174 protein-coding genes are annotated in these 230,686 nt (G+C 40.2%); 41 read left to right on the forward strand and 133 right to left on the reverse strand.

The features are described from left to right. Positions 1 to 589 precede the first annotated feature (589 nt). From AC6CH7_RS12790 to AC6CH7_RS12810, 5 genes are all read left to right on the forward strand, one after another. Positions 590 to 901: a type II toxin-antitoxin system HigB family toxin gene (locus AC6CH7_RS12790; protein WP_498263100.1), complete on the forward strand. Its 312-nt coding sequence runs from the start codon at positions 590 to 592 to the stop codon at positions 899 to 901. Then, positions 885 to 1,244 (forward strand): helix-turn-helix domain-containing protein, encoded by a 360-nt coding sequence (locus AC6CH7_RS12795; protein WP_498263101.1) that lies wholly within the window; start codon positions 885 to 887, stop codon positions 1,242 to 1,244. The genes AC6CH7_RS12790 and AC6CH7_RS12795 overlap by 17 nt, the downstream gene beginning before the upstream one ends. 584 nt (positions 1,245 to 1,828) lie before the next feature. Further along, the gene (locus tag AC6CH7_RS12800; protein ID WP_337714991.1) at positions 1,829 to 2,068 is read left to right on the forward strand and encodes a hypothetical protein; all 240 of its coding nucleotides are present in this window, start codon (positions 1,829 to 1,831) and stop codon (positions 2,066 to 2,068) included. 3 nt (positions 2,069 to 2,071) lie between these two features. Continuing rightward, positions 2,072 to 2,302, forward strand: coding sequence for a hypothetical protein (locus tag AC6CH7_RS12805; protein WP_498263102.1), 231 nt, complete (start codon positions 2,072 to 2,074; stop codon positions 2,300 to 2,302). A 204-nt stretch (positions 2,303 to 2,506) separates the two neighbouring features. Further along, complete coding sequence (locus tag AC6CH7_RS12810; RefSeq protein WP_498263103.1) at positions 2,507 to 2,776, forward strand: hypothetical protein; 270 nt, start codon at positions 2,507 to 2,509, stop codon at positions 2,774 to 2,776. 334 nt (positions 2,777 to 3,110) lie between these two features. Here the strand turns inward: AC6CH7_RS12810 and AC6CH7_RS12815 are convergent, their stop codons facing one another. From AC6CH7_RS12815 to AC6CH7_RS12865, 11 genes are all read right to left on the reverse strand, one after another. Continuing rightward, the gene (locus AC6CH7_RS12815; RefSeq protein WP_498263104.1) at positions 3,111 to 3,848 is read right to left on the reverse strand and encodes a LytR/AlgR family response regulator transcription factor; all 738 of its coding nucleotides are present in this window, start codon (positions 3,846 to 3,848) and stop codon (positions 3,111 to 3,113) included. Beyond that, on the reverse strand, positions 3,845 to 4,915 hold the full coding sequence (locus tag AC6CH7_RS12820; protein ID WP_498263105.1) for a sensor histidine kinase: 1,071 nt from the start codon (positions 4,913 to 4,915) through the stop codon (positions 3,845 to 3,847). Before AC6CH7_RS12820 ends, AC6CH7_RS12815 begins: the two co-directional genes overlap by 4 nt. 37 nt (positions 4,916 to 4,952) lie before the next feature. Continuing rightward, positions 4,953 to 5,360 (reverse strand): hypothetical protein, encoded by a 408-nt coding sequence (locus tag AC6CH7_RS12825; RefSeq protein WP_498263106.1) that lies wholly within the window; start codon positions 5,358 to 5,360, stop codon positions 4,953 to 4,955. 381 nt (positions 5,361 to 5,741) lie between these two features. Further along, positions 5,742 to 7,544 (reverse strand): amidohydrolase, encoded by a 1,803-nt coding sequence (locus AC6CH7_RS12830; RefSeq protein ID WP_498263107.1) that lies wholly within the window; start codon positions 7,542 to 7,544, stop codon positions 5,742 to 5,744. A 212-nt stretch (positions 7,545 to 7,756) separates the two neighbouring features. Continuing rightward, complete coding sequence (locus AC6CH7_RS12835; protein WP_498263108.1) at positions 7,757 to 8,611, reverse strand: alpha/beta fold hydrolase; 855 nt, start codon at positions 8,609 to 8,611, stop codon at positions 7,757 to 7,759. 43 nt (positions 8,612 to 8,654) lie between these two features. Further along, positions 8,655 to 10,259, reverse strand: coding sequence for a Na+/H+ antiporter (locus tag AC6CH7_RS12840; protein WP_498263109.1), 1,605 nt, complete (start codon positions 10,257 to 10,259; stop codon positions 8,655 to 8,657). A 37-nt stretch (positions 10,260 to 10,296) separates the two neighbouring features. Then, on the reverse strand, positions 10,297 to 11,664 hold the full coding sequence (locus AC6CH7_RS12845; RefSeq protein WP_498263110.1) for an alginate export family protein: 1,368 nt from the start codon (positions 11,662 to 11,664) through the stop codon (positions 10,297 to 10,299). A gap of 28 nt (positions 11,665 to 11,692) precedes the next feature. Then, positions 11,693 to 12,136 (reverse strand): OsmC family protein, encoded by a 444-nt coding sequence (locus AC6CH7_RS12850; protein ID WP_498263111.1) that lies wholly within the window; start codon positions 12,134 to 12,136, stop codon positions 11,693 to 11,695. After that, complete coding sequence (locus tag AC6CH7_RS12855) at positions 12,133 to 12,435, reverse strand: GNAT family N-acetyltransferase (protein WP_498263112.1); 303 nt, start codon at positions 12,433 to 12,435, stop codon at positions 12,133 to 12,135. The genes AC6CH7_RS12850 and AC6CH7_RS12855 overlap by 4 nt, the downstream gene beginning before the upstream one ends. A 16-nt stretch (positions 12,436 to 12,451) precedes the next feature. Continuing rightward, positions 12,452 to 12,715: a (4Fe-4S)-binding protein gene (locus AC6CH7_RS12860; RefSeq protein WP_498263113.1), complete on the reverse strand. Its 264-nt coding sequence runs from the start codon at positions 12,713 to 12,715 to the stop codon at positions 12,452 to 12,454. A gap of 367 nt (positions 12,716 to 13,082) precedes the next feature. After that, positions 13,083 to 13,667 carry a Crp/Fnr family transcriptional regulator gene (locus AC6CH7_RS12865; protein ID WP_498263114.1) on the reverse strand — a complete coding sequence of 195 codons (585 nt, stop codon included), beginning with the start codon at positions 13,665 to 13,667 and terminating at the stop codon, positions 13,083 to 13,085. Between the two features lie 398 nt (positions 13,668 to 14,065). Here AC6CH7_RS12865 and AC6CH7_RS12870 point away from each other — a divergent pair, with 398 nt between their 5' ends. The 5 genes from AC6CH7_RS12870 (at position 14,066) to AC6CH7_RS12890 (ending at position 19,057) form a co-directional block, all read left to right on the forward strand. Next, on the forward strand, positions 14,066 to 14,650 hold the full coding sequence (locus AC6CH7_RS12870) for an NADPH-dependent F420 reductase (protein WP_498263115.1): 585 nt from the start codon (positions 14,066 to 14,068) through the stop codon (positions 14,648 to 14,650). A 235-nt stretch (positions 14,651 to 14,885) separates the two neighbouring features. Continuing rightward, entirely contained in the window at positions 14,886 to 15,944 is a 1,059-nt protein-coding gene (locus AC6CH7_RS12875) for an LLM class flavin-dependent oxidoreductase (protein ID WP_498263116.1), read from the forward strand. Positions 15,945 to 15,966: 22 nt separating this feature from the next. Then, a complete protein-coding gene (locus tag AC6CH7_RS12880; RefSeq protein ID WP_498263117.1) occupies positions 15,967 to 16,851 on the forward strand; it encodes a pirin family protein in 885 nt (294 codons plus the stop codon). Positions 16,852 to 16,927: 76 nt separating this feature from the next. Further along, on the forward strand, positions 16,928 to 17,881 hold the full coding sequence (locus tag AC6CH7_RS12885) for a hypothetical protein (protein ID WP_498263118.1): 954 nt from the start codon (positions 16,928 to 16,930) through the stop codon (positions 17,879 to 17,881). 213 nt (positions 17,882 to 18,094) lie between these two features. Then, the gene (locus AC6CH7_RS12890; protein ID WP_498263119.1) at positions 18,095 to 19,057 is read left to right on the forward strand and encodes a zinc-dependent alcohol dehydrogenase family protein; all 963 of its coding nucleotides are present in this window, start codon (positions 18,095 to 18,097) and stop codon (positions 19,055 to 19,057) included. A 269-nt stretch (positions 19,058 to 19,326) separates the two neighbouring features. On the opposite strand, the gene AC6CH7_RS12895 is transcribed toward AC6CH7_RS12890, so the two are convergent. Together AC6CH7_RS12895 and AC6CH7_RS12900 are read right to left on the reverse strand one after the other, a co-directional pair. Next, positions 19,327 to 20,244: an SDR family oxidoreductase gene (locus AC6CH7_RS12895; protein WP_498263120.1), complete on the reverse strand. Its 918-nt coding sequence runs from the start codon at positions 20,242 to 20,244 to the stop codon at positions 19,327 to 19,329. A 23-nt stretch (positions 20,245 to 20,267) separates the two neighbouring features. Then, positions 20,268 to 20,837, reverse strand: coding sequence for a Crp/Fnr family transcriptional regulator (locus AC6CH7_RS12900; RefSeq protein WP_498263121.1), 570 nt, complete (start codon positions 20,835 to 20,837; stop codon positions 20,268 to 20,270). A 100-nt stretch (positions 20,838 to 20,937) separates the two neighbouring features. Here AC6CH7_RS12900 and AC6CH7_RS12905 point away from each other — a divergent pair, with 100 nt between their 5' ends. Continuing rightward, positions 20,938 to 21,282 carry a winged helix-turn-helix transcriptional regulator gene (locus AC6CH7_RS12905; RefSeq protein WP_498263442.1) on the forward strand — a complete coding sequence of 115 codons (345 nt, stop codon included), beginning with the start codon at positions 20,938 to 20,940 and terminating at the stop codon, positions 21,280 to 21,282. Positions 21,283 to 21,416: 134 nt separating this feature from the next. On the opposite strand, the gene AC6CH7_RS12910 is transcribed toward AC6CH7_RS12905, so the two are convergent. The 5 genes from AC6CH7_RS12910 to AC6CH7_RS12930 all read right to left on the reverse strand — a co-directional run bounded on the left by AC6CH7_RS12910 (position 21,417) and on the right by AC6CH7_RS12930 (position 27,691). Beyond that, a complete protein-coding gene (locus AC6CH7_RS12910; RefSeq protein ID WP_498263122.1) occupies positions 21,417 to 22,577 on the reverse strand; it encodes an FAD-dependent oxidoreductase in 1,161 nt (386 codons plus the stop codon). Positions 22,578 to 22,607: 30 nt separating this feature from the next. Then, a complete protein-coding gene (locus AC6CH7_RS12915) occupies positions 22,608 to 23,384 on the reverse strand; it encodes a DUF6597 domain-containing transcriptional factor (RefSeq protein ID WP_498263123.1) in 777 nt (258 codons plus the stop codon). Positions 23,385 to 23,730: 346 nt separating this feature from the next. Beyond that, a complete protein-coding gene (locus tag AC6CH7_RS12920; protein ID WP_498263124.1) occupies positions 23,731 to 24,861 on the reverse strand; it encodes an epoxide hydrolase family protein in 1,131 nt (376 codons plus the stop codon). A 431-nt stretch (positions 24,862 to 25,292) separates the two neighbouring features. Further along, complete coding sequence (locus tag AC6CH7_RS12925; protein ID WP_498263125.1) at positions 25,293 to 26,252, reverse strand: LB_356 family protein; 960 nt, start codon at positions 26,250 to 26,252, stop codon at positions 25,293 to 25,295. Positions 26,253 to 26,254: 2 nt separating this feature from the next. Next, complete coding sequence (locus AC6CH7_RS12930; RefSeq protein WP_498263126.1) at positions 26,255 to 27,691, reverse strand: MBOAT family O-acyltransferase; 1,437 nt, start codon at positions 27,689 to 27,691, stop codon at positions 26,255 to 26,257. A 324-nt stretch (positions 27,692 to 28,015) separates the two neighbouring features. On the opposite strand from AC6CH7_RS12930, the gene AC6CH7_RS12935 reads away from it, so the two are divergent. Next, positions 28,016 to 28,804: a tyrosine-type recombinase/integrase gene (locus tag AC6CH7_RS12935; RefSeq protein WP_498263127.1), complete on the forward strand. Its 789-nt coding sequence runs from the start codon at positions 28,016 to 28,018 to the stop codon at positions 28,802 to 28,804. On the opposite strand, the gene AC6CH7_RS12940 is transcribed toward AC6CH7_RS12935, so the two are convergent. Next, positions 28,791 to 29,324 carry a DUF2911 domain-containing protein gene (locus AC6CH7_RS12940; RefSeq protein ID WP_498263128.1) on the reverse strand — a complete coding sequence of 178 codons (534 nt, stop codon included), beginning with the start codon at positions 29,322 to 29,324 and terminating at the stop codon, positions 28,791 to 28,793. The two genes, AC6CH7_RS12935 and AC6CH7_RS12940, sit on opposite strands and share 14 nt — an antisense overlap. 750 nt (positions 29,325 to 30,074) lie before the next feature. Here AC6CH7_RS12940 and AC6CH7_RS12945 point away from each other — a divergent pair. From AC6CH7_RS12945 to AC6CH7_RS12955, 3 genes are read left to right on the forward strand one after another with little or no spacing between them, the layout of a single operon-like run. Next, a complete protein-coding gene (locus AC6CH7_RS12945) occupies positions 30,075 to 30,857 on the forward strand; it encodes a (2Fe-2S)-binding protein (RefSeq protein WP_498263129.1) in 783 nt (260 codons plus the stop codon). A gap of 17 nt (positions 30,858 to 30,874) precedes the next feature. After that, positions 30,875 to 31,876 carry an FAD binding domain-containing protein gene (locus AC6CH7_RS12950; protein WP_498263130.1) on the forward strand — a complete coding sequence of 334 codons (1,002 nt, stop codon included), beginning with the start codon at positions 30,875 to 30,877 and terminating at the stop codon, positions 31,874 to 31,876. Positions 31,877 to 31,893: 17 nt separating this feature from the next. After that, entirely contained in the window at positions 31,894 to 34,014 is a 2,121-nt protein-coding gene (locus AC6CH7_RS12955; RefSeq protein WP_498263131.1) for a xanthine dehydrogenase family protein molybdopterin-binding subunit, read from the forward strand. A gap of 320 nt (positions 34,015 to 34,334) precedes the next feature. On the opposite strand, the gene AC6CH7_RS12960 is transcribed toward AC6CH7_RS12955, so the two are convergent. After that, entirely contained in the window at positions 34,335 to 35,036 is a 702-nt protein-coding gene (locus AC6CH7_RS12960) for a hypothetical protein (protein ID WP_498263132.1), read from the reverse strand. Between the two features lie 319 nt (positions 35,037 to 35,355). On the opposite strand from AC6CH7_RS12960, the gene AC6CH7_RS12965 reads away from it, so the two are divergent. After that, a complete protein-coding gene (locus tag AC6CH7_RS12965) occupies positions 35,356 to 36,549 on the forward strand; it encodes a 3-keto-alpha-glucoside-1,2-lyase-like domain-containing protein (RefSeq protein WP_498263133.1) in 1,194 nt (397 codons plus the stop codon). Between the two features lie 239 nt (positions 36,550 to 36,788). Here the strand turns inward: AC6CH7_RS12965 and AC6CH7_RS12970 are convergent, their stop codons facing one another. Next, positions 36,789 to 37,658, reverse strand: a complete 870-nt coding sequence (locus AC6CH7_RS12970; RefSeq protein WP_498263134.1) for an NmrA family NAD(P)-binding protein — start codon at positions 37,656 to 37,658, stop codon at positions 36,789 to 36,791. Between the two features lie 334 nt (positions 37,659 to 37,992). Beyond that, positions 37,993 to 38,427 carry a winged helix-turn-helix transcriptional regulator gene (locus AC6CH7_RS12975; RefSeq protein ID WP_498263135.1) on the reverse strand — a complete coding sequence of 145 codons (435 nt, stop codon included), beginning with the start codon at positions 38,425 to 38,427 and terminating at the stop codon, positions 37,993 to 37,995. Positions 38,428 to 38,978: 551 nt separating this feature from the next. On the opposite strand from AC6CH7_RS12975, the gene AC6CH7_RS12980 reads away from it, so the two are divergent. The 3 genes from AC6CH7_RS12980 to AC6CH7_RS12990 all read left to right on the forward strand — a co-directional run bounded on the left by AC6CH7_RS12980 (position 38,979) and on the right by AC6CH7_RS12990 (position 40,332). Further along, complete coding sequence (locus tag AC6CH7_RS12980) at positions 38,979 to 39,299, forward strand: ArsR/SmtB family transcription factor (RefSeq protein ID WP_498263136.1); 321 nt, start codon at positions 38,979 to 38,981, stop codon at positions 39,297 to 39,299. After that, the gene (locus tag AC6CH7_RS12985) at positions 39,296 to 39,796 is read left to right on the forward strand and encodes an SRPBCC family protein (protein WP_498263137.1); all 501 of its coding nucleotides are present in this window, start codon (positions 39,296 to 39,298) and stop codon (positions 39,794 to 39,796) included. Before AC6CH7_RS12980 ends, AC6CH7_RS12985 begins: the two co-directional genes overlap by 4 nt. A gap of 80 nt (positions 39,797 to 39,876) precedes the next feature. Then, positions 39,877 to 40,332, forward strand: coding sequence for a VOC family protein (locus AC6CH7_RS12990; protein WP_498263138.1), 456 nt, complete (start codon positions 39,877 to 39,879; stop codon positions 40,330 to 40,332). A 222-nt stretch (positions 40,333 to 40,554) separates the two neighbouring features. Here AC6CH7_RS12990 and AC6CH7_RS12995 read toward each other — a convergent pair whose 3' ends face one another. Then, positions 40,555 to 41,157: an FMN-dependent NADH-azoreductase gene (locus AC6CH7_RS12995; RefSeq protein WP_498263139.1), complete on the reverse strand. Its 603-nt coding sequence runs from the start codon at positions 41,155 to 41,157 to the stop codon at positions 40,555 to 40,557. Positions 41,158 to 41,265: 108 nt separating this feature from the next. On the opposite strand from AC6CH7_RS12995, the gene AC6CH7_RS13000 reads away from it, so the two are divergent. Beyond that, the gene (locus AC6CH7_RS13000) at positions 41,266 to 41,643 is read left to right on the forward strand and encodes a winged helix-turn-helix transcriptional regulator (protein WP_498263140.1); all 378 of its coding nucleotides are present in this window, start codon (positions 41,266 to 41,268) and stop codon (positions 41,641 to 41,643) included. 130 nt (positions 41,644 to 41,773) lie between these two features. Here AC6CH7_RS13000 and AC6CH7_RS13005 read toward each other — a convergent pair whose 3' ends face one another. The 7 genes from AC6CH7_RS13005 to AC6CH7_RS13035 form a co-directional block, all read right to left on the reverse strand. After that, entirely contained in the window at positions 41,774 to 42,301 is a 528-nt protein-coding gene (locus AC6CH7_RS13005; RefSeq protein ID WP_498263141.1) for a hypothetical protein, read from the reverse strand. Between the two features lie 151 nt (positions 42,302 to 42,452). After that, positions 42,453 to 43,214: a leucine-rich repeat domain-containing protein gene (locus AC6CH7_RS13010; RefSeq protein WP_498263142.1), complete on the reverse strand. Its 762-nt coding sequence runs from the start codon at positions 43,212 to 43,214 to the stop codon at positions 42,453 to 42,455. A gap of 16 nt (positions 43,215 to 43,230) precedes the next feature. Next, positions 43,231 to 43,836, reverse strand: coding sequence for a hypothetical protein (locus tag AC6CH7_RS13015; protein WP_498263143.1), 606 nt, complete (start codon positions 43,834 to 43,836; stop codon positions 43,231 to 43,233). Positions 43,837 to 43,982: 146 nt separating this feature from the next. Beyond that, entirely contained in the window at positions 43,983 to 44,549 is a 567-nt protein-coding gene (locus AC6CH7_RS13020; protein WP_498263144.1) for a DUF6620 family protein, read from the reverse strand. Between the two features lie 19 nt (positions 44,550 to 44,568). Next, positions 44,569 to 45,294 carry a hypothetical protein gene (locus tag AC6CH7_RS13025; RefSeq protein ID WP_498263145.1) on the reverse strand — a complete coding sequence of 242 codons (726 nt, stop codon included), beginning with the start codon at positions 45,292 to 45,294 and terminating at the stop codon, positions 44,569 to 44,571. Positions 45,295 to 45,305: 11 nt separating this feature from the next. Beyond that, positions 45,306 to 45,554, reverse strand: coding sequence for a hypothetical protein (locus AC6CH7_RS13030; RefSeq protein WP_498263146.1), 249 nt, complete (start codon positions 45,552 to 45,554; stop codon positions 45,306 to 45,308). A gap of 2 nt (positions 45,555 to 45,556) precedes the next feature. Then, the gene (locus AC6CH7_RS13035) at positions 45,557 to 46,486 is read right to left on the reverse strand and encodes an SPFH domain-containing protein (protein WP_498263147.1); all 930 of its coding nucleotides are present in this window, start codon (positions 46,484 to 46,486) and stop codon (positions 45,557 to 45,559) included. Between the two features lie 380 nt (positions 46,487 to 46,866). Between AC6CH7_RS13035 and AC6CH7_RS13040 the strand changes: the two genes are divergently transcribed. Beyond that, complete coding sequence (locus tag AC6CH7_RS13040; RefSeq protein WP_498263148.1) at positions 46,867 to 48,864, forward strand: DUF1963 domain-containing protein; 1,998 nt, start codon at positions 46,867 to 46,869, stop codon at positions 48,862 to 48,864. A gap of 43 nt (positions 48,865 to 48,907) precedes the next feature. On the opposite strand, the gene AC6CH7_RS13045 is transcribed toward AC6CH7_RS13040, so the two are convergent. The 25 genes from AC6CH7_RS13045 to AC6CH7_RS13165 all read right to left on the reverse strand — a co-directional run bounded on the left by AC6CH7_RS13045 (position 48,908) and on the right by AC6CH7_RS13165 (position 90,211). Next, positions 48,908 to 49,441, reverse strand: coding sequence for a hypothetical protein (locus tag AC6CH7_RS13045; protein WP_498263149.1), 534 nt, complete (start codon positions 49,439 to 49,441; stop codon positions 48,908 to 48,910). Positions 49,442 to 49,462: 21 nt separating this feature from the next. Beyond that, positions 49,463 to 50,296, reverse strand: a complete 834-nt coding sequence (locus tag AC6CH7_RS13050; RefSeq protein WP_498263150.1) for an alpha/beta hydrolase — start codon at positions 50,294 to 50,296, stop codon at positions 49,463 to 49,465. A gap of 151 nt (positions 50,297 to 50,447) precedes the next feature. Continuing rightward, the gene (locus AC6CH7_RS13055) at positions 50,448 to 51,359 is read right to left on the reverse strand and encodes a helix-turn-helix transcriptional regulator (protein WP_498263151.1); all 912 of its coding nucleotides are present in this window, start codon (positions 51,357 to 51,359) and stop codon (positions 50,448 to 50,450) included. A gap of 386 nt (positions 51,360 to 51,745) precedes the next feature. Continuing rightward, complete coding sequence (locus AC6CH7_RS13060; RefSeq protein ID WP_498263152.1) at positions 51,746 to 54,037, reverse strand: molybdopterin cofactor-binding domain-containing protein; 2,292 nt, start codon at positions 54,035 to 54,037, stop codon at positions 51,746 to 51,748. 33 nt (positions 54,038 to 54,070) lie between these two features. Beyond that, positions 54,071 to 54,538 (reverse strand): (2Fe-2S)-binding protein, encoded by a 468-nt coding sequence (locus AC6CH7_RS13065; protein WP_498263153.1) that lies wholly within the window; start codon positions 54,536 to 54,538, stop codon positions 54,071 to 54,073. A 123-nt stretch (positions 54,539 to 54,661) separates the two neighbouring features. Continuing rightward, positions 54,662 to 56,836, reverse strand: coding sequence for an alpha-L-rhamnosidase-related protein (locus AC6CH7_RS13070; protein WP_498263154.1), 2,175 nt, complete (start codon positions 56,834 to 56,836; stop codon positions 54,662 to 54,664). A gap of 13 nt (positions 56,837 to 56,849) precedes the next feature. After that, a complete protein-coding gene (locus AC6CH7_RS13075) occupies positions 56,850 to 58,439 on the reverse strand; it encodes a sodium:solute symporter family transporter (protein ID WP_498263155.1) in 1,590 nt (529 codons plus the stop codon). Between the two features lie 23 nt (positions 58,440 to 58,462). After that, a complete protein-coding gene (locus AC6CH7_RS13080; RefSeq protein WP_498263156.1) occupies positions 58,463 to 59,548 on the reverse strand; it encodes a Gfo/Idh/MocA family protein in 1,086 nt (361 codons plus the stop codon). A gap of 8 nt (positions 59,549 to 59,556) precedes the next feature. Next, entirely contained in the window at positions 59,557 to 62,109 is a 2,553-nt protein-coding gene (locus AC6CH7_RS13085) for an L-rhamnose mutarotase (protein WP_498263157.1), read from the reverse strand. Beyond that, on the reverse strand, positions 62,106 to 63,017 hold the full coding sequence (locus tag AC6CH7_RS13090) for a sugar phosphate isomerase/epimerase family protein (protein ID WP_498263158.1): 912 nt from the start codon (positions 63,015 to 63,017) through the stop codon (positions 62,106 to 62,108). The genes AC6CH7_RS13085 and AC6CH7_RS13090 overlap by 4 nt, the downstream gene beginning before the upstream one ends. Further along, a complete protein-coding gene (locus AC6CH7_RS13095; RefSeq protein WP_498263159.1) occupies positions 63,014 to 64,417 on the reverse strand; it encodes an alpha/beta hydrolase family protein in 1,404 nt (467 codons plus the stop codon). Before AC6CH7_RS13095 ends, AC6CH7_RS13090 begins: the two co-directional genes overlap by 4 nt. 4 nt (positions 64,418 to 64,421) lie before the next feature. Continuing rightward, positions 64,422 to 65,555 (reverse strand): sialidase family protein, encoded by a 1,134-nt coding sequence (locus tag AC6CH7_RS13100; RefSeq protein WP_498263160.1) that lies wholly within the window; start codon positions 65,553 to 65,555, stop codon positions 64,422 to 64,424. Positions 65,556 to 65,580: 25 nt separating this feature from the next. Next, positions 65,581 to 66,255, reverse strand: coding sequence for a DUF3826 domain-containing protein (locus AC6CH7_RS13105; protein ID WP_498263161.1), 675 nt, complete (start codon positions 66,253 to 66,255; stop codon positions 65,581 to 65,583). Positions 66,256 to 66,266: 11 nt separating this feature from the next. Continuing rightward, positions 66,267 to 69,014: an alpha-L-rhamnosidase gene (locus AC6CH7_RS13110; protein WP_498263162.1), complete on the reverse strand. Its 2,748-nt coding sequence runs from the start codon at positions 69,012 to 69,014 to the stop codon at positions 66,267 to 66,269. A gap of 34 nt (positions 69,015 to 69,048) precedes the next feature. After that, a complete protein-coding gene (locus AC6CH7_RS13115) occupies positions 69,049 to 71,811 on the reverse strand; it encodes a glycoside hydrolase family 2 TIM barrel-domain containing protein (RefSeq protein ID WP_498263163.1) in 2,763 nt (920 codons plus the stop codon). Between the two features lie 14 nt (positions 71,812 to 71,825). Then, positions 71,826 to 73,265 carry a sialate O-acetylesterase gene (locus AC6CH7_RS13120; protein WP_498263164.1) on the reverse strand — a complete coding sequence of 480 codons (1,440 nt, stop codon included), beginning with the start codon at positions 73,263 to 73,265 and terminating at the stop codon, positions 71,826 to 71,828. A gap of 10 nt (positions 73,266 to 73,275) precedes the next feature. Continuing rightward, positions 73,276 to 75,120 carry an exo-alpha-sialidase gene (locus AC6CH7_RS13125; RefSeq protein WP_498263165.1) on the reverse strand — a complete coding sequence of 615 codons (1,845 nt, stop codon included), beginning with the start codon at positions 75,118 to 75,120 and terminating at the stop codon, positions 73,276 to 73,278. Next, positions 75,117 to 76,037 carry a glycoside hydrolase family 43 protein gene (locus AC6CH7_RS13130; RefSeq protein ID WP_498263166.1) on the reverse strand — a complete coding sequence of 307 codons (921 nt, stop codon included), beginning with the start codon at positions 76,035 to 76,037 and terminating at the stop codon, positions 75,117 to 75,119. The genes AC6CH7_RS13125 and AC6CH7_RS13130 overlap by 4 nt, the downstream gene beginning before the upstream one ends. Continuing rightward, on the reverse strand, positions 76,037 to 77,455 hold the full coding sequence (locus AC6CH7_RS13135; protein ID WP_498263167.1) for a glycoside hydrolase family 140 protein: 1,419 nt from the start codon (positions 77,453 to 77,455) through the stop codon (positions 76,037 to 76,039). Before AC6CH7_RS13135 ends, AC6CH7_RS13130 begins: the two co-directional genes overlap by 1 nt. A 10-nt stretch (positions 77,456 to 77,465) precedes the next feature. Further along, positions 77,466 to 80,624 carry a DUF6298 domain-containing protein gene (locus AC6CH7_RS13140; protein WP_498263168.1) on the reverse strand — a complete coding sequence of 1,053 codons (3,159 nt, stop codon included), beginning with the start codon at positions 80,622 to 80,624 and terminating at the stop codon, positions 77,466 to 77,468. Positions 80,625 to 80,662: 38 nt separating this feature from the next. After that, positions 80,663 to 82,309, reverse strand: a complete 1,647-nt coding sequence (locus AC6CH7_RS13145; protein ID WP_498263169.1) for a polysaccharide lyase — start codon at positions 82,307 to 82,309, stop codon at positions 80,663 to 80,665. A 4-nt stretch (positions 82,310 to 82,313) separates the two neighbouring features. Continuing rightward, positions 82,314 to 83,969 (reverse strand): pectate lyase family protein, encoded by a 1,656-nt coding sequence (locus AC6CH7_RS13150; RefSeq protein ID WP_498263170.1) that lies wholly within the window; start codon positions 83,967 to 83,969, stop codon positions 82,314 to 82,316. Positions 83,970 to 84,468: 499 nt separating this feature from the next. Further along, positions 84,469 to 86,289, reverse strand: coding sequence for a RagB/SusD family nutrient uptake outer membrane protein (locus AC6CH7_RS13155; protein WP_498263171.1), 1,821 nt, complete (start codon positions 86,287 to 86,289; stop codon positions 84,469 to 84,471). Positions 86,290 to 86,301: 12 nt separating this feature from the next. Continuing rightward, complete coding sequence (locus tag AC6CH7_RS13160) at positions 86,302 to 89,505, reverse strand: SusC/RagA family TonB-linked outer membrane protein (RefSeq protein ID WP_498263172.1); 3,204 nt, start codon at positions 89,503 to 89,505, stop codon at positions 86,302 to 86,304. A gap of 31 nt (positions 89,506 to 89,536) precedes the next feature. Beyond that, positions 89,537 to 90,211: a DUF3826 domain-containing protein gene (locus AC6CH7_RS13165; protein ID WP_498263173.1), complete on the reverse strand. Its 675-nt coding sequence runs from the start codon at positions 90,209 to 90,211 to the stop codon at positions 89,537 to 89,539. Positions 90,212 to 90,832: 621 nt separating this feature from the next. On the opposite strand from AC6CH7_RS13165, the gene AC6CH7_RS13170 reads away from it, so the two are divergent. Further along, positions 90,833 to 91,705, forward strand: a complete 873-nt coding sequence (locus AC6CH7_RS13170; protein WP_498263174.1) for an AraC family transcriptional regulator — start codon at positions 90,833 to 90,835, stop codon at positions 91,703 to 91,705. On the opposite strand, the gene AC6CH7_RS13175 is transcribed toward AC6CH7_RS13170, so the two are convergent. The 21 genes from AC6CH7_RS13175 to AC6CH7_RS13275 form a co-directional block, all read right to left on the reverse strand. Next, positions 91,706 to 92,641 (reverse strand): dihydrodipicolinate synthase family protein, encoded by a 936-nt coding sequence (locus AC6CH7_RS13175; protein ID WP_498263175.1) that lies wholly within the window; start codon positions 92,639 to 92,641, stop codon positions 91,706 to 91,708. A 64-nt stretch (positions 92,642 to 92,705) separates the two neighbouring features. Further along, a complete protein-coding gene (locus AC6CH7_RS13180) occupies positions 92,706 to 94,274 on the reverse strand; it encodes a sodium:solute symporter family protein (protein WP_498263176.1) in 1,569 nt (522 codons plus the stop codon). Between the two features lie 138 nt (positions 94,275 to 94,412). After that, on the reverse strand, positions 94,413 to 97,238 hold the full coding sequence (locus tag AC6CH7_RS13185) for a glycoside hydrolase family 95 protein (protein ID WP_498263177.1): 2,826 nt from the start codon (positions 97,236 to 97,238) through the stop codon (positions 94,413 to 94,415). A 17-nt stretch (positions 97,239 to 97,255) separates the two neighbouring features. Then, positions 97,256 to 98,854 carry a glycoside hydrolase family 28 protein gene (locus AC6CH7_RS13190; protein ID WP_498263178.1) on the reverse strand — a complete coding sequence of 533 codons (1,599 nt, stop codon included), beginning with the start codon at positions 98,852 to 98,854 and terminating at the stop codon, positions 97,256 to 97,258. A gap of 21 nt (positions 98,855 to 98,875) precedes the next feature. Beyond that, positions 98,876 to 100,423 (reverse strand): MGH1-like glycoside hydrolase domain-containing protein, encoded by a 1,548-nt coding sequence (locus AC6CH7_RS13195; protein WP_498263179.1) that lies wholly within the window; start codon positions 100,421 to 100,423, stop codon positions 98,876 to 98,878. Then, positions 100,423 to 103,167: an alpha-d-galacturonidase gene (locus AC6CH7_RS13200; RefSeq protein WP_498263180.1), complete on the reverse strand. Its 2,745-nt coding sequence runs from the start codon at positions 103,165 to 103,167 to the stop codon at positions 100,423 to 100,425. Before AC6CH7_RS13200 ends, AC6CH7_RS13195 begins: the two co-directional genes overlap by 1 nt. Positions 103,168 to 103,349: 182 nt before the next feature. Continuing rightward, positions 103,350 to 105,269, reverse strand: a complete 1,920-nt coding sequence (locus AC6CH7_RS13205; protein ID WP_498263181.1) for a glycoside hydrolase family 88/105 protein — start codon at positions 105,267 to 105,269, stop codon at positions 103,350 to 103,352. A 100-nt stretch (positions 105,270 to 105,369) separates the two neighbouring features. Beyond that, the gene (locus AC6CH7_RS13210) at positions 105,370 to 107,673 is read right to left on the reverse strand and encodes a DUF5703 domain-containing protein (protein ID WP_498263182.1); all 2,304 of its coding nucleotides are present in this window, start codon (positions 107,671 to 107,673) and stop codon (positions 105,370 to 105,372) included. A 9-nt stretch (positions 107,674 to 107,682) separates the two neighbouring features. After that, complete coding sequence (locus tag AC6CH7_RS13215) at positions 107,683 to 109,134, reverse strand: sialate O-acetylesterase (protein WP_498263183.1); 1,452 nt, start codon at positions 109,132 to 109,134, stop codon at positions 107,683 to 107,685. 35 nt (positions 109,135 to 109,169) lie between these two features. Beyond that, a complete protein-coding gene (locus AC6CH7_RS13220; protein WP_498263184.1) occupies positions 109,170 to 111,206 on the reverse strand; it encodes an aceric acid hydrolase in 2,037 nt (678 codons plus the stop codon). A 29-nt stretch (positions 111,207 to 111,235) separates the two neighbouring features. After that, entirely contained in the window at positions 111,236 to 114,649 is a 3,414-nt protein-coding gene (locus AC6CH7_RS13225) for a glycosyl hydrolase (RefSeq protein ID WP_498263185.1), read from the reverse strand. A gap of 26 nt (positions 114,650 to 114,675) precedes the next feature. After that, positions 114,676 to 115,992, reverse strand: coding sequence for an L-fucose:H+ symporter permease (gene fucP, locus AC6CH7_RS13230; protein WP_498263186.1), 1,317 nt, complete (start codon positions 115,990 to 115,992; stop codon positions 114,676 to 114,678). A 52-nt stretch (positions 115,993 to 116,044) separates the two neighbouring features. Further along, entirely contained in the window at positions 116,045 to 116,485 is a 441-nt protein-coding gene (locus tag AC6CH7_RS13235) for a MaoC/PaaZ C-terminal domain-containing protein (protein ID WP_498263187.1), read from the reverse strand. Positions 116,486 to 116,491: 6 nt separating this feature from the next. Beyond that, complete coding sequence (locus AC6CH7_RS13240; RefSeq protein ID WP_498263188.1) at positions 116,492 to 117,586, reverse strand: Gfo/Idh/MocA family protein; 1,095 nt, start codon at positions 117,584 to 117,586, stop codon at positions 116,492 to 116,494. Between the two features lie 5 nt (positions 117,587 to 117,591). Continuing rightward, the gene (locus tag AC6CH7_RS13245) at positions 117,592 to 118,827 is read right to left on the reverse strand and encodes an extracellular solute-binding protein (protein ID WP_498263189.1); all 1,236 of its coding nucleotides are present in this window, start codon (positions 118,825 to 118,827) and stop codon (positions 117,592 to 117,594) included. After that, the gene (locus tag AC6CH7_RS13250; RefSeq protein WP_498263190.1) at positions 118,820 to 119,983 is read right to left on the reverse strand and encodes a CaiB/BaiF CoA transferase family protein; all 1,164 of its coding nucleotides are present in this window, start codon (positions 119,981 to 119,983) and stop codon (positions 118,820 to 118,822) included. The genes AC6CH7_RS13245 and AC6CH7_RS13250 overlap by 8 nt, the downstream gene beginning before the upstream one ends. Positions 119,984 to 119,986: 3 nt before the next feature. Continuing rightward, complete coding sequence (locus AC6CH7_RS13255; protein ID WP_498263191.1) at positions 119,987 to 121,138, reverse strand: CaiB/BaiF CoA transferase family protein; 1,152 nt, start codon at positions 121,136 to 121,138, stop codon at positions 119,987 to 119,989. After that, complete coding sequence (locus AC6CH7_RS13260) at positions 121,135 to 122,295, reverse strand: ABC transporter substrate-binding protein (RefSeq protein WP_498263192.1); 1,161 nt, start codon at positions 122,293 to 122,295, stop codon at positions 121,135 to 121,137. The genes AC6CH7_RS13255 and AC6CH7_RS13260 overlap by 4 nt, the downstream gene beginning before the upstream one ends. 10 nt (positions 122,296 to 122,305) lie before the next feature. Continuing rightward, complete coding sequence (gene galB, locus AC6CH7_RS13265) at positions 122,306 to 124,726, reverse strand: beta-galactosidase GalB (protein WP_498263193.1); 2,421 nt, start codon at positions 124,724 to 124,726, stop codon at positions 122,306 to 122,308. Positions 124,727 to 124,741: 15 nt separating this feature from the next. After that, on the reverse strand, positions 124,742 to 125,860 hold the full coding sequence (locus AC6CH7_RS13270) for a glycoside hydrolase family protein (RefSeq protein ID WP_498263194.1): 1,119 nt from the start codon (positions 125,858 to 125,860) through the stop codon (positions 124,742 to 124,744). A 5-nt stretch (positions 125,861 to 125,865) separates the two neighbouring features. Further along, entirely contained in the window at positions 125,866 to 128,634 is a 2,769-nt protein-coding gene (locus tag AC6CH7_RS13275) for a family 78 glycoside hydrolase catalytic domain (RefSeq protein WP_498263195.1), read from the reverse strand. 215 nt (positions 128,635 to 128,849) lie between these two features. Between AC6CH7_RS13275 and AC6CH7_RS13280 the strand changes: the two genes are divergently transcribed. Next, positions 128,850 to 129,629: an IclR family transcriptional regulator gene (locus AC6CH7_RS13280; protein ID WP_498263196.1), complete on the forward strand. Its 780-nt coding sequence runs from the start codon at positions 128,850 to 128,852 to the stop codon at positions 129,627 to 129,629. A 105-nt stretch (positions 129,630 to 129,734) separates the two neighbouring features. Here AC6CH7_RS13280 and AC6CH7_RS13285 read toward each other — a convergent pair whose 3' ends face one another. From AC6CH7_RS13285 to AC6CH7_RS13300, 4 genes are all read right to left on the reverse strand, one after another. After that, positions 129,735 to 130,004: a hypothetical protein gene (locus tag AC6CH7_RS13285; RefSeq protein WP_498263197.1), complete on the reverse strand. Its 270-nt coding sequence runs from the start codon at positions 130,002 to 130,004 to the stop codon at positions 129,735 to 129,737. An 11-nt stretch (positions 130,005 to 130,015) separates the two neighbouring features. Continuing rightward, entirely contained in the window at positions 130,016 to 130,306 is a 291-nt protein-coding gene (locus AC6CH7_RS13290; RefSeq protein ID WP_498263198.1) for a DUF1360 domain-containing protein, read from the reverse strand. Between the two features lie 12 nt (positions 130,307 to 130,318). Continuing rightward, positions 130,319 to 132,634: a hypothetical protein gene (locus AC6CH7_RS13295; protein WP_498263199.1), complete on the reverse strand. Its 2,316-nt coding sequence runs from the start codon at positions 132,632 to 132,634 to the stop codon at positions 130,319 to 130,321. A gap of 130 nt (positions 132,635 to 132,764) precedes the next feature. Continuing rightward, positions 132,765 to 133,898 carry a hypothetical protein gene (locus AC6CH7_RS13300; protein WP_498263200.1) on the reverse strand — a complete coding sequence of 378 codons (1,134 nt, stop codon included), beginning with the start codon at positions 133,896 to 133,898 and terminating at the stop codon, positions 132,765 to 132,767. Positions 133,899 to 134,163: 265 nt separating this feature from the next. Between AC6CH7_RS13300 and AC6CH7_RS13305 the strand changes: the two genes are divergently transcribed. The 3 genes from AC6CH7_RS13305 to AC6CH7_RS13315 all read left to right on the forward strand — a co-directional run bounded on the left by AC6CH7_RS13305 (position 134,164) and on the right by AC6CH7_RS13315 (position 136,749). Then, complete coding sequence (locus AC6CH7_RS13305; RefSeq protein ID WP_498263201.1) at positions 134,164 to 134,637, forward strand: hypothetical protein; 474 nt, start codon at positions 134,164 to 134,166, stop codon at positions 134,635 to 134,637. 657 nt (positions 134,638 to 135,294) lie between these two features. After that, positions 135,295 to 136,092: a sensor histidine kinase gene (locus AC6CH7_RS13310; protein ID WP_498263202.1), complete on the forward strand. Its 798-nt coding sequence runs from the start codon at positions 135,295 to 135,297 to the stop codon at positions 136,090 to 136,092. A gap of 3 nt (positions 136,093 to 136,095) precedes the next feature. Continuing rightward, the gene (locus tag AC6CH7_RS13315; RefSeq protein ID WP_498263203.1) at positions 136,096 to 136,749 is read left to right on the forward strand and encodes a response regulator transcription factor; all 654 of its coding nucleotides are present in this window, start codon (positions 136,096 to 136,098) and stop codon (positions 136,747 to 136,749) included. A 21-nt stretch (positions 136,750 to 136,770) separates the two neighbouring features. Here AC6CH7_RS13315 and AC6CH7_RS13320 read toward each other — a convergent pair whose 3' ends face one another. Then, positions 136,771 to 139,155: a tetratricopeptide repeat protein gene (locus AC6CH7_RS13320; protein WP_498263204.1), complete on the reverse strand. Its 2,385-nt coding sequence runs from the start codon at positions 139,153 to 139,155 to the stop codon at positions 136,771 to 136,773. A gap of 98 nt (positions 139,156 to 139,253) precedes the next feature. Continuing rightward, positions 139,254 to 140,150 carry a cyclase family protein gene (locus AC6CH7_RS13325; protein WP_498263205.1) on the reverse strand — a complete coding sequence of 299 codons (897 nt, stop codon included), beginning with the start codon at positions 140,148 to 140,150 and terminating at the stop codon, positions 139,254 to 139,256. 174 nt (positions 140,151 to 140,324) lie between these two features. Here AC6CH7_RS13325 and AC6CH7_RS13330 point away from each other — a divergent pair, with 174 nt between their 5' ends. Next, positions 140,325 to 141,326 carry a pentapeptide repeat-containing protein gene (locus AC6CH7_RS13330; RefSeq protein WP_498263206.1) on the forward strand — a complete coding sequence of 334 codons (1,002 nt, stop codon included), beginning with the start codon at positions 140,325 to 140,327 and terminating at the stop codon, positions 141,324 to 141,326. 96 nt (positions 141,327 to 141,422) lie between these two features. Next, entirely contained in the window at positions 141,423 to 142,205 is a 783-nt protein-coding gene (gene xth / locus AC6CH7_RS13335) for an exodeoxyribonuclease III (protein ID WP_498263207.1), read from the forward strand. Here the strand turns inward: xth and AC6CH7_RS13340 are convergent. Genes AC6CH7_RS13340 through AC6CH7_RS13355 form a run of 4 tightly spaced genes read right to left on the reverse strand, consistent with a single transcriptional unit; the run spans position 142,198 to position 151,313 of the window. Further along, positions 142,198 to 143,631 (reverse strand): arabinose isomerase, encoded by a 1,434-nt coding sequence (locus AC6CH7_RS13340; RefSeq protein WP_498263208.1) that lies wholly within the window; start codon positions 143,629 to 143,631, stop codon positions 142,198 to 142,200. The genes xth and AC6CH7_RS13340 overlap by 8 nt on opposite strands. A 9-nt stretch (positions 143,632 to 143,640) precedes the next feature. Then, the gene (locus tag AC6CH7_RS13345) at positions 143,641 to 146,640 is read right to left on the reverse strand and encodes a glycosyl hydrolase (RefSeq protein WP_498263209.1); all 3,000 of its coding nucleotides are present in this window, start codon (positions 146,638 to 146,640) and stop codon (positions 143,641 to 143,643) included. Between the two features lie 56 nt (positions 146,641 to 146,696). Further along, positions 146,697 to 148,205, reverse strand: coding sequence for a RagB/SusD family nutrient uptake outer membrane protein (locus tag AC6CH7_RS13350; protein ID WP_498263210.1), 1,509 nt, complete (start codon positions 148,203 to 148,205; stop codon positions 146,697 to 146,699). Positions 148,206 to 148,220: 15 nt separating this feature from the next. Then, positions 148,221 to 151,313, reverse strand: coding sequence for a SusC/RagA family TonB-linked outer membrane protein (locus AC6CH7_RS13355; protein ID WP_498263211.1), 3,093 nt, complete (start codon positions 151,311 to 151,313; stop codon positions 148,221 to 148,223). Between the two features lie 215 nt (positions 151,314 to 151,528). On the opposite strand from AC6CH7_RS13355, the gene AC6CH7_RS13360 reads away from it, so the two are divergent. After that, positions 151,529 to 152,422, forward strand: coding sequence for an AraC family transcriptional regulator (locus AC6CH7_RS13360; protein ID WP_498263212.1), 894 nt, complete (start codon positions 151,529 to 151,531; stop codon positions 152,420 to 152,422). A gap of 10 nt (positions 152,423 to 152,432) precedes the next feature. On the opposite strand, the gene AC6CH7_RS13365 is transcribed toward AC6CH7_RS13360, so the two are convergent. After that, positions 152,433 to 153,317 (reverse strand): NAD(P)H-binding protein, encoded by an 885-nt coding sequence (locus tag AC6CH7_RS13365; RefSeq protein ID WP_498263213.1) that lies wholly within the window; start codon positions 153,315 to 153,317, stop codon positions 152,433 to 152,435. Between the two features lie 78 nt (positions 153,318 to 153,395). Between AC6CH7_RS13365 and AC6CH7_RS13370 the strand changes: the two genes are divergently transcribed. Then, on the forward strand, positions 153,396 to 153,752 hold the full coding sequence (locus tag AC6CH7_RS13370; protein ID WP_498263214.1) for a winged helix-turn-helix transcriptional regulator: 357 nt from the start codon (positions 153,396 to 153,398) through the stop codon (positions 153,750 to 153,752). Here AC6CH7_RS13370 and AC6CH7_RS13375 read toward each other — a convergent pair. The 4 genes from AC6CH7_RS13375 to AC6CH7_RS13390 all read right to left on the reverse strand — a co-directional run bounded on the left by AC6CH7_RS13375 (position 153,665) and on the right by AC6CH7_RS13390 (position 158,615). Continuing rightward, positions 153,665 to 154,462, reverse strand: a complete 798-nt coding sequence (locus AC6CH7_RS13375) for a 3-keto-disaccharide hydrolase (protein ID WP_498263215.1) — start codon at positions 154,460 to 154,462, stop codon at positions 153,665 to 153,667. The two genes, AC6CH7_RS13370 and AC6CH7_RS13375, sit on opposite strands and share 88 nt — an antisense overlap. 10 nt (positions 154,463 to 154,472) lie before the next feature. Continuing rightward, complete coding sequence (locus AC6CH7_RS13380) at positions 154,473 to 157,148, reverse strand: c-type cytochrome (RefSeq protein ID WP_498263216.1); 2,676 nt, start codon at positions 157,146 to 157,148, stop codon at positions 154,473 to 154,475. Between the two features lie 110 nt (positions 157,149 to 157,258). Then, positions 157,259 to 158,098 carry a redoxin domain-containing protein gene (locus AC6CH7_RS13385; protein ID WP_498263217.1) on the reverse strand — a complete coding sequence of 280 codons (840 nt, stop codon included), beginning with the start codon at positions 158,096 to 158,098 and terminating at the stop codon, positions 157,259 to 157,261. 34 nt (positions 158,099 to 158,132) lie between these two features. Further along, the gene (locus AC6CH7_RS13390) at positions 158,133 to 158,615 is read right to left on the reverse strand and encodes a hypothetical protein (protein WP_498263218.1); all 483 of its coding nucleotides are present in this window, start codon (positions 158,613 to 158,615) and stop codon (positions 158,133 to 158,135) included. Positions 158,616 to 158,836: 221 nt separating this feature from the next. Between AC6CH7_RS13390 and AC6CH7_RS13395 the strand changes: the two genes are divergently transcribed. Next, positions 158,837 to 159,715, forward strand: a complete 879-nt coding sequence (locus AC6CH7_RS13395; protein WP_498263219.1) for an AraC family transcriptional regulator — start codon at positions 158,837 to 158,839, stop codon at positions 159,713 to 159,715. 12 nt (positions 159,716 to 159,727) lie between these two features. Here the strand turns inward: AC6CH7_RS13395 and AC6CH7_RS13400 are convergent, their stop codons facing one another. From AC6CH7_RS13400 to AC6CH7_RS13430, 7 genes are all read right to left on the reverse strand, one after another. Next, positions 159,728 to 160,537: a sugar phosphate isomerase/epimerase family protein gene (locus AC6CH7_RS13400; protein WP_498263220.1), complete on the reverse strand. Its 810-nt coding sequence runs from the start codon at positions 160,535 to 160,537 to the stop codon at positions 159,728 to 159,730. Positions 160,538 to 160,551: 14 nt separating this feature from the next. Beyond that, positions 160,552 to 163,017 (reverse strand): alpha-L-rhamnosidase C-terminal domain-containing protein, encoded by a 2,466-nt coding sequence (locus tag AC6CH7_RS13405; RefSeq protein ID WP_498263221.1) that lies wholly within the window; start codon positions 163,015 to 163,017, stop codon positions 160,552 to 160,554. A gap of 119 nt (positions 163,018 to 163,136) precedes the next feature. Further along, positions 163,137 to 163,955 (reverse strand): methionine ABC transporter substrate-binding lipoprotein MetQ, encoded by an 819-nt coding sequence (gene metQ / locus AC6CH7_RS13410; RefSeq protein WP_498263222.1) that lies wholly within the window; start codon positions 163,953 to 163,955, stop codon positions 163,137 to 163,139. 16 nt (positions 163,956 to 163,971) lie between these two features. Continuing rightward, positions 163,972 to 164,616 (reverse strand): methionine ABC transporter permease MetI, encoded by a 645-nt coding sequence (locus AC6CH7_RS13415; RefSeq protein WP_498263223.1) that lies wholly within the window; start codon positions 164,614 to 164,616, stop codon positions 163,972 to 163,974. 4 nt (positions 164,617 to 164,620) lie between these two features. Beyond that, positions 164,621 to 165,652 (reverse strand): methionine ABC transporter ATP-binding protein MetN, encoded by a 1,032-nt coding sequence (gene metN, locus AC6CH7_RS13420; RefSeq protein WP_498263224.1) that lies wholly within the window; start codon positions 165,650 to 165,652, stop codon positions 164,621 to 164,623. A 118-nt stretch (positions 165,653 to 165,770) separates the two neighbouring features. Beyond that, positions 165,771 to 166,682 carry an NAD(P)/FAD-dependent oxidoreductase gene (locus AC6CH7_RS13425; RefSeq protein ID WP_498263225.1) on the reverse strand — a complete coding sequence of 304 codons (912 nt, stop codon included), beginning with the start codon at positions 166,680 to 166,682 and terminating at the stop codon, positions 165,771 to 165,773. Between the two features lie 124 nt (positions 166,683 to 166,806). Continuing rightward, positions 166,807 to 167,826 carry a lipid A deacylase gene (locus tag AC6CH7_RS13430; protein WP_498263226.1) on the reverse strand — a complete coding sequence of 340 codons (1,020 nt, stop codon included), beginning with the start codon at positions 167,824 to 167,826 and terminating at the stop codon, positions 166,807 to 166,809. 156 nt (positions 167,827 to 167,982) lie between these two features. On the opposite strand from AC6CH7_RS13430, the gene AC6CH7_RS13435 reads away from it, so the two are divergent. Then, positions 167,983 to 168,894, forward strand: coding sequence for an SAM hydrolase/SAM-dependent halogenase family protein (locus AC6CH7_RS13435; protein WP_498263227.1), 912 nt, complete (start codon positions 167,983 to 167,985; stop codon positions 168,892 to 168,894). Here the strand turns inward: AC6CH7_RS13435 and AC6CH7_RS13440 are convergent. The 3 genes from AC6CH7_RS13440 to AC6CH7_RS13450 are packed head-to-tail and all read right to left on the reverse strand — an operon-like array spanning position 168,883 to position 171,001. Beyond that, entirely contained in the window at positions 168,883 to 170,169 is a 1,287-nt protein-coding gene (locus AC6CH7_RS13440; protein WP_498263228.1) for an MFS transporter, read from the reverse strand. The genes AC6CH7_RS13435 and AC6CH7_RS13440 overlap by 12 nt on opposite strands. 10 nt (positions 170,170 to 170,179) lie before the next feature. Continuing rightward, positions 170,180 to 170,404, reverse strand: coding sequence for a hypothetical protein (locus AC6CH7_RS13445; protein ID WP_498263229.1), 225 nt, complete (start codon positions 170,402 to 170,404; stop codon positions 170,180 to 170,182). Positions 170,405 to 170,410: 6 nt separating this feature from the next. Further along, complete coding sequence (locus tag AC6CH7_RS13450; RefSeq protein WP_498263230.1) at positions 170,411 to 171,001, reverse strand: TetR/AcrR family transcriptional regulator; 591 nt, start codon at positions 170,999 to 171,001, stop codon at positions 170,411 to 170,413. 275 nt (positions 171,002 to 171,276) lie between these two features. Here AC6CH7_RS13450 and AC6CH7_RS13455 point away from each other — a divergent pair, with 275 nt between their 5' ends. Beyond that, positions 171,277 to 171,405 (forward strand): hypothetical protein, encoded by a 129-nt coding sequence (locus AC6CH7_RS13455; RefSeq protein WP_498263231.1) that lies wholly within the window; start codon positions 171,277 to 171,279, stop codon positions 171,403 to 171,405. Then, the gene (locus AC6CH7_RS13460; RefSeq protein WP_498263232.1) at positions 171,371 to 172,108 is read left to right on the forward strand and encodes a DUF4142 domain-containing protein; all 738 of its coding nucleotides are present in this window, start codon (positions 171,371 to 171,373) and stop codon (positions 172,106 to 172,108) included. Before AC6CH7_RS13455 ends, AC6CH7_RS13460 begins: the two co-directional genes overlap by 35 nt. Positions 172,109 to 172,129: 21 nt before the next feature. Here AC6CH7_RS13460 and AC6CH7_RS13465 read toward each other — a convergent pair whose 3' ends face one another. From AC6CH7_RS13465 to AC6CH7_RS13500, 8 genes are all read right to left on the reverse strand, one after another. Continuing rightward, positions 172,130 to 172,549, reverse strand: coding sequence for a c-type cytochrome (locus tag AC6CH7_RS13465; protein WP_498263233.1), 420 nt, complete (start codon positions 172,547 to 172,549; stop codon positions 172,130 to 172,132). A 32-nt stretch (positions 172,550 to 172,581) separates the two neighbouring features. Further along, positions 172,582 to 173,877, reverse strand: coding sequence for a PQQ-dependent sugar dehydrogenase (locus AC6CH7_RS13470; RefSeq protein ID WP_498263234.1), 1,296 nt, complete (start codon positions 173,875 to 173,877; stop codon positions 172,582 to 172,584). 69 nt (positions 173,878 to 173,946) lie between these two features. Beyond that, positions 173,947 to 175,092, reverse strand: a complete 1,146-nt coding sequence (locus AC6CH7_RS13475; protein ID WP_498263235.1) for a glycoside hydrolase family 88/105 protein — start codon at positions 175,090 to 175,092, stop codon at positions 173,947 to 173,949. Between the two features lie 10 nt (positions 175,093 to 175,102). Beyond that, positions 175,103 to 176,677, reverse strand: coding sequence for a glycoside hydrolase family 28 protein (locus AC6CH7_RS13480; RefSeq protein WP_498263236.1), 1,575 nt, complete (start codon positions 176,675 to 176,677; stop codon positions 175,103 to 175,105). Beyond that, entirely contained in the window at positions 176,677 to 178,377 is a 1,701-nt protein-coding gene (locus AC6CH7_RS13485) for a RagB/SusD family nutrient uptake outer membrane protein (protein ID WP_498263237.1), read from the reverse strand. Before AC6CH7_RS13485 ends, AC6CH7_RS13480 begins: the two co-directional genes overlap by 1 nt. A gap of 24 nt (positions 178,378 to 178,401) precedes the next feature. Next, entirely contained in the window at positions 178,402 to 181,512 is a 3,111-nt protein-coding gene (locus tag AC6CH7_RS13490) for a SusC/RagA family TonB-linked outer membrane protein (RefSeq protein WP_498263238.1), read from the reverse strand. A gap of 121 nt (positions 181,513 to 181,633) precedes the next feature. Then, a complete protein-coding gene (locus tag AC6CH7_RS13495) occupies positions 181,634 to 183,799 on the reverse strand; it encodes an alpha-galactosidase (protein WP_498263239.1) in 2,166 nt (721 codons plus the stop codon). Between the two features lie 20 nt (positions 183,800 to 183,819). Next, positions 183,820 to 185,880: a glucosidase family protein gene (locus tag AC6CH7_RS13500; RefSeq protein ID WP_498263240.1), complete on the reverse strand. Its 2,061-nt coding sequence runs from the start codon at positions 185,878 to 185,880 to the stop codon at positions 183,820 to 183,822. A 168-nt stretch (positions 185,881 to 186,048) separates the two neighbouring features. Here AC6CH7_RS13500 and AC6CH7_RS13505 point away from each other — a divergent pair, with 168 nt between their 5' ends. Together AC6CH7_RS13505 and AC6CH7_RS13510 are read left to right on the forward strand one after the other, a co-directional pair. Beyond that, complete coding sequence (locus AC6CH7_RS13505) at positions 186,049 to 187,422, forward strand: flavin monoamine oxidase family protein (protein WP_498263241.1); 1,374 nt, start codon at positions 186,049 to 186,051, stop codon at positions 187,420 to 187,422. Positions 187,423 to 187,443: 21 nt separating this feature from the next. Further along, positions 187,444 to 188,241, forward strand: coding sequence for a DUF4350 domain-containing protein (locus AC6CH7_RS13510; protein WP_498263242.1), 798 nt, complete (start codon positions 187,444 to 187,446; stop codon positions 188,239 to 188,241). Here the strand turns inward: AC6CH7_RS13510 and AC6CH7_RS13515 are convergent. From AC6CH7_RS13515 to AC6CH7_RS13530, 4 genes are read right to left on the reverse strand one after another with little or no spacing between them, the layout of a single operon-like run. Further along, positions 188,216 to 190,372 (reverse strand): chitobiase/beta-hexosaminidase C-terminal domain-containing protein, encoded by a 2,157-nt coding sequence (locus tag AC6CH7_RS13515; protein WP_498263243.1) that lies wholly within the window; start codon positions 190,370 to 190,372, stop codon positions 188,216 to 188,218. The genes AC6CH7_RS13510 and AC6CH7_RS13515 overlap by 26 nt on opposite strands. A gap of 5 nt (positions 190,373 to 190,377) precedes the next feature. Next, entirely contained in the window at positions 190,378 to 191,403 is a 1,026-nt protein-coding gene (locus AC6CH7_RS13520; protein WP_498263244.1) for an NHL repeat-containing protein, read from the reverse strand. 10 nt (positions 191,404 to 191,413) lie between these two features. Continuing rightward, the gene (locus AC6CH7_RS13525) at positions 191,414 to 192,865 is read right to left on the reverse strand and encodes a DUF1501 domain-containing protein (RefSeq protein ID WP_498263245.1); all 1,452 of its coding nucleotides are present in this window, start codon (positions 192,863 to 192,865) and stop codon (positions 191,414 to 191,416) included. Between the two features lie 3 nt (positions 192,866 to 192,868). Beyond that, positions 192,869 to 195,190: a PSD1 and planctomycete cytochrome C domain-containing protein gene (locus AC6CH7_RS13530; protein WP_498263246.1), complete on the reverse strand. Its 2,322-nt coding sequence runs from the start codon at positions 195,188 to 195,190 to the stop codon at positions 192,869 to 192,871. Between the two features lie 167 nt (positions 195,191 to 195,357). On the opposite strand from AC6CH7_RS13530, the gene AC6CH7_RS13535 reads away from it, so the two are divergent. Next, positions 195,358 to 195,666, forward strand: a complete 309-nt coding sequence (locus AC6CH7_RS13535; RefSeq protein ID WP_498263247.1) for a GNAT family N-acetyltransferase — start codon at positions 195,358 to 195,360, stop codon at positions 195,664 to 195,666. A gap of 9 nt (positions 195,667 to 195,675) precedes the next feature. On the opposite strand, the gene AC6CH7_RS13540 is transcribed toward AC6CH7_RS13535, so the two are convergent. From AC6CH7_RS13540 to AC6CH7_RS13580, 9 genes are all read right to left on the reverse strand, one after another. Continuing rightward, positions 195,676 to 197,961: a glycosyl hydrolase family 95 catalytic domain-containing protein gene (locus AC6CH7_RS13540; protein ID WP_498263248.1), complete on the reverse strand. Its 2,286-nt coding sequence runs from the start codon at positions 197,959 to 197,961 to the stop codon at positions 195,676 to 195,678. A gap of 34 nt (positions 197,962 to 197,995) precedes the next feature. Beyond that, positions 197,996 to 198,181 (reverse strand): hypothetical protein, encoded by a 186-nt coding sequence (locus AC6CH7_RS13545; RefSeq protein ID WP_498263249.1) that lies wholly within the window; start codon positions 198,179 to 198,181, stop codon positions 197,996 to 197,998. A 78-nt stretch (positions 198,182 to 198,259) separates the two neighbouring features. Next, positions 198,260 to 198,664 (reverse strand): hypothetical protein, encoded by a 405-nt coding sequence (locus AC6CH7_RS13550; RefSeq protein ID WP_498263250.1) that lies wholly within the window; start codon positions 198,662 to 198,664, stop codon positions 198,260 to 198,262. A gap of 22 nt (positions 198,665 to 198,686) precedes the next feature. Then, entirely contained in the window at positions 198,687 to 198,914 is a 228-nt protein-coding gene (locus AC6CH7_RS13555; RefSeq protein ID WP_048904626.1) for a hypothetical protein, read from the reverse strand. A 143-nt stretch (positions 198,915 to 199,057) separates the two neighbouring features. Beyond that, a complete protein-coding gene (locus AC6CH7_RS13560) occupies positions 199,058 to 201,256 on the reverse strand; it encodes an alpha-galactosidase (RefSeq protein ID WP_498263251.1) in 2,199 nt (732 codons plus the stop codon). A gap of 1 nt (position 201,257) precedes the next feature. Further along, on the reverse strand, positions 201,258 to 203,093 hold the full coding sequence (locus AC6CH7_RS13565) for a beta-N-acetylhexosaminidase (protein WP_498263252.1): 1,836 nt from the start codon (positions 203,091 to 203,093) through the stop codon (positions 201,258 to 201,260). 122 nt (positions 203,094 to 203,215) lie between these two features. After that, positions 203,216 to 205,621, reverse strand: coding sequence for a TonB-dependent receptor (locus tag AC6CH7_RS13570; RefSeq protein WP_498263253.1), 2,406 nt, complete (start codon positions 205,619 to 205,621; stop codon positions 203,216 to 203,218). A gap of 78 nt (positions 205,622 to 205,699) precedes the next feature. Beyond that, positions 205,700 to 206,302: a sterol desaturase family protein gene (locus AC6CH7_RS13575; protein WP_498263254.1), complete on the reverse strand. Its 603-nt coding sequence runs from the start codon at positions 206,300 to 206,302 to the stop codon at positions 205,700 to 205,702. Positions 206,303 to 206,404: 102 nt separating this feature from the next. Beyond that, positions 206,405 to 208,939, reverse strand: coding sequence for a BamA/TamA family outer membrane protein (locus tag AC6CH7_RS13580; RefSeq protein WP_498263255.1), 2,535 nt, complete (start codon positions 208,937 to 208,939; stop codon positions 206,405 to 206,407). A gap of 124 nt (positions 208,940 to 209,063) precedes the next feature. Here AC6CH7_RS13580 and AC6CH7_RS13585 point away from each other — a divergent pair, with 124 nt between their 5' ends. Genes AC6CH7_RS13585 through AC6CH7_RS13600 form a run of 4 tightly spaced genes read left to right on the forward strand, consistent with a single transcriptional unit; the run spans position 209,064 to position 211,674 of the window. Continuing rightward, complete coding sequence (locus AC6CH7_RS13585; protein ID WP_498263256.1) at positions 209,064 to 209,999, forward strand: ring-cleaving dioxygenase; 936 nt, start codon at positions 209,064 to 209,066, stop codon at positions 209,997 to 209,999. Between the two features lies 1 nt (position 210,000). Next, positions 210,001 to 210,630: an alpha/beta hydrolase gene (locus AC6CH7_RS13590; RefSeq protein WP_498263257.1), complete on the forward strand. Its 630-nt coding sequence runs from the start codon at positions 210,001 to 210,003 to the stop codon at positions 210,628 to 210,630. Between the two features lie 25 nt (positions 210,631 to 210,655). Further along, positions 210,656 to 211,372, forward strand: a complete 717-nt coding sequence (locus tag AC6CH7_RS13595; RefSeq protein WP_498263258.1) for a pirin family protein — start codon at positions 210,656 to 210,658, stop codon at positions 211,370 to 211,372. A gap of 2 nt (positions 211,373 to 211,374) precedes the next feature. Further along, positions 211,375 to 211,674 carry a response regulator gene (locus tag AC6CH7_RS13600; protein ID WP_498263259.1) on the forward strand — a complete coding sequence of 100 codons (300 nt, stop codon included), beginning with the start codon at positions 211,375 to 211,377 and terminating at the stop codon, positions 211,672 to 211,674. A gap of 39 nt (positions 211,675 to 211,713) precedes the next feature. Here AC6CH7_RS13600 and AC6CH7_RS13605 read toward each other — a convergent pair whose 3' ends face one another. The 11 genes from AC6CH7_RS13605 to AC6CH7_RS13655 all read right to left on the reverse strand — a co-directional run bounded on the left by AC6CH7_RS13605 (position 211,714) and on the right by AC6CH7_RS13655 (position 230,497). Then, positions 211,714 to 212,808 carry a DUF5013 domain-containing protein gene (locus AC6CH7_RS13605; protein WP_498263260.1) on the reverse strand — a complete coding sequence of 365 codons (1,095 nt, stop codon included), beginning with the start codon at positions 212,806 to 212,808 and terminating at the stop codon, positions 211,714 to 211,716. Between the two features lie 98 nt (positions 212,809 to 212,906). Further along, a complete protein-coding gene (locus AC6CH7_RS13610; RefSeq protein ID WP_498263261.1) occupies positions 212,907 to 214,358 on the reverse strand; it encodes a hypothetical protein in 1,452 nt (483 codons plus the stop codon). 72 nt (positions 214,359 to 214,430) lie between these two features. After that, positions 214,431 to 216,248: a DUF4983 domain-containing protein gene (locus AC6CH7_RS13615; protein WP_498263262.1), complete on the reverse strand. Its 1,818-nt coding sequence runs from the start codon at positions 216,246 to 216,248 to the stop codon at positions 214,431 to 214,433. A gap of 54 nt (positions 216,249 to 216,302) precedes the next feature. Continuing rightward, on the reverse strand, positions 216,303 to 217,910 hold the full coding sequence (locus tag AC6CH7_RS13620; RefSeq protein ID WP_498263263.1) for a DUF5008 domain-containing protein: 1,608 nt from the start codon (positions 217,908 to 217,910) through the stop codon (positions 216,303 to 216,305). Between the two features lie 51 nt (positions 217,911 to 217,961). Continuing rightward, positions 217,962 to 218,738: a fasciclin domain-containing protein gene (locus tag AC6CH7_RS13625; RefSeq protein ID WP_498263264.1), complete on the reverse strand. Its 777-nt coding sequence runs from the start codon at positions 218,736 to 218,738 to the stop codon at positions 217,962 to 217,964. Between the two features lie 21 nt (positions 218,739 to 218,759). Then, positions 218,760 to 220,379, reverse strand: coding sequence for a RagB/SusD family nutrient uptake outer membrane protein (locus tag AC6CH7_RS13630; protein WP_498263265.1), 1,620 nt, complete (start codon positions 220,377 to 220,379; stop codon positions 218,760 to 218,762). 24 nt (positions 220,380 to 220,403) lie between these two features. Next, a complete protein-coding gene (locus AC6CH7_RS13635; protein ID WP_498263266.1) occupies positions 220,404 to 223,622 on the reverse strand; it encodes a SusC/RagA family TonB-linked outer membrane protein in 3,219 nt (1,072 codons plus the stop codon). A 26-nt stretch (positions 223,623 to 223,648) separates the two neighbouring features. Beyond that, entirely contained in the window at positions 223,649 to 224,752 is a 1,104-nt protein-coding gene (locus AC6CH7_RS13640) for a DUF5007 domain-containing protein (protein WP_498263267.1), read from the reverse strand. A gap of 31 nt (positions 224,753 to 224,783) precedes the next feature. Beyond that, complete coding sequence (locus tag AC6CH7_RS13645; RefSeq protein WP_498263268.1) at positions 224,784 to 225,989, reverse strand: hypothetical protein; 1,206 nt, start codon at positions 225,987 to 225,989, stop codon at positions 224,784 to 224,786. 16 nt (positions 225,990 to 226,005) lie between these two features. Further along, a complete protein-coding gene (locus AC6CH7_RS13650) occupies positions 226,006 to 227,547 on the reverse strand; it encodes a RagB/SusD family nutrient uptake outer membrane protein (protein ID WP_498263269.1) in 1,542 nt (513 codons plus the stop codon). A gap of 52 nt (positions 227,548 to 227,599) precedes the next feature. After that, a complete protein-coding gene (locus AC6CH7_RS13655) occupies positions 227,600 to 230,497 on the reverse strand; it encodes a SusC/RagA family TonB-linked outer membrane protein (RefSeq protein ID WP_498263270.1) in 2,898 nt (965 codons plus the stop codon). Between the last annotated feature and the right edge of the window lie 189 nt (positions 230,498 to 230,686).

The following is a 230,686-nucleotide window of genomic DNA, read 5'->3' on the forward strand; positions in this document are numbered from 1 at the left end:
ATGAGTGATTCGGTGAGTCGCCAATCGCAAACCTCTTCGACACCATATTAAAGCGAGATTTTAACCCGGGGTACAATTCCCCCACTCTCCGCTTAAGGAAATAATCAAATTTGGTTATTTCCTTTTTTTATGGGATTAAAGTGCTGATTTACAAAAAAATACTTCTATAATTAAACAACAAAAGGGGTGTTCGAGATTTTTGCAAATATTTTTAGCGATGAATCTTTCGGATAAATAAGACTTTCTAAATCCATATGTACCCAGATGTTAGTGTTCGAATGATGTCTTTGGTTCCAATTTCGAGCAATCATCATCAGCCGTGATATCACTATACGTCTTTGCAATAAGGTAAAGAAAATCCAATATTACTTCGGCTTTTCCTCATTAACGTGAATACCATTACGTCTTAAGATTTTGACAGCTTGTTTCACTGAAACCTTTTTAGTGGAAAAGCTTTTTGAATATTTATAAAATAACTGGTGCATATTTGAATTAATTATTTCAAAATAACTGTTTGAGTCGGCTTTTTGTGTCTAAAATTTTACTTTTTACGTTACCAATTTGGTAACAATATCGTATCTTTGTAAAGATGCGGGTGATAGCAATAAAAACATTAAAGGAGTACATTACCGACTTTCATCAAGCAGAACAGGCTTTGCTGAGCTGGCATGAAGAAGCGGCAACTGCCTTGTCGAATAATCCAAATGAATTAAAAGCCCAATATAGAAATGCTTCTATACTAAATGAAAAGAGAGTTGTATTTAATATTCATGGCAATAGTTATCGCCTAATTGTAGATATTGAATATCGTTTAAAAATTGTTTTTGTTGTTTGGTTCGGAACGCATAAGCAATATGATAAGATAAATGCTAAAACAATAAGTTATGTTAAAACCAATTAAAACAGAAAATGAGTACAATGATGCATTGGCACGTGTCTATGAACTGATGCAAGCTGATATTGTAGAAGGTTCTGCAACCTCTGATGAACTTGAAATCCTGAGCATATTGGTGAAGGAATATGAGCTGATCCATTATCCTGTTGCCTATCCTAACCCATTGGAGGCCATAAAATTCCGTGTAGAACAAATGAATTTATCGGAGAATGAGTTGAGCAATATCTTAGGAAACCGTTCGAGAAAATCTGAAATTTTATCAGGAAAAAGAAAGTTAAGCTTGTCGATGATTCGTAAACTAACTGAAATACTGAATATTCCTGCAGAGGTTCTGATTCAGGCATATTAATGATTATCTCTTTTTTCATTCCCTAAAATTTCTCTTATAACAGCTAAAATTCCTTCCAAGTGTTCTAATAAACTCCCACTCTCCCAGCCAAAAAGGTGTCAAAACCAGCAAAAAGCCTGCAAATCGTATGATTATCAGGCTTTTTTCTTTTTAGGACATACCAAAACATGCATCAATTCTCAACTTAAAGATAAAGTTTTGCCCCTGAAAAGCCAGGTTCAAAAAAACATTGCCATCCTATCCAGGACGGCAATGCAAAAAAATCAGCTGTAAATAGCTCAGGACACCCCCTGTTTAATGAAGATATGAGTACAAAAGAACCGATGTAGATCAAGTAATCAACAGCAAATATCCAAACAGAAGACCTCGCAAACAAGAGATGATCCGCATTCAGTAATTAAACCTATTTGATGCCATCATTTCAGATTTTTATTAGGTGAGAACAAAAGCAACAGAGAATTACTAAACAATATTCTGCAAATATTTTCGTAATTTTTATGCAGGCGTGTGCACTTTGCAAAATAATGCGTACTATTTTGCAAATCCGTATCTTTACATCATCAAGTAACAGCTACATTATTCAAATGAAAAAAACACCTACTGTTGAGCGCCTTTTAAAAAACATGGGCAACATGCATGAACTTGGACGTCAGCGCGCCTTCGAATTGGGAAATCCCTTTTACGCTCAATTTGAAGAATATGGCAAATATTGGTGTAAAGAGCTTCCAACAGGTGAAAAATACCTGGTAGAGATCGAAATCATAAGCGATGCTAATGGCATACCTAAAGAGATCAAGGATACGGTTATTAAAAAGCTAAATTAAAGTATGCCAGAACTTATCTTTATCACAGGCTGCAATGCTGCAGGCAAATCTACTTTTATCCGAACAAGATTGAACGAACTGGAGGGGTTCGAATTTCTGATGACTGATGTTTACAAAAGCCGGACTAAAGAACTTGCCTTAAAAGCCATAGCCGATAGAAAAGACATCGTTTTTACCTCCATTCCAGTGGGGCGAGAAACATGCCTTTTTTACCCCAACCTGTATTGGAGATAAACCATCCTTGTTTTTATCATAAATAAACAGGCCAGTTTTACCGTAACTTCCTGAGCATCTTGCTCGAATCTTCGATAAATAAACCACTAGCTTTCCTTTGATAGCCTGTTAGTAGGCAAGACAGTTAAAATACTGTAATGAACCCTTTACAAAATAGTCCTACTCATTTGGGTATATTTAGCCTATACACAAATAAAACTTCTTATGAAAATTACATTAGACATCAAATCCACGATCTTTGGATTTATGGCCGCAGGGCTAGTCCTTATCGCGCTCAGCTTTAAAAATGGACAAAACGATCATCCAGGAAAATACCGTACTACAATGGGGGAAAAAGGCATAGTCATATTAGACACCGAAACAGGCGCCTATATTACCGCTCCTGAAATCCATAATTTCGGTAAAGTACAATGGATCAAAGGTGATTTCAATACCACCTACCAAACAGGAAAAGACAACAAAAAAGTAAATTAAAAGTAGCTGAGATGCTCAAAGGCTCTATAGCTAACCTTTGAGCATCTCAGCTACTTTCCCTCTCGTCCATTCTTATTATCTTCAATTCGCTCCTTATTCTTGTAAATTTCCCTGATTATTCTGAAAAGTTCCTGTAGATGTTGCAGTGGGTAATCCGATTCTCCGCATGAAGGGACTCCTTCAAAAACACGAGAGGGTTGCTCCAAAAAGAGCAGCCATTCTTCTTTGATTATCAGTGACTTACGGATATACTCAGAATTGACCGAGGGTGTTCTAAAACTACCTTCTCTATAAGTAAGTTGTTATTGTTAAGCAACAAATTGGGCCTTACCTGTTAATTGACCGTGCTATCCGGTGGCACGGATAGCATTTTACTATTGATAAATTCGAAGAAGTCTTTACGGTAAGCTTCACCAATGGCGATCGGTTGCTCTTCATTAAGGATCCTGACCATATTTCCCTCTACCGCGGTGAGATGGCTAAGCGAAATAATGAATGACTTATGGATCCGTACAAAACCCCTGGCAGACAAACTTTCCGAAAGCTCTTTCAATTTGAGATAGGTGATGATCTTTTTTTGATCGTCCATGTGAATGATCGCATAGTTGCTCAGGCCTTCAATGTAAGTGATCCTCCGGGAGTCTATCTTCAGCAGTTTGCCCTTTTGTTCGGTTTTCACAAACACGTAGTGATCTTGTTCCGTTGCTGGTTTAAAACCGCTATGTATGGTCCATAAGCGATTAACAGCTTTTAGGAACCGAAGGAACTGGATTGGCTTCAGCAGATAATCTACAACCGCATGTTCAAACCCCTCCAGAGCATATTCCTTGTAGGCAGTGGTCATGATGATATGGCTATCCTTACTAATCAGCTTCAGCATTTCTATACCGGTAAGATGTGGCATCTGGACATCTAAAAATACCAGTCCAGGCTTCAGGTCAGTGACCATTGCCAGCCCTTTTACCGGGTTGGTGGCTGTACCTACCACCCGTAGAAAATGCACCTGGCTAATATGTTGAACGAGCAGATCTATCGCGTGCTGCTCATCATCTACTATCACGCAATCTATCATACAGCAAATGTTATATTTAAAGTTACACTGAAAATACCGTTGGTGTCCTTTATCATAAAGTTAGAACGGCTACCGTAGGTCAGCTTCAGTTGCTGCCGGATGTTTTGGAGGCCAATGCCATTGGAAAGCTCTTTTATTCCCTTGCCTTTTTTATTCTCAATATAAAAAGCAAGTTCGTTAACCCTGGTGTTGATCCTGATCAGCAAGGGATGATCCGGATCATGCAGGTCGCCATGTTTAAATGCGTTCTCAACCAAGGTGATCAGTACCAGCGGCAGAATGCTTATGGACTGATCGTCTATCTGCTCCTCATAGCGGATATTTAAGCCATGGTTATGACGGCGCTGATTGATCTCTATCACATTTTTTAGGTGTTCAAGCTCATCCATGATATCTACCTTACCATCAGTACTTTCACTCGTCCCCAATGCGTACCGCATAATATTGGCCAGCATCAGTACCGAATCAGCTGCTTCTGTATCCGTTTTGATCACCTTCCCGTAAATGAAGCTTAACGAGTTGAATAAAAAATGAGGATTGATCTGATGCTTCAAGGTGATCAGTTCAGCTTCAGTCCTTTGCTTTTGCAGCATGATACGTTCTTTGCTTTTGTTCACCCATTCAACCAGCAGGGCTACGGAAAGACTACTGACCAGTGTGAACAGATAAGATATAAGCAGGATCCAGCCCAGCGAATTTTGAGAGAGTTTAGTAGCAGCAGCGTTACCACTGCTGCTTTCATACAGGTAAGTACCATAGTTGACCGAGAACTTCACCAAAAAAAGGATCACGGTAATCACCAAAGCACTTCTGCGGCTGCGCTGCCCATGCATTGTGGGAAGTATCACCATGAAGATCAGCACATAGTGGGTGACAACAGCCTCTGTAACAAAGGTCAATATGCCAAATACCAAGCCATCCCGTCCCGCGAAATTTTTGATCGTCTTTTCCGGGGTAACCAAATATGACAGCGTAAAGAACGAGCCGTAAATGAACAGCGAGAACACGGTCAGTAATAACAAGCGCCTGCTGTTGATCTTTATGAACGTCGTTACTTTTCTAAACATGCTATCCGGATTTGCAAAGTTCTGATAAGGCAGATCTTTATTCGTATTTAATGAATGTAGCAGTTATTTTTTTCTGTTTAATGTCCATGGTAGATGAACTACTGGTACCGATGACATTCTTCTTCTTCGATTGTGTGACTACCCCTGTACCTGTTTGTTGCGTACTTATTATTTCTTCCGTAAGTTCCATGACCACGCCATCAGCGCCCTTAGCTTTTCCTAATTCAATGACCTTTTGCTGTGCAGACTCCAATGAACTAAAGCCCTTACCCACCTTAGTAGAACCCATTGTCGTATAATTCTTTTTGACGTCTGACTTAGCCAGGTACACATCTACGTTCTGGGTCGGCGAATACGTTTTCCCAAAGTACGACGGAGTGGAGCATGCGGCTAGGCATCCTATTAAAAGGAATGCGATCAGCGAAATTAATGTTGCCTTTTTCATTTTAATTTTTTTTTTAATGATGACCAAATAGATGTTTATTCGGTTTGCGTGAGATACCGGAGATCCTAACTGATCGATCTATGCCGGATTGCTGTTCACTAAAACCATGAACAAAAGTAGTTGGGGCATACCCCGCAGTAAATTCTATTATGTGAACAGGCGTTTTCTCTATGTCAACCCGTTGGGTAGGGTTTAAATACCGGCAAAAAAAGTAGGGTTTGCAAAAGCTGGCGCAAACCCTACTTTAATCATCCATACAATTTACATGCCGATAACGGCCATCAGATCGTCTTGGCCAGAACCCTTAACAGCGCTTCCAGCTTCTATTGGATCATGGATCATACAACACAGATGGGTCGACCTGAATTGCCCTGGTTATGTTTATTTTTCAAAATGGTAACCACCAAAATATTTTATTGGTGACCACGATGGTAGTACATCCCCGAGTTTAGGAGAAAGTTCACTGTATTTGCCAGCACCATATACGACTCTTCCGCCTACTACGGTCAGTACAGATTGCAGGTACTGGATCCGGTCATCTGGTACGGAAAAGTAATCCTCACTTAACAGCGTAAAGTCTGCAAGGTTCCCCGGCGCGATGCGTCCTTTGTCACTTTCCTGATTTTCAAACCAGGCGGCACCGATCGTATACAATCTCAGGGCTTCTTCCCGTGTGAGCCGGTTATCCTCGGCTAAGATCATGTTACCAGATACGGCTTTGCCGGTCACTGCCCAGCTGATACCTGTCCAGGGATTAGCGGGAGACACACGGAAGGCATCTGTGGTCAATGATAATGGAATACCGCTATTCATCAAGGCCCTGAATCTTGGAGTGTAAAGCGCTTTCTCCAAGCCGTACGTCTTCGCAAAGCCCTCACCGTGCAATGCCATTTTATTGTCAAGTGCGATACCGCCGCCTAGCTTTTTGATCCTTGCGATATTCTCATCACTGATGGTCTCTGCATGTTCGACAGCCCAGCGCATGCCATCAAGCGGCGTTGTTTTAACAACTTCTTCAAATGCGTCCAGGAAAGGTGTTAGATTCTCATTATAGGTCATATGTACCCGGAACGGGATCCTCTTTTGTATTAGTTTACGAGTATATTCCTCAGCATACTTATACATTTTTTCTCTCGGAATGATAATTGCCGGCTTATCAAAATTCTCATGATCATGAACCTCGGGGCTGAGTACCTCACCGGTCCCTTCATATTCATGGCCGTGCTCCATATTCGGGTTCAGATTTTGTCCCGGGCTAACCGGTGAGATCTTGGTGACCCGTTCTATTTCGGTATCCACCCAGCTTTTGTTAGGATCATAAGTGAATCCAAGGTCAACGAATGGAAAACGGATATTCATCCTGTTTTCTTTAATAAGGGTTTCAATGGGTGCGTGGCCTTGTGGGTATGGAATGACGCTGGAGTTTTCAATGACCGTAGTGAGTCCGAACCGGTTCAAGTCCCTGATCAGATATTCAAGTGAGCTGACTTCCTCTTCCGGTGTTGCTGTCGGTAACATAGCATCCAACGCGACAAATACGAACGTATTTGCGTCGATCACCCCAGTATAATTACCTTTATTGTCTTTGTGAAGGACGGTACCGGCTTCTGCCTTGAATTTCGGCGTCCCGATGCCGAAAAACTTCATGGCCGGTTTGTTTAGCCATAATCTGTTGTAAGCATATTGGATCCAAAGCGGTTTATTTGGCACCGCCTTATTCAGTTCTTCAATGGTAGGTTCGCGGTGTTCTTTGAATTGGTAAGGAGACCAGGCGCCGGTCACCTTTACCCATTGCCCTTCCGGGGTTCTTGCCGCTTGTTCGGTCAGCATTTCCAGCGCGCGTTTAAGTGTCGGCACGCCGTCCCATTTTACCTTTTGTGTAAAATTCCTTTCATTCAAAGGATGCATGTGCGAATCTTCCAGTCCGGGGATCAGGCGTCTGCCGTCTGCGTCAATAAGGCGGGTATGGCTATCTTTAAGGGCAAGGATCTCGTCGTCGTCGCCGACGGCATAGATCCTGCCGGCACTTACGGCAAGCGCAGTGGCCTGTGGCTGTGCTGCCGTAAGGGTCGTGATTTTAGCATGATAAACGATCAGATCAGCACCGGCTGATGGATTTTTGGTTTGCGCAGTTGATCCTAAACTGATAGATGCTGCTGTGAGTAATGCAATAATTTTTTTCATAAAATGTATTTGAGTGGTGTAAGCGAATTCCCATTGCTGAAGCTTATTACTGCTCCCCCTAGGGATAGATAAAACCAATGTTTCATTGCAGTTGGTGTTAATAGTTTATTGCTTTTTTCTCCATCGACGTGATTTGTCTATTCATTTCATCAAATCGTATCGGTCGACGCAGTAATTATATTCGTCATGTTGCGGCATAAAATTTACGTCTGTTAACTCAGAATAAATTTTTCCAGTTCCTGATTAAACTTTTCTGTCTCTTCAATAAATAGCGCATGTCCGCTATGATCAAATGGAACAAGTTCTGAGCCTCTGATGCCTTTGTGCATCTGTTCCGCCAATTGAAAATCGCAGATCTTATCGTAGCGGCCATGAAAGATAACGGTCGGAATATCGATCCCCGGTAGTTGTGGGCGTAGGTCGGTATCCTTTAAGGCGATGAGGCATTGCGTGGCGGCATAAGGTGAGGCTTCCCAGTTGATGATACCCAGCCAGGCCGCCATACCTGGCGATACAGAGGTTTCGCTCGCCGGGAAGATCGTACCGAAATCCTCGTACAGTTTGGGTCGGTCAACACGGCTCAGGTCGATCAGCTGCTGGGCGGCTTCCTGTGTCAGGTTAAACGTAAAGTCCGGGCGTTTTGTCCAAATCGGCGCTGCTGCGCCGAACAGGGCCAACTTGCTGATGTGCTCACCTTTGTAACGACTAGCAAAGTAAATGGAGATGGCACCGCCCATAGAGAAGCCGCCAAGTACAGCGCCTTTAATTTCCAGTTTTTCCAGCACAGCTTTGATATCTGCAGCAAACACATCATAATTGTATTTACCATAAGGTTTGCTTGACTTTCCAAAACCGCGCAGTGTGATCCCGATCACTCTTACACCACGCTCAACGAAATACTGGTACTGGTATTCATACATGGCGTCGCTCAGCGGCCAGCCGTGGATCAGCACCAGCGGTTTACCCTCACCGATGTCGGTGACATGCAGGCGCACATTGGGCGCCACTTTAATAAATTCTTTTCTGCCCTCCGGCTGTGCGTTCAAATTCTTTTTTTCGTCTTTCATTTCGTTTGTATATAATGCTTAATAATGGACTGCTTAATACTGACTAAAGCGGACTTTCCGATACGCGCAGATCATTGATGTCCAGCAAATGTTCCGCCTTGCGTATCGCTTCATCGGTGTAGGTTCTCTCGTTCTTCATTTTGAACAGTTCTCTGCGCTGATGATCATGGATATCGGCCATTACCTGCTGGAATTCTTCCCTTTCGAAGTTCCTGTTCATACATACTTCGACCGACTTCAGGTACACCTGGTGTCCTTCTATTTCGCGTTTAAGTTTCTCGGCATAACTCTTCAAAAGGCTATTGCTGCTGGCGGATGTGTGTCGCGCGTTCAGCCGCTGCAATGCCACGGTATCCAGCCTGAGCCTGATACCGGCATGCTGTTCATGAGAAGGCAGTATCGGGTCAAGTTCACCGATTCCGGTCAGTTTGATGACAGCGGGAAGGGTTAATCCCTGGAAAACCAGGGTAATGAAGATCACTACGAACGTGATGAAAATGATCAGGTCGCGGTGCGGGAATGCCCTACCATCATTCATGTAAAGCGGTATAGATAAGGCAGTTGCCAGGGATACCACACCGCGCATTCCTGCCCAGCCGATAATAAGCGGGTTCTTCCAGCCGGGCGATGGCTTTAGGCTGCTCTTTTTGCTGAACCAGCGGGGAATATGCACGGTAGCGAACACCCACAGCAACCTGATGACTATAGCAATGAGACTGATAAAAACGCCATATTTGATTGCCTGTAAGATAGACACATCGCCCAGGCCACGCACGATCTCCGGCAGCTCCAGTCCGATGAGGATAAATACCAATGCGTTCATCACAAAAATGAGCGTATGCCAAACACCGGTCATATTCATCCTGGTACTACCGGTCTTAAACATTTCGTGAGCGCGGAATGACATGAACAATCCGCCGCTCACCACGGCCATCACGCCGGAAAAATGGAAATGCTCTGCCGATAAGAAAAGAATATAGGGCGTCATGACCGTTAACGTGGCATCAATGGCTGGCGAAGTGGGCATAAAGCGATGGATGACGTACATGACATGCGCTCCGGCCAGACCAACAACTACCCCCATGCCTGCAACCATAAAGAACTGCCCTGTTGCCTGCTGTATGGAAAAGGCGCCGGTAAGGATAGCTGCTAAAGCAAAACGGAAGACGATCAGTGAGGATGCGTCGTTAACCAGGCTTTCTCCTTCCAGTATGGTGATGGTGCGGCGTGGCACCTTAAGCCCTTTTAAAACCGTGGTGGCCGCTACTGCATCAGGCGGAGATATAATACCGCCCAGCAGGAAACCCAGAGCCAGGGTAAAACCCTGTATAAATGAATGAGCGGCATACGCGACGACTAAAGAGGTGAAGAATACCAAACCAAAAGCCAGCATGGCAATGCCGCCGCTCCATTTTTTGAATTCTTTCCAGGAGGTATACCAGGCTGCCTCATACAGCAGCGGCGGCAGGAAGATGAGAAATATCAGTTCCGGGTCCAGTTTTAACACCGGGATGCCAGGAATAAAGCCGATGCCTAATCCAGCCAGTACCAGAAAGATAGGATAAGCCAACCTGATCTTTTGTGCCAGCATCACCAGCAGCATGACGACAAAAAGAAGTCCCATTATGAGCAGCAGGTTCGTGTGCATTGTTTCTATGTATTTCCTTTTAATTGATGATCGGTCCTTAAAATTTGAATGCCAGCAGTGAAGCGATAAAGAATCCATCCTTATGCTGCGTTATGATATCGTTGAGGTATGCTCCCGTATCGAAATATTGCGCACCGAGAATGTAAGTGAAGTACGGGCTGATGTTCCATGTGACCATGCTCATATAACCGGTGCCGATGTACCTTTTGCCTGAACCTGAGGATGACAGGTTAAACGCGCCGGAAGGGCGATAGATCCCATCCTGCAGTGACTGCCGCCAGTAATAAACGGTTTCTAAAGTGAGGCGCACATTTGTGGCCGGATTCCAGGCCAGGCTGGGATGAAGGGAAAGGATATTGGCTGGGCCTGCCTGTGGATACACACCGAAGTAACCGCCGTTGGGATGCAGCCCGTTAAAAGTGCCCAACCTGCCGTCACCTTTCGTATTGTCGCCGGAGATCAGATCGCTCCGGAGATTCAGCGCGGGCAAGCCTTTCAGGTTGCCAAACTTGTAGCCAATATCGGCGGAGCCGCCCCAGGCGCTGATCTTACCCGGTCCGAACGATCCGAACTGGTAATTCGTCTCTAAATTATAAAGGAACCCGCTGCCCGAATTCCAGAAGCGCGTACCTACGCTATGTCGCCGCTCATCGGCGACACCCTCGTCGAACCTGGCATCAGCCCGGTTGATCCCAAGGTAAGAAAAGTCGATATTGAGCTTTTTAGACGCAAACCACGTACCGTAAAAGCCCCATAGGCTTGCCTTACGGCTCACCGGGTTGTCAAAGACGCCGGTCTTAACCCCACCGTTGGCCATGATGAAGCCGTCCGCGTTTAGCCTGGCAGACTTATAAGCTACCTTAGCTCCATCAAAATACAGGCGGAGATTAGGCCCTTCCTGAACATCGATGAGCCGGCCGCTGCCATATTGCAGTTCCTGCCGGCCCAGTCTCACAGTGATCTTTCGATCAGCGGTCTGGTAAGGGATAACGTCTACAAACAAGTTCTGGACGTTCAGTTTATCTTCGTCTATCGGGCGGGGGCCTGTTTCACGGCCGTTCTCCAAACCACTGCGCAGCTGACCGAAGATGCGTACCCGATCACCCAAATGCAGATCAGCGTGTAACTGGTAACGTTGTAGCAGGAAGGCCTGGGTGCCAAAGTTTCTGCCACCCCAGTCCTCATTTTGCGAACGGTCGGTCTCTATACGGGCTTCGCCGCCAAAAGAAAGGTAGGTGCTGCCGCTTTGAGAGAGGGGCAGGTATTTCAGACGGTTATATAAGGTACCTACACTGTCCTTTAGTGCCGAGTAATCCTCGTCATAACGCAACAGCCTGAAATTTTGGGCATGGGAAAATTTTGCCAACATCAAAAGACTTACAAGTAATACGGTTTTTATTTTCATCAAGCGTGCGTTTTTATGAATTGATCTTCTAATCCGTTGGGTTTATTTCCGTTTCGGCCGTCCCGAATTCCGAGGTGATCTTGATACTTCCTTTCAGGATCTTAGATACCGGGCAATTTTCCGCTATGCGTATCAACCGCTGCTGCAGTTCGGATTCTAAGATATCAGGAATGGTTATGCGGCGTTCAATGTGAGTGACCGTCCCTTCGTTCCCAATCTTCTGGAACATGTTCGCTTCTACACTGATTTCCGGAATGACCAGGCCCTTATGGTCGAGGTACATCCTTAATGTTGCCAGCGTACAGGAAACTAGTGCCGTTAACAGCAGCGTATACGGATCGGGACCAAGGTCCTGACCACCCAGTTTTTCAGGTTCGTCGGTGATCAGCACGCCGTTCCGCCAGTGTATTGCAGTTAGGAATTTCTCGCTGCCAATGACCCCCTTAACAGGGTGTTCCAATATGTATTTCATTGATGCCAGTCTTTGCTCCATACATCTTCATATTCTGCAGGATGGCGCTGGAACTGCGCGTTCACATACGGGCACAGTGGAATGATCTTCAGATCTTTTTCCCTGGCGTAGCGGACCAGCTCGGCCAGCAGCAGTTTTGCAAAACCCCGGCCCTCGAACTCCGCGTCAACCTCGGTATGGAATACCGCCAGCCTGCCACCCGTCATGGCCAGGCTCATTTTACCTATTTGATCTCCATCCGAAAAGAGCTGAACCTCACCATGGACATGCTTTGTGAAAACAACTTTTGTACTTTCCATTATTTGTGTTTATTGATCATTTCGTTCCACCTTTGATACTTAAGGCACCTGAAGGGCATTTGGCAATCTGCGCGATCAATTCATCACCGGTCGCATTCTCCGGTCTGATCCAGGGACGCACCTTCGGGTCATAAACATTCGGAAGTGCCCGCACGCAGATGGCCGAGTGGATACATAGTTTGGGTTTCCAAAGGAAGGTTAACCGCCCGTTCGAATATTCGTGTATTTCCATATCTTTAAGATTCTTTTGCCACAGTTTAGAACGGACTTCAATGAGCATACGGATTCCGCATATTGCATGACGATCGTGATAAAGCTGCCATACAAATCTCCGCAAACGGAATGCATCGGGAAGATGATGTTTGTAGAAAAAAAAAGTAGACATTTATCTATTTTTTTTAATTTTGGGGCAAGGAATAAGACTGAATTAATTTAACTCTTGCTGGCAATTGACACCGGGCATATAAATAATTAAGAAGTGATTATGTACTTACAACACGACCGCTGACCGTGGGATAACGTTCTAAAATTCGGTATAATGCCCATCTGCAATAGCACTTATCGCAGATGCTACGTTCACCGGACATGTTCATCATTTAGCGAGAGGCAAAAAGCATTTTTCACTTAAGCCGAGAAATAATACCCTATTATTTTAATTTATACTGGCGTTTAACACGGCTCAGCGTATCCTTATTGATACCGAGATAAGAAGCAATGACATGCTGAGGAAAACGAGCGGCAAGCTGTGGATAACACTCAATAAATTCAGTATAGCGCTTTTCTGCAGTAAAACTTATCGCAGAAGTGAGACGTCGTTCGTTGGCCATATTGTTACGTTCGTCGAGCTTACCCATCATTTGGCGAAAGGCAGGAATCTTTTTCTCCAACTCCTTAGCGTTCTCTAAAGTCAGATAAAGCAGGTCGCATGGCTCAAAAGCATCGATATGGTACCGGCTTGGCGTAATGTATATCCAACTCTCACGGTCGCCCATCCACCAATCCTCGATCCCAAGCCTGACAACATGTTCAAGGCCCTTATCATCTACAAAATACATCCGCATCGCACCTTTTACAATAAATGCAAATTTCTTACAAATATCTCCGGCCTGTAAAATATATTGTCTTTTCCTTAATCTGGCTGGCGTAAAGTTTTGCCTTACCAGTTCCTTTTCGTCGTCTGTAAGTGGTCTGGAGCTAAATTTTCTAAGATAATTTAAATAAGCGTCATACATATATGCCTTGTGTATATTCTAAATATTAATATAATATTGTTCTCACGCTAATATACGAATAATTGAAATTTATTACTAAATCCGTTGCGAAAATCATAATTTAGTCTATTGAATTACTGTCCGTTACAATATACAGCTTCAATACCCTGTCGTCGCCTTAAAGGCATTTCGTAGACAAATGTCGACGTAATTTTGCTACAAACATCTTCTTTACAATTTATCTGGTTCATGATATTTGCTTTATCTAAATCAAACTAGCTATTATGAATAACCGGAACAGGTATATTTGCGCGCAGTACCCCAAACTTCAGGGATTTCGGCTATATCATTGCCCATCTGCGGGAATGATCTGTCTTCCGATAGCATTTTACATTGTAAATAAATAAAAACATAAACTTATGAAAATCGGATTTATTGGTGCAGGCCATATCGGCAAGGCACTCGCGAAAAAATTTGTAAATGCAGGATATCCCGTCATCATTTCAAATTCAAGGGGAGTTGAATCATTGCAACCCCTGGTCAAAGAACTCGGAGACTTAGCATTGGCCGGCACAAGCGAAGATGCCGCTAATGCAGACCTGGTTGTTCTTGCGGTAATGTGGGATCAAACCTCCGGTGCACTGGAAAAAGTAAAAAAACAGCTTGTCGGAAAGATAGTTATCGACGCCACCAATAACATGAATAGCGGTCCTTCTGACAAACCAACGAGCATGGTAATTTCTGAACTGGTACCTGAGGCTACGGTAGTTAAAGCCTTCAATACCCTGATGGCGGCAACGCTTGATGCAGACCCTGCCGTAAACGACGGTAAACGTGTGATTTTCTTCTCAGGTGATCACCCGTCTGCCAAAGAGATCGTTGGCAAGATCATCACACAATTAGGGTTTGCAGCAGTTGACCTGGGCGATCTTAAGCAGGCGTCACCAATCACCGAATTTGCAAAAGCAGTTTCTACTTTGAACCTGGTCAGCTATCCTAACTGAGCGTGTGCACCCTCATTTAAGAGATGGTGCACAGTAATTTGATTCAATGTAATGGCTATAATCTTATGTAACCAACTAAAGGAGTCATGTTATGGCTCAGGGCTGATGTTGATCAGCCCTGAGTATTTTTGTATTAGTCATCCTAAACTTCTGAAAACTACAGGTCTTGTGGAGGAGTAATTTTTAATGGGAAAACAACCGGAATATTTTATTACGATCAATAATATAAGCAACTATGGAAATAGGTATAGACAGTTTTGCCTCGGCAATGTACGGCAATAATGAGTTGAGCAACGTTGATGCGATGGAGCAGCTGCTGGACAGGATCGTGGCGGCAGACGAGGCTGGGCTCGATGTTTTCGGGATCGGAGAACATCATAAAAAAGAATTTCTGGATTCAGTTCCGGCGGTGATACTGGCGGCGGCGGCGGCCCGTACCAAAAGGATCAGGCTGATGAGCGCAGTGACCGTACTGAGCACTTCAGATCCGGTGCGGGTGTTTCAGCAATTCGCCACATTGGATATTATTTCCAAAGGGCGTGCCGAGATCATTGCCGGCCGGGGGTCAGCGACAGAAGCATTCCCCCTATTCGGATTCAACCTGAATGATTATGACGCCCTTTTTAAAGAGAAATTAAAGCTGTTGTTACAGATCAGGGACCAGGAATTCGTTACCTGGTCCGGCAAGTTCAGGCCGGCGTTACATGATCAGCCGGTCTATCCTCGTCCGGTACAGAAGAAACTACCCGTTTGGGTAGGAGTTGGTGGTACACCGCAATCATTTGTGCGTGCCGGTATGCTGGGGCTTCCCCTGATGGTGGCCGTCATTGGCGGGGAGACCGAGAGTTTCAGACCCCTGGTAGATCTTTACAGAAAATCCGGTAAAGAGGCCGGATTTAAACCGGAGGAGTTGAAGGTCGGTCTTCATTCACCCGGCTATGTAGGTGATACTGATCAGTCGGCTATCGCAGATTACTATCCGGGTTACGTAGAGTCATGGAATAAAATAGGCCGGGAGCGCGGCTGGCCGCCAGTCACCAAGGCACAGTTTGACGCAGGGATTTCACAAAAAGGGGCGCTGGTGGTCGGCGGACCGGAAACGGTAGCCAAAAAACTGAAAAGGCATAGCGAAGCTTTGGGTGGTATTGACCTGTTCACTTTTCAGATGGACATTGCAGGCCTTAAACATGATCAACTGATGAGATCTATCGACCTGATCGGTGGTGAAGTTATCCCAATGGTGAACCAAGATGCTGGAAAAAGATCACCCCCACGTTGTTTACCCCCTCTTTAAGTCATTTAAGATCAATATAGTCATGAAAAAAAAAAGTAGTTTTTCAACCCAGGGACAAAGGGCCGACATTGGAGACCTTGAGATATACCGCATGCTGCCTAACAGGTATGCCGATGCGGTCGGCCCCTTCGTATTCCTCGATCATCTCGTTCCGAGGATGCAGACCAGGGTCAATAAAGAAGGAACCGGTGCACACCCTCACCGTGGCATTGCCACGTTAACCTATATTCTGAATGGTGAGGACGAGCACTTTGACAGTGCAGGGAACTATGCCATAGTACACTCGGGAGGCGTTCAATGGATGAAGGCCGGTAACGGTATCATCCACGATGAAACGCTGAACTATGATTCCCAGACGGATTCTAAACTCGTCCACGCATTTCAGTTCTGGATCAATCTGCCGTCAAAGATCAAAGCCGAAAAGCCGGAATACTTAGCCATTGAAGGTAATGAGGTCCCTTTTAAAGATTTACCCGACGGAAAAGGTTGGATCAAAGTGATCGCCGGTTCTTATGAAGAGCTGGCTTCGAGTATACCGAATTATTCAGAACAGTTCCTTTATCATATCCACCTGGAGCCAGGTGCCAGTTTCGCGATCGAATTTGCGGACAAAACGGAGGTCGCCGCTTATTTGCCTGTGTTACCAGCCAGCATTAACGATGAAAAGTTCAATGCCGGTGATTTTATAGAATATGACAGAAATGCCGGGACGATCGAACTGAGCAATGACACCCAGGAAGCTTGTGACTTCCTGTTATTCGGAGGGGAAACCTACCGAGAGCCGATCTTTGCAGAAGGTCCTTTCGTCATGAATTCCAAGGTCGATACTGCCATCGCCTACCGGGATTTTTATAACGGCGATTACGGAAAGATTGATTACGAGAAACAAAGGTTAAAAATACAATAACGCGAGACTTAGCAGAGGTAAAATAGCGGTAAATACTAACAAAAGAAAATTTAAAATTCATTTAATATACATCAATATGTCGCGTTTCAATCTATCTTTCTGGTCGATCACATTATTACTATGCTATTCTTCAACCCCGGTAAAAGCCCAGGTATTTGAAAAAACACCAGAACTGCATGGTGATATTGTCGTCTTTCCGATCACCCTTATCAATGTTTATCCTTTCATTTCAGGAAGTGTGAATGGTGTTGCAGGCAAATTTATGTTCGATACAGGATTTGGATCATCCATTTATCTCAATGATAATTTCATCAATCTGCCCGATAAAAAAATGAAAGGTACCGGTGTAGTAGCCAGCGGACAGTCTTTTAAAACCAGTATAAATGATACGATCAGGGAGATCAAGTTTACAAATGGCATCACTTATCACAACCTGGAAAAGATCAATAGTGGAAACTACGATTTTCTACAGAATTACGTCGCACCCGACTTTATTGGCTTTATCGGTCATAAATTCTTTAAAGACTACCTTTTTAAAATAGATTATCTCCACAGAAAGATCACGTTCTATAAAAATTTGCCCGAACGCCGTATTTCCAGGGATTTTTTAGCGAACGAAAAGGTTTTGGCCGTTATCAGTTTCGAGATCGGAAAATTGGAAAATCATCCTCACGTTAAGTTAAAAATAAATGAGATAGATGTTTTAGGCGCGTTTGATACAGGCCAGAATGGATTCTTACAATTAGATGCTCCTTCCGCTGAGCTTCTTAAAACCAAAGGTTCTGTTGTAAATTCCGGTACAGATAGCCGCGGCGATACATTATTGATCGTGAAAAATATCATTATGGATGGAAAATTTAAAACTACATTGAAAGGAGTAGAATCTTCTACATTAGAAGGCACTCAGGTCATTAGAAAAGAAGCCGGAGTTACCGTGCCCAACCTGATGACCATCGGTTATCGGTTCTTGTCACAGTACAAAACGGTTTGGGACTACGATAAGAGAAAAATTTATATTTTGGAATATTAATATGATCCTAATTCAAAGGCCGGTCTATCTGCACCCACCACATCAGACTACCAGAACATTTTACAAAAATTCGGGCTGATAGAAGTTCCCTGCGTTGGTCAGTGGACATACTTTAAGCGTAATGAAGGGGTGATTGAGACCCTAAACAAATTAATCAAGGAAGCATTCAATTTTTTTAAATTAATAATTTCGGAATTAAGCGAAAATCTAATCATGAAAGCAATTTTAATCAACAATTACGGAGGGCCTGATGTCCTCCAGTTAACGGAAGTAAATACTCCTTACATAACAGATCCCTCCCAGGTACTCGTGAAAATAAGGGCTACCTCAGTGAACCCACTCGACTACCAAGTAAGACGAGGAGATTATGCCTCATTGTTTGATCTACCAATTATAACCGGGCACGACATTTCAGGCGAAGTTATCGCAGTGGGTGAAACAGTAAAAAAGTGGCGACCCGGTGATAAAGTCTATTATTCTCCGCGCTTCGGCGGTCCGGGCAGTTATGCCGAGTACCACCTTACAGACGAAACCTCACTATCCAGGATGCCCGCTAATCTTAGCTTCGAGGAAGCTGCTGCTGTCCCCCTTATTGGAGGGACGGTATGGGAAATGCTCGTGGTACGGGCCAATCTAAAAAAGGGAGAAACTATTCTCATCCTCGGAGGTGCGGGTGGCGTTGGAACATTGGCAATACAGATCGCTAAATCCCTGGGGGCTTTTGTGTACACAACAGGACAAAGCGTTTTACATGAGCGACTTCAACATCTTGGAGCTGATGTGGTTATTGACCATCATAGAAAAAATATCATTGAAGAGATACAGGCTCATACCAAAGGCAAAGGTGTGGACGTAATTATTGATACCGTAGGGGGCAATACACTTTCAGACAGCCCCCTTGCCCTGGCCAACTATGGTAGAATCGTAACACTCGTTGATATTGCCCAGCCCCAGAACCTAATCCATGCCTGGGAAAAAAATGCTACCTATCATTTCGTATTTACTCGACAAAGCAGGGATGAGCTCCATCATATTACCAAATTGATTGAAACCGGGCAGGTAAAGCCGGTCATAGATAGTATCTATCCATTGGAAGAGGCAAAAAATGCTCACCAAAGAATAGAGGATGTGAAACGGGAGAAACCCCTACTTGGTAAGATTGTATTGTCACTATAAATGTGCTCGATTTTTCTTGATAATCCAGAAAGCTGGAAGGAACCAAATATGGCATCAGCTCGTTAATAAAAAACCGATCAAGTAACTATGATTACTTGATCGGTTTTTTAAAGGCTATCATAAATGAGAGACTTTTTCAGTGCCCTCGCAAAATGCGGCACCTTTTTTTGGTTTTGTTTAGCGACGTAACATGAATTATGGAGGCTGTAATTCCCGGCTTATTGATCCATTAGGGAAGTATTATAACAAAAAACCGGGAGTTGGATCTATTACGCTAAAAGATCTTCCATTCCGAATACCTTTAACGCTTTGTCATATTCAGCTTTAACAGCGTCGTTGGCCCTTTTAGTGATCTCTCCTGCGGAGGTATCGACAACTGTTCTTAATGGCCTTTGACCTTTCGGCAGATTGATCAGGTTTACTATGGCATCCGCAACTTCCTGCGGGTCTGGCTTCGCAGTTTCAAAAATTTGCCCCATGGCTGCGAACAGTTTATTCGGAACATCCGAGATCGCTTTATATCCGTCAACAACGGATGCGTCAGAACCAGACTGGGTCTTTTGCGACATTTCAGTAGGGAAAGCACCTGGCTGAACGATGGCGACATCAACACCAAGCGGTCTTACTTCATAATGTAAACCTTCGCTAAGACCTTCTAATGCAAATTTTGAAGCACCATACACGACCGTAAATGGAGCGGAAAACCTACCCCATCCGCTCGAAACATTGATGATTAAACCTTCCGACTGCTTACGCATAAAAGGCAAGGCTAATTTCATTAGTCGCCAGGGAGCGATAACATTGACATGGAACAAACGCTCCACATCCTCTGTGGTAGAACTTTCAGCGACGCCGAAGATCGCAGATCCGGCGTTGTTTACCAATACATCTATCGTTCCTTCTTTCGCGATGATCGTATCGAAAGCCTTTTTTACGCTTGCCTCATCAGTTAAGGACACATCCAGAACCGTTACATTTTCTACTTGAGCCAAAGCTTTTGCTTGATCAGCATTCTTACCTTCGGTATCTCTTATGGTAGCATAAACTTTATGTCCCAGTGCCGCAACGGACTTGGCGGCAAGCCAGCCGAAACCGCTATTCGTTCCTGTAATTAAAACAACTTTTTTGCTCATTTTCTTGTTATTTAGAATAATATGCAAATGTTGGAATCTGAAAAAAGAAATCATTTACCATTTGGTAAAAAGCGACCTCAGCGTATATTTTTTCTTATTCTGCTCAATGACTGCTGGGTTATGCCCAGGTAAGATGCGATATGAGAAAGCGGAATACGATTGACAAGAGTGGGAAAATGTTCAAAGAATGATAGATATCTGGTGGTCGCATCCTCTGATATCAACGGGCTCCTTCTTTCGATCGTTTTTAATAGGCAATTTTTTAAGATCAGACCTGTAATAGCATTCCAGCCGACAATTGTATTTCCGATCTCATCCCAGTCTTTCTTTGAAAAAACAAGTAATTTGCAATCGGTAACTGCCTGTATGTACTCGGAAGCTACTACCTGCGCCTCAAACTTTTGCTGATCTGAAACAAAGTTGTTCTCGTCGATAAAATGATGCGTGATCTCCTCGCCTTTGTTGTTATAATAGCAGAAGCGAACGACACCTTCGAGAAGAAACCCAACCTGCCTCGGGACTTTTCCTGCTTCCGAAAAATACTCCTCTTTATGAAGTTCAAGCGTTTTTGCTTTGCTCATAATGAACTCAGTTTGCTGTTTGTTCAGATTCCCAAACTGTAATATGTAATTGATGAAACCTTCCATAAGTTAAATTTCGCTATTATTGACTGCAGTTCAGTTACCATTTGATAAAAAATTCAGGCAGGCATAAACTAGTATATTATAATAACGCGGCGACTAATCAATTGTATTAAATGGGAAATGGAAGATCTCTATTATTTCATCCATTTGCTGTTACAAAAAAAGGCGATTTTCCAATATTTTGAATGATATAGAAGGAATTTCCAATAGAATGTTGAGCAAAGAATTAAAGGAATTAGAGATAAACCAGCTGATCAAACGAACCGTTTTGAATACACAACCCATAACGGTTCAATATGAATTGACCGAGCACGGCGATACGCTACAAACCATCATCAGTAATCTGACAGATTGGGGAATTTTACGTCGAAAGAGAATTGTCGGGGAAAATCTCCGATTTTTGTTGAGTAACGAACTAATCCCCCACTCTCCGCACATCAATAATTAAATCTACTGATAATCAGTAGATTTAATTATTCTATAACTCCTAGGGATTACAGAGAAGATTAAGATGATAAAAGTTGACAGAAAAGTCACGCTACGGAGCTATAATTGCTATCCATAGTACTATATTCATCTTAATTATTGTTTGTGCATTGTATCAAAAAACGACAACATTATTTTGAGTGCATCTGTGCTGTGCATCTTATCTCCATTTTCTAATGATACTTGTGCTGCCTTTGCTGCTCTTTTTCGCATTTGATTTTCGTAGGAACCAATTGCAGTTTGTATATGACTAAACTTTTCGTTGCACAAACATTCGCTTAATTCCAATGCATCAAGCATCGCCATGTTAACACCTTCCCCTGCAAATGGCGGCATTAGGTGTGCAGCATCTCCAAGCATTGTAAGGTTTGGCAACGCTTCCCAATTTTGGTTTGTAGGCATACAATAAATGGGGATTGACATAAAAGGAGTTTCAGCATTTTCAAACAACTCGTGCCACACATTGCCCCATTCAACAAAATCATTTTTAAACAAAAAAAGCATTTGTGTTTTATCTGCTAAATCTAAATTTTTAAAATGGTTCTCATCTGTTTTATAGGAAAAATAAAAAGTTAAACTGCCGTCATCTTTGGAAGCTGTAATAAAACTTTTACCACCACCAAAAGCCATTATTTTTCCCTCTTTTAAAAGTTTATGAATGTTGGGAACTGTTTCAGGATTATAGACACTGCCCATCAAGCCTGATATGCCAGAATAAAAGGATTTTATATCAGTAATGTATGGCCGGATTTTAGAGTTTGCACCATCAGCACCAATAACAATATTGGCATAAGCTGATGTTCCGTTTTTGAAATGTAATAGCCAACCATCATTTTGTTTTTCCATAGAAACAAATTGGCTGTCCCAAATAACTGTATCGGGCTGCAATGATTCTAACAATATTTTTCTTAACGGCCCTCTGTCAATTTCAGGACGGAAATGATCGTTGCCAAAATCTTCTTGAGGTTTTCCTTCGTGGTCAGAAAAAAATATTTCTGCATTTTCATTTACAATAATCATTCTGTCCGCACCTGGACGATAATTCTTTTTGAATTCGTCTAATAACTGTGCTTGGCGTAATGCCTTTAAGCCCGAGTCTTCATGCAAATCAAGTGTTGTGCCTTGCACCCGTGCATCTTGGTTGATGTCTCTTTCGTAAACTTTTACTGTTGCTCCTTTGAGTTGGAGGAGCCGTGTAAGGGTTAAGCCCCCAGGTCCTCCACCGACAATAGCGATTTTTTTATTTTCTATTAACATAGTTTTGAAATTTGTTTTGTGGATACAAAACTATTTCTTAGGCAAAGCAGATAATAGTATAAATCGGTCGTTTTGATTTTTGAATAATTCCTTCGGCACTACACCTGAAAACTTTTTCACCTCTTTGATGAAATGAGTTTGGTCGGCAAAATCGAGTTCTGGGAAAAGTTCTCCTTTTTTAATGTGATGCAATGATGTTTTGAAACGAAGAATATTGCAATATGCTTTTAATGAAATTCCAAACTGCTCATTGAAATAGCGATTGATTTGTCGGCTGCTCCAAAAAACTTTTTCAGATAATTCTTTTACGGACAGAGTTCCGTTTGAAGAATAAATCAAATCAAACAATTTTTGTTTTCTGTTATCAATATCAGGCTTGATTAGCGAAATCATTTTCTCTGAAACTTTTTCGCAAAAATTTTCAAAATTATTCAGGTCACTTTTTTTTATTCCCCAAAAGTCAGTTGGCAAAGGATAAGCCGTGTTTAACAAAGATGCTGCTTTTATGTCTAACAAGTATTCAATTGCAAGCAATTTAAAACTGACTGCAAACATTATGAGTTTAGGGGGAATTGAATGTTGTCCATGTTCTGTTCCTAAGCCCATCAACATTGTGTTGAAAGGTTCGTGTGATGAATAGGAAAAGATAATATCAAACCTGCCGTCGGGTAAACCAACTGTTTCGTGCGCAGCATCCGATGTGTTTTCAAGCATCCAAAAACTTTCCACAAAGCTGAATAGTTGCAGAGAAGGTTGAGCAATTTTAAATTCAATACCACTCACGGTTATGTTCTGTGTGCTTTGCATTTTTACTGAAAGTAGAAAAAGCAAAGATAGGATTATGCTTCTTAAAGAAAATTAGCACTGCCCCGTTTTATTAGGTGCAATATTCAATGTATCAACTAAATCCTTATTTGTTACGATAAAGAAAATGGATCACTTCCTTGAAAATTTATCTTATTTAGTTGATAAGTTAAATATCTGAAAAACTATGTTACCATTGCGATTCCAGCAATGAATATTGATATTACATAGTTGATTAACTAGAACAAAGTTGTATCCTCAATCTTCTCACCATTGAAAATAGACAGCCATTTCCGACAGTAATAATTCTGCAGCCCCTTTTCAAAAGGAGTTCTCTGTACTTTACTAATTAACCAGTCAATTTTGAGAAGAAATTTATAATATCTTTTGAAAGTAATTCTGGTTGTTCCACTGCTGCAAAGTGCCCACCAGCAGGCATTTTTGTCCAATGACGTATATTAAATCCTTTTTCAATATAGGAACGCGGTGGAGTGGGCAATTCTTTTGGAAATTCAGCAAAGCCAACTGGGACTGTTACATACTCATTCCTTTTAAACGCCAACGGTTTTTTACTGTTTTCGTTATACATACGCATAGAGGAATGTATGGTTTGCGTTATCCAGTATAAGGTGATATTAGCAAGCAATTCATCTTTGGTAAAACTATTTTCGATATTTCCATTATTATCACTCCAGCCATTGAATTTCTCAACAATCCATGCACATAATCCGGCAGGAGAATCATTCAACCCATATCCTGCTGTTAATGGTTTAGTGGCATGCATAAAAGCATAAGCACCTTCCCTGGCCGACCACTCAGCTCCGACTTTCTCAAAAGCTAACACTTCATCTGTAAGCTGTTCGCCATCTGCTACATAAGGCTTATAAGAACCAGAGATATAGTTGAGGTGCAAACCAATAATATTGGATGGATATTTTAAAGACAACCATGTGCTGATCCCCGAACCTATATCACCACCTTGTGCACCATAACGTGTATAACCAAGTTCCGTCATTAACTGATGCCAGATATCGGCTACAAATTCGCTATTGCAACCGGGATGAATAATTTTATCAGAAAAGCCAAATCCAGGAACAGACGGGATAACCAAGTCAAAAGAAAAGTATGGATCTTCAGTCAACAGGGGGATAAGCTTCATCATTTCAAGAAATGAACCTGGCCATCCATGAGTAACTATTAATGGTACTGACCGCTTACCCTTTCCTTTAATATGCATAAAATGAATCTGGTGTCCGTTAATATCAGCCATAAAATTCGGGTAAGAATTAATTTCACCTTCAACTTTTCTCCAATCAAATGTATGCTGCCAGTACCTTGTCAATTCTTTCATGTAAGAAAAATCAGCACCATAACTCCAGCCAGATTCAATTATATGATCAGGCCATCTGGTTAGCTTTAATTTTAGTTTTAGATCATCCAAAACTTGCTGTGGAACATTAACTGAAAAAGGTTTTATCATATTGATATGATCTCGAATTCTCTGGTATGAACAAATGATTTGCTTTAGTGACGAAAGGTAATGAAATGCCGAGTAAGACCAAACTGCTTTTCTTAATTAATGCTCGTCTTATTCTTTGTTACCTTATTAATACATGATAGTCAACAGATTTCATAGTTTTAATTAGCTTCATTTTTTCACAAAAATTAAATATTTGTGAAATATTCTTATAGTATTATCAGGTTTATTCTTTAGCATTTGAAGTTGGTGCCAGTCTCCTTTTCTTTTAGAAAAGGAGACCTCGGTTACTCTTTTAAGTACACAACAAAGCATAGAAATACCTATAAAAAACAAGTGATTTTTTTTAAAAAAAAGTTGTGTGGGTTCGTCGAAGAACTCAAGAATTGCATATTCTTTTGCATTAATAAATCAAAGCCCAATTTTCATTTGAGTCACGGACTTTGCTGTCTTAATGCGGCAAGTTCATTACGAATTACTTGTGCTTTATTCTGTTTAAGAAGCAACCCATCATTCAGCAATTGGTTAAAGAATATTGAAAACTTCCTTGAGCCCTTATTATTTAAGTGAGAGGGATCTCTAAATTCATCCAACCTAGCAGGGTAATCATTAAAATCAAGGTATTCCAGGTCTTTATTTTCTTCACCAAGATATTCAATTAATGTTTCAGGACTAAACTGCTTCCCATTGCTAAAATGAAGTGGACTTCTTATCAGGTATACCTTAATATGGTTATCTCTAAATAAATCCAAAAGCCGCAGCAATTGCTCCTTATGAAATGATGAAACATTTTTGAGATGATACTTCTGATTTACTGAAATCTTGTTCATCGTACTATCCATAACACTGCTACCATCAAAAAAGTAACCACCATAGAAATCTCTAATCGCAACACTATCTAAAAGCGCTACATTTCTTAGCTGCCGAAAAAAGATCTGCCCAAAATATACCGCAAATAAATCTCCAGGGTTTTTCTTCAGCAAAACTTTATAATTGTAAGGGTGCATTGCATAAGAATATTTAATATAATTGTTCTGCATCGAACTCCTTCCCCAAGTCCAGGAGTCCCTTTTATGCCCAATATCCTCCAGGTTATACTCTAAAAACACCCCATCTATATATTTATTGGTCTTTAACAACTGTTCTGCTTTTAAATAAGTATAAAAATAGCTTTCACCAACGCTCGAAAAATTATAAACATTATTAATCAAACTGTCGTTAAATGCCAGTGCCGGTCTCGAATTACCAATAATGATATAAGATTTATCTACAGGAAGAGAATGAATTACTCCGTTTTTCTTCTGAATAAGAAAGGCGGTTATATAGGTTGATGCCGTTAGCAGCAAAACAGTTACCAGAACAAAAATGAAGGCTTGAGATAGAAACTTTTTCATAGCTAAAACTGAAAATAAATAAACTCATGTTGATTACCACTGAAAAATAAGATCACCCAAACATTAGCAAAATAGAAGGACCACCGAACAGGTCTGGCCCATTTAAATCCAAAATTCTGCAATGCATACTGATCTTCTCTGCCTAGCCATTCAATAACCAGAAACACTGCAACCAAGAGTAATGTTAAGCGTGGTAATTCTGACGGCACCGTAAATAAGGACTTAGAAAATATTCCCGACAAATAATCCAGTGCTGCCCCAACACTTTTCGATCTAAAGAATATCCAGGCAATAACCGTAAGTGTAAAAGTCATACAAATTAAACTTAGCTCTCTAATCGTTGGCAGCAACCTGCTTTTGGCAACTATTTCCAGGTTTTTTCTATTAGTCTTTATTAAAACCGAAGGCAATATATATAAGGCATTCAGCAATCCCCAGATAATAAATGTCCAGTTTGCACCATGCCAAAAACCGCTTACTATAAATATAATGAACACATTTCTTACCTTTTTCCAAGTGCTTCCTTTACTCCCACCCAATGGGATATACAGGTAATCTTTAAACCAAGAGGAGAGTGAAATATGCCACCTACGCCAAAATTCGGCGATGTCTCTTGAGAAATAAGGGAAAGCAAAATTTCTAAGCAGCTCTATTCCGAAAAGACGCGCTGTTCCTAAAGCGATATCAGAATATCCGGAGAAGTCGCCATAAATTTGAAATGCAAAAAGAACCGCGCCCAATGCGAGTGTACTTCCAGATTGCTCACCCGAACTATTAAAAATCTGATTAACCACTTCGGCACAGCTATCTGCAATCACTATCTTTTTAAACAAACCCCATAAAATCTGCCTCAAGCCGTCAATAGCCTTTGTATAATTAAACTCCCTCCTTTTAATGATCTGAGGTAAAAGATGGGTAGCCCTTTCTATTGGTCCGGCAACCAGCAAGGGGAAGAAACTCACAAAAACAGAATAGTTGATGAAATCACGCTCCGGCTTAATCCTATCCTTATAAATATCTATCACATACGACAAACCATGAAAAGTATAGAAAGAAATACCTACAGGCAGAATTACTTTTAAAGTCCACATATCCATCTTTAGCCCCATCGTTCCCATCATTTCTGCAAAAGACACTGCAAAAAAGTTAAAGTATTTAAACACACTCAAAAAACCCAGGTTAATGCCTACACTTAGCCACAGCCAAAACTTTTTTGCCGCATCGGTTTTAGCCGCTTCAATTTTAATTCCACTAAAGAAATCTAATAAAATAGAGAAGACCAAAAGAAACAAGAACCTATAATCCCAGCAAGCATAGAAAAAATAGCTCGATACCAGTAGTAGTATATTCTGAAATCTTAAATTACGTCTTGCTACAAACCAATATAAAAGAAAAACAACAGGCAGAAATATTGCGAAGGTGAAAGAGTTAAATAACATAGTGTATATTGGTTATATACTAAAGTTAATTATACAAATAAACCCAATTGATACACATTATCGATTAAAAATACCCAATTTAGCAGCACATTGTGTGTAATGTATCACAGTATGTGTGCAATGTGTGTAAAACCTAATAGTCTGGTAATTCTGTATCCAAATCAGATTTAAAGTAATCATCCTATTTTTCGGATCAGATTTGAGATTCTGGAGCGGCCGGTTCCACTCTCCGACAAGGTATCAAAACCTCCAAAAAACCTGAAATTTTTCAATTCAGTTTTTTTGTTTCTAGGACGACTCAAAATATCCGTAAACTATTTATAGATGAAATGTTCTCACATCATACACACATTCGACGCACTTCCTTCGCGAATAGAAAGAGAGTTCTCTAAAGGCACAGCAGAGCGTTACAGGACATCATCAAAACATACTGTTGAGTTCTTACAATGGAAGTACAAGATTAACGACATTGACATCAGAAAAGTTAACTACGCCTTTATAATGGAGTACGATTTTTATTTGCGATCAGTCCGAAAATGCGCTAACAATTCAGCTGTGAAATACTTGAAAAACTTCCGTAAAATTATTCGCATCTGCCTTTCTAACGGATGGCTTATGGTTAATCCATTTGCACACTATAAAAGCAAAATTAAAAAGGTTGAGCGCGTCTACCTAACGGAACAGGAAATAGAAAACATGGCCAATAAGGGGCTGACTTCAGAGAGACTGGAACAGCTAAGAGACGTCTTTTTATTTTGTTGCTTTACGGGCCTCGCCTATATAGATGTTAAAAATCTAAGAAGTTGTAACGTTGTAACTGGCGTTGATGGCGACAAGTGGATCTCCATAGAAAGGCAAAAGACCAATACTCCATCTCGCATTCCATTACTACCAACAGCCCCTGCCCTATTAAATCAGCATCAGGAGAATCGGATCTGCCTAAATGACTTTAGTAAAGCGCAACAGATGGCACAAGGACAGACCAGGGCAAAGATCTATATAATAGAAGGCGTCAATCATGTTTATGACGCCTCCCGTCCTTATACTTCTAACCGCCTGCCTAATCATTTACAGCAGGCAGGCAAAAAAACTTTAGATTTTATTTTACAGTAAATGGCACTGAAATATTGCCCCATTCTAAAACAACCTTACCGGATTTATCGATGGTAAAAGTCATTTTTTCCACGAAACTTTTTGCTTTTCCGGTTTTAGCATTTACGCGAATGACGTCATCTGCTTCTTTGTATTCATAAGGACCCGCCGGGTTTGCGGTCTTGTTAAAGATCCACACCCAGTCCAGGGGGCCAGGAATGGAGTGCAATGAATATTTTCCGGCAGGTAAAGCTTTTCCGTCAATGGTCACATCTTTACTCACTTCAAAAATAGTGGCTTCATTTGCTCCGGTTCGCCAAACTTTACCGTCAAACGGTGCGATTTCTTTGCCTACAGTACGACCTTTTACCGAAGGTGCGCTGTAATCGATCGTGATTGCTGCGCCTGATTTAGTCGTTCCTTTAGCGATTGCAGGCGGACTAGGGCGTTTACTTTTATCTTCTTTAGGCTTGTCCTGAGCAAATAAAGTTGCTGAAGTAAACAAAGTCACAATTAGAGACATTACAATTTTTTTTTTCATAACATTTAATTTTTTGATTGTTACTAATATAACAAAATTTTATTCGACGGTCATTTATCCCAAAATACAAACTTGTGCTCACCGCATAAAATCAAATTTAGATACTGTTCAGCAAGTGTTCACTTTTAGTTACAGCATGGGATCCTACATCCATGCCCGCAACATAGTGATTGATGACCTGAAGCAATATTTTTTTCTTTTCCATAGCATTTTGAGTTAAGAAGCTTCAGGGATACATCATTCCAAATTAAGAGTTTCTGTACGGGATTCCAGATAGGATCACCAATCCATTCATCAAATGTCCAATCATAAAACATGGACCTCATGTATCGGGATCAGATTTCAGGAACGACTCAGGATAAGTGCCAATTTGCTTGCCGCCCTCGTTCTGAAGCTGCAAATCTAATTTATAAAATATGCTTGAATTTTACCGACCTGAACTGCAATCGCGATCAATACCAGCGCAACAATCAGAATCCTGAAAAAACACCAGGCACAGCGACCCGACCGCTACTTCTCCTCCTCGACCTGAGCCTTGCAAAATTGTTCACTGATCCGCCTTGTCGCCTTCCTTTGTGACCGTTAATTGGTTCCTTAGCAGAAAACCAAACAACCTGAACACATTTTATATCATGTATCATTTTTGATTTGTTGCAAACTATTTCATGCTTCATCTGTTAAAATTTCCGATATTCATATTGTTTTGCTGGCCAACAGATTACACTCTGCTCAACTTAAATAAACTGAAGCATGAATGAAAACAAAATCAAACTGACCGAAGAGGAGAAAAGACTTTTTGGCGATCTGATGCCTGAAGAGCTCGAGGAAGTGATGACTTATGGGTTCAATCGGAGACATTTTATAAAATTGATGGGACTGGCTTCCGCCGGACTCCTGGCGAGCCATCTGATTGGTGCGGAACAGCTTTTCGCGAGGTCTCTGGATGTTCTGGATGTTGATGATCTGCCTGCTGTAGCCATAGAGAATGGCATCACCGTTAATTTCAAGGTAAACTCAGGTTCTAAAAAAGTACAGATAGATTCCAGAACGACACTACTGGATACTCTTCGGGAAAGGCTGGGACTTACCGGATCAAAAAAAGGCTGCGATCATGGACAATGTGGTGCTTGTACAGTAATTGTAGATGGTAAAAGAGTGCTTTCTTGTCTAACGCTTGCTGCTACGTGTGAAGGTAAATCGGTGATTACAATTGAGGGGTTGGCCAGAGAAAGCGAACTTAATCCAATGCAAACTGCCTTTTTAAAGCACGATGGTTTCCAGTGTGGATTTTGCACACCTGGCCAAATCTGCTCCGCGGTCGCACTGATGAAAGAAGCAAAAGAAGGTCAGCTCAGTTACCTCTCAGAAGATATTCGCCAAAATGCGCAGCCTGTGATGCTCTCCGACGAGGAAATTGCTGAACGAATGTCGGGCAATATCTGCCGTTGTGGCGCCTATCCTAATATTGTAGCGGCCATTAAAGAAGCCCAAACCGGAAAGAACGTAGAACAGACCTGGCTCTTTGCAGGTTAGCATTTTAGATCAGGATTATGAGACCATTTAAATTTACCAGCACCAGCAACGCGTCTTCGGCTATCAATCTTTTGATTAAAAATCCGAATGCTAAATTCCTCGCCGGAGGAACCAATTTACTGGATCTGATGAAGGAAGACGTGGAACACCCCGATGAGCTAATTGACTTGAGTCGCCTAGACCTTACCACTATCAAGACCTTAGGGAATGAAGGGATCTCCCTGGGTAGTTTGGGTAAAAACACTGAGGCGGCAAATCATCAACTGGTGCGAAAGGACTATCCACTATTAACTAAGGCTATACTTGCTGGCGCCTCGGCGCAGATCCGGAACATGGCCACCAATGGCGGAAATTTATTACAGCGTACCCGCTGCTCATATTTTTATGATATAAATATGCCCTGCAATAAAAGAACTCCCGGTACGGGTTGTTCGGCAATGGAAGGGTTCAATAGAATGCATGCCATATTTGGCTGGTCAGAGGATTGTGTCGCTGTTTATCCTTCTGATATGGCCGTGGCCCTCTCAGCGCTGAATGCGACGGTGAAAGTGCTGCAGCCATCTGGAGCGGAACGGACAGTGCCCATCAATGATTTTCATCGCCTGCCGCAAAAACAACCTGAAAAGGACAACAATCTCAATCCTGGCGAACTTATCATCGCTATTGAAATCCCAAGCAATAAGTTTGCCGACCACTCTGCCTATGTTAAGGTTCGGGACCGAAATTCCTATGCTTTCGCACTGGTTTCGGTCGCTGCCGGCCTGGTAATGGAGGGCAATAAGATCTTGTCGGCACATATTGCTATAGGTGGCGTTGCACATAAACCCTGGCCGGCCCTTAAGGCACAGGAGTTCCTACGCGGAAAACAGGCTACCGCAGAGAATTTCAGAGGTGCGGCAGAAGCAGAGATGGCAGGAGCAAAACCACTTTTGCACAATAAATTCAAGGTGGAGCTGGGTAAAAGAACTGTTATACATGCACTAGAACTCGCCTACAAGGGAAGCGACCCTAGCAGATAATAAAGCGCTGAAATCAAATGGAAGAGAAAAACAAAGCCATTGGCAAAGCTGTCAGCAGGATTGACGGCATCTTAAAGATAACCGGAAAAGCGAATTATGCCACGGATTACCCGGTAAAAAATATGGCCTATGCTGTCCTGTTTAAGAGCACCATCGCCGCGGGGGAGATCAAAGCTATCGATACTGCTGCAGCAGAAAAGTCACAGGGCGTACTGGCGGTAATCACCCACAAAAATGCACCTAAACTCAATCTAAAGGGTGGCATTCGCGGCGGGGCGATGCTTCAGAGTCCTGAAATATATTTTTATGGCCAGCACATTGGCCTGGTGGTAGCAGAAACTTTCGAACAGGCAACTTTTGCGGCGCAGATGGTCCGCGTGGATTACCAGCAAAGCGCGGGATATACAGACTTCGAGAAGCTGGCAAAAGATGCAGTGCTCCCTAAAGATTTACCAGACCTGATTCGTGGTGATGCAAAAAAGGCACTGGCTGAAGCACCAGTCAAAGTCGAGGAAATTTACCAGACCCCAATCGAACATCATCACCCAATGGAACCTCATTCTACAATCGCGGTGTGGGAAGGTGAAAAACTAACCCTTTATAATGGTTCGCAGATCATAAACGGCGCCCAGAACGCAGCAGCGGCAACACTTAACATCAAACCAGAAAATGTAAGAATTATTTCCCCCTATATCGGCGGTGGATTTGGTTCAAAGGGTGGGCAGTGGGCAAATCTGGTATTGACTGCGGTCGCCGCAAAAGTGACTAACCGGCCTGTTAAACTGGCACTTACCCGACAGCAAATGTTCAACTCTGTGGGATTAAGGCAAAGAAATTTTCAAAAAATCAGCCTAGGCGCAACAAAAGAAGGAAAGTTACTTGCATTAGCTCATGAAACTACTACACACTCAGCTATTGACAGCGAGTTTATTGAACCTTGCGGAGACTGCTCAAAAATCATGTATGAGGTACCAGATTCACTCATTAGCTATCGTGTGGTGCCAATGAATATAATTTTACCCACTTACACCCGGGGACCCGGGAAATCAACAGGAAGTTTCGCGCTGGAATCCGCTATGGATGAGCTGGCCCATAAACTGGGGATTGATCCTATTGAGCTCCGTTTAAAAAATCAGCCGGAAAAAGATCCTTCAAACGGAAAGCCTTGGTCTTCAAGAACCACCCTTCAGTGCCTTACTGAAGGTGCCAGATCATTTGGCTGGGACAAACGGAACCCCATACCGGGACAGGTCAGGGAAGGCAACTATCTCATCGGATATGGAGTGGCCTGTGGCAGCTATCCCGCGCGACAGCGTGAAAGTTCGGCCGTTATTAAACTGAAACGCGTTTCAAATAAAGTTACCGCGATAGTCGAGCTTGCGGCTTCTGATCTTGGAACAGGTACACATACGATCCTGGCGCAGATCGCTGCTGAAGGACTTGATCTGCCCATGGAACACATCACCATTAATATTGGAGATTCCTCTCTACCACCTGCTGCAGGGTCTGTAGGTTCTGTTGGTGCGGCTAGTTTTTCCAACGCGGTAAATGATGCCTGCATTAAGATCACTAATGAGCTTATTGAGAAGTCAGGTAAGCAGTTCTTTGTGCGACCAACGGCCAGTCAGCTGATGATATCTGAGCAAACAACGGATTTCCAGACCCGTGCGAATGCAACCCCTCCTACAGGCACAGATAAATATTCCACACACAGTTTTAATGCAAACTTTGCGGAAGTGAGCGTAAATATTGCAACAGGGATGGTAAAAGTTACTCGTTTTCTCGCTGTGACCGGGGCCGGCAGAATTCTGAACCCTAAAACAGCCCGTTCTCAGATTATTGGTGGAAATATTTGGGGGATTGGGATGACCTTAACAGAAGAATCCATTATTGACCCAAGGCACGGCAATTTTGCAACCAGGTCATTTGCGGATTACCATGTACCGAGCAATTTGGATGTAGGAAGGATGGATGCGATGTTTATTAACGAGGAAGACAAAATTGCAAATACATTGGGTGTTAAAGGAATTGGTGAGGTAGGCATTGTAGGAGTTGCAGGAGCAATTGCCAATGCCGTTTTTAATGCGACAGGAAAACGGATAAGAAACCTGCCGATTACACCCGACAAGCTACTTTGAATGGCGAGCTCCCTCTTTTTTATTAAATTTCATCAAGATATACGAAGGCCAGTGCTCAGTCCGTTTACATCATGAAATCAACGGTCAGAATTTTAGTGCTGATTAACCCATTGGTTTTGCTTGGTTCGACAGTTTTTTAGCAGCTCAAATACTGGCAACGGGCAGAAATGATTGGATTGGCAGTAAACTGTTTTAGAGGCGGAACAACAACACAACCGCACGCCGTGATACGCTCATCCTCACTGGTAACCCTATCAACAAACCTGGGATCACAGTCTAAATTAACTATGGATTTATGTCATTTAACTAATAATAGCGAATTAGCGATTCAGCTTGGGTGGAGCAATCATGCGTTTAATTTTCATGGTTTGGGGAACGCTGAAAAAATCGACCGGGACGTTGATCCGCTTGATTTCTTTGGCTTCTATTCCTTCGAATGAGGTGTTGGCCAGATTTTTTTTATATAAACCCAAAAAGCCGGTGGGCACCTGACCCATGAATGTAAAAGGGTACCAGGGAATTTTGGGGATATTATCCGATAGATAAACCTCGTAAACGGCATCAACAAGTTTTTTTTGAGGATGAAAAACAAGTTTATTACAGGCTGTACCCATAACCTGAAAATTTCCTTCAACTTTCAGCATCTTATAATCATTAGCCCATAAGATGATTGGAAATTCATTATTCGAAAGTTCATAAACCTCCGGCATTTGCTGTGCTGCCGAAAGTCCTTCTCTGGCCAGGTTGTTATAAATGCTATAGCGGTGAGGGGTACTAAAGTCTCCAATTTCCCAGTGATCTGCTAGGTATTGAAGCCGGTAGGCTGAATCTGTGTAATATAGTGTTGCTCTGCCATATCTTGCTATATCGGCGAATTTTGCGTCTTGTTTAATCAGTGTGTCGGATGACTTGTACTGGTATTTATACTCGATTTTCCATACAGATAGGGAATCTTGAGCGTTTAAGGAGGCACTTCCTGAGACTAGCCACAGGATAAGAATAATCAGGCCCTTTCTATTCATGGTTTCTTACTATAATCTTTATCTGCCTGCGACACCTGAATTATTACATTCAAATCCAGAACTGGCAACTCAAACCTAGCACTTTTATAGAAATAATAGCGGACTATTCATTAAATTTTCCGTTCAGGTTGGTATAGGTTGCCTTTCGGAGATAGCGGTTATTGCTCACTGTTACCAGCGCATGAATCGACGTACGAAATCGCACACCAGTGCTCGAAAATGACCACTTTTTAGCATTGGAAAGTGGACTTATTGCTAAGAATCGAGTATTTGAATACTGGCATTGAATTGGTTTGCTTTTAACCCCGACCTTTTTATCATGAAGAATAATATAAAATTATCAATTCTATTTTTATCCGGAATCTTGTGTTCATTCCAAATTTATGCCCAATCGATAAAGGCAACAAAATCAGGTTCAAGTAACGAAATTCAAATACCAATGAAGGCTGAATATTGGAAAAGCGACACAGCTACAACTGAATTTATAACCTACAAAAACACGAGTGTTATAAAAGGAAAAAATGGAAGTGCATTTCAGGCATTTTTAAAAAATCACGATTTCAGCAATGGTACAATTGAATTTGATGTAGAACTTAGCGGCATGGGATTTCCGGGAATTAATTTTCGCATGTCCGAAGACCATAAAACTGGTGAGAATTTTTATATCCGCTCTTTTGGCGCTGTAAAACCGGATACCAGAACAACATTGCAGTATGCTGCCCTAATGGACGGCATGAGCATCTGGGACTTGACCGATGAGTATCAGGCAGGTGCCGTTATATATCAGCATAAATGGAATCATGTAAAATTGGTTATATCCGGTAAACAGATGAGGGTCTATATAAATGATATGACCAAGCCTGCACTCATTGTTCCCGAATTGGAAGGTGGACGTAACTCTGGCGGCATTTCGCTTTCAGGAAATGTTATATATGCCAATTTTACAATCAAACCAAATGCTACAGAGGGTTTAAGTTCCGAATCTGGCTATATTGCAACCACTGGCGACACAAGGTACTTAAGAGATTGGATGGTAGCGCCTGCGAAAGATTTTCCTTTTGGACGAGAAATAAAATTCTCTTTGCCAAGTATGTATGGAAAGCTAACTGCTTCGGAGTTACCAGATAGCAATACAAAATGGTCACCGATAAAAGCTGAAGCGCGTGGAATTATTAACCTTACCAGAATATATGGACTGAAAGAAAATGACGCCCGGCGACTTACATGGCTTAAAACTACAATCGAATCCGATAAGGAACAGCAAAGAATTCTAAATTTTGGCTTTAGTGACGAAGTATGGTTCTTCTTGAATGGTCAGATTATATACGTTGATAAAAATTACTTTGGTACGCCAGCGCAAAAAAGTCCGGACGGAAGATGCACTATAGAAAACGCCACCGTTAAACTTCCTCTGCGTAAAGGCAAAAACGACATAATGATAGCACTTGCAAATTATTTCTACGGCTGGGGCATTATTGCCAGGTTGGATAATAACGGGGGTATCAAGCGCTGAAAACCTAGAAGCTACCAGACCTCAAAGATGCTTGGGTTTAATTGTTTTATTTGTCATTTCGCATGTTTTAACCATATCATTGTAATAAAGTCCTGTTCTGATATGCCACATCAGCTACGAGTCTATTTCATTTACCCTCAAATAACTGATTATGAAAGACCCACTAGAAAGAATATTACTGTATTCTCTCAGGAAGGGCCATATAACGCTCATCTGGTGTGCACGGGCACGCTGTTTCCCTAGTGAGTAAATGCTTCACGATTCTTATCAATAAAATCAGCAAAGGTTATTGGTGGTATTCCAGTGATTTCTTCTATTTTATTATTGAAATTGGGTATACCAAAGATATTATCCGCTAGCGTATTAGCAACATGATCTTTAAAATGATCATAACTTCCCAGGCCAATCGAATCAGCCATATCCTGTACACTCACTTGTTGATATACAATCTCTTTCCCTAAGACTTTGCCAATGATTTTCCCAATTTCCGCATAACTTAACATCTCAGGGCCAAATAGTTGGTAAACTTCACCAATGTGTTTATCCGGATCCTCTATTATGCTCGCAACAGTCCTCGCAAGATCCTCGCCAGCTACCGGAGCATGTTGTGCATCGGCAGGAAAACTCATTTGTAGTTTGCCGTCTTTAATTTGGTTTGAGACATATAAGAACCATTCAGAAAAAAAAGTCGGTCTAAGGTGTGTTGTTGGGATGCCTGTCCATCTGAAAACCTCTTCAGACAAAAAGTGACGAATAGTCGCCGGACTTTTAGAAGTTGCGCTCACTTGTTTTTGTGACATGTTTACGATGAACTCAGCGCCGGCTTCTTTCGCGGCCTGCGCGAAAATGACGGTCACATCCAAAAGATCGGGGCTTAATGGATAGCAGAAGTATCCTCTTTTCGCACCTTGCCATGCTAATCTGACGTCGTCCAGGTTTTGCATGTCTCCGACAATGATCTCGGCACCAAGCCCTTTAAGACGGGTCGAACGGGCATCTTCTTTATGCACCAGCGCACGTACCTCAAATCCTTTTATTAATAGAGTTTCAACAGATGGCAGTCCTGTGGATCCCGTAGCACCCGTAATCAAAATTTTTGGCTTTTCCATGTTTTAAATTTTTAAATGAGTTTGACAAACCAGGGTTGATTATCGATAAGTGCAGCGCTGGTAGATTAACGCCGTTCGACTATTCCTGATGACAAACTGATCGCAAACTTAATGCATCATCACTCAAGTAAGGTAATCTTAAAGTAATTTAACTTGCTTTTTGCAAGTGTAATTCAAATGATAATTCAGCATCCGCTTACGGATGCCCTACGAAGATCTATAGTGTTAAAAATCAATACGTTGCATTTCAAAGGAAATCGAATTATGATTTGATAGCGAAAAAATCGGACACAGTAACCAGAGCAAATGAGTTCAATTAAGACAATTAAAGACTTTAAGGTTTTGATTGCCTTAGCTCTTTTGCACGCTTTCGGGCTAATTCTTTATACTTAGCAATCGTTTCTTCCCTATCAGGCTCAAATTCTATGATTAAGTCAGGATCGGCATCAAGCGGAAAGTAGGATACTCCCCAAATGGCCAACTCGATAATAACAGGGATTAAACTGATACTTTTTTCAGTTAGAATGTAAGTGAACTTAGACTTTTTGTCACTAGCGACCAACTTCTCAACAAATTTTTGAGACTCCAGAATATTTAAGCGATCTGCCAAAATATTTGTCGCAATCTTCTCCTTTGATTGTATAAATTCACTGTAAGACGATTTTCCCTTAAAAATCATATCTCTCAGGATTAATAATGTCCATTTATCACCAAGGATGTCAACTGAGAAGCTGATAGGGCAATTGGAACGCGGTCGAATTTGTTTCATCACGATAACTATACAATTGTTGCTAAAAACATTTTTTGGTGCTTACAAAGGATTGTAAAAATGCAAATAATATGTGGCTGATAGCAAAATTATATTAATTATTGATCTAAGATCACTTTCAACATTTCGGCAGCACTTGCTAACGAATTCCGATTGTTAATTTTTCTCTCCGTCAAACAGAGCAACCTTTTTAGTATCAGACAAAACATCTACTGGATGACGCAGTGGATAATCCAATTCCCCGCCTTGTTGTATAATAGCCTGCTAAAGCATTCATTCTTGCCAGGCTATCTTTTTTTCGAACTATTTTCTGTTCATAAACACCCCGAATAAATTCAAGACAAATATCTTAAAATGATATAATTATGAATATTTTCAACTCCAGATCCCTTCTTCATCTAAAGTATGACCAGGTTTTGTTAGTTACGGTAACCGATACCACAATTAAACTTCCCGTGGTTATACCTCAACAAAAAAAGCAGATATATTTGCGCAACTCAAAAGTTGCATATATATTTGCAACCTTAAAGTTGCGCAATTAACAATCAACAATGAAACAAGATATATTCCAGGCCATATCAGACCCAACACGCAGGGCCATTTTAACGTTAATCGCTATCCAGGCATTAACACCAAATGCAATGGCGGAAAAATTTGATATGACCCGCCAGGCAGTATCAAAACATATTAAAGTATTGCATGAATGCGAATTGATTAAACCTGAGCAGAACGGCAGGGAGATTTATTATCACTTTAATGCGAAAAAAATGCAAGAATTTGATAATTGGTTAGCCCAATTCAGACAAAAATGGGAAATTCAATTTAATCAACTTGACCAATTATTATCAACAATTAAAGAACAGAAAAAATGAACAACGATTTGCTATTTGATTTTAATGTTGACAAAACCGCGAAAACGGTTTACATAATCAGGGAATTTAATGCCGGGCAATCTTTAGTATGGGATGCTTTTACAAAGCCAGAACTGCTGGACCAATGGGGGGCACCTGCACCCATGCGCGCCAAAACCAAGTATATGAATTTTGAAGTAGGCGGGCGGCGATTTTATGCGATGATAAGCCCCGACGGACAGGAGCGTTGGGCGGTGCAGGAATTTACATCCATTACCCCGAAAACCAATTTTAAGATATACAACGCGTTTGCAGATAAAGACGAAAATCGTGAACTACCTGGTTCTCAATGGGATTATACTTTCAGCGAACAAAATGGCAGAACAAAAGTGAGTATTACCATTTTTAATGAATCGTTTGAACGAATGGAAAAATTATTGGAAGGCTTTAAGATCGGCTTTACCATAACATTAAAAAACCTGGAAAATCTGTTGACAGCCTTATCGCAGAAATTATAAGAAGCACATTGGCAATCACTTGGACAATAGGAATGCTGAATAGCGTGAGCAGAAAAAATTAAAAACTTACCAATAAAGTTATGAGAACAATCAATCCTTGGATCAATTTCAATGGAAATGCTGAAGAAGCATTCACTTTTTACAAATCAGTTTTTGGCGGAGATTTCACGAAGATCATTCGTTTCAAAGATCTATCAAGCCCTGAATTTCCGGTACCAGAAAACGAAGCAAATAAAATAATGACCATTGTTTTGCCTATAGGAAAACACAATGTGTTAATAGCCAATGATGTTCCGGAATTTATGGGACGAGTAAACGAAAATGAAAACAGGTCTAAAATATCAATTAGCGCAGAAAGTCGTGAAGAAGCCGACAATTTATTTAACGGACTCTCAGCAGACGGAAATATTGAGGGGCCCATTGGCGACAGTCCTTGGGGTACATACGCCGGAATGTTTAGAGACAAATATGGCATTGAATGGATTGTGGAATTTGACCCAAATTATAATGGGCATTTAACCGAAGATGGTCTCTAAAAAAGGTCAAAAATGGTATAAGGTGTCCGACTATGCCCCACTCTGCGCATAAGGGGGCTGAACTAATTTCCCCAGAGGGCTGCTCTTTGTCGAGCAACCCTTTTTCTTTAAATCGATAAATTGCATTCAAATTCCGGGTTAATGAGGTGTTATAAATACCCTTCTTTACATGTTAATCCCTGTTTTTAGATTTGCATCACTCAGGTCAATTAAAAGAAGATTTTAATCAATCTTTATGCTGTCAATGGCTTTGGCCATGGCATGTTCTTTCACTATTGGCACTTTTAGTCCTTCAGCACGGAATACCGTCAGATCTGTCATGCCTAAAAAGCCAAGGAAAGCCTTTAAATAGGGCGCAACAAAGTCATTGGCTTTACCCGGACCTTCTGAATAAACACAACCTGAAGACATGGCTACATAAACTTTTTTTCCCGTTACCTTTCCAACTGGACCATTTTCACCATACCCAAAAGTTATTCCGGCCCTGGTAATATGATCAATCCAGGCCTTTAGCGATGTATGGATTGTAAAGTTGATCAGCGGCGCACCAATGACGATGATGTCTGCAGCGAATAGTTGTTTAACTAAATGATCAGAAAGCAGGATAGATTCTTTTTCTTCTTCAGTCAGCTGATCGCTGGGAATAAAGAATGTACGGAGGACTTCAGGTTTAAGATGTGGTATTTCAATATCGACCAGGTTTAATTCTTCAACAGTGCTACCCGGATATTTTTCCTGAATTTCTTCAACGATGGCATGACCTAGTTTAATACTGTACGATGTCGCACCTTGTATACTTGATTTTAAATGAAGGATATGTTTCATAAAATTGATTAATTGTCAAGGGCAAAGCTAGGGTTACCAGATGATAAAAAGTTAGTCGTTACCCAAAGGTAAGCGCTTACATCGGGGTAAGTGATTATCTTTGCTATTATGAAAGTCATTAAAAATCAGCCGATACCAGGCAGGGCAGAATGCGCAGGCTCACTTAAAAACGTTCTTGATGCCCTCTATGTGCTAAATGGGAAATGGAAGTTGGCTTTGATCCTTTCACTTGTACAATCGTCCAAGCGTTTCAATGAAATTCAGAATGAAGTCTCCGGAATCTCCTCCAAGGTCTTAGCTAAAGAATTAAAAGATTTGGAATTGAATGACTTTATCAAGCGAAATGTGTATCCTACTCAACCGGTAAGTATTGTTTACGAAGCAACCAGTTATAGCCTGACTTTAAAAAATGTGTTAGCTGAACTAAGTAGCTGGGGTGAACAGCACAGGGAAAAAGTTAAGCAGAGCATGCGGAAACAATCTTGATTATTCCATATGTGGCCACCTCTTTAAAATGGAGCTTTTCATCAAGCCATTCAGGTATGTTGCAATGAACTCCCCTCTTCTCCGCTAAGATATCAAAGCCTACAAAACTACCTGCTTAGTTTGGAAGTTTCTATTTTAAGAATGGCTGTTGTTTCAATTGTTCATCATAGTCGTTCTGATTGATAAATGGCCAAATTTCAAAATTACCAAGTTTTTGAAATTCCTCGAATGCCTTTTCTTGCTGTTTTCTCATGTCTCGGTAGTACTGACCGAGAGAAAGAATGGTCAAGATAATTTCGCCCAATGAAAATTTAAATAAGGGGTTATTAGTCTGGAAGTATGGCCATTCATATTCTTTATCAGTCTGAAGAAACAATATACAACGAGCGATTACTTTCAGGCTGTGTTTTGGTAATTTGTCCGCCCCTGTTAATTTGTGATTTCTGGTATCATCGTACAACCCCCAGCAGAGTTCAAGCATCGGTTGGATTATTTTGTCATCAATTTTAGCCTCTTCCGATTTATAGTATTGCTCAGGTAGCCAATCATTTGTCACATCATCCATAAGACGTTCCTCAAAGTCATCATTTGAAATAAGTCCAACAGAGAGATGTCGTAAATGAAAGGCGAGCTTTCTTCTTCTTTCTATGTCTATCATCTAACTCAAAACTTGTATGTGCTCATCTTGTAATCTCCAATATAATCATCAGCAGTTATTTGGTAATTATTAATAAAAAAATAATGCAACAATGTAAGTAGAATATAGTTTTGGTAAAACAATCCAATTATGAATTTGGAGCAATTTCATGTTACCAGTCGATTTTGTTTAAACTTACCGTTCCGCTCATATTAACATTTGTTAAATGGGTGTAAGAACAGTCTAACAACTTAAGCTTTCTCAAGCCCAACACGTAAAGGGAAATCAACGGATTATCTCTCAAAGACAACTCCTCAAGTTCTTTAAATTGGCTAAAATCTAGTTTTGACAATTGATTCTCGCTTAGTCTGATTAACTTCACAGCAGCACATCCAGAAACTTTAAACTCAAGTAAATTATTTTTCTGAAACTCAATATGCACGAGCTTAGGAAGGTCAGGAATATCGACTTTATACAGGGCATTATCGTGCATTTTTATCTCTTCAAGCTTCAGCAGTCCGGTTAAGTCCAAGGTATTGATTTTGTTCTGATGAACATACAAAGTCCTTAGGTTTGCCATTCCTTTTAGGTTCATGGTCTGGATCTGATTGTTATAACCAAAGATCTCTTCCAGATCTTTCATGCCTTCAAGATCCAATACTTTTACCTGATTATTCCAAAAGCTAAGCTCTTTTAAGTTTGTGAAACTTTTAATACCGATCAATGAACTTATACCAGCCTGATCTATATTTAGCTTTGTTACTTTTTGTGCTTCAGACAACTGAACTTCTCCGTCTCCATTAAGGTCTACCCCAAGAATAACCAGTTGCTTTTTAAAATTCGGGTCGGGTATTTTTACAGTTTGAGCAATAGCACCGAATGATACCATGACCCCAATAAGCATTATATTAAAAGATAAATATTCCTTTTTCATCGGTTTTCTTCCTGATTTAATTATGTACAGCCACATTCATTACCGCGTCTGGTTCCTTAACATCCACAAACCCACTGATTTCATTTTCAATAAAAACATCATACTGGTAGTCTTCATAAATTGGTGATGAGCCTAAAACATATCCATAAACATTATAGGAGGTACTGGTTCCGGTTTGAACAGCAACTGTTTTTTGTCTTGCAAAGGCAATCCAGCTAATGATGTAATATTTTCCCGGTTTCAGGTCAGTAAACTGAAAGCTTCCCTTATCATCTATAAATCTACCTTCCACCCGGTAAGTAAAGGCAACATTGCTCATGGTAGCCTGCTTTTTGCGGCTATTAAATTTTTTCTTCAGCTCCAGAAATTCTGTGAAATATGGCGTTACCGGAAATAACAGGATCTGACTTCCTTTAACGCCAAAATTATCTTTGCCTTTTTTCTTTAATGTGGCCGTTCCCTGTATGATAGCTGTCCCCTTTTCCATGAGCCTAGCAGTTTCAACCGCATTAAAAGCAGTAGTAGGGAGAACCCATTCCGGGGTCTTTTGTGCATAAGCCATATGGCCGCACAACAAAAGCAGCAATTTTACCGATAGTACTTTTAATATTCTTTTATTCATGACTTTTTCTGTCCTTAAGGTATGGCTAAAGTTCCTTAGCCATTCGAAATTACGGGCAGAAAATATTTACCACAATAGCTGTAAACAGTCATTTGCAACTAGCTATAAACAGCTAGTTGCAATGTTTATGGAAAGTTCCACTAAATTTAGAATGTTATATCATCCGCTACATTTCCACCCTGCGCGGCTGCAAATAATTGTCTGTACTTTGCGTTGTAAGCGTCCTGTTTCTGGGTGTACCCCAGAAAATCTGCTTGTATGTCAGCATGGATCTCCGCATTCCATTTGGAAGCAGCGATCTGGAAATCTCCCAGGGTAATACCATACTTATTGGCGATCCACTGGGCGCCGTCTAGTCCGTACTCGTATGCTACATTTCGCGCTACTTCCAGTTCCTGATAGAAATCTTTATCTGTTTTTATCTGCGCTGTATACCCTGCATCTTCGGCAGCACCGGCTACGGCATTACTGAATTTCGGATGCTGACCTGCCTGTGCAAAATACTGGCCAAACAGCGTCACGATCTCAAAAGTCTGATCCTGTTTCATTCTTTCAGGCCAGAGCAGGTTCGCTTCCTGCCATACTGGTAATTCTACTCCGAGCGCTTTTGCAATTGCCTCTTCGCTCAAACCACTTCCTAGTTTGGCACACGCTGCACTGTAATCTTCGAGGCTAATCCCGTGAATGGGCTTTAACAATGGATTTTCCGACATAATACTTGTTTATAAATGATTAAATGTTTTTATCTTTTAACAGGCGGAGATAGAACTTTTCATTTTCTTCCTCCATATCTGGTGTAATCTTGTTCCATTGGTCAAACATGGCACGAAGATATTGTTGGTATAAATCAGGGTCCTTGGGTTCTCGGTCCTGATAGGCATTCAACAAATGCGCAGTGCGTTGTTCTGCAAGGCTGCGTGCTTTATGCAAAACCATTTGCGCACCGCTGGAGGGTAAAAAGGTGTTCTGCGTCTGGCAATACGAGCAAATTACATATGTTGCGATGAAGAACATTTTGGAGATGGTTATTTTTCCTCCGCATTGCTTGCAGCTGAACTCGTCCTTTATTAACGCAAATGAAGCCAGCTGCTCCTGATAAAATGCTTCTAGATCCTGTTGACCGGCGGCTTCCTGTAACAGCGATGTATAATCATGACATCGCTTTTCAAAAGCATAATGTCGGCTAAAGCAGGCCTCCCTGAAGTTGTTTGCTGTAAAAATCCCCGATGAATATATCAAACCAAGGATCTTATCCTCTTTAACTTCATTTGCTTGGTCCTGCATCCGGCGTATTTGGCCCAGCAGCCCCGCCAGCATGCGGCCATGCGCTCTTTTATATGGATCCTGGTCCGCTTTAAAAATCTCTTTCAGCTCCGGAATGGCAGCGGTACACATTTCTCCCATCCGTGCTTCCAGCTTTTCCAGGAAAACAAACCATCGTTCTTGTGTTTGCCTCATCAGCTCTTTCATTATGAATTATTGTCTTTCTTTATGTAAATGCCGTCTGTCAGTTTAATATCCATAAAGCTGAAACCACAATAAGCGCAATTGGTCAAACCATGGTGGTAGGCCCTGCCAGCACCACAATTAGGGCAGTCACGTATTTCCATCTGCGCTGCTTTGTCGACCACCTCACCGCCATAGTTCTGTTGGGCAAGGGCTTGTTGCTTCAGCTTTTCCACGTAGGTTAACGTCTTTTTCTTTTCTTCTTCCGGCATATTTACAAGGATTTTAGCAGCTCTTCTTTCTTAGCTGAATATTCCGATTCATTGATCAGGCCCTCATTAAAAAGTACCTTCAGCTTTTTCAACTGCGCAGTGATATCATCTGCAGGCTGCTGCCGGTGATTCAGGATCATTGCAAGAGCTGCTGCCTGTTTAGCTGCGTCGTTCAATGCTGTATTGTCCCTTCCGATAGCATTTGCCGTGTTGAATTGGGAGAACTTATTCATGTCGTCTACCATGTTCATTCCGGTAACCGTGTCATAATGTTTGAGCACCTCTTCCGGCAGGGTAGCACCTGCAATAAGGAAGTTGGTTACCTCCAGTCCGAGTTGGCTAAAATAAGGTTGAATAAGCGGCTGTACCTTTTCGTTCAACGCCGAAAGATTTCCCGCCACATCAATCACTGCAATATCTGCCTGGGCCAGCACCTCCGCAAATTTTGCCGCAATGAAGTCACGAAGCTCCCATTCCAGTTCGGCAATGGTCAGCCCTGGGTAAGTACCCGCATATTCTTTAAAGAATTTTCCTACGTCTTTTATACGGATATTGAACGAGCCGAAAGCTCGAACACGCACCTGCCCCAATTGCTTATCCCTCATAAGCACGGGCGCTGGTGTCCCCCATTTGAGGTTGATGAACTGGCGTGTGTTGAAAAAATAAACATCTGCCTTGAAAGGACTTTGGAAACCGTATTTCCAACCTTTCAGGCGTGTTAATATCGGAATGTTTTCTGTTTCCAGTTTATATTTTCCGGCGGAAAACACATCTGCCAGCTGGCCTTCATTCAGAAATAATGCGGACTGGCTTTCCCGAACGGTCAACATTGCGCCATTCTTTATTTCTTTGTCCTCATCTGCAAACTTCCACATCAACATGTTCGGACCCGGGGTTAAAGATTCTATGATCTCAATAAACGGTAATTGCATACTCGGATTAACTAATAATGAAGAATAAATAGAATTTGATTATAATTACTGGCTTGGATTTTATATTATTCAAATTTCCGGACATTGGGATTCATTTCCAAGATTTAGCGGACTACAAAACGCCTACACAAAGCAATAAAGCATCTACAGAGCGTCTACACTCCATAGAAATCATTAATTGACATCAATAATTTAAAGTTTTTAGTAGGCTAATTGTAGACGCATATTCAACAGTGCGTAGACGCTGAGTAGTCTTAGTTTCTTTGGATTAAGCTCAGTGTTGGAGTAATTTTATATCGCTTGTCAACGATAATGTATGTCAATTTTCACCTGCATATGGATTGAAGATATTTATTTAACGAAGTAAAACGGAAAAAGCAATGAAAACACCTGAAATTCCTCCCTTTGAAATACAGGCCGATAACAAAGAAGTTTTTGAGATTGGGGATTTTTCTTTTGATATCGTAACAGAAGAATCAAATTGGGAAATACCTGAGTTTAGCAAAGAACTTAACACGCACATTGTAGCCAGAACAAGCAATGTAAGAGAAGCTATCAAAGCCAAATTGCTTGATGAAGGCATAGAAGATGATGTGGCAACAGTGCATATCGATTTTCCCGGTATTGGTCTCTATCAAAATGGAGTACCAATGGGAAGTTTTGAAGTTAAAGAAGACAAATGTGAAGCCACTTATGCCTATGTGCGCAAAGAGGGATTTGAGTATCGCCTCGATTTTTTTGGCACGATTACATTCAAAGAAAACTGGGTGGCTTACAATGGTTATTTAAAGCCTCCTTATGATTCGAAGCCAGTTTTCCCTGTTAAAATATATAAGAAATTCAATGCAGGTACATTAGATTGGGCCAATTATAAATTTACTATTTACGAAGAAACGCTGCAGGCACCACCAGAAATTGTTCACTATCTGTACCTTACTAATCCAGATTTTGAAGAAATACCAGAGAAAGTGTTCTCTTTCATCAACCTTAAAGAACTCGTGATTGCCTGTAAATGGCCAGTAGAAAAACTACCGTTAAAATCGCTACCCGAAAAAATTAGCAGTTTGCAAATGTTAACGCAGCTCGCCATAAACGGAACCCACATTGAAACATTACCTGAAAGCATTGCTGAACTTAAAAACTTAAACAGATTTTATTTTAATATCGGGCAATTAAAAACAGTACCCAAAGGTCTGTTCCAATTACCTAAACTAGAACATTTAACACTGTTTGGCCACCAGCTGGAAACACTCCCGCAACACGCACATTTGCCAGCTATAAAATCTTTAAATTTTTCAAATAACCAGCTCAAAACCCTGCCGGCTACCTTGCTGCATCAGGGAAATTTAAATTACATCGACCTGGAAAAAAATCCGTTAGAAAGCTTGCCCCAAGAAATCAATAAGGTAGCGGATGTAAAGTTGTCTATGGCAGATAAAAAAAGACTAATGGATTTTGACTACAAAGGAGCCGATGGTAAAGGTACAGACACCTGGGATGATGATGTTTTCTTGGCCAAGGCCGATATAGCGCTAGCAGGCAAAATAGAAACAGTGCTCAAAGAAAACAACATTACTACTCAACAGAAAGCGCTGGGCTCACTGGTTAAAAAAAGCATCGCCTTTAAACTTACTGATGAAGAAGATTATGCCACAATTGGCAATCACCGTTTTGGTGGTATGCCCGATTTGCCTGGAGATATAAGCTATCCAAATTTTATCGATAAAACAGATGATGGCGACAGAGAATATTTATATGAGTTTATAGCCCAGATCAATTGCGAAGACATTTCCAACTTACAAGATTATTTGCCACGTAAAGGTATCCTGTTCTTTTTTCTAGAAACCATGCACAACATTTATAACCGCTCAGCAGGTAATCCTTGTAAGGTTATTTATGTACAAGATCCGGCAACCTTACAAAGCGGTAAACGTTTTCAATTTTCAGAAGCTGATTATTACGAAATGTTTAACCCAGCTTATGTGGCCCATAGGGCCGATGCGGTTAAAGAAATTTCATTTCCTTCATTTTATGCCAGTTATATAAATCAATATCTTTTTAAAGGAGATGCAGCAACTTTACAAAACAAAGAATCCATTTCTGATGAATTATCGGGTGATTTATTTGAGGAAGGTGCCAATAAAGAAGAATATAAACATACCATAAATGCCTACGGTTTTACACAGCATGAGGCACCCGAATTACAAGCATCCTTAAAGCTGAAGGGAAATCCAGAAGATTGGATCATTTTGCTTAAAGTAAGTTCTACAGGTGATTTTATGTGGGGAGATGCAGGTGATCTCTTTTTTGTAATACATAAAAGCGATTTGGCAAAAGGCGATTTTAGCAATATTTTCGTAACCATAGAAAGCAGTTGATGCCTGCTACCCTGGTGCCTCTTGTTTGGTAAAATCTTCAACCTTACTGTTTTGTTCCCGTGAAATTGTATGTAACATCACCTGAAGAACTGGAAAGTGTAACAATAACTATGTTTTTTACCGAGTGTTGATATACCAGTGTACCTTCAGGTGTACCAATGGCCTCAACATCATCAGAATTTTTTATGGCTTTTACGGTGATGATTTTTGGCGTTACATTGGAATACGGTTCGCCCTGTTTTGGTGTAATCTTTACTCTGTTGCCGCTTTCTTTGGTAATCACAATAATTGCATTAAAATATTCCTGGGTAGCATCGAGCGTTCCTTTATATGTTCCCACAACTCTTTTTGCGGCTTCCTCATCGGAATTTACAGGTGACCCGCCTTCTTTTTTCTTACAGGAAAACAATACGATTAGTGCCAATACTAATACTAATGATAAATTTTTACTTACTGATTTCATAGATTGATTTTTTAATATCTTATTGAATAATGTAGTTTTAAACTGATCAAAATTAGCCTTCCCGTTTTCGTAAACATGTGCAAGAATGCTCAATTCCTGAATTGTTTTTTGCAATCATTAACAGTTATCGTACTATTAAAGCAAACCATTTTTTTGCATCCAGTTCTGGCAACTCGGAAACCAATTATTTTTGTTTCCCGGATCAGAGATACCGAATCCATGTCCACCGGATTGCAGGATATGCAACTCGCCGGGAACACCGGCTTTAAGCATTGCATCAAAGAAACTCAGACTATTTTTGACAGGAATGATGTCGTCGTCAGCAGCATGGACCAAATATGTAGGTGGCGTTTTGGCACTTACATGCCTATCGGTACTGTATAAATTTAATGCCTCCCGGGAAGGTGTCTTTCCTATTAAATTTTCCCTGGTCCTCGATATATGAGGATCATAAATAATGACAGGATAGAGCAAGATCATAAAATTTGGCCTAAGCGATATGTTTTCACTGTCTTCAATCACCATCCTATTTATCTGAGTACCGGCGGTCGACACCAGATGGCCCCCTGCCGATAACCCCATCATACCGATTTTGAGCGGATCTATGTTCCATTCGCCAGCTCTTTTACGCACGATTTTAATAGCAGTCTGGGCATCTTGCAGGGGGCCTATTGTTTTATCTTTCATGATTTTTTCGCTGGGCAAACGATATTTCACAACAAAGGCAGCAACTCCGAGTGCATTAAATGCCTCTGCAAGCTCAACGCATTTTTTTGGCGCCAGAACAAAGTAGCCGCCACCTGCAAAAATAATTACAGCAGTGCCATTGGCCTTACCTTTCTGCGGAAAATAGGCTTGCATAGTCGGGACACTTACATTGCTGGTCAGACCGGTGCTGTCAGTGTGCTCTATATAATCCGGAGGCGCTTTTTTTGAATTTGGAATACCATGCGGATAAAGTGGTATCACGTGATCCTGAGCTTGGCAAAGGGTTATCAATAAGATACAAAAGATTAAGATTAACGCTCGTTTCAATTTTACTGGAGTTAGCATGATCAAGTTTAAGAATTGACCTAAATTACTCCATCACCAGTGTTAAACGTATGCAAGAATGCTCAATTTAAGCGTAAGCTTTTCTAAAGATTAAAGGTTGAATACCATAAGCCGATTTAAAAGCCCTGCAAAAAGCGCTAACATTCTCAAAACCACATTGCCAGGTGATCTCGTGTATGGGTTTATCGCTGTTTTTAAGGAGTTCGACAGCCTGGCCAAGTCTGATCTGGATCAGGTACTGATACGGGGTGGTCTTAAAAACAGACTTAAATTGCCTGACAAGCTGGGGAACCGATAAACAGGCATTACTGCTAAGTGTATTTAAATCATGCTTTTCCATAAACGTGGAATGAAGAAAATCTTTGGCAATACATAGTCGTTTGTATATCTCCATTTTGGAGCTTAGCTTTACCGCTGAAACCTCAGCTGCCTGTCTTGATTCTGATTTGAGCGTGCTTATCAGATAATGAAGAAAAAAAACAAGATGTTCTTCTGTACCGCCAGTATAACCGTGGGTGTCAAGATCTGAAATCATTTTTGCAAGTTGAAGCTGTACTTCAGGCTCAATAGCATTAAGCGTCTGGAAAAATTCAGGTTGCGCATTGTGAATAAGGAAAGGATTGTCAAGTAAGTCGTTATCATTTTTCAATGTGTCGTTGAAGACTGAAGATGCAAATTCCTTTTTAAAGAAAACCGATATCCCACTCACGCTTTCATGGGTATCAATGTTACATGAATAATTCTGTTCATTGTTAAGGATCAGGAACTGTCCGGGCCTTATCGCCAGTCTGCGGTTATTAATACCATACCACTCTTCACCTTTCAATATTGTCTTAAAAGACAAACATCCTACATGATCATCACAAAAACTAAAACTGCTTGTAGTATTGAAAATAACATTGTGTTCTTTAAACCTGCTAAAGTGCAGCTCTTCGTTAAAATCTGGGCTGGAGTGGTCAGGAAGCGAAGTTAAATACATATGACGAAATTATCTTACTCTGGAAAGACATGTACAATATAGCAATTGCCCAACAAAAACAAGTCTTACCAAAGATATTCCTCTTTGCCGCTCATTAAAACCATTGTCTCGGGTTATTCTCGCAAGTGGGTGTTGCAGGTATATGCCGCCCAGCGACAGCAAAAAGAAAGGAATTACAATCATCACCCCTTTGAAATCTTTATCCAACAGATGAAAACAGATAATCAAGAGAATACCTGCGGCCATCAGAAAATTTCCCCAGAGAAAAAATTTCAGGAATGAGGACCAGAACAACACTCAATAGTGTAAAGAAGCCTAAAACCACTTTTTGATGTCAAAAATTTGCTATATGATTTTATAGTAATAAACCTGTCTGAAGTTCTTCCTCAAACACTCAAATCAATTGGCAACGTATAAATTCGTTTTCCTGTCGCCGCATAAATAGCATTACATAGTGCTGGTGTAAATGGCGGCACAGGGGGTTCACCAACACCTGTCGGCTTAGCATCGCTATCCAGAATGTGCACGTGGATCTGTTTGGGCGACTCCGGCATTCGGATGATCTGGTAACCATCAAAATTGTTCTGTTCCACTTGCCCATTCTTCACCGTGATCGTGCTTTTTAGTGCAAGACTGGCAGAAAACTGTGCACCGCCTTCAAACTGCGATTTAATCCGGTCGATATTCACCGCCATGCCGCAATCAACAGCATAATAGACATTTGGAATGGTGATTTTATCATTCGTATCTACCTGAACTTCCACTACGCAGGCCACATAGGTTAAAAAGCTTTTATGTGCTGCAAAACCAAGTCCGGTTCCTTTTGGCATATTCTTTCCCCAACCAGATTCCTTGGCTACACGGCGGATAACTTCCTTCATGCGACTGATCTCCCAGGGATAGTCTGCAATATTTTCTCCATAATTGGGATAAGTCGTCTTCACCATTTCCTGGGCAAAAGTGATGTTCCGGTCTTCCCCTAAAAGTTCAATGGCGTTTGCTATTGGATCTATTCCCCTCGCTTCAGCAATTTCATCCAGCATCGTTGCGATGGCAAATGCCTGAGGAATATTGCGCACAGATCTGAGCCACCCAATACGCAGGTGTGATTTGGCATCATGCGTTTCTATTTTTATTGCAGGCACATCATAAGGAAAGTCAGATGCGCCTAACATCAACTCGCCATCGTCAGGTTGCAGAACAGAAATGTCTTCAGTAGATGAAATAGAAGGATAAGCAATGTGATGATCCCAGCCACTAAGTTTGTTTTGCTGGTCAATTGTAGCAACAATGCGCTGTACACTTAGGGCATGGAAATAATCGTGATGTATATCATCCTCTCTTGTCCATTGCACCTTTATAGGAAGACCTGATTCTTTGGCTAGAATAGCAGCTTCAAGAATGAAGTCAGGTTTAGATTTTCGCCCGAAAGCACCGCCCAGCAAGGTAACATTTACCTTTACTTTGTCGACCGAAAAATCCAAAGCTTCTGCAAGGGCCTCCCTTGCTCCCTGTGGGTTTTGTGTGCAAGCCCAAACTTCGCAGGCGCCATTTTTCACAACGGCAAGGGCACATGGCGGCTCCATGGTAGCGTGCGCCAGGTACGGCGCGACATAGGTATGATCTATAATTTTTTTTGCAGTCGCTCTTGCTGAATTAAAATCACCACGCTTGCGGCGCACCGTTCCATTTTTAACAACCTCCTGCTTTAGCTCTTCAATTTGTTTAGCCGAATCATACGTGGCATTAGGTCCCAAATCCCATTCCACCTCCAGCAAATCACGACCTTTGATAGCAGCCCAGGTATTTTCCGCTATTACCGCCACACCACTTAAGGGTTTTTTCAAAGTGGCCGGAAGACCAGCTCCCTTAATGGAAATGACATTAATGACTCCCGGTATGCCACGTGTTTTTGTGTCGTCAAACGACTTTACAGAACCGCCTACAACCGGGCATCTTTTAATAACCGCTACCTTCATACCCTCAGCCACTGCATCTATACCAAAAACGGCTTTGCCACTTACAATATCATGCAGATCTACAATAGGCGTTTCCTTACCTATCATATTAAACTGACTGCGTTCTTTCAGCTTTAGCTCAGCTACGGCAGGAACGGGAAGCAAACTTGCCGCTTCTACCAGATCACCAAAATCCAGCTTTTTACCGGAACCTTTGTGAACAACATATCCTTTTTCCGTGTCACATTCCTCAACCGGTACCTGCCATTTCTGAGCGGCAGCTCGCATGAGTAACAGCTTAGCCGTTGCACCGGCTTCCCGCATGGGCTTATAGAACATCCTTACAGAAAAGGAACCATCGGTATTTTGGTTACCATATTTCTTTTCATCACCCTCTGCTTGCACGATCTGTACCTTGCTCCAATCAGCGCCTAATTCGTCAGCTACAATCAGCGGAAGAGATGTCCGGATTCCCTGGCCCATTTCCGAGCGGTGGGCGATGATGATTACCTCACCGGTTGATGTAATCCGTAGATAAACATTAGGTGCCAAAGTGGCTGTTTTTTTCCCTTTTTCATTACAGCTAAAAAAACTTACACCCAACACCAAACCTCCGGCAAGCACTCCACCGGCTTTTAAAAAGTCTCTCCTGGAAGCACTAAATACTTCCGAAACTATTGTTTCGGCTTTTCTTTTCTGAAAAGGAGCTAATATCTTCATGATGTGTACTCAATTTAATAATGGATAGATTAATCATATAGCAGAAGAACCAGAAGCTACACTTAGTATGGCTGCCTTTATCCTGTTATAGGTTCCGCATCTGCAAAGGTTTCCTTGCATAGCCTGTTCGATCTCCTGCTCGGAAGGATGCGCATTTCCTTTCAAGAAAGCTACCGCGTTCATAATTTGACCCGTTTGGCAATATCCACACTGAGGGACGACAAATTTTTCCCAAGCTTCCTGAACAGGGTGATCTCCCCCTTCAGCCAAACCTTCAATCGTTGTAATTTTGCCTTCGCCAACTGCGGAAACAGGAAAGCTGCAAGATCGAATTGCAGTATCATTGAGGTGTATGGTACAGGCTCCGCATAAGGCTTTACCACAACCAAACTTCGTTCCTTTCAGCCCAATAATATCCCGAAGTACCCATAACATTGGCATATCTTCCGGGACATCTACTTCGTGTTTTTTACCATTTACCTGAACTGAGTACTTAGCCATATTCTGTTTATTTAAGTCTAGACTTTACACACAACATCAATTTTCTATCTATAAATATATTTAATAGAATTAAGAAAAGGAAACAAATCAGAATATCTTCATTGGTTTGGATGATAACAGATATTATTTGGTATAACCTACGGTGTACTCTCTTCCTTTCTCCAGCTTAACCTCAAAAGTCCTTTTACCTACCTCTTCTGCCTTACCACCTTTTACGGTGGGTATAGTTGTACTCTTAAATCTTAGTACACCTGTACCCTCATCAGATTTCACCCTAATCTCTTTCTTACTACAATACAGGGCTATCTCTCCAGAGGGTGTAGGCACCTTCCCCTCCATCCAATCTAATCCACCTAACGAAGGCTCTACCGCATAGGTTTCATATCCTGGTGAAAGGGGCTTAACACCCAAGTAATACTTACCCAACAGGTAAATTGGACTGGCGCCCCAGGCATGGCACAGACTTTTACCAAAGGGACGACCATACATCGCATAGTGTTCGGATCCAACTTTATCTGGATTATATTCTTCCCAAAAAGAAGTAGCGCCCAAATCCAGCATACCGCCCCAGTAATCTTTTATTTGTTTCAATACGTACGACTGCTCCCCCATTGCGCAAAGGGCCTCCAATTCATAAAAACGCATATATGGCGTAGTAATCTTATTGATCTTATCATTCATCAGCACATGTTGTTTCACTTCCTGTTTTTGGGATGGTGTAAAGTAATCGAAGAAAATGCCAAACATATTCGCATAACGCGTTACATTATCAGTGGGTTTTCCGCCAACTCTGCTATGTACCAGTGCGTGCTTATTTTCATCCCAGTAGAGTTTAAATATTTTTGCTTTCAGATCAGCAGCAAGCTTTCTATAATTCACCGCAGCTTCTGTATCGCTGGTCATATCAGCACAAAGTGCCATGGTTTCCAGACTACGACAAAATAACAACTGCTCAAAACTCACTTCTCCATCCTTGCTCAGTTTATCCGCCCAGTCAATAAAAATCCAATCCCCCGGCATCCATTCCAGCAAGCCATCTTTATTTCTGCGATTTAATACATAATCCATAAGGCTTTTCATCCTCGGATAAATATCCTGAACAAATTTCTGATCACCAGAATATTGATAGTAGTCATAGATACCTAAGAACCAATAGAACGAATAATCCATGATGGTATTGATATGCGCTGTTACCGGATCTTTACCCCTTTGTGCCAACAGTGTCCTTTTCACTATAGGTGATTCATTAAAAGAGTAGTAGTTCATCAGGTAACTTTGATAAGCATCGCCTGACCATACCCACCTGTCACGTTTGATTCCGTCGATAAAAAACTCACGGGTGTTTAAGTGAAAGGTATAGTTGGATACGTCATAAATCTTATTGATCTGTTCATCTGAGCAGCGGAAGCTCCCTTTCTCTGTTACCGGGGCATATTCATATAACATTGATAGCCCATCAAGTGTCACGTTGCCTTCGGGCTGACAATTTACATATCGAAAAGCCTTGGACAATTCAATCACAGAATCTCTTTTCTCTTTGAAATCGATTTCTAAAAGGTCAAGCGTCTCACATTTATCGGAAGACAGGGCTTCTTCTTTAGATTCTCCGTAATAAACATGCAGTTTACCCTTGCCTTTTAAGCCTTGAAGCTTAAGAAAACCAAAGGTTTCTTTACCAAAATCTGCTACAAATCCTTTGTCAACTTTATCTAGTTTTACCGCAGACATTGGCTTGGTGCTTAATTTAAACTGTGATGGAGGAGATAATGGATCTGTTAAATTCCATGATCCTACTGAAACGAAGGTCGTTCCTGATTTATCTGAAGCCTTTCCACTCTCATCTATCCATTCCTTATCTTCAAAAGTTGTTAGCCAGCTTTGATCAGAAACAATGCTTTTCCCTTGGACAAATATCGCTGGCACCTTGTCCTGTCCGTATACTTTTAAACTTAATTTATGCTTGCCTGCAGGCACGGTGATCTTTTTCGGATAACCGGAAAAGGCTTGCCCATCGATCTTTACATTGTACTGCCCTTCCACATGCAGGTTTACTTCCTCTGCACTTTCCAGATTGAACTCTTTGTGAAATTCGACCAGTACATAATGGCTATCCATTTTCCAGAATGGGGGAAGGAAGGCCCCTCTTTCGGTTCTGCGGTTTTGCATTTTGTTGGATACCCAGATGTCCATATCACCCGGATACCAGATCCAGGAAGCTTTTGAGGCTTGCTGTGCATGTAACTCAGCGCAACCCATTATCAGAGAAAAAAATATTGCAGTTATAAGTGGTAATTTCATAGTATCAAGTAAATTAATGTCCGTTAAAAAAGAGGTATAAAGCGATCATGGTCATCGCAAGCGCTATCCAGGAGATCCAGACGCCTTTTGCCGGTTTTTCAATTGCGCTTTTGTCCAGTTCATTGATTTCATAAACCGTCGGATTTCTGTCCAGCAAGGAAATCGATACCGCGATCAGTAATAATCCTCCAAAAATCAGGAAGGAAAGAATCAGGTAATGTGGCCAGAAAGGGTTTTTATCAGGAGGTAATATCCACAAATAAGTTACGCCCGTACCCAAACTTAAAACCGAACCTATTGAAAGCGTAAAGTTTACAGCTTTCCGGCTTGTTCTTTTCCAGAAGACAGTCAGCAGAAACACAACCGATAATGGCGGTGCAATAAAGCCCAATACTGATTGAAAAACGTCAAACAGGTTTAGGCCTTTGATATTATCAATAGCAAGTACTACGATCACTGCAAGAATACACCCTGCAATAACTGACATCCTGCCCATCCTGATGATCTGCTTATTGGTTGCCTGTGGATTGATATTTTTCACATAAACATCCATGGTAAACACCGTACTTAATGAATTTAAAGATGAACCGATGGTACCTACCAATACCGCAATTAGCACAACAATCACCAGTCCGTTCATGCCCGGAGGGAACAGATTGGTTACCATGGTCATATAAGCCTCATTAGGATCTTTTAAATCTGGAAACAACACAAAACACAGAATGCCTGTGATGATGAACAAAGGAAGTGAAAGGATCTTTAGCCAACCTATAAAACTAACGCCTAGTTGCCCCTGTTCCAGATTTTTAGCTCCAAGTACTGATTGTACCATAGCTTGATCTGTACAAAAGAAAGCCACTGCTGCTACTGGATACCCCAGTAAAATAGCATACCATGGATACTTAGGATCACTTGCAGGTTGAATCAGGTTCCAGTAATGTGCCGGCGTTTTGCTGTACAAGGCTTCAATACCACCTACTTTATGTAAGCCTAAAATGGTTAAGGCTAATGATACCGCAATAAGCAGAATCATTTGAAATACATTTACTTTGGCAATGGCTTTTAAACCACCAAAAAAAGTAAACAGACCTGCAAAAGCGACCAGCACTGTTACCGACTGCCACATTGGGATGCCCAATATCTGTCTGACCAGGAAACCACCTGCAAAAAGCCCCAATGATAGCCACGAGATCAGGATCTTGATCAGCGCATACCAGGCCAGGATATTCTGCGTAGAGTTACCGTACCTTTTACCCATGAACTCAGGCATGGTGCTTACTTTAGCTGCAAGGTATTTAGGTGCAAAAACAATGGCCAGTAAAAAAAGGAAAACAAAAGCATACCAGTCAAAGTTAACCGCTACTATACCTGTACTATAACCTATACTGGCAAAAGCCAGTAACATAGAAGGGCCAACATTGGTTCCCCACATGTTAAAACCAATGCTAGGCCACCCCAAGGACTTGTTGGCCAGAAAAAGGGTCTCATCGTTGTTTTCCTTTTTAGAAAAACTAGCCTTATAACCGATAACTATTAGAATAACCAGATAGGCAATTACAATGAAGTAATCCAGATTGGTTAAGCGCTCTACAATGTTTCCCATTTAATGATCTGGTTTTGGTTGGTTTACAATCCGAAATCAGCTCTTAAGAGCCCATATTCATTTAATATATCGCCAATTTTAACTGGCACACCTATTTGCAATGATCTATCCATCGCCTGCAACAAGGCAATTGTGCCTATTCCTTCTTTTAAGTCAGGATAAGCCACTGTGTCGTTTTTAATGCTTTCGGCAAAATATTCCAGATAGTTCTGATATTCTCCCGCATGGTGGCTCTGTCCTTCAAAACGGAAGAAATGCTTCAGTTTGGCATCTCCCCAGGTAATCAGTTGTTCTTCACCTGTATTGGTTGTTACCGCATAACGCAACTCGTGGTAATCAGCCTGACTAGCACCTTGGGTACCTCTTAATACGCAGCTCATCTCACTTTCGCGGTAAGCCGGTTGTATAGGGCCGGTATATGAACCACTTACTCGGGCTATCCGTCCATCGGCTGATTTGAAGATAAAGTGCATGGTATCTTCATTTTTTAATCCGGCTTTTTTACCGTTGGCACTAATCATCCCATAACCCATTACTTCTTCAATTTCCGGCAAATACCATCTGATGAAATCAACGGGATGACTTAACCCACCATAAAGCCATTTAAAAGAGGCTTCCAAAGCCCATTTCTTCTCTAAGAACCAACGATGGTCGGCATTATAATGACACTCAACGGTGATCAGTTCGCCAATGATTCCAGCGATATAATCCGTTCTTTGTCTTTTGTAAGGTTCGAAAAAACGGGAACTTTGCCCCACAAAAATCTTTTTACCACTCTTTGCCGAAACTTCCAATAATTCTTTCGCCCGGCTCAGATCATCAATAAAAGGCTTGGTACAAACCACATGTTTTCCATACTGCAAGGCTTGCTTTACATGGTCAGCATGTAAATGATCAGGGGTGTATATGGCAATGACATCTATCGAAGGGTCATCCAGCATATCCTGGTAGCTGGTGGTATAGTTTGGAAAATCAAACTCTTTAGCCCGCTGCCTGCATACCTCTTCATTCGCATCACAAATTTTAACCAACTCGTATTTATCACTTGCAAGGGCTGCAGACATCGTGCTACGCCCTTCTCCCAATCCTAATATTCCTAATTTTAACATACTAATTTCTAATTGCTTTTACTGTAAAATACCCAGACTTCATCCGGTTTAGCCCCAGCTATCCCCTGCTGATACTTCTTCATCAAACTGTTCCATTCATCAACCCTTGGGTTATTGAGTGTCGTTCTGGTGTTCAACTCATCTAAACTGGCACCTTTGGGGATACTGATCACTAAAACCAGCTGTCTGTCTAATTTAAAAATCCTCAACTGTTGAAAATCTGCATTGCAAAAGCCTTTGGCCACTTCTGGCCATTTCGCAAATTGTGAGGCATGATAGTCCAGATATTCTTTTTGCATCGCCTCATCCTTTACCAGGTTTGTACTTAGAATAATGTTATCCCATTCTTTAACCGGTTCTAGTCCACAGTATTTTTTCCGCTCGAATTTGTAAAATACATCTTTGTACAACTTTACCTCTGCACCTTTGATCCTTTGTCGGAATTGGCTCATCAACGGCTCGGGATCATTTATGGTAGCATATACCAACAACCGGTTGTTCCATTGATAAATGGCGGATGCCGAAACGCCCTTTTCCCTGCAGATCTCAGTCAGCTGTTGCCTGCTGTGCGTAGCGGCAGTGGGAAGGATAACCTCTATGGCCAGCTCATTTCCATTACCGGATTCCACTGTATTAATAGCTTTATTTAAACTATTAACATAACTGTATTTCAAAAGATAACGGTAACTTTCCTCAAGTCCAGCTTTAAGTTTAATGCTGTCGGCAGTCCTAGGTCCATTACCCGTCCAAGTGTTACCGGGGCCATTCGCATTTTGCAGATATTTCTCGGCAGGAGTCCAGTTGTCCTTTACCGTAAAATAGGAAGAACCTTCATCGGTATACAGGTAAAACCAATGCTCCGGATCATGAGGATATGGTGCTTTGTAAATGCTATCGATATAGTTATTTGAAATTAGGGAACCCGGCTGAGCCGACAGTGTATAAATGCCTCCTACATCATACAGGTATTTTCCATAATGATGAATCTTGTTTGCAGTGATGGCATTGTCCTTCATGGCATTGATGGTCTTTGCCCAACCCCAACCCATGCTGATCCCTGAATATGCCACCTCGCTAATCTCATTATGTGCGATATTTATTCCCCTTACGTAGCCGGCTCCTATTCCCACACAACCCCAGTCCTCGTTCGTTACATTAGTGATCAGGTTATTGGTAATACTTTCGTTGGTGCAGATTTCTCTTTCATCTTTAGGACGATAAGGCAGATGAGCTTCAGTAGCTTCATCAGAAAAAGTACCGACCAATATGCCACTGCCACCAATATCTTTAAAAAGGTTTCCTTTTACTTGATTGTAATAAGTGCCTCGTTTATAATCCAATCCGGTTGAGGCATGATGCTCAAATTTACATGCTTCAAAACCAGTATTATGTGCATAGCTCACTTCAACTGCAGCTGCTGGGCGTCCAACCCAGGCCTGATTCTCCAATCCCTTCTTATCCGGAGTTCCCGGTAATTTGAGTTTATAGGCATCAAGCATATACATTCCAGTCTGATGAGGTACGTGACCTAAATGCGAAGGTCTTAACCAACCAGCATGCTGAAACGAAATGCCTTTAAATGACACATAAGCTACCGGGTTATCAATCGTACCTTCAATCCTTATTAAAGTTTCCAAATGCGGCACTATAGTCTTTGCAGCATTCATATTTTCACCAGCTCGGGGCCAATAATAAACCTTGCCATTTTTTAAATCTTCGTACCACTCTCCAGGTTCATCGAGAAACTGAATTGCATTGGTTAAATAAAATGGCGAGTTGCCTGTTTTGGCGGATATCCATGGAGCAGGCCAAGGGTGTTCTGACTGCACGCGGCTTTCGGGCTCCATAAAGCTCAGCTCGGCCACTGTTCCTGTTACTTTGACAGATTTTACCCTCAAATTTGCAATTGCCCACCATTGCTGAATCACCATTTCCATTCCTTTAACCTCTTCTATACGCTGAGCATCTTTAATACTTTTTAATTGCGTTAAGGAGATTTTGCAGGTTTGTGCGGGAAAATTCCAGCTTAAAATGCGTGCCATTTTAGCTCCGTTCAAATTCCTTGCTCTAATCGCCTTTTTTCCATCAATCCAAAGCTGTCTAAATTCCAAAACCCTATTATCCAGATCATATACATCAGCCATCCAAAGTTTTCCTTTAGATATAACTGGTAAACCAGGCACCTGTTTTGTCACTTTTTTCCACCCTACAACAGGCCTCCCTCCACTTAAAATAACCTCATCATTATTCAAAGCAGAAATGATGGTAGGACTATCTTCAGTTCCGGAATCTTCGGGTCGCACAATCAAACTTTCAGTTAGCTGGTAAAATCCCTTTTCAAGAATGATGTTAATTCCATTTTTTATTGCAGGATCTTTTAAACGCCTCAATTCCCGGGCTTTACGCAAGGCGATGGAAAGGGTTGCTACAGGTTCTGTTTTTGTGCCAGCATTAGCGTCTGACCCGCTCAAAGAAACGTAGATATCTGCGGCCTGACTATTGGTATTGCTCAACAACAGGAGGGCAACAAAAACCAGCCAATAGGATTTCAATAGCATCATCTCAGTCTGTCGGTTTGAAAAACGGATTTGACATAAACTGTATTTGCAGTAAAATTACGCTTTACATTTCTTGGGTCATTAGCATCTCTGGATCTTTCAACCACCAGCCATCCCTTCCAGCCCATGTCATCCAGCGTTTTACGTACTGCTTTCAGATCAATTTTAGGATCGTTTTCCAACCATACACCATCATCGTTGGTACAATGGATTTGAACAATATTCTTTTTGCCTAAAATCCGCAATTCGGTGTGTAAATCACGACCATTTTTTATAGCATTGGAAAAGTTAAAATAGCTTCTAATAGCTCTTGATCCTACATCTTTTAGTAGATGAAGCTCGTTCTGTGCATCCAGGGCTGTTTCAATACCAATTACCACCCCTGCTTTTTCAGCCATTTTACCTGCTACTTTTAGGCGTTCAACAATTGCAGGCCGCAGTTCAGGATTCTTTACTAAATCACCCTGAATGCCCAAAGGAAGAAAAGCAACCTTTACGTTCATCGCTTTCATCGTCGCAATACAATCGCCAATCATTTGCTGATAAGTGGGTCTTGTAGCAAAAGACTGGGCATAAAAACCAGTCATTGCCAAAGCACATATCTCTAAGTTCAGTTCTTTGGCTTTATCCATAAACTGCTGTCTGATCAGCGGATCTGCCAGTTTATTGTCGAAAGTATCTCTATTACCTAAGCCTCCCATATCCAATTCAACACCATCTGCACCAATTTCCCTGGTCAGTTCAAAAGCACTAAGCTTTTGCCGCTTCAGGATCATTAAATCTATAACAGCCACTTTATACCGCTGACCCTTGAGTGGGCTAGCCCAACTGCTTTGATGGCTCAATATTAGCCCCCCTGTAATCAGGGTAAGTTTTCCAATAAACTGTCTCCGGCTTTCTATCTCCTTCATTTCGAAATGCTTGTTTTAAATACCTGTTCCAATTGTTCAAATCCTTTTATCGCATTTGTGGGTAAATGCTGTCCTTTATCACCAAAAACATACATTTCCGGCTCTTTTTCTATTGTACATTTACTTTCATCGTACTGATCTGTTTTATCCTTTATAGCCGCTCCATTGAGCTTAAAGTTTTGAATCAGAAAATCATACAAAGCCTTGCGTTTTGAAGGTCCAAAATCATGACCCTCAGCAGGCAAATGAACATTATGTACCAAATCAGACTGTCCGTAAAAACGATATATCTTTTTAAGGTAGGGCATATCGTGCTCTGGAACCGTAACCGTCCAGTCCTGCCCATCTGAGACAATTAACTGGGGATTTGGCGCTGCCATGGCTGCTAGTTCAACATTGTTTGTACCACCTGCACATAGATGAATGGGCATACCGCTTTCACAAGGGCAACCACCATAAAATGAAGACGATAAAGAAACTACAGGGGCACTCAATTTAATGCGATCATCCATTGCAGCCATTAAGACTGTATGGCTTCCACCACCTGAGCCACCACTAATTCCTACCCTATTCGTATCGATTTCTTTTAAGGACAGGACATAGTCTAATATGCGGATACCTCCTAAAGTTTGTATCGTTTGTGCCAGACTTCTTCTGTGATCTTCTGATTTAAATTGGAGTAAGGATTCTCCCCATGCAAAAAGATCATAGCTAATCGCCATAGCGCCCATACGAGCGATCATCGCACAACGAATCTGACAATCTGCCCTATAGCGCTGTTGTGCCCAATGTCCATCCGGGCTCAGCACCACGGGAATCTTTCCTTTAACCTTTAGTGGCTTGTACAAAGAACCATTCACATATAATCCGGGCAATATTTCAATAGCGATGTTCTCTACTGTATAACCATCCATTGTCCTTTTTGGCGTCATAATTGGTTTTGACAAAGGCTTATCAGGTAACCGTGACAATAGCTGGGCTTTATACAGCGCGGGTTTGATCAAAGCTTTGCGCTTTTCCCAACTTGTTTTATCCTGATAAAGGGATGCCAAATGATTGAGCGTATTTTGTCCTTCCTGTACCTGCCAACGATAATATTCATACTCCTTTAACTTATAAATACCTTCTTTTTCTTTGTTCACCTTCATATCCAAAGGTGTAAGTACATTAGCGAGTGTTTCCTCAACATCGGGTCTGAAACGCCAAAAGGCATAGTTTACCCAAAGGTCCTTTACCTGGTTATCATTGTATTTCACCTTTACCTTAAACCGGCTTTCTATGTCAGCCAAGACATCCTTTAGTGGCTGTCGGTAGAGTGAATCAGAATTTTGTGTTTGGGCAACTGCACCTGTTAAAAACAGCGAGAGCCCGATAGTCAGAAATAAAGCTGATCGTTTCATTTAATTACTCCTCATTTTTAACTTCTGTAATCACTGGCGCTGTATATCCTTTTAATTTTGGCCAAATGCCATCTTCAATCTTCTTAGTCTTTAATTTGGATGGGTCTACGACTACATGCTTAATTTTTTGTCTTCTCCAGGTATAAATAAAATGTAACATACCATCCGATGTTTGAATCACTGCCGGATAAGAATACTGACTGATTGGAGAATCTTCAAGGATTAGAGCAGCATACCATTGTTTACCATCTTTGGAAATGGCCACATTTAATGGTGTTCTCGGTCCTTTAGCCAAGTCACCCGGGGGCAGCACATGATTGTAAACCAATACATGACGACCATCTTTTAAAGTCACTGCATCAGTTCCGGAGTTGTTATTTGGCAAAGTAGTTTTGGTTAGAGGAGACCATGTTTCGCCATTATCGGCCGACCAGGATTCTACCAACGCCCTATTTTTGCTCCTTGCTAAAATTTGCAATTTACCTTTTCCATAATCCAAAATACTTGGCTGTATTGCATCCAATCCGCCTTGTGCCAAAGGTCCAACTGTGTACCAGTTTTCGCCATTGTCTTTGGTTACCTCAAAATGTATTTTCCAGCCGTCACCCTCTTTGCTCGAAGGACAAAACAAATTGCCATTGTTTAGTAGTATCGGTTTATTTTTAACAGGGCCTATATATCCAGCAGGCAGCTTTTTCGCGTCAGACCAGCTAATACCCCCGTCCTTGGAACTACGCATTAAACCCCACCATTCTGATGGCTTAGGCCCTATTTTATAAAAGAGCAACAAATCGCCACCTGGCACCTGGTACAACACCGGATTCCAGGTAGGCAGCCTTAATTTATCATTTTGTATCCCATTGGCCACCGAGACAGGAGCTAACCATTTGCCATTTACCTGACGGCTAATATAAATTTCTACGTCAGGGTTACGTTCCTTGGTACCTCCGAAATAAGCCGCCACCAAACCCGTAGGCGTTTCTGCAATCGTTGCGGAATGGCATGAGGGGAAAGCTGCCTTTTCATATAAAAATTCATCCGTTATGATCCCTGAACGCCATTTCTGAGTTTGGGCTTTTAGGCCCAGGCCTGCCAGGCAAATCAATAAACCTATTACCCCTGCTCTTGTTTTTAACATTTTTGTTTTGCTTAATAATTGAATACTATTGTTTTTTTGCGGCCTTTTCTGCCTTTATCTTTTTGACATAAGCACTATATAATGTGCTCCAACTGCGGCCATTGCCATTTAAAAACTGCTCAGCCTTGGTTTTATAGATCTCAAAAATTGCTGAGATCTGTTTCATGCTTTTATAATCTACAGCCATCTCCCTTGCCTGCTTCAAAAAGCCCAAAATGGTGGCCTGTTCTGCTGCAGTCAAATCGGTCACAATCGCTTTATAACCTGCCATGGTAAAAGCTACTTTACCAATTGTGTATTTGTCTAGTATCGCTTCGACCTGTTCAGGGTTTAAGTCTTTGCGCAGCCCTTCCATTAGTTCCTGATGTACAGCTGCCGGCATTGCCGAATCTGCTATGATCTGTTTGTCAAGGTCGCTTAGTTTATTTCCGGTTATGGGGTTAATCCCTGAAGGTACTGTCGTTGCCGGATGACTATTGTGCCAATCTCTTACGCTGGTCATATGAATTGCTACCACACTTTCTATCCGCTTATTTTTTTCGGCATCATCTAGTTTCAATGCGCTTACATACGCTGCAGCTTTTGTAGTTACATCGTCTGAAATAACAACATCACTCTGGGCATGGACCATTTTTAATGGGACAAAAGAAATACCTCCCATCAGGCTGAAAATCAGTAAAAACTTTGTGGTTCTGTTCATGTATATATCTTTTATTGTTCAACTACAAATGAATAATCGCCTGAACCTAGTTCAAATACAGCCCTATCATTATCCATCTTTATAAATTTCAATCCTTTTACGGTTGTAGCATGCACCTTACCTTCTTTCACCTGCTCTGCTGATTTTGCCGGAATGCTAATCCTTCCGGTGGTATTAGCAGGTATACTGATGTTCCATTTAAAATCAGTTGCAGATTTAATCCAGCTACTTTTAATCAGGCCATGAACAGAATTGTACCCGGCATTTACAGCATCTAAGCCTTTGATCATTTCAGGTTTCATTTCAATTTTTTTAAATCCGGGTGCTGCTGCCCTAATACCTGCAAGATTTTCATAATACCAGATCACCAGGTCTCCCAATAACATCACATGATTTTGTGAGTTCATTTTCGCACTGGCGGTATTACCGTTCCAAAGTTCCCAGATGGTGGTCGCACCGTTTTCGGCCATATAACCCCAACTAGGATAAGTACGATTGGAAGCTAATTGATATGCAATATCTGACCGCCCATGACCTGTTAGCCCGCGCATTAACCACTGCGTACCAATAACACCCGTACTAATATGGCCTTTGTTTTCATTCATGGTCTTGTCTGTAATATGCTTAAAGACCTGTTCTGCCTTCTCTGCCGGCACCAAACCGTATGAAAGCGGCAGGAGGTTAGCTGTTACGGTATTGTTATCATATCCTCCGGTAATTTTATCTAAAAATTTTTCATTAAACGCGGTTTTGACCTTCTCAGCTAACACAGCATATGCTTTTGCTTCTTCTTTTTTATCCAATATCAAAGCAAAATTCTGCATCAGGGACAGCATTTTATAATAAGTTGCAGTAGCGATCAACACCCCATTCGTATTTCTTGCAGGGTCTTTGGAATGGATCATTTCTTTTGATTCCGGCGGTACACACCAATCACCATACTTGTCTTTGGTTATCAGATAGCCATCCATATATTTATCTTTCATATAGTTCATCCACTTTTTCATCGATGGATAATGCTTGGTAATTGGTTTGGCATCTGCATAATGCTGGTAGAGCATATCGGCTACAGAGAGATAGGTGCCCGGCCAGGTTACGTTATCGCCATAGTAACGCCAAAAAGCAGGAGCCACATCCGGGATGCTCCCATCAGCCTTTTGTGCCTGTTCTATGTCATCAAGCCATTTTGCATATAAACGGCTGTTATCAAAAATAAAAGCTTCGCCGTAAGCACCTGTAGTTCTATCACCTAACCAGGGCTGACGCTCGTTACGTTGCGGGCAATCTACCGGCATCCCTTTATAATTGCTTTTTATTCCCCAGTAAGCATTTTTGTAGACCTGATTAATGGTAACATTTGAGGTATTGAATACCCCTGTGGTTTTCATTTCATCATACACCACACAACCATCAAAATCGGCCAATTTAGGTTTGCCCGGATAACCAGTGATCTCCACGTAACGAAAACCATGGTAGACAAATGAAGGTGCCCAGCTTTCAGATAAGCCGCCTTTTAAAGTATAAATATCCGTTACTTTTGCATCACGAAGATTCTCCACATACAAACTTCCATTAGCCTGTAAACTTTCTCCGAAGCGAAGTTTTACCCGATCGCCACGTTTACCTTTAACCCTCATTTTAACCCATCCCGCCATGTTTTGTCCCATATCAAGAATAAATACACCAGGTCTCAGGAAACGGATACCAATAGGTTTTAGTGTTTCCATTACTTTCATGTTGCTGGTCATCTGAGCTTCAGGCATGCCTCCCGCTTCCTGAACATACTGGGCTTTTAACCAGCGTTGATCATTATAGCCAATAAGATTCCATCCCGGCATTTCTTTGGTGGCATCATATTCTTCACCATCGTATTCATTATTGGCACGAATAGGGCCATCAGCCGTTACTTTCCAGGTATCGTCAGTAACAATCAACTCTTTAGTACCATCAGTATATTCCAACTCCAGGTTCAACACCAGCTTAGGATAACCAAAAGTTTTAATTTTATAGGGTTTATAATCCTGACGCATGGAGTAATAGCGACCATTCCCCAATATGGCTCCAATGGCATTTTTACCCGCTTTTAATTGTCGGGTTACATCAAACGTATTGTACTTAATCCCTATATTATAATCTGTAGGTACAGGTGCCAATACCTGATCCCCAATCTTTTTACCATTAACGTATAATTCGTACATCCCCAAGCCAATTAAATAGGCAGTTGCACTTTTCAAGGACTTTAGAGCCGAAAACTCTTTGCGAAAATAACGGGCGGACAGACGAGAAAACTGTCCTTGGTTATCCCACGAAAAGGACTTATCCAACCCAATCCATCTGCCCTTCCAGTCTACATAGTTCAATAATCCTATACTCCATAAAGCCTGATCGCTCCATTCACTATCACCGGTATTGGTCCACACCCTTACCTTCCAATAGCATTTAAATCGGCTTTTTAATTGCTTTCCCTTGTAAACTACATTTACGGACTGATCTGAGCTGATCTTTCCGGAATCCCATAAATCCGCATCTTCTGAAGCCAGCTTTTCGGGAGTAGAGGCTACCAATACCTGGTAAGCAATTTGAATGGTACCGCGCGCTTTAGTTACAATTTCCCAGCTTAACCTGGGCTGTACTACATCTATTCCAAGCGGATTCACCAGTAACTCACAACGAGGGTTCTGTAGCGATACCTGTGCTAAAAGTGTTGTACAAAACAACATCAAAATAGCAGTAAAGGCAATGTATCGTCTAAGCTTCATGTGGTTCAGGTTTCTTTCTATTTAATTAAATCCGTTATTTATTCGTCGAGAAGTCAAAATATAGTGTCATATTCAAAGCCCTTGCAGGGTCTTTCTCATAATCATAAAAAATATTCTTCATCGCCATTGGGCCGCTTCTATCTGCTCTTTGTGTTTTGGTACCTATGCCCGGAATCCCCTGCATAAATGAGATGTCACCGGAAGGGAAAAGTGGTTCGTAATTATGCCATTGATCAGTTTTAAACGCGGCGCTAAAAAGTCTTAAAAAGACATCTTCATTCTCAGTAATCACCGTAAAAGGCTGATCCCTGGTTATAAATTTACACCAATACATATTAGAATGATAGCCTTTAAATTCAGGATATACCCAGGCCTCTCCTGTTTCGGTATTGTTATAGTCCTTTTTCCAGACACCAAATTTATTTCCCTTCAAACGGTTCTTCCAAACCCTGTACGGCCCTCTTCCCATATACTCAACCCCCTTAATCTGGTCTTCAGGGAAAGAAAAATTCAATCCGATAAAATTAGTCAGGTATTCAGCAGGGAAATATTTCACCTCCAGTTTCAGCATACCTGACGGATAAATTGTCCACTGCAACGTGTTGAAGCTATTTTTCCTATCAAAAGACGAGGCAATAATCAGGTTCTTTCCCTCCATCCGGTGAATAATGTTTTTAAAGTTAGTTGACCCTTCCTGAACCAATGGTCCGTTTGTAAAAGGAATTATCGCATTTTTATTTCTCACCTCACGAAGAATACCATTTCTTTTGCTAAAACTTAAGGATATTCCATTTGCAGTAGCCGTAAAAAGTGAATCAGTTTCTTTAAGATTTGGTACGGATGGTCCTTCTTTTTTAACCATTACCAAAGCTTCCTTTAGCGGAAGAGTGATAGGAAAGCTCCATGTAAACAATTCTTTTCCATGAACATCGGTAGCCGTGATGTAAAACACATCATAAGAGGTCCAATTTTGTGGAAGCGCAACCTTCAATTTACCCCGCTCATGTGGCTTAATATCTGGCGAGTGCGTTGTTCCACTTATCTCTCGTTTATCTTTCAGGTTCAACAGCTTCCAATCAAACCGGCAGGTATTTAGATTAGCAAAGTGATAGCGATTCTCAACATTAAATACGCCATCAAATCCGTCCGTCATCTCCCGTTGCTCAAAAAATACAGGGCTCCATATTTCCTTAATGGCAAAGTAGCTACCCTCTTTTTCATGATAAGGTCCAACTATGCCATCTGCTCCGCGATTACCATCAGCATCTACGATATTGTTCTTATCTGTACGTACCACACCCTGATCGGCAAAATCCCAAAGGAAACCCCCTGCAGAAAGCGGATTTTGTAACATGTCGTTCCAGTAATCTTCCAAACCGGCGCCATGCCCGCCATCAAACATCCCATGCAGAAATTCGGTAGGCATCACAATGCTATGCCCATATCTGTAATTCCCTATACCATAATTGTATTCCCGGTAATGCTGTGTATCAAACCCATTAAAATCTTCCCAAGGATGAATGACAGGGCGTTTCTGAATATCTTCTGTTGCGAATAAATGATCCAGCTCCACATTATGTCCACCTTCATTTCCATTTGACCAGATAACAATAGAAGGATGATTAACATCATGTTTTAACATCTCCTTAACCAATATGGTTCCCCTCGGTGTATCATAATGTCCATGCCAACCCGCAAGTTCATCCATCACATACAAACCAAGAGAGTCACATACATCCAGGAAATGCCCATCAGGAGGATAATGCGACATGCGTACTGCATTCATATTCATTTCCTTCATTAATACCACATCCTCAATACTGTTCTTTTTGCTCATGGTTCTACCTGATGCAGGTCGGAAGGAATGTCTGTTTACTCCTTTAAACTTAACTTTAACACCATTTACATAAATGCCATCTCTCGGTTTTACTACAATGGTTCTAAAACCAATCTTTTTTGAAACGGTATGAACCGCTACATTTTTTTGATATAGTGTAAAAGTCGCGGTATACAGATTTGGAAACTCTGATGACCACAATTCAGGTGCCTTATATGATCCTGAGAGGCTCACCGACCTCGCTCCTTTTTTAATTTCGGTGCTTATTTGCGCTCCATACTTTTCACCATCTATGGTATACAATTGCATAGCTATTTTATCGGCATTGCCAGCTACCTCAACACTTGCATTAAACTGTCCTTCTGCTTTGGCATCAATTGCTAAACTTTGAATGTGCTGAACTGGCAAAGCTTCCAGAAAAACAGGTCTGAATATGCCTCCAAATATCCAAAAATCGGCTTTACGCTCGGCCTCATTGACCGATTGATTAGCAGAATGCTTTGACACTTTAACTTCTAGCAGGTTATCCAAACCATATTTCAGTAAAGAAGTCACATCATAACGAAATACATAAAAAGCACCCTGATGAGTTGGACCGACAGATTTGCCATTGATTTTCACTTCAGTATCGGTCATTGATCCTTCAAATACGATATTGATCTGTTTCCCTTTCCAGGAATCAGGAATTTTAAAATTATATCTATATAAACCTTGTTCCTTTCCCCTGACACTGTCTTTGGCAAAACCATAATCGTATTTACCAAAACCTTGCAGCTCCCAGTTTGATGGTACTGGTATAGTCGTCCATTTCCCAGAATTCATCCCAGCGGTACAGAAGAAATCCCATTTTACTGTATCGTCATTTCCAGTACCTGATAAGTAAAGCTGTTCGGTCTGTTGTGCGCGGGCAGCAGTAAATAGCATCAGTAAAATAAAAGAAAGGACCGGTCTTAGCTTCATAAATAAGAAATCTGTTATATGGGTTTAAATTGACTTGTAAGCGGGTTATCCGTTCTAAATGGTAATGCAGGCAAACCGTCCTTATTGTATAAGTTAGGCTGCATGACCTCGTTCCATCCAAATCGAACTGCAACAGGTTTTTCCAACCCCTTTGCAGACACGATTACCTTGTTTCCCTTGATAACAGCATCAGCTGCTACAAATTTGCCATTGGCACCTGCAATGGTAAAGCAATCTAATTTTTTTTCATCGCAGCTGGTTAGTCCTTTTCCGACATGTTTAAATTCCAGTTCAGCTGTTGCGCCTTTAAAGGTTACCGATTTATAGATTGGGCCCGAATAATTTATTTCCTTACCATAATTATTAGCTAAGGCCCACAAAGCTAGTCTTCTCCCGATTTCCCATTTATAATTGGGATGCAGGTCATCAGGATAATCGTTCAAATCGGTGGTTATGACCATACCGGTTTTGGGCATTCTCAGCAGCTGTGCTTGTGCTTCCCAAAATTCAGGTTCTGTTTGTACATCCAGCACGACCTTACCTTTGCTCGCCGAATAATTAAAGGGGGCGATTTGTACATAATAGAAGGGCAACTCCCCCTTCCATGCTTTTCTCCAACTGTTGATCAATGCCTTCATTTTATAGCAATAAGTGATATGCTCTTTTAAGAAGCAATTTGTTTCTCCCTGATACCATAAAAATCCCTGCAAAGCGAAAGGTGTTAGCGGCTCAATCATCGGGGTATAAAATTTACCCGGGTCATTACCGACCTTTTGATCTTTAAAATAACCTGTTTCCAGATTTTCTCTGGGTATCCAGGGTTCAATAGCGCTGCCGCTTACGGCCGATGAAATTATGCCTATTGGCACCTTCAATTTATCGTACAACTCCTTAGCAAAAAAATAACCTGCCGCCGAGAAATTCTTTAAAGCTGAATCCTGCGCTACACTCCAGCTTTTGTGAATAGAGTCTGGCTTACTCAGCTGCTTTCGGTTAACCAAAAAGATGCGAATTTGTGAGTTATTCGCACTTTCTACCTCATTTACCGGATAACCTAGCTTTTCCTTAAGCGGTCTTTTTACTTTCGCAATTTTGCGCATCGCATATTCCATGTTTGACTGCCCGGAACAAAGCCACACTTCCCCTACCAGGATGTTATCCAGTACAATGGTATTTGAACCTTTTATGGTCATGGCAGCAGGAATAGCCGAAATCTTTAAAGGACTTAAAACTACTTTCCATTTACCATCCGCTTGAGCTATAGTTTGCTTAACCTGACCGGCAAAGCTTACGGTTACCTCTTCGCCCGCAGCAGCGAAACCCCAGATATTTAAAGGCTTATCACGTTGTAAAACCATATTGCTGGAAAGAATCTGAGGCAAAAGTATTTTTGAATTAGCCTCAACCATGATTCCCAAAAAGGCAGCCACCAGAAAACATCTTTTTAAGTTCATCGTCTTTAAATTAAAATACTTCTGTTTTTAACGATTTGATATAGTAAACAGCTTCTTTAACCGGCGAACCGGGATCTTTAAGGTCGTAATCCTGATCTGTAGGGGTATCTACATCAGGGAAACGACGTACATCTCCGGTTCTGAATACCACACGCTCAAAGGAAGTTACCGGCGCAAACATGAGGCGGGTTCCTTTACTTTCGTTATTTATAAAAATGTTGTACATCCGCTTGTTCATATCCAGCTCCACACGGATGTTGTATGTTTTTCCCGCTTCATATTTCATAACTTCTGAATTCCGGTACCCTACTTTAGCCTTCAGTTCGCCATCAGCATCAAATATTAGTCTTGCTGCAGCCGTTCCTTTGGCGTCCTGGAGTTCGACCTGCAGTGATCCGGTATTATTTTGCCCGGCTATGACAGAAAACGCTATATTCAATCTTTTTGCCGCTGGAATTACCCTGTCGGCTTTAGCATAATCATAAGGATCTTTATCTCTAAGGGTGAGTGCCTTTGTCCCATCGGGAGCTTTTTCAATTTTAACGGAGGCCCAAAGGGGGCTAAAAGTATTCCATAATTTAAGTTCCTGTCCTTCAGCCAAGGAATTGAATTCTTCATGAATTGGTCCGGATACTTTAGTCGTTATAGGAACAGGTACCTTTGCCACCCAGATGTCTTCCTTGTTCATGCTATAGGTTAACCACATATTGCCATCGGCAGGCTGCCCCTGACCTTCCAATATCCCTCTTATATACTGTGGCCCATAGGATTTATAATTACCTCCGTATCGCATTTGTGATATTTCGCCATTAACCAATAGCAGGTCTTTATAATTCAGGCCATCATCACTGGTGGAAACAGCTAATGGCCAACGGAACTCTGAGGGGTTGTAAACGATAGCAAAACGACCGTCTGAAGTGCGCTGCCCCCATATTTTAGCATTGCTGTTTACTACCCCAGGTGCTCTCAGGGGACTGTAATCCCATGTTTTACCACCACTGTGACTAACAGAAGTCAGCGCATGCTTCCATAAACCCACAACATTGCCATTGGGTAAATGATAATAGCTGAATGCCTTTACAGGTCTATTTAATGGAATTAAAGGATCATTTCTATCCGCCTCCTCCACCATTTGCTGCATCATCAAGGGATTGCTCAGAATTTCATTACAGGCTGCGATAAATCCTTTATCCATACTTTTGGTGTAAAATGGATAGGTAGCATGCTTCATGTCCCAGCTGGAGTTTGGCCTCAGGAAATATATTGGTCCATAAGATCCATCCTTTTTTAGCTCTCTGATGACCCTTCCTATTCCTTTTCCGTCGTTAGGGTCATCTTTTTTGTCCATAGCAATCCCATAATAGGCTAAGGCAAACAACCGGTTCGCTTTAGACACATAAAAACCTACTCGTTGGTGCATGGTCGCGTAAAGGTCTTTAGCAATACCAGGATACCCCTCTTTCTTCCATCCGTCAGGAATTTTATAAGGAGGAAAAATGATGGCAGATTTAGACCAGTTGTAACCATCTTTAGAGGTTTGCAGTAATGTTCTGCTTGGTGGAATGTGTTCACCAACAGGATCACTCAGGTATTCCAGGTAAAATGTATTGTTCCAGTAAGCCAGCATTGGCGCGTGATTGTAGGTCCAATTTAATCCATCGGCAAGTTCAGGGTGCTCTCTATTCGACCTGAAAGTCTGAATATTGTGCACCCCAATAGCAGGCACAAGCTGACCATGGTGATAATCGGCATTAACTAATGAGCTGCCGGTATAACGCAGGGTATCTTGTGCTTGTGCCGCTTGTATTAGCAATAATAATACTGGGGCTAACCAAATTCGCTTATTTATCTTCATTCTTTTTTCAATCTTTCAATCGTGCTTTTGTTAACTGTCACTATTGTTCCATGCTTATGACCATTAGGGATTACCGTTTCCGCAGAAATATCTTTGAAACTTTTAAAATCGTTTGTTTTTAAAGCAGCATATCTTTTTTCGCCATAAGCATCGTAATAGATTAACCAGTCGTTACCTATTTTAACTACACTCGGTCCCTCGGTAAGCTTGCCTGTGAACGGCATCGAAATATCGTCATAGGGTCCCAGGGCGGTCCTTCCAGTTGCAATCTTCAGGTTCCTGTTCGGTCTGGTATTGTCTTTCAACACCAGTACATATTCATCTGCTGCTTTCTTTACGATTACAGCATCTATGACACTATACCCTGGTTCAAGAAAAAGTTTGGCATCTGAAAACGTCTTAAAATCTTTGGTAGTAATGGCATACATCCTGTGGTTATTGTCTTCCTCTTCCACCCCTTTCTCAAAACGATTTGGGATGGTCGATGCCCAAATAATAATGTACTCTTGTTTAACCTGGTCGTAAAACAACTCCGGCGCCCATACATTGACTGTAGTAGGTTCATTTTGCAATACCGGAATGAATTGCTGAGGGGACCAGTTAATTAGATCTTTAGAACTTGCATAACCAAAACCCCTGTCTCCTTTCCAGCCACATGTCCATACCAAATGGAAAATGCCATCAGGGCCTTTCAGCATGGATGGGTCACGCATGATCTTTTGTTTGCCGATTTCTGGTTTCAGTAAAATCCTATTCAGCGCCGTCCATTTGTACCCATCGTAACTGTATAGCATTCTTAACCCCTCATTAGCAGGTTCCTGAAATGAGGTAAATAAATAAGCCTTTTTATTGCATGCACTAACCGCAAGCCATGCAAGCAGCAAAAACAATCGATAGACCTGTTTAACTCTGTTCATTATATTTTGTCTATAATCAATACCCAATCATTGCCATTGGTTTCTTCTCCCGGAGGATCAAACTCATGGATACCGTTGTTGTCAATATTGCCAATAACGGTAGTTTTTCCCTCTCGCGGATCGAACCAGGAAGCCTTTACCTGAACACCGGTAATCAGGCCCATTTTTAAAGGGATGATCCGGCCAGTATAAGTGTATACGAAAATGTAATGCTTAGAGCTGGTCGCTACCAACCTGTTGTATTTCAATCCGTTTTCTCCGGCCAGGACCGATTGATCTGGCACTCTATCAAAATAGGAAGCGCCATGAGCATCTTGAGCCCGCGAAAGCATCAGGTTTTTCAGGTGTACCATCTGCGTGGCTCCCGGACTATTCATGGCTTCCTGCCATGGAGTGGTGGCACCGTAGGCGACATCTTTTTTTTCCGGATCATACATCTGCATCACCGAATTTTCTCCATAGGTATAACCAAATGCCCCTGCAAAAACCGACCAATAACCATATCTTCTTACATCGGCATCATTCCATTTTGGTTGTTTAAAATCGTGTAATCCCTGCGGAATACCCTCGTAAGAAGGTTCTCCATCAATAACAGGCATTACAGGTTTCAGATTATAATCTTTTTCAACATACTTCCAGTTATCCTCTCCATAATGCCATTTTTCTTTAACTGAGGTATCCTGATCATAACGACGGTGACCAGACTGTATCATGTTAAAATCCATCCATTTGGCGTGCTGAAACCATTCTGCTGAGCTGGTTCTTCCCCTGGGGTGGAAAGTAATCAGGTGATTTGGATCATTAGTCCTTAAGGTATTGCCAATAACATTCCATACTTCCATCTTATCGGAACCTTTGATGTCTCCCCCGTTTAACCAAATGATATTGGTTTTATTTTTATATCGATTGGCTAAAAACTCGGAATAAATCTTTGCCTGAGCGGGACTTACCTTGTCATCTTTAACATTGGTGCCCCAAACGGGCACCAGGGCCATAAAAATACCCTTTTCACTGGCCTTATCCACGATGTAATCTACGTGATCCCAGAAATCGTATTGGGTTGAATCGGCAAAAGAACTGCCTGTTGTGATCGCTGGTTTAGAAATATCTCCGTTAATTAAAGAGGAATCACCGTAAACATTTACAGAAGGAACGGTATGCAATACCATGGCCTGTACTACATTGAAGCCTTTTTGTTTACGGTTTTCCAGATACTGATCTGCTTGTTCGCGTGTCAGTTTATTAAATAAGAGCCAGGCGGTATCCCCCAACCAGAAAAAAGGTTTACCATCTGCGGTGATAAAATATCTGCGATTTTCGGAAACCTGTAAGTTTTTAGCGGCAATTGGCTTCTTCTCTGAGCTGCAACCAAGAAGTGCTATTGAGCTAATGACAAATAAAATTATCTTTTGATACATGTGATACGATTTAAATTTTATTGATGAAAAGGACCTCATCAGCTGATGATTGTTTGCTTAACTGAATGACCTTACCCCCTTTAATCTTTTCTTCCTTTATGACCCTGCCAGTAACAGTGTTAACTCGTTTTATCCTGAAATTACCTGCGGCTTTACTTAAATCCAGATCTACCGGGGCAGCGGAACGGTTATAAATCACATAACTTTTGCCTGGACTAGCCAGAGCGTACTGACCGGCAGTTTTTCCGCTAAGCGCAAAAACCCGCATTTCAGCGGTTTCAGAAAGAAATGACTGATCAAAGCCAGGAACATTTGAAAGTGAGCCACCAGCCATAAAAATGGCCCAGCCATAGGCCGGATAGTTGTCACCTGAATAAATCACTGCCTTTTGTGGATATTTTAAGCGATACTCAGAAACGGCACGGTATACCTGTTCGAACGAGGTCTTTTTGGGTTTTAGCAGGCGGGCATGCTGACGTGGCGCAAGGTTTTGTCCACCTTGGGGTGCGTAAGCTGTTCCATCGGCCTGGTAATGCCAGTAGCGTATGTCAATCAGGTCTACAACCTTGGCACGATCAGCATCTGTTAGGATAGCATCCTGTACATCTTTTGTAGTACTCAAGGCGATTATGGGATGTTTACCGGTCTCCTTTTCCCATTCATTAATCGTATCAATCCAAAACTGCACAAAATGCAATGGCCCGGTGAATTCGGCACCTATGGATTGGATTACACTTGTATTGTCTTTAAAATTATCCAGGCATTGGCGGATATAGGCACGGTGCAATTCCCGGCGTGCCGGATTGCTGATGTCATAAAACTGTTCTGCCAAAAATATGCGTTTGTCGCCCGCATAGGGTACTGGCTCAGGGAAACCTGTATGATTGATATTATTTGCTGTACGCCATGGAAAATCAGCATAATGAGCGCCAGCTTCGATAATGTTATGTTGAAAATAATTCTGATGGATGAGCACCAGCCCTTTTTGATCTGCCAGGTCAGCAAATTGTTTGAGTCTGCTCCAATACCATAGGTTATACCTGGTAAGGTCGTATTTACTCAAACCATCCCATGCCCTGTCCTGACCGGTTCTGGCAAAGGGGAGCTCATAAAAAGGACTCCAAACTTCCCCGTCCATCCTTCTGATGCGCTCGTGATCATCACGACGACGGTCGTACCACAAACCATAATTGTGGTCCAAAATCTTTACTGAACCTTTTTGCATGGTATCGGTCGTCTCGTCCAGGTCATCTGTTAAGCCTTTTCCTGAACGTCCGGGAACAAAACGGGTTAGGTGTGGTTTGCTGCTTTTTAAACCATAAGGTCTTGCACTCCCGTTCCACCATTGTACATCCTGTCTGTCTCCAGTAACCACAGCATTACCGCGCAACAGCCGGCCATTGTTTATAGACATGGTTGCAAATGGAGTTACAGCAGGCGCTTTCTCCAGGCCAATTTCATCAATTTTTTTAGCGCCATCCACATCTATCTGGATCTTTTGCCTGTCCGAGGCCTGATCTATATAATCTGTCAACTGCATAGCAGGGTTAACAGCTAGTTTCGTTAATTTCTGCGCAACAGCTACCGGGGGGCTACTCGAAGCTTCTGTTTCAACAGGCATAATAAAAGTACGTGCATCTACTTGCGAACCAAGCCTGTCCCTCAATTGAGCATAGTATAAACTACGGGGCTGAATCTGTTCGTTAGACATATCCCAGTATCCATTACCTGCGAACTGCGCCCAGTTACCAAAAGCCCAGTTCTGGGCCGTAGGAGGCTGATAGCAATCTATTCTTGCCGCAGTACATTGCCAAAAAACACTATTTGCTGCAGTCCATCCGGCACCTTGTCCATCCTGCCCGCGGTTCATAAAGCTCAGTGCCTGTCCGTCAATATTAACAATATCAAACAATACTCCTGATGCCCAACTGTCGATTGCTCCACTAAAGCTAAATGGCAAATATGCTTGGCACTGAACAAAAGCGTTGGGACCCGGAGCACAATATCCAACAGCAAAATCATGGTATCCATATTCTGAATACAGTCGCTGAAAAAGTGTTTGTCCACCGGTAGTTAAAAAGGTATACCGCCGCTCGCCTCCTATTTCCGAAACCGGAGATAAGGATTTACAATCCTCAACAGTGATCCTGTTTGCAGTTTCCTGTACCGTTACCGCAGAGCCTGCAAAATGCTCAAATACAATTTGCCGAACCCAGCCATCAGTTATATTTTCAAGAGAAATACCTGTCCAGCGGTGGTATTCATCTTTAGTATTTTTAGCATCAAATGCCGACTGGAATCTTATATTTTCTACACCAGAACGCGAAATTCTTCCCTTCCAGCTATATTTTGAAACAGTAGACTCGCCATAGGAGGCATCCAATGCTGTAGTTAAGGGCGCATCTAGAGTGAGTTCATTGCCGTTTACGGCAACAATTTTCCGATCCCAATAAACATCACGTTGTCCGGGTTTCCACCCTAATGAGGTTATCCCACCCCCAAAATGATCGGTGCCGATCGTATCTATCCAGTTTTTAGTCGATGTTCTGTGAACGATGATCTGGTCGCCGGCATTAAATGCTTTTGCATTGGCAACGGTAATCTTCATTGCATTTACTGGCACGTATTTATTGGTAATGGGTACAGGAGTATCTTTTACCCGATCATCTGAACCAGCGATACGTAAAACGCCAAGTCTGTCTAGTCCAGTCGCATACAATAAAGTGGCAGGCGCTCCGGGCACACCTGTTCCGCTACCGCGAAGTATGACTCCAGAAGTGTGAATTTTTAAGGTCCCTGCAACTTCATATCTGCCGTTCTCCAGTAATACAGCACCTCTTAATCCATTGGTACCCAAGGGTAATTTTGCTACATAATTTAAAGCAGATTGGATCCTTAAAGTAGCATCCCCATCCTTCACAGGAACCACAACTTTAACCACCGCTTCAGGAATGGCCTGCTGACCGGCCATAAAACCGGAATAAGAGAAATCAGGAATGCGGTTACCCTTTTCATCAGGTGTATAATTCATTTTACCATCCTTACCCATGAATATAGGTTTAGGCGGTTCAACTGCTTTTATTTTTTGAGCAAATGAGGCACTTACATTTAAACAAATCCACAACGTATAAATCAACACACGCACTAAGTTTGCTTTACTTTTGTTCATTGAAATATGTTTATTTGTTAGGATCATACTTATTTATACTAATTTGGTTCATTATGCTCCGGCTTTACTTGCGCTAACGGCACCACACTATTGATGTAGTTTTCAATGTTTGAATAACTGTTCTTGCTGATCTGTGAGGCATCTGATGTATCCTTTGGATTCAAACCATTTTTAACTTCCCATGCATCAGGTATACCATCGTTATCGGAATCCTTATGAGGTACCCCTTTATATTCAGGGTATCCACCCACTTGACTAATGTCTGAAATGATGCCTTTTTTATAAGAATCCTCCGCCAAGCGACGTTTCACGTAAGATTTACCCAGTTCTGTTTTACCACCTTCCCTATAAATGATCTTACCTGTTTTAACCTGTTCAATTACTCTTTTATCAACGGCATCTCTTATCGGAAGGTTAGCTCCGGCATTGGCTAGCGTATAGGTATATGCTTTTTTAGTATCCATAAGGGTTGTATTTGCCATAGGAAAAGGCTTATTGACACGCATGGAATCCAATATCTTTTTCTTATCTGCAACATCTTCTACCTGTACGCCGCCATCCCAGTTGTCTTTGGTCACCTTATCATTGCCTTCAACAATGTTTCCGTGAATGTAAGCCTGACCAAATACATCTTTGTACTTTTTGTCTCTGCCTGACTCTGGCTTAAGTATCCGATAGGCAATAGGTTGATCTAAAGGTGTGATTGGCCCTGGTTTGTAATAGTTGTTAATAAAATTATAGAAGGAGTTATTGTCTCCCCCGTCAGCACTACGGTTCCACCAGTTAAATATCACATTGTTTACAAAACCAAAGTCACCATACATCCCTACAGATGGATTACGACTGATGTTACAGGCCCAAAGGTTACGCATAAATGTACTGTTTAAACCACCAATGGTACTGCCAAAAGCATGATTGTAGGTATCAAGCGCTTCCGAAAATATAGAGTTCTGTATGGTTACATTTACCGTAGGAAGCTTTACGGGTTTTGAACCGTCTTTTGGATCATAGACATGCCTGTAAATAGACATATTTTCGTCCAGGCCCCAGCTTGCTGAAACGTGATCGATAATGATGTTACCTACCGGATTACCGCCGATGGCATCATCCCTGCGGGTTACATCAGTCGCTCCGCGACGGAAACGCATATAACGGATGACCACATCATGAGTATTGATCCATACCGACTCCCCTGCTACACAAACCCCGTCACCCGGTGCGGTTTGCCCTGCAATGGTAATATAAGGGGCTCTAATGATCAAAGGGGTTTCCAGTTTAATGATACCTGCAATATTGAACACAATAATACGGGCACCACCCTGCTCACAAGCTTCACGCAAGGAACCAGGGCCAGAATCAGCCAGACTGCTGATCACATAAACCTTACCGCCACGCCCGCCGTAGGCATGCGCACCACCGCCCTGGGCACCGGGAAAGGCCAATAGCTTAGCCTGTGGAAGATCTGATGGTTTAGCGGCCCATGGGATAAAAGGTTTACCGTTTTTAGCATCACGGTCAATAATAGGTTTTATCTTTTCAAATTGAAGATCGGAGTTGTGCTGAATAACAGCTAAGATAGAATCAGCCCTAGTTTCCATTGCTGGAGGAATAACTGGATATTGTGCCAAAGCAGTATGTCCGGTTCCAAAAGTAGCTACAGCTAATATCAGCGAAAAAACTTTCATGTTATTATGGCTTAACAATTTTTACTGGGACAACACTATTTAAATAAATTTCGATATTTGAGTACCCACCTTTGGTGATCTTAGCCGCATCAGAAGCGTCTTTAGGATTCAATCCGTTTTTAGTTTCGTAATCATCGGGCATCCCGTCGCTATCAGCGTCTTTGTACGGTGTGCCTTTGTATTCAGGATATCCGCCTACCTGGCTCACATCGGTAATGATGCCTTGCTTGTAAGAATCTTTGGGCAACCTGCGGTGTTCAAAATCTGGTTTGTCCGACAATTTAACGTTTGCAGGATAGGTGATTTTACCGGTTTTCACCTGTTCAATTACACGTGTATCAACAGCATCACGTTTAGGTAAAGTAGCGCCAACATTAGCCAGCACATACTTATGTGCATCCATGGTTGGCAAAATAGTCATTTCGGCCATTGGAAATGGCTTTTTAACACGCATAGCGGCAAAGTATGGCTTAGCCTGCTCGTATGTCATCAACTCACCTTTCTTGTTCTCTACCTGGACACCACCGTCCCAATTGTCTTTTGTTACTTTCTCGTTTCCTTCAATGATGTTTCCTTCTACGTAGGCTCTTCCAAACACCACATAAGGCAATTTACTGCGACCGGATTCCGGCTTTAAAATGCGGTAGCTGATCGGATCTTTCAATGAAGTTACCGGACCTGGTTTGTAATAATTGTTTATAATATTATACATGGCTGTATAATCGCCACCATCAGTAGAACGGTTGTTCCAGTTAAATACCACGTTGTTGGCAAAATTGAAGATACCGTTCCACCCTATCGAGGGATTACGGGCACCATTATCGGCCCAAAGGTTACGCATAAAGTTACAGTTCTCACCACCAAGAGTACTTCCAAAAGCATGGTTCCAGGTATCTAAAGCTTCAGAGAAGATGGAGTTTTGAATGGTGATATTTACCGTAGCCAACTTAACTTCCGTTTTTCCGGTGCTGTCGTTGTACATGTGGCGGTACATAGACATGTTTTCATCAAGCCCCCAACTTGCCGACACATGGTCGATCATAATATTGCCTACCGGATTCCCACCAATAGCATCATCTCTACGGCCAACAAAGGTCTCTCCTCTTCTAAAACGCATAAAGCGAACAATCACATCATGTGTATTTAACCAAACCGACTCACCGGCTATGCACACACCATCGCCAGGTGCTGTTTGACCTGCAATGGTAATATAAGGTGCCCGGATAATTAAAGGCGTTTTTATGCGAATAATTCCTGAGACGTTAAATACAACAATCCTTGCGCCACCCTGTTCGCAGGCATCACGCAATGAACCCGGGCCGCTATCGTTTAAATTTGTAACTACAATTACCCGGCCTCCTCGACCACCAAAACTGTGCGCACCCCCTCCTTCTGCTCCCGGAAAAGCAAGGATTTCTGATTGCGGAAGATCAACCGGACGCCCCGCCCATGGAACATATGGTTTGCCTTCTTTTGCCTCCTTTTCTATAACAGGAAGTGCTTTTTGCCAGGCGATGTCAGATTGTCGATAGGACTCCTTCATCATATCTTCCGAAGCTTTTTTTACATCTGCCGGTATATTGGGGTATTGAGCGAAAGCGTTTGATCCCATTGTAATCAGTACAACAGACGATAAAATTTGCAGGAATTTCTTTTTCATTTGTATCTTGGATAATTAGATATACCATAAAGTATGCAATTCGTAATTAGATAAAAAATCTAATATGGGTGTGAAAACCCTGGCACTGTTTTAATGGCATTTCAGGTTAATAAATTGGGTTAGAAAGTATATAAATTCAAAAATGCAATCTATAAAATGCTATTTTATGCATCATTTTCTCAATGTGTTGTATAATCTTATCAGATTGTTTTTTATGTTTCAAAATAATATTTTATGTCGCAGGTCTGTTACAGGATAAGATCATGGGCTTAAATTTTTATGGATATCCAGTTCATTATACCATGGTGATGGGATGATATGACAGACCTTTTTTAGAGGCCAGGCCTGATCGCCCGAAAGAATTTGCTGTAATTTAACACGAGTATACATAAGACATCATTATTAATAAATACGTTTCCTAAAAACCCGCTATCAATTTATGATATCGATAACGGGAATTTTTCCAACCAATAGTGCGCTGAGCGCGTTTAGAGCACGGTTATTTTAGAGGATCGAATGCTCCTCCCCACAAATTTGTTTGCTGTAATTTCGGGTTGTTGGCAACAGCACCTGCTGGTATTCCAAAAAAGTAATATTCAGGTTTCCAGTTAATGACATATTTAGTATCCAGGTTATTTTCAACCAATTCGAAATATTTTGAATACGCCAGATCCAGATCAGTTACATCTCTGAATTTTGGACTATTAGGATTAGCAAACTCTGCTGCAGTAGGAATATCTGCACCTGTTTTCAGATTAATTTGCATTTTAGTTCTCCTTTTACCGTTTAATGTGCTTTCAAACAGCTTCCATCTTCTTAAATCCCAAAAGCGTTTCCCTTCAAAAGCAAACTCAATTTGTCTTTCATAAAGTAGGGCGCTAAACAATTCCGTCCTGGACATCCCTGGAGTTAATCCATACAGGTTATCGGCACCAGCTTCAATACCAGCTCTTTTTCTAACCTCAGTCAGCCCTGTATACGACTCGTCGCCGTTACCCAATTTGTTTATTCCAACGGCACTTTCCGCCAGGTTTAACAAGACCTCCGCGAAACGGATTTCCAGCCAGTCGGTCCCCACATATTGATCATTCGCTGCATTGACCACAGGATCAATTGCTTTACGACAATAAAAACCTGTTTCAGAGGCTTTTTGCTCTACTGTTTTATTGGCAACAAAGTAAGTCCATAGTTTATAATTGGCATTTCCATTTATTCTCCAGGTTGCACCATTATATGCAATTGTCGCATTAAACCTTGGGTCCCTGTCTTTGTAGAACTGCTGTTCTGAATATGTATATTTAGTTGACTCACCGGGTTTTTTACCATCTTTCATCGGGTAGGCCTGAACCATCTGCCAGGTAGGTTGATTAGAGCCGCCACCGGTACCTAAATAGGAAGGTCTGGTTGCTCTGTCATAGCCATTATTTTTCTTGGTCTGGTCTCCGGTTGAATTGTTGTATCCTGTTACCAGCACCGCTTCCGGATTTTCAGTTTCTGAAGCGGGAAACCAGATGTTTTCATAGGAAGTACTTAATCCAAATCCACTGGCAGTCAATAAACTGTAAGCCTGAAGATTAGCATCATATGCATCTTTCCACCTATCTTGCAAATCAGTGGGATTGAACTGCGGACTGGCGTATGTTAACAGTACCCTTCCTTTAAACGCAGCGGCAGCTCCACGGGTAATTCTACCCCAATTTGCTGCCGGATCATTCCACCTGCCAGGTAAATATTTGATGGCAGTATCTAAATCTTTTATAATCTGATGAATACACTCGGTGGTTGCATTCCTTGGAAGTTTTGCTGCATCTTTCGCTTGGTCCCCAATTGCCGGAAGAGAGGTAAGAATAAGTGGTACTCCACCATACAACCTTACAAGGTCAAAGTATCTGTACGCCCTAAAAAATAAAACCTGGGCTTTGAATCTGTTTTTGGTGGCTAAAGGAATGGTTCCGGCATCAATATCCCGTAAGAAATCATTGATGCTTCTTATTTTTCCATAATTATTATTTGGATCAAGAGAATTCCCTATATCGGAAACATCATCTGCTGTTAGAGTTCCTTCAAAAAACTTACTTTCTCCAAAAACTTCGTCCGATAGTTTCCCCGCATTACCAGAAACACTTCCACCGACATTCCCTGCCCAATCAGGAAGATTCTGAGAGTAAATATAATTCACATTTAACACCGCCAGAGTGGAATCATTGAAGATCAATTCTCCAGGAATCGTTTTGAGATCTTGTTTATCCAAAACTTTTTTGCAGCTTCCCCATATCATTATAAAGAGGCACGCTATCGATAATTTTATAAATAGTTTCATGGTTATATTTTTTTAAAAGCCAACATTTACACCCAGAGAAAACGTAGTTAAATTAGGGTAAACGTTATAAGCACTGGCATTGTCTCTGTAATTATATGGATTGAAAAAATTAATTGGGTTTGTACCAATTAAAAATACTTTTGCACTGTTTATACCAATTCGTTGTGCAACCTTTTGTGGTAAGCCATAGGAAAGGTTAAAGTTGGTCACCCTGAAAGAATAAGAGCTTTTGAACCAGAATGAAGATTCTCTGTCATAAGTGTCCGAAAATTCAGGAGCCGGGTAAGCAGCATTTGTATTTCCTGGTGTCCAATGATCGGACCAAAAGGCTGGTTTGTTGCTATAAGTTTCGGCACGTTTTCTGGCGGCACCCTCAACTGAGCCCTGCCCACCGAAGCTCATTCCCATGACCACCGAAAGGCTTATATTCTTATAAGAAGTACCAAAATTTAAGCCCAGCCCATAATGGTTATCTGCTTTATTGGTTAAATAATCCTGATCGTCTTCTGTGATCACTCCATCAGGTCCATCATATTGTCCGGTAGCATTATTATATGGACCTCTTATATCTTTATAATATAACATGCCGGGTTCAGGGGCTTTTCCGAAAAGTTTATATCCAGGATTTGATGCAAGATAACCATCTACATCTGCCTGTGTTCTGAACATGCCAAGATATTCAAATCCAAACTTCCCTCTATCACTTGACAAGCCTGTCCCATCCAGATAGGTGCCCAGATATCCTGCTGACTGATCAAACAAAAGTTGCTTATTGTCACTCCAGCTTAGAAAAGAGTTAACATAATAATTCCAGTTTTTTGTAATGTTAGCTTTCCATCCCAGTGAAACTTCATAACCAAAACTATTTACGGCAGCAAAATTCTCTGTAGGCACTTTAGCGCCGATGGTTACCGGAACTGAGGATGACCTGGTACTCAGCATGTTTCTTCTTTTATCTAAAAATCCATCTATAGTCAGCGACAATTTATTCGACAAAAACTTTGCATCCAAACCCGCATTGAATTTGGTATTCTCATCCCATGATAAATCGGGATTTGCTATGGAATTGTTGGTTCTGAAACTTGGTCCCACATTACTGTTTCCACCAAATACCGGTGATTTACTAGTTTCCTTACTATAATTAACAAGGTACTGATAGCCCTTTGTATTATCTGTTCCTAAAAACCCTACAGAGCCTCTAAGCTTTAAGAAATTAAGTCCCTTTACTTTATCCTTTAAAAAGTCCTCTTCAGATAGAACCCATCCTAAAGATAATGACGGAAAATATCCCCAGCGCCTTCCCGGTGCAAAATTGACATTTGCATCTGCTCTGACACTCAGTTCAAGCAAATATTTATCCGCATAACTGTAGTTCACCCTTCCGGCATAAGCCAGACGGCCGAATTCCGTTTGGGTTTCTGTTGATGTGTTTACCCCGGTACCATAGTTTTGATTAGGTAAACCACCAACAATGATTCCCTCAACCATACCATCCACACTATCAAAGGCTGATTCCTGTTGTTCATACAAGGCCAAAACCGATAGCGAATGTTTACCGAATGTCCTGCTATAGTTCAAAGAGCCATTAAACTGATAACTATCACTATAAGAAGGACTTATTCTTATTCTATCTCCATTTTTCAATCTTGTAGTTCCCAGTACATCACCACCAAAAATGTGTTTGTTCTCACCGAGCATGGAGAACCTGTATACGTCGTAAAATGTTCCAAACTGCTTACCAAAGTTATTGTCCAAGTTTTTACTGAAAGTAACTTTAGCATTTAATCCTTTAATAAAAGGCACTGCATATTGCAGGTTACCCAACACGTTTAATCCAGTACCTCTATTGTTAGTGAAATTGTCCGATTTCTGTGCTTCAAAAAAATGGAAACTTTCCGTATTGCCAGTCCGGCTGTTGATCAAAACAGGTAATCCATCGACATAGTAGGGTACAAACTCCGGATTTCCCAGCAAAGTTAAAAAGTCGTTTTCCGTACTTTCTGATCCCTGCTTGTAAAAAAACCTTTTACTCTTGGATAAATCTCCGCTTAGTGATAATCCCAATTGCAGACCTTGCGTCAATTTTATATCTGAACTGGCTCTAAATGTCCATTTGTCTGTATTTATACCATCAAAATTGGCGTTCTGATTCACATAGGATGCACCCGCAAAAAAGGTTGCCTTGTCAGATCCCCCGCTAATGTTTAAGGTATGGCGGGTAACCACGGCAGATTGCCAGGCTTCTTTCAACCAGTCTGTGCTGTTGTTACTAAAATAATCCAGTTCATCAGGAGTATAGTAAGCAGTTATTCTGGAAGTTTTTTGGTTAAGCGGATCCGTATAGTCTCCATTTGGCTGTATCAAATAACCATACTGTGACTGCGTATAGTCATTCAGGTAATTTGCCTGCTCAATACCGCTCATCATATCCGGCAACTTGGTCGCATCAGAAACACCAACAGAAGCCCCGTAACTGATATTGGTTTGCCCTTTTTTACCCCTTTTGGTCGTCACAACAATAACACCATTAGCGCCCTGAATCCCATAAATTGCAGCGGCGGCATCCTTCAAAATTGAAATATTTTCCACTTCAGATGCGTCTAGCAGGTTAAAGTCTTCGGGGGTTCTGATTACATCATCGATAACATATAAAGGGCTACCAGCACCTTGAGGACCATCTTTGGCGAAAGATTGAGGATTCCTGATGATGATAGATGCATTATCTCCTGGCCTGCCATATCCGCCGCTAACGCTTACCGCTGCAACCTGCCCTTTAAGCGCCGCAGACAAACTACCAACCGGTATGTCTTCTATTTTCTTCACATCGATGGTTTCCACAGCCCCTGTTAAATGAGTCTTTTTCTGCGTGCCATAACCCACTACAATTACCTCTTCAAGATCTTTATTATCAGAAGCCAATGAAACATCTATATTTGATTGTGTTCCCACAAGAATTGTTTGCCTTAGATAGCCTATATAGGAAAACACCAGTGCATCTGCATTACCATTAATCTGTATGGTAAATTTTCCATCTGCGTTTGTACTTACGTTACTTGGCTTGCCTTTAATACTGACGTTTACTCCAGGAATTGGTTGCCCACTGCTCTTGTCTACCACTTTACCTGTAACCTTTCTTTCCTGCGCATACAGTGTCGTACACGCAAGTATCATGAACAATAGCGCCCACGAAAATTTGCTTAATCGTTTTACATTCATCGTTTTATTTGGTTAGTTTTGGTCTCGAATTTTAGTTGCCTTTTGCGGTTGCCTGCCTACGCTTCTCCCACTCCTGCCCTTCTTTTTTCAAATCATAGCCTGCAGCAGAGAGGTAGTTGTTGATTTTACCTTTATACTTACCAAACCAGGCATGCTTTTTATCTGATGATTCGGCATCGATAGCATGCTCTCTTGCTTCGGTCAGCCAAATTAGAATTTGTTTTTTCTGTTCCTCATTAAGGGTTAGTATCTGATCCTGATACGCCTGATAGGTGATAGGCAGCACATTATAAGTCATCCCATTTTTTACTTGCTCAACTTGTTCGTTGCTTAACCTTGCTGACAGTTTACTTAGATAGCTTTTATGTAATTTGGTTAATTTACTTTCAGTTCTAGTTGCTTCTTCATTAATCCCAGCCGCTAATGCAGTCTTATCTCCCTGATGCTGCTGTTTTAAGGCTTTTACATTTGCATCGCGTTCTGTATAAATATCGTTGAGGTTTTTATATTGATCCCTGATGATGTTACGCACCTTTTCCCGCGTTTTGACCTGATTAATATTAAGAACGTCCGCAATCTTTTCTGCACGTTCGGTGATGACCTTCAAATAAGCGGTCTTTTCATTTTCCGGAAGGGTATTGTTTTGAGCTGATACGCCCATAATACCTGAGAGCATTAAAGAAAGGAGTAGATAAACACGTTTCATATTTTATTAATTTGGTTAGTAATTCTGTGATGATTTTTTATTAACAATATTCTTACAGGACATGCAACATTTGCGCGTTGACCGCAGGCTATCGGGGAACTTTTAGCACCTCATTACCAAGCCATCTGGGCAACACTATTTTACCGCTAAGTTTTTTAAGGAGTCTGCTGTTCAGTCGCTCTTTACCAATAGGAATTTTAAAGTTGCTGGCACTGTATGTTTTTAAACGGCAGTAGAAATGAACGCACCTTATTGACCGAATTGCACTGATCAAATCACAACTGATTAGACAATGTGCCCACCGATAATTTTGAGTTGCCGCCAAGTCAAAATATCCATTAGTAGCAAGAAGAATTCTCTTATTTACCCGCTGTTTCATGATTTATTACTGAACAAAATCTTCATATAAAAAGAAGTTGTCGGTTTAATATTTGGTTATCCCTTGTGAGGTTTAATACAAAACTCAACAATCGCACATTCTATTTACTAATACTTATTAGCAAATTATTGTAGAATATTATCATAAAATACCCTATATTTAGGTATTTTACATTTAATATTTGCTAGATTGCTGTTTTCATTAATTAAATATAAATATAATATTCAAATATAAAAATAAAAATGAAGCCTCATTTTCATAAAATTCCAAGCACGCTCCAAAGTTCGTTTAGTATAAGGCATGACATTAAACCAGACTTCGGGAATATTTGGCATTACCACCCGGAACTTGAACTTCATTACATTATCAAGGGTGAAGGGGTCAGATTTATAGGCGACAAAATCAGCAACTTCACTGCCGGCGAAATGATCTTACTTGGAGAAAACCTGCCACATACATGGCGATGTAAAGATGAGTACTTTCAGAACAATCCCGACTTACAGGTAGAGGCTATGGTCATTCAATTCTTACCGGATTGCCTGGGCAAATACTTGTTAAGCTTACCGGAAGCATATCTCATCCCTAAGCTTTTCGAAAAAGCTAAAAGCGGAATGCTGATTAACGGTAAAACCAAAGAAAAACTAGCTGAGCTGATGAGCTCGTCCCTTGAAGCGACCAACCTGGACAGGATCATCATTTTGCTCACAATCTTAAAAACACTCGCCGAAACAGATGAATATTCCACCATAATAACAGGAAAAAATGGCTTTTATCAATCCAATGAGTCTGAGACACTACGCATCAATAAGATTTGTACCTATACACTCAGCAATTACAAAAATGACATTACCCTGGAAGAGATTGCATCATTAAGCAATTTGAGTGTCACTTCATTTTGCAGGTATTTTAAACTGATGACAAAAAAAACATATTATGATTTTTTAATAGAGATACGCGTAAGTCATGCCTGCCGTTTTTTAATTGAAAATAAGCTGCCTACCGAAATGATCTGTTTTGATTGCGGTTTTAATAACGTGTCTAATTTCTACAGGCATTTCAAAAAGGTAACAGGTATGACACCACTCGATTATAAGCGAAAATACCTTAACCAATAACTAACTGATTATCTTAATATCGAGGTCATTTTTTAAAGCAAGGTAATTGTGATACAATCCCTCTATTTCTTTCACTACAACATTACTGAAAGTACCAACCTGCCTCCTGGTGAATGTTGAGATTTTTAATCCTCTTTTCTGTAAAAAATATTTGGACACAATTGGATATACATTGTGCATGATGTCCATATTATCAATCATAAACTGCTGCAGCCTTAATACCTCATTTTCCATTTGAGGATCGTCATAATTATTGCATAGCCATACAATCAGTTCCGGGAAGTAATTGCCCTGGATACAGGATAAGCCGGCCGAACCTGCTTTTAATGTTGCCACCGCATGTACCATATAAGCGTCGTACAAACCGAATTTCGGATATCCCTGACTTAGAATCAGTTTGGCTTCAATCTGCTGCAAATCCAAAGAGGTGTCTTTGTGATAAATTACCCTGCCTGTTTCTACAAATTGTTTTAGCTGAGCAGGCTTCAGCACCCTTTTATAAGGAACGGGGCATTCATAAAAACCCAGAGGTACGCCCTGAGTTTGATCAAATAATTCAAAAACCCGTTGATCAAACAGCTGATCGCTTTGTTGTTCCTCTGCTAATAAACTGGTAATCACAATCACGGCCTCAGTTCCCAGGCCATTTACTCTTTTAACAAAATCAGCCTGTTTGCTGATTGACCCGCCAAATGTACCTGTGGCTACAACCGGTACCGCTCCATTTACAACTTCAATAACCCGACGGATTACTTTGATCCGCTCATCATCAGACAGTTCAAACATTTCGCTTGACAGACAGTTGGCAAATAATCCCGAGGCTCCGGCCCTTAAATATACTTCTGTAAGTTCAGTAAGAGCGGCAAAATCTATCTCACCATTGTCAGAAAAAGGCGTAAGCATGACCGGGATGAACCCTTTTTTGGAGTTTTCCATTTTATATTTGTTTTAATAAATTCTTATAATGTATTTTAATATCAGACTCTTAAGCCCAACAATCTCAATCAGCAGATTTTAAGTTTTTATCCTTCAATTTTGTTAAAATGACACCTACCATAAAAATACTCAGGGTGCCTACTACAATGATCATATTCTTGTTCAGGGAGTTCCTTAGAAAGGCATACTGTTCAGGAAGCTGGGAAGAAAAAGTCATCCAGAGAATAATTATAATCCCGATCAACGTTGCAATCAGGGCTTCGTGATTTTTTGTCTGCCTGCTTACTATCCCAAGTAAAAACAAGCCAAGCATGCCTGCGGCAAAAATACCTGAAAGCTCCCACCATACATCGAGGATGCTTTTCACACCAATCATGGCAATCCCTGCTCCCATCCCAAAGAGTCCGAATACTACCGTTGAAAGGTGTAATATGAATAGGTTCTGCTTTTCTGTAATCTCCGGTTTAAAATATCTTTTATAAATGTCAACGGTAAAAACTGTTGCTGAGGAATTCATACCTGAGCTAATCGTACTCATAGCTGCAGATAGTATAGCCGAAACAATTAACCCTACCAAACCAACCGGTATTTTGTTCACCATAAAATGCGGCATAATCTTATCTCCGTAATCCGCAGGCTGTAATGATTTCTCCATACTCATGATTTCTGTGGCAGAGGCATGAACAGGTAAACGCTCTACAGCAACCTGATGCTTAATGGTTTCGATCAGATCCGGATTAACTTCATAATATGCATACAAACAGGATCCAATGACAAAGAACATCAGCGAAGCCGGCAAATACAGCCAAACACATAACCAAATAGATTTAGAAGCAGCTTTGGATGATGATGCCGTGTGGTAGCGCTGAACATAATTCTGGTCCATACCAAAGTTATTCAGGTTGATAAAAAAACCATACAACAATACCACCCAAAATGAGGAACTCACAAAATCGGGAGAGAAGCTGCCTAAGCTAAACTTATCAGCAGATTTACCAATCTCGATCACTTTTGATACGCCACCCGGCATATTGGTAATGATAAGATAAAGGATAAGCAGGGCTCCAAAAGTTTTCACTACTGCCTGAACAACCTCTGTCCAAATTACAGCTTCGATACCACCTAAAACGGTATAAACTATAATGCAAATGCCCATAATCAGCATGATCATCTGCATAGAATAACCGGTAAGGGCTTGTAAACTTAGTGCTATGCCGAAAAATATGGAGCCCATACGTGCCAGCTGAGTGAGTAAGAAACACACAACGGCATACGTTCTGGCCCAGGCCCCAAAGCGATGTTCCAAATGCGTATAAGCAGAGATCTCACCCGAGCTTCGGTAAAATGGCACAAAATATTTTGAGGCTACCCATGCGGCCAGCGGCATGGAAAGACTAAACACAAATGCATTCCAGTTCCCGCCAAAAGCTTTACCGGGAACACCCAGAAAGGTATTACTACTTAAAAAGGTCGCATAAATGGATAAGCCTATTGCCCAGCCAGGTATCAAGCCAGAAGCCTTGGTAAACTGTTCAGAATTTTTGTTGTTCCGGGAGAAATAAACTCCTACCAATACCATTGCTAACAGGTAAACGGCAATTATAACAAGATCTAAAATAGGGAGACCCTTCATTTATTAACTGGATGATTTATAATTTGGTTAAAGCAAATATCAACGTGCAGGCATCTATATTAATATAATATTTTCGCTATATGTTATAATATCTTATCTTATTTTCACCATTATAAAGTAGGAAAGTCAGATGGTCATTTACGTGGATTGTATTAAGTCTCCATTTAATCTGTACACCATACCTTTATGCGTAGCAATATTTATACTTTTATTGCCATAGCGCAAGGAGCAGCTACCTCCTTCTTTTGATTTCACTTCGACTGAAGTTAACACGCCTTTACGCCATTTAAAACCTAGCTCGAAGCCACCCCGTGCACAAATCCCTTTTATTTCTCCTTCTGACAAATCAGCCGGTAATGCCGGTAAAAGCTCAATGAACTGTGTATGGCTTTGCAAAAGCATTTCTGCAATTCCTGCCGCTCCGCCGAAATTACCATCAATCTGGAACGGCGGATGTGCGTCAAACAGGTTTAGGTAGGCTCCTCCTCCATTTGCAGCTGGACTGATCAGCATTTTCACCATTTTCATAGCGTGATTTCCATCTTTAAACCTGGCCCAGAAATTAATCTTCCAGGCCAGACTCCAGCCCGTCCCTTCATCGCCACGATAAATTAATGACTGTCTGGCGGCATTCATTAGCTCAGGCGTGGCCCAGGTAATATCCTCACCCGGATATACCCCCCACAGGTGCGATACATGCCTGTGTTTATTTGTCGTATCATCTTTGTCTTCCAACCACTCCTGTAGCTGACCATATTTACCGATCTGATTTGGTGCAAGCAAGCTCAGTTTGTTTTGCAATATTTCACTAAATTCAGCATCTACGCCCAACAGTTTGCTGGCTTCAATACAGTTTTTAAAAAGGGAACGGATAATCTGGTGATCCATAGCCGCTCCGGCAACCAAACCTCCATTCTCCGGTGAGTTTGAAGGCGTACTGATTAACCAGCCGGTTTTAGGATCTCTTATTAAGAAATCAACAAAGAAAGTTGCAGACTGCTTCATTATTGGATAGGCTTCGTTTTTAAGAAAGGCCCTGTCCTGTGTAAATCTATAGTGCTCCCATAAATGCTGACTTAACCAACCAGCGCCTGAAACCCAAATTCCATGATTTGATGCATTTATAGGGGCGGTTGCATTCCAGAGATCTGTATTGTGATGAAGTACCCAGCCCCTTGCATTGTAATGAACTTTAGCTGTTACAGCACCTTTTTTTGCCAATGCTCCTATTTTTTTAAATAATGGTTCGTTCATCGCCGGCAAGTTCAATATTTCTGCAGGCCAGTAATTCATTTGAAGGTTAATGTTGGTGGTATACTTGCTTCCCCAGGGCGGAGTCAGCAAATCATTCCAGATCCCTTGAAGGTTTGCCGGTTGTGTGCCTGGTCTGGAGCTGGAAATCAGCAGATACCTGGCATATTGCATATATAAAGCGGTCAAGGGAGCATCATTTGCGGATGCAAAGCGCTCAATGCGCTGGTCTGTTGGCAGCCTTTCGTTGTCACTGCTCCCAAAGCTTACCCAGAAGCGCTGATAATATTTTTGATATTCCTGCAGATGTGCATCCTTAATTTGCGCATAATTTTTATTTTTCAGGCCGACCAGGGCCTTTAAACATGCATTTTGAGGATGGCCGGAGACATTATGATCATTGATAAAATTGGTACCCGCCGTTAGGTAAAGCATGACCTCATCTGCATCGCTAATGGTTATCTTACCCTGATTTACCAGCAATTTCCCTCCTGTGATCACCGCCTGAAGCTGGCTTTCACCTTTTAATGCCCCCCCTCTGACCTTTAAAGAAAGAGAAATGGTGTTTGCATTTATTCTTCTGACGGCTGAGTATTTATGTGGGCTGGCCAATAAGGCATCCAAACTGATGCTATTTTTTTTATCGGCGGTCAGACGAATTACAACCGCCTGATTTGGCTGACTGGCAAAGTACTCACGAAGGTAGTTTACTCCCTTCAGTGTATATGAAGTACTGGCAATTGCAGTACTTAAATCCAATTTACGTTTGTAATTGCTGACTGGGGTTCTGTGGTTTTTAAAATTCAGAAAGAGCTCCCCAAATGGCTGATAGCTGGCCTGGAACTGCGATACCAAGGGCGGTTCATCATTCTGTATTTTATATTTCCATGCTTTAGCCAATGACAAGCCATCCTTTGGCGCTGTATCCTTGGGATAAATGGCTATAGCGCGACTGGTGTCCTTATAACCGGCAATACCACCCTTGTCAAAATAATTCAGTACTTGTATGGCAATGACATTCTTGCCTTTTTTAATCAGTTTGGCTGGAAGGATATATTTTCTGGCGGAGGTGCCATCAGTATTCCCTACCAGCGTTCCGTTTAGGTAAGTAAAATCCAGGTCCCTAATGCGGTTCAGGTCAAGCATCAGATCTTTACCTAGCCAGGATGCCGGCACATCAATCATGGTACGCAACCATACTGCTCCATCAAGTCCCGAAAGGCCGACAGTTTCCCATCCTTCATAACTTGGAACTTTTATCGTTTTCCATTTCGAATCGTCATATTCATATTCTGCAGGATTGCCATCGATGCCTTTTAATGCCTTCATATCGGCAGTCCACTGCTTTCGGTCGCCGGCAATACTCTGGGTACCCATGAAGTTTTCGGCAGCCAGCTTTTCTGCTGCTTCCTGCTTCCCCTCAAACAAGAATTTTCTGATCTCTGAAAGGTGATTCGCCGCTCCCTTATGATTATACTCCCTGGGCGCTCCAGTCCACAGCGTCTCCTCATTAAACTGAATCCGGTCTTGTTCGGCTCCGGCAAAGATCATCGCACCGATGCGTCCGTTACCAATGGGCAGGGCATCTGTCCATTTTTCAGCTGGCTTGGTATACCAAAGTTGAGCAGCTGGTTCCTGGGCCGCGGCAGATGAAATGACCATAAAATTGACCAGGACCGCGCACAGGCAGATGTTAAAGCTGGTAATTTTCATATTGATACGAATCAAAATTATTTAATAGGATCTCCCGAAATAACCCGTGCCGCTTCTGTAACATTTTTTTCCGTCAGCACAGGCGTTTTTACATTTTTAAAATTATTGTTTCCCAGTGTTATGTTTTTAGTTTTTTCCCCACTTAATTTCAGATACAGATCTGTCCCTGCAGCGGGAAAACCATTGTAGATAAAAGCATTATCGACATTTTCGAGATCTATGATAGCGGTATTTTTATGGGGCGAATAACTTTTTACACCGTTAATGGTTAATTCCTTAACAGCGCTTGCTTTTACCGAAGGTCCTGTTTCTGTATTTACCTGAACGTTGTGAAATTCTATGCGATTGGAATTTTTGATATTAAAGCCTGTTTTTGCCTCCAGATTGATGTCGTTAAAGGTGATCTGCTCTATTGGCATTTCTTCCAGACCGTTTAAATAGGCCGCCTCATTTACTTGTCCTGTAATGTTACTGAAATGGATATTCCTGAACCTTGGTGTACGCTCTGAAATGGGTTCTTTCGTAGTTTTTGCATATTGTAAATCCAATACAATCGCCTGTTCACGGATATTTTTCATGATGATGTTGCTTACCCTGATTTCCTCGACAATACCGCCCCTTCCGCGTGCCGATTTAATACGAATTCCGCGGTCTGTACCGTCAAACACACAATTGGAAATCGTAATTTTTCGTACATCGCCCGACATTTCGCTGCCAATGACTACCCCACCATGACCAGACAGCATGGTGCAGTTGGTAATCGTATAATTTTGGGCAGGTACAGCTGCTTTTCTTCCTGGGGCATCTTTGCCAGACTTGATTGTAATGCAATCATCACCGACGCTGATATGGCAATCCGAGATTCGCACATTGTTACACGACTCAGGATTGATGCCATCTGTATTTGGTGAATGTGGGTTGTTAATGGTTACTGCATGTACCGTTACATTCTCACAAAACTCGGGATTGACCGTCCAAAAGGGAGAGTTGCGAATCGTAATCCCTTCAATAAGCACATTTTTACAAAACATCGGCTGGATAAACGGCGGACGCAAAAAACCGCGTTTGGTCTGCTTCTGGTCATCAGGCAAAAGAATATCCTTATTCAGATCGTCGAACATTAACTGCCATTTGGAACGCGGCTGTCCTTGTTGATATCCTTCGACAAAATCCCACCACTTCTTACCATGGCCGTCAATAATACCGCGTCCGGTAATGGCAATATTTTCTGCTTTGTAGGCATAAAACAAAGGAGAAAAACTGGTTACGTCCACCCCTTCATATCTGCTGCTTACCATTGGCAGATAATCATCAAAATTATCACTAAAATGAAGTTCCGCACCGGCATCAATTAAAATAGTAATGTTACTTTTCAGATGTATCGCACCTGTAAGATATTTGCCTGCAGGAAAATACACCGTTCCTCCTCCCGCTTTTGAAGCTGCATCTATAGCTTTCTTAATGGCTGAGGTGGCCAGCTTGCTGCTGTCGTTGGCGGCGCCGTATTTCAATACATTATAATGACCTTGTGCTTTTGCATTTAAGCTTAAGATCGTAATACAACAGCATAAGCTAAAAAAAGTTAAAGCCTTACCGGACGGGTTAAAAAATTTCATTTAAACTATATTAATTGTTGATTACTTAAGTTGAATTACTGCGGGTTTCAATGTTGCATGCTGATAGATTTCTTTTCCGTCGGCATAAATGTGAAGGCCTTTTCCTTTATTGTATTTGCTGCCGGTTTTATCCCATTGCAGGGTAAGGATCTTGCCATGATAACTGATATTGTCCAATAAAAACCAATCCCAACGGCCCTGAGGAATAAGCGGATAAAATCCAAACGCATCGTCTGCACGGGGCTTAATACCGATCAGGTCATTAATGATCAGGTCACAAAACGTAGAGTGGTTGTAAAAGCTGCTTCTGGGATCATCGCCCTTTAACCAGCGCCCGTTCTTTTCATCCTGGTACTCACCCAAATACGGTTTACCATTCTTCTGATGTGAGGCAGCATATTTGTGCAATTCCTGATAAAACACCTTCGCGGTCATTTTACCATGATTTTTATAATTGGTCAGTAGGTTAGCCAGGCCTTTTAAAGTCTGTGAACTGGCAAAAGGCCATAATGCACCATCCCATTCACAGCTATGTCCGGATCCCCGGGTTCTGAATGTAGGCTCCCTTCTTTCAGCCGTCGTCAAACCCCACTTGGAGTTAAACCCTGAAGTATCCAATAACTGATCCCATGCTTTAGCGTAAGCGGGTTTATCAACAGGAAGATTAAAGTCCCAGGGCACAAAACCTATCGCTTCACGTGCTGCTGCCAGCTTTCCGGTAGCCAGTTTAGTTTTAAAGAAATTATGCTGACTGTCCCAGAGACTATCCTGCACCAGGCTTTTAAGCTGAGCAGCCTTGTTCGTATATTTTTGCAGCAGTGCCTTATTACCAACAACATCAGCTATACTGGCTAAGGCTTTTGCATTCCCATACATATAGCTGTTGATGGTTGGTCTTCTATTTTGGTCTTTTCTGGATCCGCTGACAGACTCTTCCATTCCATCCTTTACATCAAATTGCCAGAACAGGCCACTACTGAGGCCCCGCTCTTTTTCCCATTTGGAATAATCGGCATCTAACGCCGGTAAAATACGCTCCAGATGTGCTTTGTCTCCTTTTACCAAATAGTTCTGGTAAACGGCATCATCCAGCCAGCTGCTGAACTGATGAAAACGCTGTCTGGTTTGCCCCATATCAGCATGGTACAGCCAGAAGTCTATATATTCCTTTAAATAGTCTGTATTTTTAAGCCAGCGGCCTTCATAAATATGATGTCCCAGTGCACAACTGATAGAATTGTATTTACCCGCATGTTTGACAGGCTCAATAAATTCAGTAAAAATAAAACCTTCTGGTGTTTTCACCAGGTGCTTGCGAAAAGACCACCAACGATAGTAATAATTTTGCTCCAGCACCTCATCCGGACAGTCCAGCAAAGGCACATTTTGAGACAGCCAATCAAATGACTGTGCATTGGGCACATAATTTTTTACGGCTTCAGTATCAATGGAATTAAAGTATTCTACATATTTTCTAAGTTTCGCAGTACCGGCAGCCCCCTGCGCATGGACCAACCTTCCCATCAGCAGGAACAAAGCCATTAATATAAATTCTTTCTTATTCATCATTATTCAAACAACCAATCAATATCTTTTCCATTTCCATCAAGCCCTGCATTGTAAATTCTCATCTGCTGGTCCTCGCTGATAAATCCCAGCACCATACATGCCCCTTTCCCAAGGGTTAACGTATTGGTGCCACTTCCGAAGGAATAAGCATGGACATTTACTGGCGGATAACCATTTAGCAACAGTGCATTTGCGATCTTAATTTCCGACTGCCCGTAATTATTTGCACTGGCATCAGTCTCCAATTCCGGCGCAGGCAGGTAAGCAGGATTTTTTGCCTTAAAAAACCCTACCAAAACTTTCACCGGCTGATCGGCACTAAACTTAAGTACCGTTCCCTTAGTTATTTGCTGCGCTTTATTTAATTTAAGCCCCTTAAGCCCCTCCAGCTGGCTTGCGAATTCCTTTATTTTTATGGCAGAATCAGCAAATACTACTGCATCCTCGTTGATGATATAACTTTCATTACCGGGCAACAGCTTCACTGAAGCATTTTTAAAGGGCTCCAGGAGATTTGCTTTTCCGGAACCGGCAGCTTTTAAAGAATCAATACTCCTTTTAAAATGATTCAGCTCCTTGGTGTACACGGGTAACATTTCCTTCCAGTGGATAAAGGTTTTATCAACCCCTCTCATCGGAATTTTCCGCTGCTTGGTCTGCATGCTATTGGCATACAGATATTCATTTTCTGTGAGCTCCACCAGTTTTGCATAATGAGCCAGGCTTTTTTGAAGAAAAGGCAATGCTTTTGTTAAATCACTGAGGTCATTTGAATATTTATAACGGAGTATCCACAGGGCCGCTTTAACCTTTTCCGCATAAGAAATAGCCATTTGGTTATAGCAGTACATGTCATTTTTTAGTCGGTCAAACTCCGCTTTGTCTTTGGTTACTGCCAGGGCCGCTTTATCAATGGCTTCAACAGCTTTGCTGCCATGATCGATCACCTCTTTGGCAACCTGCACAGGTGTTTCGCCGATATGCCCCTGTTTTTTCCACTCTTTTTCGGCGTATTCAATAATCATTTCGCCTTCGGGTGCCTCAGATTCATAAAGCATGGTAAATAATCCGTAACGGAATGGGTTAATCAATTGAGTCATCAGCATTCCTAAAGTCAGTGTCTGTCTGTTTCCGTCAGTAATGCCATAGCGTCTAAGTAATTTAGGTGATATTTCTCCTGATTCTTCATAGGCATTAAGAATGGCTTTACCACTGTTGAGATCTGTACCATATTTACCGGCCAGCAAACCACCCCAATAGTCTATCTCTGCCGCTCTTTCGCGTTTAGAATTCCAGGAATAACGTGCCCATGCCTTGTACCATATCCAATCCCTGTCTACCTGCAGCAGACGCGTATCGGCTATATCGGCGGTATATGGCCAGTCCCAGTAAGATGCCTGTGGATACAAGTGCAAACCGTTGGCCCCATAAACTTCATGCATAGCTTTTACAGACTTCTGGATGAAATCTGCAGATCCATACCGGAACGGCTCCAGATTAGCCAGAATGTGTACATTTTCTATATGTACCGTACCAATGCTGCTGAGTTTTCTATGCAATTCTGCCCAACTCCCTCTGGGTGTATAGGTGGTTAAGGCCTCTCCGTTATATTTAGCCATGGTATAAAGGTTTTTATACAAAGGCAGGGCATCTTTCATTACCCTTGGTGCATCGCTATCGTGTGCCCGCAAAACGATCGGAGGCTCTGTACTGATCCCCGAGGCTTTTAGGCCGTCCTGAACACCAGGTATAATCGTTTTTGTAAACCAGTCAACATCGTCCTGTCCTACTCCTTCCATCGCCTCCCCGAGTGTAATCAGCAGACCAACATTGGGATATTTGGCCACAAAGGCAGCAATAGATTTACGTGTATAATCAGCGATCAATGGGATAATCGGACGGTTTCTGTCTTGTGTTTTTAATCCATGCTTTTCTGCAAAAGGCTTTGGAATGATAATGTTATAGAACATCTGAATTACCCAAATACCGCGTTTGTCAGCTTCCTGGGTCAGAAACCGGAACATCTCCTCATTTTTTTTAAACGTAACATCGTCTACCTCAACAGCATAGGGATATTCTTTAAGCTTCACTAAAGAAGAAAAAGGGTGGCCATTCCACAGGTAAAGTGAATTGTAACGGTTCTCCACCATCATATCCAGGTATTGAAGCCATAGTGTCTTGTCATAAAACCATGGAAAAGATTCCGGTGTATAGGGATATTCGTAGACATCTCTTCCGGGTAAATAATCTGGTTTTTGCAGACCGATACAGGTACCCCGCAACACCATTTCCGGCTGATCGGTAATTGATATCTGATCAGGCAGCCTACCGTTTTTATTGATCTGATTTATCAGCTCCATACAACCATACAGGGTTCCTGAGTAGTCTGTTCCTTCAATACTCAGTAGTTTGTTTTTATTATACCTGATACTGAAGCCCTCTTTGCCAGCTTGTTTATCGGTGCTCATCTGCGCACCTGAGCCCCTCATCAGCGGATCTCCTTTTGTACCAATTAAGATCAGGTTATCACCCGATGGTATTTTGTCTTGCTGTACAATTTCAACCTCATAACCAATTGAGGATAAGGACTTCGCTAATTTATCCGCTCCAAACTTGATCCTGGGATTACTTTTTGCAGGAATAACAAGGGTATATCTGCTCTTTGGAAGAATATGGGATGCGCTGGATTCTGGAGTACCAAAAAACACAAGGCATAGTAAAATAAAAATAGGATAATTTCTCATTCAAACATTTTTCAGAAAATCTAAGTCTTAAAATGACTCAGGCTATATTTGGTTAATAAAGGGAATCTCAAATATAAGGGCAGCACCAGCTGCTTTACTGTAGTATTTCCCCAAAAATTTATAGGATGTTACCATCGGGTTTAAAAATATGCCGGTTGCCAGGTAAATGAAGTAAGTTCATATTACTTTTTTGTGGGTTTGTTCCCAATCCAGTTTACCAAATCCCGCGCTGCTTTAAAATTCTCAAATTCAGCTGGCAGCTTTCTTCCGTCAACATATTCATTATACAGCCATGGATCGCCAATCACAAATACGCTGCCTTTACCGAATTTTGTTGTGGCCATCACATTATCGCCATCTTTATCCTTTAAAACCGGCTGGGCTACAGATTCAATTTTAAGCGTACTGTACTCTTTGATATATAGCGTCTTGGCAGTTTTAAAAATCTCATTTCCGACAGGGACTGACAGCTTACCCATTTCAAACTGGTTTTTAACTACTCTTCCCTTACTGTTTTTTTCGAATTGGATTCCAAAAACTTTGGCGAGCTGATTAAAATGATCCAGTTCGGCATTTCCTGTATCGTTTGCCATCAGCAGCAAGATACCTCCTGCCTTTACCCAATCGGCTATCGCTTTGATGTGATCCTGGTCTATGAAATTTGGTTTGGGACTTTCTTTTTCTGTGTCCGGATCAACAATTATATAAACCGTTGCTTTTTTTAAATTAAGGGTTGCGGGAGCCTGATCTAAGGTAGCTGTTTTGAAACCGGCATTATTAAACACTGCTCCAAACATAGAGAAACCAACATTCTCCCTTTCATCCCACTTGTAGTGCCAGGATTTTAGATTACCACTCTGGTCCTCTTTAACTTCATTATTGAAATAAGAATCCAGGAGCACTGTTTTGCCCAGTCCGGGTTTTGGCATGCTTCCTATTTCCATCTCATTGGCCGCTTTTAAAAAGGCACCAACCCCTTTGGGATCGTTTGTGATGACCTTCTCACTCATATAATACTCATAGCTGCCGTCCCGGTAAGGCTTACCACCTAAACCAGACACCGCTACTGTACCTTTCAGCTCAATTTTACCTGCTGCAGGCTGCGCTATAAACTCCTGCTGCAGCCCCTGATATCCTTTAATTGCCACTGGTAAATACGATCGGGGAATATAACCCAACCGCACAGCCTTAGCAATGGCATAAATAAACATACCCGAAGCTGAAGACTCAAAATAATTGCCTTTCCCATTGGGTTGATCCAAAATATCAAACCATAGTCCGTTTTCAGGATGCTGAATATTTTTAATGGCGGCAGCAAACCGTCCTAAAATATTGATCAGCTCCCGGCGCCGGGGATGATCTGCGGGAAAATGATCAAGCACATCAACCAAAGCCATACCGTACCAGCCCATCGCCCTGCCCCAGACATGAGCAGAAAGACCCGTTTTAGGATCTGCCCAACGTTCAGCTTTTGAGGCGTCCCAACCATGGTACAGGAGGCCTGTTTTGGCATCTCTTGCATGTGCCTCCATATAGACAAATTGATTGACGATATCATCAAATGCCTCCTTATTGCCGATCAGCCTGGCATACTCCGCATAAAATGGTTGTCCCATATATAAGCCATCCAGCCACATTTGGTTAGGATAAATCTTTTTATGCCAGAAACCACCCTCTTCAGTTCTTGGTTGCTTATGTAGTTGCTCCCACAGTGTAGTCGCAGCTTTAAAATATTTTTGTTGTCCGGTTACTTTATAAAGGGTAAGCAGCACAGTACCGTTTTTCACATTATCAATGTTGAAATGATCCTGCTGGTAAGTATCAATCTGGCCATCAGCAGATATAAATTCATCCATGCGTGCCTGAATGTATTTAAAATAATCAGCATTACCTGTCCTGCACCATAAAGCAGCAAGACCGTCCTGCACCACCCCATGATCGTAGGACCATTTTTGCGCTCTCTTGGGCCAGACTTCCATTACAGTTCCGGCCATCTTTTCGGATAGGGATTTTTCCTGGCCCATCACGGTTTTCACGTTTGCAACCATGGCCACAATGACCGGTGCCAATAAGGTAAAAATCAGGAATCTTAATTGTTTCATACAGATAATATCATAAACGGTTTATATACAACTAACTCAACATGGTTTTAAATGCCAACTCCATAAAAAAGAAAATAAGTACCCAATGGTTATTGGGAATTTATTTCAATAAAACCAACACATCCTTTCTCCTGGATTCAGGCAATACTTTCAACGATTCTACCTTTCCATTTCTTAGCACTGCTTCCACAGTAGTTTGATATGGGGCATGCAGTTTGAAATGAACGTCCCATTCTTTTGGCCAGGCTGCAAAAAGGTAAATCTTCTTTTCATTTGTCTGAAGCAGCATCTCCTGCAACCCTATCATTCCCGACCCACCCCAGTTATGATCCGGCACCCAATCAAATCCTGGCCCCCAGAATGCGGGGAAGCGCCTTCCGGAATTTTTCAGCTTTTGCAGGGTCAGGTCTGCTGCTTGTTTGGTCAAACCTAGTCTGGCGGCAAAAATATTATCTTGCTTCCATCCGACATGACTTCTAAATTTAAGTACGTCTGGATCATATTTAAAGGTATTGACCGCCGTGTCTAGTCCGGGTCTGCCTATCCCGTAAATTCCCCATGGATATACCGGATACAATTGTGGACTTTCCGTATTATTGATCCGCTCCCACAGCTTCGCAGGGGCAATAGTTACGTGTCCATCAAACTCTCGGAAACTCAGGGGGGGGATACGCTTTAGCATCGTGTTCCAATTCGTTTGCTGCTCAATGGAGATGCCCTTAATCTCCAATGCGCGTTTCAGTACTGTCTTTAGCGCTGCAATGGTAGATGTGGCATTGTAAGTCATTTTATAGGTTTCAGCTGCTGATCCGGGGTATAAGATTAAATGCCCGTTTGCATCCAGCGTTTTGCTTCCCCGTTGCCTTGCCAGATAAGTATAGTGCGCATCAAAAAAGGTCAGTGAACTTTCAATCAGTGGAAGATATTCCTGAATATTTTTTCCTGCATAGCTTTCGGTTTCCATGATCATCATGCAGAATTCCAGAACGGTATCCCACTGGTATTCTAACCAGGCATTATATTCCATACCCTTATCATAACCCTCAGGTCTTTTCCAACCATATTCTGCCGGATTGGGTAATCCAAAGTTTTCCAATTGCTCAGTAAAGCTCGCCCCCTTATGCCCCCAGTAAAATTTGGATCTCAATTCTGCATTCCCGGCCAGGTTTTTGTAAAAATCAAACTGGGGCTTCATCAAATCAGCATCGCCGCTTTTCAGCATAGGCCAGTAAACCAACCGCTGGTTTTGCGCAGTATGTGTTCCTCCGCCCCAATTTCTAAAATCAGGGCTGAATTTTAAAGTGGGATCAACCTCTATCGGATCATAAGTAAAAAGCCCGCCATTAAACTTAGTGGGATAAGCACCATAGGCATTACAACCAAGCATATAACGGAAAAGAGCATAATTCCTGGCTGCCTCAACTGCCAGAGGTTCTGTCTGACTGCTGATATTAATAAAGCTTTTATCCCAATAGTCTTTCCACCATTTTTTTGTGGCACTGAAATCCTTAACTGAATTTAAAGTCAATGCTGTCTTTTTGAGTTCTATTTCCCATTCATTGGCGCTGGTTGCTCTTGCAGTATGCAAAGTGATTGCAATATTGATAGCATTTAAAGCATCACTACTTTTTAATTTCCAGCCTTTATAGGCAGTTCCCAGATAAGCTCCCGAATAATTACCAAAAGGCACCATACCATCTCCTTTCATAGCACCACCAAAAATCAGGCGCTTAAGTGGATTGAATAGTTCAGCACTTCTGGCTTCCATTCCCTGTTGGTTTACGGTAACATCAAAAACCGATTGATCATTATTTTTATGAAAAAAAACAACTTCGTTCTGCTTAAAGGCAATGCTGTCTTTAAATGTTTTCACTTCAGCAGGTGGTGCCCATTTGTAAGAGTTTTGGTTGTTTTCCTTGCCTTTGGTTACCCTGTCTTCAAATCTCCAGTTTTCATAACTGGCCTCTGCAGTAGTTTTATGGTTACTATTAATGTCTAAATGAACAATGGGTTTAAATACGTCTACCCATATTTTTACCATCGTAGTCAGCTTCCCTTTTTTACCCGTAACCCGTACATAGCCTTCTTTTAAAACCAATTCCTGCTTAAAATCTGCATCGGCATCAAAAGGATTTGGGCTTAATTTAAGCCTGACTCTTCCCTGCTTTAGTAAAGTATTGTTTTCATCAAATGTCCCGCTTCTTGAAATATAGAAAAGGAGTTCAGCATTTTCTACCCAGACATTCAAACCAATATCGCCACCACCGCACGGCATGGATTCTGAACTGCCGGCACTCTGGCTTGTCCATACTAAATTCGCATCAGCCGAAAAATTACGCTGTGCCTGAGCACTGCTTAAACAAGCCGATAATACCACAATATAAATGAGGATGATCTTTTTCACGTGTTATTATTAATTGTCCCAGTCGTCGGTTCTGAATGAAGATACAGGTAAACCGTCATTACCAAACAGCTCTCCGCTTACAAAGTCTTTAAATGCATAACGCACAGCTACAGGCACTTTTACTTGTTCAGCGGAAACGGTGACGCTGCTCCCGGAAAGTACTGCCTTTGCAGGATAAAACCGTTTATCTGACCCTGCAATCTCAAACAAGGTTAAGGATTTGCCAAAGGCTGTCAGTCCATTCACCGCCCCTGCAAATTTTAAGACGACCTTATTTTCTTTGATATTCATAGACTCATATACAGGACTCGCAGCGCCAAAGCCCTTGATGCCATAAGTACTGCTCAAAGCAAGATAAGCCAATCGTGTTCCTCCAGCTTCTTTATTTGCAGGATGGATGGAGTTTTCTTCACCTATATCCATCAGCACCGCCATCCCTGAGTTAGGTATTTTATGAATCGATTTTCGTTGTGCATCCCTGATAAATGCTGAGTTGTATTTCCCGCCTGTTTTATGCGGAGGAAGTTGGGCATAATTATAAGGGGCAATTTGCGCATAGAAAAAGGGAAATTCGCCTATACCCCATGCGCTACGCCATGCAGCAACCATTGCTGGAAATACCTCTTGATACCGGTCCGATCGGTCATAGTTAGATTCTCCCTGATACCATATGACCCCACGAATACCAAAACCAATCACAGGATATAACATCCCGTTATACAATGTGGTTGGTGTGCGGCTCACCTCTTTAATGGTATCTCCTTTTTCAGGAATCTTTACTTCAGGAAAAGATTTCAGCTGGGACGGGGACATCCATGCTTCGATGGATGAACCACCATAACTGTCATTGATCAAACCTATAGGCACCTGAAGCATTTCACTTAACAACTTACCAAAGTAGTACGCCGTGGCACTGAAATTGGCTACAGTTTCGGGCTTAGCTGCTTTCCACTCAGATGGCTTACTATTCTCCTGTCTTTCGGTTAAGGAGGCACGGGGCACAGTATATAATCTGATTTGCGCATTTGAAGATTTCAGTATAGCCTGGTTTGAACCCAGAATTGGCTGACCTTTAAAACCTTTCATTGGCATTTCCATATTGGACTGACCACCGCAAAACCATACTTCTCCAATTAAAATATCTTTTAAAGTGACGGTACTACCATCACTGATTGTAATCTCATAAGGTCCTCCTGCCAAAGGGGTGGCTATTTTAAACTTCCATTTTCCTGTTGCATCGCTCCTTACACGATACTTCTTTGCATTCCATGAGCTAATGAGTGAAACACTGCTCTCTGGTTTCGCCCAGCCCCAAACGGCTACCTCAGTCTGTTGCTGGAGCACCATATGATCGGTAAAAACGGAAGCTGGTCTGATTTGGGCAAAGGCAGCACTCATATAGAACACAAGGAGCATTGCAACTGCAATTACCTTTGAAATGACGGCTTTAAATTTTCTCATATCTATTGCTTTTTTCTTTCCATTCGTTTTCATATTCATCTGCTTACCGGTAGCCAAACTGACATTTCCGAATGTCCGCGGTTGCCCCAGGCAAAATATGGCACAAGCTTTATGGCAATACTGGTGGCCGATTTGTTAAAGGGCCGATAAAGCACATTTTTCCAGTCTTTATTTTCAATCAGCTGCGCATTGCCTTCAAGGCTCATCAGGTTGGCACCATCAATTTGAATGGGTTTCGCCTTTAAAGTGATGGAAGCAGGTATAACCGTATTAAAGACCCTTTTACCAGACAAATCAGAAGATTCCAAACAATACACCACCGGTCCGCGTTTAATCGCAACCTGATTACGGGTCTCTTCTACCAGGGGATTGGCTTCAACCAACTGTGCTTCCATAGGCAATACAAGTTCTAACTGGTCACCCTTTTTCCACTTTCGGTTTAGCGCTGCATATTTACCAGGATGCAAATCGATCGCCACAGCTTGGCCATTTATTTTTATCTGCGCATGATTTGTCCAGGCAGGGATACGTAAAAACAAGGAGTAGGGATTGGAACCTGTCTGCTTAATGGTGAGCTTGATATGGCCATCCCATGGATAATTGGTTTCCTGGTTGATATCAAGCTTCGACCCATCCTTTAAACGGGCGTTGACTTCATTACCCCCGTAAAGGTTAAACCAAAGTCCTTCATCAGAAATGCTATAGGCATAATTGCTCACCTGGGCAATGGTACGCACTACGTTAGGCGGACAGCAGTTAGACAATCCAATATAAGGAACACGCTCCTTTGACCACCGTTGTTGAAAAGGCAGATCATCTGAATAGCTCAGTGGATTGGTATAAAGAAACTTCTTACCATCCAGACTAATACCAGACAGCACGCTGTTGTATAAAGCCAGTTCCATTACATCAGCATATTTAGCATCTCCTGTCAACTGTAGCATACGCCAGTTCCACAGCACATTACCAATGTTGGCACACGTCTCATTGTGGGCCGTAAAATTCGGCAATTGATAGTCACGACCAAAAGCCTGATGAATCTTCTGTACCTGTGCAGGATCATATGATGTACCATCTGGAGAGGTACCGTCATACAAAGATCCGCAGCCTCCGGTAATGTACATTTTATGACTGGTTACATCATTCCACATTAAATTAAGGGTATTCATTAGTGAGTCACTCCCGGTTTCTGCACATAGATCTGCTACTCCTGCGTACAGATAATTTGCCCTCACGGCATGTCCTGTCGCTTTGGTTTGTTGTAAAAAAGGTAACCTATCCTGATTGTCATCGGTGCCATCCTCTATTTTTCCCTTTATAGCGATCAGATGTTTTGCCAGCTCAAGATAACGCGGATCTCTTGTGGTGCGGTACATTTCTATAACACCCATATAGTGAGAAGGACAAATGGCATTTCTGGCCAAAGCCGGGGATGCCTTCTTATAGAAATTATAAAGGTATTCTGTAGCTTTTTTCGCCACGTTTAATAAAGCGGTTTTACCTGTCGCTCTATAATGTACACATGCGGCGGTCATCAAATGACCAATATTATACGCTTCAAAACTTAACCGGTCCTGAAACTGATTCTTTGAACCTGTTTTACGTTGCTCAATCATCGCCTTGGTATAGATATACCCATCTTCACGCTGTGATTTTGCAATAACGGCAATGGACTTGTCCATAACCTCATTCAGCTTGGGGTCGCCACTGGAGGCGTACAAACTTGCCACAGCTTCCAGTGTTTTATAGTAATCGCCGTCATGAAATGAAGGACCTTTATGCGATCCGGTATCCAGACCAGCAGCGATCTGAAAATTCTTAAATGCGTGACTAATGTCTGCGTCATTATAAATGGCCCACATATTAGGCACCATGGTTTCTTTCGCTACCTTAAAACGGTCCGCCCAGAATCCCCTGGTCCAGCTTACATCTCTCATGTTCAGACTGTGCAGCCTGGCGTATGGACTTTCAGATGTATTTACCAGACTTTTATCCTGAGCCTGGCTCAGGGAGGCAGCTAATAAGAATGCACCGAATAAAAGAGAATGGATAGATAGGCTTATATTTTTCATTTCAAAGTTTAGCTAAATGATCGGTTCTTTTAATTTACGGGAACTGTTAACAGCCGGATAGGCCCGGGCAATCCTGCCGGATTTAAAGGTTTCCCCTTGAGTCTGTAGGGTGCTGTTGTTTTTGTGATTCGCCTGCTTTCGGGCAGGTGCTGATCTCCCATCAACCTATTTGCCCAGGTATTGGTTACGTCAATGATCAGTTCATTTTTTCCCCGCTTCAACGCGCCGGTCACATCGGCCTGAAAAGGAGCTGTCCAAACCACACCACAGGAAATACCATTTACTTTTACCTCGGCAATACATCCTACCTTTCCCAGATCTAACAGGTACTGTTGCCCTTCCTGTTTTTCGAGGTTGATCGTGTTTGCATATACTGCTGTACCAGAGTAGTATTTAATCAGGGTATCCGGATGTTTAGTCCAGTCCACCAGTTCCTTAAATAAAACCGGCTTTGCAGGTCCGCCCAGTCGGGCATCAAAGGTAACCTGCCAATCATCCTTAAAGGTTTCGATTACTTTTGGCTCCGGCCAGTTGTTTCCAGTACCGGCCCGGTCTAACTGAGCTTTTTTGTTAAAAATCACAAAGACAGAGGCATTGGCTGCTAATTTTAAAGTCATGGCCGTTCTGCCACCGGTAGTACTCCAATTCCTTACACTTGTTGTCTTATCCGTTACCGCGTCGTACAATTGAGGGATCCTTCCGGCAATCCGAAAAGAAAATTGTAAAACTCTTTCTTCCTGCTGCTGGTTAGCTATAAAATACAATTCCTGATCTGGGGTAAGGCGATGTGTATAAGCTATTTTTTTAGCATACAGACCTTGTTCGTCCGTTACGATTAAATCTCTCGGTAATCCCAGTTCATCAAATGTCTCGGGTTGGTAAGGACCTTTAATCACCTTACCCTGACCTATAGTTTTGATTTGAAACTGTCCGATACCTGTTCCCATTGTCTTAAAATTACCCGCCCAAAGCGCATTGATGACCGGAGAATATTGGTTGTTGACTGTTTTCAGTAGTCCGGGCTGATGGGCCGGTTGTTCAGTTACAATGATTGTAGCACCTGCTTTTACCAGTTCCAGCAATTTACTGGCTACCGCAAAACTCATCCATTTGTAATTGGGATTTAAGGCGGTCTTACCTGGTATAACCAATATTTTATAGCTTGCCCCGCTTGTAAACTCAACGTTTCCATTACGTACAATTGCTGTCATTAAAACATCCGGGTTAAAGGAATCATAAGCATAACCTCTCAATGGATTAACCCAGTTTTCCGGATCGCTCATATTAGCAGAATGGGTTACACCTGCTGGTATTTGCCTTAAAGGTTCCCCTGAATTACTTAATCTTAATGCCTCTGCGTCGACCACATCAGCACCGAAAACACCAGGCAAAACAGCTACCAAACGATCAGGCAAAACAGCGCGACGCGGAATTTCTTCTCCGGTAAATACGGCAATGTCCGCAACAGGTTTCCCCTGCTGCAAGCGTTGCTGACTGCGTGCTGCGTAATCCACCCAGGCCTTACCTTGTTTCCACCAGGTCTGATCGCGCTGAAAATACAAGCCTACGCCATCCAGGGTCATTCCCGGTTTTCTGTCCATCCATGGATTGTGCGTAAACACATGATAAACGAGCTTATTGATGCCCAACGCATAATTTCTATCCTGCAATGTTTTCATGTTACCCGGATGCTCGTTCCAGTCCATACGAACCGTTGTAAATGCTTCTGCCTGAATGATATTTTTACCGTAAATATGCGCACCTGAAATGGCATCCATCATGTCATTGGGTTTATCATGTGTGGGACTGTTAAGCCAGAATTCTCCCATCGGTACATCTACTTTTTTGTAATGCATTAAGCCATCACTAACCATAGTAGGCGCTACACTTTCTGCAGTAAAACTTACGCCTTTCTCCTTAGCCAAAACAGCCAGAGTAGCATAAAATTGATCAACCACAAGCTCTGCAATCGTCAAACGCACATCATACAAAAAACTTTCAGAAACATCAGCACTTTGTATAGGGATCCCGACCATAATTGGCAGATAGGGCATTAAGTCATACCCTCTGCGCTTTCTAAATTCCTGAGCAAATAAAGACGACCAGTTTTGGCTACCGCACTCCCAGCTGTCGACATGAAAAACACTTAATATTTTTGAGGCCAGCTCAGGTCCCGCCCTACGGACCGCTTCCCCATACCAGCTGTCAAATTGCAATTTAACAGCGGCCGGGTTAAACTTATCGCATTCCAATCCCATACCGCCTCCACCAGTAGCATTTTTATGTCCGGTAGAAGTATGGCCTATTCTTATGATGGTCCAATTTCCTTTTGGTACAGTCCAGCTTAAGCTGCCATCTGCACTTAGACTGGAAGTTAAGTTGCGTATTTTATTTAAAGGAACACATAACTGTTGGGCAATCTGAGCTTCATTGCTTCGCTTGCTCACCCGCCATACTGCGCCGGATTTCCCTTCATATTGATTGATTCTCGGCTCAGAAGACAGTTCCAGATTAAGCAATTTTAAAGATGGTTTCCATTTCGCTGCATCCAGGTCTTCTGCGCCGGGTTCTGAACCTTTTTTATCATAAACAAAACGATAATACTTTGCTGCAACAGGGGCTATAGCATGGGTCACATCGGCATCCGTATCCTGCCATCCATGACGTGGGGGTTCAAGTCTGCCAATAGAACGAAATACTTTACCATTGTCACTTACTTGTATCTCCAATCGCTCCGCCTGGTAATTATTACCACTGGTCCTAACCGTGACCGTTCTACAGGTAAAAGCCTGCTCAAACTCATATTGAATCCAGCAAGGTTCGGCACTGCCAAAACTTTTTTTATTATCTACCCGCACTAATCCAGTTGCATCTGAGCCATTACTTGTGCTTATTTTGGGAACAACAGTCCGGGTTGAAATGCCTGCTCCTTCAACGGAAGGAAAAGCATATACGGCAATATCTTTATAGTAACCTTCAACCATTTTCGGCTGAGGAAGTTTTAATTTTACTGCTGTCCCTCCTTTAATATTTAACTGGGAGGATACTAACTTTTGCATAGAAAGTTCAGGTGTAATCCATGGTCCACCAGCAAGGGCAAAACCATCACTCACATGCATTCCTATTTTTAAATTTAATCGTTTGGCTTCCTCCATCGCAAATTTCACCATTCCCCACCATTCAGGGCTTAGTTGCAGGGCCGGAGGATCATATAGCGGTGGATTTGTAGCACCTTTAATTGGCATCAGATAAGCTCCCTTTATCCCAACCGTTTTCATGGCCTCGAGATCCGCTGTAATACCTGCTTTAGAAACTCCGGCCTGCATCCAGTACCAGAACACCCACGGTTTGGCCGCTTCCAGAGACTGGGACCGAGCTGTAGACAGCTGTAAACCGCAGATCAATGAAATAATGTAGAAACCTCTTTTTAATAAAAAAACCATAGTGTGCTTACTGATGTTCAACGCATTTATTTAGCGGCAACCTTATATCCTTTAAGTCCAAAAAACAAGATGATGAGAAAACAGATCAATGGTATACTATAGCCAATCTGAATATTGTCTCCATTTAAATCAATCATCGTCCCCATTCCATAAGGCAGAATTGCACCACCTACAATAGACATAATTAACCATGATGATCCAGGCTTAGTATCCTCTCCAATACCATCAATTCCAAGTGCAAATATTGTTGGAAACATAATTGACATGAAAAACCCTATTGCCCCTAATGCATAAACAACATAAGCCCCCTTACCAAAAACAGCTATCAGACATATAAAAATGGCTATGCCTGCATATATTGCTAATAATTTATGAGAAGGGATAAACTGCAAGACTGCTGTTCCCGCAAAGCGGCCAGCCATAAAGAGAAAACCATAAATTGCCAGGTAGTAGGCCGCTGTCTTTTCATCAAATCCTGCACCTTGTTGAGCCATCCTGATAAAAAAACTGGTTACACAAACTTGTGCCCCAACATAAAAAAACTGTGCAATTACTGCCCACCTTAAGTGCTTATGGCGCAAAGCGCCAAAAAAACTACCTTGGGCAATTCCGTCTTTACTTTTTGTTTTTATTTCCGGAAGATTAACAAAATAGAAGATGATGGCAACTAAAACTAACACCACTCCCAGAACAATATAGGGCATCTTTACAGCACCCGCCTCTTCCATAAAATAATTGGAACGAGCTACATCGGTCATCGCACCGAGTTCTTCCTTAGTATAGGATTTTCCGGAAAGAATGAATATCGAACCGACAAATGGTGCAACCATAGCAGCCAGACCATTAAAAGATGCGGCCAGATTTAATCTGCTTGTTGCCTTATCCGGGTCGCCCAAAACAGCAGCATAGGGGTTTGCAGAAGTTTCTAAAATGGTTAATCCACAGCCAATAATGAATAAGGCAATCAAAAAAGTAAGGTAGGACAATTGATTTGCCGCCGGCACAAATAAAAATGCGCCAATAGCAAACACCAGTAACCCAATGATCATACTCGCCTTATAACCCCACTTTTTAAGTATCATCCCTGCAGGAATGGCCATTAAAAAATAAGCTAGAAATACCGAAGTATCTATTAAAGTAGACTGGCGGTTATTCAAATCACAGGCCTTCTTTAGATGCGGGATAAGTATAGAATCCAGATTATGCGCCATTCCCCATAAAAAGAACAAACTCACTACCAGAATAAAAGGCACTAAATATTTTTTGCCTCTTGTATTATCTGCGTTACTATCAATAGCTGCATCCGCTATAAAGATTACTTCCTGTTCAGTCGTATGGTTCATGTGTTGGTTATATTAGGTTTGATGTTTTTTAAGTGTACAAAAACGGTTTGTATTATTTCCTTTTTACCAGTAACAGGTGTTCGCATACCAGCACCACTTCTCCATGTTGATTTTTTATTTCTACGTGTTCCGTTACCGTTCCATATTCAGGTTTTTTAGCTTCTGCCTTTTCAGCAATGGTTATTTCCGAATGAATTGTATCACCTATATAAACAGGTTTAACAAAACGTAAGCGATCGTATCCTTTAGAAAAAGCCTCCGGATTAATTTCAGAAGCAGTTAATCCAATGCCTATACTAAAGATCATTGTTCCATGCGCTATTCTATGTTTAAACGGCTGGGTTTTGCACCATTCCTCATCCATATGATGTGGAAAGAAATCACCTGTATGTCCGGCATGAACTACAAAATCCGTTTCGGTAATCGTCCTTCCAAGTGTAACCCGTTTATCTGCCAAAAGGTATTCTTCAAAAAATATCGATTTAAAATACATCGTTTATTACTTGTTTATAATGTTATTAGTTTTAAGCTGGTCGCTTATTTTAACTCCTCCAGTATCGCTGGACAGGTAAGCGCTTTCTACTACCGCCATTGTTTTTATTACATCCTCTACACTTGTATACAACACATCAGAGGAGCCTTCCTTATAGCGCATTAAATTAGACATCGTGCCAATAAATGCTTCCGGAAACCATGATCCTTCCAAGTTCAATTGTGTCCATACAGGAGTCTTCCCTTCTTCGAGCAAGCAATATTCAAATAGGTCAGGAACACCATTAGGGTAATCCATCAGTAAACCCATTTTCGCTTTTATAACACCTTTGGTCCCCTCCCACTTGATAAAACTCTCCTGATTAGAAGATCCAAAATCATGATCATGGTTCGTGTTGATCACCGCATGCATCGTATCTCCATAATCAAACAAAATTGTTGAACGGGACGAAGACAGGGTCTTTGCGGGATGCCTTAACGTTTTGGCCATTATCGTTTCCGGTTCGCCTAAAAAAGAACGCAAGAGATCGATATAATGAATGCTATGGTATTGTATTTCCAGTCGCGGATGAATCATCACATGAGGAAAGATCTCCCATGGTGTTTTAATGGTTACCCTAACTTCCATATCGTACAGCTCACCAATCAGCCCTTTTTGTATCATATCTCTGGCAGCACTTACATAAGGTGCAAAGCGTAGCTGGAAATTGACAGCTGCAACCAGTTTCTTTGTCCTGCATAACTCAAGTATTTCCTGGGCCTGATGAAAATTATCACCCATAGGTTTCTGAATCAAAACCGCAGCACCATCAGGCAATTGGTTTAATACGTCCAAATATTGCTCAGGCATAATGGTCAGGTCATACACAGTATCCGCTGGTGCTTTAGCAACCGCCTCAGGTACTGAATCATAGACATTGGCAATTCCAAAGGCATGCGCTAGTTTTTCAGCTCTATCTTTTGTCCGGTTTACAATTCCATGGACGGTAAAACCTGCTTTTTTATAGGCTGGAAGATGCGCATCTGCTACAATACCACCCGCACCAATAATAATAATGGGTTGTACGGTTAGGGGAAGCTGAGGTTTATAGGTAATTTCCATAACGGTTATTTGTCTATTAAATTAATTTTATCCTGAGCGGCATTTAAAATAGCTACTGTGGATTCTACTGAGTTTAAGGCACTCAGCACCATGTCATCAATTACAGCAGCGATTTCTGCCCAATTGCTTTTCTGAGGCAGTGTTTGGGCGCATTCATGCAATTGCGCTAACTTGTGGTAATAGGGGATGATCTCATTTACCGCAGCATCTTTCCAGGTAGAAATGCGACAACCTATACCTCCTTCAAGGGTCAGGAGTTTATCATTTTCTTCATTCACCGCAAAACGGATAAAGTCGTAAGCAATCTTTTTATGTTGACTGCCAGAACCAATTGTATATAACCAATATACGTTTAATGAGGCAGACTGACATCCTGATGTGACAGGCAACAAGGTAACGTCCACCTTTCCTTTAACCTTCGATTGGGCATCTACTTCGCAAACTGAGGCAAAACCAAACCAATTGATCATCATAGCTACCTCCCCTCTTGCAAATGCAGCACCTGCTTGTACAGAATCAAATTTCTCTGAGCCTGGATGGACTGCATCCTTGTCTTTTACCATTTTCCGATAGAACTCAAGTCCTTCAATGGCTTGTGGGCTATGAACTTTTATGCTTCCATCCCCCTCTACCAATGTTCCGCCCCTGCTCCACAATTGAAGGCAAAAATCAAATACAGTATTGTGCCCATCAGGATAACAGGCAAACACAGTTCCATATAAATTCTGTTCAGGGCGATTAAAAAAATGAGCTACCTCAAGAAAATCCGGCCAGGTTTGAGGAACAGTTAGTGGTCTTCCATATTTAGCTAAGTATCTTTGCTGCTCGGCTGGATCATTGAATAAGTCTTTTCTATAGATCAAACATTCCGGACCATCGTGAAAGGGCAGACCGGCAATATGCTCGTCAAATTGCTGAGATGCCAAAAGAGATTTGGTCCAGCCGTTGGGAAATGCAGCCGGAGGACTGTCCTCGATATAAGGCTTCAGGTCTTCAAAGGCCGATCCGGTATGTCCCTGGTATAACCAGTCGGTATTGATATGTGCCACATCCCAATCTCCATTTTTCAAGCCATTATTTGTCAGTGTGCTTTCATGAAGTTCATGCAAATCCAGAGAGATCAGCTCTGCCTTTAACCGACATCCAGAATAAAGACAATACTTATCCCATATCTTTTGCATAGTGGTTTCAAACGGACCGAATTTACGAACAGCTATTTTGAACACTTCATTATTACTCATCGATACTTGTTTTTATGGTTACAAACTGGTTAATGATCTGTTCATTATCCTCTCCCAGTTTAGGTGATCCTTTGGCCGAAGTTAACAACTCTCCGTCAATCCTGATTGGACATCTGGTCGTTCGATAGCGATAACCATCATTCATTTCCACCTCCTGAATCATATCCAGCGCTTTAAAGCCATCATGTACCATCAGCTGATCCCAGTTAAGTACGTCCGCACACCAAATATCCGCAGGTTCCAGAACGCCAAGCCAAAACTCAGTATTTCTACTTTGCAGATGATCAGCTAAAATTGATTTAATTTCATCACGGCTGGTAAAAGCTTCAGCAGGATCAGCAAAGGCCCCCAGTGCTTCACATTTCAACAGAACCGACAGTACCGGTATAGATCCCATGGCCAATGCCAGGAAACCGTTGGCAGTTTTATAAATTCCGTAGGGTGCTCCTAAATAAGCATGTGCACTATTTTTTGCTGTACGCTCAGGAAGTTCTCCGCCATCATTCATAAAGGTCGTAATCGTTTCAAACTGGAAATCGTAGGCAGATTCTATCATACTCACTTCCACCATCCCCCCGGCACCATTTGTTACCTTACGAAATAAACACGCTAAAATACCCTGAGCCAAGTGGGCCCCGGCAAGCATGTCAACAATTGACAGGCCCATGGCCACTGGTCCACTATCTGCATTGCCGGTTAACCAGGTTAATCCAGTAACTGATTGTAACAATAAATCCTGGCCAGGCTTACCCTTTCCCTTTCCTTCATCTCCGTAACCAGACAGCGAGGCATAAATAATATCCTTATTTATCTTTTGCACTGAAGCATAATCGAACCCTAACCTTTCCATCACACCAGGACGAAAATTGTGAACCATCACATCTGCCCTGATCAGTAAATCCCGAACCATTTTACAATCATCTGGATTCTTTAAATCTACCTCAAAACTTTCTTTGTTTCGATTTATGGCATGAAAAACTGAAGATTCCCCGTTCATAACCACGTTAGAAGTATACAAACTGCGACAAATATCACCTACACCTAAACGTTCTATTTTAATTACCCTCGCGCCCATATCAGCTAGTCGTAAGCTTGCAGACGGGCCCGACAAAAACTGACTAAAATCTACCACCAAGTATTCTTCCAGAGGTTTCATATTCTATTTCAATTCAAATTCTATGTTAATCTTATCATTATCCGCACCAATTTTTGGTGCAGCCTTTCCTGCAAACAATTTCTGGCCATCAATCTGCATTGGTATTCTTGTGGTGTCTAATTCTCTGCCATTTCCCAGATCAAGTTGCTGACGTATTTCCATACGCTTAAAGGCTTCCAAATCTGTAGCAGCTCTATAATCCAACACCGGGGCACACCAAATATCCTGCGATTCCAGTAAGCTCAGCCAATGCTGATTGGTGTTATTTTTGAATGCTTGTCCAAGCAACAGCAACAGCTCATCCCGGTTTTCGAATGAATCAGAAAGGTCAGTATATACACCCGAAATGTCACAGTCAATCACCTGACTGATCTTATTCAAATCACCCATCGCTAAGGCAATATAGCCATCACTGGTTTGATAGGTACCATATGGAGCGCTCAAATAGGCATGTGCACTGCCCCTCACCTTACTTCTTTGGGGCATTTGTCCACCATCATTTAAGTAAGTAGTAAGTACCTCAAATTGTATATCCAAGGTCGACTCCAGCAAGCTCACTTCCACCAACACACTTTTATTCGTCTTTGCCCGCTTAATCAATGCTGCAATAATTCCTTGCGTAAGGTGGTTACCGCACATAATATCTGAGATCGCTAACCCAAAGGGAACAGGTCCGTCTTCACTACTGCCAGATAAATAACTCAAGCCGGAAACAGCTTGTATCAGCAAATCCTGTCCGGGTTTATTGACCCATGGACCTTCATTGCCATAACCGGTTACTGTTGCATATATAATTTTAGGATTTATTGCTTGAACTGATAGATAGGCCAATCCAATTTTCTCCATTACCCCTGGCCTGAAATTATGTGTCATCACATCAGCTTTGGCAATTAGTTTCTTTATCGTCTCCAGATCTTCAGGATTTTTCAAATCTGCAGCGTATGATTCTTTGTTGCGGTTGATGGTATGAAAAAGCAGGCTATCGTCCTCAATAAACAGATTTTTAATGGCCAATTGCCGACAAGCATCTCCTGTAATCGGACGCTCAATTTTAATTACACGGGCACCAAGGTCGGCCAGCTTTAATCCAGCAGACGGGCCGGCAAGAAATTGACAAAACTCTAAGACTAAAATTCCTTCAAGTGGTTTTCTCATGATAATTGTAAGCTTCTTGATTCCACATAAAGTTTATTCATCTCCTGCAGAACCTGCAACTCGGCCCCACCATTCATCAGATAATCCCTTACAATATCTCCGGCATGATCCTGAAAAAACATATGCCCATGGTAACGCGGACGAAGGAAGGCGCGTTGCAAAGCAGGTAAGGTATTGCTAAAGAAATTGCTTGATTTACCATTTACCTCAGCATTTGTCCAGGCACCTAAATGGCCAGGCTGACCCCCATTTTCGAAGAAAACAGTCTGCTGACAAGTCACAGAAGCTACATATTCTGCGTATTTTACAGCTACATTTATATGTTCAGAATTTGCAGACACAGCCAATCCTGTACCACCCAATGTGCTACGTAAATTATTACGGCCATCTAAAGTAATCATATCATGAAAATGCAATAGTTTACGTGCATATCCATTTCTCGAATAATTGGAGTAACCGTAAGCAAAAGGACAATAAGCAATATCATCACTCAAAGTCATCGCCTCATACACTTGAATTGGGTTTCTCCCAAAATTAACAGGATGAATTTTAGAAGCGAGTTCACGATACATCTGTAACGCCTGAACTCCAGTTTCCTGAGTAACAATCAGATCCTCTTGCTGACACGGATCTTCACCCAAAGAGCAGCAAAAAGTGTAGAAATTCATTAGCACGTCAATCGGAATTCCTGCAAAAGCAACCAATCCCCGGTCAGCAAGTGTTAATAAATCAGTAAATGTTTTAGGCAAGGTAAAGCCATGCTTTTCAAACAGATCCGGCCTGCTCGATGCTACCGATGTCGCCGCATCAATTGGCAATGCCCATTGGTGACCATCATACGCATAACTTTCATAAGAATGTCCTACACTGTTTGCCCTCTGATCATCTAAATAGGCATTGGAAAGATAGGTATCTAAAGGCAATATGGAGTCTGTTTTCGCAGCAAACCCCGCCCATGGATGATCTATCACCAACAAATCAAAGTGCCTGGCAAGCTCTTGTATAGAAAAATCAGCAAATTGCTGTAAGCTTCTTTTTTCCCAGGTAATCTCTACCGATGGGTTTAATTCTGAAAACCGTTGTGCGGTGGCAACCATGGGTACAAATCCCCTGCTATGGTTCCACGTTATTCCTTTTAAACTAATCCTGTCAGTCATGACCTCTTTCTTATTTTTTCCCTTTTACACTAATAGATACTGCCGATGATTGCAGCCCGGCAGATGTTGCTGTTAATTTTAATGTTCCGATTTTGTTTTTTGCTTTAATAATTGCCAAACAAAGTCCGCGGTAGGCCTTTCTGCAATTGGCTTTAAAAGGCTCTAAACTTGCTTGAAATCCGTTATCCACGCCCGCAATGGTCCCCTCCCCATACAGTTTAAACTGAATCAGGTTATCTGCATCCGGCACCAGATTTCCTTGCGCGTCTAAAATCCTTACTGTTACAAAAGAAAGATCCTTTCCATCTGCAGCAATTTCAGCCCTATCTGTTAACAGTTCAATTTTTGCAGGCTCACCAGCGGTGCTAACTTCTTTTATCAAAACAACCTTGCCTTCTTTTTTAGATATGGCTTTTAATGTACCAGGCTCATAATTTACTTTCCAGATAACATGAAGATCTTCGCCCTGTTTTGATCTTTTACCTAATGATTTCCCATTAAGAAATAGCTCAACCTCATCTGCATTGTTGTAATAAGCCCACACATCAACTGTTTTTCCAATAGTCCAGTTCCAATGTGGAAACAAGTGCAATACCGGTTTATTAGTCCACTCACTTTGATACATGTAATAAGCATCCTTAGGGAAACCCGCCAAGTCCACAATACCAAAGTATGAACTCCTTGCCGGCCATGGATATGGCAATGGCTCGCCTAAATAATCAAATCCTGTCCAGACGAACAATCCGGAAACGTAGTCATATTTTTTTGCTTCTTTCCAGGTTTCTTCATGTGTAGAACCCCAATAAGCCGAAACATTATCATAGGAAGAAGCCGCGAATTCAGCATTCCCATCCGTAAATTTTGTTTTGCCATCCTTAGGCCAACGACGAATGCTATCCGATGGCATATCATAAAAACCGCGGGTGTCTAAAGAGGAAGTTGTCTCTGTTGCCAAAAACTTCTGCCCCGGATAATTTTTGGGGAACTCCTTATATAACTTATGGTTATAATTCAGGCCATATATATCTAATGCTCCCGACTGATAAATAAAATTTTTGTTGGAGTCTGTCTCCGTTAATGCCGAAAGCACTAAACGTGTAGTATCCAGATCTTTTACCACCTTCACCAACTCTTTAGTCATTGCTACTCCCGCACTATCAAACTGCTCGCGTATCTCGTTGCCTATGCTCCATAGTATGATAGAAGGGTGGTTTATGTCCCGTTTTATCATATCCTGTAAATCTGTGGTATGCCACTGCTCCCAGTTTAAATGATAATCTTTGGAATTTTTCTTCTTCTTCCACATGTCAAAGGCTTCATCCATGACCAAAAAGCCCATTTTATCACAAAGATCAAGTAGCTCAGGTGCAGGTGGGTTGTGCGCCGTACGGATAGCATTACAGCCCATTTCCTTTAATATTTCTAGCTGGCGCTCCATTGCCCTCAAATTAGTGGCCGCTCCTAATGCACCTAGATCATGGTGCATACAAACACCAAGTATTTTTAAATATTCGCCATTTAGTGAAAAGCCTTTTTGCGCATCAAAGTTAAAATAGCGGATACCAAATGAGGTTTGGTAATCATCGGATAGTTGTTTATTCGAAAACACCTGCGTTACAACCTTGTATAAGTTAGGTCGATTCACCGACCATAATTTCGGATTATTTACGGTTACACTCTGTGCTATCTCGGTTAGCGTATCATTCAGCAAAACATCATTAGTTCTAATAGTTGCAGCCAAATTTCCGTTCGCATCATAAACCTGCGACTGCAAGTCTATTTTCTCGTTTAACCTTTCCCCACTTCTGATCCTCGTTTTAAGATTTACATGCGCTGTAGTTTTGCTTACCTTTGGCGTAGTTACAATCGTGCCCCAATGGTCTACGGCTATCTTTCCAGTACCTGTTAACCACACATTTCGATAGATACCGGATCCTGAATACCACCTCGAGTCAGGTTGAGCCGAATTATCTACCCTAACGGCAATTACATTTCGACCTGGCTTTAAATATTTTGTTAACTCGTATCTAAAAGAAATATAGCCGTAAGGTCGTTTCCCTAACCAATGACCATTAATCCATACCTCACTATTCTTATATACCCCATCAAAGTCTATATAGACCTTCTTTTTTTGAAAAATCTTAGGAAGCACAAACGACTTCCTGTACCAGGCAATTCCTGTTGGTAAGCCTCCACCTTCAGGCTTGGCGGGATTTTCGATATCGAACTCCCCTTCGATACTCCAGTCATGTGGCAAATTCAACTTTCTCCACCTTGAATCGTTAAAGTCAGACAATTTCGCTGCTGCATCGTCTCCAAGAAAAAAATTCCAGCCCGAATTAAAACTTTCATTTACACGAGATTGACTGTAAGCGCCAAAACCAATACTCATTATTAATAAAAGCAATACCAGGTTTCTTTTTAAGATCATACTTTTATAATTAACTTATCTAACATCTGCGCTTACAAACTCAAGTTCACTCAGGCCCAAATCCTTAGAGGTTGCCACGGCTATACCACGCTGATCTTTCTTATTTACAGCGCAATAAAAATGGTATACCACCCCTTTATGCTTTAATACGAATGATTTATGCGCATACAATTCATCATATGTTGTTGAGGATTCTATAAGGTTATCCCCTGTCCAGTCTGTCCAGTTTATTAAATCTTTTGAGGCTGCAAAACGATTGAATGCCCCCTTTCTGTCCAACCAGAAAGCGCCAAAATAAAACATTACCCAGGTGTCTTTAATTTTCTGAATCACTCCATCACCTGTAATACCAACCGGGTGATGGACCACGGGGTCTTTTCCAAACCTCTTCCAGTTTTGCATGTCGTCAGAAACTGCCATTCCAATACGTTCATACCATCTTGTTTTTTTGTTGTTAACCAACGAATCTCCCACAGCATTGTAGTACATCACAAAAGGATAGCCGGTAAGTCTTTTCTTATCTTCTATCACCGTACTTTTGAAGAGCTTATTACGGTTTTCCCACCATCTTACATCCGCATCGGATGAACTTAACACTGGTTTTTCCAGTCGCGTCCATTCTTGTACTATTGTCGGCTGCTTAGTGGTATATGCCATTCCAATAGACAATGGTTCTACCTCATAACCACGTTCTTTACCTCCAATGTAAGACATCCAGTACTTCCCATTAAACTTACCTAATCTGTAATCGCCACCCCATTTGGTATCGGTTAAAGCGTTATAACCTGCCTTTTGATTATCATCCCAATTGCCTCTGTCAGAGAAAGACATCAAGCGTCCCATATTTTCCCATTTCAAAAGATCATTGCTTTTTGCCAGCCAGGTCTCATAGCCACGACCGCCATAAACTAAATAAGTCATGTACCAAATATTTCCCTCACGAAATATAGTCGGGCAATCCATTTTATGATGATTATCTGCAGGTACCATAACCAGCCCGTATTTATAAGGTGTTTTTACCACTTCATAAATCTGTTGCATTGTAGCCTGAGGTATGCTGTTCTTAACCGATTGAGCTAATGCCGTTGACGACAAGAAAAAAATGATGCTTAAAAACCAATTGCAGTTCATCATAAAAACTATTGTACCTTAAATTTATAGCTACCCGAACCAATATGCAAAACAGCTCTTCCCCTTTCAAAACCAGCTGTTGTAATCTCTTTAATACGATCAATGTTAAGTTCGTTTTCAGTAATCCGTTGTTGAGCTGTAGCTGGAATATAAACCGTGGCTATTGCATTCGGTGGAACAACCAGCTTCAATTCAAAAGCACTCGCCGATTTGACCCAATCTGTGGAGATTTTGCCATATGGAGATATATAGGTTGTCTTGGCACTGGTTAAGTCTCCCACCACTTCAGGATAAATTTTGATATGCTTAAAAGCAATAGATTCATCTTCCTGCCTAATTCCCCCCACACCACTATAAAACCATTCCATAAGGTGCCCCAACATAAAATGATTATTGGAAACCGATGGCAACGCAGCCCATGATTCAGTTAAAGCTGTTGCCCCTTTGGCTAACTGATAGCCATATCCTGGGATATCTGTTCTGCTGTTCATATCAAAGATCAGATCCGATCTTCCTTCGTCTTCCAAAACCCGCAATAAATACCGGTATCCAATATCTCCTGAACTGAGCCCATTATTACGGCTTCTTATGTCCTTAATAATATTCTCAACAACAGCATCCTTAAATTCAGGTTCAACTAATTTCATGTAAACCGCCATAGCGTTAGCTGTTTGGCTCCCCGTTGCATATTGCTTGGTATCTTTATTAAAGAAGGTTTTATTAAATGATTTGCGAACCTCCAGCGCCTCACGCTTATACTGATCAGCGTCTGCAGCCCTACCCAATAATCGGGCAACCTTCTCCATGATATTTAGATCATAATAATAAATTGCTGTTCCGGTCACTCCCATTGGTGTAAGCTGAGATACGCCTGGCGGGTTGGGGCCAAGGTCATACCAATCGCCCAAACCCTGCGAAAGGATATGGTCTTTAGCTTTTGTACCCAGATAACGAACATAGCTTTGCATCATCGGGTAATTTTCGGTTAATGCATGTTCCTCTCCATACCACTGGTATAAATACCATGGGATTAGAATGCTGCTGCTGCCCCATTCCGGAGAATCCCGGAACATCCCATTACCATATTCAAATTTCACATACTCTGGTGAAATTTCAGGAACCAGCCCTTCTTCGGTTTGTGAGCTTCTCATATCCTGCAATGCCTTCTTAAATAGAAGTGCAACCTCATAATTATAGCGCACAGAGCTACCCATTAAATGAAGTTCTTCCAGCCATCCTAATTTTTCGCGGTGTGGACAATCGGTAAACACACTCATCATATTGCTCTTTATTGCCCAGTTGATCAATGTATCGGTTCTGTTAAACAGATCGTTTGAATTTACAAATGAGCCTGCAATACCTGCCCCATTCCGAATATGCAGACCATTCAATTGTATCACCACAGGTTTATTCGCAACATTGGTTTCATTAGGTGGTACTCCCCCTGTTACCTGAAGATATCTGAAACCGGTATACATAAATCTGGGTCTCCAGGTCTCTATGCTGCCACCTTTTAAGATGTACTGGAAATAAGTGGGCGCTCCTGTTGCTTTCTGGTTTACTGATCCATCTGCCTTTAAGAGTTCGGCCGGACTAATGCGAATGGTGTCCCCTTTTTTGCCCTTCACCTTTAATTCTATAATACCTGAAGCATTCTGACCCAGGTCATACACCCAATCTCCAGTTTGTACAAGCTTTACTGATTTAGGCTTAAACTCATTGAACACCCTAACCGGTTCTGCTTTCTGTGAAACCAAAGCCGGCCCCTTCACTACAATTGCTTTTTTCCAACGCTTGTCATTATACCCGGGTTTGTCCCAGCCCATATGTTCCAGATTGGCATCATAGTCTTCCCCCCCGTAAATACTGGAAAAGGTAATTGGCGAAGCAACCGTTTTCCAGTTTTCATCACTAATTATATCAGCTGATGTTCCATCTTTATACTCAATTGCCAAACGGCAGATCATTTTAGGATAACCAAATGATGCCCTTAATTTTTTATATCTTCCTTTAATTGGTGGGATATAATAAAATCCATTACCTAGCATCACTCCAAAGGCATTCTGCCCATATTTCAACTGATCAGTCAAATCAAAAACAACATATAATGCTTCTTTGTCATACTTGGTCCAGCCTGGGTCCAGGAAATGATCACCAACCTTAGCACCATTCAAATACAACTCAAAATGACCAAGACCAGAAATGTACATCGTAGCCTTTTTAATCCCTTTATGAACATTAAAATCTTTGCGTAAAAGTGGCAGCACATTATTTCCCGTAGGCTGATCTTTTTTGGTATCAAGAGGCAGTGTGGAGACCAAAGAATCTGCCATCTTTTCATAACCAATCCATTGGGCACCTTTCCAATCTGAGGCAAGCAGAAGTCCCATTTGCCAGCTATGGGTTTTAGACCAAGCCGAAACATTATTTTTATTATCCCATATCTTTACCTTCCAGAAATAGGTCTTGCCAGACACTAGCGCCCTACCCTTATAACTAACCTGTAAAGATTTGCTGGACTGAATTTCCTTAGAATCCCAAACGTTCCCAATATTTTTATCTAAAGAGGTCTTATTATCCGATACAATAATCCGATAAGCAGACTGTAGTACATTTCGTTGTTCAGATGCTATTTTCCAGCTCAATGCCGGATTAGACGTCTCAACTCCCAAAGGATTATTCTTATATTCACAATGCAATTCATCAATACCCAGCTTTTGCGCACAAACAGGGAGCGACAAGAGTAATAAACCAAGAAAGTATATGAGTTTGCTCATTCTGTTGACAAGGTTAACACCTGTTATAATTAGATTAATCATTTAATCATAAGAAGCACAGGATGTCAGTTTATAAATGGTTATTAATTCAAATATAAATATTTATTTCAAATATGAAAACATATATTTAGATAACTTTTATAAGTTATATCAAAGAATGATGAATAGAAACCATTTAGTATGTTTGTTTACAAAAAAATTAGACGCTAGTTTGTATGAAGGACAAAGAAATTAAATATCAGGCCCCCGCACTGGATAAAGGCCTTGATATTCTTGAATACCTCTCCGCTCAATCCATCCCACTTTCTCAAACCGAGATTGCAACAGGTCTTGATAAAAGTCCGAATGAGATTTATCGAATGCTAATGAGTTTAGAAAGTCGTGGTTATATATTAAGAGATGAGGTTTCAGGTAAATACAGGCTTTCTTTAAAACTCTTTTACCTCTCTCACAGACACTCTCCTGTTGATGAATTACGTAAAGCAGCACAGTACCCACTCGAAGAACTGGCCAACCAGGTAAGACAATCCTGCCATCTCAGTATATTATATATGAACCAGGTCATGGTCATCATTCATGCAAAGAGCCCAGGACCCATTGCTTTGTCTATCGAAGAAGGTAATTTATTCCCACTTCCTTTAACGGCTTCAGGAAGGGTATTTCTTACCTACATGCCAGATACTGAGCGCGAAATTGTGTTAAACAGCAATCAAATCTATATTGGATACCCAGATAAAGAAAAGAAAAAATTCCTCAATTCATTATTGGAAGTACAGTCCAAAGGAGCATATATTCGAAACAGTGACCTTGCTGATGGCGTAATCGATGTTTCCGTTCCAATTGGCAGAAGTAATACAGGAATTATTGCTTGCCTTACAGTTTCCAGCCTCACTGCCTTAAATGTAAATATGGAAATGGGTAATGATGAAATTCTTATTGAAGCTAAAAAATGTGCAAAAAAGATTGAAGAAAGAATTGGAGTACCTACACTTTAATGATAGCTATGCTATTAATCACACATGAACAGCCCCGGATTGAAATGATGATCATTTCAATCCGGGGCTGTTCAAATATTATTAAATTCAATCTGTACAACAAGGTTATGGTTCTCTTACCTCTGTTAAATCTGCATAACCCCTCATTATGGAAACATCTTCTGAGTGCACCAAAAATTGGCGTCTTTGAGCAGAAAATGTGTATGTTATGTGAAAAATCCCTCTCACCTGCAACTCGCTATTGCCGTTATATCTGAAATAGGCTGGTTTTTGATCTGTTGTAGTGAGATTATTTTCGGGTTCTGCTTTATGTGCAGAAGTATCAGTATCAGAAGTAAATTGTAGACCTTGTCTTTTTTGTCCGCAGCAGTTCATAGTATTAGTTTTTAAGGGTAATTAGATTTTTTCATAATTATTTGCTCTAAAAATATTGCCGCTGCCGAAAACGACAGGACCAATAATATGCGCTCGATCCAATTGTTACCGAAATAAACTCCTATGGGTAGTGCTACCCAAATAGACAAACAGAAGAAACAGTCCATTAACGAACCAAAAAAGCTTTTACCTGCTAGTTTTCTTAGTTTATAAATTACATCAAAAGGGCCATCTTCAGCCTGTATTAAATGGGTAACACGCCAAACCGAAAGAACAGAAATTAGAAACAAATAAGCTGTCATTGCTCTTTGTGTTTATGGTAAACGTTCTATAGCTACACCAGCGCTTACAATATAGTTGCCGGCATTTGCACCTGATCCATAACCATTAGTTGTTCTTTTTGATGCTGTTAAGCCAATTGAAACGGTTGCATAACTTTCAGTAGGTTCAAGCCATTTTCCTGTTGGAACAGGTAAGGGAACAAAAGTAATTTGGTGCGAAATTGAATCTCCAAATTTGCTTACATCTGCCGTACCGCGATAGCCCGGACAATTATTAGCTTCGTTATTAGCTGGATTATCGCCATGTAAAATGCTTGGTTCAGGCATTGAACTTCCTAATCGTTTTACTTCAAAACCTGCAGAGGTACCACATTTTCCGATAGATAGATCGTAATGATCCTGAAATACAGAATTAGGATGCGTTTCGCAAGCTTTAAATGTAACGTTTAGCGGAGTGTTTAAGTAGGCCTCTTTAATGCGATACAAATTACATTCTGCTTTTATAATGTTTACGCCATCGGCATCAAACCAAACATTATCCAGACTAAAGCCAAGGGAATTATTATCAATATACATGGCAATCATATCTGTAGCGCCTGGAATATGGTTTCCTGTAGCATCGTAACCATCCATACGGAAATAAACTGTTCCGGGTGCCGAACCCTGATAAATTCCCGTATTTAATTGTATTAAGCGGTTTTTATCATACGGTATCCACGGTATACCGGCTTCAATTTGAGCTTCTACGTTTAAGTAATAAGGCACTTTAATTGCCGGCCCGCCATCAACTTTTAGTGGTATAGTATCATAAGAGCCTATTAATTTGGGCAGTAAATCTAAGCCAAAGCCTTGAAATAGATAGCCCATATAACCTTCCGTTACATAATTCCATGAGCTGAAGGGTTCCGACATGTTTTTGCTATATCTAATGGTATAAAAGGCAATTATTGGATCACTAGGTTTCCTTTGTGTATTATACAAACAACCTTTTACATCCACTGTACCCGCCCAGGCTGCACAATCTATATTCAAACCTGCCAAAACATTATGGCTGCTCATGCGGCCATCGGCATGTAAATGGTTTTCTAAGGCAGCAGAATTTCTATCCATAGCAGCGAAGGCAAAACTTGCGGTACTATTTTGGTTACCACCTATGATTACATTACCTAATGAACCAATCATATTGCCGTTAAAACAATTAAAAGGTTTAGGTATAACCGATGCCGGGATACAAATATCAATACGCTTAATTCGGCTTACATTAAAGTAGCAGGCACTTTCATATAAGACAGGCGCGCCTACAGTAGATCCTGGGATACTTACAATCAGATCTGGCATCACCTGCGCTGCAAGGTCTTCGCCACTGGCATAATCAAACAGTTCGTCAAATACATCGGTAAGCGTATGTTTATAATGGAAAATATAGTTACCATTCATATCGGTAATGGCAAAGCCTAAATTTCTATGCTCTCCGCTACCCGTGTATGGGTTTCCAGCTTTTTCAGCAGCGGTACGGTCGTATTCTTCAAAATTTAAGCTGATGTTTTTGCCATCAGCGATGCTGCATCCAAAACGGGCATTATCAAAAACACCAACAATGTCGCGTCGGGCCAAACTGAGCGTATTACTAACATTGGTATCTAATTGTATGGTCTTGGTGTATTTCAGCGTGCTCTCGAATGAAATATTTTCAGTACCTTTTAAACTCGCGGCTCTTGTATCAATTGCCCTTTCTTCGTTTTCGATGCTAAATAAATCAGCCACACGACTCGGGGTTTGCCTGTCATCCGTTAAATTAATCATAAGGGGTCTAAACGGACCCGGATCTGGTGGATTTGGGTTTACAATAACCGGTGGAATACGTTCGGGGTAATATTTCTCTATCACTTCACGTATTCTAGGATTTTTTAACGCCTTTTCGAAAGCATAAATATTATCAATAACAAAATGACTGCGATAACACGGATTATAAAGACAAAGCCCACTATAAGTACTTACATGGCCGTAGGCTAAATAATCCTGATAACCTGCTGGAGTAAAGCAGGTAAGTACCAAATCATCGAAATCCTGATCACCTCCCCCATCATTAGACTGAATTTGAAACTGGTAATTGCCCCCCACTTTGGTTGGGAATTTAATTCGGGCAGCAGAGTTTTGAAAACCCGTACCCGGATTATGTTGGATGTTAAGCGTCCACATGGCACCGCTTACGACCACATCGGCCGCACCGACTGTACCCTGATAAGTGCCGTTTCCGCTTGTAGCACCTTGTACTACAAACTGCTGTTTAAAGGTTGCGTTTTTGGCCGTAACACGTATGGTCCAATTGCCTTGCATGGAAATATACATAGTTTTGATTATTTTAATAGCCTACTCTATCATCGGATTTTCGGCTGACTCCGCTATTTGATTTTAGATACACTCAGACTTACAGCCGTTACCCTATTTAGCCTGCTGAGTGTAATTTGGAGAGCACGTCTTAAATATCTTCCTCTGTATCACCATCATTAGGGCAACAGCGATATTCTTGTGATTTTTCGAGTAGTTCTATTTGTTTTCGTAAAAGTTCATTTTGTAAATGGATGCGTTCTCTTGCTGCGGGCTCGCAGGTGTTACATTCATCCAAACAGCCCTTCACAATGACGCCGGCAGTTGGCAAAGAGAATTCCATCGAAAACTCAAATTTCTTCCGGTAAGCGGCTGATATTTCACCTTTATCATCTAAAACATCTGCCGCGACCAGGTCTTTGTTTAGTTCTTTTAAAGCCTCTTCGCGCATGGCAGGTGTTATGGTCGGATTTACAAAAGCAAAATTTGTAATTCCCGAAACACCAATCAGTTTCTCTATGCTTACCAATTCAAATTTTACCACTTGTTTTTTATTCATCCGATAAAAAAAGTACGAGATGGCATGACAACCATTAGGATTTGAAAACTCCCTGGAAGAAGATTCGAAATGATCTTCTGATTGGCCTTCCCCATGTACTTTAGTAGCTACCTCGCCAATCGAAATGGAGTGCGCTTTATGTGTAGCATTTACAGCCTGGGTTGCCGAAGCGCGCATGTTGCTGCTCTGACTGTTTAAATAATCAAGTGTAGAGGAACTGTTGTGGTTTTTGGTTGAGTTGCTATTAGAATCTACACCTGGGCTAAATGGATTAATATCTATACTGCTGCTAGAGCCACCACTAAAATCCCAATGGTCTTTATTTTCGCTGCTTTGATTTCCCGATTGGTTGTTTTCCATATCAGAAAAATAGCTTTGCGACGCTGTCATAAAGTATTGTTCTTCGGATATCTGTTCAGAACGATAACTTAACTGAGTGCTTGCATCGTAAGTAAATTTGCTTCTTCTGTCGGTTGTAACCAGGCGCACTTTTTCGCCAGGCAACAAGGTGGTGGTGTAAACCGGATCACCCAGTACATTACCTATTGTGCATCGGCTTAATTTAAAGCTGATTAATAATTGGGCCACCAAGGCAGTTTGCCTATCCTGCCCTTTTATAGCCAATGGATAATTTAATGTGCGTGTAAAAACCAATACATCGCAATTGCTGTCTTTTAACAATTCCGGACAGCAGGGAATTTTTGAGGATTCATGTTTACTTTCCATCTTTTAATTTTTTTAGTCAAAACCTACCTGGCAATTAAATGATCCTAAGAGCGCTTTTAGATTTATTTTTTTGATAGACTAAAGTTCTGGTGAATACTGGCGATGGACAAGGTAGCCTCCACGGGTTTTTGCATGCGTGTTAATACGTATACGTCATGTGGCTTTTACGCAATTATTAAAAAAAGGCCCTTAATCGCGACTAAACACTTGAAATACAGTTAATAATATTTAATTTTAGTAAACCATACTAAACGAATCTTATAAAATGGAAACTCAAAACAGACAACACCCTATTGATGGTACCGAAGGCGATCCTATTGATATAAAGATTGCCGCCGCCTGGACAAGGAATTATCGTATCATGAATCCAAATGAAACGATTTCACATTTTTTTGGCAATCAGATTTTGCAGCAAATCCTTGAACAGCCCGAATGCTTAGGCATCCGTATCTATTATGCCAATGAAGTAAGGCTAAATTGGATTCAGCGTATTTTTGTTGCCATAAGCAATTTTTTGCGTTGGATTGTTGGTGCATATGGCGTTAAGCACCTGATTTTGGTAGGTAGCGATAAAGATGGTATAGATCAAATACCTGAACAAGTGCCAACAATAACTCCAGGGGACCCACAAAAACCAATGATGGCTATGTCTTTTAAAGCAGCAGCTCCCACTATAGCCGAACAAGCCTCGCCATGCCCGGGAGGTGCCGGTTGTCCGGAAAATGCACTGACCAAATAAACAAGTTAAAGAATTAACGATGTCACCGCAGCTCCTTTTGCAAAACTTATCAAGCTTGTCAGCACTTTTGCCCATAGCAGCGGCAATACTTAACTATAAGCACTTAAATCAAGTGCAAAAAATTGCCGCTGTTTTTTTTATAATATCGGGTCTGTTCGATTTTAGCTTGCTACTGGTAAGGCACTTTAATATAACATTAATTACCAGCGGAGGGAAAGCCAATAATGCACCCTTAATTCATTTATTTATATTGGTAAGCATTTTGTTTTATGCGCTAATGTACTTTCATTCATTTAATAATTTTTTTTTCAAAAAGCTTTCAATCGCTCTTGCCGTAATAACCGGAGTGCTAATTTGTATCAATGCATTTTTTATAGAAGGTCTATTAAAGTTTCCTTCCATCGGAAATACAATTTTAAGCGTAACCTTAATTTTATTATCCCTGCTGTATTTTTGGCAACTACTTGATCAGGTTGAAATCGTTCGTCTCGAAAAGCAGCCCATGTTTTGGATTAGTGCCGGGGTTTTATCGTATTGCTGTATCAATATTTTTCTATTTATGCTCATGAGGTCTTTAGGGTCGCTATCTCCAAACTTCTGGACCATTCACTCCATAATTAATATAATAGCTAACCTTTTATTCGCAATTGCTCTATTTTGCAAACCACAGAAAACGATATAACCGAAGTACTTATTATTGGTACGCTTGTAGTAGTTTTACTGCTGGTATTTTTGTTTTTGTTCGTAATTCTTTACCAACGAAAAATGTTAAAATACCAGGAAGAAAAACGTAAAATGCAAGCCGAAACGCAAAACAGTTTCTTACAAGCAGTTTTCCAAACGCAAGAAAGCGAACGCAAACGCTTATCTATTGATTTACACGATAGCGTTGGACAGGTGCTATCGGCCATTAAATTAAACTTGCATCGCATCGATAAATTATCTGGCAATGCCGAAAACGCATCAACCCTGTTGGCCAGTACCCGTAAATTAACCGACGAATGTATACAAGAAATACGCAACATCATTCACAATGTTTTGCCCGCTGTTTTAATCGATTTTGGATTAACCGATGGCCTGAAAGATCTGTGCAATTACGTACAGCAAAATACAGGCGTGGAAGTAAACTATAGCCAAAATTTAAAAGGGGAGCGTTTTAAACCCGAAATAGAAATTACACTTTACCGTATGATGCAAGAGTTGTTTGGCAATGCAATAAAACATGCACAAGCTTCGGCAATTGATGTTTCTTTAAGTAAAGAACCGGAATTGATCCGCTTAGACTTTAAAGATAATGGTATCGGTTTTAATAAAGACACTATAGTACATGGTTTTGGTTTAAAAAATTTGCAAAGCCGCGCACAATTAATAAAGGCCGACATTAAAACCCATTCAGTAATTGGAAAAGGGACACAAACCACTATTACTTTAAACATTAACGAACTTAATAATTAACTTATGGCCTTAATAAATTTAGCTATCGCCGATGATCATAAAATTTTCCGTGAGGGTCTAAAATTCACTTTAGAAGATTGCACCGAACTAAATTTAATTATAGAAGCAACAAACGGCAAAGATCTAATTGATCAAATTACCAATAATAAACCCGATGTAATTTTAATGGATATTAAAATGCCCGAAATGGATGGCATGCAGGCTACAGCTTATATTCATCAGCATTTTCCGGAAATTAAAATATTAGTGCTTTCTATGCACAACGAGGATAAATATATTCTAGATGCCATGCGCCTGGGCGCTTCGGGTTATCTTTTAAAAAATGCCGAACCCGAAGAAATATTGGATGCCATTATAACTGTACACGCTAAAGGTTTTTATTTTAACGATAATCTATCAATAACCATGGCTAAGGAGCTGTTAGGTATAAATTTCATGCATCGTTTGCATGAAAAAGACGCCAGGCTAAACGAACGTGAAATCGAAGTACTTAAACTCATCTGCGAAGAATGCAGCAATACCGAGATTGCCGATAAATTGTTTTTAAGTGTTCGTACGGTTGAAGGCTACCGCACCAGGTTGTTCGAAAAAATAGGATCCAAAAACATTGCAGGTTTAGTTATCTACGCCGTAAAGAACGGAATAATAACAATATGAGGCATACCAAATGTCAATAACCTATTTACTGTTGGTTGTGGGCTGATAATAATGCAGTTTATTTATCCACTCTTTCCATAAGTATTGTGCTTTTTGCTGCATGTGTTCTGATGCCATTTCAAATTCTGTTCGTGTATCAGAAGCATTCGAATCATAGGCTGTATAGAAACCCACATAAAAAGCATTACGCTGTACTAGTTTTTTGGATAAACCTAAAAATCCACTTTCTATATCTTGCCATTCAACAAGCTCGTACCTGATACCCAAATCCTCAGATTTTAAATGGATGTAAAAAAAAGAATCGTATATTTCTTCAATTTCAGTTCTTTTTTGTCTCAGCTCAAAACCAATGTACATGTCTTTCTCTACCCATGCAGATGAGGAAGGCATTTTATTACTGGTTACTAAACTTAAAATCCGCTTTAAATATTTAGTGTTTTCTTCCTTAGCCTTTAAAGGATAATCAAAAAGTCTGTTGGGCTGAGTTTTATAGAGTGAAACAACTACTTCATCAAAGTTCTGCCCAGCGTTTATAATATTCAAATTATTCTTAGCATCGTTCACCACATCGCGTATATAGGCTAATTGAGTGTTTGCAAATTTCTCGGTAATTAGTTTAAAATACTTTTGAGCTTCGTTTTTATCGTTTAAACCCAGATGGGCATGCGCCATAAAATAGTATTTAAAACTCTCTGCTTTTTCGTTTTGCATTTTATGATAGGCCGGATTGCTAAATAATTCACTTACATAGCTAAGACTTTGATTATGCAAACCCTTGGCCATTAAAAAGTTGAAATACACAATAGCCGTATCTAAAACTATACTTACAATAGTTTTATGCTCATCTCCGCTTTGTTCAAATTTCTGGATGGTTTGCTCATAAATTTGTTTTGCTTCTTCGTATTTTTCTGATTGCCGGTAAGCCGTTATGAGGTAGAACATCACTTGATACCATTTTTCTGCTTCCAGTATATTTTTGTAATAATCGAAATTAGAAAGTACTTCCAAACAGAATTTTTCCAGGTTCAGGTCATTTTCATTTCGCCATGAAATTTCCATTCCATTATCTAAGTTTTCCCAAAATGGCGAAACCTGGTAACCCTGCCAATGTATGTCTGAAGCAAATTTACACTCGTCGTTAAGGTAGCTTTTATGCTGGTACCAGGACACTTGTTTAATTACAATCCCAAGATTGTTGCAAAGCATTGCAAAAGTGTGTGGTTCATTGTTAATAGACAAACCCTTATCGCTACTAAAATAAGTATTAAATGCGTAGTAGCCGGCTAAACCATATTTCTTTGCCGTTTCATAATACATTTGGGCCGAAAAATGATCATTTTTATCCTGTGCCTCATTGCCTTTTTCCAGATAAGTAGTTAGTATATTATAGCAAATTGCACCATCCGGATAAATTGGAAAATCGATAGTTCGTAAATCAATATTTAAATCTTCGGCGGTATCATAATATCTTTCGATCGCTAAATCTTTTACCTCCCGAACTATTTCATAATATTTGGTCAAATTATCAAAGCCTTTTTTTGCATTCTTATCATTGAAGTAATAGTTGTTACTCAACATCCTCCAGGCTATGGCATTTGTTGGACTTTTTTCAGTTTCATTAATAATAACGGGCAGATATTTCGCTACAAATTCCTGACGGTTTTTATACCCAAATTCTGTTGGCGTCTCAAATGCTGTCGGATAAAATAAATTAAACAAATTCCAATGCTTATTTAATTTCCCCCTGTTAAACAGCGCTTCTATCTTTTCCGCATATCCCTTACACTCAATAGGCTCTGCCGAATCAAAATGCTTCGACAATAATTGTTCCGCCTCATCAAATCTTTCTAGTTCCAGCAAAAGCAATCCACCGTCATAATTTCTGGATACCATTTTCGGCGCATGTTTAAACGATTTCAGGTAATAATCGACTGCCTGGGTCTGATCTCCTTTCTCTTGATAGAGATAAGCCAATCTATGATAAGTATCGCCAAAAGCCTGATCTTGTAAAGCGCGATTGTCTTTTATGCCAGCAACATCAATTAGCTTATCTTCTAACGTTTCAATAGCAATATCATTTAACGATAGTTTTTCCAGGTAAATATAAATCAACCAATCATACGCCTGGAGTCTGGCAATGATATCGCTGCTCGTATTTAGTATCAGGTTACAATCATCTTGTATGGCAGATGTATTGCTAAAAACAGGGCTGTTATTTATTCTTATTCGCCATAATAAGGCTTCAAAATGATGTGGCGCTTTACTTAATATGGTTTGAATTATTGTCAGGATATTTTCGCAGGTATTTTTGTTTTCAATTGCTGATAACAAATCGTCTTCTTTTGAAAAATCAAGTGTGTTGTATAGTGCTATGATGTGGTTGAGTTCGTCTGAGAATTTGTTCATTGATGTGCATTATAGGTATCGGAAATACAAAGAAATAAGTAAAAAGATAAAAACAAAATTTTGATTAAAATAAAATTCTCAGGCAGTAAATATATCCACTAATCAGGTTTTATCCGTTTAGCCATCGCCCTTACAGGAAAAGTTCCAACTCCTTTGAATTTGGGAGGGATTGCACTAAAAGTAAAACCTTCTGCGGGTAGCAAGTACAAATTGCAAAGATGTTCCACAATTAATATTTCGGCACCTAAAAGTGTGGTATGAACGGGTCTTGTTTTTCCTTTAGTGTTATCGATGTTATGAGAATCTATACCAACCAGTTTAACACTGCAATCTCTTAAATATTTGGCTGCCCCTTCTGTTAAATAAGGATGATGCTCATAATACGTTTCCGTATTCCAATGGCTATCCCAACCGGTATGAATCAAAACTGCTCTGTTTCTGATTTCGTAATTTTTTAAGTGTTCTTCAGTTATTTCCAGGGTCTGGGAAAACGGCACACGAATGACTATTGCGTCCAGGTCTGTAAAACATTCTAAACCAATTTCCGAAAGATCTTTTCCGTTTTCAAATCGATGAAAGGGACAGTCTATGTAAGTCCCTGTGTTGCTTACCATTTCAATTTTCCCAATTTGAAATGTGGTTCCTTCAGCGTAAAATTCTTTTGAGTTTTCCCGGCTCAAATAGTCACAAATAATGGGGGCTGGCAATCCTTTGTAGGTTACAAGCCCATCTTCAATGGTGTGGCTCAAATCAATGAATAAATCTGATCCTGCTTTTTCATTAACGGGTTTGCGCTTGTGCGCTTCGTTAAAAACTTCCTTATTCAGAATTTTGGTTTGCCCAACCATAAGCAGTCTTAAATCGTCAACAATATAATCAGCAAGTTCTTTATCAGAAATATGGTCACCAGCTATGTCCAATCTAAAATCTTCACCTTTTATGCTTCCTCCGTTGGTAAAATATATTTCAAAGTCAAATTTTACTCTTTTGTCCATTATCTTTTAATTTTTATTTGTTCCGGTATCGCAAATTTAGATTTTTACAACTTATAGTTGTCAATAACAACTATAAGTAGCGTAAATACAACTATAAGTTTATGTATTTTGTTGATTCGGGAAATGCATCCAAATACCTTTGTAGTGTCGAAAAAATAATAAAATATAGTACCTATGTTAAGCACAAAAATGATCGGTAATAAAATCGCCGAAGCACGAAAGAAAATAAATACTTCTCAAGTCCAGCTTGCTCAGCTTCTGTTTATCAGCCCCCAGGCCGTCGGAAAGTGGGAGCGCGGAGAATCAATGCCAGACATCACTACTTTTAACCGTCTGGCTGAAATTCTTGGTGTTGACCTTAACTATTTTTCAGAAAGCTTCCCATCTGAGGCTACCCAGGTGCAATCCATTGAATCGCCATCCGGAAAGCAGGAGAGAAAGCTTAGCTGGGATATGTCGCGCGGAAACTGGGTTGATGCTGACTTTTCAGGGTTGAAAAATCTCCATGAAAAATTCAGTTCATCTAATTTGCAGCGCTGCAAATTTATCGGTTCGGATTTGTCGGGGCTTCTTCTAAAAGGCAACAACCTTGATAGCTGTGATTTTTCAAACTCCGATATCAGCAACAGTCACATTCGGGCTTCCAACTTAGACAACAATCTATTTAAAAACAGTTCCTTAAAGGAAGCTAAATTTTTGAAAAGTTATATCAGGTACTGTGACTTCTTGGGTTCCGATATCAGCAGCAGCCAAATTCAGAGTTCCCACTTAAGCAACAATTTATTTAAAGGATGTTCTCTGAAAGAAGCTGATTTTTTAAAAAGTCATTTAGAAGGTTGCGATTTCTCGGGTGCTGATTTTACCGGAGTCAGTTTTAAATCCGGAGGTTTCGAGAATAATAAAATTCCAGATGCAATGTGGAATCGTACTTCTTTTATTGATACACATATTGCTGATATTGTTTTTGATGGCACATTGGAGGATTGTTATTTTGAAAACTGTGTTTTTGACTGGGTAAAGTTCCAGAATTCAACGCTTATTAACACTTTCTTTAAAAACAATACATTTAAACGGAACCGGATCCGCTTTACAGACTGTAAAGCAGATCGTATAACCTACGAATTCCTGAAACACGGAAAAGCAGATTTAACAGGTATCACTTTGTTGTCATCATAAAAGGAGTCGGGACCAGGTATTATTGTTGTCGATTCCTAAAAAATTAATATTTTAAACTTTTGCATTTAGTTAATGTTTAAGCTTAAATAACTTGATATGAAAATTGCAACTTATAATGTAAATGGTATTAACGGCCGATTACCCGTACTACTTCGCTGGCTCCAAGAGGCGCAGCCAGATATAGTATGCCTGCAGGAGTTAAAAGCGCCGGAGGAAAAGTTCCCCGAACAAGCCATAACAGACGCCGGCTACAATGCCATATGGCATGGCCAGAAAAGCTGGAACGGGGTTGCAATCCTTGCACGTAATCTGGAAATAAAAGAAACCAGACGAGGGCTTGCAGGCGATCCAGAGGATTTAAACAGCAGGTATATAGAGGCCTTTATAGATGGGATAGTTATTGGCTGTCTTTATTTACCTAACGGAAACCCTGCTCCCGGATTGAAATTCGATTATAAACTGGCCTGGTTTGAGCGTTTAAAACTTCATGCCAAAGCCCTCCTGGATTTTGATATCCCCACAATACTTGTGGGAGATTATAATGTAATGCCCACAGAACTTGATGTATATAAGCCGGAGCGTTGGGTTGATGATGCCCTGTTCAGACCCGAAGTTCGCGATGCTTTTAAAACCTTGGTTGAACAGGGATGGACTGATGCATTAAGAACATTACATCCAAACGAAAAGATTTATACGTTCTGGGATTATTTCCGTAATGCCTACAGCCGTGATGCAGGTTTACGGATAGATCACTTCCTTTTAAGCCCCCACTTAACCAGTCGCCTCAAAGCTGCAGCAGTCGACCGTCATGTCCGCGGATGGGAAAAAACAAGTGATCATGCTCCCGTATGGATTCAATTGGAAAATCATCTTACTTAATTTGTACCACATCCAAATTAAGTATCTCACCTAATTTTTTAATTTTTGAAGCAATGTGTCCCTTACCGATCGCGCAATGATGGGCAGGGCCTTCCTGATTCCAGGCTTCAACAAAATTCCGTGCACCCAACGAAAATTTATACCTGCTATTGGTATTTCCAATCTCCAGAATCGGGCCTGCAACTGATTCTGCTTCGGCAACCAGTAATTTCAGCGTTCCCTTGCCAGTTTCTACTATTGACAATAGCGTAACCGGGCCATGGCTAACAGACATCTCTACCGACAAACCATGCCCCACCTTACCATGATAAACTTTTAGCGGTTTAACTTTTATCTTTCCTTCCGCTATTTTTGGATGGCAAGGCCCATCATGCCCCATCATCACTACATCATCGTTAAAATCCATGGCGTAATACTCAGTAAAAGATCCCCCTGCACCAAAACTATCCATGATCTTCATGGCCTGCACATTTTTAATTTCATATTCGCCGGCTACTGGAATGTGTTTACCCGTAAGTAGTGAATTACCAAGTATAACGGAGGTCACCGTATTTTCATTTTCAGCATTGCCGGTACCTTTGTGATAATAGGCAAAAGAACCCAGATCATACTTATCTACCAGCTTATCCAATGCAACAGCGGTTTTAGCTGCGCGATGTAATTCCTCTGCCATGCAATCGTCCTGAACATCAAATTCAGTTTCAATTTCGGTTAACTTTTCTTCGATTTCTGCATTGGTTACACCAGTTCTTAAAGCCGACAATTCATCAACTTCCAGGATTTCGATGTGTCCGCCAAATGTTGCACACTGAAGGGTAAGGTCGGTATAGATGTCCAACATCCCTCCGTAATAATTACCCATCACCCCAAGCCGGTTGTAATGCATAGTTCTGGCTACTTGCGCTGCCTGTATCCATTCTTGTATTTGGGTCCAAACATGGGGATCATCATAAAGCAGCCCTGTAACCTGAAAGAAGGGGATATTACTACGACGAAACACATTTGCAATTTCGGGCACTGAGCACGAAGAACAATAAGCCAGCCATTCGCCTGTCATTGCAGTCCTGTTTTCCATGCTGTTAAAGCTTTCATAATCAATGCTGGCCTGTGGGGCAAGATTAAGAACAATTACCGGTACCCCCGCCTTTCTTACTACCGGTAACACAGTTGATGACAGCGCATAGGTAGTTGCATATAGAAATATCAGATCAACATCCTCTTGCTTAAATTTTAAGCCAGCATCAAAAGCTTTTTCTGGTGTATCTATTAAGCCAAGATTAACAATTTCGGCATCAAAAGCTTCCATACTTTTTGCTACCACTTCAACGTATTCAGTTAGCCGTTGTTTAAGTCCAGTAAATTGATCCCAATAGGCTTGCAGGCCTATACCAAATAATCCTATCCTAACCCTAGAGTGTTTATACATTATAATATTTTATTTTTTTATAGTTTCCTGAATGATAGTTACCGGGCCCATCAATCCTGATTCTTGTAAAGGAGAATCGGCATTGTACTGTTTGGAAGTGGTAAAAGTATATCGTCCACTTGTACGCGGCTTGTTATTTAAAAGCCAATCTGGCCATTTATCATTCTTAATTCCATCATCAGGTTTTTTTTCATCGCCAATTAGCCTGTTCCCCCAAAGGTTCACCACTTCAATTTTGAGTTGGTTGTTTTTTGCCTGCAAATGGTTAGAGATGTCAATTTTCCATGGAGCGGTCCATACTATACCAATTTCCTTTCCATTTAAGGTAACACGGGCCATATTCTTCACCTTTCCAAGCTCCAGATATATCGGTTGTTTTAGGTTTGCCTGTGGAAAATCAAATATTTTATGATAGGCTGCCGTACCAGAGTAGTATTTAATTCCCTCCTCTTTATTGGTAGTCCAATCAGATAGTTTATCAAATGTAGCGCTTGCAGGCCCACCCCATTTAGGGTCAAATTTAACCTCCCAAGGCCCATTGAGCGTTACAAGTGTTTTTATTAAGGTTTCCTTTTTTGTTTTTGATGCAACCCATTTATTTTCTTTGGAGAACATGATGAAACAGCTTTCATAGGCATCCAATTGCAAAGGAATAGTAGTAACCTCGCCATCGGCCTTGAAATCATTTAGCTGGATCCGTTTTCCGGTAATGGCATTCCATAATTCAGGCGATCCTTGCACACTGCGGAACCTGGCATCTACTTTTATTGGTTTGTTTTGTGTGTTCGCCAAAAAATAAAGATCCCAGTTACTTCCTGTACGGTGGGTATACCTGATTTCATCGGCAACGAAATCTTCAACTACATTTTCTGATTTTAAAATATCAGCAGTAAGCTCATACTGAGGATATAAATTATCAATCCGGCTGGCTAATTCACCACCCCAGATCAGGGTACCTTTGCCATAAGTTCTTTTTGTTTGCGCGGCAGGTTTGGCTACAGAACCCCATATGGTTTCACTTAAGGCCAATACTTTTTTGTCGCAATCAGGAAAGCCACTTAGACTTGGAGATCTCAGCGGGGGGCTGCCTGCTACGGTTGCTCCTTGCTTTACCAGGTCGCCAATCTTGCTGAGCAGTTCAGGCGTCATCGATTCGTAAGCTGGCAGCACAAGTAAGCGGTAAGATGCTCCGCTGGGGAACACTACATTTTTGCCTTTTACAGAGGCTTTCATGAGCTGTAATGGCGAACAACCGTCGAAATTGTATCCTTTTCTGTTACCAATCGTATCACCCTGAATTGCGGATACGGGCGGCAGGAAAACATGCGGAGCTCCTTCTGGTGTCAGATATAAGATATCTGCTACCGTACGCCCTTGTTGCAGCAAGTATTGGCAACGTGTAATGTATTGGTGGTAAGCTGCCGCCATTGGCCACCAGGTTTGTCCACGATCCCAATGCACACCATATGGCCCCATTGTTGCGCCCGGTTTTAAGGAATCAGGTAAGAATTGGTTTTGGAAAGTGTGGTAAACGAAACGGTTTATGCCAGAGGCAAAAGCCCAATCGCCCTGGTTTTTTACTGATCCCGGGTGTTGCTTCCAACCTTCATTATTCTGTGCCGTAAAGGCTTCGGCAGGAACAATTGATCTGCCTTCAACATGGGCAATAGATGTTGCTTCAATTACGCTGTAGGTAGAATTAAAGCCAAAACCCTTACTCCAAAACTCGGCCATAGGCACATCTGCTACACTACCAAGATCTAGATCAGCGGCTGGGTTCATGTCGTAGGGTTCTATGGATAAGGAAAGTCCATGGCGTTTGCCGTATTGTTTTACATGGTTCGCATGGTTTTGCAACACAAGTTCCTGCGCGGTTAGCCTTAGGTCCCATAAAAAACGTTCACTTTCTTCTGTTGAGCCCACAACGTTCCCCGAATAGACAGGATAATAGCTTATCGGATCGTAGCCTCTTCTTTTCAGGAACTCCTGCCTGAAATTAGCTGTCCAGTTTTGAGCACCCATTTCCCAACTGTCCATATGCAGTCTCTTTAATCCGCCGTTACTCTTGCTGTCGGGTTTAGCTATTTTTTTGAAAATTTTACCAAGGTAGGCATCCAGGTGGGCATTAAGTGCGGCAGTATCCAATTTATCGGCTTCAAAACCTAATCCCGGAACAGGTGCCGGTCGGGTAATTGCGCCGTTATTACGGCTGCCAAAACGCATAACTATCCATTTACCTGCTGGTGGAGTCCAATGCAGGGTTCCATCGGCATCTATCTTACCGGTGAGATCTATTATTTTACCTTTTTCAATACCTTTTCCCTGATCCGACTTAAAATCGGGTTCCGCTAAATAGGGTTTTACTGTGGCAGAGCTATATGGGGCACGATAATACAGTGCCTTTTCTTCGTAATCGCTAATTGTTTTGACAGACGAGGTGGCAGGAAATGCCAGAACAGCCACATCTTTATAATATTCTCTCCATTGTTCCTTAAAGTCCTCCGTTAGGTTACCTTCGCCAAAGAAAGGTTTTTTGGGTGCAGGCACGGGCAGTACAATCTTTTTGTGGTCATCTGAAGAGACCGTTACCTGACTCGACACCAGGTGCTGCATAGATTGTTCTGCTTTAACCCATGGACCACCACTACCTGTCCATCCCGGACCTATCCCCAATGTGATTTCTATACCCAGGCGCCGTGCTTCCTTTTCTGCATGGGCAAACAAGGATGTCCACTGTTCACTAAGGAAATCAACAGCCCCTCGCGGTACACCAACGTTTACTTCCAGGAAAATCAAATTACCAATGCCTGCCTTTTTCATAGACTCCAGGTCTTTGGTTATCGTTTTGGCGTTCATATTCCCATCCATAAAGTACCAGTAGACACCAGGTTTATACTTATCCGATGGATTGGCAAAACCTGCTTTCATTTGCGCCAACTGCGCTGTTGCAGAAGCAATTGAGAAACAGGCAAGGACGAAAAATAAAAAAAAGTGATTAAAGTATTTCATGCGGCTGTTTTTTTGCCAGCTAACTAAATTCGACATTAATTAAGATAAATGCACGATTAATAGCCAGGATTCTGTATTAAATTTTTATCTAGAAAAAGCTGTCTGTCCGGTATCGGATAAAGTGCTTCATAGCCATCAAACTTATAGTCGTTTGGAGAGAATGGTACTCCGCCACGATCAACTGTAGGCTGAGCCTTTTCGGCCTGACCATGTGCATTTAGCAAAGCCATCATTTGTGCATTGGTAAAAGCGCTCTTCAGATCAAACCAGCGATCGTTCTCAAAGGCTAATTCCACCCTTCGCTCGTGTCTAATTGCCGTACGAAAAGCATCCTGACTAAGCCCACTTAAACCAATCAGGTGCGCCCTTTCTCTAACTTTATTGATATACTGATAGGCATCACCAGGGCCAGTTTGTTCGTTTATTGCTTCTGCGAGCATCAACAATACATCTGAATACCGCAGAACAGGCCAGTTGTCGTCAGTACGACCGGCAATTGTATGTGGATGGTTGTATTTGTTAACATATGGAATGGCTACAAACACGCCATCCGCATTGGTATATCCTTCCTGAAGTGAAACCGTTTTACGTTCGTCGTTTGGTTCAAATTCAGCAATCATATTTTTAGTGGGAATGTTCCAGCCTTGCGGACGGCTGGTGGGGAAACCAGTGATGGCGCCCGCAGAACCTCTTGGGGCAAATGTGTAAATAAAGCTGCTCCATTCGCCCAGGTTATCTCCCCCCTGATACTGAACTTCAAATAATGATTCGCTATTATTTTTGTTATTTGGATCAAAAACAGCTGCATAGTCGCCAACCAGCACATATCCCATCGGCAGAATTTCTTTCAATGTACGCTCTGCTTTTGCATAATCTTTTGTGGTTAAATAGACCTTACCTAATAATCCCAAAGCAGCACCTTTAGAAGCACGACCCACATCGGCCCCCGTATATTCACTTTTTGCCGGCAACTTGGCCGCAGCATCTGTGAGGTCCTTTATGATCTGATCATACACTTCATTTTCAGGGTTTCTTTTTGTCTGAAAGGCATCTGAAGAGGAAGCAAGCGGCTCAGTGATTAACACTACAGGGCCAAAATACCTTACTAGATTAAAATAGTAATAGGCGCGCATAAATTCAAGCTCAGCTTGATACTGATCCTTTTTTTGCTGACTGATAGCGGTAACTCCTCCGATCTTTGAAAGTGCATAGTTGATGTTGTACAATGCATTATAACTTTGATTGTACAAGTCGGCTACATTTACATTTGTTGCAGTCACATTCCAGAACTCAAAGGCCTCGGCCCTGTCGGTTTGCCCCCTATCAGAAGGATCCAACTGTATTGTCGTATTATCTGAAGACATTTCTGCAAAGATGTATTGGTTGTTTACATGACTTTGCAGGGAGCTATAAGCACCACTAACTGCCTGTCTGATTTCATCTTCACTCTGGTAAAACTTATCAGCTGTTTTCTTAGTTGGATCGGACAAATCCAGGAAAGATTTTTTGCAGGACACTATAGCGAGTACACCCGCTAAAACTGCAATTTTATATAGATTTTTCATTGTTTCTGGTTTTGGTTAAAAATTGATCCTTGTGCCTATAGATATTGTTCTTGGAACTGGATAAGACTCTAAATCTCTTCCCGGACTGATGACATCATTCCCATTATTGGCTCTTGCCGCATTGACCTCGGGATTGTTTCCGGGATACTTAGTGATTAGGAATGCATTGTCTACACTGACAAAGATTTTTGCATCCAGGAAATCCTTGATCCTTGGAATGGTATACCCTAGTGTGATGTTCTTTACCCAGGCATAGCTACCACTGTATACATAGCGCGAATTAGATTCGCGGGTAAAGTAATAGGTATTGGATCCTGCCTGCTTACCTGCACCCGGATTTTGTTCAGATCGCCAACGATTTTGAACCTCTTTTAACACGTTAAAAACACCGTCGATATTCGCGAGATTCATTTCAATAGCCCTGTAAATATCAGCCCCATAAGCTCCGTTTAGTAATACGCTTAGATCAAAATTCTTATAGCCTGCATTCCAGTTCCAACCCCAGGTAAATTTAGGATTTGGGTTACCAATCACTATCATATCCTGTGTATCATAAGATATTTTGCCATCGCCATTTCCATCCAGATATTGATATGTGCCCGGAATATGATTAGGATTACTCGGTGTACCATCTATCTGTGCCTGGTTCTGATAAATACCCAAAACTTTGTAGCCATAGAATAGTCCAATTGGTTTTCCTACCTCGGTAAGGTTGTAGCCATCATAAAATGCACCTGTCAACAATGAATTCCTGTCTCCATCAATGGACAATACTTTATTCCTGTTAAAGGAGATATTAAACCCACTGCTAAATGATACCTCTCCAAATTTATCACGGTAGTTTAACCCAAGCTCCACACCCTTGTTTTCAAGTTCTCCGATATTGGTAATCACACTACCAAAACCAGCTACGGCAGGAATCTCCACATTCAAAAGCATATCGGTCGTTAGTTTTCGATAGTATTCTGCTGTTAAATTTAGTTTCCCATTAAACAAACTTATATCTGTACCGATATCCAACTGCTTAGACTGTTCCCAGCCCAGATTGCTATTTGGAAAAGAACCAATTGTTGCACCCGGAGAAATTGCATTGCCAAGAACATAATTGCTGGGATTGATGATGGCCTGCGAAGTATAATTACCAATATTATTGTTTCCGGTTACCCCATAACTTGCCCTTAATTTGAAATCAGATAGCCATTTCAATTCCGGGAAGAAGCTTTCCTTTGAAACACGCCATCCTACCGATGCAGAAGGAAAACTTCCCCAACGGTTATTGCTTCCAAATCTTGAGCTCGCTTCGCGATTAAAAGCTGCTGTAAATAGGTATTTATCTTTGTAAGCGTAGTTTACTCTCGACAGGAAGCTCTCAATGGTAAATGCTGCCATCCCTGAACTGCCATCTCGTTGGTTTGCCGCAGAAACATATTCAACCAGATCATCAGGGAATTCAGTACCTGTGGCATTACCGGTATTTACTGTGTTTTTTTGAAAGATGTGTCCAACTGTTACTTCCAGTTTATGGTCTTTCAGCTGGGGTGAATAGGTAAGCAGGTTATCCATACCATAATTGGTATAATTATAAAAATATTCTCCCGAACTAGCCAAACGTGGCGGGGCGTTGTTAAATCCGGCAATACCAGAAGGGGTAAAATCATGATTCCTGTCGTTCTGTAACGTTCCATTAAGATTTGTTCTGAAAGAAACATTTTTTATAGGCTTAACTTCCACATAAGCATTGGCTGTTAGGTTACCCTTGTATTGTTGATGAAGCTCTTGCATAAGGCGCTGTACCGGGTTTGGGAAACCGAAAATATTGTCGTGCCCACCAATGTAATTATTGAAAGTACCATCTTCATTATACACCGGTTCTCTGGGATCCATCAGCAGGGCCTGGTCCACAATGTTATTACCAAATCCACCTGCAATGGCATCACTGTTTTTAGCCCATGAATAAGCACCTGATAAGTGCAAGCCAAAATTAAGATAGTCGGTGGGTCTGCCATCTAAATTGGCCCTGGCTGTGATTCTGTTAAAGCCTGTGTTTTTTAATGCTCCTTGCTGACTCAGGTATCCCAATGAAATATAAGAGCTTGACTTTTCTGCACCATTGCTGAGGGAAAGATTATAGTCGCTAAACGGTGCATTCTGGTGCAAAATTTCGTTATACCAGTTGGTAGACACCTTGGTTTGCTCGGGAAACCTGAAATCAGCTGGTATTTCGCTGATATCTGGCTCTCTATTCTGAAAATACCTGATCTTATCGGAAAACACCTCGTTTTGAAAAGCAGCAAATTCTGGTCCGTTAAGTACTTTTACCCTTCTTGAATCAGGCACATTGGCTATTCCTGTATTGGTACTGACTGTTAATTTATGACCATCCTTTTTCCCGTTTTTTGTAGTGATAAGTACCACACCGTTCGCACCGCGAGATCCGTATACTGAGGTAGATGCCGCATCTTTTAAAATGGTCATACTTTCAATGTCATTAGAATTTAGCGCAGTCCCTACACTGGTTCCTACAGGGAAGCCATCAACCACATATAAAGGATCGCTAGTTGCTCCCAGGGAACTATTACCGCGGATTTCGACCTGCAGTTCCTGTCCGGGCTGCCCTGTTGTCTGCTTTGCTACCACACCCGGGGCCTGCCCTTGAAGCAGCCGCCCAACATTTGAAGCAGGTATACCCTGAGATTTTGAAAGATCGATTTCAGATACAGCTGAAGTAATATCACCCTTGCGCTGTGATCCGTAGGCCAGTACCACCACCTCTTTTAAACCTTGGGATGCGGGTAGCAACCGGATATTCAAGTTGGCATTACTTCCAACAACTACCTTTTTTTCGACATAGCCGATGTAGCTAAAAATCAGTGTAGCACCCTGCGAAGCGCTGATGGAAAATTTTCCGTTTGCGTCTGTCTGTGTAGCTACCTTAGTGCCTTGAACCATAATTGAGGCCCCAACGATAGGTCCTGTATCCAGGGAATCGGTCAACGTTCCCGAAATAACTGTTGGTGTCTGTGCCTGAACTGGCAGGTAGCACAATAGCATTATGGCTAAAATAACTAAGTATCCCCGGTTCAGCACAATTAAAAGTCTTGTTTTCATAACTTACTTTTTAATGTTCTAAAAGTTTATATTGGTATCCAAAACTATCTTTAATGTGAGCTGGAATAAATAGAGGTTTTGATAAAAGACCTGCATTTTTTGGCATTTGAAACGCATTCTATGATTTTTCTTAGTAGTTTTAACCTTGCAGTGAACTCATTAAGGGAAACAATTTGCAACCGGCACTAAGAAAACTAACCAAATGATTGACAAGTATGATTAATTTCTATAAGTATCTCCCTGTCAGCAAAGAAGATGAAAGCTGGGGCTTGACTGTACTAAATAGCGGGTGCACGCATATTGAGCCCACAAACGTATATCCTTTCAAAAGTCACCCGGCACACCACAATTTTAACTGGAAGAGCTGGCGTACCTTGCAGGAATATCAGGTTATTTACATCACTCGTGGAAGCGGTATCTTTGAATCAGAAAATTGCAAACAGACCAAAATCAATGCAGGAACAGTCATTGTGCTGTTCCCAAATGAACGCCATCGCTATAAACCCGATCCGGAAACAGGTTGGGATGAGTATTGGGTAGGTGTAAAGGGTAAAATAATAGACAATCTGGTTACATCAGGTTATTTGAAACCCGAATCGCCCACTCAATATATTGGTTTTAATGAAAGTATACTCGAAGTATACAATGGCATTATTGACAAAACGAAACAAGAGCGTCCTGGTTATCAGCCTCTGGTTTCGGGCGCAGTTTTTTATCTGCTTGGTGCCTGCCATTCGCTTGCTAAACAACATACCCTTGGTAACCAGGAAGAAGATAATGCAATAAACCGGGCAATGCTCCTGTTTCGTTCAAATATAAATAACCCCTACTCGGCCGAACAGGCCGCTCAGGATCTGTGTGTAGGATACTCCTCGTTTCGGAAGTTGTTCAAAAATTACACAGGTTTATCTCCAGGACAGTATTACCTTCAGCTTAAAATTGAAAAGGCGAAGGATCTATTGTGCAGCAGTAATATACCGATTAAAGAGATTTCTATTGACCTTAATTTTGAATCCAGCTTCTACTTTTCAAAGCTTTTTAAAGAGAAAACCGGATTAAAACCCACTGACTATAGAAAACGCTGCAGAGACACGGTAAACGAAGCGTAATTGAGCTTTGCTATCCGTTGTAGGCAATGGCAAACTGTTTTGCAAAATCTTCAAGCTTGATCTTACCGATTGGAACGGTGTTTTTGGAATCAAAGTCCTCCCAAAGCACACCACTTCTAATGGCTGTGCCCATTTCTACATAATTCTTTGCAATTTCCGCTGTAAGTCCGGCTCCTACCATTCCGTCAAAGGCCTGTACATCATCAAACGCTACCCATGGCAATTCAGGCTTACCAATTGCTTTTCCTAGCTCCTGTGCAACTTCTTTAAGGAGGCGTTTATCACTTGCAATGTAAAAAATACTTTTTCCGATAAAGCCTTCCTTGATTTTACCTGCAGCGGCAGCAGCTATATCCTTTGGATCGACCATAATGATTGGTTGATCTGCACCGTAGTTAGATCCGATGATTCCCATGTGCCTGATCAAATCCTGATTTGCATAGAAATTGTTATAGAAAAATGCAGGACGAAGGGTTAGTATATCAATATTTTCAAGTTTACTAAAGATATGTTCAACAGCAAAAAGCCCTGCAATTGGTCCGGTTCCTTTTTCAAGATGAGCGCCTATACTGCTCAATAAAACTACTTTTTTAACACCAGAGGCTTTTATTGCATTAGCATAGTGCTCGCCAACTTCTCTAATATGTCCTTTAAGGTCATTGGCAGAAAAATCATTTGGCACCATCAGATATACCAAATCGGCACCAGTAAAAGCATCTGCCAGAAAACGTTCGTCATTTACTGATCCAATTGCCGGGATGGCGCCAAGGTTTATAATTTCATCTGATTTTTCTTTGTTACTGGATACGATGGTTACCTGATGTCCTTCAGAAATCAGGTTATTTGAAAGTGGTCTGCTGATATTTCCCAGTGATCCGGTTATAATTATTTTCATGGTTGTTCTGTTTTTATTTAAAGACAAAGTTATATTTGTACTTACTTTTATACAAGTACTTACCCCAAAGTATGTAATATGACAGCGATCAAAGAAAATTCAACTTTAAATGCCAACAGAGAAAATAGCAAGGCAACCTGCCCGGTCAGCTTTGTGATGAGTAAGATTGGAGGTCATTGGAAACCAGTAATACTTTACCACCTTATGAGCGGACCAAAAAGGTATAGCGAGTTGAAGAAATTGATTCCTGCCATAACTGAAAAAATGCTTATACAGCACCTCAAACAGATGCAGCAGGATTTACTGGTTATCAGAAAAGCGGAGAACGTTGTTCCTCCTTTTGTAACCTATAGTTTAAGTTTTGAAGGAGAAGAATTGAAGCCAATCCTGGACGCAATGGTTGAATGGGCATTTGCACGGGATTTTAAGGCATAATCAAGGCTTTGCTTTAGCCTGATGTCCTTGAATTCAACGCGCATTTCGGGGGTTACGTGTGCCTGAAGGCCTAATAATCCTGCCATTTTACGATTGACAGGATCATTATCGGTAGCATCACTCATTAATACACCATTGATATAATACTGCATACGATTGCCTTTAACGACCAGGTGATATTCATTCCAACCATCGTTACTGATATTCTTTGCCAGCTCCTCTGATGTGCCTAGCATGGATAGGAGATCGGGTTTTCCTAATGAATCTACAACTACCTTCTCCCCTCGTTTTGCGATAAAGCCGCGGCCTCTTTCTTCGTAGTTTAAGCCTGTATATTCATTGTTTCCATCTATGTCTGCCTGATAACCTTTTAGTCCAAAGGCAACGCCAGGTACTTCTTCGCTCCTGTACTGAATACCACTATTTCCTCCTTTTGAAATTTTATACTGTAATTTCAGTTCAAAATCACCTACTTTTCCTCCTGTCCATATTAAAAAAGTATTAGTCTTTAATTGGTTCTCGGGTGTTACCTCACCGATTATGACGCCCTTTTCAACTTTCCAGTGGGTTAAATCTCCTTTCCAGCCCTGCAATGTTTTACCATCGAAAATTTTAACAAAACCCTTTTCCTGACTCATTGCCGAAAAAGTTACCATTAACAAAAACATACTCCCAATAAATTTTATTGAAATTCTATCTATTTGACGCATCTTCTTACTTCTATTTACTTGCCGGCTGAAACACCTTATTGTCTTTATTTCCCCCTGAAATCAAATAGGCCATTAAATCTTTTAATTCTTCATTATTTAAGCTATTGATCATGCCAGGCATCATAATGGATAATTTAGATACAGAAGTGATGGTTACATCCTTTTTCTTAATCTCCCGTAGTGTTTGAGGAGAAAAAGGATTCTGAGAAATATAAATTTTGTCTTTGGTCTCCCTTTTAAATCTGCCATAGATAGAGCTTCCGTCTTTTAAATAATAAACCTTTGCGGCATACTGATCAGAGATCACTTTACTAGGTGTTATGATAGATTCAAGGATGTCTTTCTCAGAGAATCTGGTTCCCAGATGTGTAAGATCGGGGCCTGCAGCGCCACCCTCTCCACCTGTAGTATGGCAAGAAATACACATTGTGGCGGCAAACATCATTTTACCATTCTTATAGTTTCTGCCTACCAAACTGTCTTTTACTACTGCAAGTGCTTCGTCCAGTTTCCAGTCTCTTCCCGGACCCTTTGGCGGTGTAACATCGCCAAGTTTAAGCTGTTTATTGTCTACAAGTCCATCTCCGGAGATTTTGTTAAAATGAGCAAATTGTTCTTTTGGCACATTGGTTAGGGCAATTTTACGTGCTTCATCAATAAAACCTATATAACTGTTACCTCCCTTAAACCCGAATGCTTTATAGAACCATTTAAAATATTTGTTGCGGAGCGCGGGTGTCCACCCTTTTTTGGCTTCGCTTAACGCTACAGCATAATAAATCTGTTGCGAAGGAGGTATTTTAGATAGTGTTTTTGCAATATCCAATCCATATTGAGGATTTTTTAAGATCAAATCTGACGAACTGGTAATTCCTTTCTGGTAGTCCTCATCATCCTTGGCCAGATCTATTAAGGCCAAAGTTTTAGGCACTACCTGCTCATCGCCGATGTAAACAAGGATCTTTGTCATGAATCGATTGATTTCATTACTCCTGGCCGGAAAATGAGCATTTAGATATTTGCTTAATTTCAGCCGATCTACAGGTTGGGGTTTGCCGGTGCGTAGTAACGTTAGCTCAAACGTTCTTAACAAATCCATTTTTTGAGGTTCTGACAATGATATATAATTGATATGCATCAGGGCATTTAACATTTTACTGTTCAATTCCTTACCTCCATTTCTGGCTAGTGCGGTCATGGCGTGCATCAATATAATTGGGTCTTTTTCATTCAGGGCTCTGTCTTGCCATTCAGCCACAGGCTGATGTTCAACAGCAATCCTAGCCGCATAACGAATATAGCGATCTTTGTTTTTTAGGTTTGGCCAGACTATGTTAATTGCTTCAGGATTGGGTGTAGTATGAAATTCTTCCAATTGCTTCCTCAGCTTGCGTGCTTCAAGCATACCTGCTGTTGCATTGGTGGGCAGTTCTTTGTTTGGCAAGGAATTATCGCCATAATAAACTCTGTATAAATCAGATTCAAGCTCACGTCCTCCGGTTAAAAAGTATAGCGCGCCATCAGGTCCAATCAAACCATCGGTAAGTGGCAAAGGTTGTCCCGATAAAAATTCCTCTGCTGTTGTTTTATAAGAAGATCCGTCGGGAATAAGTTGTACGGAGTAAATGATACCAAAAGTCCAGTCGAAGGCCAATAAACCACGACGATATTTCTCTGGAAAACGAGCATTATAACTGCTAACCAGGCTTGTAGGTGAGCCCTGACCAACGTTTAATATAGCAGGGAGATTATCAATGTAACTTGGTGCCCAGTTGGTATTTCCCGAGCGCCAGCCGAATTCACTACCACTAGGAGAATGAGAAATTCTGGTGGGTTTATACCACGGCATCCCCATATCCCACTCCATGTCACCATCATAAACAAACATTTCTCCATCTTCATTAAAAGCAAAATCATATGGATTTCTATATCCTGCACTTACTAATTCCCATTTTGTTCCATCAGGATCAGTCTTCATCACAAAGGCCCCGGGTGCAAAACGGTCCGTAGCATGACCATTTGGATCTTTTATGGTTGCCAGCGCGTTGTCTTCTCTCCAGGTTTTAGGTAAGCGGTAACTGTCCATTTCCGGCATATCTGTATAATTACCTGCAATCATGTAAATTGACTTTTTATCAGGAGCGAGGACAATACTGTGGGGGCCATGTTCACCCTCTCCAGTTAATGCTTTCATTAATGTTACTTTATCGAATTGATCATCACCATCGGTATCCTGCAATCGGTAAAGACCACTTCCGCTTTTGAACTTGTCGTCACTATTGTGATTAACCATTACATATAAGCTGTTGAAGGCGTAAAGCAAACCATGAGCGTAGCCCATCCCTACTTTAGCCTTTGTTGAATCGCCAACAATTAGTTTTTCTACTTTTACTTTAATCTTGGTGGTATCTGAACCTATTGGGGGTATTTCTAGCCTGTATAAAAAGCCATACTGATCGGAGGTAATTATCCTTCCTTTATCATCAAAGGTCATGGCTACCCAGGATCCTGTTTTACCCTCAGATGGGCTGTATAAATGTTCTGCTTTAAAATTTGGTAAAAGTTTTAGTTTTTCAACTTTTGGTCCTGGATTATCTTTCTGGAACGTGGTGAAGGAAACACCGATAAGAATGAGTAATAAAAATACTACAGATAATTTAACAGACCTAGTTCTGTTTGATTTCATGTGGGTTGGTTTATTTGTGTGTTTGGTATAACAAGAATATCATAAATACATAAAATGGGCAACCTGTGCTGTCCTGCATCAAACAGACATTAAGACTTACAATAAATAGTCTATTTTGCTTCTTTTGCTATTTCGATCATTTGCTGGAGCTCTAAAACAGAAGTTTCATGCTGATTATACGCAAAACCTGTTGCAGTAAATCTTATCTTCCTGTTGGCATCAATCACAAATTTCGCGGGTATGCCCTTTATATCAAAAGCAGAATATACAGCATTTATGTTTTGGGAATTTCTAGTATCCATATAAAGATCAAAATCGTAGTGATTTTCTGAAAGGTAGGTTTTAGCATCTTCTAATGGAGTTGCTGAATTCTCCCTGGTATGTATAAAAAGAAACTTCACATTTGGATCTTGTTTATAAGTATTAGCAACCTCCTGCATTACCGGAAAGGAGGCTTTGCAAGGTCCGCACCAGGTTGCCCAAAAATCGAGCACCATTATTTTACCTTTAAAATCATTCATTGAAACGTCTTTACCATTTACGTCCTTAAGCACAAATTCAGGTACTTTATTATCCAGAATTTGTGTCAGCAGTTTGGATTTTAATACTTGTTTATGTTTTGCTAATAGTGAAGCCATATATGCTTTAGCATCTGCCTTAGGATTTAGTTTTTCAAATACCTTTGACAATCTTTCCCTTAATTGCGGAGTTCCATTGGTTTCAATAATATCTCTTTCCAGAACAGCATTGGCTTTTTTATATTGTTTATTCTTTTCGAGTAAAAAACTATAATCATTTACCAGCACTTTACTTTTTATGTTCAGATTCTGATATGCCTCTTCTGTGTATTTTAGGGCTTGTTTTTCTCTTCCCAATTTTAACAAAGCATTGGAATAAGCAACTACCAGGGTATAATAACCCGTAGCCTTTTTATTTAGATTGGAGTCCATGTACCTCTTGAGAAACTTCTCCGTTTTTACAGAATCAGTTTTTAACCATTGTACTTGAAATATTGGCTACAACAGAAAGACTCTTAATAGAATCGGCAAACTTTAACCCTGAATCAAATTCCCCGGAAAGAAAATAACCAATCGCTATCCTTCTATTTATCTTATCAAAATCTCCTAAAAGATAATCCTTTTTAGCTTGTTGAAATAGCGAATATTGTTTGTCTTTATTATTTTCAGAGACAATTTCATTCTCAGTTTTTCTAAATGCAAACATCCCAAATGGAAATTTTGCTATGGCAGCATTTGAAATAGAGTCTGCTTTGTGGCGATCCCCTTTATTGCTATAATAAATTACCAGATTATAAATATCAGCCTCACTCCCATTTTGCAAAGCAAACATCCTTTGCTGTAATTTAGTCTGATTCCTTTCATTTAAAAGCGAATCAACCACATAGCTCATTTGTGCATTGGCACTAAACCCGATGAGTATCAGGAACATAATTATCAAGCGTCTCATACATTAAAGTTAACTATTTCTCTATTAATATCTTGCGCGACAGGACATGCTATATGTTTATTTTAAATCAATAATTTATATTTTCTGACATAATGACTCATACATGTTTTAAAGGATAATTCATCGTTTCAGATCAACAACCGCTAACAGGCTGTTCTTCCAAATTACTATTTGCACTTTTTGATAAAATAACTAGCTTTATAAAAGAAGCCAGATATTAAATGAAGAATTACCAGAAATACCTTAACATTAGTGAATTTGAAAAAAATTGGGGATTTTATATCAATACGGTTGGTTCGGCAAAAGTAGCGCCTAATAAAAATTACCCAAATAATCGTGAGCATCCAATAGATCACTCCTTTACCTGGAATAAGGGTAGAATACTAGATGGTTATTACCTGGTTTTCATTACCAAAGGCGAAGGTTTGCTGGAATCTGCAAAAACCAAAGCCTACAACATTCAAGCTGGAACATGTTTCTTTTTATTTCCAGGGGTATGGCACAGATACAAGCCGCATCCTCAACATGGCTGGGAAGAATATTGGGTTGGTTTTAATGGAAGCTACCCTGATGAATTGATGAAAAAGGGGATATTTACTGCTGAGAATCCTTTTATTGATGTTGGCCTGAGCGAAGATTTACTGCAGCTTTTCCATACACTTATCAAAACAGTTGCGGCTGCCGAAATAGGTTATCGTCAGATCGTTTCAGGGCTTACCCTTCAAATTTTAGGTTTGGTAAATGCCATATCGAAATACAAAACTCCTGATATCGGGAATCAATCTAAACTCATCTCGAAGGCAAAATTTCTTTTACAGGAATCTATTGAGAACCCGACGAATTTAGAAGAAATGGTAAAGGATTTGCCTATGGGGTATTCGAGGTTCAGGAAGATTTTTAAAGAAACAACTGGCTTATCACCAAATCAATACCACCTTAATCTGAGATTAGACAAAGCAAAGGATTTACTTACATCCACCAATTTAACCATTAATGAAGTGGCTTATCAAACAGGTTTTGATTCTATTTTTTATTTTTCCCGCCTGTTCAAGAAAAAGAATGGATTGCCGCCTAAAGAATACAGGCTTCGTAAAGTATAACTAATTGATTATTTAAATTATTGACCTCAACAAATCCTTCATGTAGCTATTGATTTCAAACTGATCAGCAACAGGCATTCCATTTGAGGGTAAAGTAACCATATAAGGAGGTGGACCGAATTCGGGAGTAATGGTCATTCGCTCATCGCCGGCTTCTTTTTTGTAGTCAATGATTTTACCCCACCAATCGAGAAATATCCGTGTGGCATTCTGCCAGTCTTTTGCACGCGGGTCTGTTACTTGTGGCCCTTCGGGATAACCAACTCTTGCATGAATGTGTTCAGTTCTTTTTATTGCCTCATCTAAAATATTTGGGCAATTTTCCAGATAGCTTTCGGTTACACAAACCCAATGAGAAAGATCAGCTGTGATTTTCATATCAGGTCTCAGCTCAAAAAGTTCCATTGCATTGTACGGGCTAAAACCTATCCTGCCTCGATGGGTTTCGTGAACAACCCTGATATTCCTTTTTACAGAGAACTCCTGAGCCGTATCAATTACCCTTAATTGTTCATCTTTCGAGAAATAGTCCTTACCGCTATGTGAATTAATAAGTGTCGGGTTACACTCCATAGAGAGATTCAAATAGTACTCAAAAGACTTGCAAAAAGACTTAATATCGGTTCCTGCGGCTTGATGCTGATGACATACAATTGGAAATTGGTATTCATCCAGAAGTCGGATAAACTTTTTACGTTCTGCAGCATCTTCCGGAATCCATGCATCAACACCATCATAACCTGCCTGTTTTACTTTTAGAAAAGAATCTTCAAGAGGAAGGTCTTCCATCCCCCAGAGTGTGCACAAAATTTGTGTTTTCATTTGTTTTTGGATGCTTATTGATGTCTGTCGAAAAATACACCACTTACTGCAGCATTCTCACCGCGTACATGGTTGATACGAATTCGTATACTTCCGGTATAATTAAAGATCAGATATTTTCCATTTTGATAATCCTTGATTAACTGAACAGGTGAGATGAGTTCGAGTGTTTTGGCGTCAAATATTTCTACAGCAGATCGCCTTTCTTTGTTATCCCAGTCTAAAAAATACAATGCGATTTGATGGTTCTGAGTTCCGGTAACCTGAACATCCATTGTGATGGTTTGCAAAGTGGGAGTTGGATCTTTGGTTACAACTGCACCAAAGCTACGGTTAGTACCCGATGTGTCGCTGAGTATCCTATTGTCTGCCGGAAGTATCAAATGAACATTTGCCTCATTTCTTAACTTTACTGAGGATATGTATGCAGGTAATTTCTGTAAATGTTTACTGTTTTCGAGGTAATTGAACAAAACAAATCCTTCTTTACCATAACTACCCTTCCAATTTCCAGAAGTTAAACTATCCTGCTGGAAGATATTAACAGGGTAATTCCAGGACATACTTTTTACTTGTGCAGCTTTATTTAGTGTTTTATAAACTACCTTATATTCATATTCTCCGGGCGTTAGGTTATTTACATTTATGTAGCCATCTTTAATTTGAAATCCTTCACCGCTTAAAATTGGTTTTCCATTTAAAAAAAGTGACTTTACAGTATTGCCACCTAATGGAATCGCAACCTTTTTTGCCAAGGTGCCCGTGGGTATTTCGAGTGTAGTTATCCCTGATTTCACATTAAAGCTGGCAGTGATCAATCCATTTAATGTTGGTGTGCTTCCACTAACATAAGATATGGTATCTCCTAAGTGAGGTATGATTTCAAAGACTTTGAAGCCCGGTTCAAGTGGCTTTATGCCTAGCATCTCTTCTGACAACCATTTAACTACTCCTGCGCTCCATGGATGTGTTAAGCTGGTATATCCGCATTGGTTATTGGGTGGAGCATCATTTTTATCGAGTATTGTATTCCAGCTTGGCCGGTACACTTCAAAAAATGTTGTTCCTCCATATTTGATTTGTCCGCCCCAGCAATCTTTAATTGCACTTATAGCCTCTTCGTACTTTTGCATTTTGGCCATTGCCCCAATGATAAAATATTCATTAAATGGGGAATAAGACAGGCGGTTTACCCGATCAGTATAGTTACGCTGATAAAACAGTGCATCTTCCTTAGGTGTTATAAGACCAGTATTAATAGCATCTGCTGATGCATGAAGTCCAAATTCGTTCGGCCAGTTCTTTTTCTTTCTTTCCTCAGCAATTTTCTGCTGAGCATAATTGGTATATTTCTGCGCCAGGTCGGGTCTTCCAATCTGTTTCATTAAGCGACCAAATTCGGCCCATGAACGTATGGTGAGCATTGAATAAGCACGCTGAGATTCTTCGATATTTGGATTTTCGAAACCTGCCCCAAGACGCTCGTCCCAACCGTAAAAGCCTAACTTAGGTGACTTGCCAAAATGCTGATATGCGAGATCTAGTTTTTTACAAGCGTTATCAATATATCTTTTGGCAAATTCAACATCTCCTGTATAATTTACATAATCAATAAGACTTAAAACCCAATAGAGAGAATAACTTAGAATGCCATTATTTAGATCTGCAGTATTTATGGTGTTGGCTTTCACAAAATCATAGTTACCAAAAGCAACCATAGAAGCTGCCTGCGATGGATAAGCATCACCGGTCCATGAATGGCGGTCGCTCCGTTCCATTAATATTGCCCCAAAATAGTCTTTTTGAAGATTTAACTTAACGGTATAGGCACCTGTATACCATATTCTGGTCAATTCCGAATCACTGCAGGAAAAGCTGCCCTGATAATTTACTGGTTTAACCTGACAAACCAAACGAAGGTTCTTAATATGCCAGATTTGTTGATGCGAGAGTACCTTTATCCAGCCAAACCTTACTCCTTCATAAAGCTCTGGGTTTAATTCCAACCTGTAAGTTTGGCCATGTTTAACAGGTGCCATAGTTTTAAGCGGATGCAATGCGCCGCTATTTACAATTGCTTGCTCATTATATTCGCTGATACTCATGGTTATGCTATCGATTAAATCATCAGATTCAAATTCAAGCCAGCCAGCATTTGTTTGTCCAAAATCAAACCGAATTGAACCTTTTCCATTTACAGCAATTACGCCGGTCTCCTTAAATTCTTTTGTATTAAAACTATCTGCGTTTGAAGTTTTCCAGCTAACGGGTCGCAAACTATAACTTTCCAGACCATCTGATGCTTTAGGATCAGTCCAACTATAATTAATGAGGGGGTCAGGTGAGAACGGGTTTTCAGTCAGTTTCTTTTTTGCAGAAACCGGAGGATAGCTACTGCCTTGCGCACGTACGCTTTGAATGCAACTTGAATAGCATATAAAAAAAGCAATTGCAAAAAATACACGCGCTAAATGAATCATAAAAAGCTACTCCTTAATACAGTGAAATTTAATTTGGTTTACAGCGAAGTTACGCGCTACCCTTAAAATATCATTGCCATTAAATGGCTTTTCTTTGCACTTTTTGGCATTAATCTAAATTACCATCCTTTAATTGCACCGCCTTTAAATTCTACTTCGGCTGCCTGTGCTACTTCTGCAGATTGATACGCCTTTACAAAGTTTTTGATTTCTGCTCTGTCCTGATCCCCTGTCCTGGTAACAATAATATTTACGTAAGGAGACTTTTTATCTTCTACAAAGATTCCGTCACGCTCTGCAACTAAACCGACAGGTGTAGCAAAAGTATTATTAATGATCGCTACAGTTACATTCTGATCGTCTAATGCCCTTGGCAACTGAGGAGCTTCAAGCTCAACAATTTTAAGTTGTTTTGGATTTCCTACAATATCATTCACCGTAGGTAATAAGCCAACTCCATCTTTTAACTTTAACAGGTTAGCCTTTTGCAATAATAACAATGCCCTGCCGCCGTTGGTAGGATCATTGGGTATAATAATGGTGCTGCCGTCTTTAAGCTCTTCAATTTTTTTAATCTTTTTCGAATAACCAGCTAGTGGATAAACAAATGTATTACCAACAATTGCAAAATTATAACCACGCTGCTTAGCCTGGACATCTAAATAAGGTTTATTTTGAAATGCATTTGCATCAATATCTCCCTGGTGAAGTGCTTCGTTGGGCATCACATAATCATTAAACTGTACCAGCTCTACATCTAATCCGTATTTCTCTTTAGCTACCTTTTGAGCAACCTGAGCTATTGTATATTCAGGGCCTGATTCAACTCCAACTTTAATGTGATTGGGAGTATTCTTTTTCGAATTGCCTCCGCAGCCGAATAAACCAACAGAAGCTATAATTGTAAATATTGCAAGTGCTTTAATTTCTATTTTCATAAGTATTTTTAATAAGTTATTTTCTATGATCTACTTTTTTGGCTATAAAATCGCCAGTAAACTGTATAAAGAATACAAGGGCTACAAGTGAAACCAGTACCGTATTCATTACAGTTACATCGTATCCTACATATCCATACTGATACCCTATTTGGCCTAGTCCACCTGCTCCTACCGCTCCTCCCATTGCAGAATAACCAACAAGAGTGATTAAAGTAATTGAAGCGGTATTGATTAAAGATGGAAGCGCCTCTGGGAGTAAGACCTTGTAAACAATTTGAAATGGTGTTGCTCCCATTGCCCTTGCAGCCTCTACCAAACCATGAGGAACCTCGATCAGGCTATTTTCTACCATACGGGCAATAAATGGTGCCGCACCAATGCTTAAGGGAACCAATGCAGCTTCTACGCCAATAGAAGTACCAACAAGCATCCTTGTAAAGGGTATCATCCATACAATTAGTATAATGAAAGGAATAGACCTGAAGATGTTAACCATAACTGACACGGTATTATTAAGTCCTCTGTTTTCTAACACCTGCCCTTTGCGGGTCATAAACAACATTACGCCTGTTGGCAATCCAATAACGAATCCAAAAAAACCGGAGACAAAGGTCATGATGATTGTTTCCCAGGCTCCTTTAAAAAGGAGTAAAATCATTGACTCAGACATATCCCAATACCTCCACTCTTATCTGTTTTTTGTTATAAAATGCTATTGCCTTTTGGTGGTTCTCTTCAGTACCTGAAACCTCAATTACCATTGCACCAAATTTAACTCCACCGGCATATTCAATTTGTGCATAAATAATATTGTTGTCTAACTGAAATAAGCGACTTACTTCAGACAACACAGGATCATCGGCAGATTGCCCTGTAAATTCCAATTTTAACAGTGGTTTTTTATCTGCTTCTTTCTTACTGCTTAACCTTTCCAAATATTCTATCGGAATATTGATTTTTAAAGAAGAGGCAATAAATTCCTTAGTAACATCCATTTGAGGATGTGCAAAAATCTCACTGACAGACCCTTGTTCAATAAGCGCTCCCCCACTAATTACAGCGACCTGATCACAGATGTTCTTTACAACATCCATTTCATGTGTGATTAGTAAAATAGTAATATTCAGGCGTTTGTTAATGTCTTTTAACAGGTTAAGAATTGACTTTGTTGTAGCAGGATCCAGCGCACTGGTAGCTTCATCGCACAAAAGCACTTTAGGATTACTGGCCAAAGTACGTGCAATGGCTACGCGCTGCTTTTGTCCGCCAGATAAATTTGCCGGGTAATCATTATGTTTTTCTTCCAGCCCAACTAATGCAAGCAGTTCAGCAACTCTATTATTGATCTCTTGCTTAGGCATTTTGTCCAGCTCCAAAGGGAAAGCGATATTTTCCGAAACAGTTCTGGAAGACAAAAGATTAAAATGCTGAAAGATCATTCCAATCTGTCTTCTTTCTTTAGCCAGATCTGCTGCCGATAAATCCATCAGATTTTGTCCATCAACAATTACTTCTCCTGAAGTTGGTCTCTCCAATAAATTAACGCAACGGATTAATGTACTCTTGCCAGCTCCTGAAGCCCCAATTACACCAAATATCTTTCCCTTAGGAACTTTTAGTGACACCTTTGACAGGGCAATGATTTCCCTATCTTTCTGATGAAACTTTTTAGTTATATTTTTTAATTCAATCATTAAACTTATTGCAGTTTTGAACTCAGCTATGTATAAAAAACTAAGTTCGCTGCAAAAGTAAGAATAATCATTAATAGTCTAGTGCATTAATAGACTTTTACATCTAACACACATTTTTTTAATTAAAAGCCTCTTCTATAAGTTCTTTATTTATCATAGCTCCTGCTTTTGTACCCGCTGCCGTTGCAGCAGATACTGCACGAAACATTGTGGTATTATCCCCTGCAGCATAAATTCCCGGGATTGTTGTTCTCTGGAAATCGTCAACACTGATAAAGCCTTGTTCATTGATACTACATCCGAGTTGCTCAGGTAATGTTGAGTGCTGGTTAAATCCTACTTTGGCAAAAACTGCTGACAGCTTTTGTTTGCTTCCATCTTTAAGAACAACATTTGTAATATAGCCCTGATTGTGTTCAATTTCCACAATCTCCTTTTCTATAATTTCAATATTATGCTGTTTAATCTTCTCTGTTTGTTCCAGGGTAAGAGTAGATTGTCCATTTGTAAGCAAAACCAGGTTTTTACTCCAATTGTGAATTAGTCTGGAGAATTCAAAGCCTAAATCACCATTCGCAATAACGCCAATCGGCTTATTTTTTACTTCATAACCATGACAATACGGGCAATGCAGAACAGAAATACCCCAACATTCTGCAAACCCTGAAATATCAAGCATCTGATCACTAATACCGGTAGCAAATAGCAATTTAGTTGCTGTAAATGATGCTCCGCTTTGTGTACTTATTATAAAATCATCTTCTGCTTTTGCTGCTCCGATTGCAACATCCTCATGAAAAGTTACTGTGTTATACTTTAAAACCTGATCTTTCGCAACATCGGCTATTTGTTTAGGGGGCAGTCCATCTTGAGTGATGAAATTATGTGAATGAGGTGTTTGCCTATTGCAAGGTTTTCCGCTATCTATAATTAAAACTTTTTTTAGAGAACGTCCGAGTGTCATAGCAGCTGAAAGTCCGGCATAACTACCCCCGATTATGATTACATCAAATCTTTTATCGTTTTCCATCTTTGTTTATTTAGCTATAAAAACTGTATTGTTTTTATAGCAACAAAACTAAATACAATAATTAACAATGCAACATAGTTGCAAATAAACTCTGTTAACGGAATCTCATTTTTTGTAAGCAGTGTTAATTTGAGGAGCTTTTCCTCAAGGACTTGCTTCCGAAGATGTTATATCGAATAGCAAAAGCTTGCTGGCTATCAACTACACCATCAAGGAAATGAAAGGATAAAGTAAACTTACCTTCAATTCCTTTATATATTTTTGGTCGCCAGCTCAGATCCAACCTATTATATGTTTTAGCGGTATAGAATTGATCTCCATCCATGATGTGATGCCCTTCTCCCTTATAAAATGAATTGGTAACACCAAATCGGTGGTACTCTGCGGCCATTTCCAATAACAATCCTTTTGGCGTTTTCCAACCTCCGACACTACGCTCACGCTCAAATGACATTAATCCACCTGTATTAAAAGTTAATGAATCTAAAAATGACCTACCACTAAGATCTAAACCCACTTTAACTGCGAGTGCTCCATTATCTTCGATATGGTCTCCCGGAATATCTATCGCGGGCCCTGCGTTATGCAACATCATCGCATAATGAGAAACAAAGAACATGTCTTTTTTATAACGGCCTGATAATCCGAATATAAAATTCTCTCTATCAGTTGCGGTCTGGCGGCTAGTCCAGTCGATAAACAATAACTGCTTCCAGTTTTCATTTTCATATTTAAGCAACATACCTTCCACATTTGGTCGGTAATAACTTAGCGTATCGTTTAAAACAGCTCTTGGGAAATCAGAAAGCAAATCCCGTCTTGGAAACACTCCCATATAAAAATTCCAGTTTTGCTGAGTAAACTGATAATAAACAACAGGATCTATTTTATTGGTAAATTTAGGCGAACCAAATTCATGCAATGCATTAAACCCAACTCTAATCCGGTGGGTACTATCAAGTAATAATCCCAGTTCAGGAGAAAATCTTAATCCAAATATAGTTTGAGAAAATCGATTTGACCTGGCATACTCCCTGTTGTCTGCAAAAGTGTGAATATTGAGGTTACCTTCGATTTCCTGAGAATAAATTTTTGTTACCGCAGAGGACAATAGAATAATAGTTAACAGAATTTTAATTCTCATATATTTAAGATGTGCTTTTAAGGTTTGATTTACCGTGTTATTATCAATAATATGGTCTAATATCTTTGTTTCAATAACAGAGGCAAATATTAGATAAAATAGTCTTATTTTAAAACTTAATAAATGTTAGTTTGTAAAATTTAATTGTAAAGCCCCATGACCATAAATCAATTGCGTTTAATCACCTCTCTGTTGATGTTTATGATCTCAAATGTAGGTCTGTCACAAAACAAAATTGTTGTATTTCAATCAGATTTTGGTTTAAAGGATGGTGCCGTTTCAGCTATGAAAGGAGTTGCAATGGGCGTCTCTCCAGAACTTAAACTTTACGACCTCACGCATGAAATTCCTGCCTATAATATTTGGGAGGCTTCTTATCGGCTCATGCAAACTGTACCGTACTATCCCAAAGGAACAGTTTTCGTTTCTGTTGTAGACCCCGGAGTTGGCACTGAAAGAAAATCGATAGTATTAAAAACCAATACAGGTCAGTTTATAGTTACCCCTGATAATGGAACTTTAACATTAACAGCAGAGCAACTAGGGATTGAGGAGGTTAGGGAAATTGATGAAGCGGTTAACAGACGAAAAGATTCAGGCAAATCTTACACCTTTCATGGAAGAGATGTATATGCATATACCGCAGCCAGATTGGCATCTGGTGTGATCTCTTTTAATGAAGTTGGAAAAATATTGCCTAAAGAAGTTGTAAGCATTCCTTATCAAAAAGCAATTATCATTGGCAAAACGCTTAAGGGCAACATTCCCATATTAGATGTACAATACGGCAATATATGGACCAACATAGATGCCGAACTTGTAAAAAAATTCAATTTAAAATACGGTGACTACTTAAAAATTTCAATTTTTCACAATGACAAAAAGGTGTACGAAACTGAGGCGCCATATAGCGAAACCTTTGGCAATGTACCAAAGGGCAAACCTTTATGTTACCTCAATAGCTTACTACAACTTTCATTTGCATTAAATCAAGACAGCTTTGCTACTGTACACAACATACAGAGTGGAAGTGACTGGGATGTAGAAGTAACTAAGCTAGACTTCTGACAATTGAAGTTCTTCTTTCGGGATATCCTGAATCACCTCAGCCTGTTTCTTCTTTACCATAACACTTACCCTGTAAACGAAAATACAGCAAACAGCAATAATTACTGAAACAACGATACCTAAGATACCATAATTTTCAAGCGGCCCTGTACTGCTTTTTTGCGTAACTATAAGTCCGGCACACAAAGCGGCAATACCCCCTGCCATTTGCTGAAGCGAAGCGTTCACACTCATAAAGGCACCTCTATCTTTCATATCTGGTATACTCATTGTAAGTGTCGTTGCAAGAATCATCCTGCTCATTATCCCCATAAACAATACCATATTGATTAATACAACTTGCCAAAGTGGTATAGGAACCAGATTTGTATAAATTAGGATCATGACTATTGCCAAGGCAGAGCCTGCTGTAAACAACATAAATTTATCAATCTTATCGCTTAACTTCCCTATTAATGGCATTATTATAATTGATGCAATACCGGTAAACATAAATACCATAGGTAACTGCTGAGGCGTGATATTTATGTTATTAATCAGATAAGCACTACTAAAAGGCATAAGCATAAAACCTCCGACACTTAAAAAGGCTGTAGCAATAAAACCTGTTTGATAAGATTTGTTTGACACTGCATGCCATAAATGCAAAAAAGCACTTTTATCTGATTGAAGAGCAAGGTGCTTATCTATAGGCTTAACCTTAATTACAATAGTTATGGCTATTAGCGCGGCCAGACCAACGATCATTAAAAAGGAAGAATGCCAGCCCCATAAATTCGCAAAATAAAGGCCAATTGGAATACCCAGTACCTGACTGGCAGCAAATGCCATTTGTACAAATCCCATCACCCTGCCACGCTGATTTACTTCAAATAGATCGGTCATGATGGTCATTGAAATGGCGCCAATAACACCACCAAATAACCCTGTTATTATTCTGGCCCCTAACAACATCCAATATGTTGTTGCTAAGGCACAGCATAGCGTACCAACAATAAATCCTGCATAGAAAAACAACAGTATTTTTTTACGATCGAATTTATCTGCAAAACCAGCTGCAAGTATCCCTGATGCTCCTGCACTAAATGCATAAGAAGATACCACCACTCCAAAGCCTTTTGGAGTAATTGAAAGTGATTTCATTAAGTAATCGCCCAAAGGCGCAAGAACCATAAAATCAAGCACTATTGTAAATTGGAGTAAAGCCAACAAGGCTATTACCAACTTTTGATAGTTGCTAAATGGTAAAATTATATTAGTTGACGGTTGTTTCATGAGTTTTTTATTAGGTCAATTCTTCACACTGATATCCATTTTTTGAAACCAGTTGAATTACCTCATCAAGCTTCAAAATCGGAGATACGATACGCAGCACACAATCAACATCTTGTTGATCTACTGTCCATTGTTTTATTTTATGTTTTTCCATCACTTTAGCGATGAGCATTTTGTCATCAGCAGTTTGAATGTTTGTTTTAAAAAGCAGAATATCTTTAAAATCTGGTTCCATAGTTTTTTACTTTTTTAATGCTTTTATGACCAATTCAAAGGTTTCCCAAAGCGCTTTATCTGTTAAAATGAATGGTTTACCTCCAATACTGCGACCTTCAAAATGAAATCTTACAAGGTTATATAGGGGAGCAAAAGCCACTGACCAATAAACCTCCAGTTGCATTGGGTTAATTTCGCCCCTGTTGATCGCATTGGTCATAAATTTTCCGAGTGTTATCTTGAAGTTATTCACAATCGTTCCATAAACCTGCTCTTGATAAGTTGAGGTCCTCAATTGCTCAAGAAACTGTGCTGTTATTGGATTTTCAAGCATACACTTTGCCCTATTTTTCCATTGTTGCCTCAACCCAACTTCAAAAGATACTTCAGGATCGAAATTCTCAAGCATCACTTTGCTCATCCGATCTGCTTCTTCCATTGCGATCTGTAAGATCAGATCGTCTTTATCTTTGTAATAAATGTATAGTGTAGCTACAGATATTTTGCACTCTTTAGCTAACTTATTCATGGTAAAACCTTCAAAACCTGTCTTCACAAGCAACTCCATTGCCTTCTGTTTTACCAACTCTACTTTATTCAGATCTCTTGCACGCATAATGCTTTTCAAATATCGCCACAAATATAAATGAATATAAATGAATATTCATTCATTTTTAAAATATATTTTAAAAAAATGGTTTAAGATTATGGGACAATTAATTATAAGTACTGACACCCCAATTAAACAATTCTGGAGCAAGACAAAGGATCTATTTCCGTTTTTTCATCTCCATTCAAAAGGAATGACTCCTGATTCTATTTAAATCTAGAAAAATTTGAACTTATTGGATTTTTTATGTGTTATAGCCTAAGACTTTAAATTTTAATACTATGAAAAACCCAAAGAATAACACTGTAAAGGCAGAAATAATAGACCAAAAAAAACCTAAGGGTTCTGAACCAGAAAATTCAACCTCTGCAAAAGATGCCAAAAAAGTTAAAATTGATAAGAAATCCTAAATACCTCTTACAATTTCTATTTCCTACAACCTTATTTGTAAGCAAATTAGTGCAAAGTATTTTAACAATTCAGAAACATTTTCAAGTTTTAACTGTAGGTATATTAACTAACCACTTAAATGCTAAAATCATGAAAACTAGAATTTTATTACCAGCTGTATTATGCTGCTTGCTTAGTTTAAATGCCTGCCGAAATACAGAAAATAGCACAAGTAGTACTTTGGCTGATTCTTCTCTAGAGCAAACAATGACTGACACCACGGCCGTAAACCGCGGTGAGGGAATGCAATTCTTTTTAGAGAAAGCGGCTATTGCTGGTAATATGGAGGTAGAGCTTGGCAAAATGGCTACATCAAAAGCCAGCAATGTTAGGGTTAAAAAATTTGCTGAAAAAATGGTTAAGGATCATACCAAAACAAACGATAATTTAAAAAAATTGGCTGACAAAAAGAAATTAACAATCCCGACCTCTATTCCTGAGGCAGATCAAAACCATATAAATGAAATGGCAAAATTATCAGGTACTCAATTTGATAAACACTATATGGATATGATGGTAAAAGACCACATAAAAACCCTTGATTTATTCAAATCAGCAACTACTTCTGGAGATATAGATGTAAGAAGGTTTGCTGCGAAAACACTCCGCATGATTGAAGGGCATTACAAACTTGCCACAGATTTGAGTTCTGACTTAAAATAAAAAAGAGGCAAACCCTCTTTTTTATTTCTTCTCTGCCCTAACAGCTTTAACTTCTGAGCCTTTTATGGCACTGGCCTTATTCCCGAAACTGTTCCTTACAAAGGTTAAAACATCAGCTATTTCCTGATCTTTTAAAAAGCCATGCGAAGGCATGATATTCGTATAAACTTCCCCGTCTATTTCAATTTCTTCTGCCAAACCATTAAGTATTACCTTAATTAACCGGGTTTTATCGCCAAGAACATATGTTGTTTTTATTAGTGGAGGATTCATGTTCTGAACGCCACCCCCGTCTGCCATATGGCAACTTAAACAATATTGATTGTACACTTTTTGTCCGTTAGTCAAAACCGATGCAGACACAACTTCAGTTTGGACCGTCTTTTTAGTTTTGCCTTTTGTTTGGGCGTTTAATTTTATATTACCTATTGTTAAGATCATAATGATCGTTAAAACCTGCTTCATCAAACTTTTTATTTTCTGTTATAGACTATACGATAAATTGTTCCTTTAACATCATCTGTTACGTAAAGTGAACCATCAGATCCCTGGGCCAATCCACAAGGGCGATGGTCTGCCCTTCCGGCCGCAGCTTTTTCAGGCGTACCAGCAAAATTATCGGCAAAAACTTCCCAATCCCCAGAAGGTTTCCCGTCCTTAAATGGTTGAAATACTACAAAATATCCTTTTTGAGGTTCAGGAGCACGATTCCAAGAGCCGTGAAAAGCGATAAAAGCACCGTTTTTATATTTATCAGGGAACATATTTCCGCTATAGAACAGCAAACCGTTTGGCGCCATATGGCCTGGAAAGGCAACTACGGGATCTATGAATTTTGAATCAGCCTCTTTCTTTTTATCACCGCCATATTCCGGAGCTACTATTTTTTTATGTTGGATCTGATCATAGTACATAAATGGCCAGCCTGCATTATCGCCTTGCTTTAAAGCGTACAAACACTCTGCAGGAACTTCTGCAGATTCTTTTTCATTATAAAGCTCTGGCCAGGAACTATTCAGGTTATCTCTGCCATGCTGCATAACAAAAAGCTGGTCATTTTGCTGATTCCAATCTAACCCAACAACATTTCTTAGTCCAGTTGCAAAACGAACACCCTGACCATAGCTCTGGTTCAGTTCTTTTGCTTTGAACTGCCATATTCCAGCCATAGAATCTAACAACGGGCAACCTTCTATTCCTGGAGAACGTAACCCACGATCTTGTTCCTGACATGAATTTGAATTTACGCCAATATTTACATAAACATTTCCATTGTTATCTAAAACAAGTGATTTAGTTTCATGCTGGCGTCCGGCCTTTAAACCTGTAATGATCTTTTCAGGTTTATTGGGGTCAATTACTTTATTTTGTGCATCAAGTTTGTACCTAAATACTTCCTGATTTGATGATGCATATAAGTATCCGTCTTTCATGTAAATTCCGGTACCTCCATAATTACCAAAGCCACCTGTAACCTGGGCCTTACCATCGCTGTTCTCATGAAGGACAATAATCCCCTTTTCTTCTTTGGACCTGGCAAGTTTAACATAGATGTCTCCTTGCGGAGTAACAACCAGGTGTCGGGCTTTTGCCCCTAGTTCTGCTACTTTTAAAGCGCCAAATCCTTCTGGCAACTTTAATCCTGCATTATCGGCATCAGGTATTGGCCCCTTGCCTGTTAAATGATTATTTGAAATATTTTTGAAAGAATATAATGCAATAAAAACCATTGCACTTAGCAAAACCGGAATTAATAATGATTTTTTCATCTGGTGATTTATTTGAAGAACTTTCCGCTGTTTAAAGTTATTGTTTTTCCCCGGCATTTTTCATCTAAATTAACGTAATAATGCAGTTGCACACCATAATATTGGTGCCTGGCCATGCAAGTCACCAATATTACGTTTACGATCTAAGTAATACTGGCGATCATTCTTTTTATTTGTACCCTCACAAACTTCTCTCACCTCATCATTTTCATTGATGTAAGTGATTAAGCCAAGCCAGCCTTTCCGGGCAGCTTTCCCATAAACTTCTTTATCCAGCCAGCCATTTTTCACACCTGTAATCATTGCAAAAGTAAACATAGCCGTTGATGACGTTTCTTCCCAGGCTTTGGGATCATCGATTAACTGACGCCACATTCCATTGTCTGCCTGATATTTAAGCAACGAGGCCATCATGTTTTTATACCCCTTCATAATGCGGTCATAATTTGGATTGCTTTTAGGTATAGATCTAAGCAGCTCAGCCATACCCGCAGCCATCCAGCCATCTCCTCTCCCCCAAAAGAAGGGAACGTCCGGGGCGTGATAAAACAGGCCATTAGGCTCCTGAAGCTTGTCTAAATAAAAAACCATCTCTTTAGCTGCCCTATCTATATACTTTACCTCTGCGGTAGCTCTATACGCTTGAGCCTGAACAGCCGTGATCATATACATATCATCTATCCATAAGCGCGTTTGCCAGGTATAACCTTGGTTGTAAAACTCATGCGATTCAGGTTTTACTCTTGGACCTTCTGGTGGGCCCCATTGTTTATCTGCAATTGACAATCCAAGATCAAGATACTTTTTATCTTTTGTTTGCATGTAAAGTTCTAATGGAACAGATCCAAATACGGTATAATCTACATGATCAGGTACAGGAATCATTTTTGCTTCTTCACCAAAAAGGGGTTCAAACCTATCAGCAAGTTTTTTAACCATCTCTTTATTTCCACTTTGTTTTGCAAAAGTTAAAGCACCATACCAGGCGCAGGTTTCCGGATAAGTAATCACCTTTGGAGGTCCTGGTCTGTTAAAATTAGTGTGTGGTGTTACGATGAAATGATTTGCTACCCTTGTTCCAATTTCCTTTGGTGATGTTCCTTTTGGCCAATTCTTTAAATTGGCTTCTTTTGATTGTGCCTCTACATTACGCTGTCCGACAATCATAAAACAGGATATAAAAGCTGCTATGCTTAGAATTTGGTTTTTATTCATGCTAGTATATTTATTTTTTGATGATTTCTAATTCTTTTGATATTCCTGATAATTTATTTTCAACCACTTTTATATCAGCACTTGCTGTCCCTTCAACACGAACAAGTGCTTTTGCTGTCGCTTTAACAGTAACATTTTTTACCAGTGCTATTTTTACATTTTCTAAGCGGATAATCGACTCCCCTCCTTCAGTATCTGGAAGCTTCCAATTACTAACCTCCAAATCACTTCCATCCTCGCAAACTAAAGCAGGTCGGAGGTCATTTCCAGAAAGATTAAACTTAACATCAATAAGTTTTAACCCCTTAACATGTCTTGCCCAAATACCGTATGCGGGAACTCGCGGACCAAATGTTTTAACTTCCGGATATTGATCAATTGCTTCTGGTACTACTTGCCTGCCATGAGCTACAGTTCCGCCTCCGGCCAAACTAATTTCTATATTCTCAAGAGTTAAACCAGTGATGTAATGTCCGGGAATGCCTGTGATCAAAATACCTGTTGGAGGCATTAGTTGCGCATCGGCAGATGCTTTGGCTTTAACATTTTTAATTACAACATTTTCAAAAGTACCTGTTTGCTGTTGTGTATCAGCATCTTTGCGGAACACACTTAGTCGCGACCCAAGACGGAACAGCATTGGGGTCCTAACCTCTTCCATGGTTATATCTGATATTTCAATATTTCGTAAATGAGCACCATCAACGGTAAGTAGCTTAATGCCTCCATTTCTGGTCTCATAGATATGGCAATTTGAAATTTTAATATTCTCGAAAGCTGCCATCGACTCAGTTCCCATTTTAATTCCTGCCTGACTGCTTTTGAGTCTTAAACCTGTTACCACAATATTCTTACAGGCCATTTTACTTGATGTGGTTTTAAACACCAATGCATCATCCCCGCTTACTACATCACAATCTTTAATTACAACCTCCTGGCAACCATCAATACCGATACCATCATTATGAGCAACACCCACACTTTGTATCTTTACATTTTCAATATTTATTTGTCTGCTCTGAAAATAATGAGAAGTCCATGCTCCTGCATATTTTAAAGTTACTCCTTTAACATTTACACCGGTACAACGTACAATTCGTAAAAGAAAAGGCCTCATCCCCCATCGTTGTCCTTCTGGCCGGGTATCAGTAAGTATATGTTTTGCTTTAATTGCAGCCCCCTGGCCATCAATTGTTCCTTCACCTGTTACTCCAATATTTTTCGCATCCACAGCTACAAGTAAAGCCCATCCAACATCAATACCGAGACCTTCGGTAAAAGGGTCCATATTTTTATAGTCTTTAAGGTCTGTACTGCCTAGTAAAACAGCGTTCTTTTGAAAACTGATAGTTACATTGTCCTTCATAACGATAGTTCCGGATAAGAATTTACCCTCAGGAAAGATTACGCTTCCGCCACCCGATTTATAGCATTCATCAATTGCCCGTTGAATCGCATTCGTATTTAAGGTCACTCCATCTCCAACAGCACCATATTTGATGATGTTAAAGTCAGCAGCTCTTACAAAATTTGTAAAAGCCGCCAACACACATAAACTAACCAATATTTTCATTTTAATCATCATCACCAACCCGTATTTTGTGGATATTTTGGACCTGTTGTAGTGGCATCTATTTGACTCTGTGGAATTGGACGTAAAACATGAAACGGCTGAATATTTCCTTTGGCCTCATTATTATATAGTTTCACTCTCTCTTCAAGTTTTTTTGTCCTTACAAGATCCAGCCATCTGGTGAGTTCTCCACATAGCTCCCTTGATCGTTCATCCAATATAAAATCCAATGATGGAATACTTGTTACATCCATTATAGACGAATTTGAATTAGGAAAAGCCGCTCTTCTTCTAATTGTATTTATTAAATTGATAGCGTCTCCTGCAGAACCACCTCCCATATATGCCGCTTCTGCCGCCATTAGATAAGTATCGGCAAGTCGATAAACGATCACTGATCGTATAGACGGATAATTCAAATCCTGACGTTTGGTATCGTTATACTTTTGCATATAAGGTGATAAACTAATCGTGTAGTTACGGGGAGGGATTAATAAATATCTTGATGCTGCTATCTGCGCATTTGTCACATCCTTACCCGGCATATAAATTGCAGTGTCTCCAACTGCGAATTTAGGTTTCCCGACAACAGCATCAGCTGGGGCTCCTGGTGGAAGAGGTGCTTTCCATACTGGAATAGATGCTGCATTATTACAATACCAAACGGTTTGAAAAGTTTTTTTGTATCGTGTATCGTTTACACGCTCGACAAATGCAGTATTTGTTAACCATGGTGTTGGTACACACCTAATATATGGTCGCCCATAAAATACGTCTCTTTTCATGCCAGGCTGAAGTTCATACTGAGGCACCCACATATGGTTTAAAACATTATCTGCGCCACCGCTGTTGTTGGGTCCATTATAGGCCAGGTTAGGCGTATGTTGTACGCTCCATAACACTTCGCTACTGTTTTCATTCCCTTCGGCATAAACCTGCGCAAAATCAGGCAGTAATGACATACCACTTGTATTAATAACAGTCATTGCTGTATTATATGCATCTGTGTAATCGCTGCCTTTTTTTGCGGACGACCCTGCTCTGGTCAAATAAACTTTGGCAAGAACATGTTGGGCAGCAGCCTTTGTAACCTGGCCCGGCCTGGCACCAGCAGTTTTAGGGCTTGCATATAAGCTTGGGGTGCCTATTGCATCTTGCAAGTCTTGTATTATAAAATCATAAACCTCAGCCATTGGTGTACGTACCGCAGAAGAAGAAGCTTCTACCTGGAATGTTTTGTTTAATGTAACATCACCCCAGAATTGAACCAGAACAAAATAAAAATTTGCTCTAAGGAACTTAGCTTCTGCCACCATCCTGCTTTTTAAAACATCATCAACCTCTGGCACTGTAGCAGCATTTTCAATAACACCGTTACAGGTATTTATATTTGTGTAACACTCTTTCCAAATTGCCGAAACCGTACCATTGGAAGTATTGTAATTACTGTTGTATTTATTAATATCATTATTACCATCCTTTCCGGTATAAAATTCATCCGTTCCAATCACAGTCATAGTGAACAGATTTTGTGTACCCCAAAGCATCCGCGTACCAGCATATGCAGCATCTAGGCCTTTTTTAAAACCCTGTGTGGTTTTAAAAAAATCAGGAGTCAGTATGGAGTGTGGTTCTTCTGTTAATGATTTTTTACAGCCAGATGCCGCCACCGCAAAGGTGCAGACAAGCAAGTATATATATATCTTTTTCATGATCTTTCTAGTTAGATAATAAAATTATAAGGTAAGATTAACGCCAAATATTATTGAATAAGCAGCTGGAGTATCCACATTTACGTCTCCCCTATTATTTCCAGAATTTATTGCCTCCGGATCTATGCCGCTATACTTGTTGCGGTATTTTGAGAAAAGAATAAATGCATCATTAGCTGTAGCGTAAACCCTTAGATTTTTTCCTCCAATTTTTGTTGCCAGCGCCGACGGCAAATTATAACCGAGAGTTAAGCTTCTGATCTTAACAAAAGTGCCATCAAAATAACCTAACGTAGAGTTGTTTGGTGTATTTGTTGATGCTGCATTTGGTTTAGGCCAAAAGTTCTCTCCATTTGTCGGCGTCCAGTAGTTTATGTTAAGATTATTATAATTACCCTGAAAAGTATTAGCAAAACCACTATTATGCACCCTGCTAACGATTGTGCTTCCGAATCTACCAAAAGTTACAACTGTGAAATCAATATTTTTAAAGGCAAACCTATTTGTTAAGCCCCCTGACCACTTTGGCTGACTAGATCCAATAAATACTCTATCATCTGCATTAATTCTCTGGTTACCATCAGCATTAGGTGTCTTATTTGCGTTATCAACTTTAATATTTCCTATAACTGAACCTGTGCCACTCAGAGATAAACCAAGACTTTTGGCTAATGCAGAGTCTGCAGGAGTATTCTGCCATATACCTATCTTTCTATAATCAAAAATGGTTCCTATCGGCTGTCCTACAAATCTACTGTTGGTAATATCATTTAGTACCCCTTCTTCAAGGGCGGTTATCTTACCACGGTTGATGAAGACATTGAGATCTGTAATCCACGAAAATTCTTTTTTGCCATCACCTTTAAAATTTACTGTGCTAAGTTGAAACTCAAACCCTCTGTTTTCAGTTTTACCAACATTCGTTAAAATAGAATTCGGGATTCCCGTTGTAGCCGGTAAACTTTTAGGAAGTAACAATTTATTTGTTAACTGCCTGTAAACTTCAACAGATCCAGCAATTCTATTATCAAACAAACTAAAATCGACACCAATATCAGCGGTTGTTGTATGTTCCCATTCCAAGCTCCTGTTAACAACATTGGCAAGGTAAACTCCTGTTGTGGTTTGATCACCAAAATTGTAAGGGACTGCACCAAGACTACCTAAAGTTTGATATGGATCAATAGCAGTGTTCCCCGTTCTTCCATAGCTACCTCTTAATTTTAAACTTGATATGGCTTTTATATTTTTCAGAAAACTTTCCTCATGCATATTCCATGCGACTGCAGCCGATGGGAACACTTGATATTTTCTTCCCGGACTTAAGCGCGAAGATCCATCAGACCGCATAGTAAGTGTTAATAGGTACTTATTTTTAAAACCGTAGTTTAACCTACCCATATACGATAGTATTGCCCATTTTTCATAATCACCAGATCCGACCAGATTTGCACCAAATGCGGGGTTATAGAAAACCAGTTCAGCAGCAATATCATTGTTATTAAAGGTGTTAGATTGGCCCAATGATTCCTGAAAACTAAATAGACCTGTAAAATTCAACTTATGGTTCTCAGCAAAAGTTTTATCATAAGTAAAGATATTTTCCAATGTATAATTGCTTCTAAATGCATTTCTATTACTCGAGGTCGATAGCCCTCCCAGATTATTTGATGTTGCACTTCCATAGAAATTACCATAGTTATCGGATTTAATTTCTGCACCTGCGTTAAACTTATACTTCAATCCTTCAGCGATATTAACATCTGCATAAAATGTAGTAAAAGTCCCAAATCGTTTCCTGTTCTCTATTTTAGCACCATCAACAAAATCAGCCAATGGATTCCAAACCTGATTTGCACTGCCCGGAACAAATCCAACAAGTGACCCATCTGCTGTATAAGGGCTTGCAAGTGGACTTGCTCTTAAAACCTGCCCCATAGGATTTGCTCCTTCTCCCTGTGTATTGTTATATGTGTTTAATGAGCTTAATCCAATTTTCACATGCTTTCCAAGTTGCTGGTCAATGCCTGCCTTTACAGTATAGCGAACAAAAGATTGTCCAGGATAGATTCCGGTTTCATTGTGATAGCCCGTTGATACTGAAAACTGAGTTTTTTCTGTCCCCCCTGAAACGCTCAACTGATGATTGGTGTTTAACCCTGTCTTGTAGATAAGATCTTGCCAATCGGTATTCCTACCCATATTAATTCCTTCTATTTCTTCGGCGGCAAAAATACCATCGGTTAAAAGTCTTGGATCATCAATTCCAGTATATTTGGGTTTGCCATCAACGAAATTACCATTTACCACAGCCCATTTTTTTAGGTTCATAAATTGCTCTCCATTCATCACATTTACTTTACCCAAATTTTTAGTGGCCCCGGCATATCCACTGTAATTAATTACCACATCACCGACCTTTCCACGTCTGGAAGTAACAAGAATTACACCATTAGCCCCTCTGGCACCATAAATTGCAGTTGCAGAAGCATCTTTTAAGATTTCAACAGAGACAATATCATCCGGGTTAATATCATTTATATTTCCATTGTATGGTATTCCGTCGACCACGAACAGAGGACCATTCTCAGCACTTATTGACCTAACTCCTCTTATTCTTATAACCGGTGCGCTTCCAGGTTTACTATTACCACCACTTTTCTGAACATCAATACCTGCTCCTTTGCCTTGTAATGCTTGGGATAAATTAGCTACAGGAACATCCCTAAGCGCTTTTTCGTTAATAGAAACAATCGAACCTGTTATATCTGATTTCTTTTGTGTTCCGTAACCTACTACAACAATTTCGCTTAATGTTTTATCTTCGGTTACAAGAGTTACATTAATTGTTGATCGATTTGCAACAGGTATTTCCTGAATTGCAAAACCCACAGAAGAAAACACCAGGGTTCCTGAGCCGTTCGGAATGGTGATGGAATAATTTCCATTTACATCGGTACTGGTGGTTGTGGAAGTACCTTTTAATTTAACACTTACACTAGGTAAGCCTCCGCTGGCATCCGATACTTTTCCTTTTACAATAAATTGCTGGAGGGAGGAAAAGCCATCAAAGCTACAGCAGCATAACAGAAGTACCAGAAGGCACGACTGAAGAGAAAATGCTCTACTAATCATGGTTTAAGGTTGTTTAGGTTTAAATATTTGATTAGTCTAATGAAAAAAAAATTGCCCGCATTTTTGTCTGTTGCCTTAGCATATTCTTCAATCAGATTGTCATTTAGGTAAGCCCTGCAAGCTAGTTCGTTACTACAATTTCAAAAACAGAACTGCTTAATGGAGTAATCTTCCCTGGAGAAAGATTTAAACCAACCTTCATCAGATAGTCTCCACTATAAACCTTATCATTATCCGGATGTGTTGATTTTGTATCTGGCAACAGATTAATCTCCTTAATTTTATATTGCTTTACCGGATCAAGTCCTTCTAATGTAACTCTTCCCATATGTTCCTTGCGTCTGAAATTGAGCAGGTAATTAAACAAAACTGCTTTATTTTTATCCTCACTCACATACATCATAACCGCCCTGTTTTCCTCGTAAGGTGAAATCAGTCGATATAGATCTCCAAACCAAATTACATTGCTAATACGTTTATAATTTTTAACCGCTTCATTGCTAAATTTAATTTCTGCATCAGTTAGATTTTTCACCCGAATGTCGTATCCAAGTTTCCCCATCATTGCAACATCCGTGCGGAACTTAAGCGACTGTTTACCCATGGAAGTTACATGGCTCGAAACTGTTACGGATGGAAAAAAGTTAAGATAACCCCATTGAATAAATATGCGTTCCAGTCCATCAGTATTATCACTAGGCCAAAATTCTGTAAAATACTTTAATCCACCATAATCAACCCTGCCTCCTCCGCCTGCGCAAAGCATAATGGGCAAATGAGGGTGTTTTCTTCTTATCCGCTCTAAAATATCATACAAGCTTCGGGTATAATCAATAAATAAATTCCCCTGATTCTCTTTAAGATATGGCGAATAAGCATTGGTCATCATCCTATTGCAATCCCATTTTATAAAAGCAATACCAGGGTTCTTTGTAACCAGGTCATCAACCATATTGAATACAAAGTCCTGCACTTTAGGATTAATCAGATCCAATACCAATTGATTACGGGAATAAGCTTCCTCTCTGTTTGGTAATTTCAGAATCCAGTCAGGATGATTTTCATACAACTCACTTTTCGGGCTCACCATTTCCGGTTCTATCCATATTCCAAACTTTAGCCCCTTTGCAGTTGCTTCCTTAGTAAGATACCCCAAACCACCTGGTAATTTTTTCTTATCAACCTGCCAGTCGCCTAATGCAGTTTTATCAGCATCGCGCGGATATTTATTACCAAACCAACCATCATCCAGTAAAAACAGGTCAACACCCAATTTATGTGCCCCATCAAATAACTCAACCAAAATATCCTGGTTAAAGTCCATGTGAGTAGCTTCCCAATTGTTCAACAATGTTAGTTTTGGTTTGTCTCCATCCAACACGCCATAGTTTCTTGCCCACCTGTGTAAGTTTCTGCTGGCTGTTCCCTTGCCCTTATTTGAATAGGTAAATATAAAAGCTGGAGTTTCGAACGTTTTGCCTGGCAACAATTTATATTCTGATGCGTAAGGATTCATACCCGTAACCATACGTAAGGAATTCTGCTGATCTATTTCAAAAGAGCATTGAAAATTACCCGACCATGCCAATGTACCTGCAATCAATTCACCGCTATTTTCGTCTGCAAGCTTATTCAAGGAAAGAATAAATGCTGGAGCGCGATACATTTGAGCACGGGTACCCAGCTTGCTGTCCAGAATTTTAATACCTGTAGTAAGCTGGGTTTCTTTCATTCTCATTTCTGTCATATAATCTCCATCAAATTGACTGAGCCAATATTTAGAGGCATCAAAATGAAGCATTGAAGACGCATAGTTTGTGAGTATTATGGGTTTCTTCTCATTGTGTTTTATAGTTGTCCATTGCTTAATGATGTCTTCATTTTTATAAGTAGTAAAATGTAGCACTACTTCAACAGCATATTGCGGATCTTTAAGCGTAATCGTGGTCGTAGTTACATTATCACCCTTTTCTGTTTTATGGGTTACGTATTTTAAATCAAGTGATGGGTTTCCATCAGCATGGATAATTCTTATAGCCGGCTCAAACAAATCACCCATACCCGCTCCTATATAAGCCTCCCTGCGCATTGATTTTAGTAAGCCTTCATCAACTGAACTATTTAGCTTCTGGCCCAAATAACTCTGATAAAGTTTATTGTTATTCCCAACAGTAAAAACGAGCGATGCATTTTTAGTATCTACAATAATTTGTTTTTCGGATTGCCCGAAAGATGTTAACCTAAAAGAGAAAAGCAGAATACTAAAAAACAGAATGCATTTATTCATAACGGATTAAGAATTTATAGTTATAACTTGATCAATTGAGTTGTACCTTCTTTTATTTGATATTTGTATACCTTATTACCTTTCTTAACCACAATTGCCAGCTTATCTTTTCCTGCCCTTGATATTTCCAGATCGAATACATTTCCAAAAGAACGGATATTGCGCAATGCGAATTTGTCCCATGCCTTTGGCATTCTTGGTGTGCAATTAAAGCTATTAAAACCAATAGGTCGCATGCCAAAAAGCCCCTCAGTAAATATTCTGCAATACAAGCCACTTTCTGCAGATAAATGACGTTGGTTCCCTTCAGGGTATGCTTCCACTGGATAAGGCACATGATCACCAAGTAACCTCCTTCTCGAATAATATTTTATAAAATCCATCGCTTTTTCAGTGTCTCCGGCCTCCAGAACTCCTCTTAATGCATAAAGTGTAGAACGATCCCAGAAGGTTTCCTTACCTGCCTGTGTTGCTAATCCATCGGCAGTCCACAAACGTGGAGAAAACAAGGCATCGATAGTTCCCTTTTTTCTATCAAATATGCCTACAGTAAGTGGCAAACATATCCAGGCACGCAATACATCATTCCCTTCGTAATATTTATAAGTTTCAAAACCCTCAACATTTCCACCAAAATATTTTTCAATATTTATTTTTAATGCATCAGCTTGTTTACGATACCCATCTATTTGTGCCTTCGGCTTGCCCAATAGCGGACCTAATAATGTGGCAGATCGCAATGCATCATAGTATAAGGTATTTGTCGCCAGATTTGCTTTCCCGGCAGGGAAACGCCCCTCAAGCTCATCCTTATCTGAATTCACCACCCCCTCACTATTCATTTTTCTTCTGCTAAATTCTAAACACCATTCAATTAGTGGCCACAATACACGTGCTGAATCTATGTTTCCATTAGCCAAAGCGTAACGCGATGCGCCATAAGCTATCATCGCCTGATCTCCTCTGTCTCCGGCACCTTTCCAAACGGCATCCCCTTCAGCAACAATAGAACTTGGGATTGGCTTATAATCCGGATTCATATATTTTGTAAACCAGCGATAAGAATTCATTGCTGATTGATTAGCGATCCTGTCTCCTGAAAATGCGAAGTATGGGTTAACATATTCTGCCTGGTCATTTGCCCATATTGCGGCATAATAAGCCAAACCACCTGGCCCATGCATATAACCACCCTTTGTTTTATAAATGCTTTCGGTAGCTCTTAGTTTAGCAAACTCAAATGCGGTATTAAGTATGTTATCTGGAGTTTCTAATCTAAGTGGCGCCAGAATTTCGGCTATCCTCGCTACTCTTTTTTGCTCTTCCAGATCAGGATCGATGGTCTCTATATTTTGCGGTGTGTCTGTTGCCAGATAATAAACGGCAAAAGTTACCGATTTACCAGGCTGCAAAATGCGGTTCCCTTCTCCTATTGTACCCATTATTACCGAATGAGATTGTACTTTACTTTTAGAAGGATCAGTTCTTACTTCCCGCCTTAAATACTCCATTGAAATAGTTTGTTCTTTATCTGATTTATTAGTAAAAACAAACTTCTCAATAGCCATCGGCCTATCCACAGAAGGAAAGAGGCTTCTTTCTATTTCTGCTAAAACAGGCATACCTGTTTCAGCAGAAACCTTCATAATTCCTTTATGATTTATCTTTTTAATACTAAAGCCTAATGTGCCGGATTTACCACTTTTTTCAGTTGAAAAATCTAACAATCTATTGTTTATATAAAACCTTGGCAATTCATTATCCTGAAAAGAATAAGAAATATGTGTTCTTGTTCCATCAGGCAACATTCTAAAAGTCGGAAATACAACTGTTCTGCTAATCTTCGATTTTCTATTGCTATCTAAACCATACTCAACCCACAATGCGACCTTCTCTCCTGCCATCTCAATATGATCTGTATGAGGTAATTCATTTTTTATTGGCCAGCTAATACTGCCGTCTTCCTGAATGGCCCAACGATCTGTTTGTTTAGGCAGCACACGCTGTTGAGCATAACTAAATGATTGAATGATACCCATACAAGCTGTGAGCACCACGGTATGAATAAGATTTCCCTTCATGGTTCTTTATTTTTCTTAATCCTATTGTAATTTATTCATTCTGGATTGCAAGTGCAATTTGACTAATACTTAGAGCTAATCTATTGCCACTATTAGCTAAGTAATCAACCGTATTAGCATATTCAGATGCGCACAATTTTTCATCTTGAAAAATGTTTATCTTTAATTATGGGTTCTCGCAGACGGTTTCTTAAAGAGGCAGCATTGCTGGCTGGAGGTACATTCATAGAATCATCCTCTGTAGGCAATTTTTTTATTCCTAAGAAGAAGAAAGTCATCATTATAGGTGCGGGATTTTCTGGTTTATCTGCTGGTTATGCACTCTATAAGAGAAACATTGATTTTGAAATTATTGAGTGCGGGAAAGAAGTGGGCGGCAGGGTATTTTCGCACACAATAGACGAAAAGGAAAAGCTTATTGTGGAATTGGGAGCAGAATGGGTAGGAGAAGATCATGAACTGCTTCGTGGTCTTTGCAACCAGTTTAATCTGCCATTAGACAACAACCAGTTCAAAACTCAGGCCATCTATAAAAACAACTATTATAAATCAGTTAATGAGATTATCACTCCGGAATGGAGTCAAAAATATGATAAACTGATCGCAGATTACCAGAAATTAAATGACATTCAAAAAGAAACTCTAGGGAAAAAACTAGACAAAATTGATTGGTGGCGCTACCTTATAAACAATGGGTGTAAGGGGGTTGATCTGGATTTAAGAGAATTAACAGACAGCACAGATTTTGGCGAAAGTATACGTCATGTATCTGCATATTCTGCTCTTGATGAATACTCAAGAAGCAGTAAAAATTCCATAAATGAAATGGATTACAAAATAAGGGGTGGGAACCAGCAACTGGCATTTAAATTTAAAGAATTATTTTCTGATAAAATAAAACTAAACATCAGGGTGCAAAAGGTAGTACAAGGCAATAAGGTACAAGTACACTGCGACAATGGTTACATTGCTGAAGGCGACAAGCTAATCTGTACTGCGCCTACCTTTGCAGTAAAAAAGATCGACTGGCAGCCAGCTCTTCCAACATCCATGGCCTATGCAATGGATGCTTTACAGTATGCACGTATCAACAAAAACGCATTAGAGTTCAATACGCGTTTCTGGAAAGAAGAAGGTTTTGATATGATTACTGATACATCAGGACATTATTTCTACCATGCAACAAAAAATCAAAAGTCAGAAAAGGGCGTTTTAATTTCTTATACGATCGGAGACAAAGCAGCGGTTGTTGCCAACCAAACTGATAAATGGAGAGCCGAAATGATACAGCAGTCTTTACAAGTCGCTTTTCCCAATGTAAATTCAATGTTAGAAAAACAGGTTAACTATTATTGGGGCAATAATGAGCTATCAATGGGTGCCTATGCCATGTATGGAAAAGGGCAATGGTTTGATTTGTTTCCCAAACTAAATGCACCCCATATCCATACTCATTTCGCTGGCGAACACTTGTCTGAAAATTGGCAAGGATTTATGGAAGGTGCGCTGGAAACCGGAAAAGAAGCAGCGGATAAAATATAATAAGAACAAATAATATAAAAAATGAGATTAAAGAATTTTGGTTTTAGTTTGATGATACTTTTCGGCTCCATATCTGTTTCAAATGCACAACAGGATAAGGTAGTTACACTTGATAATTTTTTTAATCATGAAACAAAAAAGAACAAGGATGGAAATGAGATCAGGTTTCATTACACATGGGAAGATCAAACGCTGAATGGCTATTCCATACTTGGAGATATTTTTAAAAAGAATGGATTCCAGATTAAAAATCTTGATGGCGGACCAACCCTTGAATCTTTAAAGAGCACTGATGTATATATTATAGTAGATCCAGACAACACTAAGGAAACCCCTAACCCAAATTACATTAACAAAGATCATATTGAAGCAATTACCAAATGGGTAAAAGCCGGAGGGGTACTGGTATTATTAGCCAACGACAGTGCCAATACCAACCTTACGCAGCTAAATATCCTCGCAAAAAATTTCGGCATTAACTTTTCCAATAAAAGCCGAAACATGGTAAAAGGAAAAAACTATGAAACAGGAACCGTAAATATTCCCTCAGGAAATCAGGTGTTTACAGCTTCTAAAAAATTCTATATAAAGGAACTTTCAATTCTTCAATTGAATCCACCTGCAAAGGCTTTAATAACAGAACAGAACGACGTTATCATGGCTACTGCAAGATACGGCAAGGGGACTGTTTTTGCCCTTGGCGACCCATGGATCTATAACGAATATGTTGATGGAACCCGCATTCCCTCAACATACGAAAACTACAATGGTGCAGTTGAACTGGTAAAATGGCTTAGTTCAAGAATACCTCATCAATAAATATCCATGCTGGTTCGCCTTTACCTGGATGCCATTGAGGGAGTTTCTTAAAGTTTTTTCCTACAATTTTTAAACAAGAGATACTGCGCGGTTCAAATTTTGCATCTAACTTTACAAGCGCATTCCCTTCGTCTTTAGGTGGCATTTGATTTTTTATAGCCTTCAGTAAACGAAGACTTTTCTTGTCTGCACCACCCCAAATCTCAACTTCCTGCGGAAGTAAAATATAGGCAGAAACTTGTCTCATTACATTAAGTGTTACCGATTTTAAAGAAACAGGCTGCTTAAAGAACATCATGGTCTCCATGTTATTTTCTCTAAAACCAATCCATTTTCCTGTATTAATATCAAAATCACCCAGCTGATTGTCGACTAATATCTTTGTCCCATCAGACCTATACTTTTCATTTGGCTGCAATAAAAAAGCAATGCTATCAGGCTTGTAATTGCTTTGATAAAAGTTAAAAACTACCGCATCGCTGCTATACCATCCGGCTTTATATGCTTTTGCTTTTAGTGTAGTAGTTTCCTTAATCACAATTTCTTTATCATACAAAGGTGACTTAAGACTATCAGGTTCTGTGCCATCTGTAGTATACCTTATTTGTACTCCATTTACCGGGTGTTTTACCTGAAGGGATAATGAATTTTTAAAAATAGAAACATCTGTGCTTAAACGCGGCTGATTTAATTTAACCGGGCTTTTTCCGTCATCTTTAAAACCACCTATTACATCCAATCCCTTATTCATTTTCTGCAATTGACCTATCTCAGCCTCGTTTAAACCGGTATTCCACAAGGTCAACTCCTTAAGGCTTTTCATACCCACAAGCTGCTTAACAAAGCTAAAATTAATCTTAGTTCCTGATAATGATAATGCATTTAAATGATTTAAAGACTTTAGATACTTGAGTCCATCGCCCTTAATATCTGTAAAATTTAAATTTAGCTTCCGCAGATTTTCAAACGCTCCTATTATCTTTAGTTCCTCATCTTTAACCGGTAAATTATTCAGATTTAAGGATACAATCTGCTTTTTAACAGGCGTCAGTTCTTTTATCGCTTCAGGCTTATAAATACTTCTATTATAAATATTTACTTCTAAAGCGGGCGATATTTTATCAAGTGCATAAATTACACGATAATTGTTATTTAGCTTTTTAACCGTTGCTTCATCTGCTGCCGAAAAATCATAATTTTCCTCAACAGATGTTACAGGGCCCAACAATGATGCGGATAGTACTCTCAAAGAATCGGATTTTGGCAGATCTAAAACTTTCTTCTTTAGATCAGCATTACCCTTTATCCATAATGCTAAAATGGCAATTTCTCCACTTGTTAACTGAGATTTACTCTTAGGAGGCATGTGCTTTTTGTCATCCACGGGGAGGTGTATTCGTTCCAGCAGCAAACTTATTTCAGGTTTTCCGGGCACAAATAACTTGCCGTTCTTTCCACCCTTAAGCATTGATTTAGCATCTGCCAGAATTAAACTGCCTTTTGCTTTTTCTAAATTATGGCAACTCAAGCACTTCTCATTAAATATGGGCATGATCACATCATCAAATATGACTGCTTTATCTACAGGAACCTTTTCTTTTTCTGGCATTACAGCTGCCAGAACAAAATTATCTCCGTGAGTTAATGTAGCTCCATAATGGCCAGTAACAATTAAACATAAAACTGTAATAACAGCACCTGCTTTTGCTACAGATGCTTTATACCAGGAGGAGTTTCTCGACCAATAGATAATTGAAGAAATAAAGACAATACTTACTCCTGTCCATTTGTGCCATTGCAAGGTACTACCGCTATAACCTTCTTCTTTAGACAGAAACAATCCCATAACCACAGTTACTGCAGACAATAAAACTCCGGTTAACAATAACCCGGTAGTAAAATTCTGATATAGTTTTTCTCCTGTATATGCTTCCTTAAAGCGAAAGAATTCCAGAAGCATCGCTAACAGCAAAAGTACAATAGGAAAATGCAGAATCATTGGATGCAGCCTACCCAATGGCTGTAACCAATACGGCACAGAAATCTTATCTCCAAATACCAGTAAAAAGACAATAAAGATGTTTAACGCAAATAATGTATTTTCAGTAAAACCTTTAAGCGTAATTCTCATAAAAATTATGCACGGGTAAATTTATATGGATATACTTTGCCCGATGCCCATTGTGCTACATAAAGGTTGTCGTCGTCATCTACACATACATCATGTGGATTCAGAAAAATCTTCTCTGCCTGCGACATGGGTTGTAATACGCCATCCGTATAAACCGGTGCTGAACCACCAATATTAGACACTACCTTATTATCCTTATCCAAAATCGTAACAAAGCCACTGTTTTCCTTATTCAGATCCGGTGATCTAAGCACCGCAGCATATAAATAGTCATTTTTAATTACCGGTCTGCAAACACAGGCACCCGGAAGTGCAATTACCTCTTTTAAATTCCCTGCCATATCAAAGCGTTTAAAGCAATTGCGTGTACGATCTGTAACCAGCAATGAGGCTTCACCCTGTCTTTTATCAATACAAACTCCATGCGCATTATCCAGATGTTTTGTTTCGGCACCTTTTCCACCAAAATAACTCAATAATTTACCTTCAGCATTATAATGCAGAACATACTGCAATCCATAACCATCCGCAATAAAGAAATCACCATTATCAGCAACTGCTACTTCAGTTGGGACATATTCTTCATTTTTTTTGTACAAGCCTGTTTCCATCGGGCAATCAAGTGTCATCAGTATTTTACCATCCAAAGTGGTCTTATATACCTGGTGTCTGTTTGTATCGGTAATAAAAAGAAATTCTTTACTGCCCTCTCTGGTAAGTGTTAATCCATGTGCTCCGGGAAATTCATGGCCCCAGGAATCTAACAATTTGCCCGATTTATTATAGATCAGTACGTTATTTTTGGTCTCATTTGTCAATAAAATAATCCGGCCTTTTTTATCCTGCACCATTTCATGACAATCATTTACCGGATTCTTTGCGGGGTTCAATTGTCCCCATTTTGCATCCATAGTATAACGCATGTTGTTGTGGCCGTACACAGGTTCTTTTGATTTTGCTAATGTATCTTTCATAATAAAAAATCCTGCAGAAACTGCAGTTGTATGTTTTAAAAATTCTCTCCTTTTCATAAAATATGCTTTATACTATAATATCGTTAATTACTTTGCCGGCTACATCCGTTAATCTGTACCTACGGCCTAAATGTTTAAATGTAAGTTTCTCATGGTTTAATCCGAGCTGATGAAGAACTGTTGCATGAAAATCGTTCACATGAACAGGATCTTTTACAATGTTATATCCAAATTCGTCAGATTCACCGTATACTATGCCTGGTTTAATCCCACCTCCAGCCATCCAAATGCTAAAACAGCGGGGATGATGATCACGACCATAGTTATCCTTGGTCATTGCGCCCTGACTATAATTAGTACGGCCAAATTCACCTCCCCAGATCACCAGCGTTTCATCAAGCAATCCCCTCTGTTTCAAATCAGTTATTAATGCAGCAGATGCCTGATCTACGTCTTTAGCTTGCCCTGCCATTTCATTTGGCAGATTGCCATGTTGGTCCCATCCCTGATGATACAACTGCACAAAACGCACCCCGTTTTCGCTTAACTTTCGCGCCAGCAAACAATTGGCAGCAAAAGTTCCCGGAACCAAGCAATCAGATCCGTAAAGCTTTATAATATCGTCAGGTTCTTTAGAAAGATCGGTGATTTCAGGCACGGCAGTCTGCATTCGATAGGCCATTTCGTATTGTTGCACTTTGGCATTTATCTCCGGATCACCAAATTCCTGATACGACATCTCATTTAGCTCGGCTAGTTTATCCAGCATCTTTCTTCTCTCAAACCTGTTCAGCCCTTCCGGGTCTTTTAAATAAAGTACCGGATCTTCGCCGCTGCTAAATTGAACCCCCTGGTGTGTTGAATCCAGGAATCCGTTAGTCCATAGTTTGGAGTATACCCCCTGCCCATTACCTTTACCGCGCGACAACAATACCGTAAACGCTGGCAGATTTTTATTTTCGCTACCTAAGCCATAGCTAAGCCATGCACCCATACTTGGTCTGTTTCCTTGCTGCGCCCCAGTTTGAAAGAAAGTTAATGCCGGATCATGATTTATCGCTTCGGTAAACATAGATCTAATGATACAAATGTCATCTACAACCTTTGCCGTATGAGGGAACAAGTCACTAATCCATGCTCTGGACTCCCCGTATTGCTTAAAATCATAATAGGAACCTACCAAAGGGAAAGAAGATTGATTAGCCGTCATACCTGTAAGGCGTTGACCTGCTCTAATGGATGCCGGAAGCTCCTGCCCCATCATCTCTCTAAGCTTAGGTTTATAATCAAAAGACTCCAGTTGCGACGGTGCACCGTTCTGAAACAGATAAATTACTCTTTTGGCTTTAGGAGCAAAATCCGGAATACCAGGAGGAAGTCCTGCTTCTTCAAAACTACCTGTAAACAGATCAGGAATTAATAACGACCCCAGTGCAATACTCCCAAGTCCCAAACTTAATTTTGAAAGGAAACGGCGTCTGTTAAAATTAAGCCCATGCTCCAAAATATTCTTTTCCATAAATCAGGATTTTGTAATGGTTTCTTCTAAGTTATATATTGCTGCTATTACTTCCATCATTGCAGCAAGTTCAGTTTTATTGCTTTTCTGAGAGCGCGGATACTCTCCAACTGCCAAAACTTTATCTGCATTTGATTTTTGTTTAAACACCTTCAACTGGTCGGCATAATAGGCGGCCAGGAGCTTTATTTCTTTGTCCTTAGGTTTTCTACAAACGATCTTTCTAAATGCCTTACTGATCTTTGCTTCTGATGTTCCTTTATCTTGTAATACCTTATCGGCCAAAACACGTGACGCCTCTAGTACTGTTGGGTCATTCATCATCGCCAATGCTTGAAGCGGCGTGTTCGTTTTTAATCTTTTAACTTCACATTGATCTCTGTTACTGGCATCAAAAATCCCCATTACCGGTGGGGGAACAGTTCTTTTAATGAAAGTATACATACCTCTGCGATACAAACTCTCGTTATGATCCTGTCTATATGTGGCTAATAAACCCCTACCTGATGTAGCTCCTTCCCAAAGGCCCGGTGGCTGGTAAGGCTTAACACTTGGCCCTCCTATTGTATTCACTAACAAACCGCTACTGGAAAGTATCACATCTCTAACAAGTTCAGCAGGGATTCGATAACGCGGTGCTCTTGCCAAAAGAATGTTATCCGGATCAGTCTTCAGTTTTTCTGGAGAGACTACGGCAGATTGTCTATAGGTTGCAGATAAAGCTATTTGCTTAACCAGGCGTTTGATGTTCCATCCATGATTCATAAAATCAACCGCAAGCCAATCAAGCAATTCAGGGTGTGAAGGCAACTCTCCCTGCATCCCAAAATCTCCTGAAGTTTTAACAATACCGCGTCCAAAAAACTCCTGCCATACCTGATTTACAAATACTCTTGAGGTAAGCGGGTTTTTCTTATCAAACAACCATTGTGTTAATCCAAGTCTATTTTTAGGGTATTTATCACTAAATGAAAGTAATGATTTCGGAGTTCCGGCTTCCACTACCTCGCCATGAGCATCGTATACACCTCTCTTTAGCAAATAGGTTTTGCGAACCGTATCCTGATCGCCCATTACTGATACGATTAACTTATTTGTATCCTGCTTATTTACAAATTTCAATATCTCTTTAACATCAGCATTGCTGATTTCCATAAGTGGCTTTTTCGCATAAGTCTCCGGACCACCAACAACCGATTCAATTCCAACTTCCTTTACATTATTAAAAAAAGCAAATACCTGGTAGTATTCCTTTTGTGAAAATGGATCGTATTTATGATCATGGCAATGCGCACATTCCAGTGTAACACCTATAATGGCTTTTCCAAAGGTATTTGTACGATCTGTAACATACTCAACCCGATACTCTTCATCAATAACACCACCTTCTTCTGTTATTTTATGGTTCCTATTAAAACCAGTTGCTAAAAGCTGTTCTTTTGAAGCATTTGGCATCAAATCTCCGGCAAGCTGCCAGGTCACAAATTGGTTATAGGGCATATTTTCATTAAAAGCATGAATTACCCAATCTCTCCATGGCCACTGGCTGCGATAATTATCATCCTGATATCCATGAGAATCAGCATATCTGGCAACATCTAACCAATGCAACGCCATCCTTTCGCCATAAGCAGGGCTTGACAATAACGACTCCACAACCTTCTCATATGCATTACTACTGGAATCAGCAAGAAATTTATCCATCATCTCAATAGACGGCGGCAAACCGGTAATGTCCAAACTAGCACGCTTTAATAATCTTTCCTTATCTGCTTCGGGGTTAGGTGCCACTCCTTTATGCTCTAGTTTATCCAGCACAAAATAATCTATCTCATTTCTCACCCACTTAGCATCCTTAAGCTTAGGCATTTGTGGGGCTTTAGGAGCAGTAAAAGCCCAATGTTTTTCATATTTAGCTCCCTGCTTAATCCATTTTTCTATTATAGAAACTTCATTAGCAGTCAATTTTAGGTTTGATGACTTCGGAGGCATCATATATGCTGTATCCTTTGAGGAAATCCTTAAAAACACTTCAGAAGCATTAGGTTTGAAGGGCACAAGGGCATGCACTGATGGATTCTCTTTCAAGGCCTTATAAGCTTCCTCAGCAATGTCTAATCTTAAATCTGCTTGTCGCTTATTCGCATCAGGGCCATGACAGATAAAACATTTATCAGAAAGAATTGGCCTGACATTAAAATTGTAACTGATACTATCTGGCAACTGTTCTTCGGCTACCTGATTTGAAGACGAGTTGTTGCATGCCTGTACAATATATACAATAGCAAAAAACGTCAGCATTAAATAAAAAAGCCTACGGTACATACAATATCTATTTGGTTTCAATTGTACAGACAAGCTTTCACTTGTCCGCTTCTATAAATTTAGAATAAATACTTTAAATACCAATTATTATTTTTCCTAAAAAACGGAATATGAAATTTTTAATGTTTAAATTGTTGCAGTATAAATCACTCTAAATACTCTGAAAAATGAATACAGAATTTAACGATGTACCTCTGATAAAAAACTCGGAAAAAAACAGGTTTGAGCTTAAAACAGATAATTACCTGACTTTTATAGATTACAAGGAGCATGGAAAAAAGATATGGTTGATCCATACCGAAGCACCCGAAGAGCTTAAAGGAAAAGGAACTGCAACTGCAATAGTTGAGAAAACATTAGCTTACCTGGAAGACAACCACTATAAACTTGTTCCGCTATGTCCATTTGTAGTAACATACCTAAAAAGACACACCGAATGGAACAGAATTTTGGATGAAAGTGTAACTCCTTTTTAGCGCTATATTTTATTCATACCCATTTTTCAACACCAACACTGCGCCTGGTTTAGCCGTTAACTCCAAAAATCCGTTTTCCGCGGATTTTATTTTAAACCCTGCATTTGAAGCAACAAAATGAGTTTTAAACGGCAGTTTTAATTTGGTTACTCCGCCTTTCTCTGAAACTATCTTAACTTCATCTATTTGCCCTCCGGCTTTTTTTGCACTTACAAGAAATGCGCCTTCTGCACGCAAGTTTTCAAATGAAGTGTCTTTCCATTCGGCCGGAACAGCAGGCATGATTTCAATAAACCCTGCATAACTCTGCAATAGCATCTCCTGCAAGCCTGCTGCAAATGCGAAGTTTCCTTCAAGCGTAAAGGGTCTGTATTGAAATTTGGATAGTCCTGATTTTGTTTGATCTCCATTTAAATGAAAGCTATTTATAGAGCAAAAAGCCCTTGCAAATATCTGTAGATCCTTTGCCGCACCTGCTCCATCTTTTGCTCTTGCTTTAATATTTGCAAGCCAGGAGTAAGAGTACCCACACCAATAATCAGGGCCTATCTTATCCAATAGTTGTATCGTATTCTTTATAATAGATTGAGCTTTCGGTCCGTCTTCCCATTTTATTAGTCCTAGCGGGTGAATAGCCATCATATGAGAAAAATGTCTGTGCGATTCTTTATAATCCAAACCTGGTGCAAATCTGAGCTCATCATTATCCGTTATAGAGAAATCATCAAACTCATTTAACAATTTATTCCATCTCGCGGCTTCGGTTTTCAAACCAAGTTCAGCAGCAAGTTCCGCCGCAGCTTTAAACGTAAATTTCATTAGCGCAAGGTCATAGTTTGTATTGTCCAAAAACCAGGCACTAAGATCATTGTCATTTATCTCCGGACTCGAACTAATTTTCAATTTCCTATGTCCGTTTCCGTCTTTAGCCGTTATGTTTTCAAGAAACAGGGCTGCTCCTTTGATCCATGGGTAGGCTTTATTTCTAAGAAAAGCCTTATCCATACTGTAGCGCCATTGCAGGTAATAATGCTGCCCCAGCCATGAAGAAACTGTTGGCGATAAAGAATATTGAATCCATCCGCCCATTTCTGTACCATCCAGTGTTGTTACTCCTGGCACAGCAATACCGTCTGCACCAAAATAAAGCTTAGTATAGCGCTTATAGTTTGCCTTATTTTGCTCCAAATGATTAATATAGCCCATTGCTTCATCAAGATGATTACTACTATAGGAAGGCCAATAGCTAAGCTGAGTATTTAAATCATGATGATAATCACCTTTCCATGGCGGTATCCTTCCGTTATCGGCCGTCCACACTGCCTGCAACGAAATTGGAGGCGCATCCGCTCTTGCTACAGAGCCGAATTTATACTGCTCTAAATACCATTGTTTCTCAATCAACGTATCGGGTATTTGAATTGCCGACTTACTCCAGAAGTTATTCCACCATCCTACATGCGCCGTAAACTCTTTGTTAAAACTAGAGGAGATGGCATTTTGAGTAACAACAGCAGCTTTTCTATGAGCAATCTTATTGGGATACTGAGATGAAATACTCCAAACTCCTTCAACAGTTTTACTGTCAATTCTTTTCCATCTAACATTGATATCGTAACTAAACCCACCCCAGCCTTCCTGACGATAAGTTATGCTATTTCCATTTTGCTGAATTGTCCCCTGTTTATATCCCAATCTGGATAGGTCATCACCGCCTACCGGATCACCAGAAACTTTGACCTCTCCCTGGTATTTTGGTGCAATCAAATGTGGTTTAAAATCATTGCTTACATTTTCAAATCTAAACCAGCCTAAAGGCTTTAGGGCATCAACAAAGGTTTTCAGTATAATCCCATTTGCCCAACGCACTTCACAAACTGCATCCTTTAAAGATAAATGAACATCTTCGGCCTTCCCCCAACCCTTGGTTTCAAATTCAAGCGCACCCCCGGGTATTTTCGAAGGCGCAGGTTCTCTGTCATAAGGTGCATCAAAATAGTTTTGCACAGGCTTATAATCCTTTTTATTTACCTGATCGATTACCCATTTATAACTAAACTCTTTCCGATGCAAACCCTTCATTGGCCGCATATCCCAAACATCTACCCTGTCCAAAGAGAACCGTAACCGTTCTCCTTTTTGCCAAATCAAGGCCCCTAAAGTTCCATTACCCAGAGGGATAGCTTCATCCCATTGAGATGCCAGCTTATTGAAATGAAGATCGTGTTTCACAGACTGCGCTATTGCAGTAACCGATGTAAAAATAAAGAGGAATAATGCAATTGTTCTGTTCATAAGATTTCCTGACCTGGTTTAAAAATAGGTTATTTTATGCTAAGTTTCGTATATCCTCCTCCACATTCTCCTCTTCCCTGGTTTCTATAAATTCTGTCGCCTGTTTGGTGCGCATAACCGGTAACACAGGCGGTGTACCACCCAATCCAATCCCAAAACAAGCTAATATTATCAACACGATGAGCCCAAAAAGACGCATTGTTTTCTTAAAGCGTTTCATAAAAAAAATATAGGAAAAAGCCTTTCGGCCAATAAACCTCTGGTGAAAAAAAACAATAAATAGTCTTAGAAAATTAAACTACGCCGGGAGGCTTGTTTTTGGAGAAGCCGGATAAAAAAGAAATCTCAGAGCACCTAGAGTGCCCAATAGAAAATTAATCAATAAAACTAGAAATGCATTAGCATTGAACTTGATATGAACAATGCTATTTTTAAGCATCAGGAGATTCCTGAAAACATATTTTAACGAGGAAATTTTGGAATAAGCCCAATTGATCTTAGCAACAAAACTCCTGTAGAATATTTTATGGTCATTTGTTCCACGCTGATTAACGACCCTTTCTTCAGTTGGATATGCGGCTAAATTAACAGAAGAGATAACATTGGCTGTACCGGATAATGCAAATAAGTTTAAGAACATGAAAAGTCCAGCTACCCAATGGAGTAGCAGCTCTTTATAATTCCCAGACTTAATTTTCATCATATCAGATCAAAGATAATCAATTTCAAAAACTTAACGCTGGTGTTAATTCTTCGCAATGAAAGCCCTTATCTTTTAAGATATAATTAACCATAGGTGCACAAGGAACAGAGCTTACCACGCTTAGTATTCTATCAATTCCCTCGGTCCTGAATGACCAATTGTTCTCTCCAAATATGATATCCATTATAGGTCTGATAGAAATCAACTCATATTTATCTTTTACCGAAGTTTTAAAACTAATTGTGTTCATCGCTTTATGATCTATCTAATGAATAACTTACCCTAAAGATGAGGGTTATTACTAAATCATACCAGTTCTATCCGGCTAAAGCAGACAAAATACTCGACGAGTGGCCATAAAACATCGGTGAAAATTCCCAAACAGTAATGTGATTATTCAATTTGCACCCAGGTATAGCTCTCAGGCTTAAGCGTACAGGTATAAGATATCTCGTAATCTCTGTTTAATGCATACTTTTTAGCCACATCCTCCTTCTCTTTCAAAGTGGCAGTGCTGGTCAAACCTGTATAATATAATGGGACCTTTATGGTACGGGTGATCTCGGTTTTCGATGGATTGTACAACATCATTAAACCTTTGGTTTTTAGGCTAGGGTTTACATGTAGTATTCCATCCCAATCTCTCCCATCAGCTCTTCTCAAATGGATAATTTCCGAGTTCAATATATCTCTGTATTTCTTATACCAATCAATCACTTTAATTACAGTTTGCTTGGTAGCATCCGTATCATATAAACGCGGGCCCCGATAACAAGCTTGTACACCTGCTCCATAATACTGCATCATTAACTGTTCGTAATCTTTTAGATGATCATTTAAAGGTTCCAGAACGGCTTCAGCTCCTCCTCCCTGATAAACTGTTAAAGGAACAAATCCCCAACTCATAGACGAAGTTTTTTCCCATGTTCCATCAAATATATTCTGGCGGTTAAGGATCATCTGATTTGCTCTTGGCAGGGAGAAATTCCCCTCTCTGTAGCCTATTGCTATTTTGTGCGTACCATCCAAAAAATACCAGTCGGGCGCATTTATATATACTCCCTTTTCATTTAATGAACGATATAAATCTTTCTGAATTTCCATTTGCTTCCATTGCGAATCCTCCAGGCCTTTATGTCCTGGGTGTGTTGTTGAAGCACATACATCTCCCGGGTACGGGCCATCATTTTCCCAAATATCAAAGCCGGTATGAGCATAAAAATTCTTTATTTTATCACGATAACCCAGCCCCCATTTACTGCCAAAACATGGTGCATTGCCAAAGAAAGCTCCGCCTGGTTTACCTGTTTTAGGACTTATTACGTCATCTTCATCGCTTATTTTTCTGGAGCTAAACAACGAATAACTTCCAATAAATACTTTTTTACTATGCGCATAATCCGCCAGCCCCTTCCATTTTTCAATATTGGCAGCAGAGGTGTCTTCCATATTACAATGACTTCCGAAACTTAATATTAATGCTTCGTAGCCGGTTGCGGCACATTGATCTATTGCTGTACGCACCTGCTGATCATTTTTGCTAACCAAATGCATAAAAATTGGATTCGCAGTAGTCCATGGTGCTATTGCATTGTACATTTTACGTATAGCCAAACCTCTTCTCTCCCTATCATAACTATCCATCAATAACTCAAGTGTACGCACAGAATTAAAAACACCGCCTTTCTCCAGTTCAATACCTGGAGCTTTATCAGGATATACTTCTAGTAAACAAGGTGTTTGATAATCGTAGTTAACCTGTGAGGTATAAGTCGAGTCAGCCTTCCAATGTGTGGTCTGATCACTTAGATCGTATCGCATTGCGTTATTAAAGGCATAGTTTGTTTCCAGGTAAATACCTTGCGGTTTTGCCATTTTTTCTGGCGATCCCACTACAGCGCTTTGCTCTTCAACCACCCCCAAAACTTCGCTAACTACACGGTCGATCTTAAATATTTTATCAGCCTGATTTTGAACCGTTAACGATTTTACAATTAAAGGCAAACCATCGTACAACTCGTAGTTTATACTTACCGTTAAGCCCTTCAGTTCATCTGCTCCTGCCCTGTAAAGAAAAGATACCATCTTACCGGTAGGCTGCTGATTATTGCTTGCCCAAAATTTACTTTTCCATTTAATATATGGCGAAATTGGTTTTATATCAAAAGAAACAAATTGGAAAGCATTCTTATCAGCCGTAAAACCGTCAAGCCATTCAGGCAAAAGGTAAGCGTTTTCCTTTTGCCCCTTTAAACCTCCAACTTCATAGTCTTTTCCGTTGATGGTTAAATGAGCTTCTGCTTTTACAGACCTTAGTAACTGTCTGCCATTAATCAAATTAACATAATCGACACAGGCCACATTAGGTGTTATCCTAAAGACTCTTTTGGTCAATCCATTTTCAAGAATTACATCCTTATCTGACTTGTAAATAGCAGCTTTATATGATGTCGAATTTAATAACCAATCCGGCTTCGATGTATCCTTAACAGATTGATTGCCCTGTGCATTTACATTACTTAATTGACCCGCTAAGATCAACGATATGTAGACTAAAGCATACCTCAAATTCAGCAGACACAATCCTTTCATCTTACTTTGCTTGTTTTACAGGTTTAGGGAAATAGTCGGTAGAACTTTTACGTTTGTTATTAAAAAACAATGCATAACGGATTACCTCTCCTTTTTTCAACACTACCGGTTGTTTATAAACAGACGATTGCTCATTAACATCGGATCCGTCAGTTGTATATCTGATAGTACTTGTTTTTGTAGGATCACTAAGTGTTACTTTAACGGTGCTATCCGGGTTCACAACGGCCTCCCTAACTGCCACCGGAATTCTAAACTGAATTCCCTGTTTATCATATCGTTGATATTGAGTACTCAACCTGCCTTTGAAATCCTCAAAATTCTTCAACGCTTTTGGTGTCCAGTCAATTTCAGCCAATGCCGCAATACGAGGATAAACCATATATTCAAAATAATCCTCTGTTCCAATAAACTCAGTCCACAAGTTCCCTTGTGCGCCTAAAATGTGCTTTGCCTCAGTTTCGTTTAGCGCTGGGTGTACAGGTTCAAAAGCGTACACACTATCAATTGGCACCCAATAACCAATCGCCATTGGCTCAATTTTAGGGTCAGCCTGGTAGCCATCAATATACAAATGTGAGTATGGCGACATGATTACATCATGACCGCTTTTAGCGGCCTTCAAACCACTTTCAACTCCCAGCCACGAATGTACCGTAGCATTATCTGCTAGGCCTCCCTGCATAATTTCTTCCCATCCAATTATCTTTTTGCCTTTACTATTGATGAATTTTTCCATTCGTTGTATAAACCAACTTTGTAATGCCGCTTCATCTTTCAAACCTTCCTTTTTTATGCGGGCCTGACATTTAGGGCAGGTATGCCATGCATCATGCGGAGCTTCATCTCCACCTATATGAATATATTGAGAGGGAAACAACGGTATCACTTCATTTAAAACATCTTCCAAAAATGTAAATACGGTATCATTACCTGCGCAGTAAAGATCCTTAGAAACTCCCCATACTTTTCTTACTTCAAATGGCTTTCCATTCTCAAAACTAACGTCCCCGCAAGCCAGATAAGGATAGGCTGTAATAGCTGCTACGGAGTGTCCTGGCATTTCTATTTCAGGAATTACTTCAACAAATCTCGATGTTGCATAAGCTACAACTTCCTTAATCTGTTCCTGAGTATAATAACCACCATATTTAATGCTATCAACATCTTTCTTTCTGTTTGGACCAATCTGTGTTCCATTTCTGTAAGCTGCAATTTCCTGGAGTTTCGGATATTTTTTTATTTCTATTCTCCAACCCTGATCTTCTGTTAAATGCCAATGAAACTTATTTAATTTATGTTTGGCCAACTGATCTATAAATTTCTTTATATACTCAACAGAAAACATATGGCGGCAATTGTCCATGAGCATTCCCCTCCAGCTAAAACGGGGTTCATCTTCTATATAAACACAAGGCAACTTTTTAACCCCATTAACTGGCACTAGCTGTAATAATGTTTGTATGCCATAAAAAAGGCCATTTTCGGTTCCTGCTTTTATAGCAACTCCATTTGCGGTTACCTCCAGCACGTATCCCTCCTTTGAGGTCACTTTTGAATCAATATTAAGGCTAATGGTTTTTGCTTTTCTCTGCATCCACATGCCTGTACGCAGCTCAGGTCTAATTCCTGCAGTTTCCTCTATTGAAGATTGGGCAAACATCGCCAGGTCTTTTAAATTAGCTGAAGGATAACTGATGTATACATTTTTGTCCAGCGTAAGACTTCCTTTTCGCTCTTCCAATTTCGCCGGTAAAGGAATTATAGAAATTTTGGATTGCGCAGATAATTTGAGTGTGCAAATCATCAACAGAGCTATTGATAACAGTCGGTTCATGTGTGGGTGTTTGGTTATTTAAAATAAAACAGTTGTTATTTAGTTTTGTAAACTAATGCTAGTTAACTGTTTTATTTTGAAATATCAATCACATATGTTGCGCAAACCTTTGCGTAATTTTCCTAGAATTCTATTCTGTAATTTATGGTTGGTATGATACCTCCCCATTTAGACGGTTCTATAATACGCTTACTGGAATTGTAATGCATCCCAACTGTATTTTCTTTGTTCAATAGGTTCTGAATATCCATAATAAGCAGATGGCTAACCCTTTTACTGTTGATACGGTAACTGGCAGAAAAATCTACCCGCACATACGGATCAGCTGTGAGTGTATTAACCTTATTTTGATCTATAACCTCTTCATCTAACCTGAAAGATTCTTCAACCAAAATCGGAGAATACTTTCTGCCTCCGGCATAGATCAGCTTTGCATTTAGTCCGAAAATATTGTTTTTTCTTTTTCCTGAAATCCATTCCTTACCGGCCAAAAGATTCCCTACATACCGTGTATTAAATGAGGTATTAAATTCTTTGCCACTCAAAGCTTTAAATTTGGAATCAAACAAAGAAGAAGTAATTATAAAATAATAGCCTTTGCTTAATGATTTTTCAAGTGAAAGTTCAATGCCATAGTTTTTGCCGGTCCCTTTATTCACAAGAGAGCGATAAGATGAAGAAGAAATGGCAGAATTATCTGAAACATTCAATAGTGAAAAATTCACCTCCGGATCAATAGAAACCGGCACGTCATACAGATGCTGATAGTATATCTCTGTTTTAAATTTCAGGTTTCCGCCAAACAACTTTTCATAGCCTAGCACAGCCTGCGCAGATTTGGTTGGACTAAGCTTTTTAGCAGCGTCCGAAGGATTTAATACAGTTTGGTCTGCACTCCTCGCAAAATAATAAGAGAGTGGTTCCAAACGGCTGTACAACCCTGCACCGAAAGACAGTTGTTGCGCTCCCGCCAGCTGTAGGTTTAGCCCAAGCCGGGGCTCTATACTCCAACTCTCACTCAGATTAAAATAATTAGCATGCAGACCGGTATTTAGGGTGAGCTGACTGTTCAATTCCGTTTTATACTGAACAAAACCATCGTAACTGCTGGCACTGCCTTTCTGATTAATAAGCTCCTTTAATGCCTTTAACTCAGCGTTGTAATGCTGCCCGTATAGATTATAACTTAAAAAGCTCGCATTAATACCTGCCCGGACCACATTGGCCTCATTAATTTTATAGTTCATGGTGCCTGCATAGCGTATAGAACTATTGGTATACCTGCTTTTATCCTGCAAACTGGCCTGATAGTCTTTGTTCAATGTATCAATATTATTGGAACTGCGATTACCCGAATAAGAGATGATGTTGTTAAAATAGAGTTTATTACTGGCTATATAAAGGTGCTTTAGGCCTACGCTACCCGCATCATAGCCATACTTCATATCATACCCATCCTTTCTTTCTTCCCATTTGGTATAATCTCTGTCTGCATCTTTATTGAGGTTGCTCAACCCTCCTATTCCAAACAGTGAAAATGTTCCGGCTTTCTCTGTAGGTACAACGAAATTAAAGGACAGATCCTGATACTTTGGAACGCCCTCATCAGAGACCTTAATACCTGCCTTTTCCAGTAAGCTTAAAGAAGAATAACGGTAACTGATCAGATAAGAGGCATCGCTTCCTTTTTTAAAAGGACCTTCTAAAGTAACGCCTGCTCCCAGTATACCAACATTAAAAGCATATTCACGTTTATCTGTATTTCCCTTTCTGAATTTTAAATCGAACACACCCGATAATGCATTGCTATATTCAGCAGCCAAGCCTCCGGTATAAAAATCGGACGTGCTTAAAACAGTAGTATTGATCATACTAATTGCACCGCCCGAAGCGCCTTCACTTCCAAAATGATTAGGGTTAATGATCTCGATACCCTCCAATCGCCATTGTAAACTTTTTGGAGAATTACCTCTTACAATAATGTCATTGTTATCACCTCCGGCAACAACTCCCGCAAAGCTTTGCGCCATCCTTGCCGGATCAAAAAAAGCTCCTGCATAGCGATTTGTTTCTTCGGGCGAAAAAGATCGGCCACTTGTCATTGCCATCTGATTCAATGGTTTTTTACCTGAACTGGCGTTTACCACAACTTCGCTTAGGTTATTGGCCTGCACCTCCATTTCTAAATTAAGGATGGGCTCCTTACCGCTCGTAACCAAAAGTTCGGATAATACAATTTGCTGATGTCCTGTTAAAGTGGCCTGTAGTACCTGACGGCCTAAGGGAACCCCCGTTAAACGAAATACACCGTTTTCATTGGTACTTACGCTTTTAACTGTTACACTGGACGAGAGTTTAATGGTAACTCCCCCTAGCGGAAGTCTGCTGCCTTTGTCTACTACCGTTCCTTTAATGGTCTGGGTAATTGCAGAAGTTTTACGGTTTAAGGAATCTTGATTCTGGGCTTGCACATAAATACATTGCAACATAAAAGCAATGAGAAACACAGGGAGGAATTTTAGAGTCATAATGGATTTGTTTTATCCTATGACACTCCTGTTTTACTTTACCCCTACGCGCAAAAAAATTAAAGTGTTAGCGATTCCCTATCTGGTACCAAAAACTTTATCCCAGATATCCGATGTCACCCCATATTTTGTTGTAGAGTCATCATAATGGTGCAGCATGTGCTGTTGCTTAAGTTTTTTCCAGAAAGCGTTTTTGAATTGTGCATGATGCAACATGTAATGCGTCATGTCATAGCATAAGTAACCAAAAATAAATCCGGCAAAAAAACCATCAAGCATAGCCGGAGCAAGCAGCCATTTAAAAAGAAAGAAAAATGCCAATGCCAGTGGTATACTTGCAGAAGGTGGCATCACCAGTCGTTGTGCATCGTTTGGATAATCATGATGAACACCATGAAAAATAAAGTGAATTCTTTTACCCCATTCAGACTTTGGATAAAAATGAAAAATAAAGCGATGAAGCACGTATTCTGTTAAAGTCCAGATAAATAATCCTAACAGAAAATATCCAAGAAAACCCAAGATTCCATTTATACCGAATGATTCCCAGGAGAAATATCCTACAACCGGAACATAGACAATAAGTGGCACAAAATATGGGACTTTCGATAAACCCTCAAAAAGTGGGTTTTTAAACATTCTAATAGATTCTCTAGAATTAGATATAAAATTCTTCTTCATCACAACTAATTTTTGATGGTTTTCAAACTAGAGTTCTAAATTACGGCTTTTCTTACATTTCCCATTAACTAAAATAAGTAATTTACCAAATTTTGATACTTCTTAATATCTGAATTTCATGGCTACATAAGGATACCAGCCCTCATTTGAATGCCCCATTACAAAACGAAATACTGTTAATGATGCCGGAGCAAAATATAAACCTGCTCCAAATCCTTGATGCCAAACATCAGATTTTTCTCCCTTTCTCCATACCCTGCCTACATCATGAAAACCCAATAATCCAAATTGACCAGGCAGTATGTAATTCATAAAGTTTGCCACTTTTACCCGCAATTCTAAATTATTATATAGGCTATGTTGGCCACCAAATCTAAATTCTCTGTACCCAAGCAAATTACCCTGCCCTCCCAGAAAACTGGATTGATAAAATGCTTGTTTACCTACCGTTACACCACCCCCAATTCTATCTGTTAATACAAACCGGCTTCCTTTATCAATCTTTTGATAAACGGAGAATGAAGCGCTCAGCTGTGCCATAGAATTCGACTCGCCATTTATACCTTTATAGGCGAGTAATTTACTTTCTAAGAAGGTGCCCGAGGTAGGCAAGATATCACTGTTACGATTGTTGTTTGTGAAATTTGCAACCACTCCTGCATACAACTTGTCTTTTGTTATGGTTGCACTATCCGGCGAATGCAACGCTGAAGTATTGTTAATGAAACGACCTTCATTATCGTCTTTACTATACCGGTAATACTGCAGTGATGGGCCTATGCTAAAGGTAGATTTTGATAACCTCCATCTTATAGATGGATCTATCTGAAACAAACTAAATCTTGCACGGTAATATCTTACAAAATCCCCGGTTTTATTAAAAGTAGTTTCGTTACCTAAACCGTAAAAGTTTTGTGAATTCTCGGGGGCTAAAGCATCCGCTTGTAATACAATATCTGCATTACCTAAAACTTTAAGCATTTCCCCCCTATAATTGAATCTAAACCCCGATGTTGCAAAAGAGTGCAAAAATGAGAACGAATGCGTACTTCCATAAGGCAGTTTCCTAAAACCGGGTTGGGTAATTTTATATGATAAACCAAGTAACACCCTGTCATCAATATTGTAACTGGCATTTAAAAGCAGCATCTTTCTTTTATAAAGATCTGTGTACACAAAATGGGTGTTAGAAGTGTCGTTATCCAACCTCTTAAGAAACGTGTTTGTATTCCCTGTAAAAGTTATGTTGTCATCTTTACCGTAAACACGGATTTTGCGAAGCGAGTTTTCTACATGAAATGTTTTTTTACCCTCAACACTAATTATCCTTAGTTTAATAGCTGAGGTTTTATTATTTAATATTAAGCTATCATTGCCATCTTTCACGTATAACCTAATTTCCCTGGTTACTTTTGGATCAAAAGTTCTGTTAAAAATAACATCCTTAATGTGTCCTTCCTTAGATATTTTACGGATGGTTACATTTAAAGCCTTATCCGGCGCATCTGTTATGTTGATCAGCTCATTCTTATTACTAGCCTGTATATCAACTATACTATTTATGAAGTGATAGTACTTACTCATCAATTCAGGAAGGTTCTTTCTTCTCTCTTTAAGCTGGGCCAGTATTCTATCATGGCGAAGAGAATATCCAGGTTCAGGTAGTTTTTTAAGCGCCTTTTCAAACACCTGGTCGGTTAAAGAAGCACAAAAATCCCTTACTACCTCATTCCATTCCTTTTCATCTATTCCAGAAAACCATCTTCCATAAATTGCTCTTCCTTCCCAAAAGAACCAGTTAATATCAGGCAGGCTTCTTTCGTATCCCTGTATCATTGGCAACAACCATGATGATTGGGCATATCTTGGCACAAGACCTTCCGACAAATAAAAGACCTGGTCTCTGTCTCTGGGAATGGGAAGATATTTCATAGTTCCATCAGCATTCTTCTCAGGCTTCCATCGCCATTGATCTTCATGTCTATCCCAATCTCCCAACAAGGCATCCAATGCTTTTGCGCTTAATAATGCACGACCATCATAAGTATGATCATTATCATCGTTTAGTTTGCGCATCATCTTCTCCGAATTATCAGTATCGCCAACAGGTTCTCTTTCCTCCAATAAACAAAGTGTATTCTGGAATACACTGGCAAACTCACCTAATCCAGCATCTGGCAATACCCAACCAATCATAGGATCGCTATGTGGCACATTTACAGCATCTGCAACATCAGGGACCGCCAAAGCCGAGAATGGGTTCTGAGCAGACATATTATCTTTTACCACCGTGCCTGCAAACGTTTTTCTGAATACTTCCGGCAACAATATTTCCGGAAATTTCTCTACACTTCTAAGTACCCACTCTTTGCCCTGTTTATCCACCAATCTTAACGAATGCGATTGGTTGCCTCCACCCCTTTTTACTGGTGTTAGTCCACCTTTAATTTCCGATATCTTAATAATGGGTACTTTGGTACTCATTGCATACTCCTTCCGGTAGTTTTCTCCAAACAAAAAGCGATGAAATTTACTTACACTATCGTACTTAGGATAAATTTTAATACTTATGGAGTCTTGCGCACTTGATACCAGGCTAGCCGACAATAAAACAACAGAGAGGACAAATCTAATCATACTTAAATATCTAAATATAAAGCTAAGCATTTCTTAATCTATGGTAAGATTTAAAATAAAAGTTCCCCCTAAATTTGTACTGTTATTTAAGAATTAAGTAATTAAACCATAAAAAAAGGTAGCCATGAACAACAGAATTTTAGGCCTGCACCACATTACTGCAATTGCAGGAAACGCAAAAAAGAACTATGATTTTTATACCCGCATACTCGGTTTACGATTGATTAAAAAAACAGTAAACTTTGATGATCCACATACCTATCACTTTTACTACGGTGATGAACAAGGAACACCAGGAAGTATTTTGACATTTTTTCCATGGGAAGGAATTATGAATGGCCGAAGAGGCTCAAGACAGGTAACCGAAATTGGTTACAGCGTTCCGGCCGGGAGTTTAGAATTCTGGCAAAACAGATTCGAGGAAAACAATGTAATCTACAATAAACCTGCTGAAAAATTTGGAGAACGGTACCTGACTTTTCTTGATCCTGATGGGTTAAAATTTGAACTGACTGAGGTTAAGACTCCTGACGCAAGGGCACAATGGACCACGCCTGAAATAGGTAAAGAAAATGCTACCCATGGCTTTCATCATGTAACTATAACAACCAATAAAATGGATGGTACTGCTAAAGTTTTAACAGACATTTTTGGATATAAATTGGAAAAAACTGAAGTGAACCGGTCACGTTTTGTTACAGATGCGGTAACCTACGCAGCCATTGTTGACCTTGTTGAGGCCCCTGGTGAAGCTGTTGGTCATGTTGCAAGTGGATCTGTACACCACGTTGCCTTCAGGGTTAAAGATGAGAATACTTTAATGTACTTTAGAGATAAGGTTGTGGCAATGGGTCTGAACATTACAGAAAAAATTGACCGCAACTATTTCTATTCTTTATACTTCCGTGAACCGGGTGGCGTACTTTTTGAAATTGCTACTGATAATCCAGGTTTTACCGTTGATGAGCCTTTAGAAGAATTAGGCTCTAACCTTAAGCTTCCTGCTCAATATGAAAACATGAGAGCAGAAATTGAAGGCATTTTACCTAAAATAAACTAACATGTACACACACAATAAAAACATTACAACCGCAGGTATTCCTGTTACTGAGGCGAAAAGAGCTATTGTTTTTTTGCATGGCCGTGGATCTACAGCTGAAGATATCATTTCTTTAAACACTCATTTAAAGGTGGATGATGCAGCTTTATTTGCTCCCCAAGCTACCAATAACAGTTGGTATCCGTATAGCTTTATTGCTCCTGTTGAACAAAACCAACCGGCTTTAGATTCTGCACTTACCGTGATTAAAGCGCTTGTCGATGAAATTATCTCTTCAGGAATTCCTCAAGACAAAATTTATTTTGTTGGATTTTCGCAGGGTGCATGTTTAACGCTTGAATATATTACCCGAAATGCTGCCAGATATGGTGGCGCAGTTGCCTTTACCGGCGGATTAATTGGTAAGGAAGTAAACATGAGGAACTATAAAGGCGATTTTCAACAAACGCCTATATTGATAACAACAGGGGATCCTGATCCACATGTTCCGGTAAGGAGAGTTGAGGTAAGCGAGGGTATCATAAAAAAAATGAATGCAAAAATTTCTATGAAGATTTATGCAGGAAGAGTTCACACAATTAGTCAGAAAGAAATCGAATTGGCCAGACAACTCATCTTTGACGAAGTCTGATCAGAATTTGCTTAATAAAATCAAAATGGCACAAACAATATTACATACCGCAGCAACGCGTACACTTGCAGATCATGGCTGGCTTAAAAGCTATCAGACTTTTAGTTTTGGCATGCAGTATAATCCTGAAAGAATCCAATTTGGCGCTTTAAGAGTGCTTAACGACGATTGGGTCAATGGAGGAAACGGATTTGGAGAGCATCCTCATGATAACATGGAGATTATTTCTATTCCTCTTGAGGGAGCCTTACAACACCAGGACAGTCTTGAAAACGTAGCGGTTATTGAAACCGGAGAAATTCAGGTAATGAGTGCCGGTACCGGGATTTACCATAAGGAGTTTAATAAAAACAGAAATGAGCCGGTAAAATTTCTTCAGATCTGGTTGTTTCCAAATCAACGTAATGTAACGCCAAGGTATCATCAGGAAAGGTATGATACTCTGATGAAACCAAATCAACTCACCCAAATCTTATCTCCAGATAAATATGATCAGGGTGTTTGGATCTATCAGGATGCCTGGTTTAATATTGGTAAATTTGATAAAGGGATCAAAACAGATTATCATTTTAAAAACAAAGACAATGGCTTATATGTATTTGTAATTAAGGGCGATGTAAAAATCAACGATCAAATCTTAAACGAACGTGATGGATTTGGCATCTGGGAAACTGAGCACATAACCATTGAAGCAATTAACGATATGGAAGTCCTTTTAATGGAGGTTCCAATGAATTATTAATTATGAAAAAGACCGAGGTTTTGGTGGTTTGTACCCATCAGGAAATTCTAAATACAGTGGTGAGGCTGGTAAATTCCAATACTGAAATGAGTGCAATAGGTGCAAATACACTGGAACAGGCAATCACAACATTTAAATCAGCAAACTTTGATCTGGTTTTGGTGGGAGCAGGACTAGAAAAGGCCGAAGAAATTGAGCTGGAGAATGTGATCAGAAAAGTAAACCGAAAAGTTCCCATTGTATTTCATTACGGTGGCGGAAGCGGTTTGCTGTTTACCGAAATCTATGAAGCTTTAAAATAAAGCAGCAGCTGTAAATGCAGCTGCTGCTTTATTTTTATACTAGTTATCGAGTTTATATAATTTTATATAAGTAAGCTTAAAATTCTGATCATTTTGAATCATCGTCGCAACAAACCCAAAAGTTACATTAGACTCTGTAGGGACAGTAAATCCTGTGGTGAAATTAAGTGGACCATTGCCTGTCGACTTTGTATAACCTAAAACAATTGGATTGTTTTCCACTTTGTCTACATCAGGTATTTCGTTTCCTTTTACAATAACGGTATAAAACTGATCTTTGAGTTGATAATCATGGAAAAAGAGCGTATAAAAATATTCACCTGCAGGAAGCGGAAGTAAAGCCGTTTGTTGAATTTTTCCGTTATTGATGTCAGGTTCTCCGCCCCAAGACTCCATTGACATACTATTTCCTTCCCACTCATCCCAGCCACCCATGCCACCATCACGCTGCCTTACAGCTGCATTCACTCTCCAATCAGCAACGACGCCCCATCTACTACCGAATCTTTCTGAAGCAACAAATTTAGGGCCCACATTAAGTAGATATTTGCTTGTTACATCTATTACTGTACCATTACTTGTCACCAACTTAGAAACGGTAAATTTGGATCCTTTTTCCGTAGTTACGTTTAGCTTGGAGGTGAATAGCTTACCCGCCTCATATCCTTTAATGGGGGCTTCTGCTGTAGAACCTGAGTTATCACCAAAATCCCATTCTAATGATTTAATAACTGACTTAGTAGATTTAACGCTAAATTTAACTTTATTATCTCCTTGGCTTTCCGCAATATAATTCAGAACACTGTCTGGGTTGATCTTAACGAGTATCACTTTTTTTGCAGTTGATCCGTCCTCAGCTATAGCTGTCAGGTTAACTTCAAAGGTACCTGATGTAGGAAATATGTGGCTTGGTGCTACTTCAGTAGAAACACTATCATCTCCAAAGCGCCATTCAACTTTCTTATAATCAGTAGACTTATTCTTAAAGTCGAAGGTAAACGCATCATCCCCTGGAACGACTTCAAAATCAACAAATGGTCTGTCTTGTTCGGCTGGTTCAACTTCTATGTCCTTGTTTTTAGAACAGGAAGTGAAAATAACGATGCTTAATAGCAAAATAAAAAGTTTGTTCATACTATTTAAAGTTTGGTATATTTTTTAAACAACAGCGATGAATGTGAGGTAACCATCGCTGTTGCTGATTCGTTTATTATTATGTATTTACAAAATTATTATTTCTTTCTGGTAAAGATCCATCCTCTTACATCATAGGCTCCATGATCTTCATAGAACTTCATAATATGTCTGCCTTTTTTAAGCTGAACAGTGGAATAGTTTGGTTGTTGATCACCATACGAACCAGGTGTTTTAAGACCGGTAAGTACTGGTGTGATTGCTACACCATCCATGAAAACGCTATACTTTCCATCATCTCCAGGACAACCTAGCAAGGTATTTAGTTCATATTCACCATCAGCCTCTACATTTACGGTATAGGTTAACCACTCACCTGTATTACACCACCCAACTACACTCCGAGGAGTATAATCGCCTACGTCCACATTTTCACCGGCGCGGAAGCTGCTTACCCCATCTTTTCCACTATCATCGTGGTAGGCGACACCTTCGCCACCCTGATCGTATAATGCTGCAGGGATCATATCAGAGACAGCACCAATACCACCTTTAATTACAAAAGGAGCCGTGTATGGTCTGCTGAAGGCAACCGGATCAAAAACCACGACCATTGTAGCTTTGTTTGCATCAAGCTGAAACTTGCTAGGATTTTTCAATCTCAATCCTATAGCTTTCTTGTTGTTAACTCCGCCCATAGCTTCAGATGTTCTAAGCAAAAATGAAGTTTCAATTTTTGCTGCTCCATCAGTAAATCTAACTTTCCCTGTAGGAATGCTAAAATTCGCCCCAGTGTAAAGGACAGTATTTTTCAATGTTCCATTGTTTATCAATTCAGTTGCAACTGCATCATCTCTTACAAAATCAACGGTAAAATCAGGTCCTGCATCTCCGGCAAGCGCTAAGGAAATGGGAATGGTTACATCTTGTGAACCGATTGAAAAATTCTCGGCATTAGGCACTAAATATGGTGTTTTACCCCCTGCTACGAAAGAAATATAATGCACTTTCTCAGCAGCGATTGCCTCGGCAGCATTTATAAGTACTACAACAGCATTTTTTCCTGCATCTACTTTGTTAGCTTTCGATGCATCAGAAATTTTAACAGCTACCGCCATCATCTTATTATGATTTCTTTCTACAAAAGTGCGACTTACCAATAAATCAAAAGTTGTACTGGTAACTCCATAAGGGATATCAACTACAGGTGGGAAATTATACATTTGATCTCCCAGAGGGATGGTACCTGCCGGCAGTACCCCGTCCGTAATTAATTTCGCAAGGGTATCAACATTTCCTGTAACCTGAACATTAAATGCTTTACCAGATGCGCCAGATAGCGTAATTGTCAGGGGAATGGTTAATTTATCATTGTCCAATGAAAAATTATCACCACTGCCTATATCAATTTTATTTTCTAACGACAGCCCTACCGAGCTTGGATTTTCTTTAACCAGTACCTCCGTCAATTTTTCCTTTTCACATGACACAATCAATGTTGTGATAACAACCAAAAGGCATAAATGCATGTGGGTAAATATTCTTTTCATATTTGATATATATAATGATCTGTTTAAATAATCTGCTGGGACGCTGTTAAAAAAGCATCCCAGCAGTTAACGTTAATTTGCTATCCAAACTCTTCCATCTAATCCCCAGGTCTCCTGGCGAGCGATATTAAACCAACTTAAAATTTGAGTTGGCACATCAGAATTTTTAGGAACCAATACACCTAGATTGGTATTGTTAGGCGTACAAATTAAATCTGAATATGTCTCCCAGGTATAAGTACCACTAATTGTAAAAGGGGCAGCAAAAGGTCCTTTGTCTGCAAATTGATTTCCAGACCCTTCATTTAAAGGCCAATATCCGGCAAGCTCATCATAATTCGGATGACTTTCATCCATTGTTGGATCACAGGCAAATTGTTTCACAACATTTTCAGGCAATGCAACCTTCCAAATCTTAAATTCAGCCAGGTTTACATTAATGATACCAAAATCACCGTCCATTTCTCCATCTGCCCAACCTAAACGCAAAGGTGCATTGTTATTAAAATTAGGTTGCCCTCCAAGTTTTACATCAACTGAAACCGGTTTTTCTTTGGTACCATCAGGTCCCTCATAACCATTATTTGCGTCATTGGTTACCCCCTTTACGCCATCGGTATACAATCTCACATATCTATTTCCATCCGCTTTTCTCTCCACTACAAAAGTAAGGTCATGCCAGATATCACCACTAAAATCCAGCCCCCCAATTTCAATACCATTGTTAAATCCTTCTCCACCAGCGGCGAAGAAGCGCCATCCATTCTGGAATAAACAAATGTCCCAACCCGGGTTGCCCGGAGCAGTGTCACCACCCCAGCCGGCTCTGTCTCTTTTTCCTAAAATAGAAGGCCATTGATAATAATAATCTCCTCTTGAAGTATTTCTTGTTTTACCTTTTTTCACCTTAACTGACACTGAAAAATCAGACTCTCCGAAATTAAATTCATTTGATGCACCTGCACTTAGTTTAGCAACTGTTTTATCCGGGTCTCCTTTAAACCTAACTGCATTTCCTGAAAAAGGATTTCCGAGGAATGGTCTGGGAATAAATGTTGGATTGTATTTATTGTTATAAATAATAGTAAAAGTGTTTACATTGGGATTACTAAAAATCGTTTTATCATCTTCAGATGTTGGAAGCGTATACTGTCCTCCTTTATTAGAAGTTACGATAATCAACCAATTTTCATTCTTATAATTCGCTCTTGACTTAATTGCGGCATAGATCTCTCCCACCTGACTGTCAAATTTATTGATAGCTGCTTTATAAGGCGCAAATTTATTGTCGAACCCTGAAGATTTACCTGCCTTTTCAACACCACCAAATTGACCTAAAATAAGTGAAGCAGTATCAGATTTAACAAAATCTACTAATCTTGAGGTTAACGCCTCGTCATTTCCAGCAAACGATTCAGAAACATCAGCTCCGCCGGTTAATTTTGTCTTAAACACATCTGAGGAAGCAAAAGAAGCAATACGCAGGTTTGGCTTAAGAGATTTTATGCGTTCAAATATTACCGGGTAATTGCTTAATCGATTACCTGAGAAGTCTTCAGTAAGGACATTGTGTTTCTCTTTTTTCACCCCGGTTAGCATATCAGACCAGTTGGTTGCGTCAGTATAATTAGTATTATCACTTAAACCGGTCCAGGTGTAAACTGCGCTATCTATCAGGCGACGCAATGTAGTAGTTCCTGCATCCCTTACAGATGCACCACGCGCTCCATCTACAATCAGATAAAGAACTTTAGGCGCCTTATAAGTAACATTAGTATCGTTCGCCGGAGCATCAGGTACTACCGTATCGAAATCCTTGTTACAGGATGTTGCAAACACCAGCAAGCATAGTGTTAGACTAACAAAATATTTGTATGGATGTTTTTTCATATTCTTTGATTTATAATTCATTTGGTTCATGTCTGGATTATATATGTAATATAATCAATTTTCTAGTGTTACCTTAACAAGATTGTTGGTTTCGAGATTATCAAAAAGGAAGAATGAACCACCAATTAATAACGCCCTCTTATTATCAGCAGATTTGGTTTCAAATACTGTATTTATTGAACCCAACAAATTTCCGACGTTATTATATCCTTCAGCTATTTCACCCTTGTCTGTAGTGATCAGGAAACCTTGCCTGTTTACCCCATCATAGGTTTTAAAATATCCTCCTATCAAACATAACCCATCTTTAAGTTGCTTAGTGAAATTAGGATAACCACCCGCAAACTTTTTAGTAACAAAAGACTGATCAACCGAACCATCATAATTCAACATCGCTAAACTTTCCACAGCTACCCCATTGATTTTTTTAAACGTTCCGGTCACCAGGTACTTTTTAGTAGTCTCGTTATAACTTGCATGACTAATGACAAAATCTGCTCCTTCACCTACATTAAATGTCGGATCTATTGTTCCGTCAGCATTTAAACGTACAATGTATCCTGCAGGCTGATCATCAAATTTGGTAAAATTACCACAAACCAAAATCTTTCCGTCCGTATGCAAAATTGTTTTGTTAATATAACCATTTGCTCCAGGCAAACTTTTGCCTTTAGCACCGCCATAGCCAATGCCATTTGGATCAAATCTCCATGTTTTATCTAAAGTACCATTTGTATTCAAACGCATAAGCTGGCGCATATCTACTGTGTCAATTACCGTACTATCTTTTAATTTTCTGGTTGGCTGATCATAACGACGAGATACATAATATTTAAAATTACCCGTAGCAATAAGTTTATTATTAAATGCATACAGTTCGGTAACCGCACCGTCTGTTCCTCCATTAAATTTTGGAACATATATTAACTTTTTGGTATATGTTTCAACAGCTATTGTATCAATAGTTGCCTGACTACTTACTTTGGTTATATTATTGATTCCGCCTCTTTGCGCGTAAGCACTAAAAGCACCACCTAAAAAGTACTCTCCACCTATAATACCCAAACCAAAAAGGCTCCCATTTGCAGCAGGGCCACTTAATAGTGAACGATCCCAAGTACCATCAGGAAGTGTCCTAACGATACGGTTAATTCGCTTCACAATCCCCTTATTATCATAATTGGTAAAACTGCCCAGAAGCAACAAATTACCGCCGGCTAGCTCATAAATCTTATCAACAGCCGCATCTGTTCCTGAGACTACTTTATAGGTAGGATCTTTTTTGATAAAACCGCTAACCGTAAAATTTGGTCCGAAGACCAGCTGTCCGTCAATTACAAAGGCTGTAACTCCAGAACTTGCCCTACCTGGTACTTTTACCTTAATCCCTGTCTCGTTTATCTCCGATATCTCTGCCTTTTCACCATTGAACAAGAACTGAATTTTATCCTTATGAGGAACCAAACCTGTTGCTTTAAGGGTAATCAAAGTTCCTGGTATTCCAACTGCCGGAACAGGTATTTGCTGGCGGTCGATCTTAATTCCCAGCGGGGCAATCCCCCCACTATAAGGATCTTCAAATGAATTCTCCTTTTCTTTACAACCACTAAAAAGCGCTGTAGCAAGGATCATCGATAGACTTATATATTTAAAAAATTTCATATGCTTATCTTAAATTTTTCTGTTAACACTTTAACTACTCTAATCCTCTTACTATCTGCTTAACATTACCTCATTAAAAAACTCAATATTAAATCCAAACAAATTGGCATTAAGGAAAGTTGGCAATTCTCCTATCTTATCTTGAATCGTTATTGCCAATACATGAACCACACCATTACTTGGCTGTATATCTGAGGTGGCTACAGCTGCCGTAATAAGGCTGTTTGGGTCCGAAGGATCAGCTAAATAAGAAAGCGCCAACTGGCGATAGCCTACATACTTAACTCCATTTACGGGATTATATACCACTCCGATGTTTGAAATCTCATTATCATAGGTATAATAGAAAGAGCCAGGAAACAATTCTCTTAAATCAAAATCTATCTGAGGATAATCTTTTAATCTATGTGATCCTTTATAGATATATCTGGTTAAAAACCTTTTCCAGATTTGTGGTTGTATATCAGAAAGCGTCTGAATTGTATCCCTGCCCGTATCAAACAATAGTTGATTTAGCCTCCCTCTTAAATTAGGTAACTCCGTGTTTACCAGCCCTATTGATTGTCTGATCACTTCATCTGTAGGGGCAAAAAAAGTAATATTTTCGTTCTTAAAAACATCCTCCATCCCGGCCAGTTTAACAATCTGAGCAATCGTATCAAACTTATCGTTAGATTCCAGGTACTGCATTATATTCCCGTTAAAAACAGGATCGGCTTTACCCCCGTCATTATAATACTCATCCTTTTTGCAGGAACTTATTACTGTGATCAGCAAAACCGATAGTATTGCTGCAGGTTTAAAGTATCGTTTAATAATATTTTTCATGTAATTATCTATTATTTAAAATTAAAGACCTGTACCTATCCAATAAGTGTTTAAACTCATTTGGGGATTGTTAAACAATGCACTCGGATCAATAGGCCAAGTCCATCCTCCTCTGTTAAACTTATCTGGAGTTAGTGGATTGTCTGTCCACTCCTTACTTAATACTCTTCTTGTTCTAACAAGGTCAAAATAACGACTTCCCTCGCCCATCAACTCTTTAGATCTTTCTAAGAAAATAGCATCTTTTAAAGGTGGATCGGCAGCTCCGGCTTCACCATATCTTTTCGCATTGGCTCTATCTCTAACCTCATTTAAGCAAGCAATAGCTGTTACCTCATCATCTAAATTAGCGGCAGCTTCTGCACGCAATAGAATGGCATCAGCGTAACGCATAATTAAATAGGTATTATCCGGATTTAAATCCAAATTGGGGTTATTGGCATCAGCAAACGTATTTAAAGCAAACTTCCTCAATTGGAAAGTTGATGCATTCTGATCGAATGGGGCAACAAACCAGATCGTTAGTCTCAAATCTGATTCATCAGGATATAACTTTTTCATATACTCTGATGAGAAAACAGAGAAGCTATATCTGTGGCTGTACTCAGGTTGTTTGTACGGAAAGTGAATAAATGCATCTCCAAAAGGTGAATATGCATTGGCCTGTGCAAACGGATCGTCCAAATCCTGGTTGTAATTTAGTGTTCTGAACAACTCGAAAAGGCTCTCTTCAGAACGACCTTTTGCTACTTTAGCCCATTCATTAATAGGAAGCAAACGGAAAGCTTTACTATCCATGATCTCTTTTCCAAGTGCGGCTGTTTCCTGATAGTAAGTATTTTTGTTTGGGATGTCGAATCCAGCATTCCACATATTCATATTCATTAACAAACCTATTGCTGCACCTTTACTCGCCCTAACTCCTTTTTGCGACGGATCAGTAAAAACAGTAGGTAAATCATTTCTAAAGTCCTTTAGATCTGCAATACACTTATTTATAACTGAAACCATATTTTCTCTTGGCAATGGATCTTTTTGAAAAGCTGCGGTATAATAAACTACGTCTCCATATAATCTTACCATTTGAAAATAGCAAAAGCAACGAATAAATTTAGCTTCTGCGATATAGCGTTTAGACTCTTCTGCTGTAAGCGCGGGAATTCCATCTTCAACCTTACTAATTAAAAGATTAGCGGATTGAATAACTCTATAATATTCACCCCACCTGGTTAAATCAGAAAAGTTATAACCTGACCAATCACCACCGCCTAAGGCAACGAGCAGAAGTCTGTCGTTAACAGCTGTTAAAGGGACATTTTGTTTATCAGTACTACCCTGAGGATTTGGGGTCTGCCTTCTGTGCCCTCCGATCAATCCTGATGCTGAACGTCCTAAACCACCTTCCTGGGCAGGAATAACCTCTCCGGAACGAAACTCTCCGGTTGCTCCTGCAAATGAAGTTTTGGTGTACTTATCAAATAACTCACCATACATGTCGTTAATGTTTGCCTCCATGTCCTCCCTGTTCTGGTAAAAATTATTCCCTGTCAATTTATCAATAGGGGTAATATCCAGGAATTTCTTACAGCCATATTGTGAAGCGCTTACAACAATAAATAAGCAAATAATATATTTTTTCATGTCTTATTAGTTTTGTGACTTCAATTAAAATTCTACGTTAAAACCAAGATTATATACACGAGGCACCGGATAACCACCCGAGCCATCTCTACCAATTGCAGTAACGCCCTCTGGATTTGGTCCTGAATAAGCAGAGAACGTAACAATATTACTCGCCGAAAGGAAAGTACGTATGTTAGTTAATCCGATTCTTCTTGCCATTTTCTTTGCGAAAGAATAGGAAACCGTAATCTGGTTAATTTTAAAATAACTTCCTGTCTCCATCCAAAGTGTTTGTGGATACCTGTAATTGTTAACATTTTGCTCATGTGCGTAATCATAAATATTGGCAAATTTCGCGTTGGTATAACCGGGACCGGTCCACATATTTAAGTCATTAACAGGAACTACAGCTAATGGATTTGCTCCAAGAACATTCTCAATATTACCTACCTTACCTAATCCAAAAGGATCTCTTAATAATCTTAACCTGTCAGCCAATGCATTATTCAAAATAGAACGTTTTGCGGTATAGGTAGCGTAAACATTCAATGAAAGCGCCGACCCAGATGGGAAGCTATAGCTTACGGTATTAGACATACCTCCTGTTAATACCGGCTGTGTGTTACCTACAACCTGTAAATCTCTGGAGTCTAAAACATAATCGCCATTGGCGTCAAAGAAACGGGCATCACCACCCTGGAACGAATTTAAAACATTCGATGTATTATTATTTCTATACCTTAATCCGGTAACAGGATCAATAGGCACATCATTTGTAGAATCATATACGCCTTGGTTAACATATAAGAAGTTAGCCAATGAATTTCTACCTACTCTTTTTGCAAGATGCTGTTCATAACCCGAAATAAAATCGAACTCAATAGACTGTCCATTGTATTCAGCAGGAAGCTGAGTTAACACATCATTGTTTATCGCACCGTTTACAGATACTGTCCAGTTAAATTTACTATTTTTTGACAGTGGTCTGCTACTTAAAGATAATTCGTAACCATAGTTGGAAAGTGCAGCATCATTACTGGTATACTTTTCAAAAGCGAGCGTATTTGACAAGAAGCTCGTAAACAACTCATTAGTAACCTTTTTATAATAGGTATCAAAAATAACATCCAACTTTCCATCAAAAAGGCCTAAGTCAAATCCTAAGTTAAACTGGGTTACATTCTTTGGTCTAAGCAATGGGTTAGGTATAAATTCGTAGTCGATACCTACACGTGGGTTGTTATTATAGAATCCTTTAGGACCATATTTTCCGTAGATGTCAACTAAACTGCCAACAGGGAAGATATTTTTACCACCTGTTAATCTGATGTCACCATAACTCAACCACTTAAGATCTTTAAGCCAGTTTTCTTTATTGAAATTCCATTTCAAACCAATTGAAGGGTTTTTAGCATATGGATCTTTATTCCCATTATTCGATGTCCCATCAATACGATAAGTAATATCCAAAATATATTTCTTTTGAAAATCATACGTAAAAGCAGCCGCAAACGAAATCTGATTCTGATCGTAGAAAGTAGTTAAGATACCACCACCACGTGAATAATAACCATCATAACCCAATGGTCCCTGAAACTGATCATTTGGAGACCTTTCTAATCTTGTAGTACTACCTTGTCCTTTTTTAACATACATCTCACTAAAAAGGTTAAAAAACAGGTTGTGCTTCTCGTTAAAAGATTTCACATAGGAAACATTATTCCTGTTATATAATTGCGAGGTGTAACCGTAATAAGAATAAATCTTAGCAAACTGACTGTTGGCAGCAGCAGGTGTAAAAGTATCCTCAGTATCAACATTATAGTCATAACTGGCTGCAGATGTAATATTTAAACCAGGAATTAATTCATAACGCCCCTCAATATAAGTATTCAAATTCTTAGGTCCAGCATCTGTATTTGTCTGCAACGCAGATAACACACTGCTGGTGGCCTGAAAGAAAGATGGGCCAGGCAATAAAGAAGATTTCTGACCATCTGTAGCAACTCCGGTTTGCAATAACCCTACCCCGTTTGCCTTTTTTATCTTACCAACATTTCCTCTAATGGACCCAAAAAAACTAATCCTGGTAGTTGGTTTATAATCCATGTTCATGTTCAGACTATACCTGTCAAAACCAGTATTTTTAATAATCCCTTTATCTGAAAAATAACTCAGATTGGTTTTGTAACTAAACTTAGAATCACCGCCATCCAATTGAATGTTGTGCGTTTGATTATAGGTATTCTGATAAAAAACGCCTTGCCAATCAGTTGAATTGTTGTAGTAAGCATTTAAACTATCTGATAAAAATGGTGTATTTGATATCTTATAAATATCTGAGAACCTACCATATTTATTGATTTGGCCTAATTTTATATCACGTTCATTGGTACCACCTAAAATATTACGAAGTTTAGGAATTGCATTCATATAAAAGTTACCAGTATAACGAATACGGGGAATTTCAGAATTTCCACGCACTGTTTGAATTAAAATTACACCATATGCACCTCTTGAACCATATAAGGCTGTGGCTGTCGCATCTTTTAAAACCTCAATACTGGCAATATCTTCTTGTGGAATTAGAGATATAGGACTCACACCCGGACCTTGCTGCTGGAATCCAAACTCCGATGCTTTATCCGCATCCATAGGAACACCATCTATAACGTATAAAGGAGAAGTCGGCTGAAGGAAAGTCTCGTTACCTGTACCTGTAGTACTTATGGTTGATAAACCACGAATATTAACCGTACCACGTAAACCCGGAGCTCCGGTATTTAACTGGATGTTTAAACCGGCTACTTTACCCTGAAGCAGTTGCTCAACGTTTGACACTGGTACATCCTGTACCTCTTTACCCGAAACTATAAATGAAGATCCTGTAGTTACCTCTCTGGTTCTCTTTTGATAACCACGAATAACTACTTCTTCCATCGTTTTATTATCCTCCTTAATGGACACATTCAATGTTGTTTGTCCTGGATTTAACTTAACTGTTTTAGTACCATAACTGATATATGAAAATACTAAAGATGCCCCATCATCTACCGATACCGAGTAATGGCCTTTAGAATCTGTTTGAGTAAGTACTTTAAGTGGCTTACCACTGGCAACACTAACCCCAACCATTGTATCATTGGTTCCGGCATCTTTTACAGTACCACTAACAATTACCTTCTTTGTTTGTGCCACCAAATCCTTGCATAGAAAAATGCAGCTGAAAAAAATCGATAGCAAAATTATTTGTTTTCTCATTGTATTAATTTTTATCATTAACATTTCTATTCATCTTCAAATTTCGGATTCACTGTTTTAAAGTGAAACACAATCTCCCAGTCGCCTTTTTCATAAATAGCGAAGTCTTGCGAAATCACACCTTGCTCTCTGAGTCCGCCAAATCCTCTGCGGGAGTAAACAAATTCAACGTGTGCTGAAGAACCGCCACCGAAATTCTCAACACCTCCTGAAGTAAAACGAGTTGGGATTCTGGCAACCGGAATAGGATATGCTACTTCGTACTTTACATATTGATCAGTTTGTTCCTTGTTAAAGCCATGAACCAGCAGATCCCATTTTGTTTCGTTGAACTTTGCCGGATTAATTGCAACCGAATCTTTGTCTAAAAATTTAAATCTTAATGAATTCCCGGTACCTCCAGGTACTTTTCTGATATAAGTGTATACAACTCCTTTTAATCCTCCTCCATTCGCCGTCAAATCATCATTGGTTCCCTCACCTTTCATCCCATAAATATTAGGATAAATATGCTCAAGGTTAGTCCCGTTTGGAGTGGTCGTATTTGGCTTGCCATTATATCTATTGAAGTCTGCCTCCGGCCAATATGGCCTTTCTAACCAAGGGATGATAGACAAGTTTTTCATGATCCTGGTACCTCCTGAATTCTTAACTTTCACATCAAAATACCTGATATCCTGAGGAAACATAACTGAATCTCTTGGTTTAAAAATCTTACTAGTTGCTGATTCCCAAACAATTATATCGCCAGATGGTCTTACCTCAACTATCGGGCGCTCCTCAATTTTTCTTTTTGCCTCAATTTCGGCTACGCTCTTTTCCTTTCCGGTATATTCAGAAGTCCATACCAATACCGGCCTTTTTGCCAGCATATCCTCTGCTGATCTTCCATCACCGAACCTTGGATTTATAATTTCAAAGGTCATAGGGAATGATGAATTATCAGGATTAAAAACGCCCTGAAATAAATTTACTCTACCCATGATTGGGGGGAATTCAAGCATTACATACGCCGCTTTCGTACTTAGATAATTTTTCTCATCAGGCAGATCAAATATCTTCCTACATCCCGAAAAAGCAATCATTAAGGTCAAAAACAGAACTACTTTATATTTTAATATGTTGTGCATAACATTTGTCAATTTAAATATGTCTCTCATTTTATTCGTAAACTTTTCTGAAGTTCATTGTCCACTCAGACAACTGGAATAAATCATCCCCAGCGTTCGTCAGGATCACGACACGATAAAACTCATAAGCGACTTCATTTTTAAAATCATAGATTTTAGTCTGGAAGTCAGCCTCAAACTTCATATCCTGTCTGGTATCAAGTATAACCCAATTGCTATTGTCGTGAGAAGCTTCTAATCTCCATGATGTAGGGTTACGAGGATATTGTTGTGAATCATTTGCCGTGGTAAACGTGTAAACATTAGATACCGTTGGTTCAATAGGCGCCCAAACAAAATATATAGGTTTCACTGCCGGGTTTTGATTATTAAAGTGGGTGATAAATTTGGTTAATGAATTACCATCATATATTTTTTCAAATTTCTCTCCAGGGTTTACCGTTCCATCTTTATAATCAGGATTAGTAAATTGTACATATTTAGCTCCGAGCACGGTATTAAACAAGTTGGTCGGCGGTGGGATAAATGTAAGTCGTCTTACAAATTCATCGTAACCAAATACGTGATCAGGCTGCACCAAATGAATTATCCCGTTTTTTGCCTGGATGTTAACTGAACTGGTATATGAAAAAGCCCAGTTCGGTGTAAATACACTTCTTTTGGTATTGGCAAACTCAATAACTTCTGGTCCTCCGTTTTGCATCCCCTGGGCATCAGCATATTGACGTTTCCCATGCATAGGATAATCTCCGCGAATACTAAAAAGCTCACGACCATCGCCAACGGAAAAATCTGTTGATTTAAAAAGTCCCTTTATAATATATCTGGAAACCATAGTATCCAGGTGGGAACTATCATTTTTAATTTTCTCTTCCTCAGAAGGAATAAGAACTTTTCCAGAAGCCAGTTCTGATAAAAATATAGCTCTCTTTCCATTCGCTCTTCTGGCGTCGTTTAAGTTTTTAAGTGCGATCTGGAAACTCGAATTGGAAACTGCAAATAAAGTTATCGCACTATCTCTGAGTGTTCCTTCCATCTTTAGTTTATCGATTACCAATAACAATGAATCGTAAACACCCGGTTTACTTTTTAGGTAATCATAGATATCTAAATTGGTACCCGAATTAATGTTCTGGATATCATGATAGCCTTTTTCTTTTGTACAGCCCATTTGAAATATAATGGCACTAAACAAGAATGCGACTAAATATCTACTATATAAATTTAATTTTTTCATATCTGTTACTGTTTAGTTATTTCCAATAAGAGTTTTGTACCAATTCAGGGTTCTGATCAAGAAGAGACTGTGCTATAGGCCAGTAAATGCCGCCCGAATTGATCAACTGCGTAAATTTAGGATCCCGCTGTACGATTTTGTGATACCTAACTAAATCGTACCATCTATAACCTTCGCCCATAAACTCTTTATTACGCTCATTAAAAATGGCATTGATAAGATTTCCGTTTCGCTCAGCAGAATATGGGACGTAGGTACTAATTACTGCACCTGCGTTATCAACATTATATCTAAATGTGCGGACAATATTAAGTGCGTCAATAGCTCCTTGTCTCTCACCCAAAACCGCAAGCGCCTCTGCCCTTAATAAGGTCACATCTTCCAGCCTTGTAAAAAGTACAGCGCTTGAAAAGATTCTGAAAGTTGGATCACTCGATCCATCTTGCATACATTTTATCTTGCTAAAAATCGGGTACTTACCTAAGAAATTAGTGAAGTAAAGCTGAGAGTGCGTAACACCAGTACTATCAATGTTAAACCTTCCGTCATTAGGCTCTCTAAATATTGATAAAATGGAATCTTTTGGAACAAAAATGTCCGGTAGGTTTTTGTTTACAATTGGTTCAGCTAAAGTTAACGACTCTATGTTCCCAACAAATGTAGCATCCTGATGACCGAAGATAAAACCAAAAGCAAAAAGCTGATTGTTATTTTTATCGTAGAAAATTCCACGACGGTTAGTAAGGTAATCAGTAGTAGAATAACCCATCGCTGCTTTTGGGAAATTATCAAGTACTATTTTGGTATATACCGTTACATCTGCATATTTTCCTTGCCATGCAGCTACCTGAGCCAGAACTGCATAAGCACTTAACTTTCTAACTAATGTTCCATTCCATCTTCCATCTCCTTCATTATAGTATTGACCTGGTTGCTGAATATCATTCATACTATACCTGTATGGTAAAAGCTCAGCTGCAGCAACCATTTCCGCCTGAACAAATTCCAGAATCGCATTACGATCAGCCCTTTTTACATTCTCAAAACTACCATCACGCGAAGAAGTAATAAAAGGTACATCACCCCAAATTCTCACCATATAGAAATAAGCAAATGCACGCAAAAATCTTATTTGCGCCACATCTACAGTCATATTGTTATCTGTATACCTTGCATCTTTTTCTTTAACCTCGTGAATACGCTCAAGGAAAATATTTGCTGCATTTACTATTGCATAGAATCTTCTCCAATTTGAAAGTTCCTCAACAACAGGATAAGAAGCTTTCAGGTCATTTCTTATAATTGCTTTTAAATCCTGGCGAATCGGACTATCAAAGTTGCCCATACGAACATCTCCATATATCCAATGCCCGTTGTTATCTGCTAAGGCTGCCCTGGTTAACCCGTATACTCCAAGTAATTTGGCTCTGGAATCTTCCAGATTATTCCAGGAGTTCTCTTCGTTTACCACACGGGTTGAGTTTATATCTAATGCTTTTTTACAGCCACCTGCTATCAGGGTAAAAAAGATAAGACTCAGCAAAACTATTTTTTTCATTTCGTCTATTTTAAATGGTATTTAATATTATTAGTTTATGTGTGATATTGAATTAAAAATCCATTTTAACACCCAGCATATACGTTCTGGGAATTTGCATTCCATATCCTGTATCGTAACCAGTATAGTTTACCAGTTCAGGATCTTGTCCTGTATATTTAGTAAGGGTGAAAACATTATACACACTACCATAAACATAAAATCTCTCTAGCCTTGGCAGTTTCTTTTTCATCATTTGGGTTAGATCATAACCTAATGACAATGTTCTTAACTTTAAGAATGACGCATCTTCAAGGAATAAATCCTGATTCACCTGATAAGGTGCCGATGAGCTCCATGGATTATATAAAGGATATTTTGAGTAATCTCCTCTTTTCTCCCAATAAGTAACCTCTCTGACTGAGTTGATGTTATTCAAACCTTCGCGATTAACAAAATCAAAACGGTTAGCCATTTCCTGATTTATTAAATCCCTTCCTAGATTGAAGTACATGTTTACACTTAACGTCCAGTTTTTATAACCAAAATCATTGTTAAATCCACCAGAAACAACCGGAAGGGCATGGCCCATTAAAGTCCTGTCTTTATTACTTATAATATTATCTCCATTAAGGTCTTTCCAGATAGGGTCGCCTGCTTTTAAAGTGATGGCATTGTAGCTCATTTTTTCGCCATTAGCACCTACAGGAACTTCAGCATCTGTATTAAAGATCCCTTGATTTGTTAATAGCCAGTAACTATCTACAGATTCACCAACTTTTAAAAGTCTGTCGCCAACAATTAATTCAGATAAACCTCCAGGCAATGCTTTCAATTTGTTTTTATTGAAATTCAGGTTAAGTGAAGAAGTCCACGACACCTTATTTGTTGAAGGCAAGATATCAGCACTAATTGCAGCATCAATACCAGAGTTTGCAATAGACATTCCGTTTCTAACAATCGTGTTATATCCGTATTCTGCAGCACCTGGCACGCCTAACAATTGATTCTTATCCTCTTTGGAATACACATCAACCGAAGCTCTGATTCTGTTTTTTAGAAATGCAACATCAACACCAACGTTTAGCTGATCCTGATATGCCCATTCTAAACCGTAAGGAATGGCACCCGCATTATAAGGTCTTGTTAATGTACCAAAACCATTATAACCAGGAGCAATTAAGTTGCCTGTAAAACCAATAAACGCAGTATACTGAGGTCCTTGAGCATAATTATCAAATTGCTCTGCCCTCCCCATACGTCCTACACTTGCACGTAAATTCAAATCTGAAACTAGATCATTCTTCTCAAGAAAATCCTTTTTCATGTTCCAGTTTGCCGAGAATATTGGTGAATAGAACCAACGGTTAGTTGGCTGCTGATTAGATGATCCATCAGCGCGTAACATAGCAGAAAAGGTATAAACATCGTTATAGTTATAACTCGCTTTTCCGGTAAATGAAATCATATTATTTCTGGTTTTATCCAAAAATTTCCAAACGAGCTCTCTTTTAAATACAAAAGGCTCCAAATAATCATCTCTGTTTGGATCACTTCGTAATAAATTCAGTTTTATAAAATCATTGGATCCTTTATAAGCGTAAGCATAGTTATACTTATAGGTATCGTACTGAAATGACGAACCAACAGCAAAATTAAGTGAATGCACATCGTTTACTTTCAAATCGTAAGTAGCCGTATTATCAAACATCACTCTTCTACTAAAACCATAATAGTTTGAAGCATAGTTTGTTGTTTGCAGCAAAGTTCTTGGAAAGAATATATCTCTATATCCCTCATTGTTATCAACTCCAAATACTGAATTGAATTTAAATCCACCCAAATCTATACCTAGTTTTACCAATCCCTCTACGATATTAGATCTGTTATTATCGAAACCTTTATCAAATTGATCCAGATAATTTTGGTACTTCACACTATTGGGAGCAATTGGCGAACTCAAATCCGGTATGTAATTTACCTGAGAAAGCCTGTCTCTTACATTTTTATTTCTCTGACGATCAACACGATTAGCATTAATAATAGCTGTGAATGACATCCAATCAGTTGGTCTCATGTTAATTTGAAAACGAGTAGTATAACGATCAGCACCAGTGTTATCAGCTACTCCTCCACTTGTGGTGGTCCCAACGCCAAAACGGAAGTTAGCTCTTTCGCTACCCCCCGAAATCCCGGCATTTACTGAATAAGACAAGGCATTACCATAATACAAGTCGTTCCAGTCGGCAGGCCCGTAAAAGTCATTGTTTAATGAATCACTTAGATAAAGTGGGTAAGAATCAACACCAGAATAACTTCCATTGGCGGTATACTTGTCGTAGAATTGTCTTCTAAAGTCATTCTCGAACTTACCGTTTATAGTAGTTACTGCACTAGGCTGGGCTAAACCTATATATGACTCGAAGTTTATTTTTCTAACCGTCGAGTTCTTTTTGCTTGTGAGCAAAATTACGCCGTTAACTCCTTTTGGTCCGTAAACAGATGTAGCACCAAGATCCTTCAATATCTGAACAGACTCTATATTATCCATGTTGATATTGGAAAGGCTATTTGTCGCCGGACCTATTCTGTCAAATTTAAATTGTTGGATGTCGTAAGCAAAAGGATGCTCACCAACTAACGGTATCCCATCGAGAACAACTAGCGGTTGCGTAGCAAATTGTTCACGTGGCGATACAAGCGGTTGTGATGTTCCGCGGATAAACATGTTCTGAACCGTACCTGGCTCACCAGATGATTCCTGAACATAAAGACCAGCAGCCTCACCTTTTAAATACTGCTGTAATGTAATCGCAGGAAAAATGGCGAGCTTTTTAGGATCGACATCATTTCCTTTAGATTCTAAAGCCGAAAAAACGGTCCTCTTGGACTTAGGCTGGAAGCGTGTAGTGTCTACTTTAAGTTTGGCAGAATCCTCTTCAGCAGAATCAGTCTGTTGTTGGAAGCTCATCTTGAAAGAAGAAATATCCGACACACAGGCAGACCTAGCGGCACTACCAAAAGAACATGTTGATGAACACAACAAACCCAGGAAAGTTATATTTGCAATAAAGCGCATAACAGATAATTAAGTATTAACTGATTGAAAACCTTTTTTAATTTGATTTTATAGAAATTAATAGATTAAATTTTAGATACA

It is taken from the genome of Pedobacter sp. GQ55 (assembly GCF_059758925.1).

What these genes read in the sequence shown, in the direction of transcription:
- AC6CH7_RS12790 (WP_498263100.1), top strand. Translation starts at nt 590, where the DNA reads ATGCGGGTGATAGCAATAAAAACATTAAAGGAGTACATTACCGACTTT.
- AC6CH7_RS12795 (WP_498263101.1), top strand. Translation starts at nt 885, where the DNA reads ATGTTAAAACCAATTAAAACAGAAAATGAGTACAATGATGCATTGGCA.
- AC6CH7_RS12800 (WP_337714991.1), top strand. Translation starts at nt 1,829, where the DNA reads ATGAAAAAAACACCTACTGTTGAGCGCCTTTTAAAAAACATGGGCAAC.
- AC6CH7_RS12805 (WP_498263102.1), top strand. Translation starts at nt 2,072, where the DNA reads ATGCCAGAACTTATCTTTATCACAGGCTGCAATGCTGCAGGCAAATCT.
- AC6CH7_RS12810 (WP_498263103.1), top strand. Translation starts at nt 2,507, where the DNA reads ATGAAAATTACATTAGACATCAAATCCACGATCTTTGGATTTATGGCC.
- AC6CH7_RS12815 (WP_498263104.1), bottom strand. Translation starts at nt 3,848, where the DNA reads ATGATAGATTGCGTGATAGTAGATGATGAGCAGCACGCGATAGATCTG.
- AC6CH7_RS12820 (WP_498263105.1), bottom strand. Translation starts at nt 4,915, where the DNA reads ATGTTTAGAAAAGTAACGACGTTCATAAAGATCAACAGCAGGCGCTTG.
- AC6CH7_RS12825 (WP_498263106.1), bottom strand. Translation starts at nt 5,360, where the DNA reads ATGAAAAAGGCAACATTAATTTCGCTGATCGCATTCCTTTTAATAGGA.
- AC6CH7_RS12830 (WP_498263107.1), bottom strand. Translation starts at nt 7,544, where the DNA reads ATGAAAAAAATTATTGCATTACTCACAGCAGCATCTATCAGTTTAGGA.
- AC6CH7_RS12835 (WP_498263108.1), bottom strand. Translation starts at nt 8,611, where the DNA reads ATGAAAGACGAAAAAAAGAATTTGAACGCACAGCCGGAGGGCAGAAAA.
- AC6CH7_RS12840 (WP_498263109.1), bottom strand. Translation starts at nt 10,259, where the DNA reads ATGCACACGAACCTGCTGCTCATAATGGGACTTCTTTTTGTCGTCATG.
- AC6CH7_RS12845 (WP_498263110.1), bottom strand. Translation starts at nt 11,664, where the DNA reads ATGAAAATAAAAACCGTATTACTTGTAAGTCTTTTGATGTTGGCAAAA.
- AC6CH7_RS12850 (WP_498263111.1), bottom strand. Translation starts at nt 12,136, where the DNA reads ATGAAATACATATTGGAACACCCTGTTAAGGGGGTCATTGGCAGCGAG.
- AC6CH7_RS12855 (WP_498263112.1), bottom strand. Translation starts at nt 12,435, where the DNA reads ATGGAAAGTACAAAAGTTGTTTTCACAAAGCATGTCCATGGTGAGGTT.
- AC6CH7_RS12860 (WP_498263113.1), bottom strand. Translation starts at nt 12,715, where the DNA reads ATGCTCATTGAAGTCCGTTCTAAACTGTGGCAAAAGAATCTTAAAGAT.
- AC6CH7_RS12865 (WP_498263114.1), bottom strand. Translation starts at nt 13,667, where the DNA reads ATGTATGACGCTTATTTAAATTATCTTAGAAAATTTAGCTCCAGACCA.
- AC6CH7_RS12870 (WP_498263115.1), top strand. Translation starts at nt 14,066, where the DNA reads ATGAAAATCGGATTTATTGGTGCAGGCCATATCGGCAAGGCACTCGCG.
- AC6CH7_RS12875 (WP_498263116.1), top strand. Translation starts at nt 14,886, where the DNA reads ATGGAAATAGGTATAGACAGTTTTGCCTCGGCAATGTACGGCAATAAT.
- AC6CH7_RS12880 (WP_498263117.1), top strand. Translation starts at nt 15,967, where the DNA reads ATGAAAAAAAAAAGTAGTTTTTCAACCCAGGGACAAAGGGCCGACATT.
- AC6CH7_RS12885 (WP_498263118.1), top strand. Translation starts at nt 16,928, where the DNA reads ATGTCGCGTTTCAATCTATCTTTCTGGTCGATCACATTATTACTATGC.
- AC6CH7_RS12890 (WP_498263119.1), top strand. Translation starts at nt 18,095, where the DNA reads ATGAAAGCAATTTTAATCAACAATTACGGAGGGCCTGATGTCCTCCAG.
- AC6CH7_RS12895 (WP_498263120.1), bottom strand. Translation starts at nt 20,244, where the DNA reads ATGATTTCTTTTTTCAGATTCCAACATTTGCATATTATTCTAAATAAC.
- AC6CH7_RS12900 (WP_498263121.1), bottom strand. Translation starts at nt 20,837, where the DNA reads ATGGAAGGTTTCATCAATTACATATTACAGTTTGGGAATCTGAACAAA.
- AC6CH7_RS12910 (WP_498263122.1), bottom strand. Translation starts at nt 22,577, where the DNA reads ATGTTAATAGAAAATAAAAAAATCGCTATTGTCGGTGGAGGACCTGGG.
- AC6CH7_RS12915 (WP_498263123.1), bottom strand. Translation starts at nt 23,384, where the DNA reads ATGCAAAGCACACAGAACATAACCGTGAGTGGTATTGAATTTAAAATT.
- AC6CH7_RS12920 (WP_498263124.1), bottom strand. Translation starts at nt 24,861, where the DNA reads ATGATAAAACCTTTTTCAGTTAATGTTCCACAGCAAGTTTTGGATGAT.
- AC6CH7_RS12925 (WP_498263125.1), bottom strand. Translation starts at nt 26,252, where the DNA reads ATGAAAAAGTTTCTATCTCAAGCCTTCATTTTTGTTCTGGTAACTGTT.
- AC6CH7_RS12930 (WP_498263126.1), bottom strand. Translation starts at nt 27,691, where the DNA reads ATGTTATTTAACTCTTTCACCTTCGCAATATTTCTGCCTGTTGTTTTT.
- AC6CH7_RS12935 (WP_498263127.1), top strand. Translation starts at nt 28,016, where the DNA reads ATGAAATGTTCTCACATCATACACACATTCGACGCACTTCCTTCGCGA.
- AC6CH7_RS12940 (WP_498263128.1), bottom strand. Translation starts at nt 29,324, where the DNA reads ATGAAAAAAAAAATTGTAATGTCTCTAATTGTGACTTTGTTTACTTCA.
- AC6CH7_RS12945 (WP_498263129.1), top strand. Translation starts at nt 30,075, where the DNA reads ATGAATGAAAACAAAATCAAACTGACCGAAGAGGAGAAAAGACTTTTT.
- AC6CH7_RS12950 (WP_498263130.1), top strand. Translation starts at nt 30,875, where the DNA reads ATGAGACCATTTAAATTTACCAGCACCAGCAACGCGTCTTCGGCTATC.
- AC6CH7_RS12955 (WP_498263131.1), top strand. Translation starts at nt 31,894, where the DNA reads ATGGAAGAGAAAAACAAAGCCATTGGCAAAGCTGTCAGCAGGATTGAC.
- AC6CH7_RS12960 (WP_498263132.1), bottom strand. Translation starts at nt 35,036, where the DNA reads ATGAATAGAAAGGGCCTGATTATTCTTATCCTGTGGCTAGTCTCAGGA.
- AC6CH7_RS12965 (WP_498263133.1), top strand. Translation starts at nt 35,356, where the DNA reads ATGAAGAATAATATAAAATTATCAATTCTATTTTTATCCGGAATCTTG.
- AC6CH7_RS12970 (WP_498263134.1), bottom strand. Translation starts at nt 37,658, where the DNA reads ATGGAAAAGCCAAAAATTTTGATTACGGGTGCTACGGGATCCACAGGA.
- AC6CH7_RS12975 (WP_498263135.1), bottom strand. Translation starts at nt 38,427, where the DNA reads ATGAAACAAATTCGACCGCGTTCCAATTGCCCTATCAGCTTCTCAGTT.
- AC6CH7_RS12980 (WP_498263136.1), top strand. Translation starts at nt 38,979, where the DNA reads ATGAAACAAGATATATTCCAGGCCATATCAGACCCAACACGCAGGGCC.
- AC6CH7_RS12985 (WP_498263137.1), top strand. Translation starts at nt 39,296, where the DNA reads ATGAACAACGATTTGCTATTTGATTTTAATGTTGACAAAACCGCGAAA.
- AC6CH7_RS12990 (WP_498263138.1), top strand. Translation starts at nt 39,877, where the DNA reads ATGAGAACAATCAATCCTTGGATCAATTTCAATGGAAATGCTGAAGAA.
- AC6CH7_RS12995 (WP_498263139.1), bottom strand. Translation starts at nt 41,157, where the DNA reads ATGAAACATATCCTTCATTTAAAATCAAGTATACAAGGTGCGACATCG.
- AC6CH7_RS13000 (WP_498263140.1), top strand. Translation starts at nt 41,266, where the DNA reads ATGAAAGTCATTAAAAATCAGCCGATACCAGGCAGGGCAGAATGCGCA.
- AC6CH7_RS13005 (WP_498263141.1), bottom strand. Translation starts at nt 42,301, where the DNA reads ATGATAGACATAGAAAGAAGAAGAAAGCTCGCCTTTCATTTACGACAT.
- AC6CH7_RS13010 (WP_498263142.1), bottom strand. Translation starts at nt 43,214, where the DNA reads ATGAAAAAGGAATATTTATCTTTTAATATAATGCTTATTGGGGTCATG.
- AC6CH7_RS13015 (WP_498263143.1), bottom strand. Translation starts at nt 43,836, where the DNA reads ATGAATAAAAGAATATTAAAAGTACTATCGGTAAAATTGCTGCTTTTG.
- AC6CH7_RS13020 (WP_498263144.1), bottom strand. Translation starts at nt 44,549, where the DNA reads ATGTCGGAAAATCCATTGTTAAAGCCCATTCACGGGATTAGCCTCGAA.
- AC6CH7_RS13025 (WP_498263145.1), bottom strand. Translation starts at nt 45,294, where the DNA reads ATGAGGCAAACACAAGAACGATGGTTTGTTTTCCTGGAAAAGCTGGAA.
- AC6CH7_RS13030 (WP_498263146.1), bottom strand. Translation starts at nt 45,554, where the DNA reads ATGCCGGAAGAAGAAAAGAAAAAGACGTTAACCTACGTGGAAAAGCTG.
- AC6CH7_RS13035 (WP_498263147.1), bottom strand. Translation starts at nt 46,486, where the DNA reads ATGCAATTACCGTTTATTGAGATCATAGAATCTTTAACCCCGGGTCCG.
- AC6CH7_RS13040 (WP_498263148.1), top strand. Translation starts at nt 46,867, where the DNA reads ATGAAAACACCTGAAATTCCTCCCTTTGAAATACAGGCCGATAACAAA.
- AC6CH7_RS13055 (WP_498263151.1), bottom strand. Translation starts at nt 51,359, where the DNA reads ATGTATTTAACTTCGCTTCCTGACCACTCCAGCCCAGATTTTAACGAA.
- AC6CH7_RS13060 (WP_498263152.1), bottom strand. Translation starts at nt 54,037, where the DNA reads ATGAAGATATTAGCTCCTTTTCAGAAAAGAAAAGCCGAAACAATAGTT.
- AC6CH7_RS13065 (WP_498263153.1), bottom strand. Translation starts at nt 54,538, where the DNA reads ATGGCTAAGTACTCAGTTCAGGTAAATGGTAAAAAACACGAAGTAGAT.
- AC6CH7_RS13070 (WP_498263154.1), bottom strand. Translation starts at nt 56,836, where the DNA reads ATGAAATTACCACTTATAACTGCAATATTTTTTTCTCTGATAATGGGT.
- AC6CH7_RS13075 (WP_498263155.1), bottom strand. Translation starts at nt 58,439, where the DNA reads ATGGGAAACATTGTAGAGCGCTTAACCAATCTGGATTACTTCATTGTA.
- AC6CH7_RS13080 (WP_498263156.1), bottom strand. Translation starts at nt 59,548, where the DNA reads ATGTTAAAATTAGGAATATTAGGATTGGGAGAAGGGCGTAGCACGATG.
- AC6CH7_RS13085 (WP_498263157.1), bottom strand. Translation starts at nt 62,109, where the DNA reads ATGATGCTATTGAAATCCTATTGGCTGGTTTTTGTTGCCCTCCTGTTG.
- AC6CH7_RS13090 (WP_498263158.1), bottom strand. Translation starts at nt 63,017, where the DNA reads ATGAAGGAGATAGAAAGCCGGAGACAGTTTATTGGAAAACTTACCCTG.
- AC6CH7_RS13095 (WP_498263159.1), bottom strand. Translation starts at nt 64,417, where the DNA reads ATGAAACGATCAGCTTTATTTCTGACTATCGGGCTCTCGCTGTTTTTA.
- AC6CH7_RS13100 (WP_498263160.1), bottom strand. Translation starts at nt 65,555, where the DNA reads ATGTTAAAAACAAGAGCAGGGGTAATAGGTTTATTGATTTGCCTGGCA.
- AC6CH7_RS13105 (WP_498263161.1), bottom strand. Translation starts at nt 66,255, where the DNA reads ATGAACAGAACCACAAAGTTTTTACTGATTTTCAGCCTGATGGGAGGT.
- AC6CH7_RS13110 (WP_498263162.1), bottom strand. Translation starts at nt 69,014, where the DNA reads ATGAAGCTTAGACGATACATTGCCTTTACTGCTATTTTGATGTTGTTT.
- AC6CH7_RS13115 (WP_498263163.1), bottom strand. Translation starts at nt 71,811, where the DNA reads ATGAAGCTAAGACCGGTCCTTTCTTTTATTTTACTGATGCTATTTACT.
- AC6CH7_RS13120 (WP_498263164.1), bottom strand. Translation starts at nt 73,265, where the DNA reads ATGAACTTAAAAAGATGTTTTCTGGTGGCTGCCTTTTTGGGAATCATG.
- AC6CH7_RS13125 (WP_498263165.1), bottom strand. Translation starts at nt 75,120, where the DNA reads ATGAAGATAAATAAGCGAATTTGGTTAGCCCCAGTATTATTATTGCTA.
- AC6CH7_RS13130 (WP_498263166.1), bottom strand. Translation starts at nt 76,037, where the DNA reads ATGAACAGAGTTAAACAGGTCTATCGATTGTTTTTGCTGCTTGCATGG.
- AC6CH7_RS13135 (WP_498263167.1), bottom strand. Translation starts at nt 77,455, where the DNA reads ATGTATCAAAAGATAATTTTATTTGTCATTAGCTCAATAGCACTTCTT.
- AC6CH7_RS13140 (WP_498263168.1), bottom strand. Translation starts at nt 80,624, where the DNA reads ATGAACAAAAGTAAAGCAAACTTAGTGCGTGTGTTGATTTATACGTTG.
- AC6CH7_RS13145 (WP_498263169.1), bottom strand. Translation starts at nt 82,309, where the DNA reads ATGAAAGTTTTTTCGCTGATATTAGCTGTAGCTACTTTTGGAACCGGA.
- AC6CH7_RS13150 (WP_498263170.1), bottom strand. Translation starts at nt 83,969, where the DNA reads ATGAAAAAGAAATTCCTGCAAATTTTATCGTCTGTTGTACTGATTACA.
- AC6CH7_RS13155 (WP_498263171.1), bottom strand. Translation starts at nt 86,289, where the DNA reads ATGAAACTATTTATAAAATTATCGATAGCGTGCCTCTTTATAATGATA.
- AC6CH7_RS13160 (WP_498263172.1), bottom strand. Translation starts at nt 89,505, where the DNA reads ATGAATGTAAAACGATTAAGCAAATTTTCGTGGGCGCTATTGTTCATG.
- AC6CH7_RS13165 (WP_498263173.1), bottom strand. Translation starts at nt 90,211, where the DNA reads ATGAAACGTGTTTATCTACTCCTTTCTTTAATGCTCTCAGGTATTATG.
- AC6CH7_RS13170 (WP_498263174.1), top strand. Translation starts at nt 90,833, where the DNA reads ATGAAGCCTCATTTTCATAAAATTCCAAGCACGCTCCAAAGTTCGTTT.
- AC6CH7_RS13175 (WP_498263175.1), bottom strand. Translation starts at nt 92,641, where the DNA reads ATGGAAAACTCCAAAAAAGGGTTCATCCCGGTCATGCTTACGCCTTTT.
- AC6CH7_RS13180 (WP_498263176.1), bottom strand. Translation starts at nt 94,274, where the DNA reads ATGAAGGGTCTCCCTATTTTAGATCTTGTTATAATTGCCGTTTACCTG.
- AC6CH7_RS13185 (WP_498263177.1), bottom strand. Translation starts at nt 97,238, where the DNA reads ATGAAAATTACCAGCTTTAACATCTGCCTGTGCGCGGTCCTGGTCAAT.
- AC6CH7_RS13190 (WP_498263178.1), bottom strand. Translation starts at nt 98,854, where the DNA reads ATGAAATTTTTTAACCCGTCCGGTAAGGCTTTAACTTTTTTTAGCTTA.
- AC6CH7_RS13195 (WP_498263179.1), bottom strand. Translation starts at nt 100,423, where the DNA reads ATGATGAATAAGAAAGAATTTATATTAATGGCTTTGTTCCTGCTGATG.
- AC6CH7_RS13200 (WP_498263180.1), bottom strand. Translation starts at nt 103,167, where the DNA reads ATGAGAAATTATCCTATTTTTATTTTACTATGCCTTGTGTTTTTTGGT.
- AC6CH7_RS13205 (WP_498263181.1), bottom strand. Translation starts at nt 105,269, where the DNA reads ATGAAACAATTAAGATTCCTGATTTTTACCTTATTGGCACCGGTCATT.
- AC6CH7_RS13215 (WP_498263183.1), bottom strand. Translation starts at nt 109,134, where the DNA reads ATGAGAAAATTTAAAGCCGTCATTTCAAAGGTAATTGCAGTTGCAATG.
- AC6CH7_RS13220 (WP_498263184.1), bottom strand. Translation starts at nt 111,206, where the DNA reads ATGAAAAATATAAGCCTATCTATCCATTCTCTTTTATTCGGTGCATTC.
- AC6CH7_RS13225 (WP_498263185.1), bottom strand. Translation starts at nt 114,649, where the DNA reads ATGGTTTTTTTATTAAAAAGAGGTTTCTACATTATTTCATTGATCTGC.
- fucP (WP_498263186.1), bottom strand. Translation starts at nt 115,992, where the DNA reads ATGAACCATACGACTGAACAGGAAGTAATCTTTATAGCGGATGCAGCT.
- AC6CH7_RS13235 (WP_498263187.1), bottom strand. Translation starts at nt 116,485, where the DNA reads ATGTATTTTAAATCGATATTTTTTGAAGAATACCTTTTGGCAGATAAA.
- AC6CH7_RS13240 (WP_498263188.1), bottom strand. Translation starts at nt 117,586, where the DNA reads ATGGAAATTACCTATAAACCTCAGCTTCCCCTAACCGTACAACCCATT.
- AC6CH7_RS13245 (WP_498263189.1), bottom strand. Translation starts at nt 118,827, where the DNA reads ATGAGTAATAATGAAGTGTTCAAAATAGCTGTTCGTAAATTCGGTCCG.
- AC6CH7_RS13250 (WP_498263190.1), bottom strand. Translation starts at nt 119,983, where the DNA reads ATGAAACCTCTGGAAGAATACTTGGTGGTAGATTTTAGTCAGTTTTTG.
- AC6CH7_RS13255 (WP_498263191.1), bottom strand. Translation starts at nt 121,138, where the DNA reads ATGAGAAAACCACTTGAAGGAATTTTAGTCTTAGAGTTTTGTCAATTT.
- AC6CH7_RS13260 (WP_498263192.1), bottom strand. Translation starts at nt 122,295, where the DNA reads ATGACTGACAGGATTAGTTTAAAAGGAATAACGTGGAACCATAGCAGG.
- galB (WP_498263193.1), bottom strand. Translation starts at nt 124,726, where the DNA reads ATGATCTTAAAAAGAAACCTGGTATTGCTTTTATTAATAATGAGTATT.
- AC6CH7_RS13270 (WP_498263194.1), bottom strand. Translation starts at nt 125,860, where the DNA reads ATGATGAACTGCAATTGGTTTTTAAGCATCATTTTTTTCTTGTCGTCA.
- AC6CH7_RS13275 (WP_498263195.1), bottom strand. Translation starts at nt 128,634, where the DNA reads ATGAGCAAACTCATATACTTTCTTGGTTTATTACTCTTGTCGCTCCCT.
- AC6CH7_RS13280 (WP_498263196.1), top strand. Translation starts at nt 128,850, where the DNA reads ATGAAGGACAAAGAAATTAAATATCAGGCCCCCGCACTGGATAAAGGC.
- AC6CH7_RS13285 (WP_498263197.1), bottom strand. Translation starts at nt 130,004, where the DNA reads ATGAACTGCTGCGGACAAAAAAGACAAGGTCTACAATTTACTTCTGAT.
- AC6CH7_RS13290 (WP_498263198.1), bottom strand. Translation starts at nt 130,306, where the DNA reads ATGACAGCTTATTTGTTTCTAATTTCTGTTCTTTCGGTTTGGCGTGTT.
- AC6CH7_RS13295 (WP_498263199.1), bottom strand. Translation starts at nt 132,634, where the DNA reads ATGTATATTTCCATGCAAGGCAATTGGACCATACGTGTTACGGCCAAA.
- AC6CH7_RS13300 (WP_498263200.1), bottom strand. Translation starts at nt 133,898, where the DNA reads ATGGAAAGTAAACATGAATCCTCAAAAATTCCCTGCTGTCCGGAATTG.
- AC6CH7_RS13305 (WP_498263201.1), top strand. Translation starts at nt 134,164, where the DNA reads ATGGAAACTCAAAACAGACAACACCCTATTGATGGTACCGAAGGCGAT.
- AC6CH7_RS13315 (WP_498263203.1), top strand. Translation starts at nt 136,096, where the DNA reads ATGGCCTTAATAAATTTAGCTATCGCCGATGATCATAAAATTTTCCGT.
- AC6CH7_RS13320 (WP_498263204.1), bottom strand. Translation starts at nt 139,155, where the DNA reads ATGAACAAATTCTCAGACGAACTCAACCACATCATAGCACTATACAAC.
- AC6CH7_RS13325 (WP_498263205.1), bottom strand. Translation starts at nt 140,150, where the DNA reads ATGGACAAAAGAGTAAAATTTGACTTTGAAATATATTTTACCAACGGA.
- AC6CH7_RS13330 (WP_498263206.1), top strand. Translation starts at nt 140,325, where the DNA reads ATGTTAAGCACAAAAATGATCGGTAATAAAATCGCCGAAGCACGAAAG.
- xth (WP_498263207.1), top strand. Translation starts at nt 141,423, where the DNA reads ATGAAAATTGCAACTTATAATGTAAATGGTATTAACGGCCGATTACCC.
- AC6CH7_RS13340 (WP_498263208.1), bottom strand. Translation starts at nt 143,631, where the DNA reads ATGTATAAACACTCTAGGGTTAGGATAGGATTATTTGGTATAGGCCTG.
- AC6CH7_RS13345 (WP_498263209.1), bottom strand. Translation starts at nt 146,640, where the DNA reads ATGAAATACTTTAATCACTTTTTTTTATTTTTCGTCCTTGCCTGTTTC.
- AC6CH7_RS13350 (WP_498263210.1), bottom strand. Translation starts at nt 148,205, where the DNA reads ATGAAAAATCTATATAAAATTGCAGTTTTAGCGGGTGTACTCGCTATA.
- AC6CH7_RS13355 (WP_498263211.1), bottom strand. Translation starts at nt 151,313, where the DNA reads ATGAAAACAAGACTTTTAATTGTGCTGAACCGGGGATACTTAGTTATT.
- AC6CH7_RS13360 (WP_498263212.1), top strand. Translation starts at nt 151,529, where the DNA reads ATGATTAATTTCTATAAGTATCTCCCTGTCAGCAAAGAAGATGAAAGC.
- AC6CH7_RS13365 (WP_498263213.1), bottom strand. Translation starts at nt 153,317, where the DNA reads ATGAAAATAATTATAACCGGATCACTGGGAAATATCAGCAGACCACTT.
- AC6CH7_RS13370 (WP_498263214.1), top strand. Translation starts at nt 153,396, where the DNA reads ATGACAGCGATCAAAGAAAATTCAACTTTAAATGCCAACAGAGAAAAT.
- AC6CH7_RS13375 (WP_498263215.1), bottom strand. Translation starts at nt 154,462, where the DNA reads ATGCGTCAAATAGATAGAATTTCAATAAAATTTATTGGGAGTATGTTT.
- AC6CH7_RS13380 (WP_498263216.1), bottom strand. Translation starts at nt 157,148, where the DNA reads ATGAAATCAAACAGAACTAGGTCTGTTAAATTATCTGTAGTATTTTTA.
- AC6CH7_RS13385 (WP_498263217.1), bottom strand. Translation starts at nt 158,098, where the DNA reads ATGGACTCCAATCTAAATAAAAAGGCTACGGGTTATTATACCCTGGTA.
- AC6CH7_RS13390 (WP_498263218.1), bottom strand. Translation starts at nt 158,615, where the DNA reads ATGAGACGCTTGATAATTATGTTCCTGATACTCATCGGGTTTAGTGCC.
- AC6CH7_RS13395 (WP_498263219.1), top strand. Translation starts at nt 158,837, where the DNA reads ATGAAGAATTACCAGAAATACCTTAACATTAGTGAATTTGAAAAAAAT.
- AC6CH7_RS13400 (WP_498263220.1), bottom strand. Translation starts at nt 160,537, where the DNA reads ATGAAAACACAAATTTTGTGCACACTCTGGGGGATGGAAGACCTTCCT.
- AC6CH7_RS13405 (WP_498263221.1), bottom strand. Translation starts at nt 163,017, where the DNA reads ATGATTCATTTAGCGCGTGTATTTTTTGCAATTGCTTTTTTTATATGC.
- metQ (WP_498263222.1), bottom strand. Translation starts at nt 163,955, where the DNA reads ATGAAAATAGAAATTAAAGCACTTGCAATATTTACAATTATAGCTTCT.
- AC6CH7_RS13415 (WP_498263223.1), bottom strand. Translation starts at nt 164,616, where the DNA reads ATGATTTTACTCCTTTTTAAAGGAGCCTGGGAAACAATCATCATGACC.
- metN (WP_498263224.1), bottom strand. Translation starts at nt 165,652, where the DNA reads ATGATTGAATTAAAAAATATAACTAAAAAGTTTCATCAGAAAGATAGG.
- AC6CH7_RS13425 (WP_498263225.1), bottom strand. Translation starts at nt 166,682, where the DNA reads ATGGAAAACGATAAAAGATTTGATGTAATCATAATCGGGGGTAGTTAT.
- AC6CH7_RS13430 (WP_498263226.1), bottom strand. Translation starts at nt 167,826, where the DNA reads ATGAGAATTAAAATTCTGTTAACTATTATTCTATTGTCCTCTGCGGTA.
- AC6CH7_RS13435 (WP_498263227.1), top strand. Translation starts at nt 167,983, where the DNA reads ATGACCATAAATCAATTGCGTTTAATCACCTCTCTGTTGATGTTTATG.
- AC6CH7_RS13440 (WP_498263228.1), bottom strand. Translation starts at nt 170,169, where the DNA reads ATGAAACAACCGTCAACTAATATAATTTTACCATTTAGCAACTATCAA.
- AC6CH7_RS13445 (WP_498263229.1), bottom strand. Translation starts at nt 170,404, where the DNA reads ATGGAACCAGATTTTAAAGATATTCTGCTTTTTAAAACAAACATTCAA.
- AC6CH7_RS13450 (WP_498263230.1), bottom strand. Translation starts at nt 171,001, where the DNA reads ATGCGTGCAAGAGATCTGAATAAAGTAGAGTTGGTAAAACAGAAGGCA.
- AC6CH7_RS13455 (WP_498263231.1), top strand. Translation starts at nt 171,277, where the DNA reads ATGAAAAACCCAAAGAATAACACTGTAAAGGCAGAAATAATAGACCAA.
- AC6CH7_RS13460 (WP_498263232.1), top strand. Translation starts at nt 171,371, where the DNA reads ATGCCAAAAAAGTTAAAATTGATAAGAAATCCTAAATACCTCTTACAA.
- AC6CH7_RS13465 (WP_498263233.1), bottom strand. Translation starts at nt 172,549, where the DNA reads ATGATCTTAACAATAGGTAATATAAAATTAAACGCCCAAACAAAAGGC.
- AC6CH7_RS13470 (WP_498263234.1), bottom strand. Translation starts at nt 173,877, where the DNA reads ATGAAAAAATCATTATTAATTCCGGTTTTGCTAAGTGCAATGGTTTTT.
- AC6CH7_RS13475 (WP_498263235.1), bottom strand. Translation starts at nt 175,092, where the DNA reads ATGAATAAAAACCAAATTCTAAGCATAGCAGCTTTTATATCCTGTTTT.
- AC6CH7_RS13480 (WP_498263236.1), bottom strand. Translation starts at nt 176,677, where the DNA reads ATGATGATTAAAATGAAAATATTGGTTAGTTTATGTGTGTTGGCGGCT.
- AC6CH7_RS13485 (WP_498263237.1), bottom strand. Translation starts at nt 178,377, where the DNA reads ATGAAAAAGATATATATATACTTGCTTGTCTGCACCTTTGCGGTGGCG.
- AC6CH7_RS13490 (WP_498263238.1), bottom strand. Translation starts at nt 181,512, where the DNA reads ATGATTAGTAGAGCATTTTCTCTTCAGTCGTGCCTTCTGGTACTTCTG.
- AC6CH7_RS13495 (WP_498263239.1), bottom strand. Translation starts at nt 183,799, where the DNA reads ATGAATAAATGCATTCTGTTTTTTAGTATTCTGCTTTTCTCTTTTAGG.
- AC6CH7_RS13500 (WP_498263240.1), bottom strand. Translation starts at nt 185,880, where the DNA reads ATGAAGGGAAATCTTATTCATACCGTGGTGCTCACAGCTTGTATGGGT.
- AC6CH7_RS13505 (WP_498263241.1), top strand. Translation starts at nt 186,049, where the DNA reads ATGGGTTCTCGCAGACGGTTTCTTAAAGAGGCAGCATTGCTGGCTGGA.
- AC6CH7_RS13510 (WP_498263242.1), top strand. Translation starts at nt 187,444, where the DNA reads ATGAGATTAAAGAATTTTGGTTTTAGTTTGATGATACTTTTCGGCTCC.
- AC6CH7_RS13515 (WP_498263243.1), bottom strand. Translation starts at nt 190,372, where the DNA reads ATGAGAATTACGCTTAAAGGTTTTACTGAAAATACATTATTTGCGTTA.
- AC6CH7_RS13520 (WP_498263244.1), bottom strand. Translation starts at nt 191,403, where the DNA reads ATGAAAAGGAGAGAATTTTTAAAACATACAACTGCAGTTTCTGCAGGA.
- AC6CH7_RS13525 (WP_498263245.1), bottom strand. Translation starts at nt 192,865, where the DNA reads ATGGAAAAGAATATTTTGGAGCATGGGCTTAATTTTAACAGACGCCGT.
- AC6CH7_RS13530 (WP_498263246.1), bottom strand. Translation starts at nt 195,190, where the DNA reads ATGTACCGTAGGCTTTTTTATTTAATGCTGACGTTTTTTGCTATTGTA.
- AC6CH7_RS13535 (WP_498263247.1), top strand. Translation starts at nt 195,358, where the DNA reads ATGAATACAGAATTTAACGATGTACCTCTGATAAAAAACTCGGAAAAA.
- AC6CH7_RS13540 (WP_498263248.1), bottom strand. Translation starts at nt 197,961, where the DNA reads ATGAACAGAACAATTGCATTATTCCTCTTTATTTTTACATCGGTTACT.
- AC6CH7_RS13545 (WP_498263249.1), bottom strand. Translation starts at nt 198,181, where the DNA reads ATGAAACGCTTTAAGAAAACAATGCGTCTTTTTGGGCTCATCGTGTTG.
- AC6CH7_RS13550 (WP_498263250.1), bottom strand. Translation starts at nt 198,664, where the DNA reads ATGATGAAAATTAAGTCTGGGAATTATAAAGAGCTGCTACTCCATTGG.
- AC6CH7_RS13555 (WP_048904626.1), bottom strand. Translation starts at nt 198,914, where the DNA reads ATGAACACAATTAGTTTTAAAACTTCGGTAAAAGATAAATATGAGTTG.
- AC6CH7_RS13560 (WP_498263251.1), bottom strand. Translation starts at nt 201,256, where the DNA reads ATGAAAGGATTGTGTCTGCTGAATTTGAGGTATGCTTTAGTCTACATA.
- AC6CH7_RS13565 (WP_498263252.1), bottom strand. Translation starts at nt 203,093, where the DNA reads ATGAACCGACTGTTATCAATAGCTCTGTTGATGATTTGCACACTCAAA.
- AC6CH7_RS13570 (WP_498263253.1), bottom strand. Translation starts at nt 205,621, where the DNA reads ATGACTCTAAAATTCCTCCCTGTGTTTCTCATTGCTTTTATGTTGCAA.
- AC6CH7_RS13575 (WP_498263254.1), bottom strand. Translation starts at nt 206,302, where the DNA reads ATGAAGAAGAATTTTATATCTAATTCTAGAGAATCTATTAGAATGTTT.
- AC6CH7_RS13580 (WP_498263255.1), bottom strand. Translation starts at nt 208,939, where the DNA reads ATGATTAGATTTGTCCTCTCTGTTGTTTTATTGTCGGCTAGCCTGGTA.
- AC6CH7_RS13585 (WP_498263256.1), top strand. Translation starts at nt 209,064, where the DNA reads ATGAACAACAGAATTTTAGGCCTGCACCACATTACTGCAATTGCAGGA.
- AC6CH7_RS13590 (WP_498263257.1), top strand. Translation starts at nt 210,001, where the DNA reads ATGTACACACACAATAAAAACATTACAACCGCAGGTATTCCTGTTACT.
- AC6CH7_RS13595 (WP_498263258.1), top strand. Translation starts at nt 210,656, where the DNA reads ATGGCACAAACAATATTACATACCGCAGCAACGCGTACACTTGCAGAT.
- AC6CH7_RS13600 (WP_498263259.1), top strand. Translation starts at nt 211,375, where the DNA reads ATGAAAAAGACCGAGGTTTTGGTGGTTTGTACCCATCAGGAAATTCTA.
- AC6CH7_RS13605 (WP_498263260.1), bottom strand. Translation starts at nt 212,808, where the DNA reads ATGAACAAACTTTTTATTTTGCTATTAAGCATCGTTATTTTCACTTCC.
- AC6CH7_RS13610 (WP_498263261.1), bottom strand. Translation starts at nt 214,358, where the DNA reads ATGAAAAGAATATTTACCCACATGCATTTATGCCTTTTGGTTGTTATC.
- AC6CH7_RS13615 (WP_498263262.1), bottom strand. Translation starts at nt 216,248, where the DNA reads ATGAAAAAACATCCATACAAATATTTTGTTAGTCTAACACTATGCTTG.
- AC6CH7_RS13620 (WP_498263263.1), bottom strand. Translation starts at nt 217,910, where the DNA reads ATGAAATTTTTTAAATATATAAGTCTATCGATGATCCTTGCTACAGCG.
- AC6CH7_RS13625 (WP_498263264.1), bottom strand. Translation starts at nt 218,738, where the DNA reads ATGAAAAATATTATTAAACGATACTTTAAACCTGCAGCAATACTATCG.
- AC6CH7_RS13630 (WP_498263265.1), bottom strand. Translation starts at nt 220,379, where the DNA reads ATGAAAAAATATATTATTTGCTTATTTATTGTTGTAAGCGCTTCACAA.
- AC6CH7_RS13635 (WP_498263266.1), bottom strand. Translation starts at nt 223,622, where the DNA reads ATGAGAAAACAAATAATTTTGCTATCGATTTTTTTCAGCTGCATTTTT.
- AC6CH7_RS13640 (WP_498263267.1), bottom strand. Translation starts at nt 224,752, where the DNA reads ATGCACAACATATTAAAATATAAAGTAGTTCTGTTTTTGACCTTAATG.
- AC6CH7_RS13645 (WP_498263268.1), bottom strand. Translation starts at nt 225,989, where the DNA reads ATGAAAAAATTAAATTTATATAGTAGATATTTAGTCGCATTCTTGTTT.
- AC6CH7_RS13650 (WP_498263269.1), bottom strand. Translation starts at nt 227,547, where the DNA reads ATGAAAAAAATAGTTTTGCTGAGTCTTATCTTTTTTACCCTGATAGCA.
- AC6CH7_RS13655 (WP_498263270.1), bottom strand. Translation starts at nt 230,497, where the DNA reads ATGAGCTTCCAACAACAGACTGATTCTGCTGAAGAGGATTCTGCCAAA.